Annotated in this window: 212 protein-coding genes, 3 tRNA genes and 1 other RNA gene (2 of these 216 only partly in view); 120 read left to right on the top strand and 96 right to left on the bottom strand. The window is 33.0% G+C overall.

The features are described 5' to 3' along the window. From G5V56_RS04240 to G5V56_RS04190, 11 genes are all read right to left on the bottom strand, one after another. On the bottom strand, nt 1–1,581 hold the 5' portion of the coding sequence (locus G5V56_RS04240; RefSeq protein WP_166961932.1) for an ATP-binding protein. 177 nt of this gene lie to the left of the window's left edge; 1,581 of the gene's 1,758 nt are visible here — the first part of the coding sequence; it begins with the start codon at nt 1,579–1,581; its stop codon lies off the left edge, out of view. Continuing rightward, the gene (locus G5V56_RS04235; protein ID WP_166961929.1) at nt 1,574–2,821 is read right to left on the bottom strand and encodes an SIR2 family protein; all 1,248 of its coding nucleotides are present in this window, start codon (nt 2,819–2,821) and stop codon (nt 1,574–1,576) included. The genes G5V56_RS04240 and G5V56_RS04235 overlap by 8 nt, the downstream gene beginning before the upstream one ends. Before the next feature lie 31 nt (nt 2,822–2,852). Beyond that, the gene (locus tag G5V56_RS04230) at nt 2,853–5,924 is read right to left on the bottom strand and encodes an Eco57I restriction-modification methylase domain-containing protein (RefSeq protein ID WP_166961925.1); all 3,072 of its coding nucleotides are present in this window, start codon (nt 5,922–5,924) and stop codon (nt 2,853–2,855) included. Between the two features lie 215 nt (nt 5,925–6,139). Next, nucleotides 6,140–7,735, bottom strand: a complete 1,596-nt coding sequence (locus G5V56_RS04225; protein WP_166961922.1) for a type IV secretory system conjugative DNA transfer family protein — start codon at nt 7,733–7,735, stop codon at nt 6,140–6,142. Nucleotide 7,736: 1 nt separating this feature from the next. Next, nucleotides 7,737–8,765, bottom strand: a complete 1,029-nt coding sequence (mobB, locus tag G5V56_RS04220) for a MobB family relaxase (RefSeq protein ID WP_166961919.1) — start codon at nt 8,763–8,765, stop codon at nt 7,737–7,739. A 4-nt stretch (nt 8,766–8,769) separates the two neighbouring features. After that, the gene (locus tag G5V56_RS04215) at nt 8,770–9,162 is read right to left on the bottom strand and encodes a BfmA/BtgA family mobilization protein (RefSeq protein ID WP_206285869.1); all 393 of its coding nucleotides are present in this window, start codon (nt 9,160–9,162) and stop codon (nt 8,770–8,772) included. 390 nt (nt 9,163–9,552) lie between these two features. Continuing rightward, the gene (locus G5V56_RS04210; RefSeq protein WP_166961916.1) at nt 9,553–9,750 is read right to left on the bottom strand and encodes a hypothetical protein; all 198 of its coding nucleotides are present in this window, start codon (nt 9,748–9,750) and stop codon (nt 9,553–9,555) included. 9 nt (nt 9,751–9,759) lie between these two features. Beyond that, entirely contained in the window at nt 9,760–10,140 is a 381-nt protein-coding gene (locus G5V56_RS04205; protein ID WP_166961913.1) for a DUF6876 family protein, read from the bottom strand. A 76-nt stretch (nt 10,141–10,216) separates the two neighbouring features. Continuing rightward, nucleotides 10,217–10,573 (bottom strand): single-stranded DNA-binding protein, encoded by a 357-nt coding sequence (locus G5V56_RS04200; RefSeq protein ID WP_166961909.1) that lies wholly within the window; start codon nt 10,571–10,573, stop codon nt 10,217–10,219. Between the two features lie 624 nt (nt 10,574–11,197). Continuing rightward, the gene (locus G5V56_RS04195; RefSeq protein WP_166961903.1) at nt 11,198–11,743 is read right to left on the bottom strand and encodes a hypothetical protein; all 546 of its coding nucleotides are present in this window, start codon (nt 11,741–11,743) and stop codon (nt 11,198–11,200) included. 71 nt (nt 11,744–11,814) lie between these two features. Beyond that, nucleotides 11,815–13,383 (bottom strand): ParB/RepB/Spo0J family partition protein, encoded by a 1,569-nt coding sequence (locus G5V56_RS04190; RefSeq protein WP_166961898.1) that lies wholly within the window; start codon nt 13,381–13,383, stop codon nt 11,815–11,817. Nucleotides 13,384–15,111: 1,728 nt separating this feature from the next. Here G5V56_RS04190 and G5V56_RS04185 point away from each other — a divergent pair. The 26 genes from G5V56_RS04185 to G5V56_RS04060 all read left to right on the top strand — a co-directional run bounded on the left by G5V56_RS04185 (nt 15,112) and on the right by G5V56_RS04060 (nt 37,142). After that, nucleotides 15,112–15,444, top strand: a complete 333-nt coding sequence (locus G5V56_RS04185) for an ArsR/SmtB family transcription factor (protein WP_166961892.1) — start codon at nt 15,112–15,114, stop codon at nt 15,442–15,444. Nucleotides 15,445–15,501: 57 nt separating this feature from the next. Further along, nucleotides 15,502–16,137, top strand: a complete 636-nt coding sequence (locus G5V56_RS04180; RefSeq protein WP_166961887.1) for a hypothetical protein — start codon at nt 15,502–15,504, stop codon at nt 16,135–16,137. Between the two features lies 1 nt (nt 16,138). Continuing rightward, nucleotides 16,139–16,606 (top strand): DUF6428 family protein, encoded by a 468-nt coding sequence (locus G5V56_RS04175; protein ID WP_166961882.1) that lies wholly within the window; start codon nt 16,139–16,141, stop codon nt 16,604–16,606. 22 nt (nt 16,607–16,628) lie between these two features. After that, complete coding sequence (locus tag G5V56_RS04170) at nt 16,629–17,261, top strand: arsenate-mycothiol transferase ArsC (RefSeq protein ID WP_166961876.1); 633 nt, start codon at nt 16,629–16,631, stop codon at nt 17,259–17,261. A gap of 3 nt (nt 17,262–17,264) precedes the next feature. Beyond that, nucleotides 17,265–18,320, top strand: a complete 1,056-nt coding sequence (gene arsB / locus G5V56_RS04165; RefSeq protein ID WP_166961871.1) for an ACR3 family arsenite efflux transporter — start codon at nt 17,265–17,267, stop codon at nt 18,318–18,320. Further along, nucleotides 18,317–19,045 (top strand): metallophosphoesterase family protein, encoded by a 729-nt coding sequence (locus G5V56_RS04160; protein ID WP_166961866.1) that lies wholly within the window; start codon nt 18,317–18,319, stop codon nt 19,043–19,045. Before arsB ends, G5V56_RS04160 begins: the two co-directional genes overlap by 4 nt. Nucleotides 19,046–19,205: 160 nt before the next feature. Further along, nucleotides 19,206–19,511: an ArsR/SmtB family transcription factor gene (locus tag G5V56_RS04155; RefSeq protein WP_166961858.1), complete on the top strand. Its 306-nt coding sequence runs from the start codon at nt 19,206–19,208 to the stop codon at nt 19,509–19,511. Nucleotides 19,512–19,559: 48 nt separating this feature from the next. Next, nucleotides 19,560–20,864: a TolC family protein gene (locus G5V56_RS04150; RefSeq protein ID WP_166961855.1), complete on the top strand. Its 1,305-nt coding sequence runs from the start codon at nt 19,560–19,562 to the stop codon at nt 20,862–20,864. After that, a complete protein-coding gene (locus G5V56_RS04145; RefSeq protein ID WP_166961852.1) occupies nt 20,861–21,916 on the top strand; it encodes an efflux RND transporter periplasmic adaptor subunit in 1,056 nt (351 codons plus the stop codon). The genes G5V56_RS04150 and G5V56_RS04145 overlap by 4 nt, the downstream gene beginning before the upstream one ends. A gap of 4 nt (nt 21,917–21,920) precedes the next feature. Next, nucleotides 21,921–25,007, top strand: coding sequence for an efflux RND transporter permease subunit (locus tag G5V56_RS04140; protein ID WP_166961849.1), 3,087 nt, complete (start codon nt 21,921–21,923; stop codon nt 25,005–25,007). A 67-nt stretch (nt 25,008–25,074) separates the two neighbouring features. Further along, nucleotides 25,075–25,239, top strand: a complete 165-nt coding sequence (locus G5V56_RS04135; protein WP_166961846.1) for a hypothetical protein — start codon at nt 25,075–25,077, stop codon at nt 25,237–25,239. Continuing rightward, the gene (locus tag G5V56_RS04130; RefSeq protein WP_166961843.1) at nt 25,229–25,648 is read left to right on the top strand and encodes a TlpA family protein disulfide reductase; all 420 of its coding nucleotides are present in this window, start codon (nt 25,229–25,231) and stop codon (nt 25,646–25,648) included. Before G5V56_RS04135 ends, G5V56_RS04130 begins: the two co-directional genes overlap by 11 nt. A 15-nt stretch (nt 25,649–25,663) precedes the next feature. Beyond that, nucleotides 25,664–26,980, top strand: a complete 1,317-nt coding sequence (locus G5V56_RS04125) for a TolC family protein (RefSeq protein WP_166961840.1) — start codon at nt 25,664–25,666, stop codon at nt 26,978–26,980. Nucleotides 26,981–26,992: 12 nt separating this feature from the next. Then, nucleotides 26,993–28,042 carry an efflux RND transporter periplasmic adaptor subunit gene (locus G5V56_RS04120; protein WP_166961837.1) on the top strand — a complete coding sequence of 350 codons (1,050 nt, stop codon included), beginning with the start codon at nt 26,993–26,995 and terminating at the stop codon, nt 28,040–28,042. After that, nucleotides 28,039–31,164 carry an efflux RND transporter permease subunit gene (locus tag G5V56_RS04115; protein ID WP_166961834.1) on the top strand — a complete coding sequence of 1,042 codons (3,126 nt, stop codon included), beginning with the start codon at nt 28,039–28,041 and terminating at the stop codon, nt 31,162–31,164. Before G5V56_RS04120 ends, G5V56_RS04115 begins: the two co-directional genes overlap by 4 nt. Before the next feature lie 157 nt (nt 31,165–31,321). Continuing rightward, nucleotides 31,322–31,651 carry an ArsR/SmtB family transcription factor gene (locus tag G5V56_RS04110; protein ID WP_166961829.1) on the top strand — a complete coding sequence of 110 codons (330 nt, stop codon included), beginning with the start codon at nt 31,322–31,324 and terminating at the stop codon, nt 31,649–31,651. 51 nt (nt 31,652–31,702) lie between these two features. Continuing rightward, nucleotides 31,703–31,900, top strand: a complete 198-nt coding sequence (locus G5V56_RS04105) for a hypothetical protein (RefSeq protein WP_166961826.1) — start codon at nt 31,703–31,705, stop codon at nt 31,898–31,900. An 18-nt stretch (nt 31,901–31,918) separates the two neighbouring features. Beyond that, nucleotides 31,919–32,152, top strand: a complete 234-nt coding sequence (locus G5V56_RS04100) for a thioredoxin family protein (RefSeq protein WP_166961823.1) — start codon at nt 31,919–31,921, stop codon at nt 32,150–32,152. A 4-nt stretch (nt 32,153–32,156) separates the two neighbouring features. Next, nucleotides 32,157–32,534, top strand: coding sequence for a rhodanese-like domain-containing protein (locus G5V56_RS04095; protein WP_166961820.1), 378 nt, complete (start codon nt 32,157–32,159; stop codon nt 32,532–32,534). Nucleotides 32,535–32,548: 14 nt separating this feature from the next. Beyond that, nucleotides 32,549–33,526 carry a permease gene (locus G5V56_RS04090; RefSeq protein ID WP_166961817.1) on the top strand — a complete coding sequence of 326 codons (978 nt, stop codon included), beginning with the start codon at nt 32,549–32,551 and terminating at the stop codon, nt 33,524–33,526. A gap of 20 nt (nt 33,527–33,546) precedes the next feature. Continuing rightward, nucleotides 33,547–33,915 (top strand): carboxymuconolactone decarboxylase family protein, encoded by a 369-nt coding sequence (locus tag G5V56_RS04085; RefSeq protein ID WP_206285868.1) that lies wholly within the window; start codon nt 33,547–33,549, stop codon nt 33,913–33,915. Between the two features lie 27 nt (nt 33,916–33,942). Next, nucleotides 33,943–34,833, top strand: coding sequence for a cation diffusion facilitator family transporter (locus G5V56_RS04080; protein ID WP_166961815.1), 891 nt, complete (start codon nt 33,943–33,945; stop codon nt 34,831–34,833). A 16-nt stretch (nt 34,834–34,849) separates the two neighbouring features. Next, the gene (locus tag G5V56_RS04075; RefSeq protein WP_166961812.1) at nt 34,850–35,269 is read left to right on the top strand and encodes an OsmC family protein; all 420 of its coding nucleotides are present in this window, start codon (nt 34,850–34,852) and stop codon (nt 35,267–35,269) included. Next, entirely contained in the window at nt 35,266–35,982 is a 717-nt protein-coding gene (locus tag G5V56_RS04070; protein ID WP_166961809.1) for a formylmethanofuran dehydrogenase subunit E family protein, read from the top strand. The genes G5V56_RS04075 and G5V56_RS04070 overlap by 4 nt, the downstream gene beginning before the upstream one ends. 11 nt (nt 35,983–35,993) lie before the next feature. After that, nucleotides 35,994–36,431 carry a nitrophenyl compound nitroreductase subunit ArsF family protein gene (locus G5V56_RS04065; protein WP_166961806.1) on the top strand — a complete coding sequence of 146 codons (438 nt, stop codon included), beginning with the start codon at nt 35,994–35,996 and terminating at the stop codon, nt 36,429–36,431. After that, entirely contained in the window at nt 36,432–37,142 is a 711-nt protein-coding gene (locus tag G5V56_RS04060; protein WP_166961803.1) for an aromatic aminobenezylarsenical efflux permease ArsG family transporter, read from the top strand. 318 nt (nt 37,143–37,460) lie between these two features. Here G5V56_RS04060 and G5V56_RS04055 read toward each other — a convergent pair whose 3' ends face one another. The 29 genes from G5V56_RS04055 to G5V56_RS03915 all read right to left on the bottom strand — a co-directional run bounded on the left by G5V56_RS04055 (nt 37,461) and on the right by G5V56_RS03915 (nt 72,056). Further along, nucleotides 37,461–39,395 carry a heavy metal translocating P-type ATPase gene (locus G5V56_RS04055; RefSeq protein ID WP_166961800.1) on the bottom strand — a complete coding sequence of 645 codons (1,935 nt, stop codon included), beginning with the start codon at nt 39,393–39,395 and terminating at the stop codon, nt 37,461–37,463. A gap of 55 nt (nt 39,396–39,450) precedes the next feature. Then, on the bottom strand, nt 39,451–39,867 hold the full coding sequence (locus G5V56_RS04050) for a Fur family transcriptional regulator (RefSeq protein ID WP_166961796.1): 417 nt from the start codon (nt 39,865–39,867) through the stop codon (nt 39,451–39,453). A gap of 4 nt (nt 39,868–39,871) precedes the next feature. Further along, nucleotides 39,872–40,210, bottom strand: coding sequence for a P-II family nitrogen regulator (locus G5V56_RS04045; protein ID WP_166961793.1), 339 nt, complete (start codon nt 40,208–40,210; stop codon nt 39,872–39,874). A gap of 101 nt (nt 40,211–40,311) precedes the next feature. Further along, a complete protein-coding gene (locus G5V56_RS04040) occupies nt 40,312–41,550 on the bottom strand; it encodes an efflux RND transporter periplasmic adaptor subunit (protein ID WP_166961790.1) in 1,239 nt (412 codons plus the stop codon). Nucleotides 41,551–41,566: 16 nt separating this feature from the next. Then, entirely contained in the window at nt 41,567–45,970 is a 4,404-nt protein-coding gene (locus G5V56_RS04035; RefSeq protein WP_166961788.1) for a CusA/CzcA family heavy metal efflux RND transporter, read from the bottom strand. A gap of 98 nt (nt 45,971–46,068) precedes the next feature. Further along, the gene (locus G5V56_RS04030) at nt 46,069–46,380 is read right to left on the bottom strand and encodes a DUF6660 family protein (RefSeq protein WP_166961784.1); all 312 of its coding nucleotides are present in this window, start codon (nt 46,378–46,380) and stop codon (nt 46,069–46,071) included. 417 nt (nt 46,381–46,797) lie between these two features. Continuing rightward, nucleotides 46,798–47,376, bottom strand: coding sequence for a YceI family protein (locus G5V56_RS04025; protein WP_166961781.1), 579 nt, complete (start codon nt 47,374–47,376; stop codon nt 46,798–46,800). A 130-nt stretch (nt 47,377–47,506) separates the two neighbouring features. Continuing rightward, nucleotides 47,507–48,775, bottom strand: coding sequence for a hypothetical protein (locus G5V56_RS04020; protein ID WP_166961778.1), 1,269 nt, complete (start codon nt 48,773–48,775; stop codon nt 47,507–47,509). Nucleotides 48,776–48,829: 54 nt separating this feature from the next. Beyond that, the gene (locus G5V56_RS04015) at nt 48,830–49,411 is read right to left on the bottom strand and encodes a YceI family protein (protein WP_166961775.1); all 582 of its coding nucleotides are present in this window, start codon (nt 49,409–49,411) and stop codon (nt 48,830–48,832) included. Between the two features lie 154 nt (nt 49,412–49,565). Further along, nucleotides 49,566–50,465: a DUF4382 domain-containing protein gene (locus G5V56_RS04010; RefSeq protein ID WP_166961772.1), complete on the bottom strand. Its 900-nt coding sequence runs from the start codon at nt 50,463–50,465 to the stop codon at nt 49,566–49,568. Between the two features lie 122 nt (nt 50,466–50,587). After that, nucleotides 50,588–51,004 carry an HYC_CC_PP family protein gene (locus G5V56_RS04005; protein WP_166961769.1) on the bottom strand — a complete coding sequence of 139 codons (417 nt, stop codon included), beginning with the start codon at nt 51,002–51,004 and terminating at the stop codon, nt 50,588–50,590. A 120-nt stretch (nt 51,005–51,124) separates the two neighbouring features. Then, nucleotides 51,125–53,890, bottom strand: a complete 2,766-nt coding sequence (locus tag G5V56_RS04000; protein WP_166961766.1) for a heavy metal translocating P-type ATPase — start codon at nt 53,888–53,890, stop codon at nt 51,125–51,127. Nucleotides 53,891–54,786: 896 nt separating this feature from the next. Beyond that, entirely contained in the window at nt 54,787–54,990 is a 204-nt protein-coding gene (locus G5V56_RS03995) for a membrane or secreted protein (RefSeq protein ID WP_166961763.1), read from the bottom strand. A 114-nt stretch (nt 54,991–55,104) separates the two neighbouring features. Continuing rightward, a complete protein-coding gene (locus G5V56_RS03990) occupies nt 55,105–55,425 on the bottom strand; it encodes a hypothetical protein (protein WP_240911209.1) in 321 nt (106 codons plus the stop codon). 219 nt (nt 55,426–55,644) lie between these two features. Continuing rightward, on the bottom strand, nt 55,645–56,202 hold the full coding sequence (locus G5V56_RS03985) for an AraC family transcriptional regulator (protein WP_166961757.1): 558 nt from the start codon (nt 56,200–56,202) through the stop codon (nt 55,645–55,647). A 43-nt stretch (nt 56,203–56,245) separates the two neighbouring features. Then, entirely contained in the window at nt 56,246–57,454 is a 1,209-nt protein-coding gene (locus G5V56_RS03980) for a permease (protein ID WP_166961754.1), read from the bottom strand. An 80-nt stretch (nt 57,455–57,534) separates the two neighbouring features. Next, nucleotides 57,535–57,990 carry a heme-binding domain-containing protein gene (locus G5V56_RS03975; RefSeq protein WP_166961751.1) on the bottom strand — a complete coding sequence of 152 codons (456 nt, stop codon included), beginning with the start codon at nt 57,988–57,990 and terminating at the stop codon, nt 57,535–57,537. Next, nucleotides 57,991–58,659 (bottom strand): DUF3347 domain-containing protein, encoded by a 669-nt coding sequence (locus G5V56_RS03970; RefSeq protein ID WP_166961749.1) that lies wholly within the window; start codon nt 58,657–58,659, stop codon nt 57,991–57,993. A gap of 56 nt (nt 58,660–58,715) precedes the next feature. Next, nucleotides 58,716–59,102 (bottom strand): DUF302 domain-containing protein, encoded by a 387-nt coding sequence (locus G5V56_RS03965; RefSeq protein WP_166961746.1) that lies wholly within the window; start codon nt 59,100–59,102, stop codon nt 58,716–58,718. A gap of 5 nt (nt 59,103–59,107) precedes the next feature. Next, a complete protein-coding gene (locus G5V56_RS03960) occupies nt 59,108–59,296 on the bottom strand; it encodes an SHOCT domain-containing protein (RefSeq protein ID WP_166961742.1) in 189 nt (62 codons plus the stop codon). A 12-nt stretch (nt 59,297–59,308) separates the two neighbouring features. Next, complete coding sequence (locus tag G5V56_RS03955) at nt 59,309–60,607, bottom strand: APC family permease (RefSeq protein ID WP_188650821.1); 1,299 nt, start codon at nt 60,605–60,607, stop codon at nt 59,309–59,311. 2 nt (nt 60,608–60,609) lie between these two features. After that, complete coding sequence (locus G5V56_RS03950) at nt 60,610–62,979, bottom strand: multicopper oxidase domain-containing protein (protein ID WP_166961739.1); 2,370 nt, start codon at nt 62,977–62,979, stop codon at nt 60,610–60,612. A 39-nt stretch (nt 62,980–63,018) separates the two neighbouring features. Further along, entirely contained in the window at nt 63,019–63,453 is a 435-nt protein-coding gene (locus G5V56_RS03945) for a hypothetical protein (RefSeq protein WP_166961736.1), read from the bottom strand. A 122-nt stretch (nt 63,454–63,575) separates the two neighbouring features. Further along, nucleotides 63,576–63,890 (bottom strand): P-II family nitrogen regulator, encoded by a 315-nt coding sequence (locus tag G5V56_RS03940; RefSeq protein WP_166961733.1) that lies wholly within the window; start codon nt 63,888–63,890, stop codon nt 63,576–63,578. 73 nt (nt 63,891–63,963) lie between these two features. After that, nucleotides 63,964–64,512: a DUF3347 domain-containing protein gene (locus tag G5V56_RS03935; protein WP_166961730.1), complete on the bottom strand. Its 549-nt coding sequence runs from the start codon at nt 64,510–64,512 to the stop codon at nt 63,964–63,966. Nucleotides 64,513–64,536: 24 nt separating this feature from the next. Further along, nucleotides 64,537–66,432, bottom strand: a complete 1,896-nt coding sequence (locus G5V56_RS03930) for an efflux RND transporter periplasmic adaptor subunit (RefSeq protein ID WP_166961727.1) — start codon at nt 66,430–66,432, stop codon at nt 64,537–64,539. Nucleotides 66,433–66,440: 8 nt separating this feature from the next. Next, the gene (locus G5V56_RS03925; protein ID WP_166961724.1) at nt 66,441–67,676 is read right to left on the bottom strand and encodes a TolC family protein; all 1,236 of its coding nucleotides are present in this window, start codon (nt 67,674–67,676) and stop codon (nt 66,441–66,443) included. A gap of 22 nt (nt 67,677–67,698) precedes the next feature. Next, nucleotides 67,699–71,538, bottom strand: coding sequence for an efflux RND transporter permease subunit (locus tag G5V56_RS03920; protein WP_166961721.1), 3,840 nt, complete (start codon nt 71,536–71,538; stop codon nt 67,699–67,701). Between the two features lie 107 nt (nt 71,539–71,645). Continuing rightward, complete coding sequence (locus G5V56_RS03915; RefSeq protein ID WP_166961718.1) at nt 71,646–72,056, bottom strand: HYC_CC_PP family protein; 411 nt, start codon at nt 72,054–72,056, stop codon at nt 71,646–71,648. Nucleotides 72,057–72,312: 256 nt separating this feature from the next. On the opposite strand from G5V56_RS03915, the gene G5V56_RS03910 reads away from it, so the two are divergent. The 32 genes from G5V56_RS03910 (at nt 72,313) to G5V56_RS03755 (ending at nt 98,997) form a co-directional block, all read left to right on the top strand. After that, complete coding sequence (locus G5V56_RS03910; protein ID WP_166961715.1) at nt 72,313–72,735, top strand: HYC_CC_PP family protein; 423 nt, start codon at nt 72,313–72,315, stop codon at nt 72,733–72,735. Between the two features lie 176 nt (nt 72,736–72,911). Continuing rightward, the gene (locus tag G5V56_RS03905; RefSeq protein ID WP_166961712.1) at nt 72,912–73,493 is read left to right on the top strand and encodes a helix-turn-helix domain-containing protein; all 582 of its coding nucleotides are present in this window, start codon (nt 72,912–72,914) and stop codon (nt 73,491–73,493) included. 71 nt (nt 73,494–73,564) lie between these two features. Further along, nucleotides 73,565–74,173 (top strand): WG repeat-containing protein, encoded by a 609-nt coding sequence (locus tag G5V56_RS03900; protein ID WP_166961709.1) that lies wholly within the window; start codon nt 73,565–73,567, stop codon nt 74,171–74,173. Between the two features lie 313 nt (nt 74,174–74,486). Further along, the gene (locus G5V56_RS03895; protein ID WP_240911207.1) at nt 74,487–74,795 is read left to right on the top strand and encodes a hypothetical protein; all 309 of its coding nucleotides are present in this window, start codon (nt 74,487–74,489) and stop codon (nt 74,793–74,795) included. A gap of 26 nt (nt 74,796–74,821) precedes the next feature. Then, nucleotides 74,822–75,085, top strand: a complete 264-nt coding sequence (locus G5V56_RS03890) for a DUF1517 domain-containing protein (protein WP_166961703.1) — start codon at nt 74,822–74,824, stop codon at nt 75,083–75,085. A 101-nt stretch (nt 75,086–75,186) separates the two neighbouring features. After that, complete coding sequence (locus G5V56_RS03885) at nt 75,187–75,402, top strand: heavy-metal-associated domain-containing protein (protein ID WP_166961700.1); 216 nt, start codon at nt 75,187–75,189, stop codon at nt 75,400–75,402. Nucleotides 75,403–75,424: 22 nt separating this feature from the next. Then, nucleotides 75,425–75,643, top strand: coding sequence for an SHOCT domain-containing protein (locus tag G5V56_RS03880; protein WP_166961697.1), 219 nt, complete (start codon nt 75,425–75,427; stop codon nt 75,641–75,643). Nucleotides 75,644–75,660: 17 nt separating this feature from the next. Then, nucleotides 75,661–75,936, top strand: coding sequence for a DUF5676 family membrane protein (locus G5V56_RS03875; RefSeq protein ID WP_166961694.1), 276 nt, complete (start codon nt 75,661–75,663; stop codon nt 75,934–75,936). A gap of 28 nt (nt 75,937–75,964) precedes the next feature. Beyond that, nucleotides 75,965–76,750, top strand: a complete 786-nt coding sequence (locus G5V56_RS03870) for an AlbA family DNA-binding domain-containing protein (protein ID WP_166961691.1) — start codon at nt 75,965–75,967, stop codon at nt 76,748–76,750. A gap of 100 nt (nt 76,751–76,850) precedes the next feature. Then, the gene (locus G5V56_RS03865) at nt 76,851–77,459 is read left to right on the top strand and encodes a lycopene cyclase domain-containing protein (protein ID WP_240911206.1); all 609 of its coding nucleotides are present in this window, start codon (nt 76,851–76,853) and stop codon (nt 77,457–77,459) included. An 8-nt stretch (nt 77,460–77,467) separates the two neighbouring features. Next, the gene (locus G5V56_RS03860; protein WP_166961685.1) at nt 77,468–77,944 is read left to right on the top strand and encodes a universal stress protein; all 477 of its coding nucleotides are present in this window, start codon (nt 77,468–77,470) and stop codon (nt 77,942–77,944) included. Nucleotides 77,945–78,017: 73 nt separating this feature from the next. Further along, the gene (locus G5V56_RS03855) at nt 78,018–79,382 is read left to right on the top strand and encodes an NAD(P)/FAD-dependent oxidoreductase (RefSeq protein ID WP_206285867.1); all 1,365 of its coding nucleotides are present in this window, start codon (nt 78,018–78,020) and stop codon (nt 79,380–79,382) included. After that, nucleotides 79,363–80,721, top strand: a complete 1,359-nt coding sequence (locus G5V56_RS03850) for an APC family permease (protein WP_166961682.1) — start codon at nt 79,363–79,365, stop codon at nt 80,719–80,721. Before G5V56_RS03855 ends, G5V56_RS03850 begins: the two co-directional genes overlap by 20 nt. Nucleotides 80,722–80,741: 20 nt before the next feature. After that, complete coding sequence (locus G5V56_RS03845) at nt 80,742–81,755, top strand: type II glyceraldehyde-3-phosphate dehydrogenase (protein WP_166961679.1); 1,014 nt, start codon at nt 80,742–80,744, stop codon at nt 81,753–81,755. 9 nt (nt 81,756–81,764) lie between these two features. Further along, entirely contained in the window at nt 81,765–82,382 is a 618-nt protein-coding gene (locus G5V56_RS03840) for a class I SAM-dependent methyltransferase (RefSeq protein ID WP_166961676.1), read from the top strand. 29 nt (nt 82,383–82,411) lie between these two features. Beyond that, nucleotides 82,412–83,473 (top strand): class I fructose-bisphosphate aldolase, encoded by a 1,062-nt coding sequence (locus G5V56_RS03835; protein ID WP_166961673.1) that lies wholly within the window; start codon nt 82,412–82,414, stop codon nt 83,471–83,473. A 35-nt stretch (nt 83,474–83,508) separates the two neighbouring features. Then, a complete protein-coding gene (locus tag G5V56_RS03830; protein ID WP_166961670.1) occupies nt 83,509–84,483 on the top strand; it encodes an ATP-dependent 6-phosphofructokinase in 975 nt (324 codons plus the stop codon). A 2-nt stretch (nt 84,484–84,485) separates the two neighbouring features. Further along, nucleotides 84,486–85,748 carry an MgtC/SapB family protein gene (locus G5V56_RS03825; RefSeq protein ID WP_166961667.1) on the top strand — a complete coding sequence of 421 codons (1,263 nt, stop codon included), beginning with the start codon at nt 84,486–84,488 and terminating at the stop codon, nt 85,746–85,748. A 20-nt stretch (nt 85,749–85,768) separates the two neighbouring features. Then, a complete protein-coding gene (locus G5V56_RS03820) occupies nt 85,769–86,767 on the top strand; it encodes a 2-hydroxyacid dehydrogenase (RefSeq protein ID WP_166961664.1) in 999 nt (332 codons plus the stop codon). 20 nt (nt 86,768–86,787) lie between these two features. Beyond that, nucleotides 86,788–87,414, top strand: coding sequence for an L-2-amino-thiazoline-4-carboxylic acid hydrolase (locus G5V56_RS03815; RefSeq protein ID WP_166961661.1), 627 nt, complete (start codon nt 86,788–86,790; stop codon nt 87,412–87,414). Nucleotides 87,415–87,425: 11 nt separating this feature from the next. After that, nucleotides 87,426–88,256 carry a universal stress protein gene (locus tag G5V56_RS03810; protein WP_166961658.1) on the top strand — a complete coding sequence of 277 codons (831 nt, stop codon included), beginning with the start codon at nt 87,426–87,428 and terminating at the stop codon, nt 88,254–88,256. Nucleotides 88,257–88,258: 2 nt separating this feature from the next. Then, nucleotides 88,259–89,101, top strand: a complete 843-nt coding sequence (locus tag G5V56_RS03805; protein ID WP_166961655.1) for an ATP cone domain-containing protein — start codon at nt 88,259–88,261, stop codon at nt 89,099–89,101. A 56-nt stretch (nt 89,102–89,157) separates the two neighbouring features. Beyond that, nucleotides 89,158–89,412 carry a hypothetical protein gene (locus G5V56_RS03800; protein WP_166961652.1) on the top strand — a complete coding sequence of 85 codons (255 nt, stop codon included), beginning with the start codon at nt 89,158–89,160 and terminating at the stop codon, nt 89,410–89,412. Nucleotides 89,413–89,523: 111 nt separating this feature from the next. Continuing rightward, nucleotides 89,524–90,900, top strand: coding sequence for an MBL fold metallo-hydrolase RNA specificity domain-containing protein (locus G5V56_RS03795; RefSeq protein WP_166962160.1), 1,377 nt, complete (start codon nt 89,524–89,526; stop codon nt 90,898–90,900). Between the two features lie 30 nt (nt 90,901–90,930). Further along, a complete protein-coding gene (locus G5V56_RS03790; RefSeq protein WP_166961649.1) occupies nt 90,931–92,433 on the top strand; it encodes a thymidine phosphorylase family protein in 1,503 nt (500 codons plus the stop codon). A gap of 10 nt (nt 92,434–92,443) precedes the next feature. Beyond that, a complete protein-coding gene (locus G5V56_RS03785) occupies nt 92,444–93,337 on the top strand; it encodes a ribose-phosphate pyrophosphokinase (RefSeq protein WP_166961647.1) in 894 nt (297 codons plus the stop codon). Then, entirely contained in the window at nt 93,334–93,978 is a 645-nt protein-coding gene (locus tag G5V56_RS03780) for a hypothetical protein (protein WP_166961644.1), read from the top strand. The genes G5V56_RS03785 and G5V56_RS03780 overlap by 4 nt, the downstream gene beginning before the upstream one ends. Nucleotides 93,979–93,986: 8 nt before the next feature. Further along, on the top strand, nt 93,987–94,280 hold the full coding sequence (locus G5V56_RS03775) for a phosphoribosylpyrophosphate synthetase (protein ID WP_166961641.1): 294 nt from the start codon (nt 93,987–93,989) through the stop codon (nt 94,278–94,280). Nucleotides 94,281–94,405: 125 nt separating this feature from the next. Next, nucleotides 94,406–96,493: a copper-translocating P-type ATPase gene (locus G5V56_RS03770; RefSeq protein WP_166962156.1), complete on the top strand. Its 2,088-nt coding sequence runs from the start codon at nt 94,406–94,408 to the stop codon at nt 96,491–96,493. Further along, nucleotides 96,494–97,717 carry an MFS transporter gene (locus G5V56_RS03765; RefSeq protein WP_166961638.1) on the top strand — a complete coding sequence of 408 codons (1,224 nt, stop codon included), beginning with the start codon at nt 96,494–96,496 and terminating at the stop codon, nt 97,715–97,717. It abuts the gene before it with no gap. A gap of 133 nt (nt 97,718–97,850) precedes the next feature. Then, nucleotides 97,851–98,342: a phospholipase D-like domain-containing protein gene (locus tag G5V56_RS03760; RefSeq protein ID WP_166961635.1), complete on the top strand. Its 492-nt coding sequence runs from the start codon at nt 97,851–97,853 to the stop codon at nt 98,340–98,342. An 82-nt stretch (nt 98,343–98,424) separates the two neighbouring features. Continuing rightward, nucleotides 98,425–98,997, top strand: a complete 573-nt coding sequence (locus G5V56_RS03755) for a phospholipase D-like domain-containing protein (protein ID WP_166961632.1) — start codon at nt 98,425–98,427, stop codon at nt 98,995–98,997. Nucleotides 98,998–99,210: 213 nt separating this feature from the next. Here the strand turns inward: G5V56_RS03755 and G5V56_RS03750 are convergent, their stop codons facing one another. From G5V56_RS03750 to trxB, 3 genes are all read right to left on the bottom strand, one after another. Next, complete coding sequence (locus G5V56_RS03750; RefSeq protein ID WP_166961629.1) at nt 99,211–100,497, bottom strand: site-specific integrase; 1,287 nt, start codon at nt 100,495–100,497, stop codon at nt 99,211–99,213. Between the two features lie 231 nt (nt 100,498–100,728). Then, nucleotides 100,729–100,803, bottom strand: a tRNA-Pro gene (locus G5V56_RS03745). Between the two features lie 51 nt (nt 100,804–100,854). Continuing rightward, on the bottom strand, nt 100,855–101,835 hold the full coding sequence (gene trxB / locus G5V56_RS03740) for a thioredoxin-disulfide reductase (protein ID WP_166961626.1): 981 nt from the start codon (nt 101,833–101,835) through the stop codon (nt 100,855–100,857). A gap of 163 nt (nt 101,836–101,998) precedes the next feature. Here trxB and G5V56_RS03735 point away from each other — a divergent pair, with 163 nt between their 5' ends. Next, nucleotides 101,999–102,466 (top strand): hypothetical protein, encoded by a 468-nt coding sequence (locus G5V56_RS03735; RefSeq protein WP_166961623.1) that lies wholly within the window; start codon nt 101,999–102,001, stop codon nt 102,464–102,466. A 36-nt stretch (nt 102,467–102,502) separates the two neighbouring features. Continuing rightward, the gene (locus G5V56_RS03730; protein WP_166961620.1) at nt 102,503–103,204 is read left to right on the top strand and encodes a sulfite exporter TauE/SafE family protein; all 702 of its coding nucleotides are present in this window, start codon (nt 102,503–102,505) and stop codon (nt 103,202–103,204) included. Here the strand turns inward: G5V56_RS03730 and hypE are convergent. The 7 genes from hypE to G5V56_RS03695 all read right to left on the bottom strand — a co-directional run bounded on the left by hypE (nt 103,201) and on the right by G5V56_RS03695 (nt 111,864). Further along, nucleotides 103,201–104,226, bottom strand: a complete 1,026-nt coding sequence (gene hypE / locus G5V56_RS03725; protein WP_166961617.1) for a hydrogenase expression/formation protein HypE — start codon at nt 104,224–104,226, stop codon at nt 103,201–103,203. The two genes, G5V56_RS03730 and hypE, sit on opposite strands and share 4 nt — an antisense overlap. 1 nt (nt 104,227) lies before the next feature. Continuing rightward, nucleotides 104,228–105,322 (bottom strand): hydrogenase formation protein HypD, encoded by a 1,095-nt coding sequence (hypD, locus tag G5V56_RS03720; RefSeq protein ID WP_166961614.1) that lies wholly within the window; start codon nt 105,320–105,322, stop codon nt 104,228–104,230. Next, nucleotides 105,319–107,586, bottom strand: coding sequence for a carbamoyltransferase HypF (gene hypF / locus G5V56_RS03715; protein ID WP_166961611.1), 2,268 nt, complete (start codon nt 107,584–107,586; stop codon nt 105,319–105,321). Before hypF ends, hypD begins: the two co-directional genes overlap by 4 nt. 31 nt (nt 107,587–107,617) lie before the next feature. Further along, complete coding sequence (locus tag G5V56_RS03710; protein ID WP_166961608.1) at nt 107,618–108,151, bottom strand: hydrogenase maturation protease; 534 nt, start codon at nt 108,149–108,151, stop codon at nt 107,618–107,620. 72 nt (nt 108,152–108,223) lie between these two features. Next, nucleotides 108,224–108,976 carry a Ni/Fe-hydrogenase, b-type cytochrome subunit gene (gene cybH, locus G5V56_RS03705; protein ID WP_166961605.1) on the bottom strand — a complete coding sequence of 251 codons (753 nt, stop codon included), beginning with the start codon at nt 108,974–108,976 and terminating at the stop codon, nt 108,224–108,226. A gap of 15 nt (nt 108,977–108,991) precedes the next feature. After that, a complete protein-coding gene (locus G5V56_RS03700; protein WP_166961602.1) occupies nt 108,992–110,728 on the bottom strand; it encodes a nickel-dependent hydrogenase large subunit in 1,737 nt (578 codons plus the stop codon). 11 nt (nt 110,729–110,739) lie between these two features. Next, complete coding sequence (locus tag G5V56_RS03695; protein ID WP_166961599.1) at nt 110,740–111,864, bottom strand: hydrogenase small subunit; 1,125 nt, start codon at nt 111,862–111,864, stop codon at nt 110,740–110,742. Nucleotides 111,865–112,036: 172 nt separating this feature from the next. On the opposite strand from G5V56_RS03695, the gene G5V56_RS03690 reads away from it, so the two are divergent. From G5V56_RS03690 to G5V56_RS03640, 11 genes are all read left to right on the top strand, one after another. Then, a complete protein-coding gene (locus tag G5V56_RS03690; RefSeq protein ID WP_166961596.1) occupies nt 112,037–112,378 on the top strand; it encodes a hydrogenase maturation nickel metallochaperone HypA/HybF in 342 nt (113 codons plus the stop codon). A 160-nt stretch (nt 112,379–112,538) separates the two neighbouring features. Continuing rightward, nucleotides 112,539–114,365, top strand: a complete 1,827-nt coding sequence (locus G5V56_RS03685; RefSeq protein ID WP_166961593.1) for an NAD(P)H-dependent oxidoreductase subunit E — start codon at nt 112,539–112,541, stop codon at nt 114,363–114,365. Further along, on the top strand, nt 114,358–115,626 hold the full coding sequence (locus G5V56_RS03680) for an NADH-quinone oxidoreductase subunit B family protein (protein WP_166961590.1): 1,269 nt from the start codon (nt 114,358–114,360) through the stop codon (nt 115,624–115,626). The genes G5V56_RS03685 and G5V56_RS03680 overlap by 8 nt, the downstream gene beginning before the upstream one ends. 2 nt (nt 115,627–115,628) lie before the next feature. Beyond that, complete coding sequence (locus G5V56_RS03675; protein WP_166961587.1) at nt 115,629–117,080, top strand: Ni/Fe hydrogenase subunit alpha; 1,452 nt, start codon at nt 115,629–115,631, stop codon at nt 117,078–117,080. Continuing rightward, nucleotides 117,061–117,516: a hydrogenase maturation protease gene (locus tag G5V56_RS03670; RefSeq protein WP_166961584.1), complete on the top strand. Its 456-nt coding sequence runs from the start codon at nt 117,061–117,063 to the stop codon at nt 117,514–117,516. The genes G5V56_RS03675 and G5V56_RS03670 overlap by 20 nt, the downstream gene beginning before the upstream one ends. Nucleotides 117,517–117,538: 22 nt before the next feature. Next, nucleotides 117,539–118,384, top strand: a complete 846-nt coding sequence (hypB, locus tag G5V56_RS03665) for a hydrogenase nickel incorporation protein HypB (RefSeq protein ID WP_166961581.1) — start codon at nt 117,539–117,541, stop codon at nt 118,382–118,384. A 19-nt stretch (nt 118,385–118,403) separates the two neighbouring features. Continuing rightward, complete coding sequence (locus tag G5V56_RS03660) at nt 118,404–118,664, top strand: HypC/HybG/HupF family hydrogenase formation chaperone (protein WP_166961578.1); 261 nt, start codon at nt 118,404–118,406, stop codon at nt 118,662–118,664. A 346-nt stretch (nt 118,665–119,010) separates the two neighbouring features. Then, a complete protein-coding gene (locus G5V56_RS03655; RefSeq protein WP_166961575.1) occupies nt 119,011–119,679 on the top strand; it encodes a response regulator transcription factor in 669 nt (222 codons plus the stop codon). A 28-nt stretch (nt 119,680–119,707) separates the two neighbouring features. Further along, nucleotides 119,708–121,084 carry a sensor histidine kinase gene (locus G5V56_RS03650; protein ID WP_166961572.1) on the top strand — a complete coding sequence of 459 codons (1,377 nt, stop codon included), beginning with the start codon at nt 119,708–119,710 and terminating at the stop codon, nt 121,082–121,084. Between the two features lie 252 nt (nt 121,085–121,336). After that, the gene (locus G5V56_RS03645) at nt 121,337–125,665 is read left to right on the top strand and encodes a CusA/CzcA family heavy metal efflux RND transporter (protein WP_166961570.1); all 4,329 of its coding nucleotides are present in this window, start codon (nt 121,337–121,339) and stop codon (nt 125,663–125,665) included. Nucleotides 125,666–125,676: 11 nt separating this feature from the next. Beyond that, complete coding sequence (locus G5V56_RS03640; protein WP_166961567.1) at nt 125,677–126,831, top strand: efflux RND transporter periplasmic adaptor subunit; 1,155 nt, start codon at nt 125,677–125,679, stop codon at nt 126,829–126,831. A gap of 96 nt (nt 126,832–126,927) precedes the next feature. On the opposite strand, the gene G5V56_RS03635 is transcribed toward G5V56_RS03640, so the two are convergent. The 13 genes from G5V56_RS03635 to G5V56_RS03575 all read right to left on the bottom strand — a co-directional run bounded on the left by G5V56_RS03635 (nt 126,928) and on the right by G5V56_RS03575 (nt 147,936). Continuing rightward, nucleotides 126,928–128,370, bottom strand: coding sequence for a sialate O-acetylesterase (locus G5V56_RS03635; protein WP_166961564.1), 1,443 nt, complete (start codon nt 128,368–128,370; stop codon nt 126,928–126,930). A 16-nt stretch (nt 128,371–128,386) separates the two neighbouring features. After that, nucleotides 128,387–129,094, bottom strand: coding sequence for an SGNH/GDSL hydrolase family protein (locus tag G5V56_RS03630; RefSeq protein WP_166961561.1), 708 nt, complete (start codon nt 129,092–129,094; stop codon nt 128,387–128,389). 23 nt (nt 129,095–129,117) lie between these two features. Next, a complete protein-coding gene (locus G5V56_RS03625) occupies nt 129,118–130,905 on the bottom strand; it encodes a glycoside hydrolase family 31 protein (protein ID WP_166961558.1) in 1,788 nt (595 codons plus the stop codon). Between the two features lie 14 nt (nt 130,906–130,919). Next, on the bottom strand, nt 130,920–133,235 hold the full coding sequence (gene bglX / locus G5V56_RS03620) for a beta-glucosidase BglX (protein ID WP_166961555.1): 2,316 nt from the start codon (nt 133,233–133,235) through the stop codon (nt 130,920–130,922). 11 nt (nt 133,236–133,246) lie between these two features. Then, complete coding sequence (locus G5V56_RS03615) at nt 133,247–134,725, bottom strand: sulfatase family protein (protein ID WP_166961552.1); 1,479 nt, start codon at nt 134,723–134,725, stop codon at nt 133,247–133,249. A 147-nt stretch (nt 134,726–134,872) separates the two neighbouring features. After that, a complete protein-coding gene (locus G5V56_RS03610) occupies nt 134,873–135,703 on the bottom strand; it encodes an endonuclease/exonuclease/phosphatase family protein (RefSeq protein ID WP_166961549.1) in 831 nt (276 codons plus the stop codon). A 6-nt stretch (nt 135,704–135,709) separates the two neighbouring features. Continuing rightward, nucleotides 135,710–136,510: a glycoside hydrolase family 16 protein gene (locus G5V56_RS03605; protein WP_240911205.1), complete on the bottom strand. Its 801-nt coding sequence runs from the start codon at nt 136,508–136,510 to the stop codon at nt 135,710–135,712. 8 nt (nt 136,511–136,518) lie between these two features. After that, nucleotides 136,519–137,334 carry a glycoside hydrolase family 16 protein gene (locus G5V56_RS03600; RefSeq protein WP_166961546.1) on the bottom strand — a complete coding sequence of 272 codons (816 nt, stop codon included), beginning with the start codon at nt 137,332–137,334 and terminating at the stop codon, nt 136,519–136,521. Further along, on the bottom strand, nt 137,327–139,138 hold the full coding sequence (locus G5V56_RS03595; RefSeq protein ID WP_166961544.1) for a glycoside hydrolase family 2 protein: 1,812 nt from the start codon (nt 139,136–139,138) through the stop codon (nt 137,327–137,329). The genes G5V56_RS03600 and G5V56_RS03595 overlap by 8 nt, the downstream gene beginning before the upstream one ends. A gap of 28 nt (nt 139,139–139,166) precedes the next feature. Further along, nucleotides 139,167–139,898 carry a glycerophosphodiester phosphodiesterase family protein gene (locus G5V56_RS03590; RefSeq protein ID WP_240911204.1) on the bottom strand — a complete coding sequence of 244 codons (732 nt, stop codon included), beginning with the start codon at nt 139,896–139,898 and terminating at the stop codon, nt 139,167–139,169. A 237-nt stretch (nt 139,899–140,135) separates the two neighbouring features. Beyond that, nucleotides 140,136–141,662 (bottom strand): SusD/RagB family nutrient-binding outer membrane lipoprotein, encoded by a 1,527-nt coding sequence (locus G5V56_RS03585; protein WP_166961539.1) that lies wholly within the window; start codon nt 141,660–141,662, stop codon nt 140,136–140,138. Nucleotides 141,663–141,673: 11 nt separating this feature from the next. Continuing rightward, nucleotides 141,674–144,880 (bottom strand): SusC/RagA family TonB-linked outer membrane protein, encoded by a 3,207-nt coding sequence (locus tag G5V56_RS03580; RefSeq protein WP_166961537.1) that lies wholly within the window; start codon nt 144,878–144,880, stop codon nt 141,674–141,676. Between the two features lie 278 nt (nt 144,881–145,158). Beyond that, nucleotides 145,159–147,936 (bottom strand): triple tyrosine motif-containing protein, encoded by a 2,778-nt coding sequence (locus G5V56_RS03575; RefSeq protein WP_166961535.1) that lies wholly within the window; start codon nt 147,934–147,936, stop codon nt 145,159–145,161. Between the two features lie 743 nt (nt 147,937–148,679). On the opposite strand from G5V56_RS03575, the gene G5V56_RS03570 reads away from it, so the two are divergent. The 13 genes from G5V56_RS03570 to G5V56_RS03510 all read left to right on the top strand — a co-directional run bounded on the left by G5V56_RS03570 (nt 148,680) and on the right by G5V56_RS03510 (nt 166,280). After that, nucleotides 148,680–149,357, top strand: coding sequence for a response regulator (locus G5V56_RS03570; protein ID WP_166961533.1), 678 nt, complete (start codon nt 148,680–148,682; stop codon nt 149,355–149,357). Between the two features lie 211 nt (nt 149,358–149,568). Beyond that, complete coding sequence (locus G5V56_RS03565; RefSeq protein ID WP_166961531.1) at nt 149,569–149,784, top strand: hypothetical protein; 216 nt, start codon at nt 149,569–149,571, stop codon at nt 149,782–149,784. A gap of 216 nt (nt 149,785–150,000) precedes the next feature. Continuing rightward, on the top strand, nt 150,001–151,770 hold the full coding sequence (locus G5V56_RS03560; protein WP_166961529.1) for a hypothetical protein: 1,770 nt from the start codon (nt 150,001–150,003) through the stop codon (nt 151,768–151,770). 13 nt (nt 151,771–151,783) lie between these two features. Beyond that, nucleotides 151,784–152,719, top strand: coding sequence for an ATP-grasp domain-containing protein (locus tag G5V56_RS03555; RefSeq protein ID WP_166961527.1), 936 nt, complete (start codon nt 151,784–151,786; stop codon nt 152,717–152,719). A gap of 128 nt (nt 152,720–152,847) precedes the next feature. After that, nucleotides 152,848–153,939 (top strand): grasp-with-spasm system SPASM domain peptide maturase, encoded by a 1,092-nt coding sequence (gene gwsS / locus G5V56_RS03550; RefSeq protein WP_166961524.1) that lies wholly within the window; start codon nt 152,848–152,850, stop codon nt 153,937–153,939. Then, nucleotides 153,932–156,142, top strand: coding sequence for a peptidase domain-containing ABC transporter (locus G5V56_RS03545; protein ID WP_166961521.1), 2,211 nt, complete (start codon nt 153,932–153,934; stop codon nt 156,140–156,142). The genes gwsS and G5V56_RS03545 overlap by 8 nt, the downstream gene beginning before the upstream one ends. Then, complete coding sequence (locus tag G5V56_RS03540) at nt 156,135–157,433, top strand: HlyD family secretion protein (protein ID WP_166961518.1); 1,299 nt, start codon at nt 156,135–156,137, stop codon at nt 157,431–157,433. Before G5V56_RS03545 ends, G5V56_RS03540 begins: the two co-directional genes overlap by 8 nt. A 1,550-nt stretch (nt 157,434–158,983) precedes the next feature. Further along, complete coding sequence (locus tag G5V56_RS03535) at nt 158,984–161,698, top strand: TrlF family AAA-like ATPase (protein WP_166961515.1); 2,715 nt, start codon at nt 158,984–158,986, stop codon at nt 161,696–161,698. A 180-nt stretch (nt 161,699–161,878) separates the two neighbouring features. Further along, entirely contained in the window at nt 161,879–162,592 is a 714-nt protein-coding gene (locus G5V56_RS03530) for a hypothetical protein (protein ID WP_166961512.1), read from the top strand. Nucleotides 162,593–162,760: 168 nt separating this feature from the next. After that, entirely contained in the window at nt 162,761–163,291 is a 531-nt protein-coding gene (locus G5V56_RS03525) for a hypothetical protein (protein ID WP_166961509.1), read from the top strand. 209 nt (nt 163,292–163,500) lie between these two features. Then, a complete protein-coding gene (locus tag G5V56_RS03520; protein ID WP_166961506.1) occupies nt 163,501–164,238 on the top strand; it encodes a hypothetical protein in 738 nt (245 codons plus the stop codon). Between the two features lie 315 nt (nt 164,239–164,553). After that, entirely contained in the window at nt 164,554–165,636 is a 1,083-nt protein-coding gene (locus tag G5V56_RS03515; protein ID WP_166961503.1) for an AAA family ATPase, read from the top strand. Then, nucleotides 165,636–166,280, top strand: a complete 645-nt coding sequence (locus tag G5V56_RS03510; protein ID WP_166961501.1) for a DUF4276 family protein — start codon at nt 165,636–165,638, stop codon at nt 166,278–166,280. The genes G5V56_RS03515 and G5V56_RS03510 overlap by 1 nt, the downstream gene beginning before the upstream one ends. A 163-nt stretch (nt 166,281–166,443) precedes the next feature. On the opposite strand, the gene G5V56_RS03505 is transcribed toward G5V56_RS03510, so the two are convergent. The 4 genes from G5V56_RS03505 to G5V56_RS03490 all read right to left on the bottom strand — a co-directional run bounded on the left by G5V56_RS03505 (nt 166,444) and on the right by G5V56_RS03490 (nt 170,203). Continuing rightward, nucleotides 166,444–167,676 carry a site-specific integrase gene (locus G5V56_RS03505; RefSeq protein WP_166961498.1) on the bottom strand — a complete coding sequence of 411 codons (1,233 nt, stop codon included), beginning with the start codon at nt 167,674–167,676 and terminating at the stop codon, nt 166,444–166,446. 204 nt (nt 167,677–167,880) lie between these two features. Beyond that, nucleotides 167,881–167,955, bottom strand: a tRNA-Pro gene (locus G5V56_RS03500). A 20-nt stretch (nt 167,956–167,975) separates the two neighbouring features. Beyond that, nucleotides 167,976–168,059 (bottom strand) — tRNA-Ser (locus tag G5V56_RS03495). Between the two features lie 92 nt (nt 168,060–168,151). Beyond that, nucleotides 168,152–170,203: an HD family phosphohydrolase gene (locus G5V56_RS03490; protein ID WP_166961495.1), complete on the bottom strand. Its 2,052-nt coding sequence runs from the start codon at nt 170,201–170,203 to the stop codon at nt 168,152–168,154. A gap of 127 nt (nt 170,204–170,330) precedes the next feature. Between G5V56_RS03490 and G5V56_RS03485 the strand changes: the two genes are divergently transcribed. Together G5V56_RS03485 and G5V56_RS03480 are read left to right on the top strand one after the other, a co-directional pair. Then, complete coding sequence (locus G5V56_RS03485) at nt 170,331–171,509, top strand: acetyl-CoA C-acyltransferase (RefSeq protein ID WP_166961492.1); 1,179 nt, start codon at nt 170,331–170,333, stop codon at nt 171,507–171,509. 10 nt (nt 171,510–171,519) lie between these two features. Continuing rightward, entirely contained in the window at nt 171,520–172,269 is a 750-nt protein-coding gene (locus tag G5V56_RS03480) for a C40 family peptidase (RefSeq protein WP_166961489.1), read from the top strand. 54 nt (nt 172,270–172,323) lie between these two features. On the opposite strand, the gene G5V56_RS03475 is transcribed toward G5V56_RS03480, so the two are convergent. Next, entirely contained in the window at nt 172,324–173,577 is a 1,254-nt protein-coding gene (locus G5V56_RS03475) for a tetratricopeptide repeat protein (RefSeq protein ID WP_166961486.1), read from the bottom strand. Nucleotides 173,578–173,603: 26 nt separating this feature from the next. Then, nucleotides 173,604–176,159 (bottom strand): DNA gyrase subunit A, encoded by a 2,556-nt coding sequence (gyrA, locus tag G5V56_RS03470; RefSeq protein WP_166961483.1) that lies wholly within the window; start codon nt 176,157–176,159, stop codon nt 173,604–173,606. A gap of 262 nt (nt 176,160–176,421) precedes the next feature. Between gyrA and G5V56_RS03465 the strand changes: the two genes are divergently transcribed. The 5 genes from G5V56_RS03465 to G5V56_RS03445 all read left to right on the top strand — a co-directional run bounded on the left by G5V56_RS03465 (nt 176,422) and on the right by G5V56_RS03445 (nt 182,040). After that, nucleotides 176,422–178,974 carry an ATP-dependent Clp protease ATP-binding subunit gene (locus tag G5V56_RS03465; RefSeq protein ID WP_166961480.1) on the top strand — a complete coding sequence of 851 codons (2,553 nt, stop codon included), beginning with the start codon at nt 176,422–176,424 and terminating at the stop codon, nt 178,972–178,974. A gap of 118 nt (nt 178,975–179,092) precedes the next feature. After that, on the top strand, nt 179,093–179,650 hold the full coding sequence (locus tag G5V56_RS03460) for an RNA polymerase sigma factor (protein ID WP_166962150.1): 558 nt from the start codon (nt 179,093–179,095) through the stop codon (nt 179,648–179,650). A gap of 11 nt (nt 179,651–179,661) precedes the next feature. After that, nucleotides 179,662–180,225: a hypothetical protein gene (locus tag G5V56_RS03455; RefSeq protein ID WP_166961477.1), complete on the top strand. Its 564-nt coding sequence runs from the start codon at nt 179,662–179,664 to the stop codon at nt 180,223–180,225. After that, nucleotides 180,203–181,291, top strand: a complete 1,089-nt coding sequence (locus G5V56_RS03450) for a DUF4097 family beta strand repeat-containing protein (RefSeq protein ID WP_166961474.1) — start codon at nt 180,203–180,205, stop codon at nt 181,289–181,291. Before G5V56_RS03455 ends, G5V56_RS03450 begins: the two co-directional genes overlap by 23 nt. A gap of 14 nt (nt 181,292–181,305) precedes the next feature. Beyond that, nucleotides 181,306–182,040, top strand: a complete 735-nt coding sequence (locus G5V56_RS03445) for a head GIN domain-containing protein (protein ID WP_166961471.1) — start codon at nt 181,306–181,308, stop codon at nt 182,038–182,040. A 56-nt stretch (nt 182,041–182,096) separates the two neighbouring features. On the opposite strand, the gene G5V56_RS03440 is transcribed toward G5V56_RS03445, so the two are convergent. After that, nucleotides 182,097–183,413, bottom strand: a complete 1,317-nt coding sequence (locus G5V56_RS03440) for an MFS transporter (RefSeq protein WP_166961468.1) — start codon at nt 183,411–183,413, stop codon at nt 182,097–182,099. A gap of 65 nt (nt 183,414–183,478) precedes the next feature. After that, nucleotides 183,479–184,297, bottom strand: coding sequence for a M48 family metallopeptidase (locus G5V56_RS03435; protein WP_206285866.1), 819 nt, complete (start codon nt 184,295–184,297; stop codon nt 183,479–183,481). Nucleotides 184,298–184,460: 163 nt separating this feature from the next. Between G5V56_RS03435 and msrB (G5V56_RS03430) the strand changes: the two genes are divergently transcribed. From msrB (G5V56_RS03430) to G5V56_RS03420, 3 genes are read left to right on the top strand one after another with little or no spacing between them, the layout of a single operon-like run. Beyond that, nucleotides 184,461–184,937, top strand: coding sequence for a peptide-methionine (R)-S-oxide reductase MsrB (gene msrB / locus G5V56_RS03430; protein ID WP_166961465.1), 477 nt, complete (start codon nt 184,461–184,463; stop codon nt 184,935–184,937). Continuing rightward, nucleotides 184,930–185,331 (top strand): peptide-methionine (R)-S-oxide reductase MsrB, encoded by a 402-nt coding sequence (msrB, locus tag G5V56_RS03425; RefSeq protein WP_166961462.1) that lies wholly within the window; start codon nt 184,930–184,932, stop codon nt 185,329–185,331. The genes msrB (G5V56_RS03430) and msrB (G5V56_RS03425) overlap by 8 nt, the downstream gene beginning before the upstream one ends. Continuing rightward, a complete protein-coding gene (locus tag G5V56_RS03420) occupies nt 185,321–185,875 on the top strand; it encodes a DUF1572 family protein (protein ID WP_166962144.1) in 555 nt (184 codons plus the stop codon). The genes msrB (G5V56_RS03425) and G5V56_RS03420 overlap by 11 nt, the downstream gene beginning before the upstream one ends. A 70-nt stretch (nt 185,876–185,945) precedes the next feature. Here G5V56_RS03420 and G5V56_RS03415 read toward each other — a convergent pair whose 3' ends face one another. Then, nucleotides 185,946–186,878: a nuclear transport factor 2 family protein gene (locus G5V56_RS03415; protein WP_166961459.1), complete on the bottom strand. Its 933-nt coding sequence runs from the start codon at nt 186,876–186,878 to the stop codon at nt 185,946–185,948. A gap of 96 nt (nt 186,879–186,974) precedes the next feature. Then, a complete protein-coding gene (locus tag G5V56_RS03410; protein ID WP_166961456.1) occupies nt 186,975–188,261 on the bottom strand; it encodes an NAD(P)/FAD-dependent oxidoreductase in 1,287 nt (428 codons plus the stop codon). Between the two features lie 116 nt (nt 188,262–188,377). Between G5V56_RS03410 and lpdA the strand changes: the two genes are divergently transcribed. Continuing rightward, nucleotides 188,378–189,754, top strand: coding sequence for a dihydrolipoyl dehydrogenase (gene lpdA, locus G5V56_RS03405; RefSeq protein ID WP_166961453.1), 1,377 nt, complete (start codon nt 188,378–188,380; stop codon nt 189,752–189,754). Between the two features lie 425 nt (nt 189,755–190,179). Here lpdA and G5V56_RS03400 read toward each other — a convergent pair whose 3' ends face one another. The 8 genes from G5V56_RS03400 to G5V56_RS03370 form a co-directional block, all read right to left on the bottom strand. Next, nucleotides 190,180–190,989: a mechanosensitive ion channel family protein gene (locus G5V56_RS03400; protein WP_166961450.1), complete on the bottom strand. Its 810-nt coding sequence runs from the start codon at nt 190,987–190,989 to the stop codon at nt 190,180–190,182. A 25-nt stretch (nt 190,990–191,014) separates the two neighbouring features. Continuing rightward, nucleotides 191,015–191,188 (bottom strand): hypothetical protein, encoded by a 174-nt coding sequence (locus G5V56_RS03395; protein WP_166961447.1) that lies wholly within the window; start codon nt 191,186–191,188, stop codon nt 191,015–191,017. Beyond that, nucleotides 191,172–191,315 carry a sigma factor-like helix-turn-helix DNA-binding protein gene (locus G5V56_RS19165; RefSeq protein WP_317166390.1) on the bottom strand — a complete coding sequence of 48 codons (144 nt, stop codon included), beginning with the start codon at nt 191,313–191,315 and terminating at the stop codon, nt 191,172–191,174. Before G5V56_RS19165 ends, G5V56_RS03395 begins: the two co-directional genes overlap by 17 nt. 86 nt (nt 191,316–191,401) lie before the next feature. Then, nucleotides 191,402–191,761 (bottom strand): RNA polymerase sigma factor, encoded by a 360-nt coding sequence (locus tag G5V56_RS19160; RefSeq protein WP_317166389.1) that lies wholly within the window; start codon nt 191,759–191,761, stop codon nt 191,402–191,404. A 252-nt stretch (nt 191,762–192,013) separates the two neighbouring features. Further along, entirely contained in the window at nt 192,014–192,460 is a 447-nt protein-coding gene (locus G5V56_RS03385; RefSeq protein WP_166961444.1) for a PorT family protein, read from the bottom strand. Next, entirely contained in the window at nt 192,457–192,963 is a 507-nt protein-coding gene (locus tag G5V56_RS03380) for a hypothetical protein (RefSeq protein WP_166961441.1), read from the bottom strand. Before G5V56_RS03380 ends, G5V56_RS03385 begins: the two co-directional genes overlap by 4 nt. 134 nt (nt 192,964–193,097) lie before the next feature. Continuing rightward, a complete protein-coding gene (gene aroQ / locus G5V56_RS03375; protein WP_166961438.1) occupies nt 193,098–193,514 on the bottom strand; it encodes a type II 3-dehydroquinate dehydratase in 417 nt (138 codons plus the stop codon). 74 nt (nt 193,515–193,588) lie between these two features. Continuing rightward, nucleotides 193,589–194,092, bottom strand: coding sequence for an outer membrane beta-barrel protein (locus G5V56_RS03370; RefSeq protein ID WP_166961435.1), 504 nt, complete (start codon nt 194,090–194,092; stop codon nt 193,589–193,591). A 164-nt stretch (nt 194,093–194,256) separates the two neighbouring features. Between G5V56_RS03370 and G5V56_RS03365 the strand changes: the two genes are divergently transcribed. Both G5V56_RS03365 and G5V56_RS03360 read left to right on the top strand, forming a co-directional pair. Then, a complete protein-coding gene (locus G5V56_RS03365) occupies nt 194,257–195,153 on the top strand; it encodes a site-specific tyrosine recombinase (protein WP_166961432.1) in 897 nt (298 codons plus the stop codon). 102 nt (nt 195,154–195,255) lie between these two features. After that, complete coding sequence (locus G5V56_RS03360; RefSeq protein ID WP_166961429.1) at nt 195,256–196,386, top strand: sensor histidine kinase; 1,131 nt, start codon at nt 195,256–195,258, stop codon at nt 196,384–196,386. Nucleotides 196,387–196,410: 24 nt separating this feature from the next. Here the strand turns inward: G5V56_RS03360 and rny are convergent, their stop codons facing one another. The 4 genes from rny to G5V56_RS03340 form a co-directional block, all read right to left on the bottom strand. Further along, nucleotides 196,411–197,985, bottom strand: a complete 1,575-nt coding sequence (gene rny, locus G5V56_RS03355; protein ID WP_166961426.1) for a ribonuclease Y — start codon at nt 197,983–197,985, stop codon at nt 196,411–196,413. A gap of 56 nt (nt 197,986–198,041) precedes the next feature. After that, nucleotides 198,042–198,148: non-coding RNA, 6S RNA (gene ssrS, locus G5V56_RS03350), on the bottom strand. Between the two features lie 55 nt (nt 198,149–198,203). Beyond that, nucleotides 198,204–198,497, bottom strand: a complete 294-nt coding sequence (locus tag G5V56_RS03345) for a cell division protein ZapA (RefSeq protein WP_166961423.1) — start codon at nt 198,495–198,497, stop codon at nt 198,204–198,206. 15 nt (nt 198,498–198,512) lie between these two features. Beyond that, entirely contained in the window at nt 198,513–198,803 is a 291-nt protein-coding gene (locus G5V56_RS03340) for a hypothetical protein (RefSeq protein WP_166961420.1), read from the bottom strand. A 223-nt stretch (nt 198,804–199,026) separates the two neighbouring features. Between G5V56_RS03340 and G5V56_RS03335 the strand changes: the two genes are divergently transcribed. From G5V56_RS03335 to G5V56_RS03320, 4 genes are all read left to right on the top strand, one after another. Then, a complete protein-coding gene (locus G5V56_RS03335) occupies nt 199,027–200,712 on the top strand; it encodes a M23 family metallopeptidase (protein WP_166961417.1) in 1,686 nt (561 codons plus the stop codon). Nucleotides 200,713–200,768: 56 nt separating this feature from the next. After that, the gene (locus G5V56_RS03330; RefSeq protein WP_166962141.1) at nt 200,769–203,189 is read left to right on the top strand and encodes a TonB-dependent receptor; all 2,421 of its coding nucleotides are present in this window, start codon (nt 200,769–200,771) and stop codon (nt 203,187–203,189) included. A 36-nt stretch (nt 203,190–203,225) separates the two neighbouring features. Next, nucleotides 203,226–204,392: an endonuclease/exonuclease/phosphatase family protein gene (locus tag G5V56_RS03325; RefSeq protein WP_166961414.1), complete on the top strand. Its 1,167-nt coding sequence runs from the start codon at nt 203,226–203,228 to the stop codon at nt 204,390–204,392. 61 nt (nt 204,393–204,453) lie between these two features. Beyond that, nucleotides 204,454–206,340: a beta-N-acetylhexosaminidase gene (locus G5V56_RS03320; RefSeq protein ID WP_166961411.1), complete on the top strand. Its 1,887-nt coding sequence runs from the start codon at nt 204,454–204,456 to the stop codon at nt 206,338–206,340. Here G5V56_RS03320 and G5V56_RS03315 read toward each other — a convergent pair whose 3' ends face one another. Continuing rightward, nucleotides 206,341–207,486, bottom strand: coding sequence for a cysteine desulfurase family protein (locus tag G5V56_RS03315; protein ID WP_166961408.1), 1,146 nt, complete (start codon nt 207,484–207,486; stop codon nt 206,341–206,343). A gap of 151 nt (nt 207,487–207,637) precedes the next feature. Between G5V56_RS03315 and G5V56_RS03310 the strand changes: the two genes are divergently transcribed. Next, nucleotides 207,638–208,558, top strand: coding sequence for a hypothetical protein (locus G5V56_RS03310; protein ID WP_166961406.1), 921 nt, complete (start codon nt 207,638–207,640; stop codon nt 208,556–208,558). Here the strand turns inward: G5V56_RS03310 and G5V56_RS03305 are convergent. Further along, on the bottom strand, nt 208,555–209,121 hold the full coding sequence (locus tag G5V56_RS03305) for a Smr/MutS family protein (RefSeq protein WP_166961404.1): 567 nt from the start codon (nt 209,119–209,121) through the stop codon (nt 208,555–208,557). The genes G5V56_RS03310 and G5V56_RS03305 overlap by 4 nt on opposite strands. Before the next feature lie 2 nt (nt 209,122–209,123). Next, the gene (locus tag G5V56_RS03300; protein ID WP_166961402.1) at nt 209,124–209,318 is read right to left on the bottom strand and encodes a hypothetical protein; all 195 of its coding nucleotides are present in this window, start codon (nt 209,316–209,318) and stop codon (nt 209,124–209,126) included. A gap of 144 nt (nt 209,319–209,462) precedes the next feature. On the opposite strand from G5V56_RS03300, the gene G5V56_RS03295 reads away from it, so the two are divergent. Together G5V56_RS03295 and G5V56_RS03290 are read left to right on the top strand one after the other, a co-directional pair. After that, the gene (locus G5V56_RS03295; RefSeq protein ID WP_166961399.1) at nt 209,463–209,747 is read left to right on the top strand and encodes a DUF2752 domain-containing protein; all 285 of its coding nucleotides are present in this window, start codon (nt 209,463–209,465) and stop codon (nt 209,745–209,747) included. Between the two features lie 10 nt (nt 209,748–209,757). Beyond that, nucleotides 209,758–210,078, top strand: a complete 321-nt coding sequence (locus G5V56_RS03290) for a CCC motif membrane protein (RefSeq protein ID WP_166961398.1) — start codon at nt 209,758–209,760, stop codon at nt 210,076–210,078. Between the two features lie 69 nt (nt 210,079–210,147). On the opposite strand, the gene G5V56_RS03285 is transcribed toward G5V56_RS03290, so the two are convergent. Beyond that, nucleotides 210,148–210,603 (bottom strand): DUF5362 family protein, encoded by a 456-nt coding sequence (locus G5V56_RS03285; RefSeq protein WP_166961396.1) that lies wholly within the window; start codon nt 210,601–210,603, stop codon nt 210,148–210,150. Nucleotides 210,604–210,607: 4 nt separating this feature from the next. Next, a complete protein-coding gene (gene rocD / locus G5V56_RS03280) occupies nt 210,608–211,888 on the bottom strand; it encodes an ornithine--oxo-acid transaminase (protein WP_166961394.1) in 1,281 nt (426 codons plus the stop codon). A gap of 251 nt (nt 211,889–212,139) precedes the next feature. On the opposite strand from rocD, the gene G5V56_RS03275 reads away from it, so the two are divergent. The 7 genes from G5V56_RS03275 (at nt 212,140) to G5V56_RS03245 (ending at nt 217,993) form a co-directional block, all read left to right on the top strand. After that, a complete protein-coding gene (locus G5V56_RS03275; RefSeq protein ID WP_166961392.1) occupies nt 212,140–212,583 on the top strand; it encodes a c-type cytochrome in 444 nt (147 codons plus the stop codon). 81 nt (nt 212,584–212,664) lie between these two features. Further along, nucleotides 212,665–214,089, top strand: coding sequence for a 23S rRNA (uracil(1939)-C(5))-methyltransferase RlmD (gene rlmD / locus G5V56_RS03270; protein WP_166961390.1), 1,425 nt, complete (start codon nt 212,665–212,667; stop codon nt 214,087–214,089). Nucleotides 214,090–214,109: 20 nt separating this feature from the next. Then, on the top strand, nt 214,110–214,649 hold the full coding sequence (locus G5V56_RS03265; RefSeq protein WP_166961388.1) for a DUF6452 family protein: 540 nt from the start codon (nt 214,110–214,112) through the stop codon (nt 214,647–214,649). After that, a complete protein-coding gene (locus G5V56_RS03260) occupies nt 214,615–215,346 on the top strand; it encodes a DUF6048 family protein (RefSeq protein WP_166961386.1) in 732 nt (243 codons plus the stop codon). Before G5V56_RS03265 ends, G5V56_RS03260 begins: the two co-directional genes overlap by 35 nt. A 267-nt stretch (nt 215,347–215,613) precedes the next feature. Beyond that, complete coding sequence (locus G5V56_RS03255) at nt 215,614–216,051, top strand: universal stress protein (protein ID WP_166961384.1); 438 nt, start codon at nt 215,614–215,616, stop codon at nt 216,049–216,051. Between the two features lie 213 nt (nt 216,052–216,264). Further along, nucleotides 216,265–216,696 (top strand): universal stress protein, encoded by a 432-nt coding sequence (locus tag G5V56_RS03250; RefSeq protein WP_166961382.1) that lies wholly within the window; start codon nt 216,265–216,267, stop codon nt 216,694–216,696. A 169-nt stretch (nt 216,697–216,865) separates the two neighbouring features. After that, on the top strand, nt 216,866–217,993 hold the full coding sequence (locus G5V56_RS03245) for a PAS domain-containing sensor histidine kinase (RefSeq protein ID WP_166961379.1): 1,128 nt from the start codon (nt 216,866–216,868) through the stop codon (nt 217,991–217,993). A 75-nt stretch (nt 217,994–218,068) separates the two neighbouring features. On the opposite strand, the gene G5V56_RS03240 is transcribed toward G5V56_RS03245, so the two are convergent. Next, a complete protein-coding gene (locus G5V56_RS03240; RefSeq protein ID WP_166961376.1) occupies nt 218,069–218,278 on the bottom strand; it encodes a hypothetical protein in 210 nt (69 codons plus the stop codon). A gap of 177 nt (nt 218,279–218,455) precedes the next feature. Here G5V56_RS03240 and G5V56_RS03235 point away from each other — a divergent pair, with 177 nt between their 5' ends. After that, on the top strand, nt 218,456–219,151 hold the full coding sequence (locus G5V56_RS03235; protein WP_166961370.1) for a Crp/Fnr family transcriptional regulator: 696 nt from the start codon (nt 218,456–218,458) through the stop codon (nt 219,149–219,151). A 52-nt stretch (nt 219,152–219,203) separates the two neighbouring features. On the opposite strand, the gene G5V56_RS03230 is transcribed toward G5V56_RS03235, so the two are convergent. Continuing rightward, nucleotides 219,204–220,244, bottom strand: a complete 1,041-nt coding sequence (locus G5V56_RS03230; protein WP_166961364.1) for an endonuclease/exonuclease/phosphatase family protein — start codon at nt 220,242–220,244, stop codon at nt 219,204–219,206. A 169-nt stretch (nt 220,245–220,413) separates the two neighbouring features. Between G5V56_RS03230 and G5V56_RS03225 the strand changes: the two genes are divergently transcribed. Further along, nucleotides 220,414–221,622 carry an acyltransferase family protein gene (locus tag G5V56_RS03225; RefSeq protein ID WP_206285865.1) on the top strand — a complete coding sequence of 403 codons (1,209 nt, stop codon included), beginning with the start codon at nt 220,414–220,416 and terminating at the stop codon, nt 221,620–221,622. Nucleotides 221,623–221,741: 119 nt separating this feature from the next. On the opposite strand, the gene G5V56_RS03220 is transcribed toward G5V56_RS03225, so the two are convergent. Further along, nucleotides 221,742–221,921, bottom strand: a complete 180-nt coding sequence (locus G5V56_RS03220) for a hypothetical protein (RefSeq protein WP_166961355.1) — start codon at nt 221,919–221,921, stop codon at nt 221,742–221,744. A gap of 237 nt (nt 221,922–222,158) precedes the next feature. On the opposite strand from G5V56_RS03220, the gene G5V56_RS03215 reads away from it, so the two are divergent. From G5V56_RS03215 to G5V56_RS03200, 4 genes are all read left to right on the top strand, one after another. Continuing rightward, nucleotides 222,159–223,682 (top strand): glycosyltransferase family 39 protein, encoded by a 1,524-nt coding sequence (locus G5V56_RS03215; protein WP_166961350.1) that lies wholly within the window; start codon nt 222,159–222,161, stop codon nt 223,680–223,682. 50 nt (nt 223,683–223,732) lie between these two features. Further along, on the top strand, nt 223,733–224,299 hold the full coding sequence (locus G5V56_RS03210; RefSeq protein WP_166961344.1) for an outer membrane beta-barrel protein: 567 nt from the start codon (nt 223,733–223,735) through the stop codon (nt 224,297–224,299). A gap of 121 nt (nt 224,300–224,420) precedes the next feature. Beyond that, entirely contained in the window at nt 224,421–225,590 is a 1,170-nt protein-coding gene (locus tag G5V56_RS03205) for a DUF3800 domain-containing protein (RefSeq protein ID WP_166961336.1), read from the top strand. Between the two features lie 99 nt (nt 225,591–225,689). Next, nucleotides 225,690–226,181 (top strand): hypothetical protein, encoded by a 492-nt coding sequence (locus G5V56_RS03200; RefSeq protein ID WP_166961333.1) that lies wholly within the window; start codon nt 225,690–225,692, stop codon nt 226,179–226,181. A gap of 51 nt (nt 226,182–226,232) precedes the next feature. Here G5V56_RS03200 and G5V56_RS03195 read toward each other — a convergent pair whose 3' ends face one another. Then, on the bottom strand, nt 226,233–227,390 hold the full coding sequence (locus tag G5V56_RS03195; protein WP_166961330.1) for a THUMP domain-containing class I SAM-dependent RNA methyltransferase: 1,158 nt from the start codon (nt 227,388–227,390) through the stop codon (nt 226,233–226,235). Nucleotides 227,391–227,565: 175 nt separating this feature from the next. Between G5V56_RS03195 and G5V56_RS03190 the strand changes: the two genes are divergently transcribed. The 3 genes from G5V56_RS03190 to G5V56_RS03180 are packed head-to-tail and all read left to right on the top strand — an operon-like array spanning nt 227,566 to nt 229,454. After that, the gene (locus tag G5V56_RS03190; protein WP_166961327.1) at nt 227,566–228,297 is read left to right on the top strand and encodes a class I SAM-dependent methyltransferase; all 732 of its coding nucleotides are present in this window, start codon (nt 227,566–227,568) and stop codon (nt 228,295–228,297) included. Nucleotides 228,298–228,303: 6 nt separating this feature from the next. Next, a complete protein-coding gene (locus tag G5V56_RS03185; RefSeq protein ID WP_166961324.1) occupies nt 228,304–228,975 on the top strand; it encodes a ZIP family metal transporter in 672 nt (223 codons plus the stop codon). 50 nt (nt 228,976–229,025) lie between these two features. After that, nucleotides 229,026–229,454, top strand: a complete 429-nt coding sequence (locus G5V56_RS03180) for a DUF4268 domain-containing protein (RefSeq protein ID WP_166961321.1) — start codon at nt 229,026–229,028, stop codon at nt 229,452–229,454. 146 nt (nt 229,455–229,600) lie between these two features. On the opposite strand, the gene G5V56_RS03175 is transcribed toward G5V56_RS03180, so the two are convergent. Together G5V56_RS03175 and trhA are read right to left on the bottom strand one after the other, a co-directional pair. Next, nucleotides 229,601–230,095, bottom strand: coding sequence for a GNAT family N-acetyltransferase (locus G5V56_RS03175; RefSeq protein ID WP_166961318.1), 495 nt, complete (start codon nt 230,093–230,095; stop codon nt 229,601–229,603). Between the two features lie 3 nt (nt 230,096–230,098). Next, nucleotides 230,099–230,686: the 3' portion of a PAQR family membrane homeostasis protein TrhA gene (gene trhA, locus G5V56_RS03170; protein WP_166961315.1), read on the bottom strand. Its footprint extends 36 nt past the window's final position; the window shows 588 of its 624 coding nt (coding positions 37–624); its start codon lies beyond the right edge, outside the window; it ends in the stop codon at nt 230,099–230,101.

The raw sequence follows: 230,686 nt of genomic DNA, 5'->3' as shown, positions 1-230,686 counted from the left end.
CTGATAATTAATTAATCTGTGAGAAATGAAGGTACCTATTTGGCTTAATGTTCCATTTGGAATATCTCTAGGCATTTGAGTTGAAATACAAAGGAATAATCCATATTTTCTACATTCTTTTGCGATTGAATTAAAAGCATTTAATTCAGTTAATTCAAAATAATCATCTTTAACACTTTTGTTTAAAAATTGATGAGCTTCATCCACAAAAAGGATTAAGGGTTTATCCTTAAATATCTCTTGTCTTGCTTGATTTAAAAGATAATTACCAATAGAGTTTGCTAAAATTTCTCTTACTTGGAAGTTAAAGGGAACTTTTTCAAATCCAATTCTTAACATTGATGATTTGTTACCTTCTGATAGAAACGCACTAATTGAATCTATTAAGTTTTTTTCATCATTTATTTTAAAGCCAAATATTTTTTTAAAATAATCATCATTTAAAATGTTGTTTATTCTCATCAATAAACTTGTGCTGTTACTGTAATTTCTAAGGTCTAACGTATTACTCCAATTATCCCCAAAAATTTGAAAACATTCATTTCCTATTTGTCTCGTTAACTTATTAATGTCAAAGTTACTTTTTGAATTATCTTCTATTTCATCCACATATTTATGATAAGACATATTAAAAGGACTAGTAAGATTTCCTTGCTTCTTAATGCATCCATTCTCAATAATTAAATCTTTATCACCTTGCTTTGTTTTTATTTTGAATGTAATTATATTCCCTGCATCAATAATTTCATAATTTTCTTTATCTCGAATTAAACAATGTGCGATTTTAAGTGATTTTATTGCTTCAAGTAAAATTGGTTGCTGAACTTGACCAGCAGGTCTGAAAAGAACAAATAGATCACCAATAGTTAGTCTTGAATAAGGAAAAAAAGAATTATCAGCTAATACTAATGAATTTTCTGAATAATTCTCATCATCATGCTTATTATATTCCCCTGTTGCATCAATAATTATAGACTTTCCATTATTTGAAATAACACCTTCAAGAAGTTTACTTACTGTATAGCTTTTACCTCCTCCAGTAGTCCCTACAACGGCACAATGTCGACCAAAAATTGCTTGTTGAGAAAGTTCTACTAATGTAGTCTTGTCATAAGTTAAATGTCCTAAATCAATAATTGGAGCATTACCTTTGTGCTCTTCTTTTACGCCGAAACCTTTAAAATAATCTCTAAGAAACTCCGAAGAACATATAAACACCTTTGCCCCAATTACTGGTAATGAATTTAATCCTTTATCAATTTTAGAAGGATTAAATAATTCAAAAGATAGTAATATTTCAATCTTTCCTGTAGGGTGAAATTCTTTTGTGTTAAATGACTTTTCACTTAATTCTAAACGTTCTTTCTCTGGCAAAGTTAATTCTAGAATTTTCCCTAAAAAGCCGAATTGATCGCCTTCTATTACAACATAATTACCAACCAAACCACCTTTTAATTGTTCTCCATAAAAAGAAAAAGACTTCATTAATACAGATGAAGGAAAATGAACTTTAATAAATTGAGGGGTAACCTGATTTACATAACCAATAAAATGTGTATGATTAAATGGGCTATTATTCATCTATTGATATATTATTATTAATAATGATTTTTTTACTATCCTCTTGATTATAAGATTTTAAATTTGGATAATATTTTGCAAAATCAATAAATTCTTCATCAATTAGAGCTATATTATTATATTTTTTTGCTGCTTCATAAAACGGTTTAAAATGAGCAGAAAAGTCATCAATACCCTTGTTGACTACAATTAACTGAAAGCTTGGATTTTGTTCCAAAGCCTCTATTATCGCTGTAACTATATGTTTATCACTAAAACTAAACCCAATACAAATTAAAAGGACATTTTCATTTCTTAAATTCTGTTGAAATCTTGACATCATTTCAAAATATGGCTGTTCATATGAACTTTCATATTTACTATCTTTAGGGAAGATCATCAATGGATTTAATACTCCTTCTCTTTGATAGATTGTATCATTTTCTTTTTCCCAGTCTATTGAACCATGTGGTTTATAAAGATGGAAAACTTTCTGTATAAAATTATCTTCCTCTTTTACTCTGCTTGAATTTCTCGAAACTATATCATTATCAAAATTTCTACCACTAAACGTTCTTGGTATCGAAAAAGAAAAACCATCAATTATTGTATAATTACTTTTTCGTCCAGCCTGCTCAAATAAGGTGTCATAATTCAAGGTAAATATTTTAACTCTAGGATTGGTGACTTTTCTTTTAGTTATTTTTTCTAGAAACTCTTGATGGGGACTGCCTTCTGGCAACTCCAAAGTGCATTTTACCCTTATAGTTTTTTCAATTATTTTTATAATAGCATCAATCTCTATTTTTGCTTCCCCTTCGACAGGTATATCCTCAACATAATCTTTGGCTATATTGGCTAATGAAAGTAATTTTTCCAGATTTTTGATGTACTCCCCTTTCTTATCCTTATCATTGTATTTGACTAATACACAAAGCCTTTTTAATATTTTTTCTGTAATATCATTTTCGACATCATCCCATAGTTGAGATAAAAGTCTTCCCTTATTTGTCTTTCCAATTCCAATTGAAGAACCTGCTCCTGTTAAGATTGTTAAATTTTCAAATTGATTATTTAAAAATTGCTCATACATTTTGCGTTTTGCAGCAATAGCATAATCTAATTTGTTATCATTTTCGTCTTGAAACTTATATTTTATATCATCAATATAAACATCTGTAACTTTTTTATCATCTGCAGCATCACTAAACTCAATTAGAACTGATTTTTTCCCGTTTATGTATATAAAATTTCTTTTCATTTAATTACAATTTATTTATATTGAAAACTCTTTAACTCTCTTCCACAATTTTTATTTCTTCATTTGTCAACCCATAAAGCTGATATACCATCTTGTCAATTTCAGCATCTACCTTTTCAATTTCAGATTTCAATTCCTGTGCCTTTTGTTTTTGCTCTTTAAAGTATTGCATCCATTCAGCTTCTTCTGAAAGGCTCAATTGTACTTTGGCTTTTTTCAATTCTTTTAAAAAATCTTTAAATTCTAATTCGTACCAGTTTTGTAATTTTGTCGTAAGCTTTTCAATCTCAAATTTGGATTGTACCAATTCAAAAAAAGCAACAATACTCCGTTGTAGTGTATTAGTTATTGTTACGATTTTATTCACTGCATCAACAAATTGTTTTTGTTCTTGCACCGTTATTTGTTTAATTGGAAATTCCTTAGCATCTTTTATTAAGATTTTTTGGAATCTATCTTTGAATTCTTCCAGAAATTTCTTTTTATGATAAAATGAAATCAACTTACTATTTATCAATGCTATTAAGTATTCAGAAATATAGTCGCCTTTAGCTATTAAATTAAAGGCATTTTGAGTATTGTAAAGTTCTTCATTGGTAATAGCAGCCCAAATTCTTTTATCTGACCAATCGATTATTTGCTTTATTAAAATTCTTTTACCTTTAAAAAACCGAGCTTCTCTTGGTGCTCCAAGCCATTTCCCATAACTTATCCATTCTGCACCACCCCATTCCACATGGTATCTTCTTATGTCATTACCTGCAAGTAACTTTTTGAAGGTGTCATCTTTTTGATAAGTCTCATGAAACTCCCTGTTTTTTATTTGTTCCTGAGTATGACCTCTATATTTATCATAAGGGGTCAATCCTAAGCAGAAATCAGCACATTCAATTAACTTTTCTGTTTTTAACTCACACTTCCTAACAATGTCCATAGTTTCATCATCTACATTTATTCTAAAAATGTATGAATCGTCTTTTTTCCAATCAAATGAGTTAATTAAGAAATGTACGTCTGCATTATATGTTGTTATTTCACTAATCCTATTAAACCCCTTGTATATAAATATTTCTGTTGAAACACTAAAATCAACTTTTGTTTTAAAACTTAAAATTATTGTGTCGACTTTTACTTCACCTGCACTACCTCCAAAAGACTCATTCGGTAATCTAACAATATTAGTTAAAGTGGTTTTATCAAGTAAAATTTTTCTTAGTTCCCTATATGATTCCTGAGTTAGTAATGAAGATGGAATAATGAATGAAAAATATTTATCCCTATTTAGAAGTTCTATTGAGCGTTCTATAAATGATGAGTATAAATTCACTCGATTATTTGCGCTTTGAAATCTTTCAAACAAATACTTTACAATATCATTATCCAATGCTTTTATATCTACATAAGGCGGATTTCCAATAATAACATCAAAACCTCCATTTTCAAAAACGGTTGGAAATTCTTTCTGCCAATTAAAAGCTTTTTCTCCTGCAACGCTTGGGTCGTCAATTAATGAATTGCCACATTTTAAATTATTGTTTAATGAGGTTAGCTTCCTGCCTCTCTGTGCGGTTCGTAACCACAATGAAAGTTTGGCTATGTCAACACTTTCTTCGTTAATATCAACGCCAAAAATGTTTTTTTCTAAAATATGGTTTTCCACGCCTGGAAACTCAAAGGCATGTCCTAATAATTGTGATTCCAATTCGTCAATATAGGTGTGTTCTTCCATCAAAAACTCTAAAGCTTGGTTTAAAAAAGCTCCAGAACCACAAGCTGGGTCGCAAATGGTAATGTTTAACAACCAGTTTCGATAGGCTTGCAAATTAGCATCCAAGCCTTTAATTATATCTTTTTTTCGATTTTTTCTTCCTTTAGCGTATTCCTCATCAACTATACCTAATGCTTCCTTTTTTTCATCACATAATTTACCAACCGTATTTTCAACAATGTATTTGGTAATATATTTTGGCGTGTAAAAAACGCCATCTTTTTTGCGCTTGGTTTTGCTCTTATCTATTTCCTGCCCTTCTAATTGCGCCGTGATACTTTCAATTTCGTTCAGTGAGTTTTCAAAAATATGCCCAAGTATATTAACATCTACTTCACTTTGAAAATCGTATTTAGTCAACTTCAACACATGTGAATGCAATATGTCATCATCTAACAGAATTGTATCTAATAATGCATCCGGTAAAAACAAACCACCATTGTATGCAAAAATATCGTCAACTGTTTTTTGTCCTTTTCTTCCTGTGTCTATATAACCGAAATACTGCTTAAAAATGTCGTATAAAGGTTTATAGGCATCTTCTGCTTTTAAGACTTCCCAACGCTTTAAAATTCTTGAAATGGAATTAGGAGGCAGTAAACCGCTATCTTCTGCAAAGAGAATAAATAAAAAGCGATCGAGTAATTTTTGTGTTTTTTTGAATAACACCAGCTTATCGGCAACGGCATTATTTTTAACCATGTTTTGCCACAAATCGTTACGAAAAGCAGCATAATCTTTATAAAGCTGTTTGGTTATTTTTTCTTCTTCGTGTAAACTTTCCTCTTTTACTTTTAACGGAATACCATTTAAAAGATTCTCAACGCTTAAACAAAGCCATAGCAATTGAAATTCATTTTCTGTAAGTGTAAAAAGATTAAATTCTAAATGCTCAACCGAATGGTGAATGAAGAAACGTAGTTTCTCAAAATTAGATGTGATAACATATACGCAACCAGTTTGATTATTTTTGTAGTTAAATGCCTGAACGTTTATTTTATCTAAATCTTTGGTATCTGTTCCTTTTAGCTCAATAACACCTAAAGCCTTCCCATTATGCAAAATAGCGCCATCAGCTTTTTTTGCTCCTTTTTCATTCTTTAATTCGGTCGTTAAATTGAAATCTGGTTGCGGATTTAATGTGTAGCCTAAAATATCAACAAATAATTCACGTAAAAATCCTTCTTGGAATTGTTCTTCTTTGGCCTCTCTTATATTTTGCTGAATGGCAGGATTATGAAAGTAAGCAACAAACTTTTGGTAAGCTTGATTTACAGTTTTTTCATCCTGACCTTTGATGTGTTTATTAAGTACTGAATTTTGGAGAAATGCCATTTATTTTGTCATACTTTTTAATAAATAAAGCAATCCATAGAGACGCTATTATTATAAATTTTAAGAAAACTCTAAAGTTAGAAAAGAATTTTGAGTTATGACAGTTTACTGAATTTTCTTTCGAGAATTTATTTTATAATTGTTAGAGTTAATACTAATTTAGTCAGGTTTGTGGGGTGTTAATAGTAAAGAAGTTATCAAGTTGGCCTTAAAAATCAACTCTTAAATATGGACCTTGCCTCCTCATAAATCGCATCAAAATTTGATTGTAAATTTGCCTCGGAATATTCTTGTTTTTTTATTGGCAAACGTTTTTCAATTTTCGGAAGTTTAAACTGTACTTTCCTGTCTTTGCCATCGGCAAACGTTATAAACTCCCCTTCCTTCAATCTAAAAAAAGCATCTGCTCTTATTTTTGCTACTTCCCGTTCTCCAGTAGTAATTCGTGTATCAAAATTGAGATTATGACCTCGATTCACACTGGTGGTTTCTTTCTTTACGATTTCAAAAAAACGCTCGTAATATTTTGCAGTATCTGGATCGTTTACCTTTCCGAAGAATTGATACGATAAATTACTTAAAATCGCCTTGCTCGCCTTATCGCCATACATCATATCGTTCTGAATTTTATCTTGCATCACATATACAGTAGCAATATCATAGCTTCGCAATGTAGCTGGAATTCTGTGCATATTTAAAAGCCGAATAGTTGGTGCCTCTTCCATTAAGAGAAACGAAGCGTTTGAATGTCGCACACTCATTTGTTTCGTAATGGTATGAATTATGGTGGCTATAATTGGCGAATATGCAGTCTCGTATTTTGGATTATTGACTACTGAAATCACTAAAGAATGTTCTTGATTATTAATATCAAGTGGCACATCATCCGACGATAAAGTCATAAAAATACGCTGAGTGCTTATTTTCTTCAGCGCATTCGCCAAAGTGCTTTTCACACCAGCTGTTTGTCTATCGGAATCCTTACCACTTATAAAAGCATCTGCCATGGCTTTGGAGGTTGTATTGGAACTTAAAAAAGCTATGAGGCTATCTGTATCCAAAAATTGGTAAATAGCTATGAGATGGGGTAATGTGCAATATTGAGGATAGTTGGTTTTAAGTTTCCAAATTAACCCTCCAATAAGTCCTTCTGCGGCATCATTAAAAAATTTAGTTGTTCCCATACTTCCTGACTCTCTTTGCTCTAAGAGGTTTTCAATAAGTACCCTTGCGACCTCATTTACGCTTTCTTCATTAGTCATATATCTTGGTGCTATAGGATTCACACGGTCATGAATAGTATCAAATGAAATCACTTTGAAATCAATCTCATTTTTTTCAACTAAAGGGAATGCCATTTCAGTGATTTCAAAATTTTTGTAATCATGGATGACACCTGAAAATTTATGCTTACTGAAATGTTGAAGGAAATTATAAACGACACTTTCGGTTTTTCCGCTACCGGCTGAACCTATAATGGAAGCACCACGTTTAATGTTATCTATTTTAAAACTTCCTCGCTTTACTTTAAATTGAACTTGGAATTTATTATTGGAATTGAAAGGTTCATTTTCAGTGTGCAGAAATACATATAAAACCGTATTGATTAACAATAGTGGGCATCCAACATAAAGTATAGGAACATACCATTTCAATGTAAACAGGCTCATTTTAAAAACTATCAATAAACTTATAATAATTAGCATCATGTTTAGAATAAAACCATAGCGCGTTATTTTGAAAAGGATTGAAAACACCAAGAACATTCCAAATAATAATCCAATAGTAAATGTGACACCTTGCATTTCCATGTTATATACCTATTGAACCGGATTTAATCGCCACTTGTATTCCTTGTTTTAGATATCGGATAGTTTTCAATGCCAACTGAACTTTATTGGTTGGAATACTTGCCATGGGAACTCCCGATTTCGCCAGAATTTTAAAGGCAATCGCCTTCTCACTTCCAGGCAGACCTAATAAGGTCGTGAAATACAACTTAGGATCTTTAATAAAATCTTTCTTCGATTTGTACGATTCAGCATAGTTGCGTTTGTAACCAAAAGTTTTGTCAAAGGTGTTTTCTACTTTTGTGAAGAATGCATCCCTGTCAAATCCTCGTTTTACTATTTTACCATGCATTTCAACTTCTGAAGCTTTGTGTTTGGATCCTGGTGATAAGCTTACAGAATTAGAAGCATCCTTTCGACTCACGATAATATGAACATGACTTTGGTTACCGTCCTTTTTCATACCTTGAACAATACGTTTTCCGTTTTGTTGGTGTGGTGCTTCGGCTTCTAATTTGGCGATTTGAGTTTTCATTTGCTTTATATTTCCTTCCAGTTGTTGGTATTCTATTTTCCTAATGTTGTTTTTTAACTCAAGTATTTTAGTGGCAAAAGGTTGATTTTCTCGCACTTGTTTGTCGGTGCCTTTAAACGTACGTTGGTGTTCAATTTTGGCAAAATATTTTATATCGTCTACGGTTATTGGTTTACCATTAATTTCCCGATTGAAAGACGTTGCATAATCGTTCATGATGGCTCTGGTATATGTCTTTAAATCTTCAGAACTGTTTTGTAATTTTCGAAGTTCAGATCGACTTGGACTTACAGTAATTGAATAAAATTTAGGTTCCCTATTTTTGAGTTTTGCAGTATTACCATCAATTTCTTTGACCACTTCTTTAACATCTATTTCATCGCCATATTGGTTGAAAAAATGTTCCATATCCTCTTGCTCCAAACTCTGATTTTCTTTCTCTAGATAGTCTACAAAATCCGCAGAACTTTGTGAATAGTTACCTCCTAATTTTTGCGCTGTGATTGTTATGTACATGATTTTATAATTGATTATTTGAATCTTGTTTTTCCACAAACTGGACTTTCCTTTCTTTAGGATCTTTTTCTAAAATGAGCTTTTTCTCTTTAGGTTCAAATTCCATAAACAAGGATTGAAGCATCGCCGTTGTGGGTTTGTCGTGGTTCTTTTCGATGTCTTTTATGATGGCGATTACTGCATTGATTCGTTTCTTAATTTCGTTCTCCAAGGTTTGCATATTTGGACCTAAAGTTTCCTTTGGGGAAATCCCATTTTCTTCAAAAAAGTCAAGCATTAAAAGCAATGTCATAGATTGAGATTTAGACATTTTTTTACAATATTTTCGAAATCTTGCTGCTACTGAAACTTTTATTCCAAGCATCTCAAAGCGTTCTTTTTCATATCCTTTATCCATTTTTTCTGAAAAAATTTGTTGTTTTTATTGGGCTGAGCGCTTTTTTTCTGAAAAAATGATATTACAAATTCAAAAAACAAAACATTCAATCGCCGTTAAGCATTGATTTTACTAGTGTTTTGCAAAAACTGAACATTGAAACATCGCGCCAGCGTGTTACCCTCTTGCTATTCCTTTTCGTCCCGATTTATCGGGACAAAAAAAATACCATGACATCCAAAAATATAATGGCTTTTCCTGCAATACTAATTGAAATTTATTTTTTTAAGAGTGTTACAATGGCAGTTTAAAAGTATAATTAGTAAACATCTCTTTTTGTTGCACATTATAAAATAGCAGAACAAAAAAAAGACCTTTAAAAATTAAAGGTCCTAGATTAGAAATTAGATTCTAAATATTAAAAACATAGTCATAAGAATACAAATTTCTTAAAGCTTCTTCTTCCAAAAGTGTATCATATTCAATATGATGTTCTTTGGCGTATCGTTTCAATTCATTTCCAAATTTATGTTCTACATCTTTTTTGGAAACCGAAACCAAACGTTCTTGGGTTTCGTTATCGAGGTTCGAATAATTGAGATATACCATGACAGAAAATCAATATTCGCTCGGAAGCATCAACGTATTATCTACAAAAAACAACCGCAATTCATCCAATGGAAAATCCGTTACATTGTATCTATGTGTTTCGTAGATATTGCCATTTCCGTCACTATAATTAATTAAAGCCTCGCATTGCTTTTCGGCTCTTTCTTTTTCAGAAAGTCGTTTAAAATCGACTGTTACAAAATAGCTTTTGTTCATTAAACTTTTTGCTATTACTGAAGCATCGGTTACTAACCAAAAACACTCGGCAGCATCTGCCAAATATTTAATTCCATCTGTAAATTTAGTTCCTATTAAAGGAATTTTATAAAAGGTTTCTGAACCTATAAAATGTTGCAGTTCCGCTTTTATTTTGTTAACTTGTGTCTTCATTGTGATTTTCTTTTTAGAAGTTAATAATGAAAAAGAGGACGCGACTTTCCACAGGAACGTCCTCTTTTATTTTTAGTTATTCCGTGGTGTTTCCATCACCTTTAATTCCCAAAAGCAGGATTTCATTGGCTACCACTTCGGTAACATATCTTTTTTCTCCCTCATTGGTTTCATAAGAGCGTGACATTAATTTCCCCTCTAAAGCAACTTCTTTTCCTTTGCCTACGTATTTTTCAACGATTTCGGCAATCTTGCCCCATGCCACAATATTGTGCCATTGGGTGTCCTGTTGTTTCTCACCTTTTGAATCTTTGTAAAATTCATTGGTAGCAATTGAAAATTTAGCGACTTTCTTTCCGCTTTCAAGGTTCGTGATTTCTGGCTCGTTTCCTACGTTGCCAATTAACTGTACTTTGTTTTTTAGAGTACTCATAATTAAAAATTTAAAGATTAATATTTACCTATCTGAACCCTTCAGAAAGGCTTGAAAATTGATTTACTTATTATATCCAGAGCGTTTTCCTTTTTTTGTTTTTTTAACTTTTGTTCCGCTTCCTTTTTATTGATTTTGTAAGATTTCATAAGATCCGTTTTAGATTTACTTCCCATAGAGCCGTCACTGTTACCTTCTTTTTGTTGCTTGGTGCTGTTCAATATTCAGCTTTATTAAGACATATAAAAAGTGCGAGGAACGAGCCTGGTTATGCTGTCGTATAAAACTGAATGTTGTTATTTTGCTGACAAAAAAAAGGTATAGCGGTGATGGTTCGGGACGTGAAGCTAAATTCTTTGTGAAATACAAAATCATAGGAAGTGGAACAAAATGCAAATATTTTTTCCTATTTGGCGGACTTGATTCACCCTTTTTACTTGGAATGAAGTGTTCCTTTCCAGCGAAGCGGAAAGGGGTAACGGAATGGAAAGTCAAAAGGGTGGATTATGTCCAAGACCTTTGTTAAAGAAGCTCTTTTCCCGTAATGCAGCTTTTCGCGAAATGCAGGGGAATGTGCTGAATGGAATTGTAAGATAATTTTTCTCTGTAAATTGAATTATATTTTTAAAACAGTTTCTCTTGAATATCAAGAATACCATCAGATTTTGAAATTTTATTCCTTTTTAGAATATCCTTTAGTGCTTTTCTTCTATTATCATAAATCCATTGCCTTAGGTTGTTCAAAAGACCTTTTTCATAATCTGAAAGTTCTTTAGGTGCTATTTCAGTCATAGCTTCTAATTGCCCATTGTTTTTAGATTGTATTGCATATTGAAGACCTAACCAAGTATAAATATTTACCCATTCCGATCGCATGGGTGCTTCATAAGTTCTTGGCATTATGTAAGCTAAAGTCTCTGTAAGTGAAGCCATTTTTTCATGTGTCATTAAGCATATTAAACGTGATATTTTTATTCTACCAAGAATGTCTTTTGGTATCGTGTCTTGCCATGCAGATTTAAAAACGATTATTGGACTTACGAGGCAATCCATAAAATCAAAAACGAAATCTTTCTTATCCTTTGTAGGTTGTTTTATAACTTCTTCCAATGCTGATATTGATTTAACCTCAAAACCGAAATCGAGCTGTACAACTTTTAAATTTTCCATAATTATATATTTTATATTGAACACTAATTAAAAAAGCCACTAATCATCAAATTGACAATTAGTGGCTTCGATTATAACTTCACCGACTTTTTGAGTTTGGAAACTCTCTCCTTCTGTCGGCTTATTCTTTTATCGGCAATGGCCTTTTGTTCGGTTTCAAAATCCCCGATGGGTATGCTTCCGAAACTCTCCGCCAGACCTCTGAGTGCCATGGCCTCACTATAAGTTGGCAAAGCTGATTTAAAGGCATCATAGCCAACATTATTGATGATGATTGCCATGTCATCTTTAGTCAATTCCATAAGACGTTTTAGGAATCCAGAAGAACCCTCTTTTTTATATTTGTCAATATCCAAAAGCTTACCGTAGTGTTCTTTTTTTGGCCAACCTAAAGCATTCCATAATATCAATCTGCTAATTTTTTCTGTGGCATCACAATATTTATGTTTTCCAATCACAGTTAATTCTTCAGTTTCACACATGGTTTCAATGAGGCGCTTATGTACTTTTTCATCATCCAGTTCCAACATTCGTTTTGCTCTTGTATTGATTTTTTCAACCTGAGCAATAACGCTTTCTTTACTTTTAGGATCCAATGATTTTTCTTCTTGTTTTTTGGTCATTCGAATAGAGACATATTTTCCATGATCGTAACCGTTAATCCAAAAGCCTCTAATTTTGTTTTTTCGCTCATCCTTTCCGTGGATGGTTTCAAAATCATCATAATTTACCAACACAGTAATTCCTAGTTTTTTCAATTTCTGTGCTAGTTCATCGTCCGTATCTTGATGTTTGGATCTTATTAAATAAACGTCTTCAGCATTATTGATAATACTGTTTATTTCGGTTTGAATGTGTTTTTTGGTTTTACTGCTGAAACATACTTTGTCGAAGCATCTGTCTTCTTCCTTTACATCGGGAAACAGTGAGCAGTTTGCTCCTGAGCGCTTCGGACAATTGATACATGCACCTGCTTTTTTAATCAGTTTTTCATCTAGCGGATCAAAAATCGCTTTTGATAACAGCGCTGTTATATTTGAATCAATATAGCTTTGTAATTGTTTGGCAGATTTTATATCACCACTCCAATCGCTTGCATTTTCCGCCACTTCTTTTTGATATTTCTTATCCAGTCGTGCTATGATTAATGCCTTTGAAAGATTAATTTTATCCTTAAAAAATAGTTTTTTCCATTCGGCATTTAGATTATTCAAACTCAGCCTTTGCAGAATGAATTTTTCAGACTTGGCGATTTTAGTAGCAATATCTTCAATGAGATAGTTGCCTTTGTCAATCATCAGTTTGAATGTTTCAGCTTCTCGTAATGGATGCACATCTTCTCTTTCGAGATTTTCGATGATTTGAGCTTCCAATACTTCCTGATTGTTTAAGTCCCTAATTTGTACTGGTACAGATTTCAAATTAATCAGATTGCAGGCTCTTAATCGACGTTCTCCACAGATGAGTTCATAACCTTCAGACATTGGTCTTACTAGTAACGGTTGAAGTACTCCATGCTCTTTAATACTTTCTGCGAGTTCTTGAATGGATTGCTCATTAAAATCGCTCCTCGGATTGGTCTTACTCGTTGAAATTTCAACCAATGCGACCTCTTTTAAATGTTCGGTAATTGTTTCCATAAATTTATAGTTTTTGATTAAACAATATTTATGCGGAACCCAAACGGAAGACAACATTTCTGCTCAAAAGGAAACGGAATATAAATGAGGTGTTGGCGAAGCGTAGGCTTTATGCCGTAGTCTTTTGATGAGAATATTTTGCGAGTTTACCTTTGTACCAATATTGATATAGATATCTCTCCTATTAAGCGGACGCTATTTCAACGTTTTATATTGGGAATGTAGAGTTCCTGCTCCCGAAGTTTAGGGATTAGGCAGGATGAAACGAAGTGGAAATCTAAAACTATGGAATTGTGTTCAAGACCTTTTTTAGTGAAGCTCTTTTCTCGTAATGGAGAGCAACGGAATGTAGGGGAATGTCCTGAATTAGTTAAAAAAAGTTTCAATTTCTTATAATCCTATGTTTATTTCTCATATTGACATATGGTTGTATTAAGATAGTTCATAATATTTTTATTTCATATTTTTGATTGAATCAAAGATTTTTTTAAAAAAACAGAATACAATTAAGATGTATAGACAATGAATTTTAAATTGCTTCGTTCAAGATATAAATCCTAAGAAGCTAAATATCAAATTAACTGACGACCAAAAAGTTATATGGCAAAAAATTTATGAAGTAGAATTTTCAGGTGATACTTTGATTAAAAATCTTAAAAAACTTTAAGAAATAATAAATTTATAGACGATTTTGATTATGAAGATAATTTATTTATCGGACAAATTAATAAGGCAAAATTAAGTGATAGAAGTAAAATTGGTGTAGGGGCATTTACACCTTACACAGCTAGAATAAAAATTAATGTTAAAAGATAACAAACATAGAGTTACTGTGTCTGATATCGTTTTTGGAGGTCTTCCTCGTGGTAGATGAACTTATGACCCCAACCCCATAGAAGTCTATGTTGTAAAAAATAAAAAAAATGAATTTAGAAAAAATAGTCCCGCTCTTAATATATTATTAGTTCTAGATACAGACTTAGATGAATATTTCACACTTAAAAAAGATTCTAAGCATAACGATTGGTAATACCTTAAAATTTAAAATAACGAAAGCACAACAAAGTAGTGTGTATATTGCATTGCTATAGTGTTTCATCTTTTGGAAAAAACTCTCTAACACAATGGCAGTTGTATATTTTAAAATTAATACTCTATCTAACAACGCATCATACAAGAAACACGTTATAAACAGTTTGGATACAAACATAAATTAAACTTCACTCCAAATTTTTAGAATTAAAAAAGGTCGATTAACTCGAAATCAGGAAAAATATTTAGAATCCTCATATCGGAATTAATCACTCTTGCGGAATCTTAAAACATGCTGAGTACTAAAAAAGCCAAACGTTAGGTTGAGCTGAATAAAAGGGATTTCCCAGGTTTAGTTTATTGCAATCAAAATTTAGAAGTCCAAAGGTTTGTGCTGTTGAAATAGAAATTAATAATAAAAATTGTCGTCAAAAATTTGTTTGATGGTTTTACGAGAATAATTTTGATAAATTAACAAATTTTATAAAAGCAAGTCGCAAACCCACGATTGTGGAAAATCGAGCAAAGCATCAACATTTGAACTAAAAAACCCACCGCACAAACAGCACATTTATTTTTTGCCAACTCAAAACCCAATACACAAAAAAATAAAAGAGTTATTTTCTGCTAACGCTCGAAAAAAAAACTTTGAGTATTTAAATATTAATCGTAATATTGCAATTAAATAATATTAAAATGGGTTTAACCAAATCAGAAATATTTACCGATACGCAGAATGATATAGCTTCGTTTGCAAAAGCATTTGCACATCCTGCACGTGTAGCTATTTTGCAACAACTGTTCAAAATGGATAGTTGTTATTGTGGAAATTTGGTGGACGAAATAGGTCTGGCACAACCCACAATATCCCAACACTTAAAAGAATTACGAAACTTGGGCTTAATTAAAGGAAACGTTGAGGGGACAAGTGTTTGCTATTGTATAGATAAGGAAAATTGGCAAAAAATGAAGGAAGTACTAATGTTGTTTTTAGACCAGGATACTCAAACTAAAGACGAATGCTGTTAAAAAAATTTATAATCTTTAATTGCTTTATTGCGATAAATTAATATTAAAACCAAACCTATGAAAACAAAAACAATCCTTTCACTATTGCTTATAACAAGTATAGGCATCCAGACCATTACCGCACAATCGTTGCGTAAAAAAGTTAAAAAAAGTGTAGAAGCACTTACAGAACAAATTAATACACTTTCGCAAGAAGAAATCACTCAATTAGACCAGATAGCTTTTAAAATCAAAAAAATAGCATTTAATAATGAAGGCACAGATGTTTTGTTCATCGATAACAGTAATACAGAAAATTCTCAATTGGCTATGATATGGCTTAATACAGCTTTCCAATATTATAATCTTAAAATAGAGTCCCAATCGGCAGGCATCAATATAGATGTAAATAAACCAATATCCGGTTTTAACAGTTTATCTCAATATGGGTTTTCAGTAAAAAAAGCAAACACTGGCAAACCTAATCAATATTGGGTAGAATATAGCAACGGGAGTAGTTGGCTGGTGTTTGCAAAATCGTTAAAGGATGTTCAGCAAAACACATCAAAAGGTTTAAGTATCATTGTCGATAATTCTCAAATTGATAATGAAAACCTAACCATAAAATTCGACCTGTCTAATGAGGATGAACTACCTTTGCAAATGGTCTATATCGCCGCTCAAATAAATCACTTAAATAAAACAAAAAATTAATATGTTATTATCTCAAGTTAAACAACACCTTTCCCGTTTAGAGTATATCACGTTTCAGCTACCTAACGGAGAATTAGTACCAAGCCACTTTCACGTCACAGAGGTAGGGAAAATAACCAAACATTTTATCGATTGTGGTGGTATGGTTAGAAATGAAGAAGTAGTAAACTTTCAACTTTGGAATGCCAATGATTACAATCATAGGCTACATCCTGAAAAATTGGTTAACATCATCGAATTGTCCGAAAAAGTTTTAGGATTAGAAGATTTAGAAATTGAAGTAGAATACCAAGGCGATACCATTCAAAAATTCGGACTTGATTTTGACGGGCAACATTTCTTGCTAACAAACAAACAAACCGACTGTTTAGCAAAAGACAAATGCGGAATTCCAGCAGAAAAAACCAAAGTAAAATTATCAACCTTAAATGATGAACCTTGTTGTTCACCAGATGGAAACTGTTGCTAAAACCAATTTAATTTTATAAAAAATGACAACAACAAAACCAACACTATTTTCAGTAATAGAACAAGTAATCAAGGGATTAAATCATCAAACTATTTCAGATGAACGTAAAGCAGTTTTACAACCGCTCACCGAATTTATTCAATCAAAGGTTTCAAAAAATCAAGAAATCCGCATCAACTTTATCTGTACCCACAATTCACGAAGAAGTCATTTATCACAAGTTTGGGCACAAACAATGGCGAATTACTTCAATATAAAAAACGTGTTTTGTTATTCAGGTGGGACAGAGGCAACAGCACTTTTTCCAATGGTTGCTGAAACTTTGAAAAATTCGGGTTTTCAGATAAATAAAATTTCAGATAATGAGAATTCTGTGTACAGCATTAAATATGCTGACAACGAACATCCAATAATCGGGTTTTCAAAAAAATTAGATGATGACTTTAATCCAAAATCTGAATTTGCAGCGATTATGACTTGTGATTCAGCAAATGAAGCTTGCCCATTTGTTCCAGGTGCAGAAAAACGTATTCCTATAACTTTTGAAGACCCAAAAGCATTTGATAACACACTACAACAAGCAGAAAAATATAACGAAAGAAGTCTGCAAATTGCAACAGAAATGTTTTACGTTTTTTCTCAAATAAATTCATAATAAATGGCTACAAAAAAATTAAGTTTTCTTGACAAAAATCTAACGTTGTGGATATTTGTCGCAATGGCAATTGGAGTTGGACTTGGATATTTTATTCCAACCTTTCCAAACATCATAAACTCATTTAATAGCGGAACAACCAATATTCCGATTGCAATCGGTCTGATTTTAATGATGTATCCGCCTTTGGCAAAAGTCAACTATGCACTTTTACCAAAAGTATTTAGAAACACAAAAATTCTATCTATTTCGCTTATTTTAAATTGGATAATTGGTCCCGTTTTAATGTTTGTTTTGGCAATTACATTTTTACGTGACTATCCCGAGTATATGGTTGGGCTTATTTTAATTGGTTTGGCTCGTTGCATCGCTATGGTTTTGGTTTGGAACGACCTTGCAGAAGGAAGTAGCGAATATGGTGCAGGCTTGGTAGCTTTAAACAGTATTTTTCAAGTGTTTGCATACAGTTTTTATGCTTGGATTTTTATAACAGTGCTTCCTCCCTATTTTGGATTCGAAGGTGCTATCGTGGATATTTCAATTGGAACGATTGCTGAAAGTGTAGCCATTTATTTAGGGATACCTTTTGTAATTGGAATATTGAGCAGGCTAATCTTAGTAAAATTAAAAGGAGAGGAATGGTACACAAAAAAATTCATCCCAACAATTTCACCAATGACATTGATTGCTCTATTATTTACAATCATTGTCATGTTTTCTTTGAAAGGTGAATTGATTGTACAAATCCCAATGGATGTTCTGATTATTGCAGTTCCTTTACTTATCTATTTTACGTTGATGTTTATCATTGGATTTTTCGTTACCAAAGCAACAGGAGCAGAATACGACAAAACAGCTTCGGTAGCTTTTACAGCAGCAGGCAATAATTTTGAATTAGCGATTGCAGTTGCCATTGCTGTTTTTGGACTTAATTCAGGACAAGCATTTGCAGGTGTAATTGGACCTTTAGTTGAAGTTCCAGCATTGATTTTATTGGTTCGAGTTTCCTTTTGGCTGAAAAAGAAGTATTACCATACAACTAAAACAGCACAAAAATGAGAATAGCTTTCTTTTCAGACATACATGCAAATTTACCGGCACTTGAGGCTTTTTTTAAGGATGTAGAGTCAGAAAATGTGGATGCAATTTATTGTTTAGGAGATTTGGTTGGTTACAATGTTTGGCCAAATGAAGTAGTAGATGAGATAAGAAAAAGGCATATTCCTACCATAATGGGAAATCACGATGAGGCTTTGCTAAATCCTGTTTTAAAAGAAGCTCAACCCTCAAATAGAGGGTTAACACGAGCAATGGTAAGCAATCAAAATAGAGATTACTTGATTAACCTACCGAGGCATTTATCCTTATCATTTATTACAAACAATGAGCCTTTCAATCTCTTAATGGTTCATGGAAGTGTAAAAGCTATAAATGATTATATGCTAGTTGATTATCCCAAGGATGAAGTATTAGAGATGATGTATTCACATCAGGCAGATGTATTACTATGTGGTCATACGCACAAACCTTTTCATCGCATAATTGAGGATAGTAATAGTTTCAAACATGTAGTTAATATTGGTTCTGTAGGCAAGCCCAAAGATGGAGATGCTAGAACTTGCTATGCTATATTAGAGCTGGGTCAATTTACTTTTTCTGCTAAATCAAAAGCTATTGATGTTTCTTTTAGAAGAGTTGAATATGATGTTGAGAAGGCTGCTAGAGCCGTAGAAGAAAGCGAATTTGATAGTTCCTATGCTGAAGCACTAAGGCTTGGGAAATAGTGATGACCGATTAATTCAGTACTATTCATTCGAAATCGAAAAGGCATTTTATTATGCCGAATATCACAAAATAACTGATATAATTTTAGCTTTTCTTTGAAATATATGACTTTTGTTACATTTCATTTCAAATATCTATCGTACATTTGCGATAAAAAATATGAAAAGAAGTTTAGCGCATATAGATTATAAGGAAGATACCGAAGCTTTGGCAAAATTTGCCAAAGCTTCGGGGCATTCTACTCGCATTGCCATTTTAAAACATCTTGAAAATCAATCCTGTTGTTTTACTGGAGATTTGGTTGACATATTGCCAATTTCGCAATCAACAGTTTCACAACATTTAAAGGAATTGAAAAACGCAGGTTTAATTCAAGGTGAATTAAAACCGCAAAAAATAAAGTATTGTATCAATCAAGAAAACTGGAAGATTGCAAAATTATTATTTCAACAATTTTTTGATTGATATTTTTTAATAATCATATCGTTTATTGGCGATAAACAAATGAAAGCAATGAACAAAATATTTAAAATTTTAATGGTAATTTCTGTTTTTACCTTTTTGGACTCTTTAGAAATCTATTCACAAGAAGCTGAAAACATCCAGGAATTATTCTTAGCTCTAAAATCAAATCCACAAACAAAAAATGATAGTTTGGCATTTGAAAACGCAAAAATAGGGAAGCAATTAGCATACAGTGCTTTGTATCCTAAAATAACAACTTTTGGAACTTATAATAATTACTCAACACCAACTGGTATGCTTCCAGTCCCTCCAAATGAAATGTTTCCTATGATTCAAGATTCGAGTATTCCACAACCATTTAGCGAAGATATTTTAAGGGCTGGTGTTAGTATTTCAATGCCAGTATTTATCAAATCTATATATACAATGGCAAATAAGGCCAAGTACATACAAAAATCAGCCAAAGCCAAACAATATATAAATTTGTTACAGAATGAGGCTATTATTGTCAGTTCAAATGCCAATTTACAATACATTGAATCTTTATCACATGCCCTTGAGATTAAAAAGCAATCACTGTTAAAAACAAAAGAAATTGTTGCTATTCAAGTTAACAATGGAAGAGCTCCTGGGTCCAGTTTATTAGTTATCCAAAATGTTATTAATCAAGTTGATGCTACTATTAATGACATTGCCATCAATAGGGAAACAGCATTGGCATCCATTAAAACATTAACAGGAATTAGATTAAATACTTCAGTTGAAATGATAGAAACAGCTTCATTAGATACCAGTGAAATTAAATCGTTAGAGCCCATTCAACAAAAAGTATTGGCCGATAAATTAAGCTTAAGAGCCGAAAAAGAAAAATTGTTGCCTTCCATATTACTTATAGGAAATTATAACCACAGTTTTGCTAATGCCTATAATAATAACCGGGCTATAGACAAAAACTACACAGACATTGGTTTGGTAGTTAGTTTACCCATATTTAATAAAAGCCAGTACTCTCAAATCAAAAAAAGTAACATTGAATACAGCACAACTCAAAATGAGTATGATAAAATGAGGTTAGCTGTAGTGTCTCAGGCTGAACAATTTCAAAAAAGCCTCCAATTATTGTATAAGTCAGAAAAATTGTATCAACAAAATGTAAAAGATAAAGAAGCAATTTTAGCCATTGCCAAAGTGAGTTTTCAATCTGGAAGAATAACTATTGAAGATTATTTAAAATATGAAGACGATTTAGTGCTAGAAAAATCAAAACTCTATAAAGCCGAAGCCGAAAAATGGCAAACACTAGTAAAATTAGCTGTGATTTATGGTAATAACATTGAAAACTTAGTAAAATGAAAACGATAAAAAACAAAAAAACAATAGGAATAATTGTCGTCGTTACAATTGTGATTTTGGCAATTTTCGCTGTAGTTAATGCCAAACGAAAAGAAGCCAATTTACCAATTGCTAAACAATACGGTATTGTAGTTTCAACCATTAAACCCAAAGCAGAAGAAGTAACGCTTACACTACCCTATTTAGCACAAACTGAAAATGATAAAGATGTTAACTTATCTTCAAAAGTTACTGCACGTGTAAATTATATAAAACCTAGTGGTTCAAAAGTGAAAAAAGGTGAAATAATTGCCCGATTAGATAACACATCAATTCAAACAAACAATATAAGTTTAAATTCACAAATTAAGGCAGCAAAATCGGCTCTTACCAATTTGGAAGAAACTCATAAAAGAACCAAAGAATTATTAGCAATAAAAGGTGCTTCAGAAGAACAATTTCAAACTGAAGAAAGTAATATTGAAGCTGCTAAGGCAAAATTAGATGCCTTATACCAAAACCAAATTGATGTTGCCAATACATTAACTTATGCAACCATAACGTCTCCTGTAGATGGTGTAATTTCTAAAACTTTAGTAAACATTGGCGATATGTGTTTACCAGGTCATCCTGTTGCAACGATTAGTGCAACTAATGGATTTTACTTATTGTTAAGAATTCCAACAGATCTACCAATTTATGGTGTGAATATTAACAACGAAAACTTTCCAGCTATAGCCTTAAACAGCACCTTTAACAATTTAGCAGAATACAAAGTATATGTCAATTCAAAAGGATTTACTACAGGAGACAGAATAGAAGTTAACGTACTTGTATTTAAAGGAAATAGTATAAAATTACCTTTTGATTCGGTTCTAAATCGCGATGGAAAAAGCTTTGTTTTAGCAAAAGAAGATGATAAAGCAACCTTAATTCCTATAAATATTATTCAAACAGGTGAAGAGGGTATTGTAGTAAGTAATAAAGAGTTGGCAGGTAAAGAACTTGTTGTTGCAAAACAAGATATTTTATTACGCCTTTTGGGAGGATCTTCTATAATAACTAAAAATTAAAACCATGTTCGAATATTTCTATAAACGTCCATATACACTATATGCCATTATAGCAGGTTTCTTTATTATGGGTATCGTAGCCCTAGTTACGTTACCAAAAAATCTCTTTCCAGATGCCAACCCTCCACAGGTAATCGTTATTACCAATGTACCTGGTGCAACAGCTCAAGTTGCAGCTAGCACCGTATCAAAACCAATAGAACAAGAAATTTCCAGATTGGGTTTGGTAACCGATGTCAGCTCAATTAATGTCGCTAATTTTTCAATAGTAAAAGCCGATTTTGGTTATAAAAAAGACCTAAATGCAGCCGCTGTTGATGTAGCCAATGCTTTATCTATTGCAAAAGGGAAATTGCCATCCAACGTGAATCCAGCTATTTATACAGCAGGAGATTTTACCTTGCCCGTTGATGTTATATCGTTAAGCTCTAAAAACAGCAACTTAAATGAAGCAGATATTAGTAAAATAGCAGAAAGTTTTATCAAACCCTATTTATTAAGTAATCCTTCAATTGGGAATGTTGAAGTTTTTGGAGGATTTCAAAGTTCAATAAATATTGAAGTTGACCCTTTTAAAGCAAAACGTTACAACGTAAATTTTGAGTCTATTTCTAAAGTCCTTCAGGTTTTAAATAAAGATATGCCCATTGGTTTTGTAAAGGGAGACAATAGCTTTTACACCATTACATTTTACGGTGAAAAAGATGAAATTGAAAAGATAAAAAACTTAAACATTTTGCCAAATATACGTTTAAGTGATGTTGCCGATGTAAAATGGAGCTATCAAAAAAGAACAAGTGGTTATATTGGTAATGCAAAACCAGCTATTGCCTTGGCTATTCAACGTGCTCCTGGAGGAAGTGTGCTTGATGTTAGTAAAGCAGCACGGGCAGAGATGAAAAAGCTTGAAGCGGAATATCCAAATATTAATTTTGAAATTTCAGATACGCAACGAAACCTTATTGAGTTGGCAAATTCAAATATGTTGGATGCTTTACGTGATGCCATCATTTTTACATTAATTGTGGTATTGTTTTTCTTAGGAAATTTTAGAGCCATCATTGCTGCTGGGTTATCTATTCCTATGGTATTTTTTGCTACAATGGCCGTTATTTGGCTTACTGGTGGCGAATTAAACATTGTAATTTATACAGCTATTATTTTAGCTCTGGGAATGTTAACCGATGATGCCGTTGTAGTACTTGAAAATGTAGAACGGCACCTTAATGAATTAAACGAGGATTTAGAAACAGCTATTATAAAAGGCACAAAAGAGGTAATTGCTCCAGTTTTTGCAGGTACTATTTCAACTATTGCCATTATTTTTCCTTTGATGTATGTGGGCGGTTTCCCTGAAAAGATATTTAAACCCTTAATTTTCACCTTAATTATTGCACTGATCATATCCTTCTTTATCTCCATTACATTTATACCACAATTGTTGAAAGTGTTGTATAAAAATGGATTTAGAAAAACTAAAGTTGAATTATGGTTTGATCGCGCTTACAATAATTCAGTTGGGAGATTGGTAGAACCTTATGTAAATGTCATCAAATTTTCTAACGGTAAACGCAAAATTTTAAGAAGAGCATTGTTAACCTTCGGCGTTGTTGCTTTGTTATTACTAACCGTTGGAAATATAATGCCTACCATTGGTAAAGATGCTATGCCACCAATGGATACAGGAATTATTAAAGCACAAATTGCATTTAGTGCTAATGAAACTGTAGAAAGTGCCGAAAATAAAGTAACTCCTTTTCTAACCTGGCTGCATAAACAAGATTGGGCAGATAAAAGTTCTGTGGCTTTTGGTACAGAGCCGGGTGTTTTGAGTTTAGGAAGTGGAAATCTACCTTCAGAAGCTACCATTACTATTAATTGCGTGGACCGTTTTCATAGGAAATTGTCTATGTGGGAAATTGAAGACATTTTACGAGATAAATTATCAGAATTAGAAGGCCTGAAACGTAATGATGTTTTTGATTTTGGAGCTACAGCATTATCTTCGGTAAAAGCACCGTTAGACATTCGATTAAAATCACCTGCTGTTGATGGTTTAACAGATAAAACGCATCAAGTAAGTGAGGCCATCTCAACAGTTAAAGGTTTAACTTCTGTTTCTACAAGTTGGGATAAAGATGTAAGTGAAATTCTATTGGATATTGATGAAAATAAAGCTTTGAGTTATGGTTTAACACCCTACGATATTGCTGCTCAAATACCAATAAAAGGACAAATAGTTGGTTTAAATGCCAACTTGCAATCTATGAATACGCAATATGTAAGGCTTTATCTCAAAGGAAAATTTAGTCAAAATGAACAAACTTTAAGGTTATTGCCTATTCAATCAAAATTTGGTGAAATTCCGTTAGAATCTTTAGCAAAGATCTCAAAACAATTAACCTATGCTAAAATAGAGCGCGATAAAATGCTATACAGTGTTGATGTAAATGGATACCGTTCAAAACGCCCAATTACACACTTAACTGAAGATGCAGAGGCTGCTTTAACAAACGTTAAAAATTTAGATGGTGTTGTAATAACCCAAGAAGGGGATATTGCAACTATTAACGACAGTTTTGCACGAATGATGAAAGCCATTGCTTTAGGAATTATCATATTATTGATGGTGTTAATCGCCATTTATAAATCGGTAAAAATGGCCTTTATCATGATTCTAGTATTGCCATTATCATTAATTGGTGCTGCTTGGGGAATGCTACTATTTCACAAACCGAGTTGTATGCCTAGTTTATTAGGTATTTTATTGCTCTTCGGAATTATTATTAAAAATGCAGTGTTACTTATCGACTTTTATCAACATCACCGAGCAAGTGGAGAATCTCCTTATAAAAGTGCCATAGAAAGTGTACGTGTTCGTTTTAGACCAGTATTAATGACTGCATTTGGTACCATTGCAGGCATGATTCCAATTGCTCTAGAACAAGCAGTTGGTTTAGAACGATTAAGTCCATTAGCGGATGTAGCCATTGGTGGATTATTAATTGGAACATTATTAACCTTGATATACGTACCAATTTATGCGTATTCTGTTGATAAAAAAGAAGTAAAACAAATTGAAACTAAGTAATATAAATTTAAAAAATGAATACTAAAATCACAGTACTATTAATTGGGCCTTAAGCACCAATGAAAATTTGATATCAACCCATATTCAAATTGAATATGCTGAAAAACTTTCAGAAAAACAAAAAGATGCCCCTTGGGAATCTGAAATTACCAACAAAGTATTTGGATGCATTTTTTCGTATACCGCTTATCACGCTGAGCAAATAGCAATTATTAATAAATATGAAAAATAAAATAAAGAAAACAGCAGTAACAGCATTGATTTTACTCACACTTGTGTTTGTAAACGCTTGTAAACAAAATACCGAAAACAACCAAAATCAAAAACCGGAAACAATGCAAACGATTCCGGCAACAAAACATAAAGTAACTTTTATTGAACTGGGTTCCGTTCGCTGCATTCCTTGCCAAAAAATGCAACCCATCATAAAATCTATTGAAAAAAAATATGGAGATCAGGTGGAAGTTGTTTTTTATGATGTTTGGACACCTGAAGGCAAAGAAAAAGCCAAAAATTATGAGTTTAACTTAATTCCGACACAACTTTTTTTGGATAGCGACGGAAAAGAATATTACAGACACGTGGGCTATTTTCCTAAAGAAGAAATTATTAAAATCCTTCAGCAAAAAGGCATTCAGTAAAAAATAATAAATAAAATGATTAACAGAAATTATTGGATTTTAGGATTGATTTGGGTGTTTGCAAACAGTATGTTTGCACAGGAAATTTCAAACAAATCAACTTTAAAACAGTTGATAAACAGTGCACTTGAAAACAACTACCTATTGCAGGCTAATGAAAAAAATGTGTTTATAAAACAGGCTGAAATAGAAATTCTTAAAACCAACTACCAGCCCAAAATAAGTACTTCTCTGAATTTTTCTTATTGGAAATTTCTTTTGCCAAACAAACAAAAGCTACTGGGAGATAATGGACTTTCTGATATGTATACCGATATTTCAATTTATCAAACCATCTATGACTGGGGAGAAAATAAGCTAAAAAAGTCGGTTGTGGAAGATGAAATTAAACTGAATGACGATATAAAAAGACAAATAAGAAACACCATTATTTGGGGCGTTTATGATGCTTATTTTGAAGCCCAAAAAATTGAATCGGAAATTGCTGCCCTTCAAAATGCCTCAAAACAATTAAAATCACACTTACAATATGCCAATAATCTTTATAAAATCGGAAGAGTTTCAAATATAGATGTGCTAAAAATCAATTTACAAATCGCTGTTGTTGAAAAAGATTTAAAAAAGGCACAAAATCAGTATCTCAGTCAGGAAATTAAAATTAAAAGTTTGTGCCACCTCGACGATAATAAAAGTTTAGAGATGGAGAACACCTCCGAAATACACTATAACAATTCAAAAAACATTTTGTTTCCCCAAGATTTCCTATATACAGAAGTAATTCAAAACCATCCTGTGCTATTGGCTGCAAATAAAAAAATAACGATGGAGTCCAAACAAAAAGATATTTATAGTTTGCAGAACCGACCAGAATTTTTTTCATATGGCATCGGTAGTTGGGAACACGCCTATATTCCTTTTGGTGACAATTTTAACTACAATATTGGCTTGGGTATTAGTTATACATTACCGTTTTGGGGCGGTAGTAGCTACAAATCAAATGTATTAAAGAGCAACATGAGGGTTGAACAGTTGAATGATGAGAAAAATCAGCTTTTTATTGATATAAAAAAAGAAATTGATTTAGAATTAAATGCCATCATTGATATTAAAGAAGAGATTGCCAACAATGAGAAAATTATTGAGTTGGCAAATGAAACCCTAAACAATGCTTTGATAAAATATCAGGCTGGATTAGGCCCTGTTATAGACGTTCTTGACGCCCAAACTATTGTTACAGAAACAACAATTGCTCACCAAAAATCGATAATTGCTTTTTTACAGTCAGTGGGCAACTTGAATTACCTAATCGGAAATGACAACTATCCATTTTAAATTATAAACAAAATGAAACTTTCAATCAAATACATCACAATAATTTTCCTTGCAGGAGGGCTCTTATTTAATTCTTGTAAAAAAAGTGATGAAAAAAGCACACTACTAAAGGTAAAAAAAACGCCCTTAGTAAAAGTGGAAACTGTCAAAAAGTTAAAAATGACGTCATTCATAAACATTACCGGAACAGTGCAAGCCAATATTTTTAGCGATGTTAAATCCACTGCCGACGGAACTATTGAAAAACTTTACGCACGAGAAAACCAATGGGTTGAAAAAAATAGAATCATTGCAATCATAAATCCGAATGACCGTGTGGCACTTATATCAAACAACCAATCACAAACTTCACAACTTGAAAGAAAACTTAAGTCTGCCGATAAAAATTCAGCAGAATATCAAGTCCTGTTACAAGAGTTTGAAAATGCCAAAAAGAACCTTGTTTATGCCAAAAATATGTATCAAACCATTCCAGTTATTTGCCCAATGAGCGGATTGGTCACTAAACGCTGGCTCGACAATGGCAGCCAAGTATCGGCCAAAGAAAATATATTGACTATAAGTGATATGAATTCATTGGTTATTAAAGCCGAGGTAAATGAAAAATATTTCGAAGCCATTAAACAAGGCAAAAAACTTCAGGTAATGATGAACGCCTATCCTAATGATACCTTAACTGCAACCATTAGTCTTGTTTACCCACAAGTTGACCCAGTAACACGCAGCGTTAAGTTTGATGTCAAAATTTTAAATTTCAAAAAAAGTCTATTGCCTGGAATGATGGCATCTATCAAAATACCTGTTTCGATGAAAGAAAATGCACTTTCGGTATCAGAACAAGCAATTCTCACTTCACCCGACAATAAATTTTTTCTTTTTGTGATAGATAAAGATAGCATTGCTTTTCGCAAAGTGATTGAAAAAGGAATCAGTTCAGGAAATAAGCTCGAAATTCTCAAAGGTTTAAATGAAAACGACAAAGTTGTAGTTTCTGGACAGGAAATGTTAAAAGACAGTATGAAAGTTAAAATAATGGGAACACATAAGACAAACAAAAAATGAATTTGACCATACAATCCATAAAACGCCCAGCCGGAACCATCATGCTTATGATTGTATTGATGGTTGTGGGCGTTGCCGGTTACTTTAGATTGCCAACCAATATGCTTCCTGATATTACTTACCCTATGGTGAAAGTATATGTATATTATCCAGGGGCCACACCAGAACAAATTGAAAATGAGATCGCTACGGTTATCGAAAGAAAAATGGCCACTGTTGACAATCTCGATTATATTGAATCTACTTCTGAGGAGGGAGTTTACACATTATTGGTGAATTTTGATTTTAGTGTGGATCGTGATGTTGCTTACCAAGATGTATTGGCAAAAATGGGTCTCATTAAAAAAGAATTGCCACAAGGAATATTGGAGCCCGTTGTTTTTAAGGCCGACCCTTCGCAGCTTCCAGTCGTGGAAGTTTTAGTTTCTTCAGATAATATGAGTCTGACCCAACTTCGTACTTTGGTAGAAAATGAGTTCCAGGAAGAGTTTGCTTCAATAAAAGGATCGGCAGGAACAGCACTTTCAGGAGGAATGATGCGAGAAATTCGCGTGCACATTGATCCCTTGAAATTGCAGGGTTATAATATCACCTTGCAAGAAATTGCCAACAGGTTAAAAAATGAGAATGTTGATATGGTTGGCGGACGTTTAGTGACAACTACACAAGATTACATTATTAGGACATATGGTGAATTTCAATCGCTTGAAGAAATAGAAAATCTCATTATTAGGAAACTGGACGGCGACGGTCAAATTTTATTGAAAGATATTGCATTAGTTGAAGACCACCACGGTTTACAACGTATTAGAACTAAATACAACGGAAAAGAAGGTGTGCGTATTTCCATTTTCAAACAAGCAGATGCAAACGCCGTAGTAGTTTCCGACCTGATTGCTGAACGCTTAACAGAACTTCATAATACGCTTCCGCCAAGCACCCATATTGATATGATTTATGACCAGGCAGAATATGTAAGGCTTGCGATCAATGGCGTTCGTGATGCCATGCTAATGGCAGCCTTGCTTGTTACCCTTGTTACAGCCTTTTTTCTTTCTGGCTGGAAAAGGGTTTTGGCACTGGTTATAAGTTTTCCAGTTACCCTGTTGGCAACTTTTTTCCTTATGGAATTGTTGGGCTTCTCTATAAACATATTTACTCTTGGTGGTTTGGTGGTAGCAATGACCGTGGTGCTGGACAATAGTGTGGTGATGCTCGAAAATATTACTAGGATTCAGGAAACCGAACCTAAAACACCAAATCAGGTTACAAAAGGCGCGATACAAATAAGCGGGGCAATTGTGACTTCGACACTCACCTTTCTGTCTCTTTTTGTTCCCTTTTTATTGGTTCCCGGAATGGCTTCTTTATTGTTTAGGGAATTGGTAATAACCATTGCCATAATCATTTTCCTTTCTATGATTGTTTCTCTTACGGTAACGCCGATGCTGATGGCACTTTTTTATCCCGAAGGCAAACCTGTAAATAAAAAACAATCATTTATTGCCCGAATCTCCGATGCCTTTATCAATGGTCTCATCTATATTTATAAGCCTATACTCAATTGGTCATTGAAGCTTAGATGGTTGGTTTTACTCGGATTTTTGTTATTGCTTATACCTGGATATCTTTTTCTAAAAAAGACAGGCTCAGAATTTCTGCCCAAAGCGAATGACGGACTGATAACTGTTAAGGTTATAATGCCTACAGGAAGCTCTATGGAAGAAACCGATAAAGTTTTGGCTCAAGTAGATAAAACAATTGCCGAACAAAAATTTATACACGGTTATGCAACCTTGGCAGGCGGAAAGGTTTGGGGATTGGTTACCACAGAAAATAGTTTTGAAGGAGAGCTGAACATTCAATTGGTACCGGCTGCCGAACGCCCTATGGATACAGATGAATATGTTGAAAAATTGCGACCGGTTGTTATGAAAGCGGTTAAAGCTCCCGGTGCAAACATTAAAGTGTTTCATACCAAAATGAAAGGTATTAAGCAAACCGGACAATTCGACATTGAACTTGAAATATTGGCTTCGAGAAGTGAATCTATGCAAAACATTTTTAAACAAGCCAACCTGCTCCAAAATGAATTAAAAGAACTCGATTTCCTTTCTGGTCTAGATATTTCACTTCGACTTACGAAGCCAGAATATCAAATAAAAGTAGATAGAGAAAGGGCCTTTGACCTTGGTTTGAGCTATGAAGAAATTGGTACTACGGTAAAAACCCTAGTTGGCGGCACCGTTGCTACACGCTATAAAGACGGGGCTTATTATTATCCAATTCGCATAGTTACCGATGAACGAGAGCTAAATAATTCATCAGATCTGGAAAATATTTATATATATGCTTCCAGCGGGGCAAAAATACCTTTAAATGCAGTTGCTGAAGTAGTAAAAGCTACAGGCCCAATTCAAATTGACCGCAAAGACCAAGATCGTGTAATTAAAGTTACCGCAAATGTTGCAGGCATAAGTGTTGGAGATGCTACAACGACCTTGAAGAAAAAAATAGAAAATTACAATTTTCCTTCCGGGTATCGCCTCAATTATGGCGGCCAATCACAAATGCTTTCAGAAAATATGCAGCAAATGACTATTATTCTCCTTTTTGCACTGTTCTTGGGTTATGCAGTTATGGTAATTTATTTTGAAAGTTTTATTAAACCATTGATTATCATTATACGCATTCCACTCTCTCTTGCAGGTATTTCATTTGCACTTTATATCACGGGCACTCCATTGAGCGTAACTGCATTAATCGGTATTATTATGCTTACGGGAATGGAAATTAACAATGGCGTATTGCTCCTGACTTTTATAGATGAACTTCGAGAACAGGGAATGGATATTGTAGAAGCCATAAAAGAAGCCGCATTTGTGAGATTAAGACCTATACTTATTACAGATATTAACAGTTTATTTGGGTTAATTCCCCTTGCTTTTGCTTTTGGAGACGGCACTGAAATGCTCAAACCAATGTCTATTGTGGTTATTGGTGGGCTTCTATTTGGATTGTTACTCGTATTTATCTTTATCCCTGTTATTTATATGATCATTTACGGAAACAAAGCATTTATAACTAATTTAAAGGCAACTAAAGAATCGGTAATAGCATAAAAATTACACGATTTTTTAAATGATTTTCGTTTGGTGGGCAATGAAGGTATTTTTCCGAAGAAGAATTAATAAAAAGTATTAAATAAGTTAGAAGTAAAATAATTTAGATTAATTATTATTAATATTTAATTATTAATCGTAAATTTGCGATTGAATTATGAAAAGAACTCTAGAAAATATTAATTACAAGGAAGATACAGAACTTTTAGCTCGTTTTGCTAAAGCATTAGGTCATCCAACTCGTATTGCCATTCTAAAACACTTAGAAAATCAGTCATGTTGTTTTACAGGGGATTTGGTCGATGTATTGCCGTTGGCTCAATCTACTGTTTCACAACATTTAAAAGAATTAAAAAACGCAGGATTGATTCAAGGCGAATTAAAACCACCTAAAATTAAATATTGTATCAATCAAAAAAATTGGGAAAGAGCTAAACTATTATTTGAAACATTATTTAACTATGATCTGACAAACAAGAAGTATTAAAAAAATATTATAATTTTATCGCTTATTTGCGATAAACAAATCATTTCGATTATGAAAAATTATATAAGCTATGTGATACAGGATGCAAAGGAGCACACACATCATTCAGAGATAATTGATATTATAAGTCCACCATATACCTACTCTTCAGCCCCAGAAGTTACAGAAGTTTTTAAATGGGCAGAGAACAAACGATTGAAGCTTTTACCCGATCAAAAACTGATTATAACGAATATGTTTAAAATATAATTTTAAAAAAAACAGAAGATGAAAACTATCAAAATATTGGGAACAGGATGTCCAAAATGCAAAACAATGACCGGAATTGTTCAAGATGTAGTGAAAGAAAATAATATTGATGCTACTATTGAAAAAGTTGAGGATATAATGGAAATTATGAAATACAACGTGCTTTCAACTCCAGTATTGGTAATTGATGAACAGATTAAAATAAAAGGACGTGTTCCCTCTCCAAAAGAAGTATTAGAACTATTAAAATAGAATTATGGAAAAAGCAAAACAGATATGCCCAACAACAACGATGGGCAAAGTAAGTAATGGTGCATTAATTGTGGATGTAAGGAAAGCAGATGAGGTGGCAAATGTTACTTTTGACGTGCCAAATTATATTAATATTCCTATAAATGAATTAGAAGACAGACTTAGTGAACTTCCAAAAGATAAAGAAATTGTGATGGTTTGTTTAAGCGGAGAAAGAAGCTTGAAAACCACTTATTTTCTAATGAATAATGGTTATCAAAACGTGTTCAATATGGATGGTGGTATTATAAAATGGGCTTCTAAAAAATTTCCTACTAAAGGAGATGTAAAATCTTTATTATCACAATCTAGTTGTGATTGTTCATCTTCTAATTGTTGCTAATAAAAATTTAAACAATGTTTGATTGGATTGAAAATTTTGCTGAATGGCTAGTCTTTGACACCTTTGGAATGACCAAAGGAGCACACTTAGCTGAAGCTTTAAACTTTTTTATTTACGATACAATTAAGATTACTTTACTATTAGTTGTTATTATTTCCTTAATGGGAATTGTAAATAGTTATTTCCCAATAGATAAAGTAAGAAATTACCTTTCAAGAAATAAACTATATGGTTTAGAATACCTTATGGCAAGCTTATTTGGGGTGGTTACTCCGTTTTGCTCTTGTTCATCAGTACCTTTATTTATTGGATTCGTTAGAGGGGGAATTCCTTTAGGTGTAACATTTGCATTTTTAATTACCTCTCCACTGGTTAATGAAGTGGCAATTGGATTATTTCTAGGGCTTTTTGGCGTCAGAATTACAGTTATATATATACTAAGTGGCATTCTATTAGGTGTTGTATCTGGACTTATTTTAAGTCGATTTAAATTAGAACGCTTTTTAACACCTTGGGTAAAACAAGTATTGGAAACTGCACAAAGAGAAGAGGATATTTTTAAAGCAGAAAAAACACCGTTTTTAAAACGCTTACCAATAATTTGGACAGAAGTTAAAGATATTTTAAAAGGAGTTTTACCCTATGTAGTCGTTGGTATCGCAATAGGTGGTTTAATGCACGGCTATATACCTGATGGTTTCTTTGAAAAATATATGAGCAAAGACAATTTATTTGCTGTACCATTAGCAACAATTATGGCTGTACCAATGTATATGAATGCATCGGGTATTTTACCAGTAGTTCAGGTATTGGTTTCAAAAGGAATTCCTATAGGAACTGCTATTGCATTTATGATGGGTGTTGTTGGCTTATCATTACCTGAAGCAATGTTACTTAAAAAAGTAATGACCTTTAAATTAATAGGTATTTTCTTTGGTGTGGTAACGCTATGCATTATCATTTCGGGGTATATATTTAACATCATATTATAAACATTTTAAAACAAAAAATAATGGAAACAAAAAAACCAACAACAGAACAAATCCTTTCTATGATGAAAGGTGCTATGAATGGTAAACTACCAAGAGCAATAGAGTTAGCTGGAGAAATTTTTCCGGAATTGGTAGAAGAACACGCTCATAGTAGTGCGTTTGCTTTACCTCAAAACGGAGCTTTAGAAGCTGAAACAAGAACATTAATCTACTTGGGAATTGCATTAGCCACAGGTAGCAAAGCCTGTATTGAAGCGATGATGAACAAAGCTAAAATGCAAAATATTTCCAAAGACAAAATTTTGGAAGCTTTTAAAATTGCACGTTATGCAGAGGCTACAAGAGTTGTAGGCAATGCTGAAATTGTATTTGAACATTTAAAAAACTAAAACACAGACAAACCTTAAGGATTCAAAATGTCGCATACCCATACCCATACTAAACCAAATTTAACTTCAAATGATATAAATCGTTCTTTTATTATTGGAATAGGTTTAAATTCAATTTATGTCGTTGTTGAATTAATATATGGTTGGAAAGAAAACTCAACAGCCTTACTGTCTGATGCTGTTCATAATATTGGGGATATTTCTGGTTTATTATTGGCTTTTTTAGCATTCCGATTATTAAAGGTAAAGGCAAATAACACCTTTACTTATGGGTTTAGAAAAGGTTCTGTTTTAGCATCATTTATCAATTCAATTTTATTAGCATTTGCTATTGGAGCAATAGCTTGGGAAGGAATTCAGCACATTTTACATCCTGTACCCACTAGTGGAACTATAATAATGATTGTAGCAGCTATTGGTATCGTAATTAATTTTGCATCTGCACTTTTGTTTCGCAATAAAAAAGATGCCGATTTAAATATCAAAGCGGCTTATTGGCATCTAATGGCAGATGCCTTGGTGTCTTTAGGTGTTGTAATTGCAGGTTTAATTATTAAATACACCGATTGGTATTTTGTAGATGGCATTGTTGCTGTAATAGTTGCGGGTGTTATCTTATTTTCTACTTGGAGTTTGTTTAAAGACAGTATCATTGGTATTCTCGATGGTGTTCCTTCTAATATCGATACAGATGAAATTACGCATCATTTGTTAGAAATAAAAGGAGTAAAAGAAATTCACCATATCCATATTTGGAGCATTAGCACCAACGAAAATGGCTTAACGTGTCACGTTAAAATTGATGATTTAGAAAATATTCCTAGCATTAAAGAAAAAATAAAAAAAGAATTAGAAGAGCATAACATTTTGCATAGCACCTTAGAGTTTGAAATCAATACAGAAAATTGCAATGGATAAATTTCAAAATAAAATTATGTTAGAATACAAAATAACTGCTACAAGCAAAGCAGGAGGTGAAGCCACTGCAAGAGCAAATAATGGAATTGTTCATTTTGATGCTTCGGCAGGAAGAAAAGAAAATCTTCCAAATCCGGCAGAGCTTTTACTCACTTCTTTAGCAGCTTGTATGTTGAAAAACGTAGAGCGATTTTCCGAGATATTAAAATTCAATTATGCGCAAGCTAAAGTAGATATAAAAGGTTTTAGAAATGACAGCCCGCCATTTATGTCTAAAATTGATTATACGCTTCAAATTGAAACAGATATGGATGAAAAAAAACTGCATCTATTACATAAAAACATTCTAAAATTCGGGACTATTACCAACACCTTGGCTAAGGTTGCTGAATTAAATGGAACCATTGAATTTTTAACACAAACTAAAAATGGATGAGGATTTTAATTTTTACAATCTCATTTGTTATTGTTTTTACAGCCTGCAACAAAGCATCTAAAAACGAAAACAAAATGGAAAACAATAGCAAAACAGAAGCAGTAAAAGAGAGTACTGAACCTACTATAAAAGTGATAGATACTCATTTTTCGAAAGGTAGGTTAGGATTAGAACATGAATTGAATTTAGAAGATTTAGAAAAATTTCACGGGCATTTATGTGATGGTTTGGTCGTTGGTTTTTTAGGGCTACAAGAAGGACTAAGTGTCCTTTATCCTAATGGAATTGTAGATAGAACGAATACTAGAATTGCAAGTAAAGCTTCACCTTGCTTAACCGACGCTGCTATTTACATTACTGGAGGTCGATATCAATTTAATTCCTTTTATGTTGATAATACTATTGAAAACGGATTTTACATCATTCAACGAAAAGATAATTTAAAATCAGTAAAAGTTGCTATGAATAAAGGTGTGAAACCACAAATCATTAACAATTTAGGTGAAAAAGCAGACGCAGGAACTTTACCAGCTTGCGAATTAGATAAACTCAAAACAATGGAAGAAAATTTTTCTAAAAAATTACTTTCCACTAATCCAAAAGAAAATTTCTCTGTAACCGAAATTACTGACTTTAAATGGAATCCTGTTTTGGAAAATGATTACATCAAAACAGATATTCTCAATAAAAATAAATCAAATTGTAATCAATAAAACAAATAATAATGAAAACAATCAAATTTTTATCAATTTTAGCAATTAGTCTAATATTTACATCTTGCAACGGTCAAGATAAAAACAAAACAACTTCATTAAATAAATCAATTTCAAAAATAGAAATTCTTGATTTTCACTCAACACACAGATGTATGACGTGCAATGCGATTGAAGCAAATACTAAATACACGTTGAACACTTATTTTGCAAAGGAACTGAAAGATGATAAAATTACATTTCAAGTTATCAATGTAGATAAAAAGGAAAATGAAAAAATTGCTGAAAAATTCGAGGCATCTGGAACATCCCTATTTTTGAACGTGATAAAAAACGGAAAGGAAACCCAAATAAATTTAACCGATTTTGCCTTTATGAATGGAAATGACCAAGAGGCCTTTTCTAAAGAACTAAAAGCTAAAATCGATACAGAATTAAAAACATTCTAAATGGATATTTTACAATCTCTTTTAGAGAACTACAATATCCCAATATTATCAGCATTTATTCTCGGACTAATGACAGCCATTAGTCCGTGTCCTTTGGCGACCAATATAACTGCAACCGCTTTTATTTCTAAAAATATTTCCAGTAAACGAAAAGTGTTTTTAAGCGGAATATTATATTCTTTAGGAAGAGGGTTCAGTTATACTGCAATTGGCTTGATATTATACTTTGGTGCAAGTAAGTTCCATATTGCCCGATTTTTCAACCAAAACGGAGAAAAGTATTTAGGACCTTTATTAATAATCATTGGGCTGATTATGCTAAATATTATCAAGCTCAATTTTTTAGGAAAATTGAATTTTCAAGAAAAACTATCTGAAAAATTTAAGGACAAAGGGCTTTTAGGATCTTTTTTGATAGGTGTAGTTTTTGCTTTGGCGTTTTGTCCTTATAGTGGAGCATTGTTTTTTGGAATGTTGATTCCTATGACAATTGCATCAGCAGATGGACTTTACTTGCCTATTGTATTTGCATTAGGAACAGGCTTGCCCGTAATTCTTTTTACTTATTTATTAGCTTTTACAGCTGGTAAAGTTGGTGTGTTTTATAACAGAATCACTAAAATTGAAAAGGTAATGCGAACAGTCGCAGGTGTCGTTTTCATATTGACGGGATTGTATTATGTTTTCATTTTCACAGGAATACTGGAATAGTGAAAAAAACGGTTAAAGTGAACCACTGAAAACGGAATTTTTTGAGCCACATAAAAACTCTTTTCAATCTAAGCATTTAAAAGGATTTGCAATAATTATTGCTATGCTCACTTTTATCCGCTGAATGTGGCTCTCCTTGTCCGACCTATCCAATATTCGGGCAATTTCAATACTCCAAATTATTTAGGATAATTCTTAATAATAATTTTAAAGATTCATGGGACACCTTACACATTATCTTTATTTTTATGTTATTTTTAGTTGGTTTTTAAACTTTGGAACCCATTCAATTTCTGCAGCTTTGGGTCAATATTTTCATTATTCCCATTTCATCTTCTGCAATCTAACTGCATTTAAAATTGCTAATAATGCCACACCTACATCTGCAAAAACAGCTTCCCACATGGTCGCTAAACCTCCTGCACCTAAAATCAAGACAACTAATTTAACCCCAAAAGCCAATATAATATTCTGCCATACAATTTTTCGGGTGGAGCGGCTAATTTTTATGGCTGTAACAATTTTTGAAGGTTGGTCAGTTTGGATGATGACATCTGCTGTTTCAATGGCCACATCACTTCCTAAACCACCCATTGCAATACCAACGTTACTTGCTGCTAAAACTGGAGCGTCATTGATACCATCACCTATAAACGCTACCTTGTTCTGTGGGTTTTTCTTTAAGGTTTCAACTTCATTTAATTTGTCTTCTGGTAACAAACCTCCTTTGGCTTTTTCGATGCCTAACCCAGAAGCTATTTGTTGCGTAATGGAATCTTTATCACCTGAAAGCATCATTATGTTTTTGATGCCGACTTTGCGCAATGCTGTAATAGTGAGTTTAGCATCTTCTTTCAATTCGTCAGCAATCACTACATAACCAGCAAAATCATTATCGATTGCTACCAATACAATGGATTCTACAATAGATTCTGTTTCCTTTGGAAACTTAATATTATTTGCAAGCATTAAAGCTTTATTACCCACTAAAACAGTCTTCCCATTTACATTGCCTTTTAAGCCTTTACCTGCAATTTCTGAAACTTTTTCCGCTTCAAAATCTTTGCTATTTTCTTTATACTCCATAATGGCTTTTGCAATAGGATGTGTAGATTGCGCTTCCATAGCCATTAAGTATTTCATAAATTCTTTTTCATTCCAATTGATGGCTTTAATTTCCTTGATTTTGAAAACACCCTTGGTAACCGTACCTGTTTTGTCCATTACCAACAGATTAATTTTGGCCATGGCATCTAAAAAGGAAGCACCTTTAAACAAAATACCATTCTTTGAAGCTGCTCCCAATCCACCAAAATAACCTAATGGAATAGAAATTACTAACGCACATGGGCAAGAAATTACCAAGAAAATTAAGGCTCTGTATAACCAATCTCTAAAGACATAATCATCTACAAAAAGGTAAGGAATAAATGTAACACCAATAGCTAAAAACACAACAATTGGTGTATAGACGCGTGCAAACTGTCTGATAAATAATTCCGTTTTTGATTTACGTGCCGTAGCGTTTTGAACCATTTCCAAAATTCTGGCAATAGAGCTATCTTCAAACTTACTGGTGACTTCAACCTCAATAACACTTTCTAAATTGATACTTCCTGCATACACTTTGGCGTCTTTAATTACCGAATCGGGTTTGCTTTCTCCTGTTAAAGCTGCTGTGTTTAATGATGCTTTTTCAGATAATAAAATACCATCCAACGGAATTTTTTCACCTACCCGAATCTGTATTTTCTCTCCAATGTTTACTTCTTCCGGTGAAATACTTCTATAATCACCATCACGAAACACATTAGCTTCTTTTGGCCTAACATCCAACAATGCTTTAATATTTCCTTTTGCTCTTTTAACCGCTGCGTTTTGGAATAGTTCACCAACTGCATAGAAAAGCATTACAGCGACACCTTCGGGATATTGGCCAATTGCAAACGCACCAATGGTAGCTATGGACATTAAAAAAAACTCCGTAAATACATCACCTTTTTTAATACTTTCCCAACCTTCTTTTACTACTGGAAATCCAACGGGTAAATACGCTATGCCATACCAAATAATTCGTATCCAATCTCTAAAAAAAGATGTATCAACATAATCTAATACTATCCCAATGATAAGCATTGCAAAACTTATAATTGCTGGAATATATGCCTTGAAATTATTGGATGTTTTATCGTGATTATGTCTTTCTTCCGAATCTGGTTTTAAATCTCTTAAATTAACTTTCTTTTTTTTCATTGTTCTAAATTAATAATAACAAATATGACCATAAATACAGTGCAATGGAAGTGCATTATTGCCCACTGCATTTATCACAAACACCTTTTACAACCAAGTTTACATTTTCTGCCACGTAGCCTTCCGGTAAGCTGATGTGTGGTATTTTATGCTCGGTCAAACAAATGGTTTCATTGCAATTGTTGCAGTGAAAATGCAAGTGCAGGTCTGTATCTATCTCACAATTACAGTGCTCTTCACACAATGCATATTTGGTTACACCTGTACCATCATCAATTTGATGTGCAATGCGGTTTTCAACAAAGGTCTTTAAGGTACGGTACAATGTAGTCCTATCGGAATTATCAAAATAATCTTCAATATTTGTCAAACTGACAGCCACTTTCTTGTTCAAAAGGTACTGTAGAACCAACAAACGCATGGCCGTTGGTTTTACATTACTGTTCTCCATTATTTTCTCCAATACGTCCATTGCACTACAAATTATGGCTTTTTAAGGATTCCCCTGTTTTAATTTGAAAGGCGTCCTCTATGTTTGACAAATAAATAATGCCATCTCCCGGTTCTTCTGTCCTACCATGTGCCAAAATTATATCAATAGCTGCTTGTGCCTCTTCATTTTGGCAAACCAATTCTATTTTAACCACAGGACTGTCCGTTACATGGAAATCAAGGGAAGGCCTTGCTCCTTTTGCCTTAAATGCCCCAGTGCCCTCAGCTTGTGAAAGGGTCATGCTTTTAAACCCATTATCGGTCAACGCTTCAATTATTTCATGTATCCTGTTCGGTTTTACAAATGCTTTTATTTCTTTCATATTTTAATATTTTATGATTTTGAACCGAGTTTGTCTATAATTTTTAACTAATTAAGACCAAGAACAAACCCGGAATCAAAATCTTTGTTTACATTTTTAATCTAATCTTCGTGCTCCAATTCCCCTTTTATTCTTTCGGATGACAGGGTATAGGCCCCTTTGGTGACTACTTTAGCATCTTTTGAAACATTGGTGGGAAAGTTGACTTCTACAAAGCCCAAATCAGTGATACCTGTACTTACTGGTGTCATCTTATACCTCAATTTATTTTCTTCTGCTTTAACATCTTTGTCCAATATAAAAACAAAAGACTGTTCACCCTCTTTGATAATGGCTTCTTCCGGGACCACATAGACCATTTTTTCACCTTGAACAATTCTACCTTCAACATACATTCCAGGCAGGAGTTCTTTATCCTCATTGTGTACATCTGCATGCAAATGCAATGCTTTAGGGTCAGTTTCAAAGGTCTTACCAATGGCATGTATTTTAGCCTTTAAAAGCTCGTCAGGTTTTGAAGCCACAGTAAAATATATTTCTTGCCCTTCTTTTACTTTATAGATATCTTTTTCATACACTTTAAAGTCGGCGTGGATCTCTGTATTATTGCTAACCGTAAACATCTTGGTCTGTGGAGCAACATAATCACCAAGACTTACAATAACTTCATCTACAAAACCATCAATTGGTGTCGTTATGGGGATAGCCGAATAAATTTCACCCTTAGCTATCTTATCAATATTCAAACCTAACAGATGTAACTTTGCTTTTAATGCATTGACACTGGACGTTGTAGAACGAAATTTGGATTGGGCCATTTGATACTCCTTACCAGAAGACACCCCTTTTTCATATAAGGTTTGTTTACGCTCAAAGTCCTGCTTTAGGAAAACGAGTTCGTTGTTTTTTTCCTGAAAATCCTGTTGCATACTGATAATGTCAGGATGTTCTAGGTATGCCAATACTTGGCCTTTTTTTACCTTATCGCCTTCAATAACATGAATCGCTCTAACATTACCTCCTACAAACGGGCTAATGTTTGCTCTGTCTTGTGGGAACAATTCCAATTGACCCGTAACCTTTATGGTGTTTCCCATGCTTCTTTGCTCTAATGGTTTCACTTCTAAACCAATGGTTTCGGCCTGCATGGTTGATATTTCCACCACACCTTCCTCTCCTTCGTGGTCACCTTCTTCACCATGTGCACCTTCTCTATTTCCTGTATTTTCCGTTTTAACATTTTCACTCTCATTATGCCCCAATTCAGACTTTTGGTGTTTGTTGCAGCTTATAAACATAAGCATTAAAACTACAGTTGATATACTTATTATATTTTTCATTTCTCTTTTTTTAAGGTTATAGATTACCCAATTGATATTGTAACTCAATGGTTTGTTGGTTGAACTGATTAACATATTGCAAATGGTTTTGCTTGATTTTGATGGCACTATTGAGTATGGTAATATAATTCACATAATCTATTTCACCTTCTTTAGATGCCAGTTCTGCCGTAGCTATTTGTTCTTCCGCCAGTAGCAAGGCACCTTCCTCATAATAATCAAGGGTTTTTTTTGTCTTTTCCAATGATTTTAATAGTTGGGAAACCCTACTTTCGGTTACGGCTTTTTGTTCCAAATATTGATTCTCGACTATCATAGCATCTGCTTTAGCCGCCTTTACCCTGGATTTCTGTGGAAAAAACCATAATGGAATAGTAATTCCCGCTTGTAAGGTATTAAAACCAGATACATCATCAACTACCTGTTTTCCGAAGCTGAAACTGAACTTGGGCAAAAACTGTGATTTTTCAACTCCAACATTCGCTTGGCTTACTTTAGTGTTTTGCAAGGCAAATTGCAATATTGGATTATTCTCTACCGAAATTGAATCTCTAGTACCCATAAAAGTCAATATTTTATATTGTCCTTCTTCAGTTTCAAAGGTATCCTCAATACCCAAATACTGCTTTAAGGCACGCTTGGCAATTTCAATATCATCATAGGCCTGTTGCCTTAACACTTGTATTTGTTGATATTCAGAAGACGCTGCAATAAATTCCAACTTTCCTGTCTCTCCTGTTTCATATCGCAATTCGGCCGCAGACTTAAAATTGGTGTAAACACTATCCAATTCTTTAGCAAAACGCAATTGGGCTTTGCTATAGTTTATTTGGTCATACGCTTGCATCACATTGCGAATCAGTTGTTTTTCGTTCAACACATAGAATTTTTCTCCCAAAGAAACACGCTCTTTATAAAACTTAACTTTTGAAAAACCGGAAAGCAAATCTATATTTCCCTGTTGTACACCGATAGTGGTCTGTATTCCTGGAAGATTATTGCCATATTCCTCTTTACCAGTAAATACTTGGGTACTTCCAAGGTCAAAGCTTGTTCCTTTCATCGCCTTTTCTCTATCAATAAACGCTTGACTTTCCTTAAGAGAAGGGTAATTCTCTTTTGCCATTGCAATAGCTTCTTCCAAGGTAATGGTCTGGGCCATTTGGTTGTCCTGTGCGGTAGCGGAATTTGATGTCAAAAATCCTCCCAAACTCAATAAAACAATAATAACCGTTGTACTTTTCTTGATGTAACTTACGTCTCCACCATTTTCATTCTTTTCTTTTCGGGATTCCAGCCAATAATATAATACCGGAATCACAACAAGGGTCAAAAACGTTGCAGTAATCAAGCCTCCAATAACCACCGTTGCCAATGGCCGTTGTACTTCCGAACCTCCAGAGGTAGAAACCGCCATTGGGATAAAGCCCATAATGGCCGCGGTAGCCGTCAGCAAAATTGGGCGTAAACGCTCGTAGGTGGCTTCGTATATTCTGGCTTTTAAATTTGTCATTCCACTTTCTTTTAGTTCATTGAATTTGTTTATCAGTACCAATCCGTTTAAAACCGCAACCCCAAAGAGCACAATAAAACCAACACCTGCCGAAATACTAAAAGGCATACCCCGTATCAATAGTGCAAAGACACCTCCAATAGCGGCCAAAGGCACCGCCATATATATCATAACCGATTGTGAAAACGAGTTTAATGCAAAATAGAGCAATATAAATATGAGCGCAAGGGCTATAGGTACTACAATCATTAAACGGGCTGATGCTCGTTGAAGATTTTCAAAAGAACCACCATAGGTTACATAATAGCCTGGGGGCAGTTTCACTTCCCTTTCAAGTTTTTGCTGGATTTCCTCGACCATGGATTTTACATCACGGCCACGTACATTTACGCCTACTGAAATACGGCGGTAGGTATTGTCCCTTGAAATTTGCATTGGGCCCGGTTTATAACTGATATCTGCCAATTCCTTTAAAGGGACTTGGTTGCCATTAGGCAAATCGATATAGAGGTCCTTAAGATTGTTAATGTCCTTACGGTATCCTTCCGCCAATCGAATGACCACATCAAACCTTTTTTCACCTTCAAAAATCACACCGGCCTGTTCACCAGCAAAGGCAGCACTTACATAATCATTTAACTTATCAATGGTTACGCCATACTGTGCCATTTTTGCCCGGTTGTAGACCACTGTCATTTGTGGTAAACCACTGGTGGCCTCTATACGTACATCGCCAGCACCTTGTACCGTTCTTACTACAGCAGCAATCTCTTCTATTTTTTTGGCCAAAACACCTAAATCCTCACCGTACAGTTTTATCGCAACATCTTCACGTACTCCCGTTAACAACTCATTAAAACGAAGTTCTACGGGTTGTGTAAACACAAAGTTTACTCCTGGAATAACGGATATTTTTTCTTTTATCTTTTCAATTAGTTCCTCTTTAGTTTCCGCGGTAGTCCATTTGCTCTTATCTTTTTCCAGAATAATATAGCTATCGGCAATATCCATGGGCATTGGATCGGTTGGGATTTCTGCCACACCAATTCTTGAGACCATCGTTTTTACTTCTGGAAACTGCTTTACAATGTTTTGAATTTTTTTTGAAGCCTCAATAGATTCAGTAAGGCTACTTCCAGGTTTTATCAATGCCTGCATGGCAATATCACCTTCGTCCAATTTCGGGATGAATTCTCCACCCATATTACTAAAAACAAAACCGGCAACAACTAACAATCCAATAGCACCAATCAGGATTCCAGCCTTAAACCGAAGTGCAAACGTTAACAATGGCTTATAGGCCCGGTTCAATGCAGACATTATCTTATCGCTAAACTTATCAATATTGTTTTCAAACTTTGCGAACCAATTATTTGGGTTTTGAGCAGGTTTTAAAAACAGAGCAGCCGCCATCGGCACATAAGTAAGACATAGAATTATGGCTCCCAAAACTGCAAAACCAAAAGTAAATGCCATAGGACGGAACATTTTCCCTTCAACTCCAGTTAAAAACAGAATAGGTGTAAATACAATTAAGATGATCAACTGCCCAAAAAAGGCCGAATTCATCATGGTACTCCCTGAATCATAGGCAATTTCATCCATTTCTGCTTGTCCAATGAGGGTCTTGGATTTTTTCAAACGTTGATGGATTTGGAGTACCATGCCTTCCACTATAATTACGGCACCATCTACTATAATCCCAAAGTCTATAGCTCCAAGAGACATTAAATTAGCCCATACACCAAACTGTTTCATCAAAATAAATGCAAACAAAAGCGATAAAGGAATTACCGAAGCTGTTATCAAACCACCTCGGAAACTTCCCAATAGCAGCACCAAAACAAAAATCACAATCAATGAGCCCTCTATAAGGTTTTTTTCCACGGTACTCGTTGTTCTTGCAATCAGCTCACTTCTACTCAAAAAAGGTTCTATATAAACCCCTTCTGGCAGCGATTTTTGAATTTCATCAATACGCTTTTGTACATTGTTTATAACATTGCTTGGGCTTTGTCCCTTAAGCATAAGTATTTGTCCACCTACTGATTCGTGGCCATCTTGGGTGAATGCACCATAACGTACCTGATTTCCGAAACCTACTTTTTCAGCCACATCACGAATTAAAATTGGGCTTCCATTTTGCGTGGTCACCACGGTGTTTTCCAAGTCTTTTAAACTACGTGCCAATCCTTCACCTCTAATAAAATTAGCCTGATGGTTTTTTTCGATATAAGCACCTCCCGTATTGGCGTTGTTCACTTTTAGAGCTTCAAAGACTTGGTTCATGGTGATACCGAAACTTTTTAATTTATCTGGGTTGATAGCAACCTCATATTGCTTAACAAAACCTCCAAATGCATTTACCTCTACCACGCCAGGAACCAATGCCATTTGGCGTTTTACAATCCAATCTTGTATGGTACGAAGTTCCATCGCATCATATTTGTCTTCATAGCCCTCTTTAACTTTTAGCGTATATTGAAATATTTCACCCAAACCTGTCGTTATTGGTGCCATAAAGGGCTTTCCGAAACCTTCGGGTATTTCTGAGCTAACATCTGCTAGCTTTTCCTGTACCAACTGTCTTGGGAGATAGGTTCCTGCCTCATCCTTAAAAACTATGGTTACTACGGACAGACCAAAACGGGACACAGAACGCAGTTCTATAACATCAGGGAGGTTTGCCATAGCCAACTCAACAGGATAGGTTACAAATTGTTCAATATCTTCTGTGCCAAGGTTTGGCGCTACGGTTATTACTTGTACTTGGTTGTTTGTTATATCGGGTACAGAACCCAGGTTTATAGTGGTCATAGACCAAATGCCCGTACCAACAAGTGCCACTATAAATAAGCCAATAATAAATTTATTATTAATGGAAAATGAAATGATTTTATTAATCATGGAATAATAGTTATAATGAATTTATAAATAAAGAATAGTAACCAATAGCTGTTATTGGCGACTTGAATTTATAAAATACCTGCATTTGCAGGTATTCATTATACCTGTGGTGGTTGTAAGATGGAGGCACTAAAGTCCTTTTCCAGACCTTTAAAGTGGTAAAACACTATTGTAGAAATATCAGTTGATGCTACTGCAAATTCAATAACCTCAAAATGTGTTACATGAACTTGGCAGCAATGGCATATACAAAAGGGCGAACATAAATCCAATCCTTGATGTTGATGGTCGTTGTTTGGACTCTGAGAAATCTCAGTTTTAACTTCGTTGTTGAGCATACCATTATCTTCGCAAGGAGCTAAATTAAGCGAGAAGATGTATAATGCTAATATGAATGCTGAAAATTTCATTGTGGCAAAGATATAAATTATTCAATGCAATGGTTGTGCAAATAAATAAAATCCCTATGAACAAAAACTTATGAAATTTTGATTAAATCACAAATCAAAACATGGAGCAATAGAAAAAGATAAAAAATAGAACTATCCCATATACCTATCTATTTCGTAGCCATCCTTGCACTATCTATATCATACCCATGTAATATAATTGTTTTATGTATAATAATTGCTTTTTACCAATATTTGTCCAAACAAATGAAACGGTAATTTTGACTCCAATCATTATTTTGACGAAAAACTCTTTGAAGAACACTTTCTCGGCTCTATCCAATAAAACTGAATTTATAGTTCTTGGTAACTAAAATTAGAAAATACAAAAAGAGCTGAAGTAATTACTTCGGCTCTTTTAAGATTTTAAAAGTAAATTTAATATTCTTCAACTCTCAGTTGAAAATTAATATCAATAGTATCTTTTACGACTATGAGCCCAAAGGCTTTTTTTGGTGGCTCTAAATTAAAATCACGAAGATTTAAACTCAATATACCTTTAATAAGTAATGTGTCTTCACCTTCAAATTCGATAGGTATGCTATAAGATCTTGTAATACCTGCAATCTCTATATCCAATAGTGCTTGGATTCGATTTTCATTATTTGGGTCTTCACTTATTTCCTTTAATTTAATGAATATGTGTGGGTAAGTTTCCGATTTTAAAAGTTTTTGAAAATCATTGTTTATTCCTGTTCCTCCACAATCAAAATTAGCATTATCTAATACTAAGGTTGTTTTATCAAAAATAATCTCATCTTTATATTTCCTAAAAAAAACAGGAATAGGTTTATTCAATTTTGAGACATTGTATTGACACTTAAATGTACTGATATTTGTTTTTCCTTTAATAAGAATTTTGCTGGTGGGTGCTATTAAAACAGACGTACTTCCAACAAACGCATTTGTAAAAGCCAATGTTGCTAAAATAGAGATAAAAAATAGAATCTTTTTCATGTCCTTATTTATTAACTAATGGTTTTCAGGTTTTAATAATTAAAAAAAGTAAGTCTAAAAGTATACGAGTCTTTTAATTAAATTTCTAACTCATAATTATACTTTTAGACTTACCATTGTACTTATTTTTTTAGAAACTTATAACTGCTTCAGCTATGAGTCCGTTAAATTTACCATCTTCTAAAAGGTTTCCTGCTGGATAATCTTTATATTTTTGAACTACATATTCGGCTTTCATCAAGATGTTTTTGGTCATAAACCAACCAGCTCCTAATTGAAATCTATTGATGTTTACATCGTCTCCACTAGCTAGTTCAGCATTTACGGTATTGTAACGGCCGCCAAAATACAAGTTTTCAGAATTTCCAAATCTGTAAAGAATCTCACCGGCATATTGTTGTGTTTGTCTTCTGCTGCTTTCTGCCAAACTTCTACCTGAAGTTAATTCAACTGTACCAAAAGCTTCTAAACCACCATATTTAATAAATGGGTTTATCATTACGGCTGTGATTTTATTTTTAAAACCAGGATCAAAACGACCAGATCTAAAGTTATCGCTTGTAGCAGTGGCATCTTCCATAACGCTGTAATATCTAGAACCTGCTCTATCTGCGGTGTACAAATATACACTTGGTGCATAGCCTGTGTTGTACAACGAACCTGTTAACCTGAATCTGAAATCGTCAGTTATTTGTTTGTCGTATCCAATTTTTGCCAAGAAAGCTGCGCCTCCTGTAGTTCCATTTGATTCTTTTACGTTTTGGTTTAATTTACCGTTGCTAAAACCAATCATACCTAAAAATCCACTATCAGTTCTGTACAACAACTCAGCACCAACCTCTGTAGTAAATGAATCCATAATTAAGTTACCAACAAATGGGTTGTAAATGGCTTGGGCATTATCACTTCTTCTAAAATGGGCATCGCCATAGTTGTTTTCCATGTGGCCTATTTTAATAGTGGCATGGCTCATGAAGTCTTCCAAGAATCCTTTACTAATAAAATCCAATTTATCAATTTGGAAATATCCGCCTTTTACATAAGTATTATTGTGGTGTCTAGATGATAAATACGTTCTTAAGTGCATTCTTACGCCTTCTGCCAATACAACATCTAAATCTAAGTTAGCCGTTGCCAAGTTAAAGTTGCTTCCTATTTTTCCTAAAGGAATAGCTCCTGAGTTCTCGTTATCAAGCGCTTGGAATTGTAGAGTGGAGGCACCACCAATTCTTACTTGCACCCCATCAAAATTGGTCACACTGTCTTTTGGGCTTTCAAATACATTTAAGCCACGTTGGTCCGGCAACCTGTAATTGTTTAAATCTCTGTTTTGGGCATAAAAACCGAATCCTGTTAATATGGCCACCAATAGTATTGATTTTTTAAAATTTGTGTTCATAATTTCTGTTGTTTAATTGTTTTGATATTTAATTTATTTATTTACTTTTTTGATTTATTTGAATATTGTTGAAAATTCAACGGTAATTTCGTCGCCGGTGGTTATTGTTCCAAATAAGGCTGTTGGTGGTTCTATATTAAACTCGGTCATTTTAATTTTTTTCTCACCAGTCAGTTTAATTTTGGAATCGGTAACACTAAGTGTAAAATCTAAAGAGATAGTTTTTTTAACACCAGCAATGGTTAAATCTCCAATGGCATTTACATCAAACACTCCATTATCTTTGCTAATGGTTTTTTTAACTTCAGTTAATTGGAATGAAATAGTTTTATACTTATCCGTTTTTAAAGCTTTATAAGTGTTTTTATCCATACCACGTTTGCCACTTTTTAAACTTTCAGCCACAATATTAATATTGATTTTTTCTATTTGACCAGTTTCAAGGTTGTTGAAATTTATTTTGCCGCTTTGGTCTTCAGCAACTTCATGCCAATCGTGTATGCTAGAAGTTCCCATAATTTTTAATGATGATTCTTCTTTTAATAATTTAAACTCTTGGGCTTGAGTTAAATTAAATGTTACTGTTAATAGAATTATCAAACTTAAAATTCTAGTACTTATTTTATGCGTTTTCATTTTAAAGTTATTTTTTGATTTTTAATTTTGGTACAAATTTCTATACCAAATAGAGTGTAAAATATGATGTTTATCATATCTTAACATAGAAGTCATCTTGATTTTTTGAGTTACAACCTCTTTTATTTATTATTTTTGTTTTCTTCCAGAAGATCTAATTAGAAATCATCATAATAAAATTCATATTTAAAGTATTATTTGACATCATATTGAATTCGCCCATATTTTGTTCATTTCCAACAGGGTTCATAATATAACCGTCTAATTCAGCTTCAATAGTATACATTCCTTGCGGAATTCCAATAAACGTATAATTTCCATTATCATCAGAATGGGTTGTGGTATAAAGTGCTCCATTATACATCAATGAAATAGTAGCATTTGGTAAATTTCCAACAGTATCCTGCACATTGCCGTGAATGGTTCCAGACGTTGACATATCCACAATACGCATGGTTGGCATAAAGGTAAAACCGCTCATACTCATCATCATATTAGATCCAGATCCAGTGAAGTTCACACCCTCAAGCATAAATGATTGATTAACATCCATATCTAACAAAAACTCGCTCATACCACCTTCTGTAATAGTTAAGGCATTATTTAAAGTGATATCAATACTTTTGTTGTTTGAATTTAACATCATCCCACCTTGCATCATGCCGTTACCAGAATAGCCATCTTGATTCATATTATATGTGTACGTATCACCATTTTTAGTGACCATTTCTGTAGATGACACATATAAACGCATCAAATCATAATTTCCTACGGGAATTTCAGTATTTGCCATGGTTTCAGTTATACCATTTATCAGTTCTAATAAATTATATGTCATCGGTGTATTCATGATGTTTATCATAGAATTAGTATCAGCATTATTGCCGATTTCAATTTTATCAATGGTTACACTTGCCGACATGAATTGATCATAATGCATGGGTGCATCACTCAGTTTAACTGAAAGCTTGCCTTTTGGTTCGGCTGTGTCATCTGAGCAACTTGCTACAGCTATTAACAATAGTGTAACGAAAAAATATTTTATATTTTTCATTTTAATGTATTTTAAAATTAATTATAACGTATTTAAAGTTTGGTCGGTTATAATTTATAATGTAAAAGGAAGTTCAAACAAAATAGTTTCTAGAATGTTTGATTTAAAAAAGCAGTAGAATATTAAATTCGGAAAACTTGGTATAAAATATTGAAGTCATGTGTATTTGGTGGTGGAAAGTAATTCTTGAAATGGATTGCCCTGTTTTCTTTACGGTAAAATAAAACTGCATCAATTAAATTAAAGACTATGAAATTTTGTTGTTGATTATTGAGTTTTAAGATTGGTTCTTTTTCAAATATTGATCCATTTTTGAGTTGAATTTCTTCTTCGCAACATGTTTTTTTTGAATAAGAAGGGATATTACTTGCTAGCTCACATTTGCCTTCATCCATTCCACATTTCTCCGCATTTCCAAAAAAGGATTCAGAAAAAACATGGCCACCGCATAAGTGTTTTTCTACCGTAAAGGAAACAGATGAAAACAGCACCAATGCTATTAAGAAAAAGACAGCTATGTTAGAAAAAAATTTTTTCATATTTGAGCCCTAAATATTTAATTTTTAATGATTATTATAATTGAATTATCAAAATTATTACCCTGCAAGCTAAATGTTTTATGTATAATTAAAAATGACATTTATCATATTAAATCTCTTTTATAATCTCACATTTCTCAACCTCAAAGAGTTTGTGATTACAGATACTGAGCTAAAACTCATAGCTAAAGCCGCAATAATTGGTGACAATAACAATCCGAATACAGGGAATAAGACACCTGCAGCAATTGGCACGCCTAAAACATTATAAGCAAATGAGAAAAATAAATTTTGCTTGATATTTCTCATCACGGAATGACTTAAATTTTTTGCTTTAACAATTCCTTGTAAATCGCCTTTAACTAAGGTCATTGAAGCACTTTCAATAGCCACGTCTGTTCCTGTTCCCATAGCAATACCGACATTAGATTGGGCAAGCGCGGGCGCATCATTAATACCGTCGCCAGCCATGGCAACTATTTTACCTTCAGCTTGCAATTTTTTAATGACTTCTAATTTATCTTCAGGTAAGCAACTTGCTTTAAAACTGGTTAAATGTATCTCGTCTGCTACGGCCTTAGCTGTGTTTTCATTGTCCCCAGTTAACATAATAACTTCCACACCTTTATCCATTAATGATTTAACAGCTGCTTTACTTGTTTCTTTTATAGCATCCGAAATACTAACATAACCTACCGCAGCATTATTAACTGCAATATATGATACCGTTTTACCTAATTTTTGTTGTGAAACAATCTTGGCTTCTAATTCTTTAGAAACAGAAGCATTTATTTGTTCCATCAATTTTTTATTTCCTAAAGCAACTTTATTTTTAGCAACGGTTCCTATCACCCCTTTACCTGCAACAGCCTCAAAATCATCAACTTTTATAAGCTTTGTTTTATTTTGCTTCGCATAATTTACAACGGCTTGCGCCAATGGATGTTCACTATATTGATTTAGAGAAGCTATTTGCTGTAACAATTCGCTATTTTTATCATCCGTCGCATATACCTTTTCAACCGAGGGCTTTCCTTCGGTTAAGGTCCCTGTTTTATCAGTTATTAAAACATTTACCTTATTCATGGTTTCAAGTGCTTCAGCATTTTTTATTAATACACCATTTTGGGCACCTTTGCCAACACCTACCATAACCGACATGGGTGTTGCCAATCCTAACGCACATGGGCAAGCAATGATCAGCACTGCAACTGCATTAACAAAGGCATAAACCATGGCAGGTTCTGGGCCAAAATTGGCCCATATAATAAATGTTATGATAGAAACCAAAACCACAATGGGGACAAAATATTTAGAGATGGTATCCGCTAATTTTTGAATGGGAGCTCTGGATCGGCTCGCATCATTTACCATTTGGATAATTTGTGATAATAAGGTTTCAGAACCTACACGTTCCGCTTTCATAACAAAAGATTGTGTGCCGTTTATGGTGCCTGAACTTACTTTATCATCCACTGTTTTATCAACAGGAATTGGTTCCCCGGTAATCATGGATTCATCAATACTGCTTTTTCCTTCAAAAATTACGCCATCCACGGGGATTTTATCACCTGGCTTTACCCGCAACAAGTCCCCGGCTTTAATGTCATGAATGGACACTACTTTGTCTTCGCCATCCACTACTAAAGTGGCTTCCGAAGGTGCCAGTTTTAACAATTCTTTTATGGCGCCACTGGTTTGGCTATGTGCTCTGGCTTCTAATAATTGCCCTAATAAAACTAAGGTTAATATGACTGCTGTGGCTTCAAAATAAAGACTTACATCTCCACTATTGCCTTTAAACTCGGCAGGAAATACATCAGGAAATAAAAGACCGACAATGCTAAATATAAATGCAGCTCCGGTTCCTATGCCAACCAAGGTAAACATATTTAAATTCCAAGTTATAATAGATTTCCATGCGCGTTCAAAAAACATCCAACAGGCATAAAAAACTACTGGTAGTGTTAGTGCAAACTGAACCCAATCCCAATTATATTGCGGCATAATGCTTAATAATGGGTTTTTTGGCAAATACATGGCTAATGAAATCAATAAAACAGGCACAGCGAAAACAGTGGCAATCTTCATTTTTTTTGCCAACATATTGAATGTTTTTAATTCTTCGCTTTCATCGGGCTCCATTGGAATTAAATCCATACCACAAATTGGACAACTTCCCGGTACATCCTTTATAATTTCGGGATGCATAGGGCATGTATATTTGGTATCGCTAACTAATTTTGGTTGCTCAATTAAATCCATTCCGCATTTTGGGCAACTACCTGCTTTATCATAGGTTTTTTCCCCTTCACAATGCATTGGGCAATAAAACACGCCATTGCCTTCTTTTATAGGCCCATGGCTGTGTTGGTGCTCATCTGCATGCTTCTTGCTTTCTGTTTTTCCATGTTTTAGTCCTAAAGACTCTCTAGGCACCAAGGTCATTTTACATTTAGGACATTTCCCTGGCTCATCACTTACAACTTCTGGGTGCATTGGGCATGTATATTCAGCCTTTTGTTCTACTAAATGCATTCCACATATTGGGCAATCGCCGGCCTCTTTATAAGTTTTCTCTCCTTCGCAATGCATAGGGCAATAAAACTCGCTACTGCTTTCCTTTACACTTTCATGCGAATGCTTGTGGTTTTCTTGCTTATTGCTTTCTTGTCCGGGCATTTCAATAGTATAATGCAACCCCGCTTTTAATAAGGTGTCTTGCAATTTTTCTATTGAAATATGGGATGTCATTTCAACAACAACTTCTTCCTTTTTTAAATTTGCAGTTACTTGGGTAATTTCTTTTAAACTTCCTAAAGCACTTTCAACATTGGTTTTACAACCCATGCAAGTCATTCCTGTTATTTTATAAGTGTGTTTCATTATCTTATTTATCTAATTTTATGTTAAGGTCTATTTAAATCCTATCATATTATAAAGGATTTTGGTTAAAACGCATCATATTTTATTATTCTATTTACTTTTACTTAACTCACGTACATCCTCTAATATTTTCTACTTCTAACTTCCGAAATTCCAATAGACTGCAATTTAAAAGCTTTAATCCTAAACAATTAGCATATTTAATTTCTATAAAATAATCGATACTGTCGAAATACGTCTAGGACAAACCATTTTTTTTATGTTGAGGATAATGTTCATTTTCTTTATGACTAAAACAAATATTACCTGGCGTTGGAAAGCGAATAATAGTAACCAGCAATAGTTCCTAATAAAAGAATAATTATAATGGCGAGTATTCCAATAATTTTATCTTTTCTTGAAATATCACTTTTCGTTTTATGTGATTTCCTTTTGTTCTTTCTTTTATTTCTTCTAGTTTCACTCACTTCTTTTTATTGTTATGTCTATAATAATAGCTAGTTATTAATGGTCATACAATTGCTTATCTAAAATTAATAGACGCGAATTTTAGATTTATCCTCCTAACCAAGCAATTGTTTAACCAATGCACCAACAACTATTAGAGCTATTATCGTGTAGGCTATATAGTTGAGCCATTTCTTTATGTTAAACTTTTTGTTGGTGTTTTGGTGATTCTCTTTACAGCATTCTTTCATAATTGTTCTAGTACCTTTTGTTATTTACCATGTTAAATTTCCAATATTTAAAAATGTAAAACGCACGGCTACTAATCCATCAACCCAAAAACATTCTTCTTTCAAAATTCAATTTACAATTTCGGACCATTTTCTATACATTTTGGTCAAGTGGCTTTCTGTCACAGCTTGCTATTTTTTATACTGGGACATTCACTATTAGGAACGTTTAGGTTCATCACAGTCTTTAAACTGATCGGGAGTTTTTCCACACATACTGCATGGTTCTCCATTTTTATTGAGCATAGGGTTTTGGCTTGCACAGGTTCCGGCAAACTTACCTCCTTTTTTGGCCCAAAGTTTTATGGCTATTCCCGTTATTCCCAATCCTATTAGGATAAAAGTGATTAATAAAAGTTTCATCTTTTTAGAGTTTATCTATTTTTCTTGTTTTGCGAACCACCAAATTGCCTAAAGGACAATTATTAGTGGGATAATCCATAAATACATCATGATTTCTAGATTTTAAAATGTGCTCTAGTTTGTATGCATATTGCCCGTGTTCATTCCTTTGGCACTCATCATCTTGATGCAGGAATTCATACACTCATCGCTCATCATGCCTTGATCGTGCATCATTTGCATCATGTGAGTCATCATTTTTTCGTCTTTCATCATGGAGTGCATCATATTCATTGACATTATACTGTCATTCATCATATTCATACCTTCACTATTCATCATCATATTCATCATTCCTTTATCCCCTTGCATCATTTGCATAGCACGCGGATTGTTTTTCATTTTTCCCATAAATTCTGTCATCATATCATGGTCACCTACGATGTTTTGCATCATTTGACCTCTCATTTCTGGGTTTTGCATCATTGCATTTACATTGGCATCTTGTTTGCAGCTTGTTAAGGTAAACAGACCAATTACCGTTAAAAATGTTACTAATGTTTTCATAATATTTAAATTTATTGATTACTCTTTATATTGTGACTTATTTTGACTTTACTCTAGTTAAAATTAAGCATATCATGTTATTTCCCTTTACATAATTCGGGTCATTGTTTATACAATTTGGTCAAGGGTTTTTCTCTCCCATTGTTGCAAGTTTTTATATTCGGTCATTGACATGCCTGTTATGTTTTTAAATTGTCTTGCCAAGTGGCTACTTGACGCATAATTAAGGTTATAGGCTATTTCAGAAAAATTTAATTCTCCCAACTGCATATATTCTTTTACCTTTTCAATTTTTAGGTTAATTTCATATTTTTCAATGGTCATACCTTCAGTTTTACTGAACAGCTTACTTAAGGCAGAATAGGATTTGTTGAAATTTTTAGACAAATAAGAAGAAATATTTAAGTTGTCTTGATTTTCGATTTTTTTTATAAGTGCAATCTTTATTTCTTCAATCAATACTTCTGTTTCATCTTTGATAATCTCAAAACCGTGTTTTTTAAGATTTTCTTCTAATTTAGAATTATCTTTAGGCATACTTTCATTAAAAACTACCTGTCCTAATTTAAGTGAAACTATATTATAACCCAGTGCATCCAACTCTCTTTTCACCGTTGCCTTGCATCGGTTGCATACCATATTTTTTATATAAAGTGTCTTTTTCATTTTTTATTTAGATAAAACATCCATACCAACAACTATTGGGTATTCACAAAAAGGCTTTCAATGCCAATCCTATTAAAAGAATCAAAGCAAATAGATAGACTATCAAACGTTTGAAACCTAATTTTAAAAAATTGAAACCCTTCCAATCTCCATCTTTTTTCTTTTTCTTAATGTTGTAATAAACCAAAACACTTGTTATTACAGCGAAGACCATATTAAACCAGAACGTATAATCTATTTTAAAAGTTCTGCCATCGGCTTGTTTTTTAACAGATTCCGGTATAGCATCAAAAAGTTCAAACCCATAATCCAAAATTAAGGCCGTGAATAAAATACTTATGTACATGATCCCTGCAATATATAAGGCTACCTTTATTCCGTAATATTTTCTGTTCATGTCTACTAAAGGAGGCACCATCAAATCAGAATATATAAATCCCATTACTCCGGTAAATGCTACTCCTGAACCAGCAAGTACTGTAGCCAAAGGAATGTTTCCCATTGACCCTATAAAGGTAAGGGCAGCTACAAAAGGAGCCACCGCTGCATTCTCTAACCGAATCCAAAATCCAGGTTCCCCAGACATGGGCACCATATCCTGTAGAAATATGGCCTGCCAAAAACTATCTGGAACAAAAACCGCTACAAATCCTGCAATTACAAAACCAATCAAGATATCCTCCCAGGCCATTCCCCACTCCATACTATAGCTTTTGCTGACCATATACCATCCTTTTTTTGATTTTATGCGCTTTTTCCAATCAAAGTCTTCTTCTTTAATATCTGATTCCTTTTCTAACTTTTCACGAGCGTTTTTTATCCATTGTTTGGGATATGTTAATTTAATAAGAATCGAACTTATTACAATAAGAACCAATCCACCAATAATTTCTGCTACTACGTATTCTGCTCCCAGAAAAATAAAAATTAAAATACCCAATTCTATTACTAAATTGGTTGAAGCAAACATAAAAGCAACTGTAGTAATAAAATGAGCTCCTTTTTTGAAGAGCGAACGTGCAGTTGCCAATGCTGCAAAAGAACAAGAAGAGCTTATAGCACCGAATAGCGTTGATAAGGAGACGCTTTTAACACTTAATCCACCAATATAATTGGTCAACTTCTTTTTTGGAACAAATGATTGAATCATGGCACTGATTGCATAACCCAAAACAAATGCCCAACCAGATTTCCAGAAGAAGCCTAATGATGTAAATGCGCCTTCTCCCCACTGTTTTAAAAAGTCATTCATAATCTTATGTTTTAGTACCTGGTTTATGAAGGGTTTTAACTAATCAATAAAAGAAACCATTCCATACTTAACATCAGGTCTTATTTTAAACTGTCTTTTATTTGTTTCATAAATCCTATAACCAATTCCTTTTCAGATTCTGATAAAATGGCATCCCTATGAATCAAAGTGTATGAAGACAATGGCATCTCATTATCTTCAATTTGACTTATTATCGATTTTAATTTGCTTTTTTTTCTTCTATCTGAATAGTTTGACCATTCACTAAAATTCAATTCAGACTTACCCTTTTTAATATGGTTTTCTAAAAACCAAGCAACTGGCTGTACTTTATTATACCAAGGATAGGCCGTATTGTTACTATGGCAATCATAACAGGAAATTTGCAACTTGTTCCCAATAGCTTTCGGAACATCATTAACCAACATAAAGTCTGTTTTAGGCACAACATCACTTTGATTGCGTGGGGTTTTAACAAACTGAATTCCTACAAAAACCACCAATAAAACCAATGCTATGATTTTAACTACTTTCATTTAATTAATTTTCTTTTTTACATTCCCACAGGTTATCATTTTACTACCAAAAAAAGGGTTTTTAATCTCTTTGGTTTCACTTAACCAATTTGTTTTTTTCATTGGGCAATAATCTAGGTATAAGGTTTTATTTGTACCCAATAATGTTACCAAATCAGAGATATCTGTACTCAATGTTTCAAAATGCTCCCGTTGGTGCTCAAGAGGGCTTTCGGAAATATGCTCTGCATGTTCTTTAGCATCTTCAACGATGTCCATGTAGGCTGTATGTTGCTCTTCATTAAGTTGCGACATCTCAAAGTTTGAAAAAGCGGCAAGCAATGCTGTTCCTCCTTTTGCGGCATTGTCTTTATTATCGGCAACTAATCCATTTTTAATTTGAAGGTAGGCATCAATAATCGGCGCTGTTGCAGCGTTTTTTTGAGTGGATGCTTCTATATCCCTAGTTTTCATTGTAGCTCCTTTGTCATGATCATGATCTTCATCACCATCTTCATGATGATGTTCTTCACTTTCATTATTCATTCCCATGTGGTTTTCTTTAGCCCCCATTTCTGTATGATGCCCATTTGAATCAACAGACTCCTTTTTGTTGTCTTTACAAGACATTACTGTTAAGGCTGCAAATGCTATTGCAAAAATTCCAATCGATAATTTTGTTTTTCTCATTTTTATTTGTTTTAAGTTTATATTAATAAAATACTGCTTTGCTCTATTTTATAGAGTCATAACTTTTCTATTACGTTTTCAAGCATTGCGGTTATGTCTTTGGCAACATCACTCAACTTTTCATTCTCCACAGCTTGCATTGATGCCATTGGGTTGACCGCAGCTACTTCGATAATGTCTTTATCAATTTCCTGTACTATAACGTTGCAAGGCAACATGGTGCCAATTTTATCTTCTGCTTGTAACGCTTTATGTGCATAAGGTGGATTACAAGCTCCCAATATTATATACTTTTTAAAGTCTACGCCCAATTTTTTCTTTAAAGTTGCTGTTACATCAATTTCTGTAAGTATTCCAAAACCTTCTTCTTTTAATCCTTTTGTAACTTTATCGATAACCTCTTCAAAAGTTCCATTTACTGTTTTATTAAAATAATAGTTCATGTTTTTTAATTTTTTGAATTAATGACTTGTTTTTTTTCCTCATATTCTTCTTTGGATATTTCACCATTTGCAAAGCGTCTGTCCAAAATTTCCGAAGGACTCTCCTTCTTGGGGATTTTGATCCCATTTTTCCCTGCATATAGTATAACCGCCAAAGCAATTATTACTAAAACAATAATCCATGTATACATCATAATTTCTGCTTTTTATTTGTTATCACTTCTTTTCAAAAACCATTTTTCGCCAAAAAAGATAAGCGTTATGGCGACTAATGCAACAATTATAACAGTTACATCTGAACTTGCCTTAATCCATAAAAAGCCACTTAAAACCACTATATCCAAAATTATTGCCGTTAGTACCATAAAGAAATTAGCCTTTATCTCTTTTCTTATATTTTTTAATATGCCCCATTGGATACCTATGTCCATCACCAAATAGAAAATAGCTCCTAGAGATGCAATACGACTTAAATCAAAAAATACAGTTAATACAATTGCTATGACAGTAACGTAAACCAACATATGCCTTTGAATATTTCCAGGCATCCCAAAATGCTTATGCGGGATAAGTTTCATATCGGTTAGCATTGCCGTCATTCTTGATACAGCAAAAATGCTGGCTATAATTCCAGATATGGTAGCCACTATGGCGATACCTACTGTAAACCATAATCCATATTTACCAAAGGCAGGTTTAGATGCTTCGGCCAGCGAATAATCTTTAGCTGTAACAATTTCAGAAATCGTTAAATTTGAGGAGACAGAAAATGCTACTAACAGATAAACTATGGTACATATTGCAAGAGATATAATAATTGCTCGTCCTACATTTTTGTTTGGGTTTACAATTTCTCCACCACTATTTGTAATAGTGGTAAATCCTTTATATGCCAAAATTGATAAAGCCAATGCCCCTAAATAATCTGTAATTGGGTAGGTTGAGTCATTATTAACATTAACAATATCTTGGAAAGAAAAACCAGCAGCCCAAAGTGCTCCAATTGCAAAAATAGAAATACCACCAATCTTTATAATGGCCATTGTTAATGAAGACCTTTCAATAATGTTATTTCCTGAAATATTAATTAGAAAAGCACCAACAATAAGGATGACACCCAATATTGACACCCAAACACTATTATTACTCACATTGAAAAGCTGTAAAGAATAAGAACCAAAAGTTCTGGCAACCAAACTCTCGTTAATAATCATAGAAAATGCCATTAACAGCGCTCCTGATGAAGCAACAGTACCTTTGCCATAAGCTTTAATCAAATACATTGCGATACCGCCTGAGGATGGAAATGCATTCGACATTTTTATATAACCATACGCACTAAAACCTGATATGATAGCTCCAGCAATAAATGCAAACGGGAAAAAATTCCCTGAGAGTTCAGCAATTTGGCCTAATAAAGCAAAGATACCAGCACCAATCATCACGCCAGTACCTAATGACACTGCACCTGTTAAGCTAATACTATTTTTTTTATAGGTTGACATAATTAAAATCGAACTAATAGACCTCCTCCCCAGCCATATTTATTGTTATAATTTCCTTGTATGGAAAAATTACGGGAAAGAATGTAAGACGCACCAACCAGCCACTGGGTTTCACCTTGATACGATTTGTTATTCTCCAGATGGTTTACCCATCCAAAATCTGCTCTGTACTCGTATTCGCCTTCTAGGAATATTCTTGGAAAAATCAATAACTCTCTGTCCATACGTATTCTTGGGCGCAACTGATAATCTATACTCACATCTACATTAAATCTATATGGGGTAAAATATTTAATACCAACTAATCCTACTGTATTAAAAGTATCATAAGAATCTGGTGTTGATGTTTCTGTATTTACTCCTGCATAAATACGCACCCAATCATTGAGGTATCTATTATAATTTACTTCTATTTCAGCGTTTTGGCTATAATCAAACTCGCCACGCAAACTAAATTCATTTCTAATATTACTTGACGTTAAAAAGAGTTCATTAAAGTTTGAACCTGTACGAGCCAACCCCCAGGAGTAGTATCGATCTGTTTCATCTACAAGTTTTTGAACTGGAAAGTCGGTCATCCTTTTATCTCTAGGTGTATCATAACTAAACACCCGTGCCATACCCCCTACCAAATGGTACAAAATATGACAGTGAAAAAACCAATCGCCATACTCTTCATTATAAAATTCGATAACGACTTTTTGCATCGGTGGCACATTAACAGTGTGTTTTAATGGTGATCGCTCCCCATTTTCATTAATCACCCTAAAGTAATGACCGTGCAAATGCATTGGGTGGTGCATCATTGTAAGGTTATTTAACGTAATCCTTGTAACTTCACCACTTTTAATTTTAATCTTATCCGTTTCGGACAATGGCACTCCATTCATACTCCAGATATAACGCTGCATATTTCCTGTTAGATTGAGCAAGATGTCATTTACGGGTAAATCTGCATTATAAGTGGTATTTTCCTTGGCCTTTAAAAAATCATAGTTGAAATAGGTTTTACGAACATTGTAATCAAAAGCTGTTGTATCTTTTTGTATCTTGGGCATATCATTATTCATATGGTCTTTCATTTTGCCCATGGTTTCAGTATGGCTCATTGAGACCGATCCTGTTTTCGTTTCCTTCATTTTATCCCTAGTCATATGGTCATCCTCCTTGGGCCTCATCTCATCCTTCTTCATATTCATACCCATGTTCATCTGTCCATCTTTCATATCCATCTTCATTCCATATTTCTGCATCAAAACCTCTGGTGTCTTTTTCTTTTTATTTCCAACTATCGCAGGCGCACCCATCTTCATATCCATTTTTGCCATTTGCTTCATCATGGCTACTTTGTCTGGCCTACCTATTACAGTTGCTGGAAAAAGTTTTCCGCTTCCCAAGCGAATTGAGGTATTACCAGAACCATCCTGAGTTGTGGCGGTAATTTCTAAAATTCCTTCCGGAATAGTTACTATAACATCATAGGTCTCTGCAATTGCAAAAAGAAACCGGTTTTTATGAATTGGTGTTACATCAACGCCATCACTTGCAACGATCATCGGGTTGCCAGCACCAAAATCCATCCAATAGTAGGTAGAGGCAGAAGCATTTATAAATCGAAGTCTCACTTTTTCACCTGGTTTAAACTCTGGATATTCAGCAATTTTTTTACCATTTGACAAAAATGCAGGGTAGTATATATCTGCAATATCTGCACCTTCCATACGGTCCCGCCAAAATTTGAACTGTGCTCCCAGAGCACCTTCTTTAATTACCCTACTCAACGGTACTGCTGTTCCTTTTTTAACTTGATACCACTCGTTCCCTCTTTTTAAGTTACGTAGTACATTCATTGGTTTTTCATTGGTCCAATCAGACAATACCACTACCAAATCTTTATCATAATCCAAGGTTTTCTCTTTTGGCTGAATAACTATAGAGCCATAAACTCCCTTTTGCTCTTGTAAAAGTGTATGGGAATGATACCAAAACGTACCTGACTGGTTAATTGGAATTCTGTACTGGAATGTCTCACCGGGCTCTATAGGCGGTGTAGTTAAATAAGGAACACCGTCATAGAAATTTGGCAGTATCAATCCATGCCAATGCACAGACGTTTCTTCATCCATTTTATTGGTTACGTTGATTATGGCAAGGTCACCTTCATTAAATTCTAAAGTAGGTCCAGGAACACTACCATTTATGGTCATGGCATTGGCAGTAACACCACCAAGGGTCATTTTATTTTTATTTAAAGTAAGATTATACTCTTTTATAGGTCGTCCCTCTTCTTTTCTGTCTTTACCGTTTGTACCAACTTGAGCCAATGAGAATGAGGACCATAAAAATAAAAGTATAATATAAATTGATTTCATTTTTTTCGTTTTTCTTATCTTTCTGTTATATAATTTAAACTATTTTTTATGAAATTTAAAATATTTTTTGTACGATTGTTCTGATTCAAAATAAAGAACATCATTATTGCCTTGGGGAGACAATACGATATAAGCTAATGCCTTATCTACTTCTTTTCCGGTAAGAGGATCTTTTGAATACCGAACTTCTCTTATGGATTTTAATTTCCCAACACAATCAGGGCAACAACCATAATAGGTTTTTCCCTCAAACACAACAGGAATTTGGTCAATACCCATAAATTTATTATTGACGTAACACACTTTACTTGATTCTATTTTTGCTGCTTGAGCGGATTTTGAAATCATTTTTGTTGGACTTTCAATCTGATTGGTGCCAACTGGTTCTTTTTTATTGTCCTGATTTTTACAACTGCTTATAAATGCGCTTATAAATAATGCGCTTATAAATAAATATTTTCTACTTGTTTTCATGATTCTATAAATTTATCATTGTGCCTGTTGAAGAAAAGAACCCGTTTTTAATAATTGAAAAACTATAATTAACAAATTATTTTTATAAGGTTTCCAAGCTCTTTTCTTAACAGGTCTTATTTTTAATCTCTTATTCTTACTTTTTGCTCTACATTGGTCACATAGATTAAGCCATCACCACTTTTACCTGTATGTGCATGTTCTTTTATTATCTTAACAATTGCATTTTCATCTTCTTTATTGCACACTATTTCTAATTTTGCAATCTTGTAGTGCAAAAAAGGATGTCTTAAACTTGGGTATTCTTTATCCGGATCAGAAAGTTTTCCTGAACCATCGCCTTCAAAAAGGCTAAAACAACAAAAACCGTTTTTTTGCAAATTTAATGCTACATCATTTACTCTATTTATGCGGAAAAATGCTTTAATTTCTTTCATGACTTTAATTTTAAGATTAAAAAGCTGGTTCCAAACTCGTAATAAAACGGACGGAACCAGCTATTGCTATTAATTAGATGGGCTTAAATGTTTCCTTTACACTACCACAGCCAGACATAGCTTTATCCATATATGGGTTCTCAATTTTATTGGAATTGGAAAACCAATATGAACCGCCATTATTTGCCATAGGACAAAACGTTTTAAATATTTCACCTTCTACGATGTTTCCTTTTAATAAAGGTTCGAATGCTGAGGATAGATCAGAAAACAATACACGTTGCTCCTTAATATCTGAAGTAGAAGCCAATTGTGTGGCAACTTGTGCTGCATCTGAAGCCTTTCCATAAGAATTTAATATCTCAACAAGCATTTTAGAAGTCATTTGAACTTTTGCGGCGTTTGTTTCTACCAAAGCTTCATTTATCATGGTATAGTGCATATACGCTTTAGTTAAATTTTCATCATTTAATTTAACCATGTTGTTACCATAGTGATTCATCATATCTTTATTTTGGTGTTCCATGTTCATTTTACTATGATCATGCTGTGCATAGGTGAAATTTGATACGCTTAATATAAAAGCTATCATTACTGCTGATTTCAATTTTAAATTTTTCATCTGTTTTTGTTATTAAAGTTTTTATTAATTTTCAATTATTGTTTTTGTGTCACCACAGGTCAGCATCTTTTTACCGAGATATGGATTATTGATTTTCTCGCTTAAACTCATCCAAAAAGCACCGTTATTATTATCGGCCATAGGGCAAAACTGTTCATATACTTTTTGGTTGACACCAAATAGTTTGACGGCTTTTGATAAATGGGCAGACAAATGCTTAAAATGGTCTCGTTGTTTATAAATATCATTTGTTTTGGATATCGAAAGTGCTGATGCATTTACTTCTTTACTAATGGTCATCCAATGGTTATGCGCTTCCATATCTGTTAATAATTTCATTTCAACCTTTTTCATGGAATTCAAGAGTTCACCTGCATATTTTTGGGCTGCATTAGCATCATCTTTGGTTAAAGCATCCTTAAGTAGGATATATTGATTGAAAACATTTTCTAATTGGCTTTTAAAATCTTTTGATACAGAAATTCGAGTATCCATTTTGGAATGGTCAACATCATTTTTCATTTTCATTGGATCCATTGTCTCTTTTGAAGTTTTCATGTTTTTCATTTCCTCGTCCGTCATTTTATTAGCTCCAGCTGATTTCTTTTTATCTCCACCCATGTCCATTCCTGGCATATTTGCCATACCTCCCGTGTTTCCTTTTTCGCCAGTTGGGTTCATCATGCTTTTTTGACCTAATAATTGGGCTGAGGCATCTATTCTAAAGACACCATTGGATGCCACTGTTTCTCCACCAACTAACCCATCTTTTACTATATAAAAATTCCCCATATCTTGGCCTAGGGTTATTTCCCTATATACAAACGAAATGGTTTTTTCATGAGGAACTTTTACATATACTACTGAGCGTTTACCCGTCCAAAGAACTGCTGATTTTGGAATTACAATAGCATCTTTAACATTGGTTAATTTGGCATTAATAATACCACTTGCATACATTTCTGGCAATAGTGCATTTGATGGATTTTGAAGCTCCACCCGTACTTTGGCAACCCTTGTGTTTGAAGACACAAAGGGATCGACATAAGTCACTTTCCCTTTAAACATTTTCCCGGGAATGGCATTGATGGTAAAATCTACTACATTACCAAGTTGTATCCATGGAATATCGGCCTCATATGCTTCGAACATGACCCAAACACTGCTTAAATTCGCAATATCAAATAATACACTTCCTTCTTTTATGTAATCCCCCAACTCCACATCTCTTTTCATGACATAGCCTGTATAATCAGATAAAATATCTATTTGCTCTTGTATCTTTCCTGATTCTTCTATGGCATCAATTTGAGCATCGGTCAACTTCCATAGTTTTAGTTTATTACGGGTTGCTGTGTACAATTGTGGATAGATGTCCCTTGAATTTATTGACTCAAAAAGTTCCTTTTGGGCGGATATCAATTCTGGAGAATAAATACGCACAATTTTTTGGCCTCTAACCACCTTCTCTCCTGTAAAATTAACGTATAGGCGTTCTATTCGTCCCGGAATGTGGGAGACTTGAGAAAATAACTTACGTTCATCAGGTTGGACTCTGCCCAGTAAACGAATTTCTTTTGTTGCACTTGCTTTTTCAACTAATGTGGTTTGAATATTTCCTAACTGAATAGCTTCTTCCGTGAGTACAATTTCATTTTCTGCAATTTTTTCCTCATTAGCATTAGAGCTTGCATCAAGCGGTATTAAAGTCATACCGCAAATTGGGCATTTGCCCGGTTTTTCCATACGAATCTGCGGGTGCATGGAGCAAGTCCACAATTTTGTTACTGGATCTTGAACAAGGTTGTGTTCACCGTCTTTATGTACGCCCTCTGAACCTCCTCCAGAAAACACATTTCCTAAAATGATTCCGATAAATAAAATACCGGCTGCAATGATGTAATTTTTATATTTTTTCATAATGTTTCTTATTTTCCTATTAAATAATCCATAAACGCTGCTGCAGCATTTTTATCGGTCAATGCCTTTTGCTGTTCCAATTCGTACTTTAACAACTGACGTTCAATACGCAAGACTTCTTCAAAATCTTTTGAATTTGTAGAGTAAGAAGTCATTAAAACATCCAAAACTTTTTTAGCTATTTCAGATTGTCTTCCATTTAAAGCTATACGCCTATTGCCATCATTGAACTCTTTAAGCGTGTTTTTATAAATGGTGCCCAATGTATTTTTTTTGTCTTCTTTTCGTGAAATTTCTGCCTCCTGCATATATTTCGCCTCTGTAATCATTGCCTTATATTTTTTGCGATATAAAGGGATGGTAAGACCTACAGAAGGAAACATAAATACATCCTTACCATTATCGGAAGCGATTGACGATGGGTTTTTTCCAACAACGGTATACCCTAATCCAATATTGAACTTTGGAAGCCCTTCTTTTTTGGCCACAATTTCTTGGTTTAAAAAGGCATTAAGTTTATGATCAATACTTTTAATTTGATGATTTGATACATAAATTTCATCAAGCATTTTTAATTGATCTAGAGGAATTTCGTCTTGCCATAATAGCTCTGGTACCATTATTTCTGATGTATCTTCCCTATTTAATAGGTTATTGAACTTTACCTGTAATACATCTTTAGTGTCTAAAAATAATGCCAATTGATTTTCAAGATCATTCAATTCCAACTCCACACGGAGCTCATCGACAATGGATGCTTTACCTGCTTCTATTTTCACCAAAGAAAGTCGTTTAAAAACTTGCAATATCTCCACATTATCTTTGGTTATCTGTATAGCTTTCTCAATAAAATAGTAGTTGTAATAAGCTGTTTTCACCTCAAAAAATAAATTGGATTTTGCGTTTTCAAAGACTTCATATTTGGCCTTTGCCATTTCAGTGGCCACATCTTCTTTAGCACTCAACAACCCAAACCAAGGAAAGCTTTGTGATAAATTGAAAGTTGCTCTTTGAGGGCCTACCCTGGTTTCTGGTGATTGAATAAAATAACCAAACGCAACTTGAGGATCAGGTAAAGTGCCTACCTGAGGCACTTTTTCCATGGCAGCCATATAATCACTGAACGATGCTTTTAACTCAGGATTATTCTCAGCTGCAATTTTTAGATAATTTTCTAATACTGATTGGCTAAAAGTGTTCAAACTTAGTAGCAACAAGCAGCCAAAGAAAATTATTTTATACATTTTTATTATCATCTTTTTAAGTTTAAGATTGTATGTTTTTTTGTTGTTTCTTTAAACCATGTTCTTTCCACATACTGTATAAAACAGGAACTACAAACATGGTCATCACTTGCAACAGCATGCCTCCAAAGGAAGGAATTGCCATAGGGACTACAACGTCGGCTCCTTTTCCAGTGGCCGTGAGGACAGGAATCAAGGCAATAATGGCCACAGCTGCCGTCATCATTGCTGGCCGTACCCTTTTAGACCCTGCATGCAGAACAGAAGTCCTTACACCTTTAACGGTATTTGGCTTTTCCTCTTCAAAGACCTGGGTTAAGTAGGTTCCCATAATAACCCCATCATCGGTAGCAATGCCAAATAGCGCAATAAAACCTACCCACACTGCTACACTGAGATTAATAGTGTGCAACTGGAACAGATCGCGCATATAGACTCCAGCAAATTTGAAGTTTAAAAACCAGTCCTGTCCATATAACCAGATCATAATAAAACCACCAGCAAAAGCAACAAAAATGCCCGTAAATACCATTAACGATGGCAATAAATTCTTGAATTGGAAATATAAAATCAATAGGATAAGAATCAATGAAATTGGCACGACCAACATCAACCGTTTAGACGCCCTGATTTGATTTTCATAGTTCCCAGTAAAACGGTATGTTACCCCTGCGGGTAATTTAAATTCACCCGAATCCATTTTCTCCTTTAGCAACTTCTGCGCATCTTCAACCACATTGGTCTCGGCATTGCCTTCATTCATATCAAAAATTACGTATCCCGTTAAAAAAGTGTCCTCACTTTTTATTACCTGAGGTCCGCGAACATATTCAATGGATGCCAGTTCACCCAACTCTACTTGTACCCCAGCAGGTGTTGGTATTAAAATTTTCTTCAAATCATCAGGATTGTCCCTATACTCACGTGCATAACGTGCCCGAACCGGGAAACGTTCCCTGCCTTCAACGGTAGTGGTTAATTGCTTGCCACCAACAGCGACCGATAGTTGCATTTGCATATCCTTAATTGTTAAACCATATCTAGACATGGCTTGTCGATTTAATTTCATTTCCAAATAGGGTTTACCAACAACCCTGTCGGCAAAAACGGTAGACGGATTTATACTGGGAACTTCCTTTAACAGGTTTTCCAATTCAAATCCTGTTTTTTCAATGGATTCCAATGTTGGTCCAAATACCTTTATGCCCATGGGGGCCCTCATGCCCGTAGACAACATAATCAATCGTGTTTGAATAGGTTGTAATTTTGGGGCCGATGTCAAGCCTGGAAATTTGGAATGTTTTACAATTTCATTCCAAATGTCATCCGCTTTTTTAATTTTTGGGCGCCATTGTCTAAAGTACTCACCATCCTCATCTTCAATCAATTGCTCTTTAGTTATTTTTCTGAACTCATCCTTACCATACTTATACGTTGTACCATCTCTTAAAACAAATGCATCATGTTTATCAACTTTAAAACGCACTCTTCTTCCATCAGCATCTATTATGTATTCAGGAATATAATTTATGGTATTTTCATACATCGAGGTTGGCGCTGGATCCAATGCCGAATTGACACGCCCCCATTTACCAACAGACGTTGCTATCTCGGGAATAGAGTTCATGTGCTTATCTATGCTCGCAATGACCTCCATGTTTTCAGTTATTCCAGAGTGAGGCATGGTCGTTGGCATTAATAGAAAAGAACCTTCATCTAAAGCGGGCATGAATTCCTTTCCAACCCCCGGAAACGAATTTTCAGCACTTTTCCAAACATCAGTGTCTTTTATAAAATTTGGCATAAAACTGAACGTTTTGCCAAAACCCAACCAAATGGTAATACCAAAGAACACCACAATTATTGGAATTGACAGGAATTTCCATTTATTTTCTAAACACCAAGCTAGAACTGTTGAATAAAAATGAACAATAGTCATCAAAAGTCCTAAAACCGTTCCTACAATAATAATTACGAATATGAAATTTACAAATGTAGAGTTGGAAGCTCCCAAAGGCATCCATTCAATCGTTAAAAAATAAACCACTGTTAATACGGTAATACCAATATTGATGTAATTGGCAATTTTATCCGAATACGGTAGTTTTATTCTGTTTTTCAAAAATGTTCTTTCCGGTACTTGCGTCAATAAATTATTGGCCCCAAATGCGATTAAGGCGAGGGCAATATAACTTCCATAAGCTACTAAAAACACGATACCAAAACCAATTAAAATAGAATTGAATATGCGGCTTGTTTTCCTTTTATCTAATTTTATGGAAAATAATACCTGTGCAATGGCAGGAATAAATAGTATGCCAATAAACAATGAGGATACCAAGGCAAATGTTTTGGTAAAGGCCAAGGGTCTGAATAATTTTCCTTCTGAGGCCTGCATGGCAAACACGGGTAAAAAACTTACTATGGTTGTTGCCAATGCGGTCATGATGGCAGAAGCGACTTCTACGGTTGCCACATAAATTACTTGTACCAATTTTTTACCACCTATATGCTCGTTTTCGGGCATCTCAAGATGCCTTATGATATTTTCGGTAAACACAATACCAACATCCACCATCACACCTATAGCAATGGCAATCCCAGAAAGTGCCACAATATTGGCATCTACATTAAAGAATTTCATCAATATAAAGGTCATTAAAACACCAACAGGCAGCAAGGTTGAAATCAAAACAGATGCCCGAAGGTTTAGCACCAATACAATTACAACTAGGATGCTTATCAAAATTTCGTGGGATAATGATGACTCTAGGGTTCCTAAGGTTTCCTGAATCAAACCTGAACGATCATAAAAAGGGACAATGGTGATTTTTGAAACTGTACCATCAGCCAGTGTCTTAGAGGGCAATCCTGGTGCAACTTCATCAATCTTCTTTTTAAGATTATGAATAACCTCTTGAGGGTTTGCTCCATAACGGGCGACTACTACACCACCAACGGCCTCTACACCACTTTTGTCCAATCCCCCTCTTCTGGTAGCTGGCCCAAATTGTATTTTTGCAACATCCTTTAACCGAATGGGCACGTTGTCATGTACAGTAACTACACTTTCTTCCAAATCGGATAGATTCTTAATGTATCCCAATCCACGAACCAAATACTCAACTTTATTAAATTCTAATGTACGCGCACCAATATCCAGATTGCTGTTCTTAACGGCGTTCATAATCATGTTTACGTTCACATTGTTGGCTTTCATGGCGTCAGGATCAATTTCCACCTGGTACTCTTTAAGGAAACCACCAACCGAGGCCACTTCAGAAACACCGCTTGTGGCCGTTAGATAATAGCGTACATAAAAATCCTGTATGGTTCTTAATTCCTGTGGATCCCAGCCACCTGTTGGTTTGCCAGTTTTTGGGTCTCTACCCTCCAACGTGTACCAATATACCTGCCCTAATGCCGTAGCATCTGGACCTAGTGCAGGTTTAACTTCATCAGGTATCGTTCCCGGTGGCAAGGAATTGAGTTTTTCTAGGATACGGGTTCTGCTCCAATAAAAATCGACATCATCATTAAAAATGATATAAATACTGGACAATCCAAAAATGGAATTGCTCCTAATTGTTTTTACGCCAGGAATTCCCAATAAGGCCGTTGTTAATGGATACGTAATTTGGTCTTCAATATCTTGTGGCGATTGCCCCATCCATTCCGTAAATACAATTTGTTGGTTTTCTCCAATATCTGGAATGGCATCAACGGGAACGGGACTTCGTTCAATCCATGAGGTTTCCCAATTAAATGGTGCCGTTACAATTCCCCCAATAATAAAGGCGAACAGCAACATGAATGTTATTAGCTTGTTTTCAAGAAAATAGCGAATGATTTTATTTAACATATAATTTAATTTTTAAACATTAGACATTGGTGTTATAAAAACACCGAATACTCGAAATCATCCTAATGGAAAATATCCATTGGATAATACAGTCTATTGTTTAAAAATCAAATTAAATAAGTCTCATCAAGCTTGTAGATTTGCTTGATAACTAGTGGAGGTCTATATGACCTAAATGAAGTTACATTTTCATTATTGTCTTCAAAAAGGTTAACATATGTGTATACAAATAAAGCCACAAACTGTTGTTGGTGGAGCGTTAAATTATCAAAAGATGTGTTTAGTTCATCTTGACCTTTAACAGTAATCTGTTTTTCAGAACAACAATTCTTATTGATAACCGAATAGTCAGTATTTGTATGCTCCATATCCATGCCACAAGATTTAGCTTTATGGAATATTGCAACATCAACCAATGTATCACCACAATAGTGCATGTCTATAGTAAAAGATATTGTTGATAACAGCACTAAAAGTGCCATACAAATAGATAATATTTTGAACAAGAATTTTTTCATTATCATTACAAAACTACAAAAATTTCAGCATCTTGGCTTTATTTAACATATATTTTGGATATATAAAACATTCTTTATTTTAAGCTACGGTTTTTAAAATAAAAAAAATTACAAAATATTTTTTACTTTATTCGCTCAAATATTGAGATACAAATAAAAGAGTAAAGTTAGATACATAAAATGATATATATCATATTTTTGTTTAACCATAAGAGATATTTTTGAATGTTAACCAAAAATATGTTAGCTTTATAAAGTGAAATCTTTTTTTTCTAAAATACTATCTTTCCTTTTAGCAGCTTTAATATTGCTAACAACATCTTCTTTTAGGGTTAATATACACTATTGTGATAATGAATTAGTCAGCATGGCTTTTTTTGGTAAAGCTAAAGTTTGCGAAGATTATATAGAGAAGAATGATTTTTCAGTTAAAAACTGTTCTGCACTTCATGAAAAGGATTGTTGTGATAGTCAAACAATTGTTAAACAAGCTGATAATGTTTTCGAAACCTCTAAGAGTGAACTTAGGATTCAAACCATTGTTTTCCTTAACACCTTCTATTATACTTACCAAAACTTATTTGCAGAGAAAGAGAAAAATTTAGTTCCTTTTGATAATTATCGACCACCATTGCTGACTAAGGATGTACAAATTCTACTCGAGACTTACTTAATTTGATTTTCTTCATTGTAGATTGAATTCAATCTGCACATTATATTATAATAGCCAAATATTACTTCTGGCAAAAAATTGTTGTTCCTAATTCTCAACAATATAATTTACCCTACTAAACCTGTATAGTCTTAGCCATATTAAAATTGGACATGATGTACAACGACAAAACATAAAATATTATGAGTTCACCAAAAGAATTTTGGATAAAAAACATGGTCTGCAATCGTTGCCTCAAAGTAATCAAACAAGAATTACAAGAGTTGGGTTTAACTGTATTGTCATTAGAATTAGGAAGGCTTTTAGTAGAGGCCACGAACAAAACAGATAGTAATATCACAGGGGATGTCACAAAAGTGCTTCTTTCCAATGGGTTTGAAATTGTAAAAAGCGAAGAAGAAATGCTTTTAGAAAGAATCAAAATAATCTTGATTGAGCAATTACAAGAATTACCTCTAAACATTAAAGTGAAAACTTCAGAATTATTGTCCTCTGCATTAAATCGTGACTATAAAACATTGAGCAAATTGTTTTCTGCCAATGAAAAAACAACCATTGAAAAATATTTTATTAAACTGAAAACTGAAAAAGCAAAAGAACTCATCCAACTTAAACAACATTCTTTTTCAGATATAGGCTATTTGTTGGATTACAGTAGTGTCAACCACTTGTCACGCCAATTTAAAGATGTTGTTGGAATGAGTATGACTGACTATAAAAACGCAGAAAACTGGAAACGAAATTTCTATGATGAAATTATATAGATAAGATCGAAAATTATATAGCATAAGAAGGACGTCTATAACTAAATTTAAAAACTCTAAAACCAAATAAAATGAAAAAACTATTTATTACATTGATGCTACTTCCTCTATTAGGACTTGCACAAACCATAGAAAATATCGATTATATATCACCTTTTCATGATGGAGTAGCTGCCATAAAAAAAGGGAACGAATGGGGTTTTATTGACCTAGATGGTAAAATAATCATTGATTTTCGAGACGATTTGGTACTAACCAAAAATGACGATACTAGCTATCCCATATTTAGTAATGAAAGATGCTTAATTACACTTCAAAAAGAAGGTGTGCACTATTATGGGTATATCGATAAAACTGGTAAAACCATCATTACACCACAATTTTTGAATGCCTCCAATTTTGAAGGTAACAAGGCATTGGCTCTAAAAGTTGAAAAAGAAACCATTGGTTACAACCATATTTTTAAAAAAGATGTTGTTAGCTATCATTATTTCGAAGTGGTCATAGATATGGAAGGGAAACCCATTGAGCATTTAACCCAATTGGCCATTCACGTCTCACCTAAAGATAAGAATGATAAAAACCCACCTATCATATCATCCAGATTGATTTCGGATAAATTAATAGCAATAAAAGGAAGTAACAGCAAATGGCGTATTAAAAAAATTGATCAACAATAAAAACGTACTCAACAGAAAAGAAAAGCTCAAAAATTGAAGATTTTTTAAACCTAAAAATTAATAGCTGATAATCCATTCCCCTCAAAATGGTTATATAGAGTGTTGGGAATGGGTTTATAAAAATTATAATAAATGTTTAACTCAATAAATCAAAAATATGAAAAAACTAGTAATTACTTTATCTGCAATTGGGCTTTTAAGCTTAAGCAGTTGCAACCAGAAAACAGATGTGAAAGCTATGCTTCAAAATTCTGAAACAAGGAGTGAAGTATTCAAGACCATTGCAGAAAACCACAATTTCATGACAGAATTTATGGAGAATATGCAGGGAAGCAATCACATTATGCAAATGATGCAAGAAAACAAAAAAATGATGGGCTCCATGATGCAAGGAGAAGGTATGCAAATGATGATGAAGGACAGTACAATGATGTACTCCATGATGAGGGGAATGATGGGAAATGTAAAAATGATGGGATCCATGATGAAAATAATGAGCGAGAAAGGAATGATGAGTGAAGAATGCATGAATTCTTGTATCAAGATGATGAGTGCCGAAGGAATGGATAAGATGGATGGAATGAATGGGGAAACCAAAGAAGACCATTTAGAACATCACTAATTTATTAACAGTTAAAACCTAAAACAATGAAAAATCACTGGTTATGGATGGTTCTTGGTTGTGGCTTGCCACTCCTGTTCATCTTTTTAGCACCATCATTTGGGATAGGAGACGGTTCTTCTCTCTTCATTTTTATCATTTTTATGTTTGCCTGTCACCTATTTATGCCTCACGGCTCCCATGGTCATGAAGGGCATAACCATTCAGAAAAGCAGAACAATAACAAACAGGGCAAAGAGGCCACTTCTATTGAAACTAAAAAAGAGCATGAAGACCATCTTCATCATTAAAGGATAAAGCTATGAAATGAGCATAAACAAAAAATTGGTCGCAAATACCAATGAAGATATGCGAATTACATAGACCAATAAACGACAATAAATATCTACATATGAAACATAAATTTCAAATTGAGGGCATTGGATGTGCAGGATGCGTTACGAGAGTTAAAAAGGCTTTAGAGGCACATCCAAAAGTTGAAAAAACAGAAATTTTTCTAAATCCTAAAGGAACTACGATCATCACAATGAAAGAAGCCCTTTCAGTTGATGAATTACAAAAGCAACTCAATACACTTGGGGGTTATACGATTACAGAAATAAATTAATAATAACTTAAAATTAAACATTATGCATTTTTACGACGGACATTTTGGAGGTATGCACTTAATATGGTGGATTATATGGATGGTATTCATTGTTTGGATATTCTTTGTCCCTGCCGATATTCCATATCAAAAATCAAAGAAAGAAAGCCCACTGGATATTTTGAAAAAACGCTTTGCAAAAGGTGAAATTTCCAAGGAAGAATTTGAAGAATCTAAAAAGATTTTAAACTCGGATAATTAATTAAAAAACATAAAATTATGTATCGATTAAATGTAAAAAAATTAGGTTTCGCCTTTGGTCTTACAGGAGCAATAATTTATTTGGGCTGTATGATTGTTATGGCTACAACTGGACAAGAAGGAACAATTACCTTTTTCAACAGCCTACTGCACGGTTTGGACACATCCAGTATCATTAGAATGGATGTTCCACTATTAGAAGTGTTAATGGGAATAGTCCAAACTTTTATTCTTTGGTGGTTAATAGGTGCCTGTATAGGAGGTTTTTATAATGCTCAAATAAAAACAAAATAATTTGATGCTAAAATAAATGATGGTCAAGATGACAAAAAACATTAAAATAATATTGGTTCATGTATTTATTGGGTCCAGTGTTTTTTACTTCCTCATACATCCATTCACCATGGTGGTCTATTGGTTTGAGTTTAGCCATATCCCTTATTCCACAATGGTATTTAAAGATATCCTTCAAGAGCGTTTGCTGGAGTCTTTTACATTTAACATGGTAGGAATGAGTGGTATCCTTGCAACTCTTGGTGCTATTTTGGGGATTTTTTCTGGATTGTTTTGGATTAATTTAACCAAGACCAAAGACCTGCTAAAAAAACAAAAGCACCTTTTAAAACGAGATGTGCAAAAACTAATAGAACTGGGTGAACATGACTGGGTAGAATTTAAATCGTCCATGCGTTATGACTATTTTAAAAAAACACCCAATAGAGAACTGGAGGTTGTCATTGCCAAAACCATTGTAGGCTTTATGAATGCCAAAGGCGGTAAATTGATTGTTGGGGTAGATGATGAAGGCAAGATCCTTGGTCTGGAAAACGATTTTAAGACCCTTAAGCACAAAAACAAGGACGGATTTGAGCGGGAAGTATTCCGCATTATTTCAACCTATATAGACCGTGAAGCATCCTTTGGCAGTCATGTATCGTTTTATGAACTGGATGGAAAGGATATTTGTTTGATTGATGTTGAACCTTACCCCAATCCCGTTTATGTGAATGATGGTAAAAGCACAACCTTTTATGTTAGGGCCGGTAATGCTACCTACCCGCTTTCAGTAAAAGAAACCGTTTCATATTTAAACCTTCAAAAAAAATAAGGTTATGCAATACGTTTGGTTGATATGGTCCTTGATTATTCTTATACTTTGGGCAATTATATATTTGTCTAAAAAAAAGGTAAGGAAAATAATGCTCAAAATGAGCTTGATTACAATGCCCTTTGGGCTTACCGAACCTTTGTTTGTGCCAGAGTATTGGTTTCCTCCTTCGTTATTTAATTTGGCGGAAAAAACAGGTTTTGATATTGAAAGCCTAATATTTTCTTTTGCTATAGGAGGCATCGGTACTATACTGTACAATCTTATTTTTAAAAGAGACCATACGATCATGAACGATGCAGACAGGAAAGACAAGAGGCATAAATTACATAACTATATTCTTTTTGTACCAATAATAATGTTCATCATCATGGTACTCTTTACATCGCTCAACCACATTTATTGCGGCATTATAGGCTTGTTTAGTGGTGGTTTAGCAACCATTTATTGTAGACCAGATTTAAAAGGAAAGGTATTTGTTGGAGGCATATTGTTTACCATACTTTACTTTATTTATTTTGGAAGTATCCTTGTGTTTTATCCCCAATATGTGGAACTGTATTGGAACTTTAAAAACCTAACTCGTATTCTTTTACTAGGAATCCCTCTTGAAGAATTAATGTTTGCCTTCACTTTTGGAATGTTCTGGTCAGGATTATATGAGCACCTATATTGGAGAAAACTTATAAAGTCAAATAAAAATAATTAAATTTTAAAATGATGAAAATTTTGTTAGCAACAGATGGTTCAGAATACAGTAAAGTGGCTGTTGAAGAACTTGCGAGAATGCCGTTTCAACTTAATACCGAAGTGCGTATCCTATCGATTTTTGATAATTCCTTAGCCAGTGCCATGGGGTCGGTACCTATGGGTGGATTGCCCAGTACTTATAATGACGCTATACTTATAGCAAAAGAGGTCTCTGAAAAAAACGTTAAAGATGCGGCCAAGTCATTAAAAAAGGCTAATTCAAAGCTATCCATTACTACAACTGTTGTCCCAGGTTCACCAAAAAATGCCATTCTTGATGAATCAGAAAATTATGGGGCCAATTTAATAGTGGTAGGTTCACATGGCTATGGAGCGTTTTCGCGATTTTTGCTCGGATCGGTTTCGCAGGCCGTATCATTACATGCAAACTGTTCAGTCTTGATAGTAAGAAAACAAGATGTTACTGAGAAAAGACAACTATAGATACTGTATTGTTTGCTCGAAAAATAATGTTGGGTAATACTATTGAAACCAACATTGTATTAAAAATAGTAGTATGACAAAAAACCACATGAAAACACATTGTAGTATTTCAGATTCCATTTGTTTACCAGATTCAAAACTGCCTCGGATAGTAATTATTGGAGGAGGTTTTGGAGGTTTGGCATTGGTTGAAAAATTAAAAAATAAAGACGTTCAAGTTGTGCTGTTGGATAAAAATAACTTTCATCAATTCCAGCCTCTATTTTATCAGGTGGCCACTAGTGCCCTTGAGCCCGATAGCATTGCTTTCCCTTTTAGAAAACAAATCAGTGGGTATAAAAACGTGTCTTTTCGATTGGCAAATGTAGAGGAAATCCAACCCTCCTCCAATACCCTTATTACTGATAAAGGTAGTTTAACCTATGATTCCTTGGTCTTGGCAACTGGCACAGAAACCAATTTTTTTGGCCTTGAAAATGTGGAGCGAAACTGTTTGGGGATGAAAGATATTAGAGATTCCCTTAATATTCGCCATATGATGCTGCAAAATCTGGAACAGGCGACAATTACTTGCAATAATGAGGACCGTGATGCCTTAACCAATTTTGTCATTGTTGGCGGGGGGCCTGCAGGAGTAGAAATGGCCGGATCTTTAGCGGAGTTTTGTAAATACATTCTACCAAAGGACTACCCTGAATATCCTGCTTCATTGATGCATATTTATTTGGTAGAGGCATCCAATGAACTATTAGGAACCATGTCAAAAAATGCTTCTTTAAAAACCTTGAAATATTTAAAAAAACTAGGTGTTAAGGTTTTATTGAATGAATCGGTCATTGATTATAATGGTAAGGTTGTCCAAACAAAAAGTGGTAACACCCTTTTGGCAAGAAACCTTATTTGGACAGCAGGTGTTAAAGGCCATTTTCCAAGAGGAATTGATAAAGAGCATATAACAAATGGAAATCGCTTAAAAACGGACGCTTATTTAAAGGTGGAAGGTTATAATAACATATATGCCATAGGAGATATTGCTTCATTGATTTCAAAAGACACTCCGAAAGGACATCCTCAGGTTGCCCAAGTAGCCATCCAACAAGGCAAACATCTTGCCATGACATTGATGAACCTAATTAATAAAAAACCATTAACGCCTTTTAAATATAAAGACAAAGGATCACTGGCAACTGTGGGAAAACGACGTGCAGTAGCAGATTTAGGAAACTTTAAGTTTGCGGGTTACCTTGCTTGGTTACTTTGGTCTATTGTCCATTTAATGTCAATAAGTGGTTTCAGGAATAAGTTGATGGTTGGTTTTAACTGGGCAGTTAGTTATTTCACCTACGAAAAAAGCAATAGGCTTATCATTAGAAATTTTAAACCAAATTCATCATACATTAATAAAAAAACAATTAAAAATGAAAAACAGTGGAGATAATCAAAAACTATCCTTAATAGGTTCCGTATCACTTGGTACGGGAGTTATGATTGGTGCCGGCATATTCGTCCTTATGGGACAAATAGCAGAATTGGTTGGCGATTTATTTCCAATCTCTTTTATTGCAGGTGCCATTGTTGTGGGTTTCAGTTCTTATTCCTATGTAAAGTTCTCAAACGCTTTTCCTTCCTCTGGAGGTGTAGTCAAATTTTTGAATAAATCCTACGGTCCAGGTACCATTACCGGTGTCTTTTCCTTATTAATGTATGTGTCAATGGTGGTTTCGGAAAGCTTGGTGGCGGGCACTTTTGGAGCCTACACGCTTAGATTGTTCCCCGAAAGGTTTGCTGGTTACTCATCTATTTTGGGTATTTTACTTTTGGTGACTGCTTATATCGTGAATATTTTAGGCAATAAAATTATTGGCGCAACTGCTACGTTCACGGCAATAATTAAAGTTGTAGGGATTGCATTGCTGGCCATTGCTGGCCTTATAGTCTCTGGATTTGCCAATATTACCGGGAACTATATCCCACAAAGTGGTGAAACAATACCTAAGGGGTTAGGGTTTGTGGCTGCATTGGCGTTGGCCATCCTTGCCTATAAAGGATTTACAACCATTACCAATCAGGGAGGGGATATTAAAAACCCTCATAAAAACCTTGGGCGTTCCATTATTATTTCCATAATTATATGCACCCTCATTTACGTGGCCTTGGCCTTGGCAGTAGCAGGTGGCTTGAGCATTCCAGAGATTATTGCTGCAAAAGACTACGCCCTAGCGGCAGCCGCAAAACCTGTTTTTGGGGAATGGGGGTCTTGGATAACTATTTTCATTGCTATAATTGCAACCGTGTCTGGTGTCATCGCTAGTGTATTTTCGGCATCTCGCTTATTGGCAATGCTCAGCAATATGAAACAAGTACCGTCTTTAAAAAGAATGGGGAACTTTAAAAACCCAGCCCTCATATTCACGGTCTCTTTAGCCATTTTACTGACTATATTGTTTAATTTAACAAGAATTGCTTCAATAGGAGCTATTTTTTACCTCATTATGGATATTGCAATTCATTGGGGACTATTTCGTCACCTAAGAAAAGAAGTGGACTTTCTTCCAATCATCCCAATAATAGCCATTGTAATGGATGTTGCAGTTCTATCTGCATTTCTTTATTTAAAATACCTGAGCGATCCATTGGTACTCATTGTGGCAGCAATCGGGATTATTTTAATACTCGTCGCAGAACGCCTTTTTATGATTTCACATACAGATGACGACGGCAATATGCCAATGGGAATGGAGACCGCAAATAAAAAACAAAAGATAAAAGAAATATAAAAATCAATAAAATAAAACGCATGAAAAATATAGGATTGGTAGGATACGGAGTCATCGGCAAAAGAGTTGCCGATGCCATTAATTTACAAGACGACATGAATCTCGTGGGGGTTTGCGATGTTATTAGCGATTGGCGCATACAAAATGCCGTAAGAAAGGGCTATAATATCTATGTAGCCACCACAGATGCCGAAAAGGAAATGAAAAATACTGGCATTACAGTAAAAGGGAGTATGCAAGACCTTTTGAAAAAAGTAGATCTTGTAGTGGACTGCACCCCAAAAAACATAGCAGCTAAAAATGTGGAAACCTATAAAAAACAAGGTATCAAATTTATTGTGGAAGGTGGCGAAAAACATGAAACCACAGGGCATTCGTTTAGTGCGGAAATCAATTATGAAACGGCTTTAAATCTTGATGCTACTAGAGTGGTCTCTTGTAATACTACTTCGATATTAAGAACCCTTGGCGCTTTAAAAAGAGCAGGGCTACTGGATTATGCAAGAGGCACGTTATTGCGCCGGGCAACCGACCCTTGGGAAAGCCATTTAGGAGGTATTATGAACACCATGTTGCCCGAAAAAGAAATTCCCAGCCACCAAGGTCCCGATGCACAAAGCGTGGATCCAGATTTAAACGTCATCACTTCCGCAGTAAAAGTTCCCGAAACCTTGAGCCACATGCACTACTGGAATGTGAAATTAAAGAAAAAAGCAAGCAAAGAAGAAGTGCTGAACGCCTTTAAAACTTCTAGCAGAATTAAGCTGATACGCTATGACCAAGGGCTCGTTTCAAACAATACCATCAAGGAGATGTTTATGGATATGGGAAGACCCTGGGGTGACATGTATGAAGTAGCTCTTTGGGAAGATATGCTAAAGGTGCAGGGTAATGAACTTTTTTATGCCTATGTTGTCGATAACCAAGCCATTGTCATTCCAGAAACCATCGATGCCATACGTGCACTTTTGGGAATAGAAAAAGATGGTTCAAAATCCATCTTTAAAACAAATCAAAGCTTATCTATTGCATAAAAAACACAAATGGACAAAAAGGGAAAAATAAAGAAACGCTACAATAGAATAGCAAAATATTTTGACTCATTTGAAAAGCCAATGGGAACCAGTGGTTTTGATAAATGGCGAAAAGAACTTGTTCAGCAGGTAAACGGTAAGACCCTTGAAATTGGGGTTGGTACTGGTAAAAATCTTCCATTATACTCTAAAGATATACGTTTAACAGCTATTGATTTCAGCAAAAACATGCTCGATAAAGCAATGACAAAATACAAGAAGAGCTTACCAAATGTGAATTTTTTAGAAATGGATGTGCAAAATATGGATTTTGAGGATGATACCTTCGATACTGTTATTACCAGTTGTGTATTCTGCTCTGTTCCAGACCCCGTTAAGGGACTAAAAGAAATTAAAAGAGTTCTAAAACCAGATGGACAGCTCGTTATGTTAGAACATGTTCGTAGTAATGGCAAAGTACTAGGCACACTAATGGACTGGTTCAATTTTATACCACTAATTATCATGGGTGCTAACATTAACCGTAAAACCAAACAGAATCTAATAAAAGCTGGGTTCGTTAATATTAAGGAGACCTATCTATGGAAGGATATTGTAAAATACTTCTATGTAAAAAATGAAAAATGAATATTGTAAAGCAAAATAAATAACGAATTATGGGTACATATGAAAACATAATACAAAACCTAGGAAACAAAGCTGATTTTTACCTAAATCACGTTTGTGAAAAAATAACAAAAGATGAATTGCAAACCCCTAGCAAGACCTGTTTTGAAAAGGTATTTGAAAATAGTAACAGAAATCCACAGGTGTTAAGGAGTCTTGCACAGTTGTACAACCACGGAAATCTAGGTGGCACTGGCTATTTAAGTATACTTCCCGTTGATCAAGGTGTTGAACATAGTGCAGCCTTTTCATTCTATAAAAATCCAGACTACTTTGACCCAGAGAACATCATAAAACTCGCTATTGAAGCAGGCTGCAATGGTGTGGCGTCTACATTTGACGTTTTGGGGCTAAATGCTAGAAAATATGCCCATAAAATACCCTTCATTGTGAAAGTCAACCATAACGAGCTTCTCACGTATCCCAATAAATATGACCAAACATTATTTGGCAAGGTAAAGACAGCTTGGGATATGGGTGCTGTTGCCGTAGGTGCCACCATTTATTTTGGTTCAGAGGAAAGTAACCGACAACTAAAGGAAATAGCTGAAGCTTTTGAAGAAGCCCACAATTTAGGAATGGCAACCATTTTATGGTGCTACCTTCGAAATGATGCCTTTAAAACAGAAAAGGAAGATTTTCACGCATCAGCAGATTTAACAGGGCAAGCCAATCATTTGGGAGTTACCATTCAGGCAGATATCATCAAACAGAAACTTCCAACAAACAATTTTGGGTTTAAGAATATAGGTTTCGGCAAATTTGATGATGCCATGTATGAAACACTGACCACAGATCATCCTATTGACTTGTGTAGATTACAAGTAGCAAATTGTTATATGGGTAAGATTGGGTTGATCAATTCTGGAGGAGGTTCCAAAGGCAAATCAGATTTGACAGAAGCGGTAACAACTGCCGTCATCAATAAAAGAGCCGGTGGTTCTGGTTTGATTTTAGGTAGGAAAGCCTTTCAGAAACCATTCAAAGAAGGATTGGAATTACTCAACCTAGTACAAAGTGTGTATCTGGATGATAAAATTTTTATTGCTTAAATATTAAAAAACATTTTTATAAAAAATATTATTTAATGTATACTACTGAAATTAAACATATAGGTGTTTTTACATCAGGAGGCGATAGCCCTGGGATGAACGCTGCGTTGTACGCAATAGCAAAAACTGCAGAAGCAAAAGGCATAAAAGTAACGGGAATTCGTAAAGGATATGAAGGGTTGATTGATGGCGATTTCACAACATTGAAATCCCACGATTTGCAAAAAAAAGTACAAAGAGGAGGAACCATGCTCAAAACCGCACGAAGCAAACGTTTTATGGAACCGGAAGGTCGTAATAAAGCGTTACAAACCTTACTCACAAACAACATAGATGCCTTGATAGCCATTGGTGGTGATGGTACTTTTAGGGGGCTATTAGCTTTTTCAGAACTATGTAACCTTCCATTTATTGGCATCCCGGGAACCATTGACAATGACATTTCTGGAACCGATTATACCCTCGGTTTTGATTCCGCAGTAAACACGGCCATTGAAAACATTGATAAAATCCGGGATACGGCCGAATCGCATAACCGTGTATTCATTGTGGAGGTAATGGGGAGGGATTCTGGCTATATTGCAATTCATTCGGGATTGTCAACGGGTGCAGACGCCATTCTTATTCCCGAAAGTGGAAAGGACTTCATTTACCTATTGGATAAAGTCAAGGGTTACAATAGCGAAGATGCCTTTCTTATCTTGGTTTCTGAAGGTGATGAAATAGGTGCTGAACTTGTTGCATCCAAAATAAGGGAAATCAATGCCAATATCGATTTGCGTATTGCAAGATTAGGACACGTGCAACGTGGTGGCAACCCATCTGCTTTCGATAGAGTGTTGGGTATTAGAATGGGAGTTGAAGCGGTAGAGAGAATATTAAGTGGAGCTAAAAATAAAATGGTCGGGTTTTTAAATAATCAATTGAATCTAACACCTTTTGACGAAGTGATAAAACAGCATCAAGTAAAAGAAGAATTACAGGAACTTTTAAAGCTATTTAGTAAATAAATATGATTGAATCCTTAAAAAATATAAACCCCTTTATTCTTGGTATAATCATTAGCTTGGGCATTGGCTTAATCCTTGGATTAGAAAGAGAATACGATAAATTAAAAGAAGAGCAAGGTTTTGCGGGAATACGGACATTCCCCATTGTTGCAATCATAGGATTTATTTTGGGTAATCTTTCTCAGGTGTATACCCCCTGGTTTGTCATTATTACAGTTGCCACTTTTTTGTTGTTTTTGGGATTAAGCCATATCTCAATTGTACAAAAGCACTTAATGACCGGTATTACAACTAATTTGGCATTATTTGCTACCTTAATTCTTGGCGTAATGGTTGCTAACCACTTACATAAAGAGGCTGTTGCCACAGCAGTGGTAGTGATGACTTTATTATCGCTTAAAACAACATTTCGCTCTTTTATAAAGAATATCACCTCGGTAGAACTTTTCGCATTTATTAAATTTACAATTATTGCACTATTGATACTGCCCTTTTTACCGAATGAAAACTATGGGCCAGAAGGTTTATTAAATCCTTTTGAAATCGGCTCCATTGTTGTCATTGTTTCCTTTTTGAACTTTATAGGCTATTTTTTGGTTAAATACGTAGGTTCCAAACAAGGTATATTGCTTACGGCCATTTTAGGCGGATTGATATCAAGTACAGCCGTAGCCTGGATTTATGCATCACGAAGCAAGGAATCTCCAGAACTTTCAAAAAAATATGCAGCTGGAATAATTATCGCTTCGGCAATAATGTTCCCGAGGCTTGCGGTGCTGGCATATATTTTTAATAATGACATAATAACCTATCTGACCATTCCTTTTTTCATCCTTACGCTCATCTGTTTAATCAGTGCACTCATATTTATTAAAAAGGATACTGATGTCCCAAGAACCGATATCAATCTTGGAAATCCACTTAATATATGGAATGCCCTAGGATTTGGGGCAATTTATGTGTTAATCCTATTCGCTGTTTTTTATGCAAATGATTTTTTTGGTGAAAGGGGGCTTTACTATTCGGCCCTAATTGCTGGACTGGCCGATACTGATGCGATAACAATAAGTATGTCAAAATTTGCTTCCATTGATGAGAAACTCGCACTGGCAGGCAATGTTATTATCACCGCAACCATTAGCAATATGATTGTCAAACTGGGAATTGCCTTTTTCAAAGGTTCCAAACGTACAGGTAAATTAGTATTGCTTGCTTTTGGAAGTGTTATTGTAGTGGGAGTTATATACATTCTATTTAACTCGTAGATAAATTAAAAAGTAAAAAAATGAAAACAATCATATTTAGCATACATAGGTTTGAAGAACCTTATATTATTGAGGCAAATAAGGGCAAACATCAATTGAAATTGCTTGAAAATAGATTGACCGAAGATACTGCTATTCTCGCAAACGGTTCTAAAGCCGTGAGCTTATTCACTGGAGATGATGCATCAGCAAGCGTTCTTATAAAGCTAAATGCTTTGGGAGTCAAATATATTGCCCTTCGTACAGCAGGATATAATAACGTAGCTATTGAAAAAGCTAACGAATTGGGCATCAAGATTTCACGGGTTCCGGCATACTCGCCTTATGCTATTGCAGAACACACCATGGCGTTGATACTTGCATTGAACAGAAAATTGATTAAAGCGCATAATAGGGTTCGCGAACAAAACTTTTCATTGAACGGGCTTACAGGTTTCGACCTTAACGGAAAAACTGTTGGTATTATTGGAACAGGAAAAATCGGTGCTGTAGTTGTAAAAATACTTCACGGTTTTGGATGTAACATTCTTGCTCAAGATGTTGTTGAAGATGAAAATTTGATAAATTCATACGGAGTTCAATATTCGGATTGCGAAACCATCTGCCTGGAAGCAGATATAATAACTCTGCACATACCCTTAACTCCTTCGAGCAAGCATTTGATTAATGCTAAACACATTAAATTAATGAAAAACGGTGTAATGCTCATCAATACAAGTCGTGGTGGATTGGTAGATACAAAGGCCGTAATTACAGGATTAAAAAATGGAAAAATAGGTTATTTTGGTATGGATGTTTATGAGGAAGAGGAAGGATTGTTTTTTGAGGACCATTCCGATGACATCTTACAAGATGACGTGATTGCTCGTTTAATGACTTTTAGCAATGTTTTAATTACCAGTCATCAAGCATTTTTAACCCAAACAGCCTTGGCTAATATAGCTGAAACGACAATATATAATTTGGACTGTTTTGAAAAACAAGTTCCATCAGGAAATGAAATTGCAACAACGGATTAAAAACTTTAAAATTTAAAGATTTGTTACGAATTATTTTGTTTTGGTTTAAGATGAAAGTAGCAGGGGCTACCAGAAAAGTACTGTCCCCCAACTTTGACAAGGAGGGAATAAAATCAATCCTTAAAGGATATTGGTCACGCTATAAACTATTGCGAAGGGATATTGGTAAACAGCCCACCTTGGGAGGTACGGTTATGGTTCATCTCGCTAGTATGTCCACCACTTTTTATAATGAACTTACTGAAAGAGGTATAAGCGATGCAAAAACCACACAATATTTTTATGATATAGCTTGGAAGGTGTATAAAATTATGGGGGGGTTTTCCTGGGACTTAACAAGATTAAAATATCAAAACAATCCGAAAAGGCTGGCATATGCCACAGAACTTTTTAGGATGTTTCCCTTTAACAGCCCTTCCTATAAATGGAAAAATATTCCACAACCAGATGATGTTGTTCGTTTTAATTGCGAAAAGTGTCCTGTGGCAGAATATTTTAAGGACAAAGGTCTTTCAGAGTTTTGTGTCAACACTTGGTGCGCTTTGGATTTTCCCCTTGCTAAAATGTGGAATGCCAAATTAGAACGCACCAATAGCATTGCAGGAGGAGCTAAAGTCTGTGATTTTAAATGGATAGCAAATGATTAAACTTAGATAAAATGAAAAATATACTTGTACCCACCGATTTCTCTGAAAACTGCAGTAAAGCGGCACAACTTGGTATAGAAATGGCCAAGTTATATAATTCAGAAATTCACTTTTTGCACCTTATGAAAACCCCCGTAAATTGGGTCAAGTTGGACAAAATAAAGGAAAAACGATATCCCGAAACCGTAAAACAAATAGGCATTGCCAAAGCCAAATTGCGCGAGTTGGAAATAGAAGCTGAACACAAAGGGCTTAAATGCCTTACTTTTCTTCAATTTGATGCCGGGCAAGCTGATATTTTGGAGCATTCAGGACATTTTCACCACGATTTTATCATTACAGGCAGTAGCGGAACCAAGGGCATAATCAGAGAGATTACTGGTAGTAATGTTGAAGAAATCGTGAGGAAGGCAAACGCTCCTGTAATTGTGGTAAAAGATGAGGATGTAACCTTCCCATTCAAGAATATTGTATTTGTTTCAGATTTCAAGGAAGATATAAGCACGGCTTTTAATCAAGTGATACCCATTGCCAAAAAGTGTCATGCCCGCATCCATTTGTTACGAATAAATACCGAGGTGGATTTCAACAGTATAGAACTTGGTTTAAACCCAATAGAACAATTATTGAACAAGTTCCCGGAAATAAAAAATTACTCAATGGCCGTTTATAATGAGCCTTCTGTAGAAACGGGAATCAATACTTTTATTAAGCAGAACCCTATTGATTTAATTGCAATGGCCACCCATGGAAAAACCGGGTTTTTAAGTTTGTTTTCAAAAAGTATCGCTGAAGGCGTAACCAACCATTCAACATTGCCCGTAATGACTATACATATCTAAAAATGGAAAACTCAATTAAAATAGTAAAATACTCTGGTGACATTGTTGAATTCAATGTTGAAAAACTAATCAATTCCTTAAGGCGCTCTCAGGCAAGTGAAGAATTGATCCAGCAAATAGTTGAGCAAGTTAAAGGCCAATTATATGACGGAATTACCACCAAAAAAATCTACCAAATGGCATTTAAGATGCTAAAGGGTAAATCAAGGGCAAGTGCATCAAGATATAAACTAAAAAAAGCCATTATGGAACTAGGTCCCACAGGGTTTCCTTTTGAGAAATTTGTAGGCAAAATTCTGGGACACGAAGGATTTCAAACAGAAGTCGGTGTCATTATACAAGGCCATTGTGTAAAACACGAAGTGGACGTAACGGCCTTAAAAGATAATAGGCACTATATGATAGAATGTAAATACCACAGCGACCAAGGTAGGTTTTGTAATGTAAAAATCCCACTTTATATCCAGTCCAGATTTCTGGATGTAGAGAAACAATGGGAAAAGCAACCAGGGCATGAAACCAAGTTTCACCAAGGTTGGGTATATACCAATACACGCTTTACAACAGATGCCATTCAATATGGAACCTGCATGGGCTTGGGACTTGTAAGTTGGAATTATCCAATAAACAACAGTCTTAAATACAGAATAGACCAATCTGGCCTACATCCATTAACGGCCTTAACAACCCTTACAAAAGCTGAGAAAAGCAGATTATTGGACAAGGGTATTGTACTCTGCAAAGAGCTTCACGAAAACCCTGATTTATTAGAAAAAATTGGGGTGCCAAAATCAAGACACAAAAATATTCTCGAAGACTCAGAAGAATTATGCAGGTCACATTAAAATAACTGCGTAGAACAATAAAACAAACATTCATAAATATTAAAAAAACCATACAGATGAAAACAGAAGCATTGCAAAAACAGAACAACATAGATTTAGAGCCATTTTACCAAGCATTGGAAGACGACCCAAAATTACTCGAAGAAGCTCTTGAAATATTGCTGGGGATGATAAACTTCGAACCACAATCCGTAAAGAAGTTCGCGCTACTTATTAAAGAAGATTCCCGTAATCTCTATAATGAAATAGTCGAACTGTACAAATCGAACCAAGAAAAAGGAGATTCGCCTTCCTGTTGTGGTGGACACTAAAATGCGGTCAATAAAAACCTTAACGACTTGGTTGCGACCAATGAAGAAATAGGTCTATCCATATCTTCATTGAAGCAAAAAAAGGGTTTTGGGATATTAAAAATAAAAAAGATGAAAAACAATAAAATAAACATCCATTTTTTAGGAGCCGCTGGCACGGTAACCGGATCAAAATATTTGGTGGACACAGGAGAAAACAAAATATTGATAGACTGTGGTCTTTTTCAAGGTCTTAAAGAACTGCGCCTAAAAAACTGGGAATATCCGCCCGTTAAAGTTTCTGAAATTGATATGGTATTGCTTACCCACGGCCATATGGACCACACGGGATATCTACCAAGGTTGATAAAGCAAGGATTTAATGGCCCTATTTATGGTACCAATCCCACTTTGGATATTGCCAAAATCATTTTGAATGACAGTGCAAAAATCCAGGAACAGGAAGCCGAACGTGCCAATAAGGAAGGCTATTCAAAACACAGTCCGGCAGAACCGCTTTACGATTTAAAGGATGTGGAAAGAACCATTCCTCATTTTAAGGCAATTCCCCAATCCCAATGGATCCCAATGTTCGACGGTATCAAGGCTCGTTTTCAGTATAACGGACACATTTTGGGTGCTACTTTCATAGAATTGGATGTACACGGAAAACGCTTTGTTTTTTCAGGTGATATTGGTAGGATAAACGACTTATTATTGTACCCGCCACTCAAACCAGAAAAAGCCAATGTGCTTTTCATAGAATCGACCTATGGCGGCAGATTTCATCCCGATGAGATAGAAGCTATTCCACAAATAGAAAAATTGGTCAATGAAACTATCAACCGAGGTGGCAGCCTATTTGTTCCAAGTTTTTCAGTGGAACGTGCCCAACTGATGATGTTGATTTTCTGGAGATTGCTCAAGGAAAACAAAATTCCTAGAATTCCAATGATTATGGACAGCCCTATGGGTGCTAATGTATTAGAGCTATTCCACAGTACCAGAGATTGGCACAAATTAGAAGCCCACGAATGCGATGAAATGTGTTCTTATTTCACAGTGGTGAGCAGTTACAGGGAGACCATGGAATTGAGAACGGACAACAAGCCAAAAATCGTTATTGCAGGCAGCGGAATGCTCACGGGAGGAAGGATGCTCAACTATCTCGAAACACAGGCACAAAACCCTAACAATACCTTACTGTTTGTTGGTTATCAAGCCGAAGGAACACGTGGAAGAAAATTATTGGAAGGCGAGAAGGATTTAAAAGTGTATGGGAAAACGGTATCCTTTCAAATGGAAGTAGCCGAAATTCAAGGCCTCTCGGCACACGCAGACCACGCTGAACTTATAGATTGGATGAGCAAAATAAAAGATAAACCAGCCCGAATTTTTATTGTGCACGGAGAAAAAGAAGGTGCGGAAGCTCTTCAAAAAGGAATAAAGGAAACCTATGGATGGGATGCGGAAATCCCGCAACTATACAATATAGAAGAAATAGAATAGACTATATAAATCGAAAGAATAATAACAGTTATGGAGCAACACTCAAATATACTAAAATACAAGCACCTTGGAATTTACACCCACAATGAGAACGTTGTGTATATGCGTGAGGACTGCCACGTCTGTATTTCCGAAGGCTTTGAAGCCCTCACAAGAATAAGGGTTTCCAAGGCAATGTATTCCATCGTGGCAAGCCTCAACGTTATAAATTCAGATATTCTATTGCCCAATGAGATTGGTCTATCGGATGCAGCTGCAAAAAAACTTAGGGTTTCTGAAAATGACACCCTATACATTTCCCATCTGGAGCCCATAGAATCCTTAAGCCACGTAAGAGCAAAAATTTATAATCAAAAGCTAAATTATAGTGCTTATAAAGAAATCATAACCGATATCGTAGAAGGCGATTATTCCAATATACATCTATCTGCATTCATTACGGCATGTGCAGGTGACCGAATGGATATTGATGAAATATCCAATCTCACAAAGGCAATGATTGCTTCAGGAAAGCAATTGAATTGGAACAAAAAAATCGTGGTCGATAAGCATTGCATTGGAGGATTACCCGGCAATCGAACAACACCTTTGATAGTGGCCATAGTAGCTGCCTACGGTCTAACGATGCCAAAAACATCTTCAAGGGCCATCACTTCCCCGGCCGGAACCGCAGACACCATGGAAGTAATGACCAATGTGACCCTTTCTTCCGTAGAAATTAAAACTGTAGTCGAAAAAGAAGGGGGCTGTTTTGTCTGGGGTGGGACCGCGCAATTAAGCCCTGCTGATGATGTGCTCATAAAAATTGAAAAAGCCTTAGATATTGACAGTGAGGGCCAACTTATCGCTTCGGTGTTATCAAAAAAAGCTGCAGCTGGTTCAACCCATGTGGTCATTGATATTCCTGTGGGCGAAACCGCAAAGGTTCGTAGTATGGAAATGGCTCAAAAATTAAAAAACCATATAGAAACCGTTGGAACTGCTGTGGGACTGCATATAAAGGTCGTCATTACAGATGGTACGCAACCAGTCGGCAGAGGTATTGGACCATCTTTGGAAGCCTTTGATATTTTAAGTGTGCTAAAAAATGAAGATAATGCACCCAGAGATCTTAAAGAAAGAGTGTTGTTATTAGCAGGTGAGTTATTGGAGCTATCAGGAAAGGTTATGAAAGGAAAAGGTGCCGCTACAGCCAAACAGCTTTTGGAATCTGGAAAAGCCTTCGAAAAGTTTCTCGCTATCTGCAGAGCACAAGGCCGTTTTACCAATCCCGTATTGGCTCCATATAAAGTTGAAATTAAAGCAAAAAGATCCGGTACAGTGCAACTTATCAATAATAGAAAGATTGCAAAACTTGCAAAACTTTCCGGGGCACCCCAATCAAAATCTGCGGGTATTTTATTGAATGTCCATTTAGGGGATAAAGTTGACCAAGACCAATTATTATATACGGTGTTTGCAGAATCCCAAGGTGAATTGCATTATGCCTTGGAATATGAAAATAACCACAACGATATATTAACCTTAGTATAAATTAGAGAAAATGAAAACCATTTTATTCAGCTTGCCGGGAAATGAAGAGCAAACAAATCTATTGGCAAAAAAAATGAATGCCGAAATTGGTGAAGCTACCTTACGCAAATTCCCAGACGGAGAATCATACACCCGCATTCTTTCAGATGTAAAAAACAAATGTGTAGTTTTAGTCTGTACATTACACGATCCTGATGAAAAATTATTGCCACTCTATTTTTTAGGACAGACGGCAAAGTCTTTAGGTGCGATGTGCACTTGTTTAGTCGCTCCTTATTTAGCGTATATGCGTCAGGACAAGGTATTCAATAAAGGCGAAGGTGTTACCTCTTCGTTCTTTGGAAAATTAATCTCGGGATTCGCTGATAGCATTACAACCATCGATCCTCACCTACACAGAATAAGTGCTTTGGGAGAAGTCTATCATATTCCCAATAAAGTTATCCACGCAGCAGATGATATTTCAAAATGGATAAAGGAAAACATTGAGAACCCCGTTCTTATTGGTCCCGATTCTGAAAGTGAGCAATGGGTTTCCGAAGTGGCCAAAAAAGCAGGTGCACCTTTTACAGTATTGCAAAAAATACGACACGGAGACCGTAATGTGGAAGTTTCAATCCCCGATGTAGAAAAATATAAAAATGCCACACCTATTTTGGTAGATGATATTATCTCAACCGCCCATACCATGATTGAAACCGTGCAACATTTAAAAAAGGCTGGGATGAAGCCGCCTATTTGCATAGGCATTCATGCGGTATTTTCAGGAAATGCCTATCAGGATTTATTAGATTCCGGGGCAGAAAAAATTGTAACTTGTAACACTATTCCGCACCCATCCAACTCCATAGATTTAAGCGATGTTATCGCTAAAGAAGTTAAAGAGTTAATGAACCATAAATGATGAAATTATATCCCATAATGGTCTTATTGCTCTTTGGTATTTCATTAAATGCTCAAAATGAAATGCTCATAGAGCAGTTGTCCGATAGATTTGTTTTACGTAAAAATTTTGATGAAAATGGTAATTTTCTGAACAAACAAACCTTTAATGTCGGAAAACTAAAGAAAAGAAATGGTTATTATGAAATTGACGTGGTGACTGAACTGTTTGATAAAAACAAAAAATCTACTGATAAATATACAACGACCTACCGATGTAAACCTGATGAAGCCAGTGTAATGGTAATGGTATTTCCGTTTTCAAACCCAAAATCAAAAGAAACTGAAATCAATACAACTTCTAAAAAATTTAAAGAGCTATACGATTTGGAAAATTTGGAAGATATAGAACTTGAAATGAACTTTGATTCGGGCCTGTTGAATTTTTTTGGTTCAAAAAGCATCATAAAAATTTATGCCCGAAAATTTGACAGTAAGAACAACAATATTAAATCAAACATAAATATTAAGGCCTATGCATGGGGGATTCGTATTAAACAACTCAACTATACTGTCAACGAAAAATTGAACGCCAATGGCTTATTGACCTTTCAGAAATTTACAGAGGAAGATAACAGTTATTTTACAATAACCTATAAATAAAGAAAAAGATGAAAAATTACGACACCCTTTCAGAGGCAATAAACGATTTACAGACGAACGATTATACATATAATTTTAACCTTAAACCAACTTGTTTAGAATGTGCATCTCTGAAATTGCAAATCAACCCAGAAGATTTTGAAGTTGATAAAATATATCGTTTTGAAGGAATGAGCAGTACAGATGACAACAGCATACTTTATGCCATTTCTTCCAAAAATGGAGTTAAAGGGCTTTTGGTAGATGCCTACGGTATGTATGCCAAAAACATTTCAGAAGCAATGCGAAAAAAATTACGATAAAACTTAAATAGAATAATATGGACAATAACAAAGATCACAAGGACAAAAAAATGGATCATTCAAAGATGGATCATTCTAAAATGAATCATAACAAAGATGACCACTCAAAAATGGATCACTCGAAAATGGAAGACCCAAAATCGGACGACCATAGTAGGATGGACCACAGTAAAAGGGATCATTCAAAGATGAAACACAAAAAAGAAGACCATTCTAAAATGGATCATGACCATGGTGCTATTCCTATGGGAATGGCAGGGCATGACCATCATAAAATGATGATTGCCGATTTTAGAAAACGTTTTTGGGTAACTATAATCCTAACCGTTCCCATATTGCTATTCTCGCCAATGATTCAGGAATTTTTTGGATATGAACTTTTACTTCCAGGAAATCCATATATTCTTTTTACCCTTTCCACAGTAGTATATTTTTATGGTGGTTGGCCATTTTTAAAAGGTTTTTGGTCCGAAGTTAAAAAAACCGCGCCTGGAATGATGACTCTAATTGCCATGGCGATAAGCGTTGCATATTTTTATAGTTCTGCCACGGTTTTTGGTCTAAAAGGGGTCGATTTTTTCTGGGAACTGGCTACACTAATCGCTATTATGCTTATTGGCCACTGGATAGAGATGAAGAGTGTTTTGGGGGCCTCAAAAGCATTGCAATTGTTGGTAAATATGATGCCAGCAGAAGCACACCGAGTAAAAGGTGAAATTATTGAAGATATTAAATTAGAAGACTTATTGAAAGATGACATTATCTTAATAAAACCTGGGGAGAAAGTCCCTGCAGATGGAATCATCACAGAAGGCACAAGTTACCTAAACGAATCTATGCTTACTGGAGAATCCAAACCGGTCAAAAAGGAGTTGAATGACAAAGTTATTGGCGGTTCAGTAAACGGAAATAGCACCTTAAAAGTCAAGGTGGAACATACTGGTAAAGATAGCTATCTCAACAAGGTTATTACTATGGTTGAAGAAGCCCAAAAAACCAAATCTAAAATGCAAAATCTATCGGATCGAGCTGCAAAATGGTTGACTTATATTGCCTTGGCTATTGGATTTGGTACATTGGCGACATGGTTAATTCTAGGATTTCCATTTGTATATGCATTAGAAAGAATGGTTACAGTTATGGTAATTGCTTGCCCTCACGCATTGGGTCTCGCTATTCCATTAGTTGTTGCAATCTCTACGGCAGTTTCTGCACAAAATGGACTATTGATCCGTAATAGGACAGCATTTGAAGAATCGCGAAAAATATCGGTATTACTCTTCGATAAAACAGGAACATTGACCAAAGGGGATTTTGGTGTTACTCGTATAGAATCGGTAGATAAAAAGTACTCTTCGGAAGAAGTTTTACGACTGGCCAGTGCATTAGAACAAAGTTCGGAACATCCTATTGCCGTTGGCATCATCAAGAAGGTCAAAGAAAATAAAGTTACTATCCCAAAACCTGAAAATTTCAAAGCCATTACGGGTAAAGGGGTTGAGGCAACTGTTGAGGGCAAAAAAGTAAAAGTGGTGAGTCCGGGTTATCTCAGAGATGAAAAAATAAGCATTCCCAAAGATGCATATAGTGATGCCGCTGAAACAGTAGTATTTATTTTAATTGAGGGAAAACTTGCTGGATATATTGCCCTTGCCGATGAGATTAGACCAGAATCTGCGGAAGCCATCAAAGTATTCAAAAAAAACAATATCAAAGTCTTGATGGCAACTGGTGACAATGAAAAAACAGCTAAAGCGGTTAGCGATAAACTTGGTTTGGATGGCTATTATGCTGAAGTGCTACCGCACCAAAAAGTGGAAATCGTAAAAGATCTACAAGGCAAAGGTGAATTCGTAGCGATGACGGGAGATGGTGTAAATGATGCACCTGCACTTGCACAAGCAAATGTTGGGATAGCCGTTGGTTCAGGTACAGATGTGGCTGCTGAAACAGCCGATATTATTTTGGTGAATAGTAATCCACAGGACATTGCCAACTTAATATTGTTTGGAAAAGCCACCTATAACAAAATGATCCAAAATTTAATTTGGGCTACAGGTTATAACGTTGTGGCTATTCCGCTAGCGGCTGGAGTTCTATATTCTTCGGGCTTTGTTTTAGGACCAGCAGTAGGAGCTGTTTTTATGAGTTTGAGTACAATTATAGTGGCCATTAATGCGCAATTATTAAAGCGAAAAATCAGCAAAAAATAAATGAAAAGAAAAGAAAAACTCAACAGGATAGTTTTGATCCTGTTGAGTTTATTTGTAGTGATGTTGGGTTATGGTATTTTATTACCTACCCTTCCCTACTATACCGAAAGATTAGCGTTAAAGGACAATCTAGATTCGGATCTTGTAAATTTCCATATTGGTTTACTCACCAGTATTTATCCGCTTTTTCAATTGCTTTTTGTGGTAGTTTGGGGAAAGCTTTCCGACAAATATGGTCGTAAACCCATCATTATTTGTGGATTGATAGGTTTTATAATAATGCAATTGCTTACTGGTTTTGCTACCTCATTAATTATGCTTTATTTTGCGCGAATTTTTGGAGGAATATTCACTTCTTCCGTTATCCCTGTAAGTAATGCATATTTAAGTGACATTACTTCTACAAAACGAAGAACAAAAATAATGGCTTGGTCCGGAGTTGCTATTAGTTCTGGGGTTATTTTTGGACCTGTAATTGGAGGATTCCTTTCTCAAACACCATTACATTTAGAGTATTCAATTGGCGTACTGCATTTAAATCGGTTTTCAGTACCATTCATTTTTGTGGCGATGCTTGGATTAATAGTCCTAATCATTCTATCAAAATGGTTAAAAAATACTGTACCCTTTCATAAGATAACAACCAAAACAATAAGTTTACGTTTTTCATTTAACAAATATTTCATTGTCCTGTTAATACTCTCTTTTGTAATGCAATTTGTAGTTACTTTATTTGAAACTGTATTCTCCATTTATGGTAAAGATGAATTAAGCTTTAACAGTAAGCAAGTCGGCCTTGGCTTTATGCTCTGTGGTTCGGTTATGGCAATTTTACAACCTGTATTTGCAACTTATGGAGAAAAAATCATGTCTTCAAAACAGCAAATAGCTTTAGGTTTATTAATAACTGGGGGTTCTCTTATTGCCTTTCCTTTTTTTAATAATGGTTTATATGTTTATGTAATGATTATTATTTTCGCAATTGGTGGTGCTTTGGTGACTCCTAATTTACTTTCCGCGGTATCCTTGATTTCAAAGGAGAACACAGGCAGGAACATTTCCATACAAAGTTCAACTAATAGTGTTGGTCAGATTTTAGGTCCAATTTTAGGGGTTTGGTTAATTTCTGGAGGATTTTATTATCCTTTTGTTGTTGCTGGTATTATAGTATTGGCTACTATGGGCTTGATTTTACCTTTGCTAAAATTAAAGCACAAAACTTGATTTAATGGAGGATAAATAGAATATTTTAATCAAAGAATGAATATATTTCTAATAATTCAAAAGCAAACTATTTAAAAGCTTCGCTTTGTATCATTGGTAAACACTGGATAGAAATGAAAATAAAGGATTTGAGATGAGCACATATAAGGACCATATTCAACTTCTACATTCAGGAGAAGAATATTTTTATCAACTAACAAAAATGATTGAAAATGCTCAAAGAGAAATCCATCTTCAAACCTATATTTTTGAGAACGATGAAACAGGAAATAGTGTTGCATCCTGCTTAAAAAAAGCTGCCGAACGGAAAGTAAAAGTCTATGTTTTATTGGATGCTTTTGGTAGTTCCGTACTTCCGGATAATTTTGTACAGGATTTGATACAACACGGTATTCTGATAAGGTTTTTTTTACCTTTATTCTCCTTGAACAATTTTTATCTGGGCAGGCGTATGCACCACAAAGTAGTGGTTGTAGATGGAAAAACGGCGCTGATAGGTGGAATCAATATAGCAGATAAATATCACGGATCCAAAGAATTGGAACCTTGGCTTGACTATGCTGTGAAATTAGATTGTCCCGTGTCCGCGGATTTACAAAAACTGTGCTCTGATTATTTTTTTTAAGAAGGGAAGTTTCAAAAAGATTAAACCCGTTTTTCATTCGGCCGGTAGCGGAACACTTATTGGAATTATACAAAATGACTGGTTGAAAAGGAAAACAGAGGTTTGTGATGCATATACAAATGCAATACTTCAAGCCAAAAAAGAAATAGTCCTGTTAGGCTCCTATTTTTTACCAGGAATAAAGATGTCTAAAGCGCTTAAAAAAGCCAGCAATAGAGGAGTGAAAATAATAGTTATTTTAGCAGGTGTTAGTGATGTCCCTTTAGTACATAGGGCAACTGAACATTTATATTCCTCCTTTATAGCCCAAGGCATTGAAGTGTATGAGTGGAATAAGTCTGTTCTGCACGGCAAAGCGGCAGTGGTAGATAACCAATGGGCCACAATTGGATCGTTTAACCTGAACAGTTTGAGTTGCTTTGGCAGCATTGAAATGAATGTGGGAATATATTCACCCGATTTTGCTGAAGCCTTACGCAAGGATTTTAATAATGTAATAAATAAATGCAGGAAAATTACCAAGAGTAACCTTAAACGAAGAGCAAGTATCCTTAACAGGCTTGTAGATTGGCTCTCTTATCAAATAATAAGAACGGTCATGCTTTTCCTAACTTTTTTGCCACACTTAAAGGTTTTGAAAAAATATCGTTTATAAATGCTTTATAGTTTTGTTATAACCCTGTGTGCAAAAAACGGTTACAGTAAACCAGTAAAAAAGGAAAATTTTGAACCACTTAAAAACTCTTTTTACCTAAGCTATAAAAAGGTTTACAATAAATTATTGCTATGCTTACTTTTATCCGTTGAAAGCGGCTCACATTGGGCGCCCTATCCACTTACTTGTATCTAGTAGAATTTTATTAATTCGCTAAACAATTCTCAAATGCCCCATTGTATCTGACTTTTTACGTTTTTCACTTTTTAGATTAATCACCTCTAAGGTTTTCTTAAGCTTCAACATATCCCTGCTAATCTTTGTCTCTATGACACGGGCATACTTTTGGGTCGTGGAAATTTTTTTATGACTCAAAAGATTTGATACCGTGACCAGTGGCACATTATTTAAAAGGGTTATTGTAGTGGCGAAGGTGTGGCGTGCAACATGGAATGTTAGTTTTTTATCAATACCACATAACCCAGCGATGTTCTTTAAATGCTTATTGACCTTTTGGCTGCTAAGCACAGGTAAAAGCTTATAGCCATTCTGTTCACAGGGATGATCTCTATAAATCTCCAATATTCCTTTTGCCTCATTGAGAAGTGGCACTTTTACAGGGGTTTTTGTTTTTTGTCGCTTGACCATTATCCATTGTTCACCGTCTATTCCCTTAACTATACTTTTGGTATTGAGATTCTTCACCTCTATGTAACATAAACCTGTGTAGCAAGAAAAGATAAAAATGTTCTTGGTGTCTTCTAATGAAACATTGCTCGAATTTAGCGATTTAACTCTATCAATTTCTATTTGGTCCAAAAAGGCACTATCGAATTCCTCAAACTTTAACTGATATAAGGAAAAAGGGTTTTCTTTTATCCAGCCATGTTTCAACGCCAAGGTTGTTAGTTTTTGAAAACGTTCCATGTGCTTCATTATGCCATTATTTCCTAGGGGCTGCGCCTTTCTTAAAGGTGCACAGTGTCTCAGGTAACTTTCAAAGCTGGCCACAAAGGAATAATTTATGTTCTTTAAATAATAATCTGTTGACTTAAACTTTTTCAAAATAAACCTATGAAGGTATTTTTCCGTAGACGGATAGTTTTTGGCCGTTCCAGGAGTTAAATAGATCAAATCATTCTCCCTATGATAATGTATTAGGTCATCAATTGTGGCAACAGGTTTGTCCTTGCCCAAATACCTTAATTTAACTGCCTGGGCAGAAACAACAACGCCGCTGTCAGATAGTTGTCTATAGCATAAAACTATTCTGGACTGGATGTTTTCAAGGACATCATTGATTTCCTTGGAACCTGAAAATTTGGGCTTGATACGCCGTGCATTTTTGCACCAGCTATGTTCTAAGGTGGTTTGTTTGGTACTTAGATCGGCTCGTTTGCCATCTATTGTAATCCTTGCATAAATCGGGAATGTTCCGTCTTTTCTTAAGACCGTCATTTTTAGCCAAAAATGGACATTGAAGGTTTTTAGGAATGTCATTACTTTCGTTTTTGATGAATAAATCAGTTAAACGAAAGCCAAATCGCTGTAAAGATGAAATAAGATACTACTTCTAATACAAATTTAAGAAATTATTTCCTAAAAATAGGACACCTAATAGGACACCTTCAAATTTGTACTCAAATGGGTACAAATGAATTCAAACAAAATATTAAAACGCTGAATATCATTTAATTACCATTCTTTTGATATCCATTGATACCCAAATTGTCGGGATGACAGGATTTGAACCTGCGACCACACGGCCCCCAGCCGTGTACGCTAACCGGACTGCGCCACATCCCGTTTAAAAATTAAAAAGACAGAACAATTAGCACTCTTTTTAATTAAGTTTTTCTAATTATACGTAGAAGTTGATACTTCAAAAGTCGAATCTTTAGCTGCTAGATATCTTTCTGCATCTAAGGCTGCCATACAACCTGTTCCAGCTGCTGTAATTGCTTGTCTATACACATGATCTGCAGCATCACCAGACACGAAAACACCAGCTACATTAGTCTTTGAAGTACCAGGTTTATTAATAATATAACCCGTTTCATCTAATTCTAAATACTCTTTAAAAATATTGGTATTAGGTTTATGTCCAATAGCCACAAAGAACCCTGTTGCAGGAATTTCGTGTTTTTCATTGGTTTTATTGTTAAATACTCTTACTCCTGTAACCACTTGCCCATCACCTAAAACCTCGTCTGTTTCTGTGTTAAATAGAATTTCTATATTTTCTGTATGCTTAACTCTGTCTGCCATTATTTTAGAAGCTCTGAACTCATCTCTTCTTACTAACATCGTTACTTTTTTACAAAGTTTGGATAAATAATGAGCTTCTTCACAAGCAGAGTCTCCAGCTCCAACAATGACTACTTCTTGATTTCTGTAGAAGAACCCATCACAAACCGCACAGGCTGAAACCCCTCCACCTAATTTTAAATATTTTTGTTCTGAATCTAATCCTAAATATTTAGCAGATGCTCCTGTAGAAATAATAACAGTTTCACAATGAATTTCAGTAGTTTCATTAATCCAAACTTTGTGTATACCCCCCGAAAAGTCAACTTTTGTTACCCAACCATCTCTAATATCTGCGTCAAAACGTTGTGCTTGTTTTTGTAACTCAATCATCATTTCAGGTCCTGTAATTCCATTTGGATATCCTGGAAAATTTTCTACTTCATTAGTAGTGGTTAATTGTCCTCCTGGTTGCATTCCCTGATATAAAACAGGTTTCATATTAGCCCTAGCCGCGTAAATTGCGGCCGTATAACCTGCGGGTCCAGAACCAATAATAAGACAATTTACTTTCTCAACATTTTGTGCCATAATCAAATTTAATTTAAGTACAACAAAAGTAGAATTTTTACGGTAAAACTTACATTCAATTTATCAAAAGTTATTATCACATAATAATTACTAATTATTTATAAAGTTGATGCCTCTTTTTTTTGTAAATTGTATGATTAGCAATTACTAAACTAAACGAATTATGAGAACACTATTTTTTTGTTTATGCTTGACTTTTTTGGTCTCGTGTAAAAATAAAGCTGATTCAAATATAGAATCAAATGACATGAAATCGTCTTCGGGAAAACTAACTATGAATGGCGCTTGGAAATTAATAAGTTATTACAATTACAAGGACAATCAAGTAATTGACACTATAAAAGCCTCTGATGACTATAAACAAATTAAAATGTATACAAATTCAAAGGTGATGTGGTCTCGTTTTAAAGACTCCGATTCAGTAGATTGGTTTGGTTATGGCGATTATAAAATTGATAATGACTCCTTAATAGAGATTATCGATTTTGGATCTAAGTCAATGAACCAAGCCATTAAAGAACAAAAGAAGTTTGTTTTTGACTTAAAATTAGACAAAAACAACTTTTCTCAAGTTCAAATAGATGACTCCGGTAATCCTATATACGCCGAGAATTATATAAGAATTGAATAAACAAAATAGTATCATTAACTCAATTATTAATTTTAAATGAGTAATTCATTTCCATTTATAGCTGCTTTATTAGCCGCTGTTTTACATGTAATAACTGGTCCAGATCATTTAGCTGCTGTGATTCCATTTGCCATTGAATCCAAAAAAAAAGCATGGAAAGTTGGTTTGTTTTGGGGTATCGGACATTTAGCAGGTATGCTTGCTATTGGTGTTTTATTTTTAATATTTAGAGAGCTTATTCCTGTTGAAAAAATTTCTGATTACAGTGAGCAGCTAGTTGGTATTGTACTTTTAGCTATTGGTGCATGGTCTTTTTACAAAATATTCAAAGAAAATAAAAAACATAAGCATTTACATGTTCATAGTGAAAACGCACCAATTATTCATAAACATGAACATAATCATTCGCATGAACACTCTCACCATCATTCACATCATACAACTGTTAAACAAAGTAGTTTTGCGTCATTATCTATTGGTTTTTTGCATGGTCTGGCAGGCATTTCGCATTTTTTGCTCTTTATTCCTGTTGCCAGTTTTAAAGATCAAATGGATTCTGTTTACTATCTAGTTGGATTTAGTACAGGTATCGTTTTAGCCATGACTACGTTTGCACTACTTATTGGTCAAATTTCTTCTTTTAGCAAAAATGAACATAACGATACTTTATTTAAAGGAATACGATATGCTGGTGGAATTTTTGCTATTATTATAGGATTATACTGGCTATTTTCTTAGCATATACGTGGTAATTGTTCGCCTATTAACGGACTTACTATTCGTTTCCCTCCGATTGAACTTTGCATTACAACTTTACCTGAATGCTCATTTGTTATTTCTCCAATGTAAGCTGAATTCTTCCCTTTTTTATCTTTCTTCATAAAATTTAAGACATTTTCTGAAATCGAATCATCAACAATTACAAGAAAAACACCTTCATTCGCTACATATAAAGGATCTAATCCTAAAATTTCGCAGGCAGCAGCCACTTGCTTTTCTAAAGGAATGTTATCTTCATAAATAACAATCCCTTTATTTATGTCTTGCGAAATTTCAGATAGCACACTGGCTACACCACCTCTTGTTGGGTCTCTAAATAAATGGATTTTATCTCCAAATTCATTAATCAAATCGTTTACTAAAAAATTCAAATTGGTGGTATCACTTTCTATAGTCGATTCAAACTCTAACCCTTCTCTTTCTGACATGATAGCCATACCATGCTGGGCTACAAAACCATTCAAAATTATTTTATCGCCAGTCTTAATATGTTCTGCTGCTATGTTTGCTTTAGGATTAACCTCACCAAAACCAGTTGTATTGATGAAAATTTTATCGCCCTTTCCTCGTTCTACAACCTTAGTGTCTCCCGTTATTATTTGAACACCACTTTTGTCAGCTGCGTTTTTTATAGAATTCACAATTTCTATAAACTCATCAATTTTTAAACCTTCTTCTACAATAAAAGCTAAAGATAAATACTTTGGAATAGCGCCGCACATGGCTACATCATTAACAGTACCATTAACAGCTAGTTCTCCAATATTACCGCCCTTAAAGAATATAGGAGACACCACAAAGCTATCTGTTGAAATTGCTATTTCACCATTAAAACTGACAATGGAACCATCATGCTTTTGATCCAAATAAGTATTACTAAACGTTTTAAATATAATTTTATCTAGTAAATCTCGGGTCATTAAACCACCACTACCATGACCTAACTGAATCGTTTCAAATCCTAATGTTTCCTTATTCATTTCAATCTTTAATTAAATTACTTGAAAAATGATAATATGCTGCACATGCCCCTTCTGAAGAAACCATTGGTGCTCCAAGCGGATTTGAAGGTGTACAGGCTTTTCCAAATTGATTACATTGATGTGGTTTTTTAATACCTTTTAAAATATCACCTGCAATACAATTTGGGTTTTCTGCTACTTTTATATGACTGATACCAAATTTTGTTTCGGCATCAAACTCTTTAAACTCTTTTGTTAAAACATATCCGCTATTTGGTATCTCACCTATACCTCTCCATTCTCTTGAACCTACTTCAAAAACTTGATTAATAACTTTTAATGCCGCTAAATTCCCTTCTTCTTTAACGACTCTTGAATATTGATTTTCAACTTCATAAACACCTTTTTCTAATTGCATAACCGCCATGTAAATACCTTGTACTAAATCAAGCGGCTCAAAACCCGTTATCACAATGGGTATTTTATATTTTTTTGCCAGTGGATAATATTCTTTATACCCCATGATAGCACACACATGACCTGCACCTAAAAATGCATTAATATTACAAAATTTATCATCTAAAATAGCTTCCATAGCGGGAGGCACTAGCACATGAGATACTAAAATAGAATAATTTTTAAGCCCTTCTTTTTGTGCATGCAACACTGACAAAGCATTTGCTGGCGCTGTTGTTTCGAAGCCAACAGCAAAAAATACAACTTCCTTATCTGGGTTATTTCTAGCGATTTTAACTGCTTCTATTGGTGAATACAAAATTCGTAAATCACCTCCGTTTGATTTAGCTTCAAGTAGACTTTTTTTACTCCCAGGAACTCTAATCATATCTCCAAAAGAACACACAATAACGCCGTTTTCCAGAAGTTCGATGGCTTTATCAATTAAATTTAAAGGCGTCACACAAACTGGACATCCAGGACCATGAATCATCTGTACATTTTCTGGCAATAAGTCTAAGATTCCATTTCTAACCAATCCATGTGTTTGACCTCCACAAATCTCCATTATTTTCCATGGTTTAGTAGCCGCCTTATGGATAAGCTCTAAATAACTTTTGGTTGCCTCTAAGTTTCTATATTCCGTTAAATACTTCATTTATTGTTACATTTTAAATAGTACATGATTTGACCAAAAGAAATATTTTCATCGTTAGGAGCCAAGTTAATGTTAAAATACAGCTTATATTCCTTTTCTCCAATTTCTTTAAGCATATCTATCAATGTTGTATTTTGAAACACCCCACCGCTAAAGGCTATATGTTTAAAATTATAATTCTGGGCTATTTTAAAAACAATAGTCGCTAAGGTGTAAAAGAAATTGATTATTACTGTTTCCTTAGAAGTCCCTTTTCTATAATCTATAAATAGATTCAATAATAATTTTTTAGTTGGAATTAAACCATTCTCAAGTGTATTACAATAGGAACAACAATCATCTAAATTGTATGATTCTACTAGGTTTTCAAGTAATATAGCAGCTTCTCCTTCATACGTATTAAAATCACAAACACCCAATAAAGACGCCACAGCATCAAATAATCTTCCAACAGACGAGGTTTGTAATGGATTAATTAGTTTCAATTTTTCATAAATCTCCAATTCATGAATTTCATACTTATCATCCAGTATATTTTTCATGTCTTTACTGGCTAAAGAAAGTAATGATAACCTAGGCTCTTTCGACATTTTATCACCTGCTATCCAATTAAAATAGTCAAAATTAGAAACTCGTTCTATTGTATTTGAATAGTATTTAAAAAATTCACCTCCCCAAATTTTACTGTCATCTCCATAACCTGTTCCATCCCAGATAACACCTAAAATTGGCTCATTAGACTCAAATAAATCATGTTCCGCTAATACAGATGCAAAATGAGCTTTATGATGCTGAATTTTATACAATTCAACATTAAATTCTTGAGATAATTCCTCACCATACAATGTACTTTGATATCCTGAATGCGCATCAACTAAAAGAACTTCTGGCCTTTGTTCAAATACCTTTATAAAATCATGAATCACTTTGGTAAAACGCTCATAAACATCATAATTATCTAAATTACCTAAATACTGACTCAGATAAACATAGGAGTTAGGAACATAAGCAATGGTGCTTTTTAAATGTGCTCCTAAAGCCATGATTTTTTTAGTGGATGTAATAGAAGTATTAAACAAATTGGGAGCATAACCTCGTGATCTGCGAAACAAAACTTCAACATTAAATTGGTTGCTAAATTTTACAACCGAGTCATCTTGAGGATGCACAATGCTTAAATCATGATTTAAAAAATAATCGGCTACCCTATTTAATTTTAAATGAGCTTCTTTATCGTTACTTATAATTGGCGAGCCATGAATATTTCCACTAGTCGCAACAATAGGAAAGTTTAATTCGTTAGCCAATAACTGTAAAATCCCGGAATAAGGAAGCATGACGCCTAATTGTGTAAGTCCTGGTGCTACTTTATTTAAAGCTATTTTACCTTTAAAATTTTTTAGTGATATGAGTGTAATTGGACGTTCTGTTGACGTTAAAGACTTTATATGGCACTCATCTACTTGTAATTCGTTTTTTAATCCGTTAATGGAAGGATATAATACAGCAAATGGTTTGTTAGGTCGATTCTTTTTGTTTCGCAACTCCTGCACAGCCTGTTCGTTTTCTGCATTACAGCATAATAAATAACCACTTGTGTTTTTAATTGCTATAATTTTTCCTTCTGACAAAAATTTAGCAATAACTTTAAATAATGTATGCTTAGATGTTTCAACTTTTTTGCCAGAACTATCAACTAAATGCATATCAATTCCACAGGTAGTACACGTATTTGTTTGTGAATGAAACCGTCTGTCTGAAGGATTGGTATATTCTTGAATACACTCATCACACATTGAAAATTCATTTAAACTTGTATGTTCTCTCTCAAACGGAAACGTTTCTGTTATCGCCCATCGCGGGCCGCAATTAACACAAGTAGTAAACGGATAATTAAAGCGCCTATTTTCTTGATTAATAATATCCTTCTGGCAATCTTTACAAATAGCAAAATCTGGTGTAAGTATTAAATCAAGCTGTCCACTTTTTTTTGAAGGAACTATATTAAAATCATCAAATTTAGGATACTGTATTTCATGAATTGAACTCTTTTTAATTTTAGAAACTGGCGGTGGAAAACTAATTAACCTCTCATAAAAACTATGAATGGATTGGTCTGAACCTTGAACCAAAATAATGACACCATTTTCATCATTTGAAACAGAACCTTTTAATAAAAATTCCTGAGCTAAATTAAATACAAAAGGACGAAACCCGACACCTTGTACTTGACCAGAGATTAGAATTTTATAGGTATTTTGCATGAAGTTTTATAGTTTCAAACGTCCTATAAATTTACGACAATTTTAAATGAAGTTTTTCAGATTGCTCTAAGATTTGATTTATTAATTTAGGAATAGCATCTTTCACTTTTTGGCTTAATGCTATTGTCATTGGATTTAATTCTTCAATAGAAACAGTAAACAAATGAATATCCGGCACCTTTTCCATAAGGTAAACAGCCTCAATCATATCTTTTAAACCCACATCATGAACGCTTAATGCAGATGGAAAATCGGATGCAAATTTTGGACGAATTAAAGAAATAGTTCCTGCCGGTTTACCATCCATGGTAGCATCAACAAAAATAATAGTTGGATACACTTGAAAACAACTCAATAATAAAAATCCACCAGTTCCTCCATCCAGAATATCTACATATTTTGGTAGTTCTCTTTTATACATTTCCTGAATGACATGAACACCAATGCCTTCGTCTCCCATTAAATAATTACCAACACCTAGGATCAAAATACTATCGGACTTATCTTTTTCAAAAAAATAGGAGTCGCTACTTATAGCGACTGGTGTTCTTTCTGGTATTTTCATATCTTAAAATAAAAAAATAAATTCATCCAAATACATATAAATCATGCACTAGGATGAATCTATCTAGATTAATTAATATTTTTTAGAAGCAACAATTTCTCCTTCTTCCTTAATTTCTACTTCATGATCAGCATGTTTAAGTCGTTCATCACAAACGAACTTATACCCTCCAAACATGGATGACACTTCTGCCCTACCTTCTAGCCAATCATGGTAAAATACCAAATAAACATGAACCATTGCAAAGAAAATAAATAACCACATAGCCGTATGATGAATACTCCTCACCAAAAAATCGCCACCAAAAAGTGGAATAACCCAAGTAAACATTTTAGGTAACCACCATGAAGCCATATCTCCATATAGAGCAAACCCTGTAGCTATTTGAACAAGAGCCAATAAAAACATAACGACATAAGAAAGCGTTGCAACACTGTTATGACCTATGCTAATTTTGGTGATATCTTCTTCTTTTTCATTCATAAGCATAATATCAATTTTCATGACGTGCCAGAAATTATTCCAATTCTTTTTAGTGAATGGCCAAAAGGCTTTCCAGCTTGCAAATCTATTACCTGCAAAAGCCCAATACACTCTTAAAACTAAGACAAAAAAGAAGATATATCCAGCAGTAAAATGCAAAAACCTAACAATACCGAAAGAGTGCAAATTAGTGGCTTCTGCACTAGATAATAATGCTGGTGGATTAGCAATAAGAAATCCGGTAATAACTAATACAAATAAGGCTAAAACATTTAACCAATGAAAGATCCTGACTGGTAGCTCCCAGACGTAAACACGTTTAAAATTTCTTATTTTTTTCATGATCTTTTCATTTAGCTAAATTTCACAACTTCCTACATTGCTTACTTTAGATATGTGTTTACCATGCTCATCGTATAAATGAACGGCACATGCAATACAAGGATCAAACGAATGTATGGTTCTAATAATTTCTAAAGGTAATTCTGGATCTGCAACAGGTGTTCCTATTAAACAAGACTCATAAGCAGAACGTATACCTTTTGGATCTCTTGGAGAGGCATTCCACGTGCTTGGAACCACTTGTTGATAATTTGCGGTTTTTCCATCTTTTATTCTAATCCAATGCGCCAAAGCACCACGAGGAGCTTCCATATAGCCAACCCCTTTCGCTTCTGCTGGCCAAGTAGATGGTTCCCAATTTTCGGTATTAGCCATTCTTTCATCGCCATTTTTGATGTTGCGAATTAAAGTGTCATAAAACTCCATGGTCCAATTGGCAACTAATTGTGTTTCAATACCCCTAGCAGCTGTTCTTCCAAGAGTTGAAAATAAGGCATCCACAGGAACATTTAACTGTCCTAATGCCGCGTTGACAGATTCTTGAATTTCTTTATTGCCTCTAGCATACCCTACCAAAAGTCTCGCTAACGGACCAACCTCCATAGGCATACCTTTCCATCGTGGCGTTTTAATAAAACTATATTTTTCTTCTACATTTAAATGTTCGTAGGGTGGTTTTGGTCCAGAATATTTAATATTAGTCTCCCCTTCCCATGGATGCCTTCCAGTATCCTTACCTTCTGCATAATTATCGTACCAAGAGTTATTTACAAATTCCTTAATTTCATCTGAGCTTCTATGATTTACATCTACAACTTTAGATAGGTCTCTGTTTAAAATAATACCTTGTGGAAATTTAAAACTAGATTGATCTGCGTAACCATTTGTTGGAAAATCTCCATAAGACATATAATTTCCAAAACCTTTTCCAATTGCTCCCCAATCTTTATAGAAGGATGCAATAGCTAAAAGGTCTGGAATATATACTTGTTCTATAAAACGTTTTCCTTCGTCAAGAAGTGTTTTAACCATGGCTAATCGCTCTGCATTAATACCTCCAGGATTTTCTGTATTTATGGCACAAGCCATACCTCCAACCAAATAATTTGGATGTGGATTCTTTCCACCAAAAATGGTATGAACTTTTACAATTTCCTTTTGCCATTCTAGCGCTTCCAAATAATGAGCTACAGCCATTAAGTTTACCTCTGCTGGTAGTTTCATTTGTGGATGCCCCCAATAGCCATTAGCAAAAATGCCTAATTGACCACTTTCAACAAATTTGGTTATCCGTTTTTTAATATCTGAAAAATACCCTGGCGAACTTTTTGGCCAGCTAGATATACTTTGCGCTAACTCAGATGTTTTTTGTGGATCTGCTTTTAAGGCATTAACCACATCTACCCAATCTAAGGCGTGTAAGTGATAGAAATGAACAGTATGGTCATGCATATATAAAGCGCCTTCCATAATATTTCTAACCATTTCAGCATTTGGTGGAACCGCAATTCCTAAAGCGTCTTCAACAGCTCTAACTGATGTTAATGCATGTACTGTTGTACAGACACCACATGTTCTTTGAACAAAGGCCCAAACATCTCTAGGATCGCGACCTTTTACAATTTCCTCAATACCCCTTACCATGGTACTGGAGCTAAAAGCGTCAACTATTTTTCCGTCTTTAATTTCTGCTTCAATTCTTAAATGACCCTCAATTCTGGTAACAGGATCAACTACTATTCTATCTGCCATAATTTTTATTTTTAAGAGTCAATATCTTTTTCGTTTGATTTACCTCGGTTAATTCTACTTTTTAATTCTTTTCGTTTAGAAATATTAGCTGCTATAGCATGGACCGCTAAACCACCAGCCAGAACTCCTGCTCCAACTTTTCCTATATCATCAGCAAGACCTTCGGCATGTATTCCAGGTACTTTAGCTAATCGTTCGTAGAAAGGTCCATTATCCCAGAAACTATCTTCACTACAACCAATACAACCGTGACCGGACTGAATTGGATAACTCACTCCATTATTCCATTTAATGGTACCACAAGAATTATAAGTCATCGGGCCTTTGCAACCTAATTTATAAAGACAATATCCGTCTTTAGCATTTTGGTCGTCAAATGTTTCTGCAAATAATCCAGCATCATAATAAGGTCTTCTATAACAACTATCGTGGACACGTTTTGCATAAAATGCTTTTGGCCTTCCTAAACGGTCTAATTCTGGCAGCCTTCCAAAGGTTACTAAATGAACAATAACTCCTGCCATCACTTCTCCTATTGGAGGACAACCTGGAACTCTTATAATTGGTTTGTTCTTAATTATTTTATGAATTGGTGTGGCGTTTGTTGGATTTGGTTTTGCAGCCTGTACACATCCGTTAGAAGCACAACTTCCCCATGCAATAATAGCTTTAGCACCTGCAGCTGCTTCAATTAATAAATCTTTAGCAGATCTACCTCCTATACAACAGTAATTACCATCATCGCCCATAGGCACAGAGCCTTCAACACAAAGAATATATTCTCCTTTGTATTTCTCCATCGTGGACTGCTTAGCGGCTTCTGCTTGATGTCCAGAAGCAGCCATTAATGTTAATGTATAATCTAATGAAATTTTGTCTAAAATAATATCAGCCACAATAGGATGATCAGATCTAATAAAAGACTCACTGCAACAGGTACATTCTTGGAAATGCTCCCAAATTACTGGCACTCTATAAGTAGACTCTAGAGATTTAGCTACTTGCCCTACCATAGAGTTTTCCAACCCCATATAGGCCGCAATATAGGTGGCAAATTTCATGAAATCTCTTCTACTATAGCCTTGTTTTATTATGCTTTCATAATAAGTTTCTCTTACTTCTTTATTGTTAGCCATAATTAAAGTTTAGTTTGTTAAAGTTCTTAATTTCAATACATTTAGTATCGAAACTCTTAAAACTAAAAAATCATTCTTACATAAAACATGATATTTATCATATTATTAATTTCTTTAAATAATTACTATTGTTCTAATTACAAATAAATTATATTCTTAAAAATTTAACTTAATGCATGAATTATCAATAGCCTTAGGAATTGTTGATATTGCCGAAAAAGAAACAAAAAAAGCCAAGAAACATAAAGTTGACTTGATTGAATTAGAAATTGGCACGTTAGCAGGTATTGAGTTTGACTCTCTTGATTTTGTGTGGCCTTCAGCAGTCAAAAATACCGTATTAGAAAACGCCGTTAAGAAAGTTAATATTATTCAAGGAGAAGCAAAATGTGGAGATTGTAATACTATTTTTAAATTAAATAACATCTACGACTCTTGTCCAAACTGCAATAGTTTTTTAAAAGGGATTATTAAGGGCAAAGAATTATTAGTAAAAAGTCTTGAAGTATCCTAATTGATTGATTATATGATAATTAATTAACATATTTATCTAAAATATTTCTGCTTTTTCAAGTAACAATTAATCAAATCGCAATTCCATCCTGAAATGACTTTTGTCATGTCCTATTTTCTTATATAAAAGTACTTTTAGTTAAACTCATATGTTCTTAATTATGGTTACTAAAGAAAACGCTTTACAAAGATCTAACCTTTTAAATGTTCTTTGGGATATTCAAAGAAAAAGACGGTTCATTAGTCGTGATGATATGAAAAAAATTGCGAAAGAATTCAGCATCTCTATGATTGAATTAGAAGGTGTTATCTCTTTTTATCATTTTTTTCATCTTCAAAATGCAGGGAAATACACCATCTATTTAAATTGCTCCACTATTTCTCAGCATAAAGATTATCAGGCAGTAAAAAAAACATTTCAAGATGAATTAGGGGTTCTTATAGGTAATGTTACTAAAGATAATTTATTTGGCTTCTTTAAAACCTCGTGTATTGGTTTAAGTGATCAAGAAACTTCTGCTCTAATAAATAATTACCCTTTTACAAATCTTACTCCAAAAAAAGTTAAGACCATCATTTCAAAATTAAAAAAAGGGCAGTCGCTTGAATCACTAAGCAATTATCCTAAAGATAATATTAAGTACAGACCAGAAAAAGATGCTAAAACCATTTTCTTTAAAACGTATACAAAAGGAGAAGGATTAAAACAATTGGTTTCATTAAAACCTGAAGATGTTATTGACCTCATTAGTAAATCCAAACTTTCCGGAAGAGGTGGTGCTTTTTTTCCAACGGGTATGAAATGGAAATTGTGTAGAAACAATAAATCTGACCAAAAATATATTATATGTAATGCCGATGAAGGAGAACCCGGAACATTTAAAGACCGGGTTTTAATGAACAAATATCCAGGGCTTTTAATAGAAGGTATGACAATAGCTGGTTATGCCGTTGGAGCTACTGAAGGAACCATATACCTAAGAGCCGAGTATTTATATTTAAAAGACAAAATTGAAGCAGCTATCAAAGACTTTGAAGAAGCTGGTTTGTTGGGCAAAAATATTCTGGGTCTAAAAGGTTTTGATTTTAAAGTTACTGTACAACTAGGAGCTGGTGCTTATATATGTGGTGAAGAAACAGCCCTTATTGCTTCTATGGAAGGAAAACGTGGTGAACCAACAACCAAAGAATATTTTCCTGTAGAAAAAGGTTTTTTAGGCAAACCTACGGTTGTAAATAATGTAGAAACACTTTGTACCGTCCCAAGAATACTAGAAATGGGATTAGAAAACTACTTGAAAATTGGCACCAAACAAACTCCTGGAACCAAACTTTTAAGCGTCTCCGGTGATTGTAAGAAGCCCGGTGTTTACGAAATTGAATGGGGTATGAAATTAAAAGATTTCTTAAACTTAATCGAAGCTGAAGATCCGCATGTAGTTTTATTTAATGGTTTTTCAGGCGAATGTTTATCTGAAGTTGATTTTGATAGAGAAATATCTGGAGAGAATTTGTTAGCAGAACACATTCAGTTTAAGTTTAACGACCCTATTGAATATTCAAGAAAAATGAGCGGTGTTGGACTTAGAAGCGGTGGGTCATTTATGGTTTTTAATAAAAAACGCGACTTAATAGGTATTCTTAAAAATATCACCAAGTTTTTTGTTGCAGAGTCTTGTGGTATTTGTGTACCATGTAGAACGGGGAATTTCCTTCTCAATAAGAAAATTAACAAAATCATGTTTGGTCATGCAGAGTTAAAAGATTTAGAAGAAATAAGGGAATGGAGCTTTATCATTAAACAATCTAGTAGATGCGGACTTGGAAAAACTTCTACAAATTGTTTGCTTACCGCTATGCTCAAATTTCCAGAAGAATTTAAAAAACACCTCACAGCAGAAAGCAATTTTAATCATTCGTTCAATATTGAAAACGCTGTAGAAAACTACAATACAATTATCCAAGAAATAGAAAGTACTTATGAATAATCTAATAAACATAACTATTGATGGAAAAAAATACCAAGCGCACGAAGGAAAGAACTTGGTAGAAGCTGCTAAAGAAAATGGTATCTACATCCCTACTTTATGCCATTTTCATGAAATCAACCCGCCACTAGGCACCTGCCGAATTTGTACAGTAAGCGTTAACGGTAAAACAACAACTAGCTGTACTACAAAGGTATACGAGGGTATGGAAGTTGAAATAAATACGCCAGAACTTTTAAATACCAGAAAAGCAATTATTGAAATGCTGTATGCAGAAGGCAATCATTTTTGCCCTTCCTGCGAAAAAAGTGGCAATTGTGAGTTGCAAAACTTAGGTTATGATATGGGTATTACTAATTCGCGTTTTCCTCATGTTTATAGCAACAAAGTCGTAGATTTCACTTCGGACAGAATGATTATGGAATCTAATAGATGTATTCTTTGTAAACGCTGTGTTGAAGAAATTAAAACCAAAGATGGCAAAGATGTCTTTTCATTTGTTAGTAGAGGTGTAAAAACCCGTGTTCATATTGATTATGAACAAGAAAAAAAATTAACTGATGCTGAAGCTATGCATGCCATGAGTATATGTCCTGTAGGAGCTATTTTGGTTAAAGGTATGATTTATGAACAACCATTTGGAGACCGAAAATATGACATCAGCGGAACACTAAAAGAAACCGAAATTCATACCGACTTTATAAAAAGAAATGATGAAAATAAATTTATAGTTGCAACAACATCCTTAGCCGGATGCTTTGGATGCCATATGTCGTTACTAGATATTGATTTAGAGATTCTGGATATTCTTGAAATAGTGGAGTTCAACAAATCACCGTTAACTGATATTAAAAAGTTTAGTAAACGATGTGACATTGGTTTAATTGAAGGTGGTTGTGCTAATTCTGAAAACATAGAAGTTCTCAAAGAATTCAGAAAAAAATGTGATATCCTCGTTGCTTTTGGTGAATGTGCCATTATGGGAGGTATTCCTGCCATGCGAAATTTTGTGCCATTAAAAGAATGCTTAGAAGAAGCTTACATACATGGGTTAACAAGTGAAATTGGAACGAATATAATTCCAAATCATGAAGATATTCCTAAACTACTTAACAATGTATATCCGTGTAATGAAATAGTTAAAATAGATTATTATATTCCTGGTTGTCCTCCAAATGCCAATCATATATGGAAAGTTGTAAAAAATATTCTATTAAACGAGGAATACTCTATTACTCACGAAGAATTTAAATACGATTGAGCATGAAAAAAATAGTTATAGACCCTGTAACAAGAGTGGAAGGACATGGCAAAGTGACCATTCATTTAGATGAAAACAACAACGTAAAAGATTCCTTTTTTCATATTGTAGAGTTTCGTGGTTTTGAGCGTTTCATTCAAGGGCACCCCTACTGGGAAGCTCCTGTATTGGTTCAGCGACTTTGTGGCATTTGTCCTGTAAGTCATCATTTAGCTGCAGCGAAGGCCATTGATCAAATTGTAGGTATAGAACCCAAAGATTTGTCTTTACCCGCACAAAAAATAAGGAAACTTTTACATTTCGGACAGATATTCCAATCACATGCGTTACACTTCTTTTATTTAGCTTCACCAGACTTATTATTTGGTGTTGATGCAGATCCTGCAAAGCGAAATGTAGCCGAGGTTGCTATTGCGCACCCCGAATTGGCAAAAAAAGGAATTTTAATGAGAAAGTTTGGTCAAGAAATCATTAAAACTATTGCAGGAAAACGTATTCATGGTATTTCTGCTGTTCCTGGAGGCGTTCATAAAAAAATAACTTTAAAAGAAAGAGACTATTTTTTAAATAGCAAAGAAATCCCTTCTATCGACGCCATGATCAATTGGTCAGTTGAGATTATTGATTTCTTAAAAGGCTATCATGATATTAATAAAAAATGGTTAGATGAATTTGCAGAATATCCGTCAGGACATTTAGGCTTAGTCAATAAAGACAATGGTTTTTTGGAACTATACGATGGAAATTTACGGGCCTTGGATGCCAATGGCAAAGTAACCTTAAACGATATTCCTTCCGATGATTACATTCAATATTTTAATGAAGGTGTAGAAAAATGGTCCTATTTAAAATTCCCATATTTAAAAGATTTAGGAAGAGACAAAGGATGGAATCGCGTTGGCCCATTGGCTAGGATTAATATTTGTAATGGTATTGAAACACCTTTAGCAGAACAGGAACGGCTTATTTTTAAACTATCAACACATGGTAAAATAAACAACAAAACCATGTATTCTCATTGGGCTCGACTTATTGAAATGTTATACTGTGCTGAAATGATGAAAAAATTGTTGAATGATGAAGATATACTAAGTAGTGACCTAGTAAGAAAAGGAGAACGCCGCAGTGAAGGCATCGGTATTATTGAAGCGCCTAGAGGCACATTAATTCATCATTATGAAGTTGATGATCGTGACCGAATAACACGCTGTAATCTTATTGTTTCTACAACACATAATAACGAGCCGATGAATCAGGCTGTTAAATGGGTTGCTAAAAATGTGATTAGTGGAGAACCTAAAATTACCGAGGGCATGCTTAATCAAGTTGAAGTCGCTATTAGAGCCTACGATCCGTGTTTAAGTTGTGCAACACACGCTTTGGGACAAATGCCTTTAATTGTTAGGTTGGAAGATCACGAAGGAAACCTTGTAGATGAAAAAATTAGATCATAACATATTAATCGTCGGAATTGGGAATAATGGCAGACAAGATGATGGCTTGGGTTGGTTGTTTTTAGATTTTTTAAAAGAGCAGAAAACATCTATTGATTTGGAATACAAATATCAGCTTCAAATTGAAGATGCCGAATTAATTTCCAATTATGATAAAGTAATTTTTGTTGATGCCACCAAAGAAAATACTGAGGATGGTTATTATTTAAAACCATGTATACCATCAGAAAAATATGGCTTTAGCTCACATGCCTTAGCACCCGAAACCATATTATATTTATGCAATACACTGTATGAAAATCAACCAGAAGTATCTATTTTAGGGATAGAAGGTTATGAATGGGAATTAAAGATAGGTTTAAGCAAAAAAGGAGTTGTAAATTTTAATAAAGCTAAAAAATACTTTAAAGATACGGTACTAATTAACTATATTTGAGTAAATCATAAATTTCAAAACTATGTGTGGAACTTGCGGTTGCGGATCTGAAGAGAATGGTATAACCATTCAAAATCCAAAAGATATAAAAGCTCATGAACACCATCATCATGATGGACATACTCATAGCCATGAGCACTCACATGAGGGTCATACTCATAGTCATGATCATTCTCATACACACGATCATGATCATTCTCACACGCATGACCATCACCATAAAACAGTTATAGACCTTGAACAAGATATTCTGCAACATAACGCCCTTATGGCTGCAAGAAATAAAGGCTACTTTGAAGCAAAAAACATTTTTGCTCTAAACTTGGTAAGCTCTCCAGGTTCTGGTAAAACCTCGATTTTAGAAAAAACGCTGAGCGATCTGAAAGATGAAAAATCGTTTTATGTTATTGAAGGGGATCAACAAACACTAAATGATGCAAACAGAATAGATGCTTTAAATATTCCCGTTATTCAAATCAATACCGGTAAAGGTTGTCATTTGGAAAGTGATATGGTTTATGATGCAGTTAAAAAACTGGACATCAAAGAAAACTCCATTTTAATGATTGAAAATGTGGGTAATTTAGTTTGCCCATCTATGTTCGACTTAGGAGAATCTAAACGTGTTGTTATTGTTAGTACTACTGAAGGAGAAGACAAACCTATTAAATACCCAGATATGTTTCATACGTCACATATTTGTATTATCAATAAAATAGATCTTTTGCCTCATTTAAATATCAATATTGACAAACTAAAGGAATACGCTTTACGAGTAAATCCTAATTTAAAATTCTTTGAAGTTTCTGCCACTACCGGAGAAGGAATGGATGCTTGGTATAAATGGCTAAAAGAAAACATGAATTAATTTAATAATTTAAAGACTTATGTGCCTTTCAATACCAGGAAAATTAATAGAAATAACAGGTCAACTAGATGAAACCTTTAGAACAGGTAAAGTCTCTTTTGATGGTGTTATTAAAGAAATTAGCCTCACTCTAGTGCCAGAAGCCAACATTAATGATTATGTAATGGTTCATGTGGGAGCTGCTATTAGTGTGGTTGATGAAGTTGAAGCTAAAAAAACTTTTGAATTATTAAAGCAGTTAAATGAATTGCAAGATTTAGAACCGCCAAAACTTAGCTAACAGAAGTATTTCACATCATATATAAATCAAATAGTCAATTTAAATAAGATGATTTTTATCATTTTTTATATCTAATCAAGCATTTAATTTTGTTTGTGTAAGTCATCAGTATTTTAATTTTGACTTATAAGGTAGAAATTTATTTTTCTAGACAAAGATTCATGGTTGATCTTTTGATATTTCAGTAAATTTTTTTTTTTGAATTGATTGTTAGCCTAAAAAGTCTGAGTTTATTTTTCTCAGACTTTTTTATTTCCACTTATTAAAGTGCTAATTGTCAATTCTTTTAAGCAAATTTTAAGAAAGTTTTTGTTATTATTTAAAATTAATAAATAATTTTTGCAACATGAAGATCCTAATAGTAGAAGACGAGATAGGTATTTCTAATTTCCTTAAACAAGGTTTAGAAGAGGAATCATACACTGTTGATGTTGCCCAAGAAGGCGTGCAGGGTTTAAAACTAGCTTTATCGGGAAATTATGATTTATTATTACTTGATTGGATGGTACCTGGACTAACAGGTATTGAAATTTGTAAGCAATTTAGGAAAGAGTTTACAAATACTCCTATTATATTTTTAACAGCGAAAGATACTGTAGATGAAACTATATTTGGTCTGCAATCTGGTGCGAATGATTATATCAAAAAACCATTCCATTTTGATGAACTTTTAGAGCGCATTAAGGTTCAATTACGACCTAAATTTGATGAGCACTCTATATTTACACTCGGAAATATTAGCTTAAATACGAGTAGTCATAAAGTTTTTAAAAACAATGAGGAACTGTTTTTAACCCAAAAAGAATTTGCTCTCTTAGAATTTTTAATGAGACATAAAGGTGTTGTTTGCAAACGCACACAAATCATTCAAAGTGTTTGGGATATTCATTTTGATTACAATACAAGTGTTATTGATGTATATATTAATGCACTTAGAAAAAAACTTAAACTTACACCCGATGAAAATTATATTCAAACTATAAGGGGTATTGGTTATATTGCTAATGAAGTATGATATACTCAAAAACAATAGAAAATAATAGATGAATTTAAGTTTCAAAAATAGAATTGCTCTGCATTACATGATAGCCACAGCTATCATTGTTGCGATAATATTCAGCATTGTTTTTATCGTCGTAAAAGAAACCATGTACAATAATATTGACCGGGACTTAACTTTTGAAGTATCAAAACATTCTGGCGAAATCAAACTACTTAACAACACCATTAAATTTTCAAATAAAGCCGAATGGGAAGAAATTGAGCATAGAGAAATTCAAATAAATCCCGTTTTTATTCAAATAATGGATGCGAATGGGAAGGTGATGGATAAATCGCCAAACCTTAAAAATGATCAATTATCATTTAAAGATGTAAACAAGTTTGGCACCCATTTCAATGCGTTTTTAAAAGATAAAACAATCAGGCAAATTCAAAAACCTATAGAGAGTAAAGGAGAAATTAAAGGCTATTTAATTGCTGCTATGTCTTTGGAATCATCTATAATGGTATTAAACAAGTTAAGAAATGTTTTAATACTGTCTTATTTAATATTGTTATCCGTTCTTTATTTCATTTCAAGATATTTAGCTGGTCGAAGCATTATTCCTATAAAAAATATTACTAACACAACAAATCGCATCACTAAAAATAATTTAAATGAGCGCGTTGAGTTACCTATTTACAAAGATGAACTTTATGATTTATCATCTGGCATTAATAAACTACTTATAAGAATAGAGAATGCTATTGAAAGAGAACGTCAATTTACATCAGACGCATCACACGAATTACGCACACCTCTTTCATCATTAAGAGGTACCCTTGAAGTTTTAATTAGAAAACCCAGAGAGCATGAGGAATATAAAGAAAAAATAACCTACAGCCTTACTGAAATTGATAAAATGACAGAAACCATTGAACAGTTATTGGTTTTAGCAAGATTGGATTCTTCTTCAAATAAATTGAACTTTAATGAAACCGTTTTATTGCCAACCCTTGTCGATGATATTTTGTTACGAAACAATAAAGACATTACGTCTAAAAACCTATCGATTCATTTAAAAACAGACACAACAAAAGATCTTTTGGTTAAAAAATATTATGCAAATCTTATTCTTGAAAACATAATAAATAATGCAATAAAATATTCAAAAGATAATGCATCAATTAATATATCTATATCCACTTCTAAAGACAGACTTATTTGTAGCATAAAAGATGAAGGTATTGGAATTAAGTCTGAAGATATCTCAAATATTTTTAATCACTTTTACCGTTCAGACGCATTAGACCATAAAGATATATTAGGCAATGGATTAGGGCTTTCAATTGCACAAAAATCAGCTCAAGCAATTAATGCAACCATTAAAGTAGAAAGTAGCATTAATAAGGGATCTGTTTTTACGATCATATTTTAACCAAATCTTAAGAAATAAATTATTATTATTTCAAAAAAAACTCTTAATTTAGCTTCAAATTTAAGAAATCATTAATTATCTGATTAATAATATTTCTTAAACGGTTGGTTAGGTTCGGGGTGGTTCCCGAACCTTTTTTTATTCAAAAACAAACCTTCCAAAAACTTCCTTTTTTAAGCAAATCTTAAGGCTGTAATTAACTAAAAGTTAACATACTGGCGTACCTTTGTATTGCACTAAAAAATATCCAAAATGTTAGAAAAAATTATTCAATATAGCATTCACCACAAACTTATTGTTTTACTCTTTACTGCTGGTATTATTGGTTTCGGTTTGTATTCACTAACTAACATTCCTATTGGAGCTGTTCCAGATGTAACCAATAACCAAGTACAAGTTATTACGACCTCAAGAAATTTATCAACTGAGGATGTCGAAAAGTTTTTAACTTACCCTGTTGAGTTGGAAATGGCAAACTTGCCAGGTGTTAAAGATATCCGTTCGGTTTCTAAATTTGGACTATCTGTCGTAACTGTTGTTTTTAATGATGAAATGGGTACTTATTTACCCAGACAACTCATTGCTGAAAAAATAAAAAATGCTCAAGAGAAAATCCCTGCTGGCTTTGGAACACCTTTTATGGGACCCGTTTCTACTGGACTTGGCGAAATCTATCAGTATATTATTAATGTAGATCCAAAATATAAAGATCAATATTCTCTATCGGATATTCGTACTATTCAAGACTGGATTGTAAAACGTCAATTATCCGGAATTCCCGGTGTCGTTGAAGTAAATACCTGGGGTGGCTATTTAAAACAATATGAAGTAGCCTTAAGTCCAGAGCGTTTGCGAGCTATGAACATATCTGTTTTTGATGCATTTGATGCGATAAAAATGAATAATAGTATTGCTGGCGGTGGTTATATAGAAAAACAGAATGAAAGTTATTTTATTCGTGGAGAAGGGCTTGTTCACTCTCTTGAGGATATTAAAAATATAGTAGTAACTACGAGAGATAACGTTCCTGTTTATGTTAAAGATATTGCTTCAGTTGGCTTTGGAAAAGCGAATCGTTTTGGTGCCATAACTGGTAATGGTGAAGGCGAAAAAGTGCTGGGTCAGGTCATGATGTTAAAAGACGCTAATTCAAATGCCGTAATAAATGCTGTAAAAAACCGTGTAAAAGAAGTACAATCATCATTACCTCCAGGCATCAGTATCAATCCGTTTTTAGAACGAAGTGAGCTGATTGCAAAAACTACCACAACTATAGCGGAAAACCTTATTTTAGGGTGCTTAATAGTTATTTTTGTGGTCGTTCTTCTCTTAGGAAACCTCCGTTCTGGTTTGGTTGTCGCCTCCGTTATTCCATTGTGTTTACTTTTTGCTTTATCACTCATGTATATTTTTGGAGTAGATGCCAATTTAATGAGTTTAGGAGCTATTGACTTTGGTATTATCATTGACGGCGCAGTTATTATTGTAGAATTTATAGCTTTTAAAATAACCAGTCAGCGCGCTAAATTATTAACACTTCCAAAAGATGAAAGACAAGGTTTAATAGATAAAATAACATACCAAGGAGCTACTAAAATGATGAAATCTGCTGTTTTCGGGCAGCTTATTATCATTATTGTTTTCATTCCAATACTTTCCTTAGTAAATGTCGAAGGTAAAATGTTCCGTCCTATGGCACTCGTATTTTGTTTTGCTCTTATCGGTGCTATGGTGTTATGCTTTACTTATATTCCGGTTATGGCGTCGCTATTTATTAAACCTTCAAACACAGAAAAAAAGACGCTTTCTTCACGATTAATCAACTTTCTTGAAGAGAAATATAGACCAACCATATCTTGGGCATTGCGTCAAAAAAAATTAGTATTAGGCCTTGCTGTTTCGGTACTAATAGTGACAGCATTTATATATACGAGAATGGGAGGTGAATTTGTACCAACTTTAGACGAAGGAGATTTTGTAATTCAACCGGTGCTTAAAACTGGAACGTCTTTAACCAAAACTGTGGAAGCCACTACCCGTATGGAAAAAATACTAAAAACCTTTCCTGAAGTTGAACAAGTTGTGAGTCGTATTGGAGCTGCCGAAGTTCCTACAGATCCCATGTCTATGGAAGAAAGCGATGTGATTATTAAATTAAAACCTAAAAGTGAGTGGGTGTCTGCTGAAACAAAAGATGAACTCGCCGATAAATTTAAAGAAGCTCTCTCTGAAATTCCTGGAGTTGATTATGAATTTACACAACCTATTGAAATGCGTTTTAATGAATTGATTACGGGCGTTCGTGCCGATTTAGCCATTAAAATTTTTGGAGATGATTTAGATATACTTTACAAAAAAGCTCTTGAAGTTCAAAAAGCCATTCAAAATGTAGATGGAGCAGCCGATATTTCTGTCGAGAAAACGGCTGGATTACCGCAAATGTCTGTGAAGTATAACAGAAAAAACATTGCCAAATACGGTTTAAATATTGAAGATCTCAACAAAATAATAACTATAGGATTTGCAGGCATGCCAGCAGGAACTGTTTTCGAAGGGGAAAAACAGTTTGATTTAGTAGTTAGATATGACGAAAAACACAGAAAAGATATTGAAAATATTGAAACAGCTTCGGTGTTACTTCCTAACGGAAATAGTTTACCATTAAGTGAGTTTGCCAATATTAGTTATACGAAGGGTCCAGCTAAAATTTCTAGAGATAATACCAAGCGACGCATTGTGGTTGGTGTGAATGTTAGAAATCGTGACTTAGAATCTGTAGTTAAGGACGTTCAAAATATCATTAATCGCGATGTAAAATTTCCTGTGGGCTATACCGTAAGTTATGGTGGACAATTTGAAAACCTTAGAACAGCTTCTGCCAGATTGAAAGTTGCAGTACCAATTGCACTTGTGTTAATTTTTGTACTCCTATATTTTGCTTTTGACTCGGTAAAAGAAGCCTTAATAATCTACAGTGCCATTCCTCTATCTGCTATTGGTGGTGTATTCCTTCTCTATCTTAGAGGCTTGCCATTTAGTATTTCGGCAGGTGTTGGCTTTATTGCGCTATTTGGTATTGCTGTTTTAAATGGTATTGTACTCATTGAAGAATTTAAAGAACTTAAAGCACACGGCATTAGAAATATTAATAAACGTATTCTTATGGGAACAAATAACAGATTACGCCCCGTCTTACTAACGGCAGCAGCAGCAGCTCTTGGTTTTTTACCTATGGCTATTTCAACTTCTGCCGGAGCCGAAGTACAAAGACCGCTAGCAACCGTAGTGGTTGGTGGACTAATAAGTGCTACTGCTCTAACGCTTATCGTTTTACCTATACTCTATGCCATGTTTGACAGAAAAGGTCATACTCCAAAACGTAAAATAAAAAATAAGTCTTTAGGGTTTTTCCTTCTTTTTCTATTACCATTTCTAGGAATGTCGCAAACTAAAGAAATTACAGCAGACCAAGCTATTCAAATAGCCTTAGAACACAATAAAGGCTTGAAAGCATCAGCTAATAAAGTAACCCAATCAAAGCAATTGGTTGGAAGTGCTTTCAATTTTGATAAAACTCAGATTTATTATCATTATGATGAAAATAATATTGCTGAAAATGGCGAGCCGTTAAAAGTATTTGGTTTAAATCAATCGATTCAATTCCCAACCATTTACGGAACCCAACGAAAAGCAGAAAAACAAAAAGCACAATTATCATTTCAAGAATATAATGTAAACGAGCGCGTCTTAAAAAAAGAGGTATATCAAGCCTACTATAATGTTGTGTATAGAACCAATGTTGTTAAACAATATAAGTTCCTTGATAGTTTGTATAAACAGTTTTCAAACGCTGCAAATAAACGATATGATGTCGGCGAAACCAACTTACTTGAAAAATTAACGGCAGACACAAAACAAAAAGAAATAGCGTTACTGCTTTCACAAAGTGAAGAAAATGTAAACAAAGCCTATTTAAACTTGCATGAGTGGTTACAATCTGATTCAACATATGTTGTCATAGAGGACTCCTCTCCTCTATTAAAACTTAAAGATTGGAAAGCATCTGAAAACCCAGGTTTACAATATTTTGAAATGGCCAAAGAGTTGTCTCAAACAAAATTATCACTAGAACGGCAGCAACTACTTCCAGATTTACAATTTTCTGTTTTTAGAGGAACAAACAATGGTTTAAATGCTAAAAATTATTCAGGATTTCAGGCTGGTGTTGCAATACCGCTATGGTTTGGCGCTAATAAAGCTAAAATAAATGCTGCCAAAACTGAAACTATGATTACAGATAATAATTATGAAAATTACAAAATTCAACTTGAATCTAAATACAAGCGTTTATATTCAGATTTAAAAAAATATGAAGAAGCCATTACGTATTATAACGATACTGGTAAAACCCTGTCTAAAGAACTTACTATTAATGCGTCAAAAGCATTTCAAAATGGAGAGATCGATTTTCTTCAGTATGTACAACTACTAGAAAGTTCCAGAACCATTGAAATTAATTATTTACAAAATTTATATAACTATAATTCTACCATTTTAGAATTAAACTATTTAACCTATTAATATTAGAAACCATGCTAAGTAACTTAAAAAACACGATACAACTAAAAGGATTTCTGGTAGTATTCACAATTCTGTTAATGTCTTGTAATTCTAAAAGCAAACAAGATGTAATTGTTATTAATGATTCAGACACATTAGAAAACAATATGTTGACTATTACCAAATCTCAATTTGAATCATCAAACATGGAGTTAGGAAAGATGGAAAAAGTTGAATTTAATACCATGGTAAAAGCAAATGGTATGTTTGATGTTCCTCCGCAAAATAAAGCTACCGTTAGTGCTTATTTTGCTGGCTATGTAAAAAACATTACCCTTCTACCTGGTGATGTTGTAAAAAAAGGACAAGTATTATTTACGCTAGAAAATCCTGAATATGTCCAAATTCAACAAGACTTTCTAGAAGCCAAATCAAAATTAAACTATTTAAAGTCTGATTATGAAAGACAAAAAGCTTTATTGGCTGATAATGTGACCTCAAAAAAGAATTTTCTTAAGGCAGAATCAGAATACAAGGTAACACAAGCGCAGTATCAATCCTTGAAAAAACAATTAAGTCTCATGAATATAAACCCTAATACATTATCTGGAGAATCAATTACTTCAATCATTAGTGTTCTATCACCAATTTCAGGAAATGTATCCTCTATTGAAGCTTCAAAAGGTATGTTTTTAAATCCTTCTGATGTTGCTTTAACTGTTACAAATGGCGATCATTTACATTTAGAATTAAAAATATTTGAAAAAGACTTGCCATTAGTGAAAGAAGGACAACCTATAAAAATTCATCTTCAAGGAGACAGTAATGCAACTTACGATGGCGAAGTTCATTTAATCAATAGATCTATTAATGCACAAGACAGAACCATAGATATTCATGGTGATTTAGTTAATGAGGACGATGCGAAGCTTTTTGCTCCTGGCATGTACATAGAAACAGATATTTTAACTTCAAGTAATCAGTTTGATGCATTGCCAACCGAAGCTGTTGTAAATATTGAAAATGCTCACTTTGCTTTAATCAAACAAAATGATACCTCTTATAAAAAAGTTCTTGTAAATATTGGAGAATCTTCCAATGGCTTTACTCAAATTTTAAATGCGAGTGACTTTCCAAAAGATTCTGAATTTATAACAAAAGGTGCTTTTAATATGATTACTGAGTAATATGGAATTTATTAAAGTGCAAAAACACTGCTGCACAAAGGTCTAATATCTCGTGCAGCAGTGTTTTTGCACTTTATATATTTGTTTTCACTATTTTTAATTAACTACTTCTTTTCCCCTATTTTGTCTTGCTCTTTTAGGTGTACTATTCAAAATAGCTATCATTTCTTGAGCATATCGTTTACCAAGGAGCCTTTGGCTTGCACTATCAAAATGCGTCTTATCAATAGTTTTCGTTCCTTCACTACTAACAACGCCTACGTTTTTTAATGCATTTGGTAATTTTAAAATCATGGTATTAAAATCATTTCTTTCAGCCCTATCTGAGGACAATTGCCCAACAATAAATGGTAAATTCTTATTATTAAAATCTCTTCTAAAAGACTTAATCAATTCTATTATTTTTGGCATGTAACTTTTATAAGTTAAAACATTTGATTCCCCTTGATGCCAAATAATTCCTTTTAAAACACCATATTTTAATGCTTTTCGTGTTTGGTTTAAAGCTGCATTATATAGTTTTTCTCCAGGTTTCCATTCTTCAATAGAAGTTCCTCCTCTCGCATTTACGACTAAACCAATTTTTATATCTGGATATGTTTGATGTAATTCATGAGCAAACTCATAGCCAAGACTTAATTTTTGCATAGCTATATCTTTACGAACCGTTGAGAATTTATTGATTGGATTTGCTGTTTCCTCCCATGGTTTGTCATTTTTACCAGTAAAAAGATATACATCGTTAATACTATCGCGATCCTGTAACTCAATGGGTGCTCTTCCAGCCATATTTGATTGTCCAATTAGTAAATAAATGTCCATGAGATTTGAAACATACTTGTTTTCAGATTTCTCTTTGGATAATTGGGCTAACACCAAATTAGCAATAGCCTTTTGGCCTTCTTTCTCCAAATGAACACCATCTTTTGTGTAGTGATTAAAAACATCTTTCAATGCCTTATAAACATTTACAAAATCGCAATCATATGTCTTTGCTACTTTTTTAAAATTTCTAGCAATACGCTTCACCCTTTTTAAACCTCCCTGATATTTTTCAGCCAATATGTTATCACTGCCATATGGAGGTGGAGACATAATAATAATTCGAGGTTTGGATTTAAAATTATAATTATTAATTCGTGTAATTAATAATTTCATATTTGAGACTACCTCATCTTGTCTATCTTTAAAAACATACTTAGCGTCATTAGTTCCAAGCATCATTATCACGTAATCTATGCGACCTAAACTATCTTGAGCAGTCTTTAAATAATAATCAAGATTTTTAAGTGTATTAAGTTCAACCCGACCATTGTTATCAAACCCAATGGTATTTCCTGGTCTAGATGTATTAAATATGTTATCGTTTGGCAACTTTGTTTTAAGTTGATTAACCCAACCATAATCTAAAGCACCATTAGAATCACCTAAAACAAGAATGTTTTTTTGGCTTTGAGAAAATGAAATGGTTCCAGTTAAAAATAGCCCTAAGCAAAAAATCTTAAAAAACTGACTTTTGATAAAGGATAAATTACTCATTTCTTTTAAATATTTTTTAGTCCTCTTGGTTACAGTTAAAAATGGCACTTAAACTTCCAGCTATAAAATCTGCCTGTTTTTCACGAATTTCTTTTTTGTAATGAATATGATCTAAATAGGCATCAGGAATATATTTCTTTGTAAACGTAAATAAGTCAATGATTGGAATATGCGCTTGATGCATTATGCTATCTGCTGCTTTATTGTACGTTATCAAATCTTTTTCAAATCTGAAAAAAGGCACTCTTTTGTTGTGTATACTATCTACGACTGGAGTACTACGAACCCATACTAATTTCACCTTCATGTCTTTACTTATTGTAATGATTGATTGCAGATTATCCTTATATTTTTTTAAACTGATTTGTGTTGAATCGTTTGGTGATTTACGTTTTATATCATGAAGTCCACAATTAACAAGCAGATAATCAGTTTTAAAATCGGTACTATCTTTTAACTCTTTTAAATAGGCCAACACCATTCCTGAATCTCCACCATTGGCGCCTACGGGATGATCTAAATCTTTAATAGCTTCTCCTTTATCTCTTTTGCGATCGTAACTAAAAAAGCCTTCTAAGGATGTTTTTAGATATGGACCATAATGAATAGAAATACTATCTCCAATAACATATACTTTAGGAAGCAATTTAGTTGTAAAGCTTTGTAATGCAATAATTGTTAGAGCTAGTAATAAAACTACTTTAAAATTTTTGAAAGACCACATTATGTTCTGTTTTTAATTTAGACTTATTGACATATAAATTCAAGTGTGTCATTAATATTTCCTGAAATTATCTCTGATTTCATAACACCATTCTCTTGAGTTAAAGGTTGTGTTTTGCCGCCTATTTTTATGTCATTATATGTTTTATTAGAGTGAACAAATACTTGCCATTTACGAATTTCCTTCATTCCTTTATAATAGCCTTTTACAGGGTTAATGGTTAATTTAAAAGAGGAATCATTAAGGGGTAACATATCTATATTGGTAATTGCAAAAATTCCTTTTAAATACTCGTTAGAAATCCCGTCATCTTCAATCAATTGGAAATTGCCGCTTTCACCAGGATATACATGCAATTCTAAAAAGTCATTTGTCCCCAAAGTAACACTTCTTGAATAACTTCGCATAGGTATAATTGCTCCTTTTTTAACAAAAAGCGGTATGACATTAATATTGGCCTGAATGGTATCAGTAGTGCCTCCAGTATATTCTTCGCCGTTCCAATAATTGATCCACGTGTCTTCTTTAGGAAAATTTACAACCCGCGATCTAGCGCCTTCTTCATAAATAGGAGCTACTAAAAAATTATCTCCAAAATGATAGGTGTATAAATCATCTTTTATTGGTCTGATGGTATTAACACCTTCTATTCTAGACTTATGAGCATAGGTATATATATATGGAAAAAGCTGCATTTTAAGATGTGAAAAGGTCTTGAATACGCTGTCAGCTCTTTCAGAAATATTAAATGCAATGTTACCAGATTTATTTTCAGGTTGCGAAAATGGGGTTGTTAATGGCACAAAAGTCGCAAATTGTAACCATCTAATATATAATTCCTCGTCAATAAAACCATCTTGATTGGTAGCAAAGCCTCCCATATCATTAGCTAAGAAAGGTATTTCGTGATAATGTTTATTCAAATCGGTATACATTGCAATGTTTTCTTTTAAACCAACTTTTGGTATCCAAGATTGAAATGGTCTTTTATGCTTTAAAGCAGACCAGTCTGACCTTGTGTCATCAGTCCATTTACCAGGATATTTTTTATACTCTCCAGTTTCAACGCCATTACTGTGAGAAAATATAAAACCTCTACCTTTTGTTTCCTTTCCTTTTTCTTGAGTTAATTCAAACATTGCTTTTACAACTGGAACGGCATCTGTTCTGTCTAACTTTAAAAAATCAACACCCTCATCAAAAAAATGACTCATTCGTTCTTTAAAATAACTGACAGCTTCTGGGTTTTCAAAATCAATATTTCCGCACCATGTTCCGCTGACTTTTTCTTCACTATCCATAATGGTTGTTTTGCTTCCATTATGCCATGAACTCGTTTCTATATATTCGTTTTTGAAAAATCCTCTAGATTTAAAATCTTCATAAGCCTCTTCATTGCCTGTTTTTAAAATACAGTCCCAAACCCACATGCCAGATTTTATGTTTTTTTCTTCCATAAAAGACCAAAACTCTTTACGATTTGGATATGAAATAGTATCTCCAACAAAATCTATATACTTATCGGGTCCTTTACCTTCATTTTGCCAATCCCAAATCCAAGAATCTATCCAAAATGCATCAATAGGATAATCATGTTCTATAATATTATTTATTAATGCGACACTCTGCCCTTGATTAGTGTAAGCTCCATAAATATAACCAAAGGCCCATGACGGTGGTAAAATAACACTGCTATCTGCGATTTTTATATTCAAATTAGTTGATGGGATAGCGTTCTTGACCTCGTTTTTACATGAAGCCATGAAAGCTAAAATGATAACTAATACTAACTTTGTGTAGATGTGTTTCATGATATTTAGTTTAATTAGTTTGTTATAGTAAATGCCGTTTTTAATGTTGTTGAAGAATTACCTCCTACATAAACTTCAAAATCTCCGGGTTCAACTTCCCACTTTTTATTAACTGTGTAGAATTGTAATAATTTGTCATCGATGTTAAAGTTGATAGTTTTTGTCTGTCCTGCTTTTAACATTATTTTCTCAAACCCTTTTAATTCTTTAACTGGACGCGTTAAACTTCCAACCAAATCATGAATATACAATTGAACAACCTCTTCTCCATCCATGTTACCAGTATTAGAAACATCAATAGATAACTTTATAGAATCATCCTTTTTAATGTCAGTTTTATCTAGCCTTAGATTTTTATATTCAAAAGTTGTATAACTTAAGCCATATCCAAAAGGATAAAGCGCTTCGTTAGGCTTGTCTGTATATCCAGAATAAAATCTGCTATGACTATTATTGGGTCTTCCTGTATTTTGATGATTGTAATAAAAGGGTTCTTGATTACTATTGTATGGAAACGATACCGGCAATTTTCCTGAAGGATTATAATCTCCGAATACCACATCTGCAATAGCATTACCAGCTTGAGACCCTAAATGCCAACACTCTAAAATAGTAGGTACATTTTGTGACGCCCATGTAATATCCATAGGTCTGCCATTCATTAAAATTATGATGATATTATTGTTTACCTTATAAATAGCTTTTAACAATTCTAATTGAGCCTTTGTAAACCCAATTTCAGCCTGACTTTTAGCTTCACCTGTTTGAAACGCATTTTCACCAATGGCTAAAAGCACAACCTCTGCATTTTTAGCAGCATTAATTGCTCTTTGTAGATTAGCATCATCTGTTGTTGCTTGTTTAGAAGTTGTTATTTTATTTTCTTTATAATTATTTGGTATTAAATCACAACCCTTCTCATAAACAATTTTGGTATTAGGGCTTGCTGTACTTTTGATTCCTTCTAAAAGCGATACCGCAGAATTTGCCACACCTTGCGCTCTCCAATTTCCTATTGGTGCGTTTTTATCATTGGCTAAAGGGCCTATAATCGCTATAGAATTTATATGTTTTTTTAAAGGAAGCAGTTGGTTTTTATTCTTTAATAAAACAATAGATTTTTTTGCAACTTCTCTTGCGAAATTTTGATTTTCTACAGAATAAACTTCCCTTTTCTCTCGCTTTTCATTGCAGTACTTGTAAGGATCATCAAATAGGCCTAATTTAAATTTTAACTTTAAAATTCTTTTTACTGCATCATCAATTAAAGCAATATCAATTTTACCATCATTTACTAATTGCTCAAGGTTATCCTCGTAGGCATACGATTCCATATCCATATCACTCCCTGCTTTAATAGCAATTTCTGAGGCTTGATATTTATCTTTTGCAAAACCATGAGGAACTAACTCTCCTATAGAACCCCAATCTGAGACAATAAAACCTGTCCAATTCCATTTGTCTTTCAATAAGTCCCTTTGAATACCTTTATGGCCTGTTGCAGGAATTCCGTCAAGTGTATTAAACGCATTCATAAATGTGGCAACTCCTGCATTTGCAACGGCTTTAAAAGGCGGTAACACATCATTATTTAGTTCATATTCACCGATATTAACACTATTATAATCTCTTCCTCCTTCTGCCAAACCATACCCAGCAAAATGTTTTGCACAAGCAGCAATCGTGTTGTCCAATGATAAATCATTTCCTTGAAATCCTTGAACTCTTGCAACGCCTATTTGAGATACCAAGTATGGATCTTCTCCAGCACCCTCCATAATTCTTCCCCAGCGTGCATCTCTAGAAACATCTATCATTGGTGCAAATGTCCAATGTACTCCAGATGCCGATGTTTCTTTTGCTGCAATTGAAGCTGATTTCTTGATTAATTCTAAATCCCAACTTGCAGATTCTCCTAACGGAATTGGGAATATGGTTTTATATCCATGAATAACATCATAACCAAAAAGTAAAGGTATTTTTAATCGAGAATTATCCATGACTAAATGCTGAAATTCACGTGTATTTTTTACTGATACAACGCTCAGCATAGAGCCAACCATTCCGTTTTTTATTTTCTCTATTTTCTCTTTTTCATTGGTATTGGAATCGGGTCCAGTCTTAATATTGCGCCCACTATATTGTACCATTTGACCAATCTTTTCTTTGATTGTCATAAGAGCCAGTACCGAATCAACTTTTTGCTCTATTTTTTTATCTAAATCAGTGACTGAATGCACTTTTTTGTTATCAACTGAGTGCTTCTTAAAGCTATATAATAAAATAGCAAGTAAGAGTATTGGTATAATCAATAAGATTTGTTTCTTCATCTCAAATTAAATTAATAGTTGCCAATATTGGTTGTGCACCAATCTTGGTATTCTGTTTCCAGTTCTTTTACTTTTTCTGGGTATTGACTAGACATATCTGTTCTCTCTCCGGGATCATTTTCTAAATTGAATAATTTTAGCGAGAAGTCATCCCTAATAGGTTTTATATAAAGATTGCTAGGTCTACTTTTCCAATGGTTTTCATTAGTATTGGTCAACTTCCAATCTCCTTTACGAACTGCCCAAGTTTTTTGCCATTTCCAAACTAACAGTCTGTCTTTAACAGGGTGTAATAAATCCACACCGTCAATAGTGTTGTCGTTTAGTTTTATGCCTACGGCCGAGGCTATTGTTGGCAATATATCGACAGCGGAAACATAAGCAGTTTGCTCTTGGTGAGGGGCTATTTTTCCAGGCCAACTCATAGCCATAGGTACACGAATACCACCTTCCCAAAGCGAATATTTACCAGCGGTAAGCGGACTGTTATTTGCACCGTTTAATGGGGTGCCGCCATTATCAGAAAGAAATATAATGAGCGTTTCTTTTTCTAAACCTTCTTTTTTAATGGATGCTAAAACCCGTCCAATATTATCATCCAAACAATCCAAATTTGCTAGGTAATACTTTCTTAAATCTTCATCTTGTATAGCTCCTAAACGCGAATATTTGTCGTAATACGCCGCATACGATCCAGCTGGGTGCTTTCCATAAGCCATTAAACTGTCTGGACTATAATTTGGGATTGGTTTTACATTGTATTTATCTAAATACTTTTGTGGCACTTCGTGAATTAAATGATGAACGGAATTATAGGCTAGCGTTAGAAAAAAAGGGTGGTCCTTTTCCTTTTTAATGTACTGGATAGCTTCGTCTGTAAAAATGTTTGTTAAATAGCCTTCGCCATAACTTTTTACACCGTTATTATACATTAATGGCCCTAAGACCGCACTTGTACCTTCGGGGTCTGGTGTTCTATCTTTTATATCTTGAGAAAGCAGCCAATAATCATGAGCATGGGCACTAAAACCTAAAAACTCGTCGTAACCATGATTTAAAGGGTACTCTCTAACATCATATTTATGAAAATTCCTTCCTAAATCATTTTTTCCAATTCTAGCTGTAGTATAACCAACTTCTTTTAAATATTCGGTAATGGTTTTAACCGAATCTGGCAACCCAGGACCCCATCCCGCATATTTATCCCATCGGAATTGGTTTTTACCTGTTAGTATGCCTACTCGGGATGGACTACAAACAGGAGCGGTAGTATATGCCTCTGTAAATATCATTCCGGTTTTTGCCAATTTTGCTATGTTAGGAGTTGTAACAACTGGGTCGTGGTTTTTAAAGGGTTCAAAGTCGGCATAGCCCTGATCGTCAACAACTATTAAAAGAATATTTGGGGTTCTATCATTTTTAACAGATTGCGAATCGTTTTTACAAGAAAATAATCCAAAAAGCAGAACAATAACAAGTAGTTTTTTCATATGTTAAGTATTATTAATTCATGATTCTAGGTGTTACCCTTAGTGGTCTGGTTTTCCACTTAAACTACTAATGTGAGTTACCTAGTTGTCATTCAATACATGCATTAAAGAGCGTTTCTACCCTAAAGGTACACTCTTGAAATTATTTTATTCCAATGTAAATTCAGCATACACAGGAAAGTGATCCGATGGATATTTTAAATTGATGGAAGCACTTAAAACTGCTTGTTTATTTACTTCAAGGTTATGTGATTTAGACATAAAAATATAATCTATCTTTCTGGTCACAGGTTCATTGAATTTGAAACCGTTAAACGTCCCGTTGGGACCAAAGGTTGATTTGGAGACGGTTTCAGTATTTAACATGTCTTCAGATAATTTTTTAATTAGTAAACTGTTTGGTTCAACATTAAAATCTCCCATTAAAACCACTGGATATTTTTTTGTATTAACCTCTACAATTTTTTGTTGAATAAGTTTTATACCATTTAACTGTGCTTGCTTACCTACATGATCCAAATGGGTATTGAAAACCCAAAAACTCTTTGATGATTTTAAATCTGTAAACAAGCCATAAGTACAAATTCTAGGATAGGCCGCATCCCATCCTTTTGAAACTCTTTCGGGAGTTTTGGAAAGCCAGAAGGTGTTTTCGTTTTCTACCTTGAGTTTTTTAGCATTGTAGAAAATGGCCGAATATTCTCCTTTATTATTGCCATCTCTTCCAATACCAATGGCTTTATAAGCACTTAATCCTGATTTTAAATTATCCATTTGATTGGGTAAAGCTTCTTGAACCCCCATAATATCTGGCTCATAAAATTGTATTTGAGACACTAAAAAGTCCTTTCTAATAGACCATGCATTATCACCATCTGAAGCTACATCTAATCTTAGATTGTAAGTCATTACAGAAAGGTTTTGACCATGCGTTATAGTCAAAACTAAGCATGACATTATGAATACTATCTTTTTCATATGATATTATTTTTCCTGATAAACTCTAACATAATCAACAATCATAGATTGTGGCCAGATAGTTTCATCAACACCTTTTTTACCTCCCCACGAACCGCCAACTGCAAAATTCATTATTAAAAAAAAGGGTTTATTAAATGGCCAATTTTCTAAAGTTTTTATTTTAGGTGCATATGTATTTATAACATTATTTGGAGTATCTAAATAAAATTCGATTTTATCTTCAGACCATGTTATACCATATGTATGAAAATTTTCTTCAGCTGTTTTAATGGGAATTGCTTTATGAAAGTCAGTCTTACCAGATTGATATTTGGTATGTACATTTGTATGTGTTGTATCTTGTTGAAAACCTACATATTCCATAATATCAATTTCTCCACCAGAAGGCCAACCTACTTCTTTAATATTTGAACCAAGCATCCATAACGCTGGCCAAGTGCCTCTGCCCTTAGGCATTTTAGCTCTAAATTCTATACGCCCATATTTAAACTCTTTCTTACCATAACTCGAAAGACGTGTTGAGGTGTATCCGCCTCTTTCATTTTTACCAGTTTTAGTAGCGGTTATATAAAGTTTACCATCTTTAAGCTTGTAATTACTCGTGTCTTCAACATATTTTTGCCACTCGTTATTTACTCTACCTGCTTTCCAAAGTTGAAATGACCAATTATTTAAATCTACAGAATTTCCATTAAATTCATCAGACCATACTAATTTGTAATCTTTGTAAACTTTTTTGGGTGTATTACAAGACATTAAAAACAACCCGATGACAAATAATAAATAAGCAGTGTTTTTTAACATAATATTATTTATTTTAGTTGATAAACTCTAACATAATCGACCACCATACTTTGAGGAAATATAGTTTCATCAACACCTTCTTTTCCCCCCAAAGTTCCACCCACTGCAAAATTCATGATTAAATAGAATGGTTGATCAAAAGGCCAATTGTTTAAATTTTTTTCTTCTGGACAATACGTATTCTTAATATTATCAGGTGAATCTACATAAAATTTTATGTCGTCTTTTGTCCAAATTATTCCATAGTTATGAAATTCTTTTTCAGCTGATTTTAAGTTGATTGCAGTTTTGTTGTTTGTATAACCATAATCACTTTTAGTATGGATATTGGTAGTTGTAATATTTGGTTCTGATCCCACATGTTCCATTACATCAATCTCACCACATTTAGGCCAGCGCACTTCATCATGGTTTGAACCTAACATCCATAAAGCAGGCCAAGTACCTCTACCTTTTGGCATCTTTGCTCTAAATTCAATACGTCCATATTGAAATTCTTTTTTATCCTGAGTAGAAAGCCTAATTGAAGTATAACCGCCTTTTATATTTTCTCCTGTTTTTTTCGCCGTAATATAAAGCTTACCATCTTCAACTTTATAATAAGCTGTGTCGTTAACATACTTTTGCCATTCGTTATTTACTTTTCCAGCATCCCACAAAACAAAATTCCAATTATCCAAATTGACGCCATTGTCATCAAACTCATCAGACCAAACTAATTGATAGGTTTTAGGAGGCTCTGCTGTTTTATCTTTGCATGAAAACAGCAGGCCTAAACTAAAAACAAAACAAATTAACTTTTTGTAATAAAATAATTTACTCATATTTTTTATTGTTATAATATTCTTGAAGCGTGTAAAACGCTTTCTTTTTTATACCATTATTTGAAATGAGACCTTTTCTATTCCAACCATCCTGAATAATAGGAAGTAGTCTTTTAGGCGATTTAAAATCGGCCAAAATCCACGGGCTCATCCCACTAATATTTGGAATTTTATCAATCATTTTTAAATTTTGCTGATATAAATATTCTTGATATTCTTCTGTCCATCGTTCTGCAATAGTGCCATGTAATCCTTGTAAAGCGCCTCCTCCAAATTCTGAAATCACTACGGGCTTATTATATTTTATATCCCATTTAGCATTTGGTGCATTTTTTAATGAGCCTCCATACCAACCGATATATTGATTAAAAGCTACAATGTCCAAATATTCCCCCATTTTGTCATCAACCATTTGAACACCATCCTTATTGTGTGTTTCAAGCGCTGCACTAATTAACCGAGTGTTATCAAAGGTTTTGGTATGATTTACCAAATCAATCAAAAACTTATTTCTAGCATCAGAGGGTGGTGTTTCATTAGCCATTGACCAGATGATTATACAGGCTCTGTTTTTATCTCTGGTTATAGCCTCCGTCAATTGATTTTTGGCATTATTTAAGGTGTTCTCATTTTTAAAATCTATGGTCCAATACACTGGGATTTCTTCCCAAACCATCATCCCTAATTGATCTGCTAACCTTACCATATGCTCATTATGTGGGTAATGTGCTAATCTTACATAATTACATCCTAACTCTTTGGCCCAATTTAATAATACCAAAGCATCGGCCTCGTTAAATGCACGGGCTGCTCGCATCGGATTTTCTTCATGAATAGAGATGCCTTTCAAAAAGACAGGGTTCCCATTTAAAAGAATTTTAGGGCCTTTGACTTCAATAGTTCTAAAACCAATTTGGTCTTCGAGTGTTTGATAATCAGTTTTTATATAAACAGCATATAACTTGGGGGATTCTGGCGACCAATACTGTATGTTTTTTGCCTTTACTTCAAATTCTATGTCATTATTTGTGCTTATTTCAATCGTTTTGTTAATATTTAATTCAGGTATTGAAATTGTTACTTTTTCTTTTTTTGAAACATTATTAATTTTTACAAAACCTGAAATAATGCTGTTGTTACCTTTTTTTAACTGTATACTGTAATCTTGAATAAAGCTTTGTGGTTCTTCAATAAGTTTTACATCCCGAGTAATACCACCATAATTCCACCAATCTGTATTGATGGTTGGTACAGCCTCTTTAGATCGTTTATTATCTACTTTTACTACTAAGTAATTGTTTTTTGGTTTTACAATGGAAGATATGTCGTAATTAAAAGCTGTAAATCCTCCTATGTGAGTTCCTAATTTATGACCATTTAGATAAACTTCAGCCTTATAGTTGACGGCTCCAAAATAAAGAAATAGCCTATTTGAAGGATTTGAAATTTGATAATCAAACGATTTTTTATACCAAATAGTGCCTTCGTAATACAAAAGACTTTCGCTTTGAGAGTTCCAATCGCCTGGTATTAATAACGTAGGTGACTTATCAAAATCATATTCAACTAGTTCTAATTTATCGTCGGTATGATAATTATTATAAAACGCTCTGTTATCGTTCTTTACTTGTTCATCATAGGGCTCATATCTATAATTATAATAGCCTGTTTCGTAAGGGTCAATAATATAATGCCACGTGCCGTTTAAGGTTGTTGTATTTCGGTTAATGGTATTGGTAATTAAACCTTGAGAAAAAGATATAATAGGAAGTAATAATAACGTTAAAAAAATAGCTCTTCTCATATTTTTTAGGGTTATAGATTATAGAAATTTAATAGTTTCTTGTTTTTAATAATCTTACTTTCTTTAATAAGAGTTCTGGTTCATTGGTTGTAATAAAATCAAAATTATTTTCAAGTAACCAGTCTAAATCTTCAGGAGTATTAGCGGTCCAAGCATTTAATAAAACGCCTATTTCTTTAGATCTTTTAATCCATTCTGGATGATCTCTATAAACTTTCAAATAATAATCAATTCCGGAAATCCCATCAGCTTTAACTTTGTCTGGAGATTTACTTCCATTTAAATATTGAGTTTTGGTTTTACTAATTTTTGTAATCTCCTTCAAAATATCATAATCAAAACTAATATAGAAAGCTATGTATGGTGTTGCTTTTAAATCTTTAACTAAACCCACTACTTTTCTGGCAATAAATTTGCCTCGATTCTTATCTTTTGATGGCTTTATTTCACAAACTAGTCCAGTGGTTGTATTGTTTGTTATTCCTGCTATTAAGTACTCTTTTAAAGTAGGAAGTTTTTCGCCGTTTGAAAGCTTAAATTTTATTAAATCTTCATATTTAGTGTCTTCAATAAGTAACCCATTGTAATGGGGATCATGATTTATAACCAAAATACTATCAGACGTCATTCTTACATCAAATTCGGAGCCAGCACATTGTAATTCAATAGCATGTTTTAAAGAGGCTATAGAGTTTTCTGGTAAGTTGTTTTGTTTCCATGCACCTCGATGTGCAACCACTTTATTGTTATTGTTTGACATCTTAAAATTCATACTACCGCATGAACATAACGTTGCCAACATAATTATTACTATAAATCTCAAATTCATAATATAACTTTTGATTTATTAACTTTTTAGATAATAAATATTAGGTAATTTACCCTTAAAGGGTATTTAATTGGCTTAAAAATAACACCTAAAGAGTTTTAAGCCCTTTAGGTGTTAAAAAAACAATTATTAACTAAAAACTAACTACTCAAATAATTTAATATTTAATTATTGTAAATACCATGGAACACCCATTGTATTATCAACACCATTATATTGCGAATCAATGGCTTTTTGATAATTTTCAGGATTGGTAGTTAACTCACTTGGTGGATACCCCCAGCGCTTTGGAAAAACGCTCGAATTATCATCGTTTAAATTAGTTGCTGGATTTAAAATATACTCTGGATACCCAGTACGCAAAAATTGAGGATAATACGTACTATTAGCTTGAAAGAAATCAATTAACCAACGTTGTGTTAAAATTTGTTTCAATCTATCTTGCTTGGTACCGCTTGTTTTGTAAGCAGCTTCTCCTGTAAAATAATTATCAATATAGGTTTGTGTAATTTCCATACCATGCACTAAACCAGCCGTGTGAGGCAGATTCATGTAATAAGACAATTGAGCTTTTACACCATTTTCATAATACTCTTGCGCATTACCAGTAACCCAACCTTCTTCTATAGCTTCAGCAATAATAAAACATTGTTCGGAATAGGTAAAATACAACAAAGGATCATTATCTCTAAATTGAACATAACGCAAATTCAATAAAGAATACATACCAGCATCATTATTGATGGACAATGTGTTTGAAGGTATTTCATAAGGGGCTCCAACATAGGCATCAAAATCAGATTCAGTTAAACCACCATCAATTTCAGCTTGTGCAGGTTCAGCAAAATAGAATAATCTATAGTCATTATTATTTTTTAAAGCATCTACAGTTAATGTAGAAGGAGCCATATCCATTCTCTGATTATTAGCCTCAAAAAAAGGATAGCTTGCATTAACATTTTCTGTATATACCAATTTTAAATCATCATCATAACTGGTCATTAAATGACCTGCATTTACAATAGCAGCAAATCGTGCTTTTTGATCGGCAGTTACCTTTTTACTCATGGTTTGAATCACTTTTAACTGCATGGCATTACAGAGTTTTCGCCATTTATCAGCATCACCACCATACATAAAATCACCACCTAATTCAGCACCAATTGCAAAATATCCTTCAGCTTCCTGAAGATCATTTAAAATTTGAGCAAATACATCAGCTTGTTTATCATAAACTGGTTGTGTAATTCCATTTTTTGCCATACCCGCTTCAGAATAAGGAATATCTCCCATATCTAAAGTAGCTGCAAAGCCATAATATGCTTTTAAAAATAAAGCTAATCCTTTATAAGAAGGTTCTGACACATTTCCTTCAGCAAACCGAACCATATCGTTTAGATCAGTTAAATATTTATACATACCTGTACTACCATATGGATAATAAGACCAATAATATTGACCAGGATCTGCATCAGTGCGCAACTTTGTAACTTGATGATTAAACAAAGTAATTTGAGTATAAACATCACCACTATTATTAGATAGTTTAAATGTTTTATATAATGTGTAGGACGCAAGCATATCCGGTGTCGCGGTTGTTGATTTATCCGGATTTGTATTTATTTCCTCAAAATTACTGCACGATACAGCACTAAGGAAAAATGTTGCTATAAAAATATATTTTAAGTTTTTCATAGTTATATTTATTAAAATGAAAGTTTAATACTAGTTCCAAGATATCTTGAAGAAGGATCTGCAAAATTATCACTACCACCATCAGGATCAGAATATTTAAATTCCTTAGACCATAACAATACATTTTGTCCTATAAAGCTTATTGAGGCATTTTTTACAGGTCCCCACTTAGATAAAATGTTTTTAGGAACGGTATAGGTTATTGATAGTTCACGTAGTTTAAAAAATGTTCTATCAAAAATATCTTCTTCTCTTCCAGTACCTCCCCATGCAGTACCTCCATGTATAGATCTTATGTAATCTCTATAGGTTCTTGGTACATCATTGGGTGCAAAAACACGGGTATCTTCAATAACCTCTCCAGTATTTCTGTCGGTTGTATAATCACCAGAAACTACCATAACACCGTCTGCAAGATAGTTTGTAGATCCGGGCGTAGCCACATCTAATGCTCTTTCAGGAGTCAGAGTACCTGGGTGCACACCTTGCAACCACATATAAGCCTCTGTTGTTGATGAAGACATTCCCCCAACAATACCATCTAATGATGCAAATAAACTCCAGTTTTTATATCTCAAAGTGGTATTCATACCCCAAATCCAATCAGGACTCTTATATCCTATAACTGAAGAAAAATTGTCTCTTTCTACAAGTCCATTTCTAAAAACACGTTGACCTGCAAATTCTCCTGAGGGAACTGTTTGGTACTTAGCAATTGTATAAGCGTCTGTTCGTTCGCCAACTTTAACCCATGGTCTGTTGGAAGAATAAGTATCATCCAATTTGCTGTAAACCTCTTTATAAGTTGACCAGTTAATACCCAAATCCCATTGCAGATTTTCATTTTTTATAGGCGTTCCTGTTAAAGCTACAATCCAACTTTTTCTAGTTTTTTCTTCATCAGTATTTATTACATTAGAAGTATATCCAGAAGTTGAACTCAATGGCGCAGAAGTTAAGGTATTATATCTTCTTCTATTAGCATACGTAACATCAGCTGTTAGTCGTTTTTTAAAGAACATTCCTTGCAACCCTATTTCGTAAGTTTCTTCAGAATCTGGAAGAACATTATTTAAGTCATATAAAGAACTGGGGGCGTAACTACCGCTATAATCATTCCAAATACTTGAAACAGATGTGTATACACCATTAATCTCATATATGCTTGCAGGGTTTTTTGACTGTGACCATGATCCTCTAACTTTAAACAGATCTAACCAACTTTTTGTTGATTCATTTAATAATTCAGAAACTATAAAACTACTTGAAATTGATGGGTAAAAATAAGATTTCTTTGAAGCTGGAATGCCTGGCCCTGCTAAGGTAGAACTCCAGTCATTACGACCTGTTATATCTAAATATATCAATTTATTCCATGACAATGCTATACGTCCAAATGCTGAATTAACTTGTCGTGCACGTCTTTCTTCAGCCACTGTTGCAGGATTAACTGATGCCGCTAATGAGAAAAATCCGGGCACAGAGATACCACCTACTGTTGTAGCGTTAATGTTTTCGTCTTTTTGATAAAAAATAGTTCCTCCTGCAAGATATTCCAATTCAAGTTTGTCATCAACAAACTTAGTTAAACCAGTAAGTAACAAATCACTGTTAGAACTAAATCCCGTGGTTTTACCTACTAAATAGGCGCCTGTTCTTGAACCATTAAATGTTAATCCAGACCTATATGTAAAATATGGAAGGCCGGTATCACCAAGTGAAGTATAAGACCCTTGAGACAAACTTAATCTTCCTGAATCTCCATAAAAATCTAAACCTGAACGTACTGTGGCTTTTAACCAGTTTGTTATATCATAGCTTAAGGATAAATCTGCATTAAAAATATCACGAAGTGTTTCATTTGTTCTTTCATATCGGTCAAAATAAGGACTGTTCTGGTTTTTTCCACTGTAGGAATTATTTTCCAAATCATAACCAAATTGGTTGTTTTGTAGCACACCAGGAATCAACCAATAATTATCCTTATAATCTAAAACATTAAAATCGGACGAGCTATTAGCCAGTAAGGTATACATAGGATCATAGGAGGTATATCCATTTGAACCTTGATTTGGGGTATACCTTCTGGAGTATGATAAATTAGATGTTAATTGAAATTTATCTAAATTGATATCGCCACCAAAGGTGTAGGTATATTTATCTAATTTAGAATTTGGATAACGGCCTTTATTTTGTGTCCAGTTTAACGAACTTCTAAGAGCTACTGCATTTTCTTTGAATGTAACATTAACGTTATTGTTTGTAATGTAACCTTGCTCCAAAAAGTTTTTGAAATTGTCTTTTCCTACAGGTAAGTATGGATAATCTCTATATTCTTTTGCAATGGGATCCCATTGATTTTGAATGGAACCATCCATTAATCCACCCCAAGATTGGTCTTTGTTCTGTTGATAGGTATTATTTTCACCACGACCATAAACACTTTGCTTTTCAGGGATTGCTAAATATCCGGCAGTAAACATGGTGTTAGTAGTCAAGTTAACTGATACTCCCGCTTCAGCTTTACTACCATTTTTAGTCTTAATTAAAACAGCACCATTTTTTCCACGGAAACCGTATAATGCAGAAGCTGTCGCTCCTTTAAGTACACTTAATGACTCTATATCTTCAGAAGCAATATCATTTAAAGTTTTATTTTGATATGCAATACCGTCAATAACTAGCAGTGGACTATCTCCAAGGATAGTGATAGTTGGTTCCGCATTAAAATCTGTCGGGTTTGTAACCAATACCCCAGCTACTTTACCGGAAAGCGATGTAGCAGCATCTATACCTTGAACTCTTTGAAGAGCCTCCCCCTTAATTTCCTGCACCGCATAACCAAGAGCCTTTTGCTCTCTCTTAATACCTAAAGCTGTTACAACTATCTCGTCTAGGTTTTGAGACTCTGATTCTAAAGAAATATTTAGGTAATCAGCGTTGTTAATGGTACGCTCAATCGTTTTATATCCTATAAAAGAAAACACAAGACTTTCTCCTTGTTGGACATTTTCAATGGTAAATTTACCATCAAAATCGGTCGCGGTTCCTTTAACTGTATTTTTAACAACAACAGTAACACCTGGGAGAGGCACACCATTTTCGTCTGATACAGTTCCGCTAATTTCTAGAGTTTGAGCCTGAATTGCAAAAACTCCAAAGAATAAAAAAATCGAAAAAAAGATCTTTTTTGTTTTAGAACATAATTTTAATTTCATAAATCTTTTAGTTTAGTTAAACATTAGTAATTAATTTGTTTAGCAATTAAATTGAGTTTTAAATAATTTACTTATGATAAATTTACTTTTAAATCTTACGATATCTGTATTTTACACCACCACAAAAAACAGACAACTCAAAAAAACATCCATTTATTTACACTATCCTCAATCAACCCTTATAAACTATAAGGTTTGCGTAAAAGTGTAACCGATTACAAAGAATTAAAATTTACTCTTGTAGGGGGTTTGTAGGGGTGTATTTTACAGGTGTAGGGTTACAAACTTAAAATGTAGTCTATTAAATTTTCCTGATGAGGTAACCTCATACGCTTTCGCAGCCTGTATCTTTTGGTTTCAACGCTTTTAACAGTTATGTTTAGTAGATCTGCAATTTCTCTTGATGAAAGATTCAATCGTAGATAAACACAAAACCTTATATCATTTGAGGTTAAATTTGGATGTAGTTTCTTTACCTTTTCTAAAAAGCCTTTATCCGTATTATTAAAGGCTTTGACAAAAAATTCCCAGTCTTTTGTATTATTTAAATTATCATCAATTAATTTATTAACCGACCTTATATTTTTGGGACTTTCATGACTTTTAAGCTCTTTTTTAATACTATTTAAAAGCTCATTCTTTTTAATAATACTCATTTTAGAAATAGTAAGTTCCCTATTCTTATTTTCTATAGCATCATTAAGTTGTTGATTTTTAATTTCGATAATAGTTTTTTCGCTTTCGGATTGCTCCTGTCTAAGCTTTTTATCATAATGTCGCTTGTAAACTTTATGTGTAATAAATACAATTAAAATTAGAGTTATAAAATATATAGATAATGCCAGATTAGACAAAAGTATGGGTCTATTGACTTTAAAGTTATAGGATATAATATTTTGTGAAAGTTTATTTCCTACTTTAGATCTTACTTTTAAAATATAATTACCAAAACTTAAATTTTCAAAACTTGCTTTTGAAGTACTAGACCAGTCACTCCAATGATTGCTAAATCCTTCTAATTTATATTGATATTTAACTTCCGAATATTTATCGTAATTAGGAGTAGAATAGTTAAAAGTTATGATTCCTTTTTTAGGCTTAAATTCAATAAATCGATTTTTATCATATGCTTTTACAACATTATCAAGATCTTTAAACGTTATACTGTTAAGATATATGAAGTATTCGTTATTGTCTTTAGTTTTAGCTAAATTAATAGTTAAATAACCATTGGCTGTTCCTAGCAAATAAAGGTTGTTTTTAATTTGCGAAATGTTTTCAAAACTTAATATCACTTTTCGCAAATTAAGAGGGATAGCTAAAGAATGTATTTGTGGTTTATTTGTTAAATTGTCATTTAAAACATAGTTTATATTATCTCTAGGAAAGGCCCATAACATACCTTTGCTGTCTACAACCAACTTTCCAGATACATAGTTTTCTTTGTTAATAATTGGGCTTAATAGACTATCGTACTTAAAGATTTTATCCGTTTGATCATATTTAAAAATTCCTTTGCTATATGAATATAAAATAGTGCCTCTATATTTTACTAAACTTGAATTTTTTCCAATTTCTAATGATGGTTCTACTTCATTTTTAGTTACTTTTTTAAAACTATCATCAATTGTTAATTTTATCACACCTTTATTTTCATGACTTACAAAAATATGATTGTCCTTATCTAATTCAAAGAACCTTGAAGAACTACTAAATCCTTCAATTTTATTTCTAACAAACCATTTCCCATCTTTTCTTTCCAAAATATACAAACCACTATAATTTCCTTTTAACAGTAAATTTTTATGATTTGGTATGGTTTTGAAAGACCAAGACCCTAATGTATTATTGTCTATTAGTAGTGCTTTATCATATTCAATACTAAAAGTTCCTAAATGATGACCACATAATAAGTCTTCATCATTATAATTAAAAAGAGTCCACACTTGCCCTTTGGTTCCTTCAATAAATTTAAAATGGTCATTAGTATTTATGTTTTTAAAAAACAAGCCTTGATTTGTTCCCACATACAAGATGTTTTTAAACACTATTGATGTGTATACAGTCCCTAAAACTCCATCAAAGTCATTATAAACTTGAACTGGAGACGTTATGTTAATACAGTTAATTCCATTATCTAATCCAACCCATAAATTATTATCTGTATCCTCAAGTAACGATAATGCCGTATTGTTACTTAACCCATTTTTTTGGTTTATTTGATAATTAAATGATCCATCTGAATTTAAATTAATTATTCCATTAGATATGGTTCCAATGATGAATTGACCATTTTTTAATCGTAATGCACAATAAACATTAAATTGCTCAAAGATATTACTAGCTGCAATGTTCCATTTTATAGCTTTATCATTATTTATTTTATAAAAACCAGATTTTTGAGTTAGAAAAATCACCTCATTATTTATAGAGAAAATACTAATAATTTTGTCGTTTTTTATTGCATAACCCTCTGTGACAAGCTCAGGTTTACCCTCTTTTATTTTATAAATACCTTCGTTTCTAACGCTATAAAAAATAGTATTTTCAATATTGAAAATGTTATAAATTATTTTATCGGTTTTAATAATTTTAAAGGTTTGATTTAACGTATTGTAAAAATAGATGTTGTGAGATGATTGAAAAACGACCCATTCATTAAAATCAAGTATGTTCCAAATTTGATCATCTTCTTCAATATCTTGTTCTAGTTTGGGCAACAATGATACATACTCTAATTTTCCAAAGGAATTTTTACTCCAATAGCCAAAATCCATGTAACATCCAGTGTATACTTTATCGCCAATAACTTTAACAGACCTAATGATTGATTTGTTTAAAGATTCATATAAATGCCATTCTGAACCATCAAATTCTAAAAGTCCTCTATTATTAGCTACATATATGAATTTACTGTCGGATTGTGAAATTTGCCAATTTTGATTATCGGCATTATAATCCTCTGGCTTAAATACTTTTATAGGTGGCAGGGTTTGAGCTCTTACATAGCTAAAACAAATAAAAAAGAATACAATTGATATTATTAGTTTTTTCATTTCAAGTACTAATATATAACTAATTTGTACGGTTAATTTAAAATTTTATAATTTAAATCAAAGGTTAATGATGATAATTTTGAAAAAAATTTAAGATTTAGAATGGGAGCATAAAAAGCACATAATAGGTGGCTAAACCTTTTTCGTATTACGTCAAGTTATTTTTTATATGCCTTAAGGTTTAATTATTAAATTAATACTTATTTTTAAATAAAAAAACCTGACAATCAATTGAATGTCAGGTTTTTTTTATCTCTTAAAAAGTCGGGGTGGCAGGCAGAACTCCTCCAACGTATTTTTTTTAATATTCAAATAGTTACATATAAATTTACTCCTTGGTAACCGAATAGGTAACTTATTTGATAAGAACTTTTGTTTTGTTTTGCCTTTTTAAAGTAATTCAAATATAATTTTGTTTTAATTATAAAACAAGGACAAACTATTCATAATTTATTTTAATCGACTATCTTACTGTTTACATATAACTTAAATTACCGAAAAGTCACATTTATTATAAAATAAGACCACATATTACATAAGTATCCAATAAGGGAAATCTTTCGCTTTTTTTAGATTTAAATCAAAATAACATCATCGAATGAGCGATATCAAAAATTTCATAAAAAAAGTGTTATTAGTAATCATAAATCATGTACTTTAGTAGATAAATTCCCTCAAAAAATAGTTAATAGCAAATAATTTAACTCATACAACGATTTAAATTTTTAACTATAATTATATAAATGAAAAAGACCTACAATATCCTAATTATTGATGACCATCAAATAATTATTGACACTTTTAAAAATGCTTTGGCATTAGTTGAAAAAGATTTAGAAAATGTCATATTCAAGACTGAAGAAGCAAAATGCTGTCAATCTGCCTATGAAAAAATAAAGAAATATTCAAAATTCAAAAAAATTGATTTGTTTTTTCTTGATATTAGCTTACCTCCTTCTCCAATTCATAAAATCTTTTCTGGAGAAGATTTAGGAGTAAAAATAAAAGCTTATTTTCCAAAAGCTAAAATAATTGTATGTACCGGTTTTAACGATAACTTAAAATTGAATAATATTCTTCAAAGAATAAACCCAGATGCTTTTTTAGTTAAGGGAGATATAAACTTTCAAAATATAATTACATCAATAAAAAGTTCTCTTTCTAATGAAACATATTACAGTCAAACAATAATAAATTTATTAAGAAAAAGAGTTTCGACTACTATTGTTTTGGGTGATTACGATATAAAAATATTACAAGAGCTTTCAAACGGAGCAAGGATGAAAGACCTATTAGAGTCAATACCTTTATCTAAAACAGGTATTGAAAAAAGAAAAAGAAAGCTAAGATCTTTTTTTAATATAAATAGTGACAGTGACAGGGAATTAGTCTTAACTGCAAAGAAAAAGGGTTTTATCTAAAACTCAATATTATTTAAAATTGTTCGTTTTGCTCACTTTTAGTAAGTGTTTTTAACACCTTCATTTTTTCTTTAAATATTAAATTAGCAAAACTTTAATAAGTTATTTAGATGAAAGGTTTTGAAATAGTTATTAATTTCCTTAATAATTCAATAACTTAAAAGGGAACGCCGAAACCCTGAAAGAGTAGGCATACTTAATATTAAAAACAATGAAACTAGAAAGTTTAAAATTAAACAAATTTAAGGGCGATTCCCTTAAAAAAGAGCAAATGTTCATGCTTAATGGAGGGAGAGTAGCTTCTGAAGGAGGAAGAACTGAAGGCACTATGAATGGTAGGGCATGTATTTATGATTATGGATTTGACTCAACCGGTCCTAATGGACAAGTAACTTACCATAATAGATCAAATATTGTTTACACCTAAATACATGCTATTTAGACATAATATTTAATATCTATTCTAAAGCTATTTCAAAAACGAGCAGTCTCTTTATTCTTAAAAATTAAGCCATTACGAAATTTTAATTCATAATGGCTTAATTTTATAAAATGACTTACTAAAATTATTTTATCCTTAAAACGTTTAAATATATTCTGAACTGTTTTTTGGATAGAAAAAAAAATAACCAAAACTATAAACATGAAATCGTTTGCCATTTTATTGATTTTTTTAATTTCAAATTTATTAAGTTTCAACCTCGTTTACTCACAAGAAAGATTGGCTAAAACCGAAAACTTCACACAGCTCGATTTAGATAATTATAAAATTGATTCAGATATCTATAATTTTTGGTGGTACATGCAAAAGTACAAATGGTTTCCAAAAGGAGACACATTACCTTATTTTGTTGATGATAGGGATTATAAAGGATTAATAAATTACGGTATGGATTATTCATTAATTAACCGAATGAATTTTGCCTTTACTGAAAATGTCGAAATGTATAAACTAGATGTTAAAATCAATGTAATTAGTTTTAATCCTAAAGACAGTATTTTTAACATTCAGGGACTTGTAAAAGGTGGATGGGACGGCAAAAATAGGTATAATAGAAAAGGAGACAGGAATGATGTTGATGTCTTCATCGGGCAAAAAAAGGATACTATTAATAATTTATATTTAAATGATTTACATGATCCAAAAGAATATAATGTAACTTACAAAGGGGAAAAAGCTGGTAGTCATATTATTCTAGATTCATTTTCCTCTTTCTATTTACACGATTACAAACATTCAAAAACAACTTTTGGAAATGAGCGTAAATTTAATATTCAATCAAAAATAAATAAAAATTCTATTCTTGTTTTTGGATCTGAGTATTGTTATGCAGAAATATTTGAGATAGGAAAATTAATTTTTTCAAAAAAGGAAAAAACTAACTTGGATTACAAAAACAGAAAAGAGAAAAGGAATCTAAATCCAACTGTTATTATTCGTAACAATGTTCAAGTATCTAATGAAGAAAAACTCTCAAAACCAAAGATTCCATTATACTACGCGAAAATCGATCAAGCAGAGAATTTTATTTGGCATAAACAATATGGCAAAGCTAAAGAAATATATGATGTTTTTTTAAAAGACAACAAATATATGTTTGCCAGAGACATACATAATGCTGTACGTTGTTCTATTATTGCCAGAGATTATAATACTTCAATTTCTTGGTGTGAAAAACTAGCATTAAAAGGTGTACCAATAACTTATTTTGATGCAAAAATATTTGATGGAATAAAAAAGAACATTCTTTGGCAAACATTTTTAAAGAAATATCCCAGTCTAAACAAAGAATATAATGATGGCCTGAATCATAAATTAATAAATCGCTTAAAAGAGTTAGTAACTCTTGATCAAATAGATTATATAAAAAATAGTAGAGGTGAAATAGAAAAGGCTCAATTAATTAAAACAACTGAATTTATTGATGGTGAATTTATAAACCTAATTGAGAAAGAAGGTTTCCCCACAGAAGAAAAAGTTGGTGTTGTATTTTCCCAAGACAGCATCACTATAGGAACAAGTCCAGAATATTTTGTATTAATAGTGCACAGTCACCAAATAAGTAGTAGCCGGTTGTCAGAAATTAAAGAACTAATAAAAACAGCTTCAGAAAAGTTAGAATATGATGCCATTCGGGATAACTTAAATGTTTTTTTAAAAGGAGGAAACACATGCTTTCAAATATATAAAGGCAACTTATATAATAGCAAATCCTGTAATCCTATCAATCAAATGCAAGTGAATAAAATAGCATATAAGTTTAACAATAAATACGGGTTTATAATTGATAATGGGTCATATATTATTATACCTTATGAAAATGAGACAAAAAATGAAGATGAAAAATTTTTCAATGAAAGATATGACTTTATAATGAAATTAACTGATGATTGGTTCTTTTACGAACACTAAATAAATCAGCTTTATGATTTTAATATATAGTAAAGATGTTGATGATTTTGTAAACCAAGTTATTGATAATTTAGGAGTAAATTTTATAAGAGTTGGTAGCCGTGATACAACAAAAATTTCGCAAATAAATATTAATTCAGAAATTTTTTTTTTAATAAATAATGACTTTTATGAGATTGAAAATATTTCTGAAGTAAAAACTATTTGGTTTAATGGAGGTAAGATCAATACCAATAGTAGTGTCTTTGAAACCAATTGCTATCAATCTCTAATTGATTCCTTTTTGAGTAATTTAGAAGTTCCTAAAACTGGAAGATTATATAGTGATTTTGAAACCAATAAACTTTATGCTGCATTAGAAGCCCAAAAACAAGGATTTAAAGTTCCAGACACTTTAATTACAGATTGCAAAGAACAACTTAAAACATTTTACAATAAATATAAAGATAAAAATGGCATTATTTGTAAAAGAATAATCGATGAACATTTTTATCAGAACGAAGACAACGTATACAACTTTAATTTGACATTCTCCGTTGATTCCAAAATCATATTTAAAATACCAGAGACTTTTTCAATTTCTTTGTTTCAAGAACGAATTAAATCAGAATTTGAGATTAGGGTAGTTTATATAAAAGGTGATTTTTATTCCATGTCAATTCATACCCTTGATAATATTGTTGATTGTAGAACACAAATAAAAACTTTAGAAAACACAAGAATTGTCCCTTACTTATTACCTAATAAAATTAAGCGTAATTTAGAAAAAGTATTTAAAAACTTAAAATTTAATTACGGTTCTGCAGATTTACTATTTTTAAAAGGTGAGTACTATTTTTTAGAAATAAATCCTGCTGGACAAATTAGTTTTGTGAATGAAGCCTGTAATTTTTACATTGAAAATAAATTTTCCAAATTATTAAAAAATGAAGCAAAAAGATCCTGTTAATGTATATAATGGTTTAAAATTTAAAGAAGTAGAGATAAATTCTTCAAATTTAGTATCAATAAAAGCTTATAAAAATTCTTATAATATAACAAAACCATTTACCAAACCAATTTCAAAGATTTTTTAATTTGAGTTCTGACAATTTTATTCTATTTTCTAATTGTATTCCTGTTAAAGGAGCAAATAGGAGCATTCTATGTGATACACAAAATAACAAATACTATTTTATTCCTAACGGTTTATTTGAGATTTTAGAAAACTATAACGGAAAAACTATAGATTTCATAAAAAAAGAGTACAAAAAACTATATGACGAAGTAATAGATGAGTATTTTGAATTTTTAGCAAAACACAATTTGATTTTTTTTAATTCAAGCCCCGAATTATTTCCTAAAATTAGCTTGGAGTGGCATTCTCCTTCTTTAATAACAAATATGATTATTGATTATGATGAATTAAAGCATGATTTAGAAAGCATTCTTAAACAGCTTGAATATTTAAAATGTTCTCACATTCAATTCCGTTTTTTTAGGGAAACTAATCTTGATTTTATTAATTCTATTGTCAACTTAATCAATTTTGAAAAGTCAAGGTTAATTCACATAGATTTTATTTTACCCAATTATAATGAAATCTCCAAATCTGAATTAGATATTTTAATTAAAAATAATCCTAGAATCCATTCGATAATTTTATACAATTCTCCTCGCAATATAAGCCATAAACCAATATGGAATAAAATGGGTTATTTAATGTATGTTGAAAGAAATATTATCGATGAAAAACATTGTGGCATTATCAACACGGAATACTTTTATTCAAATATTAAACTTTTTAGTGAGTCTCAACATTACAATACATGTTTGAACAGAAAAATATCTATTGACAAAGAAGGCTTCATCAAAAACTGCCCTTCTATGTGTCAGAGTTTTGGTAATATTAAGAACACAACCTTACATGAGGTATTAGAAAATAAGGATTTTAAAAAGTATTGGAATATTGTTAAAGATGAAATAGAAACATGTAAAGACTGTGAGTTTAGACATGTTTGCACTGACTGTAGAGCTTATTTGGAAGAACCAAATAATAAATATGCAAAACCTCTAAAATGTGGATACAGTCCTTATACAAATCAATGGGAAGAATGGAGTGCCAACCCCTTAAAACAAAAAGCAATTAAATATTATGAAATGCAAGATTTGATAAAAGAAAATGACTAAATTTTTTCCATTTTATAAGCAAGCTGATTTTAAAGATTGTGGTCCAACCTGTTTACGCATTGTGGCTAAACATTATGGCAAATTAATATCTTTACAAGATATACGCGATTTGTCTGAGACCACCAGAGCAGGAAGTAATTTACTCAAATTAAGTGATGCGGCAGAAGCTATCGGTTTTAAATCTTTAGGAGTAAAGCTTGATTTTAATAAATTAAAAAAAGCTCCATTACCCTTAATCGTTCATTGGAATAAAAACCATTTTGTGGTGCTTTATAAAATCAAAAAAAATGAGGTATATATATCAGATCCTTCTTACGGTTTAATAACTTATATAAAAGAAGATTTTATAAAATGTTGGATAGGCAATAATGCCACAGAAAACACTAAAGAAGGCATTGCACTATTACTGGAAGTTACCTCGAAATTTAAAGGATCAAACTGGGATGAGACCGATAAAAAGTCGTTTAGGTTTTTGTTTCGATACCTATTTAAATACAAGAATTTACTTCTACAGCTTGTGATTGGTCTGTTTGTTGGCAGTATGTTACAACTTATTTTCCCATTTTTAACACAAAGCATTGTAGATGTAGGCATACAAAACCATGACATCAATTTTATATATATGGTTTTAATAGCCCAATTGATGTTGTTTCTTGGTCAGACAAGTGTAGGGATTTTTAGGAGTTGGATTCTCTTGCACTTAAGTACACGTATAAATATCTCGTTGGTTTCAGATTTTTTTATTAAACTTATGAACCTTCCTATAGCCTATTTCGATACACGCATGACGGGAGACATTATGCAACGCATTAACGACCATAGTCGTATCGAGAGCTTACTTACAGGATCTACATTAAATACATTGTTTTCTATGGCAAATCTATTTGTGTTTGGGGCTGTGCTTATTTATTATAGCACGTCAATATTTTTCATTTTTGCCATTGGCAGTATTACCTATATCCTTTGGATTCTGTTTTTCTTAAAACGCAGAAAAGAGCTCGATTACAAGCGTTTCTCCCAAATGAGTCAAGAACAAAGTACTGTTATAGAACTTATAAATGGTATGCAGGAAATAAAAATGAATAATGCCGAAAAACAAAAACGTTGGAAATGGGAATATGTACAAGCTCAATTGTTTAAACTCTCTATGCAAAGTTTAATTTTAGAACAAACTCAAGGTGCAGGTTCTTCCTTTATAAATCAGGCGAAAAACATATTTATCACTTTTACCTCAGCATTGTTGGTCATCCAAGGTTCTATAACATTAGGAATGATGCTTTCTATACAATATATTATAGGCCAATTAAATAGTCCTATCGAACAATTAGTTGGCTTTATTCGAGCAACTCAAGACGCAAAAATAAGTTTAGAACGTTTGAGTGAAATTCATGATAAAGAAGACGAAGAAAGCAAAGAAAAGCATTTAATCACTTCTATTAAATCAAATCAAAATTTAGTCATTAAAGATATTACTTTTAGATATTTAGGCAATGACGAAAATGTCATAAAAGGATTAAGCATGCAAATTCCTGCTAATAAAATTACCGCAATAGTAGGAGCCAGTGGTAGCGGAAAAACAACCTTGATGAAAATTCTTCTAAAATTCTATGATACTGAAAAAGGAACCATTTTATATGGGAAACACTATTTAAATGCTATATCCCATAAAGCATGGAGAACCAATTGCGGTGTGGTAATGCAAGAAGGTTATGTGTTTAACGACACTATTGCTTACAATATTGCGATTGGAGAGGATACCATCGACCAAGAACGCTTGATTAAGGCCACTAAAGTGGCAAACATTTATGAGTTTATACAATCATTACCACAAGGTTTTAATACAAAAATTGGTAATGAAGGTATAGGAATTAGTACAGGTCAAAAGCAACGATTATTTATAGCGAGGGCAGTTTACAAAAATCCTGAAATTTTATTTTTTGATGAAGCGACTTCTGCTTTAGATGCCAAGAATGAGCGAGTAATAATGAGAAATTTAAATGAATTCTTTTTAAATAAAACGGTAGTTATAATTGCTCACCGCTTAAGTACCGTTAAAAATGCTGACCAGATTGTTGTTGTGGATGAGGGAATGATTATAGAGTCTGGAAACCATAATGAATTACTCCAAAAGAAAGGTGCTTATTATCATTTGGTTAAAAATCAATTAGAATTAGAAAAATTAAGTGGAACGCAAAATGCCTAAAAAAACACAAGAGGATAATTTAGAGTTACGGTCTGAAGAAGTTCAGGAGATTTTATCAAATCCGCCTTCGTGGATTGTAAGATGGGGTATTACACTCATTTTTATGTTTGTTTGTATTATTGTTTCTCTTTCTTTTATGATTAAATATCCTGATTTTGTCACAGCTAAGGTATTGGTAACAACCAAACAACCAACAGAACAAGTCATTTCAAGATATTCAGGGCAACTAGAGAAAATTTTCATAAAAAACCGTGATACGGTTAAAGTAAATCAAAAACTTGCTATCATAAAAAACACAGCAAACTTTAATGATGTATACACATTAAAAAGTATTATTGATACACTTCCATTTAATATTGGTTCTTTTAAATTCCCTTTTGAAAAAACAGCTTATCTTATATTGGGTGATGTTAGTATAGCCTATATTGGCTTTGAAAAAAGTTATATGGAATATTTTTTATTGAAAGATTTAGATCCTTACAAAAATCAATTAGGTGGAAATAAAGTGTCTCTTCAAGAATTAAAGAATAGATTAATTAGTCAGATCAATCAAAAAAACTTATTAGAGCAAGAATATATCATAAAACAGACAGATTTTGAAAGAGATAAAAAACTGTTTGAAAGAGGTGTTATTTCCCAAAGAGACTATGAACTAAAACAGTTGGAGTTTATACAAATGCAAAAAAATATTAGCGCCATGGTTATTTCTATTTCCCAAATAACCGAAGCTATTTCTAATGCAAATCATACTTTGAAAAAAACACTTATCAATGAACAACAGGATAATACCAAATTTTTAAATAACTTAATCCAATCGTATGATGTGCTTAAAGAAGCCATAAGGAATTGGGAGTATAATTATGTTTTGACCTCTTCAATAAATGGAGTTATAAGTTTTCAAGATTATTGGGGTGAAAACCAATTTGTAATCTCAGGGAATATTGTTTTTTCAATCTTACCAACCGATACTTCCGCTTTGGTAGGTAAACTTGTAATACCTGCTCAAAATGCTGGAAAAGTAACAATAGGACAAAAAGTGTTAATTAAATTGGATAATTTTCCCTATCAACAATATGGTATGTTAATTGGCAAGGTTATTAATTTTTCTATTTCTCCAAACTCTGATGGAAATTATACGGTATTTATTTCACTTCCCAAGGGAACTAAAACTTCCTATAATCAACATTTTAAGTTTACTCAAGAGTTACTAGGCAATGCAGAAATAGTAACTGAGGATTTAAGTGTGGCTGAAAGAATATTTTTTAAATTTAAGGATATTTTTAAGTATTAGCATATTAAAGAACAATAACCAGACTAAATAACAATGGAAAATCTAAGCTTTAAAATTAACTAACTTGTCCACAATATCTAAAAATGAGAGTTGAGTTAAATGCACAGCAAGAGGGCAACGTGCTAGCGCAGCGTTGCTTTATTTGATTTGTCTATATTTAACTATAAATCAGATATTTAAATTGATTTGAATCGTTTTTATTGAATGAAAAAAATACTATAATTATGTTAATCCCCTTGAAAACCCTTATAAACACTAGGTTGCATTAACTTAATCACGGAAATTAAGCTACCGCGCTCGCTTGGGCGAGCTTGCTGCATTTTTAAACTTATGGATTCTCCTCGCTCTATGCAGTCCCAAAATCCATAATTTTAAAAACGTTTGATCCCAATGAAACTTGAAACAGTATTGGTTATAGTGGATAAAACGTAGTTCTCGTAAAATTGGACATTGAAATAGAGGAGAGATTACAAAAAAAACGTGAAGAAAGAAAGAAAGAAAGAAAGAAAGAAAGAAACAACGGTCAAAAAAATCACTTATCTGATTCCTGCATTGGAAAGTTAAAATCAAATAATTCTTTGGGATGGATTTCTAAACCTTTTATATCCAATATATTTTGGCTTTTTAATTTTTTTACGGATTTAAAGCCCCAACATCTATCGAGCTAATACTATGCAATGTTTTTGGGAAATTTAAAGGATGATTTCATTTTTTACTAAAAAATTCCTTGATTTCATTGGGCTACGAAGCTTTTTTACTAAAAAACAGTGAATTGATACCCTTTTAAAAGTTATGAAACACCAATAGCTAACAATACCAATCAATACAAATCAGCCACATACTTTTTACTGTAAATTATTGCCTGTTTATAGGGCTTACGGAACTATTTATTGTAAAAGTCAAATAATACGTATTTGGCAAACACTACAACAGTTCAATATTCACTAAATCGCATAAAATCCTATGGGTTTGCCGCAAATAAATGCGATTTTAATGGGGTTTCAAGAGGTTTTGCCGCAAATCTGAAATAAATACAACTATTTAAAATTTGTAAATTACTGATTTTAAGTGAAATATGAGCCAGTAACATCGCGCAGCGTGTTACCCTCTTGCTATTCCCATCCTTAGTTCCATTTCACCAATTTTCATAGAGATTTATGGATGGTACATTTCCTATAAGTCCGTAACTTATTTTTGGGAATACTCCTGATTTTTGTGTGGAATAATTCTAAATTCCCAATTATTTTTATATTACTAGAGTAATTACTTACTATTATTTAGTACATTTAACTTCTCCCTATCAGTAATTAAGCATTTTATTTCAGAACGCTTACGGTTTTCCGTATTTAACATTTTGTAAGGCGATTTACATTTGATATTTAAATTGTTTTTTATTCTTATTTCAAATGAAGAAGCATGGATAAAAAAGAGAAAAGCAACCGAAAGTTACACATAGACAACCAATATGGTTGGATAAAAGTTCTGTATATAAGTAAGTTGGCGTTCATTTTGAAGAGCGTACTACATAAAATAAACCTTGAATTAAAAACATGAATACAAAAGGCTCTGAATGGAGAAAATGGGATTTACACATACATACCCCTGCTTCTTTTCATTGGATAGGTTCAAAAAAGCTGAGAGAAATGACCTCAGAAGAAAAAACAACTGAGATTAAAAATTTTATCGAGGTTGTAAACAATAGTGATGTGGATGTTTTTTGCCTCATGGATTATTGGACTTTTGATTGGTATATAGCCCTTAAAGAATATTTAAAAGAACATGCAGAAGAATTAAAGAAGACTATATTCCCTGGAATGGAGTTAAGAATAGAGTGTCCTGTTGATTATAGACTTAACATTCACGTAATTTTATCTAATAAATTATCAATACAAGAATTAATAGACTTCAAATCTGAGCTGTATATCCGTTCGATTGATAAGAAGCTTTCTGACGATGCATTAATTCGGTTTGCAAAAAGCCTAGATGAAAGTAAGGCAAAAAAGCATGGTTTTGAGAATCCAGAAAAACTTGATAATGATAAATTGTTAATGTTGGGTTCAATTACCGCAGAAGTCACCAAAGAGTCATTAAATAAGGCATTTAGTCAAATCCCAGAAGATACTGGGTTTGTAATTCTTCCCTATGATACAAGTGATGGCTTGTTAAAACTAAAATGGGAAGACCACCCTCATGATGACAATTATTTCATGCAAAGTGCTCATATTTTTGAGACACGAGATAAGGTTAATATTGATTTGATTTCAGGAATAAAAACGTCTGAAAATGAAAAATTCTTTGAGAACTTTTTTAAAACTTTAGGAAATAAACCTAAGCCTTGTATCGCTGGAAGCGATGCTCATGAATATAAAAATTATGGTAAATATCCATCAAATAAAATAACATGGATTAAAGCAGATTGCACGTTTGAAGGATTAAAGCAAATAATATTTGAACCAACAGATAGAGTTCGAATACAGGAAACTAATCCACTTCTTGATTATCAAAGACCGTTCTTTTCTGAAATAAAAATAGCTGAAAGTTTTAAAATATTTGAAAACCAAAATCTTGCATTTGAAACGTGTGAAATTCCTTTGAATCCTAGCATGGTCTCAATAATTGGAGGTCGAGGTGAGGGCAAAAGTATATTAATGGATTATTTTGCAAAAGGGTTCGGTTATTCTCAAAATCAATATCTTAATTCAGAGAACTTCCTTGTAAATTATTCAAAATCATTTGATGGTGAAGAGTTAAGTTATTCAATGGATTCCCAACATAATCTAGCATTTCTGTATATTAAACAAAATGAGGTCAAAGATTTAGCTTTGGATGCACATAAATTAGGCCTAGAAATTAAAAGGATGCTTAACCTTGATGTTTTTGAAGACTTTGCAACTGATTTACAAGACGAAATAGATACTGAACTTGAAAAACTTAGCGATTTAAAAAACTGGTTTGAGCAAACCAATGATAATGGAACAAAAATAAACAATGCTGAAATAGTAAAGTCAGTCATTAAGCGAAATCAAGATTTGTTAGGGAGCATTACAAATGAATCCAATAAAGAGAAGCTTGAAAAATACACTAACAATGTAAAGGTTATAAAACAGAATGAATTACGAATAAAAAAACTAGTTGACTTAGAAAAAGAACTTGATGAATTCAGGAATCGAATTAACCTATCAATAGAAGAAAGTAAAGAACAAATACCTTTAATCGATTTTACAGATCAAAAAAGTAAAATCGAAGAAATAAAAGTTGAAGTAACCAAGTCTACTCAGACTTGCGAATCAGATAACACAAAAATAAAGGAAGAATTTGCAGAGATTTATAAAGGTGATTTGTCTTCGCTACTTGAGAATGCCGATAAATACAAACGAAATATAGAAGGTTTAAAATCTCATTTAGCAACAATTGAAAAAAAGCAAGTAGATTTTAATAATCAGATTGTTACAAGAAATAGCTTATGCGATAAGGTATTGTCTGAGCTTACAAAACAAGTTGAATTGATTGACACATCTTGGTCTAACTTGCTTGCAGGCAAGGTAGAATGGACTAAAGAGCAAAAAGATATTATAAAAAAAATTTTAACGGATAAATCAATTGCAATAAAGGGTAAAATATTTTTTGATTCTAAGATTTTTTACAACAAGTTAAGAGATTGCATTAATGGAAGGTATTGGAGGAACAAGAATAAGGAAGGAGAATTAGAAAACCATTTTAAAATTAATGACCATATCTCGTTTGCAAATTTTTTAAAGAATAGATATAATGAAATTGAAGACAATCCAGATAATTACATTTTTCCTGATATTGAAAAATTATTTTATAACACAAAGGAACGATTGCAATACTTATATGTTCAACCTGAAATTACCTTTAGAGGAAAAAAATTAAATCAAATATCTGTCGGACAAAGAGGTACCGTTTATCTATGTTTAAAACTCGCTACAGAAACATTCTCAACACCAATATTATTTGACCAACCAGAAGATGATTTGGATAATCATTTCATTACAGCGGAATTAATTGAAATTTTTAGAAGCTTAAAAAAATTTCGACAGGTAATAATAATTACGCATAATGCTAATCTTGTCGTAAATACAGATGCTGAGCAAGTTATTGTTGCAAACAATAGGAACGAAGAACTTTCTTATAAGTCGGGAGCTTTAGAAAATCCTGAAATAGTAAAAGATGTGTGCCAAATATTAGAAGGTGGTAAAGTAGCCTTTGAGAACAGAAGAAATAAATACCAAATGAGTAATTAAAAACAACGAAACGCCAACTCGAGGTATAGTGAATAAGGATTTTAGTGGTTTTTGGTGAGTAATAACCAGCTCTAAATTTAGCTGTAACTTAATAGGTTAAAAGTTCGAAATCCCTTAATAACCATACCGCAAAACGATGGAATATATTTAAGACATTGGTCATTCATAAGAAATATAAAGATGAAATTGGGGAAAATTCAACTAGAAACTAGAACTTTTGTATTGGAACGTACTCTACAGACAGAGGATGCAATTAATGACTTGCTTTTACTTTATTTAGGAATTTCAGATAAAAATTCGACAAAATTATTCGGACAAAAAGTTGGAATAAGTTTTAAGAATAAGATTGACTTATTACACGACATTGATGTAATTCTAAAAGAAGAACATTTAGATTTAGAATTGCTTATGACATTCCGAAATAAATTTGTTCACGATGTTAATTCAAATGACTTTCTAAGCGTTTTAAAGCAATTTGACAATGGAATAAAGAATCGATTCAATAAATATTTTGACAAAAACATATCGATAGATAATGAAGAAGATTGTAAAATAGCCTATGGTAATTTACACTTAAAGAGTGTAAAAGTAATTCTAGAAAAAATAAGAAATAAAAGAAAGCTTTATGAAAAAAAGGCTAAACTATTAAAGGCACTTTTATATAGGAGTGAATTATTAACAGACTCTGCCTTCAGATTTGTGGATAATTTATTCGAAATATTGGAAAACGCTGATTTAGAAGATGACAAGATTGCGGAGTTAGCAAATATTATTAATACAGAAATTCAAAAATATACTAATGAATTACAATTTGACGAAAAATATGAAAAGTCAAACCAAATACTTTCTGAATTGCTATTTAAGGATGATAATTTAAAAAAAATCTTCAAATAGAAAAATGAAATGATTTGCATAAAAAATTGCTATTTTTAGCTAAACCAAAGTTAGTTGCTCCTTTGCTAGTTTCTGATTTTCCTTCGGAAAATCCTCGCACACAAACACGCAACTTTCCTTATACGCATAAAGTAAAGATAAACGTTGGTAACCGTTTAAGAAAAGCCGATGAATAAAACTACTATTGAATATTTAGACATCGTTCTAACTAAAATTACAGACATAAGTAATTTCATCGTTTGGACTGTATTGCAAAAAGAATGTAGTGACTTTGATTTTGACAACGCAACCGAAGATGATAAACATTTAATGCTTGACGAATCTCGAAAAGTTGCAGATTTAGGAATTACGTATGGCTATTTCATAAAAATATCACACGCTGAATTTCGACTTACGGACAAAGGAATTAAAGCAAAAGAACTCGGTGGACATTTGAAATACGAAAAGTCTGCAAAAAAAACACCTTTGAACACGTACCAAAAAATATATTTAACTTTTTTCATTCTTTTTGGTTTACTTGGAATTTATAAAGTTTTTCAACCAACTGTTCCAATTTCTGATTTTCGGAAATTAAAGAATGATATTGATACTCTAAATTCAAAATTTGATTCCATTGTAAAATGGACATCGAAACCCACATTAGAGCAGTTAAATGACACATCACAAACCAAAAATTTTGACGAATTAAAAAATGACTGAATTTTATCATATTTTGAGTTTAAAAATTAGTAATCTGACAATAAAAACGGTTGCCAACAAAGAAGTATATGAAAAATTGCTTATTTTAAGCTGAAATAAAGGGTGTTTCACGTTTGCTACGTATGATTTTACTGCGGAAAATACTCACACGCAAACCCGCACTTTCCTAGATATACAAATACATTGTACGTAATTTGACCAAACCAATAATGACAAGTAATTCGAGAGAGTTTTCAGATAATTTAGTAAAGAACTTTATGGGATTATTTTTCACACCAGAAATTGAAAAAAGAAAGAGGGAGAAAACAATTGACTCAGATTTTAAATTACTTGCTGGTCAAGTAATTTTCTTTCCAAATGGAACTCAGCCACTCGTAAGATTGAACGATGAAGTTTCTGCAAACGCAAAACTAAAAGACGTTGAAATCGAAAACGGAAAAAAAAGAGAGATTATTGACAAAATTACTCTAAACGAAAAAGAATTTGAAAATTGTGGACACGCAACGTTCATTTTTTTGAATGACAAGCTATTACATTGCTCATTTGATTTTCATAGAAATAAAGCTATAATAAAAAATCATCTTGATTCAGCAAAAGAATTTTATATAACTGCTGAATATGCTTCAAAAGAAAACTTGTTGAATGCTTTTATAGACAATGCGTTTAGTTCAATGGAAATTTTGGCGAAATCTGAATTATTATTAGAACCAATGTCTGGTTTGGACAAAAAAGCCAATCATAACAGAATCAAATCCGAATACAATAAACGAGCAAAAAATATATCAGACGAATTCGAAAAAGACAAAAGAATAGTTCTTAACAAACTTTCGGAATTACGAAATAAAGCAAGATATTTAAAAGGAGATTTAAGTTTCGATTTTGAAAAAGAAGAAATAATGAAAACAATAGAAAAGACAATAAATCGAATTGAAAACATATATAACTGAATATTAAAAAACTGCGGACAATACCTTAAAAACATTGCTTAGTTTAGTGTTTAATTAAGGGCTAGTAAAGTTTTGCTGGCTTTTGATTTTCCTTCGGACACGAGCGCAGCAAACTAGCGAAGCAAAATCCTCACATTCAAAATCGCACTATACAATCAGGTTGGTACACATTTAAGATATGGAGATATTTAATATATTCAAAACAAGGTTTAATAAAAATAATGCTGAAAAGCTAAATATAGAGAACATTATTATTGACTTAAAAAAAATTGATTTACTTTGTTATTTAAAATAATAATTGCGGATATTTAATTAATGATAAATAAAATTGAAATAGAAGGTTATAAGAGTATAAAGTCTTTAAGTCTTGACTTAAGCCCAATAAATATTTTACTTGGAGGTAATGGTGTAGGAAAAAGTAATTTTATTTCGTTGTTTTCTTTAATTCGTAATATACATCTTGGGAATTTCCAGAACTATGTTCAAAAAAAAGGAGGACCTGACAGCTTATTACATTTTGGTAGACGTGAAACAGAATCGATTGTTATCAACATCTTTTTTAAAAATAATGATAATGAAAATAAATTCATGATTAAATTAGAAGCTGGTCAAGAAAATTTGTTTATTAAATCTGTCAAAACTGCATATAAATGGGGGAATTGGAGGGAAATTGAATATGAAACAAATGTTTTAGAATCAAATTTTCAACATATTAATTCTCGTCAAGCATACTATGTAAATAACAGATTGGAAGAATTTGATGTTTATCATTTTCATGACACAAGTGACACATCTCCAATGAAAGGCTTTTCAGATCTTCATGATAATAATCGTTTAAAAAGAAATGGTTCAAATTTAGCTGCATTCTTATATTATCTAAAAGAGAAAGAACCTAAATATTTTAAGCGCATAGAATTAACTGTAAAATCAATAGCACCTTTTTTTGATTATTTCGTTCTTGAGCCTAACCGTCTAAACGATCAAAAAATCCAACTTGAATGGAGAGAAAAAGGATATCCTGAAACATATTTCAATTCCTACCATCTTTCAGATGGTACGCTACGTTTTATTTGTTTAGCTGTACTTTTAATGCAACCTAATCCTCCTACTACAATAATTATAGATGAACCTGAATTAGGGCTTCATCCTGTAGCTATTAATAAATTAGCCGCATTAATCAGAAAAGCTTCTGAAAAAACACAAATAATTATATCAACTCAGTCAATTAATTTAATAGATAATTTTCAACCAGAAGATATTATTGTTACTGATAGAGAAAATAATACTTCTGTATTTAAAAGATTAAAAAGTGAAGACTTAAATACATGGCTTGAAGATTTTACATTAGGAGATTTATGGGGTCAGAACAAATTTGGAGCGCAACCTTATAATATCTAATGAAACGACTTGTATTTATAGTTGAAGGAGACACAGAAATAATATTGGTACAAAATCTAATAGTACCATATTTGGTTGGTTTAGGTTTTCGAAATTCAATGCATGCTCAAACAATCATAACTAATAGAAAACAGCATAAAAAAGGAGGCGTTGTAGGATATGAAAAATTTAAAAATGAAGTTACAAGAACATTTGCTCAAGGTAATGTTATAATAACTACATTGATTGATTTCTTCTGCCTTCCAAATGATTTTCCTGGTCATACCGAAAACTCACTAAAAATCAACCAAATAGAAAGTGCAATACTTAAAGATTTTCAAAACAATAGCGATTTTATTCCCTACATACAAAGACATGAACTTGAAGCTTTAATGTTTTCAAATAGAAATGGTTTCGAACTTGTAATAGATGAAGATGAAAAATTACTACAGATTGATTCTATATTAGATGAATACAGTAATCCTGAAGATATAAATAATCATCCTGACACTGCTCCATCAAAACGATTAAAAAGAATTTTTAATTATGATAAAACTGGTGATGGGGAATTAATATTTGAAATGATTGGAATTGAAAACATTATAGAAAAATGTCCTAGATTTTCAGAATGGTTAAATAAAATTACGGCTAAATTAAGTGAATAATACTGTAAAGAACTGAGTTAAAAAAAAGTCATTTTATACTAATTTTGAGTTTGGTCTGCTACCCTTTATTATAGAAAAAATAAAATTTCCTTTCAATACACTCCCGTTGCCTTATGCAGAGTGTATTGAAAGGAAATCCTTTTCAAGCCTTAAAAATTATTGTTTAGTTGATGGCTTGGGTTTGTTCTTTCTTCGTTTCAAATCTCATTTGTAGGTTTTGTATATCCTCGCTTATCTTGGTCTCTACTACCCTTGCATAGATTTGGGTCGTTGATAGCTTGGTATGACCCAATAATTTTGATACGGTCTCAATGGGAACGCCATTGGACAACATAACGGTTGTTGCAAAGGTGTGCCTTGCTATGTGGAACGTCAGGTTCTTTTGTATTCCGCAAACATCGGCTATCTCCTTTAAATAAGAATTCAACTTTTGGTTTGAGATAGTTGGAAACAGGATTTGTTTGTTTATTGTGTTTGGATATGTCTCATACTTTTTAATGATGTCCAGTGCTTTTGACAATAGGGGTATCTTTACTGGTACACTGGTCTTTTCCCTTTGGGAATAGATCCATTGCTTGCCGTCTATCCCTTTACATATATTATCTCTCGTTAAGTTCATCACATCGCCATAGGACAGTCCTGTATAGCAACTGAACACGAACAGATCCTTTATCAACTGCAATCGTCTGATTTTAAACTCTTTATTTTCTATACTTTGCAGTTCTTCCAAAGTCAAGAAACCCCGCTCCTTTTTTTCATATTTCGCCTCAAACTTAATAAATGGGTCTTTGTCCAACCATTCCATTTTAAATGCCAGGCTTACCATTTTCCTTAATCTCTCAATATGTTTCATGACCGTGTTATTTCCCATATTGTTCTGATGCCTTAAAAAGCGTTCAAAATCTATGATAAACTTATAACCCAGTTCGGACAGGAACATATCCCTTGTTTTGTGTTTTTCCTTTAGAAAGAGAAGGATATACTTATGGGTGGTATAATAGTTCTTTTGTGTCCCCCAACGCAGGGTATCCTTCATATGGGTGTTATGGTATGCTATGATATCAGACAGTGAATGGCGGGTCTCTGTGTTCCCTAAATAATGGGCTTTGATAATACCAGATGTCACTAGCTTGTTACCGCTTTGCATTTTTTGGTAACACTCGAACAGTTTTACATGAACTTGCTCTAGGTAGGAATTGATCAACTTGTTTGATTCGCATGTGCCTTTCAGCCTGCTTTTTGTGCTGTCCCAATCGGTAATAAGTACTTTTCGCTTTAGGGACAGTTCCGAGCGTTTTCCGTTTACCGTGATTCTGGCATAAAGGGGTGCTTTCCTGTTCTTGGCACTTGCCAGTTTTAACCAGAACAGGACACTGAAGGTGTTTGAATGTGTCATAATCTTTCATTTTTAAGTTGAACATTAAAAACAAAAGTCAAATCAGGTCATTCGGTTACCTTTTTTATGGGTTTTCTTCGGAGGTAACCGAATAGGTCACATTTTTATTTAAAACAATTCAAATTAAATGTAACCCTTTAAAACATAAAAACTTGATAATCATAAGATTACCAAGTTTTTTATACTATTTGATATACTAAAAAGTCGGGGTGGCAGGATTCGAACCTGCGACCTCCGCGTCCCAAACGCGGCGCGATAACCGGGCTACGCTACACCCCGAAGGTTATCAATAAAAATTGCGGAGAGACAGGGATTCGAACCCTGGCGACACTTACGCGTCGACAGATTAGCAATCTGCTCCATTACCACTCTGGCACCTCTCCTATTAATAATGAACGTTAGCAATAAAATTGCGGATGCAAATGTAACGTATCATGTTTAAGAACGCAACTATTTATTTAACTTTTTATTAAATTTATTCAGGATATTCTATACGCAAATGATAAATGTTTGCTAGCTTGTGCTTTAACACTTTTTTTATAGATTGAATTTCTTTAAAAGTAATGTTAGCATTTAAAAATTGTTCTTCTTCAATTTGTTTATTAATAATGTTTTCTACAAACTTATCAATTTTGCTTGATGTAGGTTCCTTTAAACTTTTTGAGGCGGCCTCAACACTATCACACATCATTAAAATAGCCGTTTCTTTACTAAATGGCTTAGGCCCTGGATAACAAAAATCAGCCTTATCTACGTCTCCCTGTTGAAATTCTTTTTCTTTAATATAAAAATAGTACACCATACTGGTTCCATGGTGTGTTCTTATAAAATCAATAACTCTATCTGGTAAATTATATTTTTTGGCTATTTCAATCCCCATAATAACATGATCTATAATAATTCTGGCACTTTCTTTTGATGATAATTCATCATGTGGATTGATTCCTGTTGATTGATTTTCAATAAAATACGTCGGGTTTTTCATTTTGCCAATATCATGATATAATGCTCCAACCCTAATGAGCATGGCATTAGCTCCAACCTCATTTGCACAAGACTCGGCAAGATTTGCCACGTTTAAAGAGTGATGAAATGTTCCTGGAGCTTTATTTGATAATTCTTTAAGCAATCTTGTATTGGTATCAGATAATTCTAGAAGTGATACATCAGACACCAACCCAAAAAGTTTTTCATATATGTATATCAAAGGCTGAACAAACAAGGTAGCTAATCCGCATAAAATAAACCATATAAACGTTTCCCATTTAATAGTTTCTACACTTCCCTCATGGATGACAAAAAAGGCAAAATAAGCAATGATATATATTAATGTTATCTGACCAACTGAAATAAACAAATTTGCTCGTTTATATAACTCTGAAACTGTTAAAATAGTAACAATGCCTGCAATAATTTGAAGAAACATATACTCATAACTATTAGGCACGATAGAGCCTAATAACAGAACGGTTATTACATGAGCAAACATCCCTAAACGCGCATCAAAAAAAGCTTTAAACACCAAAGGTAAAATACAAATAGGAACTACATAAATATACTTTGAGTTATAATTAACCACCAAAGTGGTTATAAATACCATCAACAGTATATTGAAAAATATAAAAGTTACTTTGGTGTTGTTTTCAAAAACTTCTATTCTATATTTTCTTAAGAATAACAGCAGCATTAAAAGGGCTAAAGAAACTAATAAAATATACGCAAATAAAATCCAGTTGTAGTTTGAAGAACTCCAAACTTGAGACTCAAATTCAGATTTCAAAGATTCCAAAATTTGATATTTTTTTCCTTCAGCGATCTCTCCTTTAGAAATAATCAAAGTTCCTTTTTCAATACTTCCGCGGGTATAGGCTATTTTGTCTAAATCTTCTTTTAAAACCTTTTCTGTAAATGATTGATCATAAGCTAGATTGGGCTGAACTAAATCAAAGAATAATGAAGTAAACTCGTTTTTATATTCCGCTTCATTTTGATCTATTAAAACTTTGTTTATTATAGATGTAACTTGATCTTGATTTACTAGATTCGAGTATTTTGTAGTATGTTTTTCTACTCTATTTTCAAGAATAACAGATGTTTTATCACTTGGAAAATTATAGTTTTCAGTTAAAACTCCATAAAAATATAACTCTTTGATAATCTCATTCCCGGCCTTAAATAAGGTGTTTAGTTCTGAGCTGGGGATTGAATCAGGAAAAGCTGCTCTAAAATTGTCCTTATATAACGTTTTTACTTCATTTTCTATTGATGCATCTACATTAAAATATAAAAATGAATGGTCTGAAATTGTTTTCTTTTCTTTTGCAATCTCATCTTCAGATTTTTTTATTGCAAAATTAAATGGTGCATATAAATTTTCAGATTGCCATGGTTTTCCTCTTTCAAAATTATATTTAAACTTACCTGTTTTAGGAAATAGATATACGATTAAAAAGGTGGTACAAATAAATAATAATCCCTTATAAATCAAGGAATGATTTCTGTACAATTTATTTATAAAGTCTTTCATTATATACGTTAAGGTTTTCAAATGTAGTAAAAACTAAGCTTTTTTGATTTTTTATAATAGAGTATTCGTTCTAATTTCTATTAAAAATTGATTAATTTCGCAACTACATAACTAAACGATAAGAATAATGAGTAAAGAAGTGGTTATTGTATCTGCTGTAAGAACCCCTATTGGGAGTTTTTTAGGATCGTTATCAACTATTCCTGCTCCAAAATTAGGAGCCATAGCCATTAAAGGAGCCTTAGACAAAATACAATTGAAACCAGAACTGGTTCAAGAAGTTCTTATGGGCAATGTTGTTCAAGCCGGTGTTGGTCAAGCACCCGCAAGACAAGCTGCTATATTTGCAGGTATCCCCAATACGGTTCCATGTACAACTATTAATAAAGTTTGTGCATCAGGAATGAAGGCCGTTATGCAAGCTGCTCAATCTATTACGCTTGGTGATGCCGATATTATTGTTGCTGGAGGCATGGAAAATATGAGCTTAATCCCTCATTATTTATACCAAAGAACAGGAACTAAATTTGGCTCAACAACCTTACTTGATGGGATGCAAAAAGATGGTTTAGTAGATGCTTACGATCAAAATGCTATGGGAGTTTGTGCTGATGCCTGTGCAACGGAATATAAATTTTCTAGAGAAGATCAAGATGCTTTTGCAATACAATCCTATAAACGATCTGAAGCCGCTTGGAACGATGGAAAATTTGAGGATGAAGTTGTACCTGTAGAAGTACCTCAACGACGCGGGGATGCTATTATAGTTAGTAAGGATGAAGAATTTACTAATGTGAAGATTGAAAAAATACCTAGTCTTCGTCCTGCTTTCACGAAAGATGGCACTGTTACTGCGGCCAATGCTTCAACCATAAATGATGGAGCTGCTGCTTTGGTATTAATGAGTAAAGACAAAGCGAAAGAATTAGGCTTAAAAATTCTTGGCACAATAACTGGTTATGCCGATGCTGCGCATGAACCTAATTGGTTTACAACAGCTCCCGCCAAAGCATTACCGAAAGCTTTAAATAAAGCCGGCATCTCAATTAAAGATGTTGATTATTTTGAGTTTAATGAAGCCTTCTCTGTGGTTGGTTTAGCAAACATGAAAATTCTTGGGCTTACAGATAAAAATGTGAATATTAATGGTGGCGCTGTGTCTTTAGGTCATCCTTTAGGATGTTCAGGAGCACGTATTTTAGTGACCTTAATACATGTTTTAGAACAAAACAACTCAAAAATTGGTGCTGCAGCTATTTGTAATGGTGGTGGTGGTGCATCAGCAGTTATAATAGAACGTAACTAATTTTTTCTGAATGCAATACGGAATTTGTAATTTAAGCATTGTTCCCTTAAGACTTGAACCTTCTGATAAGAGTGAATTGATATCGCAATTATTGTATGGTGACTATTTTAAAATACTAGAACAACGCAAATTTTGGAGTAAAATACGACTTGCATTTGATTCTTACGAAGGGTGGATTGAAAACAAGCAATATTTAGAAATAGAAGAGGAAAACTATAAAATATTACACCATTCCAAACCAAAACTATCTATTGATTTAGTTGAATTTATTCAAGATAAAAACGATCAATTACATCCTATTTTATTAGGGTCTTCATTAAACGGATTATCCTTACTTAACCATTCGCATGACGGTCATCTTGTAGAAGGTAAAAAAGAAAAAAGCAACCTCATTCAAACTGCTTTTTTATATTTAAATGCTCCGTATCTTAATGGTGGTAAAAGCCCATTTGGTATAGATTGTTCGGGATTTACTCAAATGGTTTACAAACTTAACGGATACAGTCTTTTACGCGAGGCTCCACAACAAGCTACACAAGGAGAAGCTCTCAGTTTTATAGAAGAAAGCGAGCCTGGTGACTTAGCTTTTTTTGATAATAATGAAGGTGATATTGTGCATGTTGGTATTATTATGACCGATAATTATATTATTCATGCAGATGGTCAGGTAAGAATTGATAGGTTAGACCATTCAGGAATCTATCATGTCGATAAAAAAATACACACTCACAAACTTAGAGTCATTAAAAAAATAATATAAAAAAAGCCGCAAATTGCGGCTTTTTAATTATTCTAAAAGATAGAAATTATAGAATTAGTTTTCATTTTCTATAGATTCAACCTTTGCTTTCATTGTTTTATATTTTGCAGTTTCACCAGTCACACTATAAATATTCATTAAGGTTTTTGCTGCACTAAGATTTTTAGAATCAATATCAAGGGCTTTTTCTAAATAAGGAACCGCTTCTTCATATAATCCTTGACGTTTTTCACGTAATTCATCATAACGTAAATTATCAGCTTTTGATGTTCCAAGACTATTCATCTCTTCTATAATAGGTTGCTCTTGATTAAGAATTAAAGCAGCTAGATTAATATAAGCATTTATATAAGTAGGATCTAATTCAATAGCTTTATTGTAATAAGTTTTTGCATCCTCTGGATGCTCTGATTCTGAAGCTATAACTCCTAAGTTATATTGTAATTCTGGATTTTTAGGATCTTTAGTAGTTGCAAGTTCCAAGAGTTTTTTAAACTCTTCTTTATTCCCCATTTTATAGTAAACATTAGCTTCAGAAAGTATTAAATTAATATCATCTGGACTTTCTGCTCTGGCATCTTTCATTGCTTCAAGCGCTTTCTCATTATCATCTTTACTAACATAAATAAGCGCTATATTCTTAACGATTTCAGCTTTTTTAGATTCTGTCATTCGGTCAGACGGTTTAATATGGGTTTTAGCTTTAACAGATAAATCTCTCATATTTTTATTTTGAAAAAGTTCTTCTTCTCCAGTATCTGCTTTTACGGCATAATATTGTTTTTCAATACCAGTATATCCTAAGTCTTTAAGCTCTTTATAAAGCTTTAATGCCCTATCATAATCTTGGTAATTTACCGCAGTAGCTGCTGCATAATATAGATAAACTGTATCTTGTACAGACGCTCTATAGGCATTTTCAAAATCGTGTGAAGAAGTTACATAATCTTTTTTCTCATAGGCTTCATTACCTTTGGTTAGTAAATGATTAACCATGTTTCTCTTTAGTTCAGATATTTCATCTGTATAACCATCTGTTACTTTACCTATAGATTCTAAAGCGACATCAATATCTTTATTAGAACCAGCACCGTTAGCATAAAATGCTTGTCCCTTAAGATAATAATATTCTGATTTGTACTTATCTTCCATAGTAGGAAGCATAGATTCTAGTTGACTTAATGAAGCTTTAGCTTCTGCATAATTATTGCTTTTAATTGATTTTTCAACAGCTCTCAACTCTTTCTTTTGACCAAACGAAAAGGTGCTAATCAAGAATGCTAAAGCTATTATAACTTGGTTTTTCATTTTTAATAATTTTTAATGTTAATGTGTTAATTGTTATCTTCTGTATTATCATTATCAAGAGTTGTGCCATGTCCCAACTCTTCATTGTTTTCAATGGTTTCATCATTTTCTTCAACATCATCATCATGCATTACTTTTGCAACAGCAGCAATAGAATCTCCGTTTCTTAAATTTATTAATTTTACTCCTTGTGTTGCACGTCCCATCACCCTTAGATCTTGAACTGACATCCGTATAGCGATTCCAGATTTATTGATAATCATTAAATCATCACTATCCGTAACACTTTTTATAGCTACTAAATTACCGGTTTTTTCAGTAATAGAAATAGTTTTTACTCCTTTGCCTCCACGGTTTGTAATTCTGTAAACTGGTTCACCATCCTCTGGATCGTCAATATAAGTTCGTTTTCCATAGCCATTTTCAGAAACTACTAATACAGACTCTTCTTGCGGATTATCAATAGTAACCATACCAATTACTTCGTCCTTTGGATTAGCTAGACTAATACCTCTTACACCAGAAGCATTCCTTCCCATTGGTCGCGTTTTGGCTTCTTCAAAACGAATCGCTTTTCCTGATTTAAGAGCTAACATTACCTGACTTTCACCAGTAGTAAGTCTCGCTTCTAACAGAATATCGTCCTCTTTAATGGTGATTGCGTTGATTCCGTTAGTTCGAGGTCTAGAGTATTGTTCTAAAGATGTTTTCTTAACCTGTCCGTTCTTGGTTGCCATTATGACATAATGACTGTTTATATAATCTTCATCTTTTAAATCTTGAGTACAAATAAATGCTTTTACCGCATCATCTTGCTCGATGTTTATTAAGTTTTGGATTGCTCTACCTTTTGAAGTTTTGCTTCCTTCTGGTATTTCATAAACACGCATCCAGAAACATTTTCCTTTTTGAGTAAAGAACAACATGTATTGATGGTTTGTACCCACAAATAAATACTCTAAGAAGTCTTCATTTCTGGTTGTAGATGCTTTTTGTCCTACTCCACCTCTGTTTTGCGTTTTATATTCAGATAAAGATGTACGTTTAATATAACCTGCATGCGAAATCGTAATTACAACTTTTTCGTCCGGAATCATATCTTCAATACTTAAATCGCCACCAGCATACTCAATAACTGAGCGTCTTTCATCTCCATACTTATTTTTGACTTCTATAAGCTCTTCTTTAATGATTTCCATACGACGTTCTTTTTTATCAAGAATATCTTTTAAATCTTCTATGGTTTTCATTAAATCTTCGTACTCACTTCTTAACTTGTCTTGTTCTAAACCAGTTAATTGGCGTAGACGCATTTCTACAATAGCTTTTGCTTGAAGTTCTGATAGCTCAAAACGTGCTATCAATTTCTCACGAGCCTCATCCGCATTTGAAGATGCACGAATTAAAGCAATGACTTCATCAATATTATCCGAAGCGATGATTAAACCTTCTAAAATATGAGCTCTTTCTTCTGCTTTACGCAATTCGTAAGTCGTTCTTCTAACAACAACCTCATGCCTGTGCTCAACAAAATAATGAATCATATCTTTTAGATTCAATAATTGAGGCCTGCCTTTAACTAAGGCAATATTATTTACACTAAATGATGATTGTAGTTGCGTATACTTATATAACTTATTTAATACGATGTTTGGAATAGCATCTCGTTTTAAAACATAAACGATACGCATTCCGTTTCTATCAGATTCATCACGAATGGTTGCAATACCTTCTAGTTTTTTATCATTAACCAAATCAGCAGTTTTTTTAATCATATCTGCTTTATTGACTTGATAAGGTATTTCTGTTACAATAATACATTCACGTCCAGCTACCTCTTCAATATTAGCCTTACCACGCATTACAATGCGTCCACGACCAGTTTGAAAAGCCTCCTTTACACCGTCGTAGCCATATATAGTTCCTCCTGTTGGAAAATCTGGTGCTTTAACGTGCTTTATAAGTTCATCTACTTCTATATCATTGTCATCAACATAAGCAACAATACCATCAACGACTTCACTTAAGTTATGTGGAGGCATATTGGTTGCCATACCAACGGCAATACCAGAAGCTCCGTTAACTAAAAGTCCTGGAATACGAGTTGGTAATACGGTAGGTTCATTAAGCGTGTCATCAAAATTTAATTGATGATCGACTGTTTCCTTATCTATATCTGCTAACATGTCTTCAGATATTTTGCGCATACGTGCTTCAGTATAACGCATGGCCGCAGGACTATCTCCATCAACCGATCCAAAGTTACCTTGTCCATCAACAAGCATATAACGTAAACTCCACTCTTGTGCCATACGCACCATGGCATCATAAACCGATGTATCACCATGTGGATGATACTTACCTAAAACTTCACCAACAATTCTTGCCGATTTTTTGTGGGCCGTATTTGACCTAACTCCTAGCTCATGCATTCCAAAAAGAACACGTCTGTGAACTGGCTTTAAACCATCTCTTACATCTGGTAAAGCACGTGACACAATGACCGACATTGAATAATCAATGTAAGCCGATTTCATTTCATCTTCTATGTTAATTGGAATAAGTTTTTCTCCCTCAGCCATATATATTTAATTAGTTGTTTTTTCGAATATTTCAAACCGTGCTAAGATAACTATTTCATCAGTTATATCAGGACTTTTCCGCCTGTTTTTTAGTGTTTTTTTATTAACAATTTAGCATGCGAATTTCGTTAATAAGTATGCTTTCAAAAATTTTGATTTTTTAAAGTTTTTTTCGTCAATTAGCGACTTACAGACAATTTAAGGTATAGTTTTTGAATTTACTAAATTGTTTTATTACTTTTAAAGCAGAAAGGAACTTATTATGGATGATAATTTTTCACCAAGAGTAAAAGATGTTATTGCTTATAGCAAAGAAGAAGCACTGCGTTTGGGTCACGATTTTATTGGTACTGAACACTTAATGCTTGGTCTTTTACGTGATGGAAATGGTAAAGCCATTAATATTTTAAATGCTCTTGAGATTGATTTAAATCATTTGAGACGAAAAGTTGAAATATTAAGCCCCGCAAACCCTAACATTACTGTAACTTCTAATCAAAAAAAGAATTTACATCTTACAAGACAAGCAGAACGAGCTCTGAAAACAACATTTTTAGAAGCTAAACTTTTTCAAAGTACGTCTATTAATACAGCGCATTTATTACTCTGTATTTTACGTAACGAAAACGACCCTACTACCAAGCTTTTAAATAAGCTAAAAGTTGATTACGACAACGTTAAAGAACAATTTAAATTTATGATTACTAACGACAACAATTATATTGAACCTAAATCTGAATCGTTTCAAGATGATGATACAAGTTCTGAAGGTGATACTTCAAAAGACAATTTGTTTAATACGCCTGCTGCCGGTAAGACTAATAAAAAGTCAAAAACACCAGTATTAGATAATTTTGGTAGAGATTTAACCGCTTTGGCAGAAGAAGGAAAATTAGATCCTGTTGTAGGACGTGAAAAAGAAATTCAACGCGTCTCTCAGATTTTAAGCAGGCGTAAAAAGAATAATCCTCTTCTAATTGGAGAGCCTGGTGTTGGTAAATCTGCTATTGCCGAAGGTTTAGCCCTTAGGATTATTAAAAGAAAAGTGTCAAGAATTTTATTTAATAAAAGAGTTGTTACGCTAGATTTAGCAAGTTTGGTTGCTGGCACAAAATATCGTGGACAGTTTGAAGAACGCATGAAAGCCGTTATGAACGAGCTTGAAAAAAATGACGACGTGATCTTATTTATTGATGAAATTCATACGATTGTTGGTGCTGGTGGAGCAACCGGAAGCCTAGATGCCTCCAATATGTTTAAACCGGCTTTAGCACGCGGTGAAATTCAATGTATAGGAGCAACAACCCTTGATGAGTACAGACAATATATCGAAAAAGATGGCGCTTTAGAACGTCGTTTTCAAAAGGTGATTGTGGAACCAACAACAGTTGAAGAAACTATAGAAATTCTTAACAATATAAAAGGTAAATACGAAGAGCATCACAACGTTGATTATACACCAGAAGCCATCGAAGCTTGTGTAAAATTGACTAACCGTTACATGACGGAACGTTTTTTACCAGATAAAGCTATTGATGCATTAGATGAGGCTGGTTCTCGTGTTCATATCACTAATATTGAAGTGCCGAAACAAATTTTAGAGCTAGAAAAACAGCTTGAAGATGTTAAGGAAACCAAAAACTTAGTTGTAAGAAAACAAAAATATGAGGAAGCAGCTAAGTTAAGAGACGATGAAAAACGCATAGAAAAAGAACTTCAAATTGCTCAGGAAAAGTGGGAAGAGGACACAAAACAACACCGCGAAATTGTTTCTGAGGATAATGTAGCTGATGTCGTTTCTATGATGACTGGCATTCCAGTTAATAGAATTGCTCAAACCGAAATTAATAAATTGGCTGAGTTACCAAATCTCATCAAAGGAAAAGTAATTGGTCAAGATGATGCTGTAGCTAAGGTTGTTAAAGCCATTCAGCGCAACAGAGCGGGGCTAAAAGATCCTAACAAGCCCATTGGGTCATTTATATTTTTAGGTCAAACTGGTGTTGGTAAAACGCAATTAGCTAAAGTATTGTCAAGAGAACTATTTGATAGCGAAGAAGCACTTGTGAGAATTGACATGAGCGAATACATGGAAAAATTTGCTATTTCAAGATTAGTAGGTGCACCTCCAGGATATGTCGGTTATGAAGAAGGTGGACAACTTACAGAAAAAGTAAGACGCAAACCTTATGCGGTGATTTTACTTGATGAAATTGAAAAAGCACATCCAGATGTGTTTAATATGTTGCTTCAAGTTCTTGATGATGGCTATCTAACAGACAGTTTAGGTCGCAAAATTGATTTTAGAAATACCATTATTATTATGACATCTAACATTGGTGCTCGTAAACTTAAAGACTTTGGTACAGGAATTGGTTTTGGTACGGCTTCTCAAAAATCTCAAGAAGACGCTAATGCAAAAAGTGTTATTGAAAATGCACTAAAAAAATCATTCGCGCCAGAGTTTTTAAATAGAATTGATGATGTGGTTGTCTTTAATACTTTAGAAAAAGAAGATATTAATAAAATCATTGATATTGAATTAGAAAAACTTTTACTGAGAATAAAAGATTTAGGCTACACTTTAAAACTGAGTAAAAAAGCCAAAGATTTTATTGCTGAAAAAGGGTTTGATAAGCAATATGGGGCTCGACCTTTAAAAAGAGCTATTCAAAAATATATTGAAGATGCTTTAGCTGAAGAAATAATTACCTCTAATGTACAAGATGGTGACAAAATCATTATTGATTTAGACAGCAAAACGCAAGAACTTAATATCAAGATTGAAAAAGCAGAAAAACCTGCAGAATCTTAATTTTTTAAAACCCTAAAATTTATTGAATTCCTACATTATACATGATGTGGGAATTTTTTTTTATAAAACTGTAACAAATCAAAAACATAATCATCATTATAATACCAATTTGTTTTTAGTGACGCTAACCAAACTAAATATTGAACAACTTATAGAGCTATGTAAATCTGGCAAGCAATCTGCTCAGTTAGAAGTATACAATAGATATTATAAGGCCATGTATAACGTTTCGTTAAGAATTGTTAAAGATTCTTTTGAAGCTGAAGACATCATGCAAGACTCTTTTTTGATGGCGTTCACAAAATTAGATAGTCTTAAAGATGTCAAAATATTTGGAGCTTGGTTAAAACGAATTGTAATAAACAACAGTATTTACCATTACAAAAAGAATAGTAAATACAACAACGTTCCTCTAGATGATGTTATTTATAAAGTTGAAGACACAAATGATGGAATTGATAGTCAACATGAGTTTACAAACCTTAAAGTCAATCAAGTTTTAGAAACTATGAAAGAATTCAAAGAAAATTATCAAATCTGTCTAAATCTTCACCTTATTGAAGGATATGATTACGAGGAAATTTGTGAGATTATGAACATTTCTCATGCTAACTGCAGAACGATGATATCTCGTGCTAAAGATAGTTTAAGAAAAAAGTTAGAACTAGTCGCTTAAAAAAGGAACCTATGGAAAAAGATAATATTAATAAGCTTTTTGAAGAATTACGTTCGGAATTTGATATTGAAAATCCAAATCTCGGACATCAAGATCGGTTTTTATCAAAACTTAAAAATCAAGAACTTGTAGCTAAAAAAAATACTTCGGGCGCTTCTAATTTCTGGAAAACCTTCTTAAGTATTGCAGCATCATTAGCTATTTGTATTAGTTTAATCACACTATTAAAACCAGCTGAAGAAACTAATGATCTAGCGAGTGTTTCACCTGAAATGTCTAAAACAGAAAATTTCTTTACTACGGCAATTTCAGAAGAATTATTAAAACTTAATGATGCTAGAACGCCAGATACCGAAGCACTCATTAATGATGCTATGAAGCAAATGAAAATTCTTGAAAAAAATTATGAATCTCTTAAAATTGATTTGACCGAAAGTGGTGATGATAAACGCGTTATCTATGCCATGATTTCGAACTTTCAAACCAGAATTGACATCTTAAAAAATGTCATGGAAACCATTGAAAATATTAAACTACTTAAAAAAAATAATCATGAAAACTCAATTACTATATAAGGTTATTTACCTATTATTTTTAATCCCAACTATTGTTTTAAGTAACAATACCTTAAAAGGAGGGAAATACGAAAAAGAAAAAACAATCAAGAAAGAATACACTGTAAACAGCAAGGCACTTTTAAAAATTGATAACAGCTATGGAAATATCGATATTGTTACCTACAACGGAAATAAAATTGCTATTGAAGTTACCATAAAAGTGAGTGGTAACGACGAAGACAAAGTAATGAAAAAATTAAGTGATATTACTGTAGACTTTAGTGCGTCGTCAAGTTTAGTTGAAGCCAAAACTATTTTTAATAATAACAAAAAGTCATGGTGGAACTGGGGCGGTAGTAGCAATGTAAGTATGGAAATTAATTATCTTGTTAAACTTCCCATTTCTAATAGCGTAGACTTAAATAATGATTACGGAAGTATTAATTTAGATAAGTTAGAAGGAAAAGCAACCATCAACTGCGATTATGGAAAAATTACTACTAAAGAATTAATGGCCGAGAATAATGTTCTTGCTTTTGATTACACTAACAACTGTTATTTTGAATATATAAATAGTGGAAAAATAAATGCAGATTATAGTGGGTTTACCGTCGCTAAAACTAAACATCTTGATATAAATGCAGACTATACAAAATCAATTGTTGAAATAGCTGAAGATGTAAATTTTAATTGTGATTATGGGTCTATAAATATTAATAATGCCAACAACATTACAGGAAATGGCGATTATTTAACCATGAGATTTGGAGATATCTACAAAAATCTAAATATCAAAGGAGATTATGGTTCACTTAAAATTGACCAAATGACAGCTAATGCTGGAAATATTAATATTGAATCTGATTATTTAGGAATTACCATTGGCTACCATCCTGACTATCATTTTAATTTTGAAATTTCAACAGAATACGGATCTATTAGAAATACAGATGGTTTTGAATTCACTAAAAAACGTATCGAGTCCAATGAAAATTACTATCAAGGCTATTTTGGCGCTAGTAATTCATCAAACTTAATTAAAATAAATTCCGAGTACGGAAGCGTAACCTTTAAAAGAAACTAATCAAATTTTAAATTATGAAAACATCATTCAAAAATCAAACAGTACTAATTATAGCATGCTTATTTTTTGCAACCACAACCTACGCACAATGGGGTAAAACGATTAGAGGAAATGGTAATATAACCACAATAACAAGAACGACTTCTGACTATGACGGTATAAAATGTGCTGGTTCCTTTGATTACATTCTTGTAAGCGGAAATGAAGGAAACATTAAAATTGAAGGTGAAGAAAATTTACTTGAATATATTGTTACCGAAGTTAAAGGCAATAACTTAATTGTAAAAGTAAAAGACCATGTAAACTTAAAAACAAGCATGCGAAAAACTATAAAAATAACCATTCCTTTTAAAGACATTAGCAAAATATCGCTTGCAGGTTCGGGAGATTTATGGAACGACGATTTAATTACATGTGATAATCTAGATGTATCTCTAGCTGGGTCTGGTGATGTTATATTACATGTAAATGCTTCGAATATAAAAGGATCTGTAGCTGGTTCTGGAGACCTTACATTTAAGGGTAATACAAATAGCCTAGAGGCTAAAGTAGCTGGTTCGGGAGATTTTCATAGTTTTGAATTACAGTCAAAAAACACAGATATTTCTGTAGCTGGTTCTGGCGATGCTGAAGTTACGAGTACAGAAAGTATAAAGGCACGAGTAAGTGGCTCGGGAGATATTGTTTACAAAGGACATCCTAAAAAAGAAGATACTAAAGTAGCAGGATCTGGAAGTATTTCAAGCTAATTTTAAACTAAATAAATCAAACTATAAACGGCGCCTAAGGCGCCGTTTTAATTGAATTAAGATTCTTTTGGTACTTTAAACAAGAGTACGATTCCCATAAAGAAGAAAATAAATAAAAATAGAACGGCATTGCGCATACTTCCTGTTACTTGAGCTACAAAACCATAGAGAAACGTCCCTATAATAATTCCTATTTTTTCAGCAACATCATAAAAACTAAAAAATGACGCTGTATCAGTTGTTTCCGGTAAAAATTTAGAATAGGTAGACCTGGATAATGCTTGAATTCCTCCCATTACAATACCTACACAACCAGCAGCTATATAAAAATCCATAGGTGTGATTACAAAATATGCATAAACACATATAATTGCCCATATCATATTAATCAATATCAAGGTTTTTATATTTCCTAAAGTTCTTGAAATAATTGCTGTAACGGTAGCCCCTAAAATAGCAACAACCTGTATAACCAAAATGCTTACAATGAGCCCCATAGTCCGCTCTGCATCTGTACCCCATGCGATTTCTTCTTCTCCAAAGTAAGTTGCAATAAGCATAACGGTTTGTACGGCCATACTATAAACAAAAAATGCACCCAAATATCGTTTTAGCTTTTCATTCTCTCCTAACTGATTCCAAACTAATTTTAGTTCTTTAAAGCCATTTAAAATAATATGCTTTTTGGGTTGTTCTTTTTTGGTTCCTTTTGGTAAATAGTAAAATGTATATTGACTAAAAAGAATCCACCAAATACCAACAGAAACAAAAGAATATTTCATTGCTTTTATTTCAGCAAGACCGCCAGCATCTGAAATAATTCCAAAAAAATCAGGCTTCATTACCATTGCTAAATTAAATAACAAAAGAATAACGCTTCCTACATACCCTAAAGAAAAGCCCTTAGCACTAATTCTGTCTTGTTGATTTGGAAATGCAATATCAGGTAAATACGAATTATTTATAGCGAAACTAACCCAAAAGCCAACTAAGCCTAAAAAGTAGCATATCAAACTAAAATAGATATGCTCCAAAGAAAACCAATATAACCCTACACAAGAAAGTCCACCTAAATAACAAAAGAATTTCATGAATACTTTCTTATTTCCTAAATAATCAGCTACACCAGAAATTAAAGGCGTAATTATAGCAATAAATACAAAAGCCATAGACGTTGTATAACTTATTAAAGGGGCTCTGGCGATGTCTCCACCAAAAACTTTTACTTTTTCAATATCTGCAACTCTAAATAGTGTTCCGTAATAAATAGGGAATATTGCCGAAGCAATAACTAAACTATAAACTGAGTTCGCCCAGTCATAGAAAGCCCAGGCGTTTAATAATTTTTTACTTCCTTTTTCTAATCTATTCATAATAAAAAAAGCTGCTTTTTATAGCAGCTTCTAAAGTAAACAAATATTTTAAATGATAACTGTATTTAATTTTTAAAGCTAGTAACACCAAACTTTCTTGCTTCTTCTTTTGCTTTAGGAGCTAAAGCTGTAAGGTTTGCGATCCGTGACTGGTTAGAAGGGTGTGTGCTTAAAATTTCAGGCGGAGCTTGTCCTCCACTTTGTGCGCTCATTCGTTTCCATAGCTCAGCAGCTTCATCAGGGTTGTAACCAGCAATTGCCATTAGAATGATGCCAATGCTATCCGCTTCCGTTTCATGGCTTCTACTAAACGGTAACATCACTCCTACTTGAGAGCCAACACCATAATATTGATTGAAAGCATTTCTTGATTTTTCGTCTTTAATAGCTATGTTTCCTGCAACTGCCAAACCTTGCTGAATCATTCCTGCACTCATCCTTTGTTGTCCATGATTGGCCAATGCATGTGCAACCTCGTGTCCCAAAATAGCAGCTAAACCTGCTTCACCTTTTGCTATTGGTAAAATACCTGTATATACCACAATTTTACCTCCTGGCATACACCAAGCATTGACGGTTTTATCATCAACTAAATTATATTCCCATTTGTAATCTTTCAAATAACCAACATGTCCATTAGCATTAAGCCAGCGTTCCGCCGCAACTGCAATTTTCTGACCAACACGAGTTACCATAGCAGCATCTGCTGTTCCTTTAATAACTTTATTATCAGTTAAAAATTGATCGTATTGAGCAAAAGCAGTAGGAAATAATTGAGAATTTGGCACTAATGCCATAGTTTGTTTTCCTGTAAATGGATTCGTGGCACATGATAAAATTAACACCAAAATAGCCAGTAAAACACTTACTTTTTTTATTTTCATATTCATGTAGTTTATTATTAATTTATAAATGTACAAAAAATGTACCTTTAGTGTTTAGACCCAAAACTATTTTATTAGTCACTTTAAATCATTCAATAGTTTTTCAATGCAAATATGTTATTTTTTAAAAAACTATGCGACTAAATCAAAAAAAATAAGAATAATGAAAAAATTAATAATTATAACTTTAATAATTACGTGTTTTAGTTGCAATAGCAATGCTCAAAAGACAAAAAAGGATTCAAAAACCTATTCCGTTACCAAAACAGAAGCAGAATGGAAGGCTGAATTATCCCCCATGGCCTTTTATGTGCTAAGAGAAAATGGGACTGAACCTAGGTTTTCAAGTCCGTTAAATAAAAATTACAAAGAAGGAATTTATGTATGTGCTGGTTGCAATACACCCTTGTTTAAAAGCGAACATAAATATGATTCAGGATCTGGATGGCCCAGTTTTGATAAAGAAATTAAAGGAAACGTAGCATTTTCAAGTGGTTCTGAAATGTATGGAAGAGAAGAACATTGTGCCGTTTGTGGCGGTCACTTAGGGCATGTTTTTAACGATGGTCCAAAAGAAACCACAGGATTACGCCATTGCATCGATGGCGCCGCATTAAAATTTATACCAAAAAATGAGTAAATACAAGATAGAAAAAACAGAAAATGAATGGAAAGAACAACTTACTGAAGAGCAGTATAAAGTTCTGAGACATAAAGGTACCGAAAGACCTCATACAGGAACGTATAATCTTCATTTTGAAAACGGCACTTATGTCTGTGCTGGTTGCCATCAACCCTTATTTAAAAGCGATAGTAAATTTGATGCACATTGTGGCTGGCCGAGTTTTGATGAAGCAATCAAAGGAACGGTAGACTTTATATTAGATAAATCGCATGGTATGATTCGCACAGAAATAGTATGTTCAAACTGTGGCGGACATTTAGGTCATGTGTTTAATGATGGCCCAACAGAAACAGGAACGCGTTATTGTGTGAATTCATTAAGTATTGATTTTAAAAATGATGAAGACTAGTTATCTTGAAAGTGCCATAAGGCAATTTGAATATTACAAAAGTTTAGGCGATAAAACGTTTGATCAATTGCAATTTGAAGAATTGCAAAAAGAATTTGCCAAAGACTCCAATTCCATTGCCATTATTGTTAAACATTTAGTTGGAAATATGTTAAGCAGGTGGACCGACTTCCTTACTGAAGACGGTGAAAAAACTTGGCGGCAACGGGACTCAGAATTTATTGATACATTCCACTCAAAAGATGATATTATTACAAACTGGAATAAAGGCTGGAATTGTTTGTTTGGAGCAATACGTCCGTTAAATGATAATGACCTGGAACGTATTATTTACATTAGAAACCAAGGACATACAATCACAGAAGCAATTAACAGACAGTTATGCCATTATGCATATCATGTTGGGCAGATTGTGTTTATAGGAAAGCTTATTAAAGGAGAAGAATGGAAATCTTTATCTATTCCTAAAGGAGATTCTTCAAAATATAATCAAGAAAAATTTAGTAAAGCAAAAGACAGAGGTCATTTTACGGACAAATTATAAACCACTAGAATCAAAAAAAGTGCCTTTACAAAATTTATAAAGACACTTTCATGTAAGCAATTTACACTTATTATTTTGCAGCCATAGCTTGGGTTGTGTAATATCCCATTTCATTAGTAATCATACCGTCATCATTAAAATTATGAACTAGCATAACTGGAATCGTTATTTTTTTACCATCCGATTTTCTTTTTACTCTAAAATCCCACCAAGATTGTACAACTTTCGCATTTCCTAATTCATATTCTAAATAATCAGGATATCCACGAACATCGATACTTTCGATGGTCCAATTATCTAACATCTTAGTAAATCCTTCTTTTTCTTCTGCGACGGTATGAAATTCATCATTAGCCATATCTAAATTAGAAAATCTTGCATCATCAGTAAAAAAACTAAAGGCTTTATCAACATCACTATGCTCTAAAGCAGCAACCATTCTTAGTACTTTATTAATATTTTCATGATGATTATATAAAGTACCGTTAGTTCTTGGTGCAAAACTTTGTCTAAGGTTACTCCAAATAGCATCATCATCATACGTTATCATTCTCAGTATTTTATTGTCTTTATTTACAACAAATAATCTGTGAATAGGTTGGTCTATTTTTACACCAGTCTCATCATGAACACCTCTTAAATAGTCCCAAGTTTGCACCCATAAACCATCATCGCCATTATATTCTATGGCATCTGGATAGGCTTCACCTTGTCTAGCAATACTTAAATACGAAATGTTTTTACTCCAAAAATCAGAATTTTTTAAAAAGTTTGATTTAGATTGCCCTTTAGCATCTGGATTATTGTTCATACCGTTAAAGGCCCTAAAGTCATCGGCCAAATAGCCCGCTAATGCAATAGTGTCGCCTTTTATAAAAGCTTGTTGCATAGCTTCAACTACAGTAATAGCAGGATGTTCTTTGTAAATGGTTCCGTTTTTTTTCTTTTGTGAAAACATGACGACAGAAAATATCATCATGGCAATTGTGATCTGTTTTTTCATTTTGGTTATTTTTGGTTGGTTAATTCTATAAACTTAAACAAAATATTGTAAATCAGAAAGTTATTTCTGGTTTTTTATTTTTTGAAGGATTTAAGTCTATTCTGGTTTAAATTTCTTTTTAAACGGTCTAATAATTAAACGAGCTTCTCTATCAAACCTAATGTAGTTATAAACCCAATTTATAAAAACCACCACGCGATTTCTGAATCCTATTAAAAAAAATAAATGAACAAACATCCAGACATACCAAGCAAAAACACCTTGAAACTTAAAATGTTTTAAATCGACCACCGCTTTATTTCTTCCTATCGTAGCCATAGCCCCTTTATCTTTGTACATAAAAGGCATCATAGGCTTCTGTTCTATAAGTTGAAGCAAATTATCCCCTAACTGGTGACCTTGCTGTATGGCAGGCTGAGCCATCATAGGTAATCCTCCTGGAAACTGGTCGCTTTCCATGCAAGCTACATCGCCAATAGCAAAAATGTGGTTAAAGCCTTTAACTTGATTGAATTCATTTACTACAATTCGATTCCCTTTAGTTATGTAGTCAGATCCGTCAATTCCTTTTATAATAGCTCCTTTTACTCCTGCTGCCCAAATAAAGGTAGCCGTTTCAAAGATGATGTCTGTATTTGTTGTGACCGTTTTACCATCATAATTGGTAACCCTTACATTTTTCCAAATATTTACCCCTAATTTCTCTAAAAAATCTTCAGCTTTCTTTGAAGCATTTTCACTCATCTCTTTAAGAATTCGGTCACCAGACTGAATTAAATTAATTTGTACGGAACGCGTATCTAAATCTGGATAATCTTTCGGTAAAATACCCTTTTTTATTTCAGCCAAAGCGCCTGCTAACTCCACACCTGTAGGGCCGGCTCCAACAATTACAAAATTCATTAAAGCATTGCGTTCGTTCAAATCTGAAGTTAAAAGCGCATCTTCAAAATTCTCTAATATTAAACTTCTTAAATTAAGCGATTGTGGTATGGTTTTCATAGCCATACTATGCTTTTCAATATCTGAATTTCCAAAATAATTAGTCTTTGATCCTGAAGCGATAACCAAATAATCAAACTTCAATACACCAATATCAGTAACAACTTCATTAGTCTCTGTTTTAATTTCAGTAACATTTGCTAGCCTAAAATGAAAATTGGTAAAATGCTTAAGTATTTTCCGAATTGGATACGCTATAGAATCTGGCTCTAATCCACCTGTAGACACTTGATATAACAAGGGCTGAAACGTATGATAATTATGTTTATCAAGCAAGACCACTTGAACTTCTTGCTTCGATAATTTTTTTGCTAAAGAAATTCCTGCAAACCCTCCACCTATAATAATAATTCGAGGATAACTAGTTCTAGGTATATTCATATTCTAATTCTTGCGCAGTAAAGGTAACAAAAGATTCAAATTTATAAGGCTCTAAATTCTTTATTCAAAATACGTTTCGTAAATTCGTGCCCTGATTTAATGATTAAATAATTCTCATGAGTAAATACGATATTATTGTTCTAGGAAGTGGTCCTGGTGGTTACGTAACAGCTATTAGAGCCTCACAGTTAGGTTTTAAAACCGCTATAGTTGAAAAAGAAAGTCTTGGTGGTGTTTGTTTAAATTGGGGATGTATCCCAACAAAAGCTTTATTAAAATCTGCACAAGTTTTTGAATATTTAAAACATGCTGATGATTATGGTTTGTCTGTTAAGGATTATGATAAAGATTTTGATGCCGTGGTAAAACGTAGCCGTGGTGTTGCCGAAGGCATGAGTAAAGGTGTTCAATTTTTAATGAAAAAGAACAAGATTGATGTCATTAACGGTTTTGGAAAACTTAAGCCAGGTAAAAAAGTTGAAGTTGATGGTACCGAATATAGTGCCGATCATATTATTGTAGCAACGGGAGCTCGCTCTCGCGAATTGCCTAGTTTACCTCAAGATGGAAAGAAAGTTATTGGTTACAGAGAAGCTATGACTTTACCAAAGCAACCAAAAAAAATGATTGTAGTTGGATCGGGTGCTATTGGTGTTGAATTTGCCTATTTCTATAATTCAATGGGAACAGATGTAACTATTGTTGAATTCTTACCTAATGTAGTTCCTGTTGAAGATGAAGATGTTTCTAAGCAATTAGAGCGTTCTTTTAAAAAGATTGGGATTAAGATTATGACCTCTTCTGAAGTTACGAAAGTTGACACGTCTGGCGATGGTGTTAAAGCTACTGTAAAAACAAGTAAAGGAGAAGAAGTGCTTGAAGCCGATATTATTTTAAGTGCTGTAGGTATTAAAACAAATATTGAAAATATTGGACTTGAAGAAGTAGGTATTGCAACAGATAGAGATAAAATATTAGTTAATGATTTTTACCAAACAAATATCCCTGGGTATTACGCCATTGGTGATGTAACTCCTGGTCAAGCCTTAGCACACGTAGCATCTGCAGAAGGTATTTTATGTGTTGAAAAAATTGCGGGACAACATGTTGAAGCTTTAGATTATGGAAATATTCCAGGTTGTACCTATTGTACACCTGAAATAGCAAGTGTAGGGTTAACCGAAAAACAAGCTAAAGAAAAAGGGTTTGATATTAAAGTTGGAAAATTCCCGTTCTCAGCCTCTGGTAAAGCAAGTGCTGGCGGTAACAAAGATGGCTTTGTAAAAGTGATTTTTGATGCTAAATATGGTGAGTGGTTAGGTTGCCATATGATAGGAGCCGGTGTTACCGATATGATTGCTGAAGCAGTTTTAGGAAGAAAACTGGAAACTACAGGACATGAAGTTTTAAAAACAGTGCATCCCCACCCTACAATGAGTGAAGCGGTTATGGAAGCTGTTGCTGACGCTTATGATGAAGTGATTCATTTATAAAACTAAATATAATTTCTCAAACAAAGAAAGGGCTTGATTGGAGAGATCAAGCCCTTTTTACTACAATTAAAAATAATTATCCCAAATTACCCCTAAATTAATTGCAGCTTTCAAGTAACCAACCAACCTTAAGATTACTTGAATAATCCCTCATTCAAAAATTCATGTATAGGTTGGAAATATTTTATTTATTCATTTATTTCTTTTTTTTTAAATTCTTATCATTCTTATCTTTTAAATTTAATTTATAAAATTGGATAAAAGATGTTTTATAATCTTTTCTAGCTCCATATATAAGAATTAGTAAAAACAATAAGATACTAATTTGTATAATTATAAAGATGATACTAAGACTGTCCTTCATAAAATGGATATTAAACTAATTCTATTATTATGACACCCTTTTATTTAAAAAGACACTTTTTTTAATTTAAAATTTCAATTTTTTTATTAGTAATATATTTAACGGGATACACCACTTTTTTATTGGCAAAAGAAACAACCATTGCAATATTTTCAATGGAAACGATAACACCTTCTTCTCCATCAATTTGAATTCTTTGACCAACATTAAAATTTCGCTTAGAATAAAAACCTAATAATAGTCTGAATATAATATCTCTAGACCCCAATCCAAAAGCAATTGTAAAGGCAGCTAAAATTGCGCCTAATATTAAAAACAAGTTGCTTGTTACTATTTCTGTATTTAATCCTAATTGGTTTAATGTCATGATAGATACCATTAAAGCAAGAACAATAAAGATAATTTGACTAATAGCTTTAGAACCATTAATATCTATAGCTTTTAATAAAGACTGTACTGATTTTTTTAAATATGTAGCACCATAAATACCTAATATAAAAATGACTAATGCACTAAAAATTTTAGGTAGATAATTAATCAATTTACTCACCTCGTTAGATATTAAGTCTAAACCTAAAAGGTCTGAACCAACAATAACAAAAACCAAGATTAAAAACCATTTAATAAATATTATTATTATTTTTTCTGGTTTAATATTTAATGTTGCACTTAAAAAGGGAACTTCATTAATTTTTTTAGTGAGATGATTTATTTTAGTAATATTCAGAGATTTTTTAACAACGTAAAGAACTATTTTCAAAATAAGCCAGGAAACAATAATAAATAAAAGCCCAAAAACTATTTTGGGAAATACTTTATATATGTTATTCATTAATTCTTCTAAAAGCCTTAAGTCTAGTTTCGTATTCATTTGTTATAATTTTAGAGAGTTTAGTTTATTTCTTTTTATTGGATTTCAAGATATCATTAACTGCATCAGGATATTTTATGGCGAATAAATCTGTGAAATCTAAGGTCAATTTAATCAAGTCAATATCACTCATTACTTTTTTCTTAATGACCTCTGGTAACTTTTCGTTATGTAATACTTTTTTAAACGGATTTTCCATAATAAAAAGTTTTATAAATTTTAATTAGTCTACTCTTAGCCCTACTCAATCTCATCTTAACAGCACTTTTTCCTATTTCTAATGTTTTTTGTATATCTTCTATCGTCATATCATCTTGATATTTCATAAAAAGAATCATTTTATCATTAGGGTCCATAAGCTCTAAACTCTTCTGCAGACTATCAGATTTCAATTCATATATAAACTCATCCTTTATTTCTGATAAACTTCTGAAAAATCATTTATATCTTCCGTTGTTAAAAATTTATCTTTTCGTTTATTTAAATCTCTTTGAACATAATTAACACAATGGTTATACGTAAAAGAATAAAGCCAAGTAGAAAATTTAGATTTATGATTAAACGTTTTAAGTTTTATAAAGAGTTTTACAAAAATATCATGCGTTAAGTCTTGCGCTTCATTTGTATCTTTAACAAAACTGATACATTTGTTGTAAACTACATGAGAGTACCTATCATAAATAACTGAAAACAATTGTGAACTTTTATTATTTACGATTAAAGTTACCAACTCTTCATCGGTTATTGAATTATCTACAATTATCTCTTCCAACTGAAAATTTTATGTACAGTTATTTAGACACAAGTTTTTATCATAGGTCACCCCTGTACAGTTATTTTTTTTAAAGGATGCAAATAAAATACCATAATGTTAATTTACAGCTAACTTTTGAGATAATTTTTAAATTTCAATCAATTAAAGAACTAACAAATAGCAAGAAAGATCTCTGTAATCGAACTTTTAATTAAGTTTTTTGGAATTTATAGAAAGAAAAAAAGCGATTCAAATTGAATCACTTTTTTTTTAAAATTTAATTTTTGTACCAAAGTTAAATGAGCTTTTAGAACCAAAAGTATAATCTGTTTCAATAGGAATTTCTTCTGTTAACCTATAATTGTATCTAGCATATAATAGCGAGCTTTTAGAAACATCATATTGAACACCAAAAGTTATATATGCAGATTTTGCCGTTAAATTTTCTCTACCATATCTAAGTAAATCAAATTTAGGTCCTATTAAAAAACTAAACTTTTTTGTTACATTATACTTAAAAAGCAATGGAAATTCAAAAGTCTTAAAGTCTACCTCTGTTCTTGAATTCATTTCTTGTTGAAATACGAAATTCTTAGTCAATCTAATTTGTGTAAAATAGGCTTTATAATAATTTGAATTATTTGAGGTTTCTTTATCTTGACACAATGCCATATTCATGGAAAACAATATAAAAGCTATGGCAATTTTAATTTTCATAATTTGAATTCTATCCCAAGTGAAAGCATATCAATAGTAGAAGTCATTAATTCATAATCTAATTTAGCCACTCTGTATCCTAAAACAACATCCATAGATTTAGAAATTCCATATTGAATTTTTGGCGCAAAATACAATCCACTTCCGTATGCAGGAGATCTAACAGGAATAGCATAACCAAAATCTGTAGCTAAAGTAACTTTTTTAGAAATATTAAAACGATTCGTTAAAGCAATAGGCAATATAGAAACTTGTTCTGTTTCTAAAATTCTTAGACTCCCAGAATTAAATGCTGGTCGTTTAAACCAATGTGAAAACCCTGTGGTTAAACCTACATCAAATTTTTCAGTAATATTAAAAATATAGCTGGCATCAAATGACGCCGAGTATTGATGTGAAGAACTAATAGGTAATCCTGCAGCAAATCCCACTTTAAATTCTTGCGCATTCATACTAACAAAACATAAAGTAGATAGTGTTAAACAAAGTAACATTTTTTTCATAATAGATTTAATTTTAAAGATTAATAAATCAAATCTAATTCAAAAACTTGTTAAAATTCTCACAAGTAAGTGATAAATAAAACAAAAGAATACGTTAATATTATGTGAAAAATCTTAACCTAAAATGGAGACTATTATAAAAAGCTTTGAATAGCCAACTCATAGCTCTGCAATCCAAAACCTAAAATAACACCTTTGGCATTGGGAGAAATATACGATTGGTGACGAAACTCTTCCCTATTAAAGGTATTGGAAATATGAACTTCCACAACAGGTGTTTCAATTGCTTTTACTGCATCTCCTATACCAATTGACGTGTGCGTATAGGCCGCTGCGTTTAAAACAATACCATCATAACTAAATCCAACTTCTTGAATTTTATCAATAAGCTCTCCTTCAATATTCGACTGAAAATAATCAATATCTACTTTAGAATACTTTTGTTTTACTTTTTCTAAAAACTCATTAAAAGTTAAACTTCCGTAAATTGCTGGCTCTCGTTTGCCTAACAAATTTAAATTTGGACCATTTATGATGATTACTTTTTTCATGAAGTAAAGATATTAATTTTTGAGCATAAAAAAGGAAGCAAATTTGCTTCCTTTTTATCATCTATTATAATCTCTTATAGACCAAACTCAACTCCTAAATTAATAGAACTAAAAGTTCCTCCATCAACACTTATTCCTTTATATGCTAAAACTATATCTAAGGATTCACTTACTCCATACTGTAACTTTGGAGCATAATAAAATCCACCATCATTTCCTGAAGGACTAATACCCAATGCATATCCTAAATCAGCACCAATTATAAAATCTTCTGATACATTAAAACGTCCTGCAGCAGCTATTGGAAAAAAACCTGCATCATCTCCTTTTATACTGCCACCTCCTGGTATATCGTAACTTTTTGCTAAATAATGAGAATATCCAGCAGTTATTCCTGCGTCAAATTCTTCAGAAACTTGCCATAAATAATTAGCATCTACACCAATATTTAATGAGTAAAAATCTTTAATATCTCCTGTAGGAAGACCTAAATTTACTCCAACTTTAAATCCGCTTTGAGCATTAGCTCCTGTAATTGACAAAGCGGTAAAAACAGCTAAGAATAATAATTTTTTCATAATTTTTAAAAGTTATTTTGATTATTTCAAAGCAAACTAAGTTCTTTTTTATCATATTAACAAATAATTTCTTATATTTTTACTCATTTAATCCGAATAATTTGCATTTCAAGGAGTTGTTTATTTACTTAATTATATAATGTAATTATATTATTTTTACATCTATGAAATGGCTACACGCACTTAAAGATTATCAACTCTATTTAAAAATAGAACGTGGACTTTCTAAAAACTCTATTGATAATTATGTACTTGATGTCAAAAAACTAATTGCCTATTTGGAAGAGAATCACATAACCCTCACTCCTATTTCGATTACACCAGATATTATTCAGCAGTTTATTTATAGCATCGCCAAAGAGCTTAATGAACGAACTCAATCTAGAATTATATCTGGATTACGTAGTTTTTTTAGTTATTTAGTGTTTGAAGATTATAGGAATTCAAATCCTTTAGAACTTGTTGAATCTCCAAAAATTGGCAGAAAACTTCCGGACACATTAAGCGAATTTGAAATTGACACCATCATTGGAGCAATCGATTTAAGTACTCCTGAAGGTGAACGAAATCGCGCTATTCTGGAAACCTTATATGGCTGTGGCTTACGTGTAAGTGAATTAACTAATTTAAAACTATCCGATTTATTTTTTGACGAAGGCTTTATTAAAGTAACTGGTAAAGGTGACAAACAACGCTTTGTACCTATAGTAGGGACTACTCAAAAATATATAAACATCTATAAAAACCAAATTAGACCTCACATACCAATACAACCTAACTATGAAGATACATTATTTCTAAACAGACGAGGTAAACAGCTAACTAGAGCCATGATTTTCACTATTATTAAACAACTTGCAGAAAAAATCGGACTTAAAAAAAGTATTTCGCCACATACCTTTCGTCATTCGTTTGCTACACATTTATTACAAAACAATGCCGATTTGCGTTCTATTCAAATGATGTTAGGTCATGAAAGTATAACAACCACCGAAATCTATGTACATTTAGATAAGGGACATCTGTCTAAAATTGTAGAAAAGTATCATCCAAGAAAATAATTGCATTTCATCTGATAAATTAACATTTTAATCGATTATTTGTTATCTTTACAATATTATTTTTCTTAAAAAGAAGAATAAAGCTCTCAAATCTTTAGTTAAATGAATCATAACGTTAAAGACTCCATTAATTTTGATGAATTAAAATGGCAATTTGCTCTAAAAAATTCAAATATTGGCATTTGGGATTATGATGCTAATTTAAATCGCGTATTTTTTTCAGAAGAATCAAAAAGAATAATTGGTTTTAATACCAATGAGTTTGGATCTAATCCTAACGATTGGAACGATAGAGTGCATCCAGAAGATAAACAGAAATATTTTAAAGATTTTGAAGATCATCTCAACGGATTAACTCCTTTTTATGAAAATGAACATCGAATATTATGCAAAGACAACACCTATAAATGGGTATTAGATAAAGGCAAAATAATTGAAAAAGATGATGAAGGTAAACCTACAAGAATAATAGGCATACATCTCGATATTACGCAACAAAAAGAAGATGAACTCGCTAAGGTTAAATCGCTTAAATTAATCATTGAAAAGAATAACAAACTTAATAATTTTGCCCATATTGTAACTCATAATTTAAAGTCACATGCAGCAAATTTTGAAAACCTTTTAGAGTTTTATGATGAGGCAGAATCAGATGAAGAAAAAGAAGAGTTGATAACTCATTTAAAAACTGTTTCTCAATCGTTATCCAAAACAATATATAATTTAAATGAAATAGTATCGATTCAGAATAATAAGTCTGACGATGTACAAAATTTAAATGTGTACGAGTATATTAACAACTCGTTAATTTTGTTGGAAGTAGAAATTACCAAATCTAATGCTAGAATTATAAATAAGGTTGATCCATCAATTTCTATCGATTTCAATCCTGCGTATTTAGAAAGCGTTTTTCAGAATTTATTGTCTAACGCAATAAAATACAAACATCCAGATAGAGATCCTTATATCCTGTTTAATTCTACTGTTAGTAACGACAATATTATAATTACCATTCAAGATAATGGTATAGGAATCGATATGGAAAAATATGGAAAGGAAGTTTTTAAATTATATAGAACTTTTCATTATAATGAAAATTCAGAAGGTGTTGGTCTGTATCTTATAAAAAACCATGTAGAAACTTTCAATGGAACAATAGAAGTAGAAAGCAAGGTAAATGAAGGTTCTACTTTTATCATCAAATTTCCAATTAACAAAAAAAATCCAGTTTAATTAAACTGGATTTTTTTTGAGTACTTATTTTGCAATATTAACCGCTCGTGTTTCTCTAATAACAGTCACTTTTACTTGACCAGGATACGTCATATCCGTTTGAACTTTTTGTGAAATACTAAAAGACAAATCTGCAGCTTTCTGGTCATCGACCTTTTCACTTTCAACAATCACACGTAATTCTCTTCCTGCTTGAATTGCATACGCTTTTTTAACACCTTGGAATCCAAAAGCGATATCTTCTAAATCTTTTAAACGTTGAATATAACTATCTAAAACCTGACGTCTTGCTCCTGGACGTGCTCCTGAAATAGCATCACAAACCTGAATAATTGGTGATATTAATGATTTCATTTCAACTTCATCATGATGGGCTCCAATAGCATTACATACTTCTGGTAGTTCACCAAATTTTTCTGCCCATTGCATTCCTAAAATAGCATGTGGAGTTTCCATATCTGCTTCAGCATCTGGCACTTTACCTATATCATGTAGTAACCCTGCACGTTTAGCTAGTTTAGGATTTAAACCTAGCTCAGCTGCCATAACACCGCAAAGTTTAGCAACTTCACGCGAATGTTGTAATAGGTTTTGACCATAAGAAGAACGGTATTTCATTCTTCCAACCATTTTAATAAGTTCTGGATGCAAATTATGAATTCCTAAATCGATAACGGTTCGTTTTCCAACCTCTATGATTTCTTGTTCTATTTGTTTTTTGGTTTTTTTAACGACTTCTTCAATTCTGGCAGGATGAATCCTTCCATCGGTCACTAATTTGTGTAAAGACAATCGTGCTATTTCACGTCTTACAGAATCAAAACAAGATAAGATGATTGCTTCCGGCGTATCATCAACAATTATTTCTACACCAGTCGCTGCTTCAATCGCTCTAATGTTGCGTCCTTCACGACCAATAATACGACCTTTTACATCATCTGATTCTATATTAAATACAGACACACAGTTATCAACAGCTTCTTCTGTTCCTATTCGTTGAATGGTATTAATAATAATTTTCTTAGCCTCTTGTTGTGCTGTTAACTTAGCTTCTTCAACGGTAGCTTGTACATAAGCCATGGCATCGCTTTTAGCCTCTCCTTTTAAAGATTCTATCAACTGTGCTTTAGCATCTTCAGCAGATAAACTAGAAATAACTTCTAATTGCTCTACTTGACTTCTGTGTAGCCTATCAATCTCCACTTGCTTCTTATCTAGTATGTCTAGTCTATGGTCATAATCTTTAATCTTAGCATCAATCTCATCGTTAAGTTTCTTGCTTTTAGCCAATTCAGAGGATACTTGAGATTCTTTATCACGAGTACGTTTTTCCGCTTCAGCTATTTTTTTGTCACGTGATAAAATAACTTTTTCATGCTCCGCTTTAAGCTCTAAAAATTTCTCTTTAGCCTGCAGTATTTTATCTTTCTTTATTGACTCTCCTTCGCTATTAGCTTCTTTAAGAATAGAAGCTGCACTTTTTTTAGCTCCCTTAATGAGCTTCGAAGCATTGTTTTTTTCTAATGTTTTTGCAATGATAAATCCTATTAGTACTCCTAAAAGAATTCCTCCTACAATTAATATAATTGGGTTATCCATGATAATTAGTTAGTGTTTATATATAAAAAAGCCTACACCAGTATAAAGTTTTGTATAAACTCCTTAAAAACAAGTTTAGGGCTAACAAGCTGATCAAGGATCTGCTCAAGGCAGCTTGCTTTTACAACTTAAACTCACCCTTTTTAAAGAATTAACGTTGAGTTTATCAAAAAAAATAACCAATGTAGGCAGTAACTTTTAGTTTATTTTAAAGAACGTTAAGAGATTAAGTAAGAATGTAATAAATTATTAAGCGCATTTAATTTGTCTTCAACATGCTCGTTTACATTCTCTTTATCAATAGTTTTCTGTTCAACTTGCGAGGCAAACTGTAAAGCACACATAGCCAACACATCTTGTTTATCTCTAACAGAATAACTTTGCTCAAATTGTTTAATCATTGCTTCAATGTTTTTAGCTGCTTTGCGCAATCCTTCCTCTTGACTTGCCTCAATAGTTAAAGGATATACTCTGTTAGCTATAGACAGCTTTATTTTAAGCTTTTCTGACATTGAATTTATGTTACATTAATCAGCAAGTTGAGCAATACAATGATCAATATCCCTAATTAGTGCGTTTATTTTAAGCTTAGTCTCTCTTTTATTTTCGTCACTACCAAGTATTGTATTTGCCATTTTTAGAGCTTCATATTTTTCTTCCCAAGCTGCAATATGCATCTTTTGATTTTGAATCTCTTGTTTCGAAGCAGCCAACTCGTCATTTAATTTTGAGTTAACTTGCTTTAAAATCTCTAGTTTATGTAAAACCTTACTGATTTTGTTTTCTAGAGAATCTACAATATCTTCAATATTACTCATTTACAAATTTCAATACCTATCTTACAAAGTTAACATAGATTGCCATAAATTACAATTGTTTTCATAAAAAAAATTAAAAATCATTATTATAACTCATTATCAACACAATGACCCTAATTTTATTTAATACTTTGCATATTTGTAACAAATTAATATTTTTATCAACAATACCAAATGACTATAAAACGTTTAAAAAGTGAATTTGGTATAACCGCAATTTTTTATGAGATTTATCCTTGTCCCTCTATTATTTCTTAGCATATTTTCTAAAGCTCAAAACCCGTATCCGCAAGATTATTTTAGAAATCCTTTAGATATTCCTATCGTCCTCGCTGGTACGTTTGCCGAATTGAGATCTAATCATTTTCATGGGGGTTTAGACATTAAAACGCAGCAACGTGTTGGTTTAAAAGTTCATGCGTCGGCAAGTGGTTTCGTAAGTAGAATAAAAATATCCCATTATGGTTATGGTAAAGCTTTGTATATAACACATCCTAATGGATACACCTCTGTATATGGTCATTTACAGCATTTTAACCCAGAAATTGAAGCATATATTAAAAAACTACAATATAAAAAAGAATCTTATGAAGTAGAAGTATTCCCTCAAGCTGGCGAATTACCTGTTAATCAAGGTGATATCATTGCTTATAGTGGTAACACTGGTGGTTCTGGCGGCCCACATCTTCATTTTGAAATCCGCGATAAAGAAGAACACCCCATAAACCCTATGCTATTTGGGTTTGACATTAAAGATACCTCCAAGCCAATCATTAGTGATTTATATGCCTATCCATTAGGCGATAGTTCGTACGTTAACAACTCAACAGTTAAACAAAAACTGCGCTTAATCCCTATAAAAAGTGGCGACTACGTTGTTGAAAATATTGAAGCTTACGGCGATATTGGTTTTGCTGTTGGAACTACAGACAGACAAGATTTAGCTGCCAATAAAAATGGCGTTTATAATATTCAAACATTTATAAATGGTAACGAGAATTTTGAATTGAACTTTAAATCCTTTGGTTTTGATGAAACGAAATACATCAATAGATTGATAGACTATGAAGTTTATAAAACAAAAAGACAACGTGTACAAAAACTATTTGTAGATAATAATCCGTTAAGTTTATTTGATTCAGTCATTAATAATGGTGTTATTAAAATTAAAGATAGCACCTACTCTGTTTACAAAATTAGGGTATCTGACTTTAAAAAGAATGACACATGGGTAACCTTAACCATTAAGGGAGAAAAAAATAATTCTGTTAAATTTACTAGCCCTAAAACTACACCGTACTATATTTATGCAAACCAAACTACAAACTTAAAAGAAGGTCGTGTTTCTGTAGACATGTATCCAGACACCTTTTATGATGATTTTTATATTGACTTTCATGTGGATAACGATACGCTTAAACTTGATAAAGATACTATTCCGTTAAAGAAAAGTATAAAAATTAGTTATGATGTAAGTAACTATTCTGATGAAGACAAAAACAAACTATATATAGCGGAACTTTTAGGCTATAAAAATTTTCCAGCTTATTCATCAACAAAAAGAAACGGTAACAACTTATACACTTTTACTAAAACACTTGGCACCTATGCCCTCACTATGGACGACGAAAAGCCTAGTGTAAAACCTATCAACTTTAAAGATGGTCAATGGTTAAGTAATTTTAGATATTTAAAACTTAAAATTGATGATGACCTTTCTGGTATTTCAAATTATAGAGCAACTGTAAATGGCAAATGGATTTTAATGGAATATGATTACAAAACAAAAACATTAATACACGATTTTAATGATGGTGTGGTTACCGATACCAAAAACAATTTAAAGGTGATTGTTACGGATAATGTTGGAAATAGCTCTACTTTTGAATCGGTTTTTTATAGGAAATAAAAAAATTGCTTTTGAAAACAAAATCTTTAGTTGTCAATCTGTTCTTATTTACCTTAATGACTTTTGTTGGGCATTCTCAAACAGCTATCATTAAAGGGATTATTCTTGACACTAATAACCAGCCAATTGCCAATGTTAGCATAAAAGCTGGTACTGTTGGAACAGAAACAAATGACAACGGATTTTATATTCTAAACATACCGTCAAACAAAGATGTTTCCATTGAATTCACACACCTTTCACATAAAAAAATAATAAGCACTTTTAATCTCAAAAACGGAGAAACGCTAGAGTTTAATCCCGTAATGAGTTTGTCTATAGAGCAAATAGCAACGGTTGTTATTACTGGAAAAAGTCAAAATACGGTCGAAGGTATTACAACACTAAATCCGGAAACCATCAGGAAAATACCCGGAGCTAATGCCGGTGTAGAAAATTTATTAATGACCTTGCCCGGTGTAAATAACAATAATGAATTAAGCACACAATATGCTGTGCGTGGTGGTAATTTTGATGAAAACTTAGTATACGTTAATGGTATTGAAATTTATCGTCCTTTTTTAGTAAGATCTGGGCAGCAAGAAGGCTTAAGCTTTGTGAATACTGATTTAGTTGAAAATATTGAATTTTCTGCTGGAGGTTTTCAAGCCAAATACGGTGACAAATTATCATCCGTTTTAGATATTACTTATAAAACCCCTTATCAATCTGAAATCAATGCTGATTTGAGTCTCTTAGGAGGTAGTGTTTCCATTGAAGGCGTCAGCAAAGATTCTAAACTCTCTGGCATTGTAGGCATACGTTATCGTAATAATAGTTTACTCGTTAACGCGAAAGAAACACAAACCAATTACGATCCTACTTTTTCAGATGTACAAACCTATCTAACCTATAAGTTTACTAATAAATTTCATTTGAGTTTTTTAGGAAATGCTTCCTTAAACAAGTACAATTATCAACCACAGGCTAGACAAACAAACTTTGGAACTTTAAGCGATCCAATGGCTTTGATTATTTATTATGAAGGTGAAGAAAAAGATCAGTATCAAACGTTATTCGGTGCCTTTAAAGGCACTTATTTTGCGAATGACAAATTAACTATGCATCTTATTGCGTCAACATATCACACGACTGAAGAAGAACACTTTGATATTTTAGCACAATATAATTTGGGTGAAGTAAATTCAAATATAGGCGATGAAAATTTTGGTGATGTAGAATTTAGTGAAGGTATTGGTAGCCAGCTAAACCATGGTAGAAATGATTTAGATGCACTTATTACCAATATTGAGCATAAAGGACAATACAATATTAATGATAATCAAATTGAATGGTCCGTTAAATATACCCACGAAGATATCAGAGATCGTTTGATTGAATGGGAGGTTATTGATTCTGCTGGATTTTCAATTAGACCGCCAAAAACAACACCAATAAACGAACAACCTTACGCATCGTATAGTGGCCCTATAGAACCTTTTCAAAATGTAAGAGCAACAAATAACGCTCAAATAAACAGAATTCAGGCTTACACGCAATGGAGTAAACGCTCAACCATAGGAACTAGCGATGTTTGGTATAATGCTGGTGTTAGAGTTCATAATTGGATGGTTACAGGTGATAACATTTCCTCTTCAAATCAAACTGTATTTAGTCCGCGAGCTCAATTTGCTATTAAGCCGTCCTGGAAAAAAGATATGCTGTTCAGAATTGCAACCGGAATCTATTATCAACCACCATTTTACAAAGAACTTCGTGATTCTGCAGCCACTGTTCAGCCCAACGTAAAAGCGCAAAAATCATTTCATTTGGTTTTAGGAAATGATTATAGTTTTAAAATGTGGGACAGACCTTTTAAGCTAACAACTGAAGCGTATTACAAAAACTTAACCGATGTCAATCCTTATACATTAGAAAATGTTCGTATTCGTTACAGAGCCGATAACAACGCAAAAGCGTATGCCTACGGTTTAGATATGCGATTAAATGGCGAATTTGTTCCTGGAACAGAGTCTTGGTTCAGCTTTGGATATTTAAAAACCGAAGAGAACATTGATAACAAAGGGTATATAGCTAGGCCAACGGATCAGCGCCTGAAATTCGCAGCTTTGTTTCAAGATTACGTACCCAATATTCCTAGCATGAAAATGTATTTAAATTTGGTTTATAACACCGGGCTTCCTGGCGGTTCTCCCAGTTATGCCAATCCATACGAATATCAAAACAGATTACCCGCTTACAAAAGAGCCGATCTTGGTTTACAGTTTGTACTGGTAGATGAAAACAAGCAATTTAAAAGTGGTTGGAAAAAACCATTTAAAGAACTCTCTTTTGGGTTTGAAATTTTCAATATGTTTGATGTTCAAAACTCTATTACGAATACTTGGGTAAGGGATGTTTATACTAAGCGTCAATATGCGATTCCTAATTACTTAACACCGAGAGTTTTTAATGTAAGAACGACCATGAAGTTTTAATTAAATTAAATAACTTTGTATAGTTTATTCATACAAATGAAACGCTTCATACTCATATTCGTTTTACTTTTATCTTTTACGTTATCTGCACAAACCATTAATGATTTGTCGTTTGGAACTAATGATACGTTTGAAGTTATGACTTGGAATATCCAAGAATTTCCAAAAAATAATCAAGCTACCATCTATTATGCAACTCAAATTATAGAAGCTTTAGATGTAGATTTTATAGCTATTCAAGAAATAAGTAACCAAACTGCCTTTAGTGATTTGGTAGATGGTTTGGCTAATTATAATGGTCACTTTGAATCTACTGAATATGATGGGCTAGCTTTTTTATATAAACCAGATGTTATTACAGTAAATCGCGTTTATAGGATATTTGACACCTCTAACTATTGGAATGTATTTCCTAGAGCCCCAATGGTTGTTGATATCGCCTATAACAATCAACATTTATATATTATCAATAATCATTTAAAGTGTTGTGGTGATGGTACATTAAGTTTAGGTGATACAACTGATGAAGAAAACAGACGATATGAAGCCGTTAATCTGCTAAAAAATTATATTGATACAAACCTCCAAAATGAAAATGTTATTCTGGTAGGAGATTTAAATGATGTCTTATCAGATGATACAAATAATAATGTATTTCAAAGTTTGATAGATGATACAAGTAATTACTTGTTCGCAGATCACGATATTGCTTTTGGCAGTAATACTAATTGGTCGTATCCAACATGGCCATCACATTTAGATCATATTTTAATTACCAATGAATTATTTGATGAATTTGAATTAGCAAGTTCAACAACTGAAACTATTAAAATTGACGACTACCTCTCTAATGGATGGACAGAATATGATCAAAATGTTTCCGATCACCGTCCTGTTGCTTTAAAACTGACTTTAGATTCCAATTTAGGTGTTAACGATATTTCTAAAAATCAATCTAGCAAACTAATTAATTATCCAAACCCCTTTAATACTTCAACTACATTTTCATTTAAAAACATATCAGGAAATACTCAAATCGAAATTTTTAATGTTTTCGGACAATCTGTTTTTAATGCTCCTATTGCTAACGGACAAACAAAGTTTCAATGGACAACCCAAGGACTATCTAACGGAATTTACTTTGTTAAGTTAGTATCTGATAAAAAAATAATAGCTCATACAAAAGTTGTATTGGCTAGATAAATTAAACCTTATTTCTCTATCTTTATTACCAATAATAGTTAAAAAATAGTATACTAAATAAATGAAAACGATTCTTAAAATTCTCCTTGTCATCATTACAATTCAGTTAAGTAATGCTCAAAACAATATTATTCCTGTTCCTGTAAGTTTCAAATCTAATGATTCGTTCTTCACATTTGATAATACAGTACAAATTAAAATTCAATCGGAAGATGAGAAGGTTATTCAGTATGCAGAAAATTTTATTTCCTTATTAAAAGAAAAAGGATTTCAGTTAAGTTCAAACAACCAAAAATCCAAGAAAACTATTACTATCAAACTTTTAAAAACACTTGATTCTGAAATGGGGAATGAAGGTTACAATTTAAAAATTGATAACAATACAATATCCTTAAGTGCTAACAAACCCGCTGGTATTTTTAACGGGTTTCAAACCTTAAGGCAATTATTTACTCCAAAATTTGAACAGAACAACCAAAAGCTATCAACACTAACTATAGAAGGTTGTGAGATTAAAGATTATCCGCGATTTAAATGGAGAGGTTTAATGCTTGATGTAAGCAGACATTTTTTTACAGTGGATGAAGTAAAGACATACATTGATAAAATGTCTCAATATAAATTGAATGTATTTCACTGGCATCTTACCGATGATGAAGGCTGGCGCATTGAAATAAAATCCTTACCCAAATTAACAGAGGTTGGAGCATGGCGCGTGGAGCGGTTTGGTGCTTTCGGAAAAAGCAGACCGTATCCAAAACCTCATGAAAAAGCTACCTATGGTGGATTTTACACCCAAGAACAAATAAAAGATGTTGTAAAATATGCAGCAGAAAGAAATATTACCATAGTCCCTGAAATTGATATGCCCGGACACAGTATGGCTGCCTTAGCTGCCTACCCAGAATTGTCGACCAAAAAAGAGCCCAAGTTTGTTAGTCCAGGTGTGAAATTCTCTGAATGGTATGGTAATGGAAAATTTAAAATGTTGATTGAAAACACCTTAAATCCTGCAGATGAAAATGTTTATGATTTTGTAGATAAAGTGTTTACTGAAGTTGCTCAGCTTTTCCCTGGAGACTATATTCATATGGGAGGAGATGAGGCGTATAATGGGTATTGGGAAGAAGACAAAGACGTTCAATCTTTTATGAAAGAACACAACATTGCTGATGGTAAAGAATTACAAAGTTATTTTGTAAAACGAGTTGAGAAAATAATTAGTTCAAAAGGTAAAAAACTAATTGGTTGGGATGAAATTTTAGAAGGCGGCCTTGCAGATGAAGCTACAGTTATGAGTTGGAGAGGCATGAAAGGAGGCATTGAAGCTGCTAAACTTGGACATGATGTGGTTATGACACCGACCACGTTTGCGTATCTAGATTATACACAAGGCGATTACAGTGTTGAAAATAAAGTATATGCAGACTTAAGCTTAGAAACCTGTTATAGTTTTGAACCTGTTCCAGACACCGTAGATTCAAAGTTTATTTTAGGAGGACAAGGAAATCTGTGGGCCGAAAAAGTACCGACTATGCCGTTTGCATTTTATATGACTTACCCAAGAGCTATGGCATTATCAGAAACATTTTGGAGTCCAAAAACATTAAAAAACTGGGCCAGTTTTATCAATCGAGTTGAAAATCATTTTACAAGATTTGATAATGCCAATTTAAATATTTCAAAAGCGGTTTTAGACCCCATTATAACCATTTATGAACAAAATGGTAAACTCATGTGTGAATTAAAAAATTCTATACCAAACACAGAAATATTTTATACGATTAATAATACCTATCCAGCAAAATTTGGTTTAAAATATACAGGTCCATTTGAAATTCCCGAAGGTGATTTAAGTTTACATACACAAACTTTTAGAAATGGAATTGCTATAGGGCGACCATTAAAAGTTGATAGAACAGATCTTGAAAAACGAGTTAAAAAATAATTAAGCAACTATTAAAGTTTTTAATTGCTCTATTACAAAATCAATCTCTTCTTTGGTATTATAAGTGCTAAATGAAAAACGAATGGATGGTTTTTGTAAATCGGTTTCACTTAATAATTCTGCTAACACATGCGAACTTTGTATACTTCCGCTTTGGCAAGCACTCCCTTTAGAGCAGGCAATCCCTTTTAAATCTAATTGAAATAATAACATGGCAGAATGTTCTGCTGAAACTGGAAAACAAACGTTCACAATAGTATAAGTACTTTTTTCAATATCACCGGAATGGCCATTGAAAGTAGCTAATGGAATTTCTTTCTTAATCCCATCTACAAAATGCTGTTTTAAATCTTGAACATAGGCCTGCTGACTTTCCATAGTTGTATGGGCAATACTCAGCGCTTTTTCAATCCCTACAATATTATGAACACTCTCTGTACCTGCTCGTAAGCCTCGCTCCTGTTCACCACCAAAAATCAAAGGTTTTAACCCTGAGTTTTTTCTAATAAAAGCAAAACCAACGCCCTTGGGGCCGTGAAACTTATGAGCACTTGCGGCTATAAAATCAACTGGAATTTCTTTTAAATTTAAAGGGTAATGACCAACTGATTGTACCGTGTCACTATGGAATAAAGCTTTATTTGTTTTACATAAAGTAGCAACACGTTGGATATCTAAAATATTGCCAATTTCATTATTCACATGCATTAAGCTCACCAAGGTTTTTTTAGGGTTTTGAAGTAACTTTTCAAGATGTGCATAATCAATTTCACCACTCGCATCAACATTTACATAACTAATTGAAATATGATATTCTGTTTGAAGCTGTTCAACAGTATGTAACACTGCGTGATGTTCTATTTTTGAAATAATAATGTGCTCTACATGTAAATCTCTTACAGCACTTCTTAAAACTAAATTATCGGCTTCAGTTCCACCTGCTGTAAATACAATTTCTCCTGCTGACACCTTAAAAAATGAGGCAATAGCCTTTCTGGATTTCTCAATAAGAGCTTTTGCTGACCTTCCGAAACTATGTGTTGACGATGCATTACCATAACTTTGTTTCATAACTTGAGTCATGGCATCAATAACGTCCTCATGAATTTGAGTCGTTGCAGCGTTATCTAAATAAACGGTCTTCATAAAAAGAGAAATTCTTGTTTAAAAATTAAAATCTAAACCCAATAAAAAAATACTTGTCTTTTAAGAGTTCAAAAATACTTGAAATAAAATTATTATCAATATGATGCGTTATAAATAACAATTCCATTATTTTTGTCAAAACCCAAATACAATGCGTAACACTTTTTTTCTAGTCATTATTTTAAGTTTAGTTTTTGTTTCATCCTGTAATGATGGAAATGTTATTACTGTTGAATTTGATTTTGGTGATACGTTTCAAGTTTGTGGCTCAGACGGTTTGGTATTCTACAAAACAAAAAATGATCCTTCTGAATCATTATCCATAAAAATTCCATCTATAACTTTAGACGATATTATTGCTGTTGGTGATGATAATACGTATGAAAAAGAGTTTACCATTAGTGCAACAAATCCATTTAATTATAGGTCTTACAGTAATGCATCCTTGCCTTCTAATTTATTTTGCAATGATGTTCCGCTTTCCGATATTTTTATTACCAATGATTTAGAAAGTACCTCAGGTACAGCTGTCATTAATACGGTTTTAACCGAAGATGATAATGATGGAATTCCTGCTGAATTAGAGGATGTTAATGGTGATGGCCAACTAACCAATGAAGATGATACCGATGGTGATGGAATTCCCAACTATAAAGATATTGATGATGATGGTGACAATGTGCTCACAAAAGATGAAAACCCAGATCCTAATGGTGATGGCATACTTGATGATGCACAAGACACTGATGGTGATGGCACACCTGATTATTTAGACACTGATGATGATGGTGATGGTATATTGACACGAGATGAAGAAAATAGTTCTCAAGATTTAAACCCTGGCAATGATGTAACTAATGCAGACGTAGGTGCTGATTATTTAAACCCAGATGTAAAAACTCAAATTGCAGCGACAGCTTATAGAGTGCATACCATTTATAAAACGTATGTTGTATCGTTATATCTTAAAAATATTTCACTACCAAATATTTATCAGGATGTATTTGATTTTGGAACTTTAGAGGATAGTTCATTATCAACCTCAATTAATGTCACACCAGATTTTAATTAATCATTTGGTGACACATTTTGATAAATATAAACTTCGGTAGCACCTAAACCATATTTTTGGTAATTGGCATCATAAAATTTTACGTTATTATAGCGTCCAAAGAGATAGTCTAATTCAATTTTTAAAACACCTTCTCCTACCCCGTGAATAAATACCACTTTTTGAATTCGTTTTTTAATGGCAAAATCTAACTGACGTCTGGCTGTATCCAATTGTAAGGTTAACATATCGTGGTTGGTCATGCCTTTTGTTGAATTAACCAAATGATGAATATGTAAATCAACCTCCATAGTGGGTTGATACCGTTCTTTAGCCTTAATAGTGGGTTGTTTTCTTCTTGATGGTTTTTCTTTTTCTGAAATAACTTCATTAATAGTTGAATGTGTAAACAACTCTCTTTTAAAATTCTGAGACGTCTTATTTTTCATTAGTTCAACAGAATTGAAATCTAGAAAAAATCCATCCTTAGTTTCAATGGTAATTGAATCTCCTTTTATCTCAGTTATAACACCTGATAAATCCTCATCAATAACCAATACCGAATCTCCTACTTTAAAATCCATAATTACTCCTCTTTAATAAAATCATCAGTATCATCGGCATCTTGCTTACTTGGAATGGTTTTAGAAATTCTGTAGATACCAATCATAAGCAACGCAATGCCTCCTATTAAAATATACTCATTTTGCTCAGTGCCCGACTTAGCAGAAATAGCAACAACAGAACCTAAAATGATGAGTATATAGTTTAAATATTTCATTTTGTAACCATTTAATTATTGAAAAACTAAATTACATAAATAATTATGGTTTGTAAGCGTTTCCAAATTCATTTTAATTTTAGATTTTATTTTTTCCTCAACATGGTTCCTTTTACTATATTAGCTTTATAATTAGAACTTTTTATGTCCGGACTTGATGACTACATGATTCCTTGCCTAAACAAAAAACTCTTTGGAGTGGAATGCCCGGGTTGTGGAATACAACGATCCTTATCACTTGTCATTCATGGAGAATTTACTGCAGCCTTTAAAATGTATCCTGCTATTTATCTTTTAATACTTTTATTCACATTTATAGGTTTAAATTTTTTCTTTAAATTTAAAAATTCAAATAAAATAATATCTATACTTGCTATAACCTCAATCATTGCTATCATATTGAGTTTTATTATAAAAAAAATAATTTAAACTGTTTAAAATGAAGAAAAAACTAAACCCAACTTTAATTTATGTATTATCAATTTTAGGATTTATTTGTTGCTGCTTAGGTGGAGCTGTTCTATCAATACCTGCATATGTAATGGCCCATAACAAAGTTAAAGATGCTGAATTACATCCTGATGATTATGAAGGAGATTTAAAAGCGATGAAAACAGCTAAAACTGTAGCTCTTATATCTGCTATTATAAGTGGTTTGATTCTTATTAGAATTATTTATGTGGTTGCAACAAGTGACTGGGATGAACTAACAAGAACTATTGAAGACGCTATTGAACAAGCTAGACAACAACAAGGCTGATAATATAATTGAAATCATAAAAAAGGCGACCAAATTTGGTCGCCTTTTTTATACGTTTAATAGTATAAATTAATTGAAAAATGCAGTTCCCATAGCTCCTATAAGGATTAATACATAAATACTTATAATTACGATAACAAAAATCCCCATGAATTTATAGTGCGATTTTAAATTTAAAAAAGCAATTCTAAAATCCTCATTACTATTTAGTTTCAAAGCACTTTTTACTCTCTTAGAAAACCTAAACAAATAGAGCACTGGAAATAGATAAATGAGTGCTAAAACAATATAAAAAAGACCTATTCCCATTGAATAACCAAGGTTATACAACGTATTACTACTTCCTGCTAAATTATTTAATCCACTAAAAAAGCCTATAAAAATACCTGCCAGAACCATAAGACCTACGCCTATAAAACCCATTATTGACAAAAAATAAGACCATTTTGAAATTTCGCTTAAATAACCTTTAATTTCATCTTTTACTTCAAGTTCAAAACTTTCAAAAACTGATTTTTCTTCCATGTATTTATTTTTTAAACTCTTTAAGTGTTTTTATAATGATACTTACACAGTCTAATAATTGTTCTTCAGTCATAACCAATGGTGGCGCAAAACGAATAATGTTTCCGTGTGTTGGTTTTGCCAACAAACCATTATCGCGTAATGCCAAACAGATGTTCCAAGCGGTATCGCTATCTTCATCATCATTAATTACAATCGCGTTAAGTAAACCATTACCTCTTACTAATTTTACTAAATCACTAGTGTCAATATATTTTTGAAGTTCACTCCTGAATAGGTTTCCTAATTTAAAAGCATTTTCTGCTAATTTTTCGTCTCTAATTACTTCAAGAGCTGCCATAGCAACCGCAGCAGCTACTGGATTTCCTCCAAAAGTACTACCATGATTCCCTGGTTTAATAACATTCATAATAGAATCATTTGCTAAAACTGCAGAAACTGGATATACACCTCCACTTATTGCTTTTCCTAGAATTAGAATATCTGGTTTTACATCTGGTGTTCCTGAACAGTTTTTATCTGCGCATGAACAATTACCGCAAGTGGCCAATAAACGACCAGTTCTGGCAATTCCTGTTTGGACTTCATCAGCTATAAACAAGACATTATATTGCTCACAAAGCGCTTTTGCTTTTATTAAATAATCATCACTAGGCACATAAACTCCAGCTTCACCTTGAATAGGCTCTACTAAAAACCCTGCGACATTCGGGTTGTTTTTTAAGGTGGTTTCTAAAGCTTCTAAATTATTATACTCAATTTTAATAAAGCCTTTAGTAAACGGTCCGAAATGCTGACGTGCCACTGGATCATTTGAAAACGAAATAATAGTGGTTGTACGTCCATGAAAATTATTTTCGCAAACAATAATTTCCGCTTCATTTTCATGAATTCCTTTAACTTCATACGCCCATTTTCTACAAATCTTTAAAGCCGTTTCTACGGCTTCTGCTCCAGTATTCATAGGAAGTAACTTATCAAATCCGAAAAACTCACAAGCGAATTTTTCAAATTTTCCAAGCATGTCATTATGAAAAGCTCTGGATGTTAATGTTAAGGTTTGTGCTTGCTTAACCATAGCATTGACAATTTTTGGATGACAATGTCCTTGGTTTACCGCAGAATAAGCCGATAAAAAATCGTAATAGCGTTTGCCGTCTACGTCCCAAACATAAACGCCTTCTCCACGGGTTAATACTACGGGTAGCGGATGGTAATTGTGTGCACCATACTTGTTTTCTAATTCAATTGCTTGCTGAGATGTTAATTGTTCTAAAACAGCCATTTTAATTTATTTTTTAATTAATAAAATAACCATTCCTACTGTACCTTTATCCTTTCGAAGACTCGAAAATTCAGCGTGGGAGAGAAATCATCCCTAGGGCTTGCAAATTAACAAATATTAATTGCTTCAAGAAATCTTATTAAAATTATTGCGAACTTTATAAACAAATTTTTATCATAAACTTCGTAACATCAGTTACTATGTATTAAATTTTAAACTAATAGTTTTGTAAAAATTAAATTTAAAGTATAATGAAAAAAATTTTATCATTAATTCTGTTAAGTATTGTAATTTCTTTTTACAGTTGTGGCAACAAAAAAACAAATAAACAACCAGAGCAAATAACAATTGAAACAAATCCTGAGGTTAAAAAGGAAGCACCTAAAAACGTTGAAGTATCGCCTGAACAGACAGCTTTAATAAAAAAAGGTCAACAATTATTTAAAGACAAAACCTGCATTACCTGTCATTTAACAGATACCAAAGTGGTTGGGCCATCTGTTAAAGATATTAGCAGAATTTACAAAGAAAAAGATGCTGATATTGTTGCTTTTTTAAAGAGTGAATCAGACCCTATTGTAGATACTAATCCAGGACAAGTGACCATTATGAAAGCTAATTTAGATAGTTTTGTTAAAAACTTAAAAGATGATGAATTGCAGGCTATTAAAGCTTATATGATGAGTGTAAAATAACTTTCCGTAATTTTATTAAATATTTTAAAACGCCTGATACTATTTAGGCGTTTTTTAATGCAAAAAAATTACTTTTGCAGCATGTCAAGAAGAAACAAAAAACAAATTTTTACCAATATAGAAGTCATTGATGCGGGAGCTAAGGGTAAAACCATAGCAAAAGCCCCTGACGGAAAAGTGATTCTTTTACCTAACGCTGTTCCTGGAGATGTAGTCGATATTCAAACGTTTAAAAAACGTAAGGCGTATTATGAGGGAAAGGCTGTAAAATTCCATAAACTTTCAAATAAACGAACACAACCTGCCTGCGAACATTTTGGTGTTTGTGGTGGCTGCAAATGGCAAGATATGGGGTATGAACATCAACTCTTTTATAAACAAAAAGAAGTTGTTAATAATCTTGTTCGTATTGGACATATTGAATTACCTGAAGTCACCCCAATTTTAGGTTGTGAAAAACAATATTTCTACAGAAATAAAATGGAGTTTTCCTTTAGCGACGCACGCTGGTTAACCTTAGAAGAAATTCAATCTGATGAAGATTTAGGTGATAAAAATGCTTTAGGATTTCATATTCCTGGTATGTGGGATAAAATTTTAGACCTCAACACGTGTCATTTACAAGAAGATCCTTCTAATGCAATTAGAAACGCAGTTAAGCAATTTTCAATTGAAAATAACTTTGAGTTTTTTAATACGCGTAATCAAACAGGACTCTTGCGAACCATGATGATTAGAACCGCTAGCACTGGTGATATTATGGTCATGATTCAATTTTTTAAAGACGACAAACCAAAGCGCGAATTATTGTTAGATTATATCGCAGAAACGTTTCCGCAAGTAACCTCGCTTCAATACGTTATTAACGGTAAAGCTAACGATACTATTTACGACCAAGAGGTGATTTGCTATAAAGGCAACGACCATATTTTTGAAGAGATGGAAGGATTGAAATTTAAAATTAATGCTAAATCTTTTTATCAAACCAACTCTGCTCAAGCTTATCAGTTGTATAAAATAACCAGAGACTTTGCAGGTTTATCTGGCAATGAATTAGTTTACGACCTCTATACAGGAACAGGGACCATCGCTCAGTTTATCGCTAAGCAAGCAAACAAAGTAATTGGTGTAGAAGCAGTTCCTGATGCTATTATAGCTGCTAAAGAAAATGCACAATTAAATAACATAACGAACGTTGACTTCTTTGTAGGCGATATGAAACAGGTATTTAATGCTCATTTTATAGCCACTCATGGTCAGCCAAATGTTATTATTACAGATCCGCCAAGAGATGGTATGCATAAAGATGTTGTACAACAAATATTAAATATTTCACCAGAAAAAATTGTGTATGTTAGCTGTAATAGCGCTACACAAGCACGAGATTTGACCTTGATGGATAGAGACTATAAAGTAACCAAAGTACAAGCTGTAGATATGTTTCCGCAAACATTTCATGTTGAAAATGTTGTACTTTTGGAAAAACGATCTGAAACAGCCCACTAATTTTGAAGTCTTAAAAGTAAATGAAACACTATAAAATATTAGCGATACTTTTTGGTATTTTTACCATCATGACTATAGGTTGCGAACCTGATGACATTTGTCCGGAAAGCACGCCAACAACACCTAGTTTGATTATTAGGTTTTATGATATTTCCAACCAGGAAAACAAAAAAAACGTGTTTAAGTTTCGTATTCAAGGTGTAGATAATGATGCCCCTTTACCCAATTACAATATAGTAACAACAGATTCTATTGTACTTCCTCTAAAAACAGATGCCACCAGTACACAATATAAACTTCATGAAGATTATACTTATAACGATAATGGTACTCCTGATGACACATCTGATGACACTATAGGTGGTAACGAAGATATTATTACCATAAATTATTCAACTGAAGAAGTGTATGTATCAAGAGCCTGTGGTTATAAAACCATTTTTAAAAATGTAACTCTTACCATACCGAAAACTGACAACTGGATACAATCAAAAGAATCATTAACCGAAAACCAATCTGTAGAAGATGAGACAGCAGCACATTTCAAGTTATTTCATTAGTTTTTTAATGGGTCTGCTAGTTTGTGTATCGGTTGATGCACAAAATGACAGCATTGTTAATGCCGTAAATGATTCCGTAAAAGTAAAACAACAATATGGCCTTCGTGTAGGTGGAGATATTGGTAAATTAATTCGTACGTCTATTGATGATAAATATACAGGCTTTGAAGTTAATGCCGATTACAGATTGAAACAAAATTTATATGTTGCTGGTGAATTAGGTATCGAAGAAAAGAATACGATTAATGATTATTTAAATGTTACAAGTAACGGAACCTATTTAAAAGCTGGTATAGACTACAATTTATATAGAAATTGGTTAGATATGGAAAATATGGTTTATACTGGATTCAGGATTGGTGCTTCAACATTTAGTCAAACTCTAAACAGTTTTAGCGTGTATAGTACAGACCAATATTGGCAACCGCAATACAGTTCTAGCGACGCTCAAAAATTTAATAATTTATCCGCTTTTTGGGTAGAGCTTATTATTGGTATTAAAGTAGAGTTATTCAATCATTTATATTTAGGATTAAATGCACAGCTTAAAGGTTTGGTTAGCGAGACAGAACCAAATAACTTTCAAAATATTTATATTCCTGGTTTTAATAAAACCTACGATAGTAGCAAAATTGGTGTCGGGTACGGGTATACGTTATCTTATTTAATTCCTCTATACAAAAAGGATAAAAAATAATTATCTTTTTTAAAAGGTCATACAATATACCAGTCGAGTTACGCTGCAAAATCTTTATTTCATAGTCGTAAAAAGCTCCATAAAGTAATACTACTTTTTTTGGGGTGATTTCTTCTAATTTTGTAATTTAGACGTGTTGGATTGTTCATTTCAATTCGTAAAAAGCAATAACACCCTGATTACTAGTTTTTTAAAAACTATTAATTTGGTTAGTTTGTGAAAGACACATTCTTTATTGCTTTCAAATTAAAACTTTAAAAATAGATTATGTTATACTCCAAAATTTTAATCGCAGTTGACAACAGTGAATTCTCAATAAAAGCCGCCCAAAATGGATTTAAATTGGCAAAACAACTGGATGCTACCGTAGCCTTATTATACGTAGTAGATACAACCAAAGCAGTTGCTAATATTGATACAGGCGTTTATCCTGAACAAGCTTTGTTTCTACTTAAAAAAGAAGCAGAACAAACACTTAACAAACTAGCCGATTTGAATGAGGGTAACACAGAAGTTATAAAATTTATGCCTCAAGGAATCCCTACAAAAGATATTATTAAAACGGCTGAAAAGTGGGAAGCCGACTTGATTGTGTTAGGTACACATGGAAGAACTGGCTTAATGCATCTTTTGGTTGGTAGTGTTTCAGAATCTATTATCAGACATTCTAAAATACCTGTGATGGTATTTCCTTCAAAACATTAAACTTACCGAAATAAGTTTTTTTAAACTCGTTACTATTATATGAAACAATCGGGTTTCAAAACCTGTTGACCATTAGGGGTTATATATACTTTATAGTTAAATACTTGAGCAGATAAAGCAGTAATGGTTATAAATAAAGTAATTCTTAGATTAGACTTTGTATGTTATAAATTCGTAAATTAGTATAGCGAACGCATACAATTACAAGATATCATGTCTTACTCAAAAATCCTCATAGCTGTTGATAGTAGCGAATATTCTATGAACGCTGCTAAAAAGGGATTAGAATTATCTCATCAACTTAATGCCAAAGTTGCTTTGTTGTATGTTATTGATACTTCCAAAGCCTTGGGTAATATAGACGCAGGAATTTCTGCAGAACTAGCACTAATTATTTTAAAAAAAGAAGCCGAACAAACTCTAGATGAATTAGCTGCTATGTACAATGGTACATCTATCATGAAATTTATACCAGAAGGTCTGCCTTCAAAAGATATTATAAAAACGGCTGAGATATGGGAAGCCGACCTAATCATATTGGGTACACATGGAAGAACTGGTTTACTTCATCTTTTGGTTGGTAGTGTTGCCGAACATATTATTAGGCATTCTAAAATACCTGTTATGGTCGTTCCTTCAAGATAAGTAGTAAAATATTTGCTGTTAATACGCATGCTTATATAACGTTTTGTTTATATGCATTCTAAAATGAACAATTCTAATTAATACAGGTAGGTTTTTAAGTAAAAAAACACTATTTTAGTGTATTCCTTCCATGTAAAATGCATTAAAAGTCTCTCAAGCCCCATTAATAATGGTTACAAACAACTTTTTTCTGCAAGAAGAAACGTTAACACATCTTATCAAAAATTCTTTTGATATGATTGTGCTTTTAAATTCTGAAGGCATTCAACATTACGTCAGTCAGTCATGTGAAAAAATATTAGGTTTTCGTCAAGACGAACTCATAAATATTCAAGTCATAAAAGACATGATTCACCCAGACGATCAAGAGTTCGTTAAAGCTGAATTTCTAGCTATTCTTAAAAATAAAACAACTGAAGGAGTCCAGTATAGGCACAAACACAAAAACGGTAGTTGGGTATATTTGGAAACTAATGGTAGCAATCAATTAGATAATCCGGCAATTAAATCCATAGTTCTTAATGTTCGCGATATTACTGAAAGAAAAATAACAGAACAAACGCATCTAGATATCACAAAAAAACTTAAGGAACTTAACGCCGCCAAAGACAAACTGTTTTCCATAATTGGTCATGATTTAAGAAGTCCGTTTAACAGCATTATAGGTTTTTCTGAATTGCTCTTAGATAATTATAAAAACATGAGTAATGACGAATTGGAACAGTATTTAACCATTATAAATACCTCATCTAAATCCACACTCCTCTTAATTGATAATTTATTAAAATGGGCTCAATCTCAAACTGGAAAGATTATTTACAAACCCGAAAAAATAAACGTATCATCTACAATTCGCGACTTAATTGAAACATGTGCTAATGCAAAGGTTAAGAACATTTCTATAAACTACAGTCAAACTCAAGACCTTTTCGTGGTCACCGATATAAATCTAATAACCACAGTAATACGAAATCTTATTTGTAATGCCATTAAATTCTCTCATATCAATAAGGAAATTGAAATTTATACTCTAGAACACTCAAACACTATTGAAATTATTATTTCTGATCATGGAATTGGAATGAGTGAACACAACAAAAACAAACTGTTTAAACCTGATTCAAATTTTACAACTTTAGGCACAAATTCTGAAAAAGGTACAGGTTTAGGCTTACTTATTTGTAAAGAATTTGTACAAAAGCTAGGTGGAAAAATTTGGGTTGAAAGTGAAGAAGGAAAAGGCAGCGATTTTAAATTTACCATCCCATTATTAAGTGACACAAATCAAGAAAACTGACCATAATAAATCTAACTACTAATTTATAAAAACCTATAACTTAGTAATTATTTAAAATATTAAATTACTAACCAATTATGCTTTTTTTATCAATGCTTTAATCTCTGGGGTTAAAGCCATAATAAAAACAACTAAAGAGACGAGTATGACAACCATACCAATACTACTAAAACTAGTTGTAAATCCTAATAGGTGACTAATGCTTCCTACCATTAACATAACCATATAATCTGCGATGAATAGAACAGGAATAATAAACAATGATTTTAAAGCTAAATTTTCCATGATTCAGGTTTTAAGTTCTCAACTATTACTTACATAAAAGTAGTTGTAAACCAGCTTTTTATGAAGTAAAAACAAACGACAAATCTTTTTATAATTCATGGTATTTTTCATTGATTATGATGTAACTTTACATGACGGCCAATGAATAATTAAATTGTTAAAATAAATTAAAGTATCATGCCCGAGTTTTTGATGAATAAAAAGGCCAGTAATCATCATTATTTGAGTGCCACAGAATGTTTGAATTTATTAACTGATCAACAAAAACAGCAGTTGTTTGAAACTAAAGTTGATCTGGAATTTGAACCAGATGAAACCATTGTTAAAAGAGGGATCCTAGCTGATAATGTTTTATACTTAACCGAAGGTTTAGTTAAATTAGAAATTGTTAACGACTCTAAACCGTGTACTATTGGACTAACTCAAGCACATTCTTTTATTGGCATAGCTTGCTGTTTTGCATTTAATGAATTTGATTTTACAGCAACATCGTTAACTAAAACGAATGTTACCTTTATTCCTATGCAGCTATTTGAAACATTTATCAAAGAAAATGGCGAATTTGCTATAAGCTTAATAAAACACATGGCCGGTGTCAGCAATGGTATTTTTCATAGAATTACATCCCTATCACAAAAAAATATCGAAGGTGCCTTAGCAATGATGCTATTAGATTTTTCAAGAATATACAAATCAAATATCTATGAACTTCCAGTAGGACGATCTGGTTTTGCAGACATACTTGGTTACTCCAAAGAAAGTGTCATTAAAACTTTGTCCAAATATAATAAAGAAGGTATTATTAAGGTTGATGACAAAAAAATTGAAATTCTTAATACTGATAAACTGGAACAACTAAGTAAATTTGGATAATTAAAGGCGATTTTTCAGTCTGTTGAAAAACACGAGTTTTTCAATTCTTAGTTTATTGCCATACAAATTCTGCTATCAGAGGCAGATGTTCAGACATTTTTGAAGACGATTCTGATTGCACTCCCATTTTTTTAAGCTCCTCTATCGAAAGATTCTCGGTACTAAAAATATAGCCTTCTTTTAGTTTTATGGCATTCGGACTATACAGCACAAAATCCATCGCCCTTGATGAAAAAGGTGTTCCTCTACCATCCCAAGTCCAAGTTGTTATTCCATCTTGATGATACAGTTCTGCGGCTATCAAGCCAGCATGCGGCGGTTTATAAGGTCCCGAAAGATTCACCAACGGAATCCCTGTACTTACCAAATTAAAGTCACCTGCTACTATGATACCGTCTATATGTGTTCTGTTAATTACTTGCCTAATAATCTTGCGGATTTCACGTGTTTCAATTCGGCGCCTATCTTCCTCCCAGCTATCAGGTTCATTCCCACAACACTCCAAATCCATTGAAACTACCAACAATCTACGCCCCTCTTCTCTAAGGATGACGCCATTAACAGCAATGCCATCCTCTAAACTCTTAGTATATTTAGTCATATCAGCTTCAATCATTCGCTTACGTATTCGGTCTTTCTCATATTCAGGATAAGGTATTATCCTAGAAAATTCTGGCAGACTTTCCTGAGGCAAGCGACTAACAATCACATCGCGTTGACGCCCACCACTTTGTCCAAAATTAATATACCAAACATCGTTTTGGTTTAACGTCGTTCCCTTAATGGCACTTCGTATTTGGTCTTCAGTTGTTGAAGGATCTACTTCATCCAACAATAATACATTCGCTTGTGCTTTTTTAACAAAAGCTCTGAAAGTCTCTGGCTCTCTTACAAAAGCATCTCCGGATATATTCCAAGATAATACACGTACGCCCGCTTCCTTTGATGCGATTCGGGGAACCGCCTCAGATGTTGTGTTAACAGCTATACTTACACAGTTAGTCATTGATAACATCAATACTAAACACCCAAAACTGATGACTATTGTTGACTTAACAACCTTGAAACCCCAAAAATATATTCTTTTAATCATATCGTATAAAAATAATAATGATGCACTAATATATAGATTCTAAAGATATGTCATGATATAAAAGTATAGTAATTGCATGTTGTTAAAAAGTACTTATAAGTGTGTATTTGTTTTATTATCAATAAATTATATATTAGTGGACTTTATAACCAACCAAAAACCAACCAAAATGACTTCACAAAAAACGGAACGTCTGCATGCTTTAGATTCCTTAAGAGCTATTATGATGATGCTAGGCATTGTTTTACATTCTGCTAACACCTATGTTGTCGCAGATTATGGTGCATCATGGCCATTAAAAGACCCACTAAGCACTAGTTTATATTTAGATTGGATATCAAGTTTTGTTCATGCTTTTAGAATGCCTATTTTCTTTGTGGTAGCCGGTTTTTTCGCCTCGCTCCTATTTCATGAAAGATCGTCAACAAAAATGATAAAAAATAGAGTAAACCGCATTTTACTACCTTTTCTTGTTTTTGTAGTTTTGCTTTGGCCCTTAGTAACGATAAGTTTCACGTACTCTAACATTATTTTTGCTGGAGGAAGTAATGCATTATCAACGGCTCTTGCAACCTTTTCACAACCATCTGCTTTTATTCCGGGGCATACCATGCATCTATGGTTTTTGTATTATTTAGTCCTGTTTTCCATCACATCGTACATTATAGGATTACTATTTAACAAACTTCCTTGGTTTACATCAAAATCGAGTCAATTAGTAAGTTTTATTATTCAGCGTCCGTTGCTAAAAATTGTCGTATTTGCACTCATTACCTTTTTCTTATTATTAACAATGAATCGTTCTTGGGTTGCAACATCACTAAGTTTTACGCCAGATTTTAATACGTATATTTTTTATGCATTCTTTTATTTCTTCGGGTGGGTTTTGTTTAAATCAAAATCGCTATTGAGTAGTTTTATGAACTACGATTGGGTTTTTAGTATTTTAGGAATGATTCTTTTTACAACCTACTTTTTAATGGATAAAAGTGTCTTATCATTAGAGGTAATCATGGCAATAAAATCTATAAATGTATGGTTATTCATTTTTGGCTTTACAGGCCTTTTTATAAGATTTGCCAGCACACATTCTGCAGTGATGCGATATGTCTCAGACTCGTCATATTGGGTGTATTTATTGCATTTACCGCTAACTGCCTTTTTACCAGGTTTACTATTAGGTATAGCTATACCAGCCTTTTTAAAGTTTGTACTTGTAATGTCAGGAACCGCATTTATTTGTTTTGCAACCTATCATTATTTTGTGAGAGCTAGTTTTGTTGGTAAGTTTTTAAATGGAAGAAAATATTCAAGAAAACTTAAGGATATTAAACCAATGGTTCCTCTAAACGAAACGCTTAAAACAGCCAATGCTTAAACTGGTAAATACTTGTTTATAAATAACAACATGATGTAAATTTATATCGAGAGCCCGTCTAATAATTAGAGTTCTCGATACAAGTTCATCACAAAAACTTCACAGAAACTACAATATTTTTATCCGCCTTGTAAGGTATCTGCCCCATCCAATAACCCGACTAATTCTTCTGGTTTATGAATTAACACCGGCAAATGTTGCGGACAAATATAAAAGGTGCTGTCTTTATAGTGAAATTTGGTAACAGGTGTTTCTTCTGATGATTTTTTACACACAATACATACTTTACTATGGCTCATAACTTAAGGTATTAATGAATGACAAAACTAGTTTCTATTTATTTCTTAAAAACTAATATTGGTCATACTTTAAGCTATTTATTTAAAAACTCATCGTTTTTTTGACACAAAAGTTAATATAAGTGCGTATTGTAATATTCATAATAAAATTTTAATTTGGCATATCATTAAACAACATCAATTAAAACAAATGTTATCTCGCCATTACCATACATTAAACCAAACCCCCAGAATTCAATGACAAAAAAGGGATTCATTTTAGTAGGTTTTATAACTCTAAAATTTGTACTTCAATACGTTTTAATAAGTCCTGAATACGATTTACAACGAGACGAATATCTTCATCTAGATTTGGGGCATCATTTGGCTTGGGGGTATCTATCTGTTCCTCCATTTACGTCTTGGATTTCGAGAATTATTTATCTTTTAGGAAATTCAGTTTTTTGGGTTAAGTTCTTTCCTGCCTTGTTTGGTGCCTTGACTATTCTTGTGGTTTGGAAAGCTATTGAGGAATTAAAAGGAAATCTTTTTGCTTTGATTTTAGGAGCTACTAGCGTATTATTTTCCGCGCTTTTAAGTCTCAACACCTTGTATCAACCTAATTCTTTTGACGTTTTAAGTTGGACAACCGTTTTCTTTATCGTTATTAAATACTTCAATTCCGAAAACCCAAAATGGCTCTTTGTAGCAGCTATAATATTTGCTTTAGGGTTTCTAAATAAATACAACATCGTTTTTTTACTTTTAGGATTTCTTCCTGCTATTTTACTAACCAAGCAACGCAGTGTATTCGTTCAAAGAAAATTATACCTTGCTTTACTTTTAGGGTTGCTTCTTATAAGTCCTAACCTTCTGTGGCAGTACAATAATAATTTTCCTGTCATTACGCATCTAAAAGAGCTTTCAAACACACAATTGGTAAATATCGACCGGTTTGATTTTTTAAAATCACAACTCTTGTTTTTTATAGGGTCGTTATTCGTAATTATTTCAGGCTTATATGCGTTACTTGTCTATAAACCTTTTAAAAAATATAAAGCTTTCTTTTGGTCATTCTTTTTTACACTCATCGTCTTTATTTTTTTCAAAGCTAAAGATTACTACGCTATAGGGCTTTACCCTATTTACATTTCTTTTGGCTCTGTTTTTCTTGCAAAAATTTTAAAGAGTGGTTGGAAAAAATATTTACAACCAATTGCTATTGCAATTCCTGCATTAATTTTTATTCCTATGTTCAATATAGCATTTCCAAATAAGAGTCCGGAGTACATAGTTACACATTCCGACAGCTACAAAGAATTGGGATTACTTCGTTGGGAAGATGGTAAAGACCACTTAATACCTCAAGATTATGCTGATATGCTTGGATGGAAAGAACTGGCTAAAAAAGTAGATTCCGTTTATTCCAAATTACCCAACGCTGACCAAACACTTATAGTTTGCGACAACTACGGACAAGCGGGAGCCATAAATTATTATACAAAATTGGGTATCAAAGCAGTTTCGTTTAATGCAGATTACATTAACTGGTTTAATCTCGACCAAAAATATGTTAATCTGATACGGATTAAAAACTACCGTGAGAAAGATAATGAACTAAAAGAAACCAGTCCCTATTTTAAATCTAGTGTTCTGGCTGATTCCATTACAAACAAATATGCCAGAGAATTCAAGACATTAATATTTGCTTTTAGTGGTTCAACGATTGACATTAACAAAAGAATCAAAAGCGAAATTAAAGAAGTAAAAAACGACCACTAACACCGTAAAAATCAATTGAAACAATTTTCACCTCACAGTTAAAACACATCATGAAAAAAAACCTGACTCTATTCGTAGTAATACTATTGCTTTCTAATGTAGCTAAAGCACAATTTGTAAAGGAAAAATCTATTAACGTACAAATTGGTTTTGGAATGAGTGCGCCCTATTATAGTGCTGATGATATTGCAGACAGCGGCTTTTATCTGCAAGGAGAATATGTTTTAGGCATTGCTTCTTGGGTTGAACTAAGACCCTACGCTGGATTAATTTTAACCAACTCTAACGGAAAAGATCTTCATGACAATCCAACCAATGAAAAAAGCGAAGCAAAAGCCTTTTTAATTGGTGGTAAAGCACGAGTAAGAGCCCCAATTCCTTGGGTTGCACCCTATGTTGAAATAGGAATAGGAGCTTCCATAGGGAAATTCGACACGTTTACGGCATTTACAAATATCAATAAAAGCGGACTTATTTATCATATTCCGTTTTCTATTGGGGTAGAATTAGGAAGACATAATAATGTCGATTTTGGTTTTACCTATTACTTTCAACCAACTGTTGAACAGTTTACTGGAGCAATAGCCGTTGGTATTTCGATACCCTTGAAAAACTAATATAATATTTTACACCAATAGTTAATAACTGTTGAAAAGTACTTACAAATGCGTATTGTGTTTATGGTAAGAAAATTCTAACTTCGCTTAACATAAGTTACCTGCAAGCCTAAAGAAAATTTTGAGTAAAAAAATAGGGTACATAGATGAATCTGGTGATAAAAGTATACACTTCGAAAAAGATGGTGTAACAACTTTCTTTATAGTTAGTGCAATAATAATTGACGAAGATTCTGTTGTCCAAATTCGTGAAGAATTTAAGAAGATATCTAGTTACTTTACACAAGCTCCTGAAGTTAAATCAAATTCAAAATCATTTAGAGATTTTGATAACAGAATAAACTTTCTTAAAAAAATATCAACTCTTGATTTTAGGATTTATAGCGTAATTGTAGACAAAAGAAAAATATTTGAAGACAGTGGTTTAAAATTTAGAAATAGTTTTTTCAAATACGTAAACGGATTATTAGATCATGAATTATATGACTATTACCCCTACTTAAAACTAGTTGCAGATAATCACGGTTCTGAACAATTTATGGATGGGTTTATAAATTATGTTGAAAACAACCACAATCAAACCGAATTATTTAGAGGTCCAGAATTTCAATTTTCTGATAGTAAATCTGAGCCATTAATTCAACTTGCAGATTTTATTACAGGAAGTATTGCAAAATGTTATGAGCCAGGTAAAGTAGAGCAAAGAAGTTCTGAAATTCTTCGAATACTAAATAGACATATTTTACATTTAAGAGAATGGCCAGAAAATCCGCCTAAATTATACCGTAAAGTTGAAAATGAAGATGAGAGTTATAATCAGGAATTGGTTGACTTTATTTTTTTTAGAATTAATGAGTATGTTAATGCTAATCAAGAAAGACAAGAGATCGAAATAAAAAATCAACTGATTTGTTTAAACTATTTGATATATCGATTCAAAATAGATCCTTACGAATATATTTACTCCGACGAAATAATTGACCGAATTAAAATTCGAGATGCTAACTTCAATAAAAGAGTTTTTAGCAAAGAAATCATAGGTAACCTAAGAGAGAACAAAATTTTGATTTTAAGTTCTCAAAGTGGTTATAAAATTCCTTGTTGTAAAGGTGATTTAATTAGATTCTTTAATAACTATAGTTCTCAAATTATGCCTATGATCGAAACTTTACGCAAAACTAATATTGTAATAAAAAGTGCGACTTCTGGTAATATAAATCTACTTGAAGAAAACAATTATGAACTATTAAAAGAAATGATTGAAGTCGCAGCCAATAGTGTGCAAAAATAATTGCTTGGTTCTAGCCTACTTATTAAAATTCTTCGGGTTTAAAACTGCTCAAATCACAAATATAACCTTTAACCGTAATTGAAAAATAAATCACAAAGAATGACATTCCAAAAAATATTTTTTCCAAACAAACCTTTCTTATTTAAGAAAAAAATTACTGATCCAAAATTTGGACTTATGTGGTTTAATCAAAAAAGAGGTACTCATCAAAGTCATTATCAATGTCAAATCATATTTGAGCCAAATAAATCTGTTGTAGATGTTTTTTTTTATTCCGAAAAGGATGGAATAAATAAAAATCAAAAAGTTTTATTTCAAGAAATTGAGGAAAAGTACGTTGATATTATTGAAAAGTTTAGCCCTAAAATCATAGATATTATTAAAAAACAAGAAAATAATATCGATATTTTAGATTTCAAAAATGAATTTAAGCTCAATGCTATTTTTATTCCAAATAATTCAAATGGTATATCAAAGTTTAGATTGCGTTATGAATATAATAAGAACCCTTTAACAAGTATAATAATGGAAATTGAAAACTGGAAATTAATGTTTGTCCAAACGTCATTACAAGGAATGAGGAACGAATGACGACGTAATCTTTCTATTAAACAAATTGCTTCACTGCGTTCGCAATGACGGCTATTTCATATACTTGCCTTTTTTGCTGCCTTCATACATCACGTATTTCACTAAACGTGCTTCAAGCTTAGCGTTGTATAGCTGTATTTTTCTGGAAGGCCGTAAACCCACATGCTTTAAAGCATCGAGATTACTGGTAATAAACCAGGCGTCGGTACCTGGGTAGTTTTGCTTCAAGGTATCGCCAATACTTTTGTAAAAGCTTTCCATATCTAAATTTAAACGCTCACCATACGGTGGGTTAAACACCATATGTAATTTCTCGTCGCCTCCTTTTTGGGTTTTAAAAAAATCTTCGTGTTTAATCTCTATAAAATCATCTAATTGCGCGTTTTTAACGTTCTCTTTGGCTTTGGCAACGGCACTTGGAGCTTTATCATACCCCACAATTTTATGATGGAAATCGCGCGTTTTACCCAATAAGGATTCTTCAATTTTTTCAAACAACTCGACGTCCCAATCCTGCCAACGCTCAAAAGCAAATTCTTTTCGCATTAGATTAGGTGGAATATTACAGGCAATCATAGCGGCTTCAATAGGAATGGTGCCACTACCACACATAGGGTCCATAAAATCAGTTTGTCCGTCCCAGCCAGACAACATAATCAATCCAGCTGCGAGAACTTCGTTAATAGGCGCTATATTCGTGGCTATTTTATACCCGCGTTTATGCAACGAATCTCCAGACGAGTCTAAAGAAATGGTGCATTGTTTTCTATCAATATGAACATTCACCTTTAAATCTGGAAATTTTAAATCCACATCAGGGCGTTCTCCCGTTTTCTCTCTAAATCGATCTACAATAGCATCTTTGGTTTTCTGAGCAATGTACAGTGAATGCGAAAATAAATTAGAATGAATAGTCGCATCAATAGCCAAGGTTCCGGAAGGTTTTAAATAATCTTCCCAAGCCATATCATGGATTTTATTGTATAAATCCTGCTCACCAGATACTCTAAACGACGCGATGGGTTTTAAAATTTTAATAGCGGTTCGCAAGCCTAAATTAGCTTTATACATAAAGCCCTTATCACCCGAAAAACTCACATTACGAACCCCTGTTTTCACATCTTGTGCTCCTAGTTGTGTAAGTTCGTTTGCTAATAAATCTTCAAAGCCAAATAATGTTTTGGCTACCATCGTAAAATTATTCTCCATTATTAATCGTAAATAGATTACAAAAATAGCTTAATTTTGCCGCAATCGTAATGTTTAGTAAAAATTAGGTTGCGGATTTTAGTAACATTCTTTTGTTTTGTACCTTAAGTTCAGTTCAAAAGTTTTTAAATAAAAGGTATAACAACACGTAACGTGGAAACTCCTAAAAGAGCAAATGGTTAAAGAAAGTAAAAAGTGGTTTTCTTCATGGTTTGACAGTCCATTTTATCACATACTTTACAAAGATAGAGACGATAGCGAAGCGCAGGCGTTTATGGATACGCTTACCGATTATTTAAATATTCCTGAAGGCGGTAGTATTTTAGATTTAGCCTGTGGTAAAGGTAGACATTCGGTCTATTTAAATAGCTTAGGCTATGATGTAATTGGTGCTGATTTATCTAAAAACAGCATTACATTTGCCAAACAGTTTGAAAATGACACCTTGCATTTTAAAGTGCATGACATGTGTAAACCTTACAAGCAAAAATTTGATGCTGTTTTTAACCTATTTACCAGTTTTGGGTATTTTGAAAATGAAGAGGACAACCTGAAAACTATTAAATCTATAAAAAAAGAATTAAACGATTTTGGATTTGGAGTAATTGATTTTATGAATTCGGATTTTGTGATAGAACATTTAGTGCCAGAAGAAATGAAAATTGTCGATGGCATTACCTTTTTTTTAAAACGATATCTTCTGGACGGTTATATTATAAAAGATATTGAATTTGTACATAACGAAGAAAATTATACGTTTCAAGAGCGTGTGAAGGCGTTTTCTCTGAAAGATTTTGAACAGTTGTTCGACAAAGCAGGTGTGCACTTGCTTGATATTTTTGGCGACTATAAATTGAATAAATTTAATCCAGAAACGTCTGAGCGTTTAGTTATGATTTTTAAATAGAAGTGTATGTTAAATTTAATTCTTCCTGTAATAAGTGTCATTTTAGGGTTTTTAATTGTGTTGGTTTTAAAACCATCGCAGCGTAAAAATTTAAAACTCCTGTTAGCTTTTAGTGGTGCTTTTTTACTGTCTATTACGGTCTTTAACTTTTTACCCGAGGTATATCAAAACAACGATAAATCGATAGGACTGTTTATCATGGTTGGAATTTTACTTCAAATTATTTTGGAGTTTTTCTCAAAAGGTGCCGAACACGGACATGTGCATTTAAATAAAGAAAGTAACGTATTTCCTTGGTTATTGTTTGTGAGTTTAAGTATCCACTCGGTTTTAGAAGGTATTCCTATTGAAGCGCATCATAATTTAATTTATGGCATTATTGTGCATAAATTGCCCGTATCCATTATTTTATCCACGTTTTTCTTGGCGTCGGAACTTAGCAAAACCAAGATTGCTTTTTTCTTGATTTTATTTGCTTTAATGACCCCAATTGGGGTGCTTTTATCAGAGTATTTTGAATTTATTCAGGTCTATTACCACGAAATTTCTGCCGTGGTCATTGGTATCTTTTTACATATTTCTACAACTATTTTATTTGAAAGTAATGAAAACCATAAGTTTAACTTAACTAAACTAATCACGATTATCGCTGCTGTGGCCATCGCTTATATTTTATAAATTTATAACCACATTCTAGTATTTTAAAACATTATTAAATAACGAATCCCTTGTTTTCAAAAGAAGAATCACGACAATTACGACATGAATTTTGGACTAGTTTTGGGAAATCATTTCCCAGAAAATGGATTTTATACGATACTAAAATAAAAGGATTCAGCTTTAAATTCCATTTTGATACGAAAACAGCTTTAGTTGCTTTAGATTTAGAAGACGACCTTGAAAACCGCATTAAATACTGGGAAAAACTGCAATCTCTTCAATCAATTTTAAAAAGCGATTATCTGCCTAATGCTATATTTGATGAGGAATATTTTTTAGACAATGACAAAGAAATTTCTAGAATTTATGTTCTCTTAGAACAAAAAGTATCAATACACAATAAAAACACCTGGCGAGATGTTATGGAATTTTTTAACACACACATGGCGCTCTTTGAAAACTTTTTTGAAGACTATAAAGATATTTTAGAGGATTAACCTACTAGTCATTACGAGGAATGAGACACGAATGACGAAGTAATCTCATGAAGCAGAACGAAAAATAGACAGATTGCTTCGTTTCTCTCGCAATGACGAAGTAATCACATAAATAATAAAAACTAAAAATTAAACGATGATTTTATTTACACCAATACCTTCTCCATTTTATAATCGTCCATCACAAAACCATTACCAATATCTGTAATCGCTTCTCCTACCCTTTTAAAGTCCATAGCTTCATAAGCTGCAATCGATTTACTATTATACTTATTAACACCTAAGGTTATAGACTTACACGTCTGCTCTAAAGCGCTCTTTTGAACAAAATCCATAGCTGCTTTCCCTATTTTTTTGCCCCGATAGCCTTTTGATACATAAATCTTGCTTAAAAATAAGCTATCATCTTGTTTTATAAAAGACAGATAACCAATAGGCTCATCATTAAAATGAATTAAAAAATACTGATACCCCTCGTTATGTTGCGAATACATCGCCTCAGCAGATTGAAAGTTTTTAAGCATATACTCTACTTGTTCTATGCCGATAATTGGTATATAATGTTCGCGCCAAATAGCATCTGCTAGTGTTTCTATAATCTTAAAGTGCTGTTTGGTAGTGGCTAATATAAAGTTGATCATAAATTAAATAACATATAAAAAAATCATAAAAAAGTGACAAATAGCACCCGCTAACACAAACAAGTGCCAAATAACATGATTATATGGAATACGATGTATTGCGTAGAAAACAATACCTACCGTATAAGCCATTCCTCCTGCAAACAACCATAAAATACCGTTACCCAAAGCGTTTGACAAGTTTGCAAAGTCGAAAATCACTAACCAACCCATAAACAAATACAGTGATGTAGAAAACGCCTCAAACCTGCCTGTAAAGAAAAGTTTCAAAATAACTCCGAAAGCTGCTATGCCCCAAACAATCCAAAATAGTGTCCATCCCATACTATGGCTTAAAGTAATAAGCAACACAGGGGTGTATGTACCAGCTATTAACAGATAAATACTAATGTGGTCAATTATGCGAAAATAATGTTTGTTTTTTTCGCTCTTTACCGAGTGATATAATGTTGAAGCAGAAAACAAAATAATAATTGAAAGACCATAAACAATAACACTAAAAAGGCTCCAATCTGATTTATGTGTATTGAAAACAATGAGCAAAACCAGAGCAGCAATACCTAACATAGCTCCAAAAGCATGTGTTAGGGC

This window comes from Yeosuana marina (genome assembly GCF_011762485.1).
GTDB lineage: Bacteria > Bacteroidota > Bacteroidia > Flavobacteriales > Flavobacteriaceae > Yeosuana > Yeosuana marina.
This window is presented reverse-complemented; position numbering and strand designations above follow the sequence as displayed.

Bases quoted from the DNA above. Each gene is read 5' to 3' on its own strand.
- G5V56_RS03765 (WP_166961638.1), top strand. From the start codon at position 96,494: ATGAAAAGAAAAGAAAAACTCAACAGGATAGTTTTGATCCTGTTGAGT.
- G5V56_RS04055 (WP_166961800.1), bottom strand. From the start codon at position 39,395: ATGAAAAAAAAGAAAGTTAATTTAAGAGATTTAAAACCAGATTCGGAA.
- G5V56_RS04160 (WP_166961866.1), top strand. From the start codon at position 18,317: ATGAGAATAGCTTTCTTTTCAGACATACATGCAAATTTACCGGCACTT.
- G5V56_RS03860 (WP_166961685.1), top strand. From the start codon at position 77,468: ATGATGAAAATTTTGTTAGCAACAGATGGTTCAGAATACAGTAAAGTG.
- G5V56_RS03855 (WP_206285867.1), top strand. From the start codon at position 78,018: ATGACAAAAAACCACATGAAAACACATTGTAGTATTTCAGATTCCATT.
- cybH (WP_166961605.1), bottom strand. From the start codon at position 108,976: ATGAAAAAAATAAGAAATTTTAAACGTGTTTACGTCTGGGAGCTACCA.
- G5V56_RS03645 (WP_166961570.1), top strand. From the start codon at position 121,337: ATGTTAGAAAAAATTATTCAATATAGCATTCACCACAAACTTATTGTT.
- G5V56_RS03220 (WP_166961355.1), bottom strand. From the start codon at position 221,921: ATGAGCCATAGTAAAGTATGTATTGTGTGTAAAAAATCATCAGAAGAA.
- G5V56_RS03970 (WP_166961749.1), bottom strand. From the start codon at position 58,659: ATGAGAAAAACAAAATTATCGATTGGAATTTTTGCAATAGCATTTGCA.
- G5V56_RS03485 (WP_166961492.1), top strand. From the start codon at position 170,331: ATGAGTAAAGAAGTGGTTATTGTATCTGCTGTAAGAACCCCTATTGGG.
- G5V56_RS03435 (WP_206285866.1), bottom strand. From the start codon at position 184,297: ATGAAAATAAAAAAAGTAAGTGTTTTACTGGCTATTTTGGTGTTAATT.
- rlmD (WP_166961390.1), top strand. From the start codon at position 212,665: ATGTCAAGAAGAAACAAAAAACAAATTTTTACCAATATAGAAGTCATT.
- G5V56_RS03825 (WP_166961667.1), top strand. From the start codon at position 84,486: ATGATTGAATCCTTAAAAAATATAAACCCCTTTATTCTTGGTATAATC.
- G5V56_RS03475 (WP_166961486.1), bottom strand. From the start codon at position 173,577: ATGAAAAACCAAGTTATAATAGCTTTAGCATTCTTGATTAGCACCTTT.
- G5V56_RS04075 (WP_166961812.1), top strand. From the start codon at position 34,850: ATGTTAGAATACAAAATAACTGCTACAAGCAAAGCAGGAGGTGAAGCC.
- G5V56_RS03235 (WP_166961370.1), top strand. From the start codon at position 218,456: ATGCCCGAGTTTTTGATGAATAAAAAGGCCAGTAATCATCATTATTTG.
- rny (WP_166961426.1), bottom strand. From the start codon at position 197,985: ATGGATAACCCAATTATATTAATTGTAGGAGGAATTCTTTTAGGAGTA.
- G5V56_RS03510 (WP_166961501.1), top strand. From the start codon at position 165,636: ATGAAACGACTTGTATTTATAGTTGAAGGAGACACAGAAATAATATTG.
- G5V56_RS03440 (WP_166961468.1), bottom strand. From the start codon at position 183,413: ATGAATAGATTAGAAAAAGGAAGTAAAAAATTATTAAACGCCTGGGCT.
- G5V56_RS03780 (WP_166961644.1), top strand. From the start codon at position 93,334: ATGATGAAATTATATCCCATAATGGTCTTATTGCTCTTTGGTATTTCA.
- G5V56_RS03330 (WP_166962141.1), top strand. From the start codon at position 200,769: ATGACTTTTGTTGGGCATTCTCAAACAGCTATCATTAAAGGGATTATT.
- G5V56_RS03290 (WP_166961398.1), top strand. From the start codon at position 209,758: ATGAAGAAAAAACTAAACCCAACTTTAATTTATGTATTATCAATTTTA.
- G5V56_RS04140 (WP_166961849.1), top strand. From the start codon at position 21,921: ATGTTCGAATATTTCTATAAACGTCCATATACACTATATGCCATTATA.
- G5V56_RS04185 (WP_166961892.1), top strand. From the start codon at position 15,112: ATGGGTTTAACCAAATCAGAAATATTTACCGATACGCAGAATGATATA.
- G5V56_RS03700 (WP_166961602.1), bottom strand. From the start codon at position 110,728: ATGGCAGATAGAATAGTAGTTGATCCTGTTACCAGAATTGAGGGTCAT.
- G5V56_RS03750 (WP_166961629.1), bottom strand. From the start codon at position 100,497: ATGACATTCCTAAAAACCTTCAATGTCCATTTTTGGCTAAAAATGACG.
- G5V56_RS03925 (WP_166961724.1), bottom strand. From the start codon at position 67,676: ATGTATAAAATAATTTTCTTTGGCTGCTTGTTGCTACTAAGTTTGAAC.
- hypB (WP_166961581.1), top strand. From the start codon at position 117,539: ATGTGTGGAACTTGCGGTTGCGGATCTGAAGAGAATGGTATAACCATT.
- G5V56_RS03805 (WP_166961655.1), top strand. From the start codon at position 88,259: ATGGAAAACTCAATTAAAATAGTAAAATACTCTGGTGACATTGTTGAA.
- G5V56_RS03545 (WP_166961521.1), top strand. From the start codon at position 153,932: ATGACTAAATTTTTTCCATTTTATAAGCAAGCTGATTTTAAAGATTGT.
- G5V56_RS04065 (WP_166961806.1), top strand. From the start codon at position 35,994: ATGAAAACAATCAAATTTTTATCAATTTTAGCAATTAGTCTAATATTT.
- G5V56_RS03675 (WP_166961587.1), top strand. From the start codon at position 115,629: ATGAAAAAAATAGTTATAGACCCTGTAACAAGAGTGGAAGGACATGGC.
- G5V56_RS03655 (WP_166961575.1), top strand. From the start codon at position 119,011: ATGAAGATCCTAATAGTAGAAGACGAGATAGGTATTTCTAATTTCCTT.
- G5V56_RS03695 (WP_166961599.1), bottom strand. From the start codon at position 111,864: ATGGCTAACAATAAAGAAGTAAGAGAAACTTATTATGAAAGCATAATA.
- G5V56_RS03690 (WP_166961596.1), top strand. From the start codon at position 112,037: ATGCATGAATTATCAATAGCCTTAGGAATTGTTGATATTGCCGAAAAA.
- G5V56_RS03400 (WP_166961450.1), bottom strand. From the start codon at position 190,989: ATGAATACGAAACTAGACTTAAGGCTTTTAGAAGAATTAATGAATAAC.
- G5V56_RS03195 (WP_166961330.1), bottom strand. From the start codon at position 227,390: ATGGAGAATAATTTTACGATGGTAGCCAAAACATTATTTGGCTTTGAA.
- lpdA (WP_166961453.1), top strand. From the start codon at position 188,378: ATGAGTAAATACGATATTATTGTTCTAGGAAGTGGTCCTGGTGGTTAC.
- G5V56_RS03840 (WP_166961676.1), top strand. From the start codon at position 81,765: ATGGACAAAAAGGGAAAAATAAAGAAACGCTACAATAGAATAGCAAAA.
- G5V56_RS04005 (WP_166961769.1), bottom strand. From the start codon at position 51,004: ATGAAAAAATTTTTTTCTAACATAGCTGTCTTTTTCTTAATAGCATTG.
- G5V56_RS03275 (WP_166961392.1), top strand. From the start codon at position 212,140: ATGAAAAAAATTTTATCATTAATTCTGTTAAGTATTGTAATTTCTTTT.
- G5V56_RS03630 (WP_166961561.1), bottom strand. From the start codon at position 129,094: ATGTGGTCTTTCAAAAATTTTAAAGTAGTTTTATTACTAGCTCTAACA.
- G5V56_RS03225 (WP_206285865.1), top strand. From the start codon at position 220,414: ATGACTTCACAAAAAACGGAACGTCTGCATGCTTTAGATTCCTTAAGA.
- G5V56_RS03540 (WP_166961518.1), top strand. From the start codon at position 156,135: ATGCCTAAAAAAACACAAGAGGATAATTTAGAGTTACGGTCTGAAGAA.
- G5V56_RS03940 (WP_166961733.1), bottom strand. From the start codon at position 63,890: ATGAAAGAAATTAAAGCATTTTTCCGCATAAATAGAGTAAATGATGTA.
- G5V56_RS03455 (WP_166961477.1), top strand. From the start codon at position 179,662: ATGGAAAAAGATAATATTAATAAGCTTTTTGAAGAATTACGTTCGGAA.
- G5V56_RS04180 (WP_166961887.1), top strand. From the start codon at position 15,502: ATGAAAACAAAAACAATCCTTTCACTATTGCTTATAACAAGTATAGGC.
- msrB (WP_166961462.1), top strand. From the start codon at position 184,930: ATGAGTAAATACAAGATAGAAAAAACAGAAAATGAATGGAAAGAACAA.
- G5V56_RS04150 (WP_166961855.1), top strand. From the start codon at position 19,560: ATGAACAAAATATTTAAAATTTTAATGGTAATTTCTGTTTTTACCTTT.
- G5V56_RS03980 (WP_166961754.1), bottom strand. From the start codon at position 57,454: ATGAATGACTTTTTAAAACAGTGGGGAGAAGGCGCATTTACATCATTA.
- G5V56_RS03530 (WP_166961512.1), top strand. From the start codon at position 161,879: ATGAAATTGGGGAAAATTCAACTAGAAACTAGAACTTTTGTATTGGAA.
- G5V56_RS19165 (WP_317166390.1), bottom strand. From the start codon at position 191,315: ATGAAATATCAAGATGATATGACGATAGAAGATATACAAAAAACATTA.
- G5V56_RS03215 (WP_166961350.1), top strand. From the start codon at position 222,159: ATGACAAAAAAGGGATTCATTTTAGTAGGTTTTATAACTCTAAAATTT.
- G5V56_RS04020 (WP_166961778.1), bottom strand. From the start codon at position 48,775: ATGAACACAAATTTTAAAAAATCAATACTATTGGTGGCCATATTAACA.
- G5V56_RS04175 (WP_166961882.1), top strand. From the start codon at position 16,139: ATGTTATTATCTCAAGTTAAACAACACCTTTCCCGTTTAGAGTATATC.
- G5V56_RS03615 (WP_166961552.1), bottom strand. From the start codon at position 134,725: ATGAAAAAACTACTTGTTATTGTTCTGCTTTTTGGATTATTTTCTTGT.
- G5V56_RS03670 (WP_166961584.1), top strand. From the start codon at position 117,061: ATGAAAAAATTAGATCATAACATATTAATCGTCGGAATTGGGAATAAT.
- G5V56_RS04190 (WP_166961898.1), bottom strand. From the start codon at position 13,383: ATGGAAACAATTACCGAACATTTAAAAGAGGTCGCATTGGTTGAAATT.
- G5V56_RS03890 (WP_166961703.1), top strand. From the start codon at position 74,822: ATGAAAAATCACTGGTTATGGATGGTTCTTGGTTGTGGCTTGCCACTC.
- G5V56_RS04070 (WP_166961809.1), top strand. From the start codon at position 35,266: ATGAGGATTTTAATTTTTACAATCTCATTTGTTATTGTTTTTACAGCC.
- G5V56_RS03260 (WP_166961386.1), top strand. From the start codon at position 214,615: ATGAGACAGCAGCACATTTCAAGTTATTTCATTAGTTTTTTAATGGGT.
- G5V56_RS03795 (WP_166962160.1), top strand. From the start codon at position 89,524: ATGAAAAACAATAAAATAAACATCCATTTTTTAGGAGCCGCTGGCACG.
- G5V56_RS03850 (WP_166961682.1), top strand. From the start codon at position 79,363: ATGAAAAACAGTGGAGATAATCAAAAACTATCCTTAATAGGTTCCGTA.
- G5V56_RS03625 (WP_166961558.1), bottom strand. From the start codon at position 130,905: ATGAAACACATCTACACAAAGTTAGTATTAGTTATCATTTTAGCTTTC.
- G5V56_RS03365 (WP_166961432.1), top strand. From the start codon at position 194,257: ATGAAATGGCTACACGCACTTAAAGATTATCAACTCTATTTAAAAATA.
- G5V56_RS03185 (WP_166961324.1), top strand. From the start codon at position 228,304: ATGTTAAATTTAATTCTTCCTGTAATAAGTGTCATTTTAGGGTTTTTA.
- G5V56_RS03995 (WP_166961763.1), bottom strand. From the start codon at position 54,990: ATGAAACTTTTATTAATCACTTTTATCCTAATAGGATTGGGAATAACG.
- G5V56_RS03490 (WP_166961495.1), bottom strand. From the start codon at position 170,203: ATGAAAGACTTTATAAATAAATTGTACAGAAATCATTCCTTGATTTAT.
- G5V56_RS03190 (WP_166961327.1), top strand. From the start codon at position 227,566: ATGGTTAAAGAAAGTAAAAAGTGGTTTTCTTCATGGTTTGACAGTCCA.
- G5V56_RS03520 (WP_166961506.1), top strand. From the start codon at position 163,501: ATGACAAGTAATTCGAGAGAGTTTTCAGATAATTTAGTAAAGAACTTT.
- trxB (WP_166961626.1), bottom strand. From the start codon at position 101,835: ATGGCACAAAATGTTGAGAAAGTAAATTGTCTTATTATTGGTTCTGGA.
- G5V56_RS03265 (WP_166961388.1), top strand. From the start codon at position 214,110: ATGAAACACTATAAAATATTAGCGATACTTTTTGGTATTTTTACCATC.
- G5V56_RS03640 (WP_166961567.1), top strand. From the start codon at position 125,677: ATGCTAAGTAACTTAAAAAACACGATACAACTAAAAGGATTTCTGGTA.
- G5V56_RS04200 (WP_166961909.1), bottom strand. From the start codon at position 10,573: ATGAGTACTCTAAAAAACAAAGTACAGTTAATTGGCAACGTAGGAAAC.
- G5V56_RS03480 (WP_166961489.1), top strand. From the start codon at position 171,520: ATGCAATACGGAATTTGTAATTTAAGCATTGTTCCCTTAAGACTTGAA.
- G5V56_RS04025 (WP_166961781.1), bottom strand. From the start codon at position 47,376: ATGAAAAAGATTCTATTTTTTATCTCTATTTTAGCAACATTGGCTTTT.
- G5V56_RS03650 (WP_166961572.1), top strand. From the start codon at position 119,708: ATGAATTTAAGTTTCAAAAATAGAATTGCTCTGCATTACATGATAGCC.
- G5V56_RS03635 (WP_166961564.1), bottom strand. From the start codon at position 128,370: ATGAGTAATTTATCCTTTATCAAAAGTCAGTTTTTTAAGATTTTTTGC.
- G5V56_RS04235 (WP_166961929.1), bottom strand. From the start codon at position 2,821: ATGAAAAGAAATTTTATATACATAAACGGGAAAAAATCAGTTCTAATT.
- G5V56_RS03790 (WP_166961649.1), top strand. From the start codon at position 90,931: ATGGAGCAACACTCAAATATACTAAAATACAAGCACCTTGGAATTTAC.
- hypF (WP_166961611.1), bottom strand. From the start codon at position 107,586: ATGCAAAATACCTATAAAATTCTAATCTCTGGTCAAGTACAAGGTGTC.
- G5V56_RS03585 (WP_166961539.1), bottom strand. From the start codon at position 141,662: ATGAAAAACTTAAAATATATTTTTATAGCAACATTTTTCCTTAGTGCT.
- hypD (WP_166961614.1), bottom strand. From the start codon at position 105,322: ATGAAGTATTTAACGGAATATAGAAACTTAGAGGCAACCAAAAGTTAT.
- G5V56_RS03560 (WP_166961529.1), top strand. From the start codon at position 150,001: ATGAAATCGTTTGCCATTTTATTGATTTTTTTAATTTCAAATTTATTA.
- G5V56_RS04120 (WP_166961837.1), top strand. From the start codon at position 26,993: ATGAAACTTTCAATCAAATACATCACAATAATTTTCCTTGCAGGAGGG.
- G5V56_RS04010 (WP_166961772.1), bottom strand. From the start codon at position 50,465: ATGAAAAATATAAAATATTTTTTCGTTACACTATTGTTAATAGCTGTA.
- hypE (WP_166961617.1), bottom strand. From the start codon at position 104,226: ATGAATAAGGAAACATTAGGATTTGAAACGATTCAGTTAGGTCATGGT.
- gyrA (WP_166961483.1), bottom strand. From the start codon at position 176,159: ATGGCTGAGGGAGAAAAACTTATTCCAATTAACATAGAAGATGAAATG.
- G5V56_RS04030 (WP_166961784.1), bottom strand. From the start codon at position 46,380: ATGAAATTTTCAGCATTCATATTAGCATTATACATCTTCTCGCTTAAT.
- G5V56_RS03325 (WP_166961414.1), top strand. From the start codon at position 203,226: ATGAAACGCTTCATACTCATATTCGTTTTACTTTTATCTTTTACGTTA.
- G5V56_RS03245 (WP_166961379.1), top strand. From the start codon at position 216,866: ATGGTTACAAACAACTTTTTTCTGCAAGAAGAAACGTTAACACATCTT.
- G5V56_RS03410 (WP_166961456.1), bottom strand. From the start codon at position 188,261: ATGAATATACCTAGAACTAGTTATCCTCGAATTATTATTATAGGTGGA.
- G5V56_RS03300 (WP_166961402.1), bottom strand. From the start codon at position 209,318: ATGAAATATTTAAACTATATACTCATCATTTTAGGTTCTGTTGTTGCT.
- G5V56_RS04050 (WP_166961796.1), bottom strand. From the start codon at position 39,867: ATGGACGTATTGGAGAAAATAATGGAGAACAGTAATGTAAAACCAACG.
- G5V56_RS04230 (WP_166961925.1), bottom strand. From the start codon at position 5,924: ATGGCATTTCTCCAAAATTCAGTACTTAATAAACACATCAAAGGTCAG.
- G5V56_RS04130 (WP_166961843.1), top strand. From the start codon at position 25,229: ATGAAAAATAAAATAAAGAAAACAGCAGTAACAGCATTGATTTTACTC.
- msrB (WP_166961465.1), top strand. From the start codon at position 184,461: ATGAAAAAATTAATAATTATAACTTTAATAATTACGTGTTTTAGTTGC.
- G5V56_RS03420 (WP_166962144.1), top strand. From the start codon at position 185,321: ATGAAGACTAGTTATCTTGAAAGTGCCATAAGGCAATTTGAATATTAC.
- G5V56_RS03505 (WP_166961498.1), bottom strand. From the start codon at position 167,676: ATGACACATTCAAACACCTTCAGTGTCCTGTTCTGGTTAAAACTGGCA.
- G5V56_RS04040 (WP_166961790.1), bottom strand. From the start codon at position 41,550: ATGAAAAATATAATAAGTATATCAACTGTAGTTTTAATGCTTATGTTT.
- G5V56_RS03820 (WP_166961664.1), top strand. From the start codon at position 85,769: ATGAAAACAATCATATTTAGCATACATAGGTTTGAAGAACCTTATATT.
- G5V56_RS03935 (WP_166961730.1), bottom strand. From the start codon at position 64,512: ATGAAAAATTTAAAATTGAAATCAGCAGTAATGATAGCTTTTATATTA.
- G5V56_RS03710 (WP_166961608.1), bottom strand. From the start codon at position 108,151: ATGAAAATACCAGAAAGAACACCAGTCGCTATAAGTAGCGACTCCTAT.
- G5V56_RS03525 (WP_166961509.1), top strand. From the start codon at position 162,761: ATGAATAAAACTACTATTGAATATTTAGACATCGTTCTAACTAAAATT.
- G5V56_RS03580 (WP_166961537.1), bottom strand. From the start codon at position 144,880: ATGAAATTAAAATTATGTTCTAAAACAAAAAAGATCTTTTTTTCGATT.
- G5V56_RS03335 (WP_166961417.1), top strand. From the start codon at position 199,027: ATGAGATTTATCCTTGTCCCTCTATTATTTCTTAGCATATTTTCTAAA.
- G5V56_RS03445 (WP_166961471.1), top strand. From the start codon at position 181,306: ATGAAAACATCATTCAAAAATCAAACAGTACTAATTATAGCATGCTTA.
- G5V56_RS03305 (WP_166961404.1), bottom strand. From the start codon at position 209,121: ATGGATTTTAAAGTAGGAGATTCGGTATTGGTTATTGATGAGGATTTA.
- G5V56_RS03985 (WP_166961757.1), bottom strand. From the start codon at position 56,202: ATGAAAAAGACACTTTATATAAAAAATATGGTATGCAACCGATGCAAG.
- G5V56_RS03870 (WP_166961691.1), top strand. From the start codon at position 75,965: ATGACAAAAAACATTAAAATAATATTGGTTCATGTATTTATTGGGTCC.
- arsB (WP_166961871.1), top strand. From the start codon at position 17,265: ATGGCTACAAAAAAATTAAGTTTTCTTGACAAAAATCTAACGTTGTGG.
- G5V56_RS03255 (WP_166961384.1), top strand. From the start codon at position 215,614: ATGTTATACTCCAAAATTTTAATCGCAGTTGACAACAGTGAATTCTCA.
- G5V56_RS03340 (WP_166961420.1), bottom strand. From the start codon at position 198,803: ATGAGTAATATTGAAGATATTGTAGATTCTCTAGAAAACAAAATCAGT.
- G5V56_RS03770 (WP_166962156.1), top strand. From the start codon at position 94,406: ATGGAAGACCCAAAATCGGACGACCATAGTAGGATGGACCACAGTAAA.
- G5V56_RS03680 (WP_166961590.1), top strand. From the start codon at position 114,358: ATGAATAATCTAATAAACATAACTATTGATGGAAAAAAATACCAAGCG.
- G5V56_RS04100 (WP_166961823.1), top strand. From the start codon at position 31,919: ATGAAAACTATCAAAATATTGGGAACAGGATGTCCAAAATGCAAAACA.
- aroQ (WP_166961438.1), bottom strand. From the start codon at position 193,514: ATGAAAAAAGTAATCATCATAAATGGTCCAAATTTAAATTTGTTAGGC.
- G5V56_RS03900 (WP_166961709.1), top strand. From the start codon at position 73,565: ATGAAAAAACTATTTATTACATTGATGCTACTTCCTCTATTAGGACTT.
- G5V56_RS03955 (WP_188650821.1), bottom strand. From the start codon at position 60,607: ATGTCAACCTATAAAAAAAATAGTATTAGCTTAACAGGTGCAGTGTCA.
- G5V56_RS03905 (WP_166961712.1), top strand. From the start codon at position 72,912: ATGAGTTCACCAAAAGAATTTTGGATAAAAAACATGGTCTGCAATCGT.
- G5V56_RS03730 (WP_166961620.1), top strand. From the start codon at position 102,503: ATGAGTAATTCATTTCCATTTATAGCTGCTTTATTAGCCGCTGTTTTA.
- G5V56_RS03450 (WP_166961474.1), top strand. From the start codon at position 180,203: ATGAAAACTCAATTACTATATAAGGTTATTTACCTATTATTTTTAATC.
- G5V56_RS03875 (WP_166961694.1), top strand. From the start codon at position 75,661: ATGTATCGATTAAATGTAAAAAAATTAGGTTTCGCCTTTGGTCTTACA.
- G5V56_RS03605 (WP_240911205.1), bottom strand. From the start codon at position 136,510: ATGTTAAAAAACACTGCTTATTTATTATTTGTCATCGGGTTGTTTTTA.
- G5V56_RS03800 (WP_166961652.1), top strand. From the start codon at position 89,158: ATGAAAACAGAAGCATTGCAAAAACAGAACAACATAGATTTAGAGCCA.
- G5V56_RS03590 (WP_240911204.1), bottom strand. From the start codon at position 139,898: ATGTCAAACAATAACAATAAAGTGGTTGCACATCGAGGTGCATGGAAA.
- G5V56_RS04085 (WP_206285868.1), top strand. From the start codon at position 33,547: ATGGAAACAAAAAAACCAACAACAGAACAAATCCTTTCTATGATGAAA.
- G5V56_RS03240 (WP_166961376.1), bottom strand. From the start codon at position 218,278: ATGGAAAATTTAGCTTTAAAATCATTGTTTATTATTCCTGTTCTATTC.
- G5V56_RS04105 (WP_166961826.1), top strand. From the start codon at position 31,703: ATGAAAAATTATATAAGCTATGTGATACAGGATGCAAAGGAGCACACA.
- G5V56_RS03785 (WP_166961647.1), top strand. From the start codon at position 92,444: ATGAAAACCATTTTATTCAGCTTGCCGGGAAATGAAGAGCAAACAAAT.
- G5V56_RS03370 (WP_166961435.1), bottom strand. From the start codon at position 194,092: ATGAAAAAATTATTATTCTTAGCTGTTTTTACCGCTTTGTCAATTACA.
- G5V56_RS03760 (WP_166961635.1), top strand. From the start codon at position 97,851: ATGAGCACATATAAGGACCATATTCAACTTCTACATTCAGGAGAAGAA.
- G5V56_RS03465 (WP_166961480.1), top strand. From the start codon at position 176,422: ATGGATGATAATTTTTCACCAAGAGTAAAAGATGTTATTGCTTATAGC.
- G5V56_RS03595 (WP_166961544.1), bottom strand. From the start codon at position 139,138: ATGAGAAGAGCTATTTTTTTAACGTTATTATTACTTCCTATTATATCT.
- G5V56_RS03555 (WP_166961527.1), top strand. From the start codon at position 151,784: ATGATTTTAATATATAGTAAAGATGTTGATGATTTTGTAAACCAAGTT.
- G5V56_RS03360 (WP_166961429.1), top strand. From the start codon at position 195,256: ATGAATCATAACGTTAAAGACTCCATTAATTTTGATGAATTAAAATGG.
- G5V56_RS03775 (WP_166961641.1), top strand. From the start codon at position 93,987: ATGAAAAATTACGACACCCTTTCAGAGGCAATAAACGATTTACAGACG.
- mobB (WP_166961919.1), bottom strand. From the start codon at position 8,765: ATGTACATAACAATCACAGCGCAAAAATTAGGAGGTAACTATTCACAA.
- G5V56_RS03575 (WP_166961535.1), bottom strand. From the start codon at position 147,936: ATGAAAAAACTAATAATATCAATTGTATTCTTTTTTATTTGTTTTAGC.
- G5V56_RS03835 (WP_166961673.1), top strand. From the start codon at position 82,412: ATGGGTACATATGAAAACATAATACAAAACCTAGGAAACAAAGCTGAT.
- G5V56_RS03315 (WP_166961408.1), bottom strand. From the start codon at position 207,486: ATGAAGACCGTTTATTTAGATAACGCTGCAACGACTCAAATTCATGAG.
- G5V56_RS03880 (WP_166961697.1), top strand. From the start codon at position 75,425: ATGCATTTTTACGACGGACATTTTGGAGGTATGCACTTAATATGGTGG.
- G5V56_RS03830 (WP_166961670.1), top strand. From the start codon at position 83,509: ATGTATACTACTGAAATTAAACATATAGGTGTTTTTACATCAGGAGGC.
- G5V56_RS04125 (WP_166961840.1), top strand. From the start codon at position 25,664: ATGATTAACAGAAATTATTGGATTTTAGGATTGATTTGGGTGTTTGCA.
- G5V56_RS03990 (WP_240911209.1), bottom strand. From the start codon at position 55,425: ATGATGCAAAACATCGTAGGTGACCATGATATGATGACAGAATTTATG.
- G5V56_RS04060 (WP_166961803.1), top strand. From the start codon at position 36,432: ATGGATATTTTACAATCTCTTTTAGAGAACTACAATATCCCAATATTA.
- G5V56_RS03310 (WP_166961406.1), top strand. From the start codon at position 207,638: ATGCGTAACACTTTTTTTCTAGTCATTATTTTAAGTTTAGTTTTTGTT.
- G5V56_RS03200 (WP_166961333.1), top strand. From the start codon at position 225,690: ATGACATTCCAAAAAATATTTTTTCCAAACAAACCTTTCTTATTTAAG.
- G5V56_RS03230 (WP_166961364.1), bottom strand. From the start codon at position 220,244: ATGATTAAAAGAATATATTTTTGGGGTTTCAAGGTTGTTAAGTCAACA.
- G5V56_RS03895 (WP_240911207.1), top strand. From the start codon at position 74,487: ATGGAGAATATGCAGGGAAGCAATCACATTATGCAAATGATGCAAGAA.
- G5V56_RS03915 (WP_166961718.1), bottom strand. From the start codon at position 72,056: ATGAAAAAATTCTTGTTCAAAATATTATCTATTTGTATGGCACTTTTA.
- G5V56_RS03295 (WP_166961399.1), top strand. From the start codon at position 209,463: ATGTCCGGACTTGATGACTACATGATTCCTTGCCTAAACAAAAAACTC.
- G5V56_RS04015 (WP_166961775.1), bottom strand. From the start codon at position 49,411: ATGAAAACGCATAAAATAAGTACTAGAATTTTAAGTTTGATAATTCTA.
- G5V56_RS03865 (WP_240911206.1), top strand. From the start codon at position 76,851: ATGAGCTTGATTACAATGCCCTTTGGGCTTACCGAACCTTTGTTTGTG.
- G5V56_RS03175 (WP_166961318.1), bottom strand. From the start codon at position 230,095: ATGATCAACTTTATATTAGCCACTACCAAACAGCACTTTAAGATTATA.
- G5V56_RS03950 (WP_166961739.1), bottom strand. From the start codon at position 62,979: ATGAAATCAATTTATATTATACTTTTATTTTTATGGTCCTCATTCTCA.
- G5V56_RS03945 (WP_166961736.1), bottom strand. From the start codon at position 63,453: ATGAAAACAAGTAGAAAATATTTATTTATAAGCGCATTATTTATAAGC.
- G5V56_RS03385 (WP_166961444.1), bottom strand. From the start codon at position 192,460: ATGAAAATTAAAATTGCCATAGCTTTTATATTGTTTTCCATGAATATG.
- G5V56_RS04155 (WP_166961858.1), top strand. From the start codon at position 19,206: ATGAAAAGAAGTTTAGCGCATATAGATTATAAGGAAGATACCGAAGCT.
- G5V56_RS03600 (WP_166961546.1), bottom strand. From the start codon at position 137,334: ATGAGTAAATTATTTTATTACAAAAAGTTAATTTGTTTTGTTTTTAGT.
- G5V56_RS03610 (WP_166961549.1), bottom strand. From the start codon at position 135,703: ATGAAAAAGATAGTATTCATAATGTCATGCTTAGTTTTGACTATAACG.
- G5V56_RS04205 (WP_166961913.1), bottom strand. From the start codon at position 10,140: ATGAAGACACAAGTTAACAAAATAAAAGCGGAACTGCAACATTTTATA.
- G5V56_RS03810 (WP_166961658.1), top strand. From the start codon at position 87,426: ATGAAAAATATACTTGTACCCACCGATTTCTCTGAAAACTGCAGTAAA.
- G5V56_RS04080 (WP_166961815.1), top strand. From the start codon at position 33,943: ATGTCGCATACCCATACCCATACTAAACCAAATTTAACTTCAAATGAT.
- G5V56_RS03515 (WP_166961503.1), top strand. From the start codon at position 164,554: ATGATAAATAAAATTGAAATAGAAGGTTATAAGAGTATAAAGTCTTTA.
- G5V56_RS03345 (WP_166961423.1), bottom strand. From the start codon at position 198,497: ATGTCAGAAAAGCTTAAAATAAAGCTGTCTATAGCTAACAGAGTATAT.
- G5V56_RS03565 (WP_166961531.1), top strand. From the start codon at position 149,569: ATGAAACTAGAAAGTTTAAAATTAAACAAATTTAAGGGCGATTCCCTT.
- G5V56_RS03415 (WP_166961459.1), bottom strand. From the start codon at position 186,878: ATGAAAAAACAGATCACAATTGCCATGATGATATTTTCTGTCGTCATG.
- G5V56_RS04115 (WP_166961834.1), top strand. From the start codon at position 28,039: ATGAATTTGACCATACAATCCATAAAACGCCCAGCCGGAACCATCATG.
- G5V56_RS03735 (WP_166961623.1), top strand. From the start codon at position 101,999: ATGAGAACACTATTTTTTTGTTTATGCTTGACTTTTTTGGTCTCGTGT.
- G5V56_RS04035 (WP_166961788.1), bottom strand. From the start codon at position 45,970: ATGATTAATAAAATCATTTCATTTTCCATTAATAATAAATTTATTATT.
- G5V56_RS04145 (WP_166961852.1), top strand. From the start codon at position 20,861: ATGAAAACGATAAAAAACAAAAAAACAATAGGAATAATTGTCGTCGTT.
- G5V56_RS03975 (WP_166961751.1), bottom strand. From the start codon at position 57,990: ATGAAAGTAGTTAAAATCATAGCATTGGTTTTATTGGTGGTTTTTGTA.
- G5V56_RS03285 (WP_166961396.1), bottom strand. From the start codon at position 210,603: ATGGAAGAAAAATCAGTTTTTGAAAGTTTTGAACTTGAAGTAAAAGAT.
- rocD (WP_166961394.1), bottom strand. From the start codon at position 211,888: ATGGCTGTTTTAGAACAATTAACATCTCAGCAAGCAATTGAATTAGAA.
- G5V56_RS03965 (WP_166961746.1), bottom strand. From the start codon at position 59,102: ATGAACTATTATTTTAATAAAACAGTAAATGGAACTTTTGAAGAGGTT.
- G5V56_RS04095 (WP_166961820.1), top strand. From the start codon at position 32,157: ATGGAAAAAGCAAAACAGATATGCCCAACAACAACGATGGGCAAAGTA.
- G5V56_RS04110 (WP_166961829.1), top strand. From the start codon at position 31,322: ATGAAAAGAACTCTAGAAAATATTAATTACAAGGAAGATACAGAACTT.
- G5V56_RS03380 (WP_166961441.1), bottom strand. From the start codon at position 192,963: ATGAAAAAAATGTTACTTTGTTTAACACTATCTACTTTATGTTTTGTT.
- G5V56_RS03660 (WP_166961578.1), top strand. From the start codon at position 118,404: ATGTGCCTTTCAATACCAGGAAAATTAATAGAAATAACAGGTCAACTA.
- G5V56_RS04000 (WP_166961766.1), bottom strand. From the start codon at position 53,890: ATGAAACACACTTATAAAATAACAGGAATGACTTGCATGGGTTGTAAA.
- G5V56_RS04225 (WP_166961922.1), bottom strand. From the start codon at position 7,735: ATGGAAATGCAAGGTGTCACATTTACTATTGGATTATTATTTGGAATG.
- G5V56_RS04090 (WP_166961817.1), top strand. From the start codon at position 32,549: ATGTTTGATTGGATTGAAAATTTTGCTGAATGGCTAGTCTTTGACACC.
- bglX (WP_166961555.1), bottom strand. From the start codon at position 133,235: ATGAAGAAACAAATCTTATTGATTATACCAATACTCTTACTTGCTATT.
- G5V56_RS04170 (WP_166961876.1), top strand. From the start codon at position 16,629: ATGACAACAACAAAACCAACACTATTTTCAGTAATAGAACAAGTAATC.
- G5V56_RS04210 (WP_166961916.1), bottom strand. From the start codon at position 9,750: ATGGTATATCTCAATTATTCGAACCTCGATAACGAAACCCAAGAACGT.
- G5V56_RS04215 (WP_206285869.1), bottom strand. From the start codon at position 9,162: ATGGATAAAGGATATGAAAAAGAACGCTTTGAGATGCTTGGAATAAAA.
- G5V56_RS03885 (WP_166961700.1), top strand. From the start codon at position 75,187: ATGAAACATAAATTTCAAATTGAGGGCATTGGATGTGCAGGATGCGTT.
- G5V56_RS03570 (WP_166961533.1), top strand. From the start codon at position 148,680: ATGAAAAAGACCTACAATATCCTAATTATTGATGACCATCAAATAATT.
- G5V56_RS04045 (WP_166961793.1), bottom strand. From the start codon at position 40,210: ATGAAAGAAATAAAAGCATTTGTAAAACCGAACAGGATACATGAAATA.
- G5V56_RS03395 (WP_166961447.1), bottom strand. From the start codon at position 191,188: ATGGAAAATCCGTTTAAAAAAGTATTACATAACGAAAAGTTACCAGAG.
- G5V56_RS03320 (WP_166961411.1), top strand. From the start codon at position 204,454: ATGAAAACGATTCTTAAAATTCTCCTTGTCATCATTACAATTCAGTTA.
- G5V56_RS03920 (WP_166961721.1), bottom strand. From the start codon at position 71,538: ATGTTAAATAAAATCATTCGCTATTTTCTTGAAAACAAGCTAATAACA.
- G5V56_RS03930 (WP_166961727.1), bottom strand. From the start codon at position 66,432: ATGAAAAAATATAAAAATTACATCATTGCAGCCGGTATTTTATTTATC.
- G5V56_RS03960 (WP_166961742.1), bottom strand. From the start codon at position 59,296: ATGATGTATACATGGATTATTGTTTTAGTAATAATTGCTTTGGCGGTT.
- G5V56_RS03210 (WP_166961344.1), top strand. From the start codon at position 223,733: ATGAAAAAAAACCTGACTCTATTCGTAGTAATACTATTGCTTTCTAAT.
- G5V56_RS03685 (WP_166961593.1), top strand. From the start codon at position 112,539: ATGGTTACTAAAGAAAACGCTTTACAAAGATCTAACCTTTTAAATGTT.
- G5V56_RS04195 (WP_166961903.1), bottom strand. From the start codon at position 11,743: ATGGAAAATTTAAAAGTTGTACAGCTCGATTTCGGTTTTGAGGTTAAA.
- G5V56_RS03250 (WP_166961382.1), top strand. From the start codon at position 216,265: ATGTCTTACTCAAAAATCCTCATAGCTGTTGATAGTAGCGAATATTCT.
- G5V56_RS03845 (WP_166961679.1), top strand. From the start codon at position 80,742: ATGAAAAATATAGGATTGGTAGGATACGGAGTCATCGGCAAAAGAGTT.
- G5V56_RS03535 (WP_166961515.1), top strand. From the start codon at position 158,984: ATGAATACAAAAGGCTCTGAATGGAGAAAATGGGATTTACACATACAT.